This window comes from Salinisphaera sp. PC39, from assembly GCF_040361335.1.
Classification (GTDB): Bacteria; Pseudomonadota; Gammaproteobacteria; order Nevskiales; family Salinisphaeraceae; genus APNM01.
Genome location: NZ_APNM01000007.1, coordinates 1 through 209,642 on the forward strand (window position 1 = coordinate 1; position 209,642 = coordinate 209,642).

Here is a 209,642-nt window from a genome sequence, read left to right on the forward strand (position 1 = left end):
TAACCCTCTCCCCCAGAGGGGGAGAGGGAATAAGAGATTTAAGGCCCTCTCCCCAGAGAGGAAGAGGGAATACGAGATTTAGGGTCCTCTCCTCCAGAGGGGGAGAGGGAATAAGAGATTTAAGGCCCTCTCCTCCAGAGAGGGAGAGGGTTAAGAGGTCCAGGACTCTCTCCTCCAGAGGAGAGAGGGGATATCAGGGTTGGTGCTGCCGCCAGCGGTGCCAGAGCAGGCCCAGGGCGATCAGGGACAGGCCCAGGGCCCAGATTCGGGGCTCGACCCAGAAGGCCAGGGCCAGGCAGCCGGCGAGGCCCGCCCAGGCGAACGCGCGCGGGTAGCGCCGGTCGGCCGCGGGCAGGCGCAGGGCGGCGAGGTTGGTGAGGGCATAGTAGATCAGCACCGTGAAGGCGGCGAAGCTCCAGGTGCCGGCGACGCTGCCGCTCGCGGCCAGGGCCGCGACCAGTGCCCCGGTCGCCCAGACCGCGACCGTGGGACTGGTGCCGGCGGCGTTGAGCCGGGCCAGCGGGGCGGGCAGGTCGCCGCGCCGGCCCATGGCCAGCATCACCCGCGACACGCCCAGGAGCAGGTTGAGCAGGACGCCGAGCATGGCGATCACGGCGCCGGCGGCCACCACGCCGACGATGCCGGGTATCCCGAAACCCCTCGCCACCGCTTCCAGGGGCGCGGCGTCCGTCCGCGCGGCCGCCGCCAGCATGTCGGCGCCGCCGGCGGCCAGGGCGACCGCCGCCACCGCCAGGTAGACGGCGGCGGTGATCGCCAGGGTGAGGACGATGGCGCGCGGGATGTTGCGGGCCGGCTCGCGGATTTCCTCGGAGAGTGTGGCGATGCGGCCGTAGCCGGCATAGGCCACGAACATCAGCGCGGTCGCGTGCAGCAATCCCCTCGCGCCGGCGTCGCCCGTTCGCGCGGTCGCCGTGCCGGCGAGGGCGTCCGGCAGGCCCGCCAGGACGAATGCCACCAGGGCCGTCAGCACGGCGGCGACGATGACGGCGTTGGCGCGCGCCGAGCGGCGGATGCCGCCGGCCACCAGCGTGGTCAGCAGGGCGACCACGACCAGTGCCGCCGGTGCCAGCCAGGTGCCGTCGAGCCCGAATGCGTGCAGGGCGTAGCCGGCCAGGCCGAGGGCGGCGGTGGCGGCCGAGGCGCTCTTGGCGCAGACGAACATCCAGCCGGCGGTGAAGCCGGCGGCGGGGAACAGGTAGCGGTAGCCGTATTCGTAGGTGCCGCCGGCCACCGGATGGGCGGCGGCGAGCTGGGCCGAGCTGAGGGCGTTGCACAGGGCCAGCAGGGCGGCCAGGGCGATGGCCGGCAGCAGCAACGGGCCGGCGACGCCGGCGGCCAGGCCGATGCTGACGAAGACACCGGTGCCCAGGATCGAGCCCAGGCCCAGGAGGACGGCGCCGGGGGTGCCCAGGGTGCGGGTCAGGGGGCGGTGCTGCACGTTGGGCTCTCTTTGTTCCCCCTCACCCCAACCCTCTCCCCCAAGGGGGAGAGGGGACAAGAATTAGCTTGAGGGGGCAAACGATCAGAGGGCGCCGGCGATGCGCTCCAGGGCCTTCTCCAGGTTCTCCATGCTGGTGGCGTAGGACAGGCGTGCGTAGCCCGGGGCGCCGAAGGCGGAGCCGGGGACCAGGGCCACGCCGGCCTTCTCGATCAGGTACTCGGACAGGGCGACGTCGTCGTCCACGCCGTCCAGGCGGGCGATGGCCTCGGAGAAGTCCGGGAAGCTGTAGAAGGTGCCGTCCGACGGCAGGCAGCGCACGCCCGGCAGGTCGTTGAGGGCGGCGACCACGAAGTCGTGGCGCTTCTTGAACTCCTTGACCATGTCCGCGACGCATTGCTGGTCGCCGGTCAGGGCCGCCTCGGCGGCCATCTGCGAGACCGTGGTCGCGCCCGAGGTGGACTGCGACTGGATCTTGCTCATGGCCTTGATCAGGTCCTTGGGGCCGGCGGCGTAGCCGATGCGCCAGCCGGTCATGGCGTAGGCCTTGGAGACACCGTTCATCACGATGGTCTGGTCGTACAGCGCCGGGGTGGCGTTGACGATGTTGCAGAAGCCCTCGTCGGTCCAGAGGATGTGCTCGTACATGTCGTCCGTGGCCACGAGCACGTCCGGGCGTTTGACCAGCACTTCGCCCAGCGCCGCCAGCTCGGCCTTGGTGTAGGCCTTGCCGGTGGGGTTGGAGGGGCTGTTCAGGACCACGCAGCGGGTCTTGTCCGTGAGCGCGGCCTCGAGCTGCTCGGGTGTGATCTTGAAGTCGGCGTCGATGCCGGCCTCGACGATCACGGGCTCGCCGCCGGCGAGCTGCACCATGGCCGGATAGGAGACCCAGTAGGGGGCGGCGATGACGACCTCGTCGCCGTCGTCCAGCAGCGCCTGGAACAGGTTGTAGAAGCTCTGCTTGCCGCCGACCGAAACCAGGACCTGGTCCGGCTCGTAGTCGAGGCCGTTGTCGCGCTTGAACTTCTCGACCACCGCGGCCTTGAGGCCCGGCGTGCCGGGCACGGGGGCGTACTTGCTGGCGCCCTTGTCGATGGCGGCCTTGGCCGCTTCCTTGATCGCGGCCGGGGTGTCGAAGTCCGGCTCGCCCGCGCCGAGGCCGATGACGTCGTGTCCGGCGGCGCGCATTTCCGCCGCGCGGGCGGTGACGGCGAGAGTGGGGGAGGGCTTGATGCGCTGGACGCGCTGGGAGAGTTTGATCGCCACGTCGTATCCTTATGGGGGCTGAGAATGGGCCGGGACGGCGCTCAATGATAAAGGATGCGCCACGACCCTTGCCATTGCACCCGCCATTGCCAACGGGGCCCGGCGCCCCCACGATTGCACGCATGAACGACACCACCGAGACCGGTTTCCGGCTCGCGGCCGACTGGGCGCCCGCGGGCGATCAGCCGCAGGCGATAGAAGGCCTGCTGGAAGGCCTGGAGGACGGCCTGGCGCACCAGGTGCTGCTGGGCGTCACCGGCTCCGGCAAGACCTTCACCATGGCCAACGTGGCGATGCGCGCGCAGCGCCCGATGCTGGTGATGGCCCCCAACAAGACCCTGGCCGCGCAGCTCTACGGCGAGTTCCGGGAATTCTTCCCGGACAACGCGGTCGAGTATTTCGTCTCCTACTACGACTACTACCAGCCCGAGGCCTACGTGCCGTCGTCGGACACCTACATCGAGAAAGACTCCTCGGTGAACGAGCACATCGAGCAGATGCGTCTGTCCGCGACCAAGGCCCTGATGGAGCGGCGCGACACCATCATCGTGGCCTCGGTGTCGGCGATCTACGGCCTGGGCGACCCCCAGGCCTACTTCGCCATGGTGCTGCACCTGGACGAGGGCGACCGCATCGGCCAGCGCGACATCGTCAAGCGCCTCGCGGAGCTGCAGTACACCCGCAACGACACCAACCTGGAACGCGGCACCTACCGTGTGCGCGGCGAGGTGATCGACGTGTTCCCGGCGGAGGCCGACGACGAGGCGGTGCGCATCGAACTGTTCGACGACGAGATCGAGCGGCTGTCCTACTTCGATCCGCTGACCGGCACCGTACAGCGCAAGGTGCCGCGCCTGACCATCTATCCCAAGACCCACTACGTGACCCCGCGCGAGCGCATGCTCGCGGCCATGGACGAGATCAAGGTCGAACTCCGGGAGCGCCTGAAGGTATTGCGCGACCAGGGCAAGCTGGTGGAGGCGCAGCGCCTGGAACAGCGCACCATGTTCGACCTGGAGATGATCCAGGAGATCGGCTTCTGCTCCGGCATCGAGAACTACTCCCGCTATCTGTCGGGGCGCCAGGCCGGCGAGCCGCCGCCCTGTCTGCTCGATTACCTGCCGGATGACGCGGTGATGGTGCTGGACGAGTCGCACGTCACGCTCCCGCAGCTCGGCGGCATGTACAAGGGCGACCGCTCGCGCAAGGAAACCCTGGTGGAGTACGGCTTCCGGCTGCCCTCGGCGCTGGACAACCGGCCCCTGCGTTTCGACGAGTTCGAGCGCATCGCGCCCCAGCTCATCTATGTGTCGGCGACGCCGGGACCGTACGAGAAGGAGCACGCCGACAACACCGTGGAGCAGGTGGTGCGGCCCACCGGCTTGGTCGACCCCGAGGTCGAGGTGCGGCCCGCCAAGACCCAGGTGGACGACCTGCTCTCGGAAGTGCGCGAGCGGGTCGACGAGATGGGCGAGCGGGTCCTGGTGACCACCCTCACCAAGCGCATGGCCGAGGACCTGACCGAATATCTTTACGACAACGGCGTGCGGGTGCGCTATCTGCACTCGGACATCGACACTGTCGAACGCAGCGAGATCATCCGCGACCTGCGGTTGGGGGAGTTCGACGTGCTGGTGGGCATCAACCTGCTGCGCGAGGGTCTGGACATCCCCGAGGTATCGCTGGTCGCGATCCTGGACGCGGACAAGGAAGGCTTCCTGCGCGCCGAGCGCTCGCTGATCCAGACCATCGGCCGCGCCGCGCGCAACGTCAACGGCAAGGCCATCCTCTACGCCGACCAGATGACCGGCTCCATGCAGCGGGCCATCGACGAGACCGAGCGGCGCCGCGCCAAGCAGCTCGCCCACAACGAGGCCCACGGCATCACCCCGCAGACCATCCGCAAGGCCGTGGCCGACGTCATGCGCTACGGCTACGAGGAATACACCGCCGAGGAACGCGAGCGGAAGGTCGCCGAGGACACCGCCGGCTACGCCCGCATGTCGCCGTCCAAGCTCGCCAAGGAGATCGAGCGCCTGGAGAAGGAGATGTTCAAGGCCGCGGAGAACCTGGAGTTCGAGGACGCCGCGCGCCTGCGCGACAAGATCCACAAGATTCGCGAGACGGCCTTCGAGCTGCCGGCGCAGTCCGGGTAGGCGGTCGACAACTCACCGTCCACAACTCGCCGGGGCAAGGGCCGTGCACGGTGAATCAAAGGGAAACTGGTAGGCGCGGGCAGATTCGACCGCGCGGCGCAGCCGCGTGACGCGACCGAAGGGAGTCCGAAGGACGGCATCCGCAGGATGCCGCAACTCCGACCCGGAGGGTCGGTGGTTCGACCGTCCACGACTCTGCACTATGGGAAGCCGTGCGTGGCGAACTTGGGGATTTGGTAGGCGCGAGTGGATTCGAACCACCGACCTCCACGATGTCAACGTGGCGCTCTAACCAACTGAGCTACGCGCCTGCAGGGAGGCGAAAGATACCCGACTGAGCGTGCTCAGGCAATGGGCCGAGGCCGGGATGTCGGCTCATCCACCCCTCAGGATCGCGAAACCGGCGGCTCCGGCCGGCACCAGAGCCAGATCAGCACCACCGCCATCAGGCCCGTGACCGCCTCCGCCACCCACGGCATGGGCGTGGTCAGGAACAGCACGACCGCGCACACGGCCATGGTGACGGCGGCGCTCCACTTGGATTTGCGGCTTACGTAGCCGCCTGCCTCCCAGTCCCGGAGCATGGGGCCGAACAAGCGGTGGTCATGCAGCCAGCGATGAAAGCGCGGTGAGCTGCGCGCCGCGGCCCAGCCGGCCATCAGGATGAACACCGTCGTCGGCAGTCCGGGCACGAACACGCCGATCACGCCCAGCGTCACGCATGCCACGGCGAAAGCCATGAGCGGCAGGCGCATGATTGGCGGGCGATTATCCACGCGGTGCACGGTAGCCGGGGTTGTGAAGACGGACTGTACGGTAACTCGCTTCCCGTGCTCGTGCGACCGCCCGCATCCGGGGGGACGATCGTTCACGCACTGTCGGGGGTCCTCGAAGAATAAGAATGAATATCAATTCCAATTAATAAATATTTGCATTAGCATATGCGACTCATCCCGGCCTCGGTCCGGGAAACACGAGTCGGATAAGGGAGCTATCGATGTTGTTCGTTTTCGAGGGGGCGCGATCCGAAGGGGCGGCGCCGGGTAAGGGTGCGCCCATGAATACGATTGTTCGGAGTGTGTTCTGTGCCGCCGTGCTGGTCGCTGCGCCGGCCGTTGCGCAGACGGATATCGAGGAGGAAGCCACTGCGGACGAGTCCGCCTCGTCGGCGCAAAGCGCGCCGACCCAATCGCTGGAGAAGATCAATGTCACCTCGACCACGGCCTCGGGCGTGGCCAAGGATGTCGCCAGCGCCCCGGCCAGCGTGTCCGTGATCACCGCCGAGGATCTTGAGGGCAAGTCCTATCGCGATATCACCGATGCCTTGCAGGCGGTACCCGGTGTCTATGTGGACGAGGGGGCCGCGGGCAAGGGCGGCAGCCAGCAGATTTCCATCCGCGGTTGGGATCCCAAGTACACCAAAATCCTCGTGGACGGTATCCCGCAGTCCTCCCAGCAGGCCTACTACAACGGCTACGGCAGCGGCTCGGAGTTCGGTTGGTTGCCGCCGATCGCCGCGATCGAGCGTATCGAGATCATCCGCGGGCCGATGTCCTCCCTCTACGGCTCGGACGCGATGGGCGGCGTGATCAACATCATCACCAAGCCCGTGCCGGATGCCTGGAACGGCACGCTCACGCTGGACAAGATCATCCAGGAGGACGACCGCTCCGGTGATAGCGACCAGGTGAACTACTATCTCAGCGGCCCGCTGGTCTCCGACAAGCTGGCGCTGTCGTTCTACGGCGAGCGCTTCGATCGCGATGAGGACCGGGTCCAGGACGGTTACCAGGACTATACCCGCGAGAGCAATGCGGCCAGGCTGAACTGGACGCCGAACGGGGCCAACCAGATCGCCCTGGAGATGGGTTACTCGACCCAGGACTCGGTCGGTTCCCAGGACGCCTCGGGATCCGATATCGAGCTGGAGCGGGTGCGCCGGCATCAGTCGCTGACCCATGACATCGACTGGGGCGGCGGGGTGCGCACCAAGAGCTACGTGCAACACGCCAAGATGGAGAACGAGACGCAGAACGCCACCTACGAGCGCAGCATGGCGAACACCTCCACGGTGATCCCGTTCTCGAACAATGTGCTCACGGTCGGCGCCCATTACCGGGTGCAGGAGACCGAGAACCCGGATCGCGCTCTCGGCAAGCCCAACCTGGAGCGCTGGGACGTGGCCCTGTTTGCCGAGGATGAGTGGTACGTCACCGATCCGTTCGCCCTGATCACCGGCGCGCGCTGGGTCAAGGACGAGAACTACGGCAGCAAGTTCGTGCCGCGCGTCTACGGTGTTTACAGCTATAGCCCGCAGCTCACCTTCAAGGGCGGCGTCAGCGCCGGCTATCGCACGCCTGACCTCAAGGAGGGCGATTCCGCCTGGCTCGAGGGCGGCGGCGGTCCCAGCCGTCCGGGCGGGCGGGACATCGGTAATTCCGATCTGGAGCCCGAAGAGAGCTTGACCTACGAAGCGGCGGTGCACTGGACCGGCTACGACGGCATCGACGCCAGCCTGACCGTCTACCACACGGACTACGACAACAAGATCGAGAAGCCCGTGATCTGCCCCGCCTTGCCCGACAACAGCTATCACTGCGAGTACCAGGGCGAGTTCTACCAGGTGCTTTACCAGTACATGAATGTCGACAAGGCCGAGATGCAGGGGGTCGAGGTGACCTTCGCCTATGCCATCGCGCCCAACCTGCGTATCGATTCCAGTTATACCTATACCCGCACCGAGCAGCTCAGCGGCGACAACAAGGGCGACCCCCTGAACAACCAGCCCGAGCACCGCGCCAATCTGGGTATCAACTGGCGGGCCACGCCCGCGACCCGGGTCTGGTCGCGGGTCCGCTACCGGGGACGCACCGAGTTCTTCGGCCGGGGCGGACCGGATGACGGCGAATCGCCGGGTTACACGGTGGTCGATGCCGGCACCAAGTACGACGTGACCGGTCATGTGTCCCTGTATGGCGGCATCTACAACGTCTTCGACAAGGATCTGACCACCCAGCAGTACGGTCGTGTCATCGATGGCCGGCGCTTTAACGCCGGCGTCACCTTCACGTTTTGAGCGCCGCGGCACGGGACCGGCGGCGGCCGCGTCGCTCCGCGCGGGCGACGTGGCTGCGCCGGATGCACCAATGGCACTGGATCAGTTCGGCCGTGTGCCTGGTGTGTCTGGTGTTGTTCAGCGTGACCGGCATCACCCTGAACCATGCGGGCGCGATCGCCGCCGATCCCGTGGTCACCACCTGCGAGGTCGAGCTGTCGCCATCCGCCCGCGCGGCACTGGCCGGCATGCCCGAAGAGGGGGCCGCGCCGCTGCCGTCGCGCGTGCGCGAGTGGTTGCGCGCGAACTGCGGCGTTTCGGTGGCGCGCACGGCCGCGGCCGAGTCGGGACCGCACGAGGTCTATCTGGCCCTGCCGGAACCCGGCGGCGACGCCTGGCTGGCGATCGACCGGGCCACCGGCGGGGTGCTGTACGAACACACCGACCGCGGCTGGATCGCCTGGCTCAACGATTTGCACAAGGGCCGCAATACCGGCGTCGTCTGGCGTTGGTTCATCGACGTGTTCGCGGTCGCGGCCCTGGTGTTCGCCGCCACCGGCCTGGGACTGTTGCTCCTGCATTCACGCCACCGGCCGTCCACCTGGCCGGTCACCCTGGCCGGGCTGATCCTGCCCTGGCTTTTATTGATGTTGTTCGTGCATTGAGGAGTCACCGGACATGCGTTTGACCGTCATCGTCGCGACCCTGGCGGCCCTGGTCTGGGGCGTCGCCCAGGCGGCCGGGCCGTCCCTGCGGGTGGAGGTCGAGATACCGCGCTTGCGCGTCGCCGAATACCATCCGCCCTACGTCGCGTTCTGGATCGAGGGCGAGGGCCATGCCGTGGCCGCCAACCTGGCGGTCTGGTACGAGATCGACCACCACGGCGGCGAGGGCGAGAAATGGCTCAAGGATCTGCGTCAGTGGTGGCGCCGCAGCGGCCGCGGCCTGGATATGCCGGTGGACGGTGTGGCCGGCGCCACCCGCCGTCCGGGCCGACACACGCTGACGTTTGACAGCGGCGACGGGGCATTGTCCGGCCTGGCGCCCGGCGATTACCGGCTCGTGGTGGAGGCCGCGCGCGAGGTCGGCGGCCGCGAGGTCCGGCGCCTCGATTTCCATTGGCCGCCACGCGACGCGCACACGCTTGAGACCCGGGGCGAGGACGAACTGGGCGAGATCAAGCTGCACCTCGTCCCGTGACCCGGATTTCCATGGTTTCAGGAGGCAAGAGAAGCGATATGAAACGATATGCGAATGCATTCCCGCTCAAGGCGGCCCTGGTTCTCGCGTTGATGCTGGCGGTGCCCGGCCTGGCCGAGGCGCACCGCTTTTGGCTGTTGCCGTCTTCCACGGTGCTGTCCGGCGACGGCGACTGGATTACCGTGGACGCCGCCCGCTCCAACGACATGTTCTATTTCAACCACAACGCCATGGGCCTGAACGGCCTGCGCGTGAAGACGCCCGACGGTGGCGGCGCCGAGCCCGCGAACCGCTTCACCGGCGAGTTGCGCAGCGTCTTCGATCTGCGTATCGAACAGCAGGGCACCTACAAGATCGCGGTGGTCGACGACGGCCTGTTCGCCCGCTACCGGATCGACGGCGAGCATCGCCGCTGGTTCGGCACCGCCGACGAGTTCGCGACGGATATCCCCGACGATGCCGAGGAACTGCGAGCTTCCGAACGCATCAACCGCGCGGAAACCTTCGTCACCGCCGGGGCGCCGACGCGCGAGGTTTTCGAGCCCACCGGCCGCGGCCTGGAGCTGGTGCCCGAGACCCATCCCAACGACCTCTATGCCGGCGAGACCGCGCGCTTCCGGTTGCTGGTGGACGGGGAGCCCGCCGCCGGGGTGGACGTGACGGTGGTGCCCGGCGGTGCCCGCTACCGCGACGATCCCGGCACCATGAAGTTCGTCACCGACGACGAGGGCATGGTCGAACTGACCTGGCCGCATGCCGGCATGTACTGGCTGGAAGCCGGCGTGTCCGACGACAGGGTCTCCAGCGAATACGCCGCGCAACGGCGTCTGACCTATGTCGCCACGCTGGAGGTGTTGCCGCTCTGAGGGGCGGAAGTCATCGCTGGGGCCATGCCGGCCGGCACGGCCTGAAAGTGGGGCTCACCGGCGCAGTGAAAATTCGATGGGTACGACGATTTCCAACTCGTCGCGATCGATCTCGTCGGGAATCCGCGGCAACGGCTGGGCCCGCTCCAGCAGGGCGAGCGCTTCCCGGTCGAGGATGTCGAAGCCGGCGCCGCGTTCCAGACTGGCGTCGAGGACCTGGCCCGCCCGGTTCATGGTAAAGCGCACGTGGGCGATGCCCTGTTGCCGTCGGCGCCGGGCGGCGCGGGGATAGCGTTTGTGCCGTTCCAGGTAGGCCAGCAGGCGTTGCTGGAAGGTGAGCCGGGTCGCGCTGGACATGCGTGACGGGGCGCTTTGACGGGGGGCGGTCGCGGTTTCCGCCGGGGCCGCCCGGTGGCTGGACGGCGCGGCGGTGGTCGGCGCCGGGGCTTGTTGCGTTGTCGTCTCGGTGGTTTTCGGTTGCGGCGCCGCGGCGGGCGGCGGTCGCGATTCGGCCGGGGCCGGGGTGCCTTGTTCGGGTAGCGGTTCCAGGTCGGCGTCGGTGGTTTCCGCCGGCGCCGGTTCGGGTGCCGGGTCGGTCTCGGGTTCCGGTTTCGGTCGTGGCTCGGGTCGCGGCGGCGTGTCCCGCGCCGGCGGCGTGGGTTCGGGCGCTTCACGTTGCGGCTGGTCGGCCGGGCGGGTGTCGGGCCGGCGCGGCGCCCGCAATGCCGGGGCCAATTCGATCACCATGGCCGCCGCCGGCGGTCGCGGTGACGCGGGCGGCGCCGGCATTCGTCCCAGCGCCGCCGCCACGGCCGCGCCCGATGCCAGGATCGTGAGGGTGCTGAGCAGCCAGCGTCGACGCTGACGGTAGTCGGCCTCGGTCGTCCAGTCGGCCAACAGGTCGTTCATGGCCGGTCTTGTTCGCGACCCACCAGAGCGATTTTCAGGTAGCCGGCTTCGCGAAAGCGGTTCATCAAGTCCATCAGGTCGCCGTAGTCGACGCTTTTGTCGGCCTTGAGATAAATCGCCTCGTCGCGGTGCCCGCCGCTGGCCTCGTCCAGGGCCGCGGCCAGTGCGTCGCGCCGGACGGGCTTTTCTCCCAGCGACAGGCCGAGATCGGCTTGCAGGGTGACCACGATCGGCTGGTCCGGTCTGGATCGGGGTTCGGCGTTGGCGCCGGGCAGTTCGACCGGCACGTTCGTGGTTGCCAGGGGCGCCGCGACCATGAAGATGATCAACAGCACCAGCATCACGTCGATGAAAGGGGTGACGTTGATCTCGTGGGTTTCGGCGACCGGCTCGTCGCCGTGGTCGATCCGCGCGCTCATGGCCGGTTTCGGTCCAGATCCCGGCCCAGCAGGTTGAGCACGGCGGTGGCGGTGTCGGCCAGCAGCGCGCGATAGTCGGCGATGCCCCGGGCGAGGGCGTTGTAGATGATGACGGCCGGAATCGCCGCGAACAGTCCGAGCGCCGTGGCTAGCAGGGCCTCGGCGATACCGGGGGCGACCACGGCCAGGTTGGTGGTCCGCGCCTGCGAGATGCCGATGAAGCTGTTCATGATCCCCCAGACGGTGCCGAACAGGCCGACGAAGGGGGCGGTGGCGCCGATGCTGGCCAGTACCCCGGTGCCGCGGTTGATACGCCGGCCCAGCGCGGCCTCGACGCGGCCGAGGCTGGCGGCGACGCGTTCCTTGATGCCGTCCGGCGCGAGATCGGCGGCGTGGTCGCGTTCGTGCCGGGCAGTGGCGCAGAACAGGTGCAACGGGCCGCCGTCGTCGTCGCCCGCGTCGTCCAGGCGGGCGGCCCGGCGCAGATTGGTCAGCGCGCGTCGGGTCTGCCGGCGGGCGACGGCCAGCTCCCAGCCCTTGGCGAGACAGACGATCCAGGTCAGTAGGGCGGCGAAAAGCAGGCCGAGCATGACGGTCTGGACCACGATGTCGGCGGCCAGGAACATGCCCCAGGGGGATAGGTCGTGCGGTAGGTCGGCGTTCATCGTCTGGGTATCCGGCACGGTTGTCGTGAATGTCGGGATCCGGCGCGGTTCACGCCGGTAACCGGAAGGTGTCGCGCAGGAGGCCGCCGAAATGTCTGAATGCGGCGCGGGCCGCCTCCGTCAGGCGGTTTTCCCCGTCGTCGTCCAGTTCCAGGTTGTCCAGCGCGCGCGTGAATTGCTTCCAGTGCCGGGCCCGGCCGGCCGGATCGGCCGCCAGGTGGCGGGCCCCGAAGGTTTCCGACAGTCCCAGGACGCGGGCGCGCTTGAGCAATATGGCGGCGCCGAGGGTCGAGCCCTCGGCCACGAACAGCCAACCGAGCGCCGCCGGTATGTCCCGGTCCGGCGGCGTCGAGGTGCCGATCTCCGGTCGCGGCAACGCCAGGTCCGCGAGGTCGGCGGTCACCGCGCTCAGGCGGCTGCGCGCGGCCAGGTCCGGCACGATGTCCCGCAAGGCCGCCAGGCGGTACAGCGGTTCGATGTCGGTCTGGAAGCGATATTGCGCCGACAGCCACAGTCCGAAGCGTTCGCGGCTGGCGAACGGGTCGGCATCGGCGACCAGGGTGTGCAGGTATTCGTGCAAATCGTCGGTGGCCGCGGTCAGGCGGGTACTGCGGGGTGTCGCGGACGGATCGTGTTGGATCGCGGTGGCCATCCGGGGTTCTCCCTTTCCGGTAGCGGGCTCTTGGCTAAAGAACGAATGAAGTAGCGGTTCGTTTCAGAGGTGATCGACGTTGCCGGTCCGAAAAAGGCCCGGAACGACATGGCATTCGTTCCGGGCCGGGTCGGTCACGGCCAGATCTTGCCGAAATCGACTTCCGAGGGCAGGAACACGGGGCCGTCTTCGAAATCGGCGTCGTATTCGATCCGCCAGTCGGGCCGCTCCCGTACGTTCAGTGTCCAGCGGATATTGGCGGCATTCAGGTCCTGTGCCAGCGTCTCGGCCTGCTCACGGGTGGTGTGCGGCAGTTCGCCGTCGGGGAATTCGACCTGTGCCACCACTTGAATGGACTCGCCCTGCGCGAGCACATAGCCGTCGGTGATTTCCCGGTCGTTGGTGGTGTCCGTGAGCTTCGGGATGAAGCGGGCATCGTCGGACCGGGTGTCCACGTCGAACGTGTAATCCCCGCCGGCCGCCGTGAGATAGATCACCTGGCTCATCGTGACGGGATTCTCCAGGTCGCCGGCAACCTCGGAGTGGGGCGAGCCCGTCCGCCCTGAAAGCGTCTCGACATGGGGGAAGAACGACTGCGAGATATAGTCCCGGCCGCTACCCGTGGGAATGTATTGATACGGACGCCCCTCGCCGGGGATGGTGTTGAACGAGAAGCCCGCGAACGCTTCCAGCAGCAGCGTCGGATAGTTCTCGCGGCCGGCGACGGCATGCACCGTGGCGGTGTACGGGCCGGCGAAATCGCTGCCGTCGTAGACCTGATAGCGGAACACATAGGTGCCGCTCGCGGTCGGCCTCAGACTGACCTGCTGGCAGGGTTCCTGCTGCTCGCCGTCGGCGAAGTCGCAATCGTAGGCGGTGTCGTTCTCGGGCGTGGCGGATTCGAACTGATTGCCGTCGGGTTCGTCGACCAGCGTCCAGAGATGGCTGAGCTGGTCGCCGTCCGGGTCGTAGGTGTCGCCGCGCAACGTGAAGTCGTCCACCCGCTGTATCGTCCCGTAACGCGTGACGGTCTTGTTCTCGATGAAGAACGGCTGTTCGGTGTCGAAGGCGGGAGTGTGCCCGTCGTGCCGGTCGGGGAAGGCGGCGAGATAGCCATACCCGGCGCGCTGGATGCGGGTGACGGGCGGGTTGTTGCTGCCTTTGGCGAGCACCGTGACCTCGTACAACGAGTTGCCCGGTCTGTAACTGGAAGACGAGCCGTGTTCGTCGGTGACGATGAGACGGGCGATGTAGGGGCCGGGTGCGTCGGGTGTGAGCGTCGGATGCGCGCTGGTCGCGTCTTGCAGCACGGCCTCGCTGTTGTCCGGGCGCTGGACCAGGGCCCAGTCGTAGCTCAGGCGGTTGTCGTCCGGGTCCGTACTGCCTTCGCCGTCCAGGGTGATTTGTTCGCCCACGAGGGTCGTCGGGTTGCCGGAGGTGGTGTCCGCGAGGGCGCTCGGCTGCCGGTTGGCGCCCAGCCGGGCGGTGAAGGTCGCGGTGGCGGTGTCCTCCGCCTGGCCGTCGGAGGCGGTCAGACGTATCACGTAGTCGCCATCCCTGGTGGGGGTGAAACTGGCCGGGCAGTACGTGCTTGTGCAGTATGAGCCGACTTCCAGGCCGTTGGCCCCGATGTCGAAGCCGTCCGGGGCGTCCACCAGTTCCCATTCGAAGCTCAGGGCGTCGCCGTCGATGTCATAGGCATCGGCCAGGATGGTCGCCTCCGCGCCCCGTTCCATTTCGTAGGTGCGTTTGTTGCTGGGCTGGAGGCCGGCGACCGGCGGCGTATTGGCCGCGCCGTCCGGCAATTCGGACTCGATATATTCCTCGGTGCAGTCGCGGGTCGTGCCATCGAACACGCAGAGTTGGACCCGGAATCGTCCCGAGCCCGCGCGCGAGTCCGCGACGAAACTGCTCTGGGCGGTCGTGGGGTCGCTGAGCTCGGTGTCGGAGCCGTCCGGCGCGGACAGCAGCCGCCAGCGATATTGCAACGGATCGCCGTCGGCATCCTCGCTAACCGAGCCGTCGAGATTGACGGTGTCGCCGAGCAGAACGGGGGCGGCCAATTCGGCGATCCTGGCGATCGGCGCGGCGTTGGCCTCGCGGATGTCGATCGTCTGGATCGCCGGCTCGCTCTCGCGGCCGTTGTATTCGACGACCAGCCGTGCCTTGTATTGGCCGGTCTTGTCGGCGTTGAAGCGCGGATAGACGAGGTTGCCGTTGTCCAGAATGGCGCTGCTGTCCTCCGGTGTCTGCGTGAGGGTCCAGTGGTAGACCAACTGGCTTTCGTCGCCCCCCGCCGGCGGCCGGCTGCGCGAGCCATCGAGCTGGACCGTGCCGATGATCCATTCCATTTCCTCGTCGAGTACCGCTACCGGATCGGGGTTGACCGCGGTGACGGTCACGCGGCTGTCCTGGGTGTCCGCGCTTTCGGCGCGGCCGTCGCCGACGATCAGGCGCACGACGTATTCGCCGGGCACGTCCGGCTCGAAGCTGGCCTGGTCCGAATCGGCGTTGTCGATGTCGGCCTCGCTGTCTTCGGGCTGACCGAGGAAACGCCATTCCCAGGTCGTGATGTCGCCGTTCGGGGAGCTGCTCTCGCGGCCATCGAGCCGGACGGTGTCCTCGCCGGCGTTGACTTCGGTGATGTCGGCGCTCGCGCGGGCGACGGGGCGGGCGGCGTTGTCGTCTTCGCCCCCGCCGCCGCTGCCGCCGCCGCAGGCGGTGACGGCCAGCAGCAGTGCCAGGGCCGGTAACGTTCGGATAACGGTGACCATTTTGTTCTCCTGAATGGCGCGGTGCTCTAGAAATGCAGGGTCGTGCTCAGTCTCGCGGTGCGCCCCGGCGCCGGCACCATGCCGAGGCTGAGGGCGTCGATGTAGTACTCGTCGGTGAGGTTGTCGAGGTTGAAGTCGACGGTGACGGTGTCGTTCGGGGTCCAGGCCACGAAGGCGTCGACGATCGTGTATTCGTGCCACGGGATGGGCTGGGCGAAACTCAGGCCGACCTCGGTCTGGTTGTTGTATTCGGGGACGCGGTTGCGTTCGCCCATCCAGTTCACCCGCGTGCCCAGTTCCAGGGTCTCGGAGAACAGGCGCAGGCCGAGCGTGGCGTTGGCCTCCCAGTTGGGCGGAATCATGTTGTTCACATAGCTGGTGGCGATGCCGTAGTCGGTGCATCGCTGGCGCCGGTAGCTGCCGGTGTGGCAGGTCTCGATATCGGAGTAATGGGTGCCGCCGAGCTTGGTGAACAGCCAGCCGGTGTCGTACTCCACGGTCAATTCGGTGCCGTTGAATTCGACGCTGTCGATGTTGCGCATCCGGAACAGCCCGGCGTTCGAACCGGCACTCGTGTCTTCCCAGGTATTGGGGATGGTGCGGGTGAGGTAGTCCTCGGTCCGGTTGTGGAAGTAGGCGGCCTTCAGCCGCAGCACGTCGTTGCCGGTGAACGGCCGGCTGCGCAGGAGGTTTAAGCCGACTTCCCAGTTCTTGGCGTGCTCCGGTTGCAGGTCGCTGTCCGGCGTGGCGGCCACGGAGAAGCCGGAGGTCGACTCGAACAGGCTGGGCATGCGCAGGGCCTCGGCGTACTGCACGTAGAGCTGGAGGCCGTCCAGCGGTTCCCAGAGCAGGCTGGCGATGGGGGCGTAGCCGGAATCGCGGTTGTCGTTGTACAGGTCGTCGCAGTCGCCGTCGTCGTTCCGGTCCTCGCAATAGGGGCTGTCTTCGTCCTGGATGTAGATGGGCTTGTCGTCCTCCGCGTGAAAACGGGTATAGCGGATGCCCGCGTCCAGGGTGAGCGTGGGCACGAAGGTCCACTTCAGGGCGGTGAACGCGCTGGTCTCGTCGCGCCCGCCGTCGCGCATGGGGGATGTCGGAGTGATTTGGCCGTCCTCGGGCCGCACCCGTTCACGCTGCCAGGCGACGCCGTATTCGACCTGGAGGTCGCCCAACGACGGGAACTGCATGGTGTTGGTCAGGTTGCCGCCCCAGCGCCGGTAGATTTCGGTGCCGGGCTGTTCGCCGAGGAACTCGATCATCTCCTCGCTATAGGCGTTGTTCAGGCTCTCGGTGTCGGTGTGCCAGATCTGGAGCTCCAGGTCGGCCCAGTCGAGATCGGCGGGCTGCCACTGGTAGCGTCCGGTATAGGTGTCGACGGTGACCTGGGAGGGCTCGGTCTGACGCACCCGGCCGAGCCAGAGCAGTTGCGAGGGCATCAGCTCGCCGTAGTCGCTGTCGTAGCGCAGGTAGCTGAATTCCAGCGTGTGGTCGTCGCCCGGATAGAAACGGCTCTTGAGCAGGATGGATTCGCTGTCGAAGTTGCTGTTGACGATCTGCTCGCCGCCGCGGAAGCGGGAGGCGCCGTCGATCCTGGGATGTACCTCGGTATAAAAGCCCTGGTCGTAGCGTTCCGAGAGATCCAGCGTGGGCGTGGGCCCGTTTTCGCCGGCGAAATAATTGCCCTGCTTGCGCCGGGCGTACGCGGCCACGAAGTCCGCCCAGGGCAGGCGCCGGGTCACGGCCAGGCTGGCCGCGTGGCCCTTCAGGTCCAGCGTGTCCGGCCGGTCCATGGTTTCGTCGGGGCCGTAGACATTGGCGATGTCGTGCTCGCCCGAGCACAGCGAGACATCGGTGATGCAGTCCACGCGGTAGGTGTTGTTGGTGAGGAACCCCCAGCCACCCCGCGCCACGCCGTAGCCGGAGGGCGTCTCCGGTGCCGCCGGGGACCCCGTGTTGTTACCGATCAGGCCGCCGCGCAGGCGCACGCCCCAGGTCTTGCCCGGTTTGGCGATGTCGTCGGCGTCGAGCGTTTGCATGCTGACCACGCCGCCGGTCGCGCCGGTGCCGTGGGGGCCCATGCTCGGGCCCTTGTCGATCTCGATGTCGCCGACCAGGTCGGGATCGATGTAGCTGCGGCTGGTGACGCCGGCGTAACCGCGGTAGACCGTGGTTTCCTGGCGGGCGCCGTCGACCAGCACCGGGACGCGCCCCTGGCCCTGCATGCCGCGGATATTGACGTTGAGACCGCCGCTGTTGCGGTTCTCGGCCACCAGCACGCCGGTGGTGCCCTGGAAGATGTCGCCCACGGACATGCCGCGATTGCGTTCGATCTCCCGGCGGCTGATATGGCTGGATGAACCCGCCGTGGTGTAAGGGCGCTCCTCGCCGGTGCTCGGGGCCGCGCTCTCGATGCGAACGGGCGCGAGTACGAGTGCGTCGTCGGCCCGGGGTCGGGCTTGCAGCACGACGGTATCGTTTCCGGACCAGTGCCATTGCAATCCGGTGCCGGCGAGCAGCAGATCCAGCGCGCGTTCCGGCGTGAAGGTGCCGGAAACGGCCGATGAGCGATGGTCGGAGGTCAGGGATGCCTCGGCGCTGACCTGCAATCCCGATTGTTGCGCGAAATCGCCGAGGGCATCGGGCAGGGGCTGAGCCGGGATATCGAATGGCCGTGACTGCGAGCCGTCGGGTTGTGCGTCGCCGGGCGTCGGCGTGACGGCCATCACGAGCGCCGCGACCAATGCCGTCAGGGCCCGACCGATACCATCTGCGTAGCTTGTCCCGTTTCCCGCCATGCGGTGTTCTCCGACTCGAATCCGCACAAAATGCAAATGCGAAGCATTCGCTTCTTGTGGGAGAAACGAACGGCGGGACGGTTTTTTTCACGCTCTCCGGATCGGGCAGCGTGGCGGGGCGGAATGGGGTCAGATCACGGGTTGCGGAGAATGCGCAGGAACGGCGTGATCTCAAGTATCTGGCCGTGGTGCGGCTGGACGAGGCCCGTCAGGGCTAGATCGATGTCGCGAAGATTGTAGCTGCCGGTCACGCGCCGGGTCGCCAGGTCGTCGTCGACGATCAGGATCCGGCCGCTGTAGTAGCGTTCCAGCGTTTCGACGACATCGGCGACGGTGCGGTCGTTGACGAAGAGCCGGCCCCGCCGCCAGGCGGCCACGTTGTCGGGCGATATGGCGTCGATGGCGGCGGTGCCGTCAGCGCGGGATATGCGGAGCTGTTGCCCGCCGTGCAACTGTTCGTCGACCGTGTCGCGGTAGCTCACCGCCACCGTGCCGTGGGCCACGCTCACGGCGTAGTGACGCTCACCGGCCTGTACGTCGAAGGCCGTGCCGAGGACCGTCACGTCGAGCTTGTCCGTGGATACGACGAAGGGCCGGTCGCGATCGGGCGTGACCTGGAAAAAGGCCTGTCCCTCAAGCAGCCGCACGTGTCGGCGCGCACCGTCGTAGTCGGTACGGATGGCGCTGTCGCCCCCGAGATGTATCACGCTGCCGTCATCCAGGGTGATCTGCCGGGATTCGCCGATGCCGGTGGCATGGTCCGCGGTCAAGTGCGGCTGTACGACCGACCACAGAGCGACGATCAGGCATGCCGCCAGGGCGGTTGATGCGGCCGTCGCGATACGGCGGACGGCACGTCGCCGGCGGGGTCTGGCCGGGGCGCGGAGGGCGCGGGGCCGCACGGCCGCGGTCGCCGGGGCGGCGGGCCAGCGGTCGATATCCGGCGGCACCTCGCCGACCAAGTCCCACACACGGGTCGCCCGCCGCCAAGCCTCGGCATGGCGTTCATCGGTGGTTTTCCAATCGTCCAGGGCCCGCCGCAAGGCGGCATCCTCCGGCGCCGTCTGCACGCGGATCAGCCAGTCGAATGCTTCTTGCAGAAGCGGATCGCTTTCCGCCTCGGGCCTGTCTGCGGTCATTCGTGTCTGCTTTCGGGTTGATATGCCGCGCTTCTATCAGAAACGAGCGATCATCGGAAATTTTTCAACGGGTGCGGGTGTCGCCGGGATCGGCGTCCAGATCCTCGGCGATCCGGAGCAGGGCTTGCCGTATCAGGCGATGTGCCGTGGGCACCGAGACATCCAGATGCGCCGCGATACCTTCCAGCGTGAAACCGCCGAAACGGTGCATTTCCAGGGCCACCCGGTTGCGCTCGGGCAGATCCCGCAGGATGCCGGCAACCTGACGCAGTTGCGAGCGCTGCAGCGTGAGCTGGGCCGGGTCGGGGGTCTCGGCCGGTATCAACCACGTGGCCGAGTTCGCCTCGCGGTGCCGTTTCTCCATCGACAGTCGCCGGACTAGGTCCAGCGCCAGGTTGCGCACGATGCGATACAGGTATGCCGCCGATTCGGCGGGCGGGCGTTCGGTCTCGTCGGGCACGAAACGAAAATAGGCGTCCTGCACCACATCCTCGGCACGTGATCGACAGCCGGTAATGGGCGTGACGTAGTCGATCAATGCGCTCCGGTGTGCAAGGTAAATCTTGAGGTTGCCGTTGCGCTGTCTCACCGCACTGCCACTGGGGTCGTTCGGGGATGCCGCATCCGGACAACGGGGTTGCCGGAGAGGGCAGCGGGTTGAGAGCGTAGATTATTTGAGAATGATTTTCAATTAGGATCAGGCGCCGGCGGTATGGCGTTCGCGACGGGTGGCGCGACGCCGGGCGGCGGCCGCGTGCATGCGCTCGCGGTACTGCACGGGGGTCTCGCCCTTCCAGCGCTTGAAGGCGCGGTAGAAGGTGCTGGGCTCGGAGAAGCCGGTGAGCCGGACGATGTCCTCGATCCGGGTGTCGGTGTCGGCCAGCAGGTCGCAGGCCAGCCGGCGGCGGTGGCGCGAGAGCTCGCGGCTGAAGTTGGTGCCGGCGGAGACCAGCCGGGCGCGGACCTGGGTCGGGGACAGGTTGAGGCGCTCGGCGACCCGTTCCAGGTCGGCCTTGCCGGCGGGCAGCAGCTCGCCGATGGCGCGGCGCACCGGCTCCACGAAGTCGCGGTGGCGGATGCGCTCCAGGCGCTCGCGGGCGATGCGCTCGGTGATCTCGAACAGCTCGGGCTCGGCGTGCCGGGAGCGCCGCTTGAGCAGCGCCGGGTCGAAGTACAGCCGGTTCTCGGCGGCGCCGTAGATCACCGGACAGCCGAAGAAACGTTCGCGCCGGGCCACGTCGGCCGGCGGTTCGCACATCCATTCGATGCGCGTGGGCGCGAATTCGTCGTCGGTGACGCTGCGGAAGAAGGCGATGGTGCCGCAGACGTGGCATTCCATGAGGTGCCGGGCGCGGTTGACCCGGGGCTCGCGCGACCGGATCGCGAGATAGGCGCCGTGCCGGTCGCGGCCCAGGCGGTTGTTCGCGGCGTCCGACTGCAGCCTCTGGTAGGTCAGGGCGCGGTCGATACCGGTGCCGAAGTCGCGGCTGGTCAGGTACAGATACTGCAGGACATGACCGCTCCGGGGCCGCATGTGCTCGCCTACGGTCAGGCCCACGTCGGGATCGCCGCTGACTGCCTCGGCGGCGATCCAGAATTCGATTTGGGCGGCGTGCGAGAAGGTAAGGTCGGGGTCGGCCAGGCGCTCTGGCCGCAGGCCGGCGCGCTGGAAAACGGTGTCGGCGTCGATGCCGGCTTCCCGCATCGCCAGGTAGCAAAGGCGCGCCTCGTCGCCCTGGTCCCGCAGGTCCGGTCTCACCAGAACGCTGTCCCGTTTCCCGATGGCTGGTTGACCGGGGAGATTACCACCGCCCGGCTTGACGGCCAATGACAATGGCGGTCGCGTTGTGGACACTGTCGGATTGACAGAACGAGACCTCTGAACGAAGGATCGCCCGCGCGCGCCACGCGCGGGCCGGTGCGCCACGATATCGACAGGAGAACCCATGAGTGTCAGCCAGTATCGCGCCGATGACGGTGTCGCCGTCATCGAGATGGACAACCCCCCGGTCAACGGTCTCGGCCACGAGTTGCGCCAGGAGATCGTGGCCGGGATCGACCGCGCCAACGGCGACGAGGCCATCCGCGCCATCGTCCTGATCGGTGGTCCCAAGGCCTTCTCCGGCGGCGCCGACATCCGCGAGTTCAATACCCCCAAGGCCACTGCCGAACCCCACCTCAACACCGTGATCGAGGTGATCGAGGAGAGCGCCAAGCCGGTGATCGCCGCGATCTCCGGCGCCTGCATGGGCGGCGGCCTGGAGCTGGCGCTGGGCTGCCATTACCGCGTGGCCCTGGCGGACGCCCAGATCGCGCTGCCCGAGGTCAAGCTCGGCCTGCTGCCGGGCGGCGGCGGCACCCAGCGCTTCCCGCGCGTGGTGGGTGTGGAGACCGCGCTGAACATGATCGTGTCCGGCACCATCGTGCCGGCCGACAAGCTCAAGGACACGGCGCTGTTCGACGAGATCGCGGACGGCGATCTCGCGGCGGCGGCCACGGCCTTCGCGCGCAAGGCGGCGGACAAGGGCGGCGCCCATCCGCGGGTCCGCGACCTGCCGCTGACACTGGATAACCCGGACGGCTTCTTCGGCTTCGCCCGCAATACCGTGCGCGCGGCGGCCGGCCCGTTCCCGGCGCCCCTGAACTGCCTGGAGGCGGTGGCCGCCGGCGTCTACGCCTCGACCTTCGACAAGGGGCTGGCCGAGGAGCGGCGGCTGTTCGCCGAGCTGATCGAGAGCGACGAGTCCAAGGCGCTGCGCCACGCCTTCTTCGGCGAGCGCGCCGCGGCCAAGATTCCCGACGTGCCTTCGGACACGCCCACCCGTGATATCCGCAAGGCCGCGGTGATCGGCGCCGGCACCATGGGCGGCGGCATCACCATGAACTTCCTCAACGCCGGCATCCCGGTGACGATCCTGGAGATGAAGCAGGAGGCCCTGGACAAGGGCCTGGCCACCGTCCGCAAGAACTACGAGCGCTCCATGAAGAAGGGCCGTCTGACCGAGGCCCAGGTCGAGGAGCGCATGGGCCTGATCACCCCGACCCTCGAATACGCCGACCTCGGCGACGCCGACATCGTGATCGAAGCGGTGTTCGAGGACATGGACGTGAAGAAGCAGGTCTTCGAGACCCTGGACGAGGTGATGAAGGAGGGCGCGATCCTCGCCACCAACACCTCGACCCTGGACGTGGACAAGATCGCGGCCTTCACCAAGCGTCCGCAGGATGTCGTCGGCACCCATTTCTTCAGCCCGGCGAACGTGATGCGTCTGCTGGAGGTGGTGCGCGGCGAGAAGACCGCCAAGGACGTGCTCGCCACCATCATGACGCTGGCCAAGAAGATCCGGAAGGTGGCGGTCGTCTCCGGCGTGTGCGACGGCTTCATCGGCAACCGCATGCTCAACAAGTACGTGGCCGAGGCCATGGCCGCGGTCCACGAGGGCGCCACCCCCGACCAGATCGACAAGGCGGTCGAGAAGTGGGGCCTGGCCATGGGGCCGTTCCGCATGGGCGACCTCGCTGGCAATGACGTCATGTGGTACATCCGCAAGCGCCACTACGAAGAGAACCCGGACATGCCGCGCCAGGTGATCGCCGATCGCCTGTGCGAGCAGGGCCGGTTCGGTCAGAAGACCGGCAAGGGCTGGTACGACTACCCCGACGGCCGCACCCCCAAGGTCGATCCCGAGGTCACCAAGCTGATCGAGGACTACCGCAAGGAAGCCGGCATCGAGCCGCGCAAGATCCCCGACGCCGAGATCGTGGAGCGCCTGATCTTCGCGCTGGTGAACGAGGGCGCCCGCATCCTCGAGGAGGGCATCGCCCAGCGGGCCTCGGATATCGACATGGTCTACCTCAACGGCTACGGCTTCCCGCTGCACCGCGGCGGTCCGATGCTCTACGCCGACACGGTGGGGCTGTTCAAGGTGGTCCGCCGCATGCGCCGGTTCGCCGAGAACCCGTTCACCGACAGCGAGTTCTGGCGGCCCGCGCCACTACTGGTGAAGCTGTCCGGCGAGGGCAAGACCCTGACCGGCTCGGCCTGAGGCGAAGAATTTTTAACCACAGAGGCACAGAGTCACAGAGAAGCGGGAAGATGATTAACGACAAAGACACGAATGGCGAAAGCTTCATGTCTTTGTACCCGCTGCTTTTTTCCTCTGTGTCCCCGTGCCTCTGTGGTTCAGTAATTAAGGAGAGATTTTCATGAGCGATGCCGTCATCGTTTCCACTGCACGCACGCCGCTGACCAAGTCCTGGCGCGGCGCCTTCAACATGACCCACGGGGCCACCCTGGGCGGGCACGTCATCAAGCACGCCGTCGAGCGCGCCGGCGTCGACCCGGCCGAGGTCGAGGACGTGATCATGGGCTGCGGCTACCCCGAGGGCGCCACCGGCAGCAATATCGCCCGCCAGGCCGCGATCCGCGCGGGCCTGCCCGTGACCACCGCCGGCGTGACCGTCAACCGCTTCTGTTCGTCCGGGCTCCAGACCATCGCCATGGCCGCGCAGCGGGTGCTGGTGGACCAGGTGCCGGTGATGGTCGCCGGCGGCCTGGAATCCATCTCCTGCGTCCAGAACGAGATGAACATGCACATGCTCATGGAGTCCTGGCTGCAGGAGCACAAGCCGGAAATCTACTGGCCCATGCTGCGGACCGCGGAGACCGTGGCCGAGCGCTACAAGATCCCGCGCGAGCAGCAGGACGAATACGGCGCGCGCAGCCAGCAGCTCGCCGCCGCCGCCCGCGAGGCCGGCAAGTTCGACGACGAGATCGTGCCCATCACCGTGACCGCGGGCGTGGCCGACAAGGCCACCGGCCGTCTCGGTACCAAGGAGGTCACGGTCTCGCAGGACGAGGGCATCCGCCCGGAGACCACCTACGAGGCCGTGTCCAAGATCCGGCCGGCGCTCCCCGGCGGCGTGATCGCGGCCGGCAACGCCAGCCAGTTCTCGGACGGCGCCTCCGCCTGCGTGGTGATGGACTCCAAGCTGGCCGAGCAGCGCGGCCTGGAGCCGCTGGGCATCTTCCGCGGCTTCGCCGTGGCCGGCTGCGAGCCGGACGAGATGGGCATCGGGCCGGTGTTCGCGGTGCCGCGCCTGCTCGACCGGGCCGGCCTCAAGGTCGACGACATCGGTCTGTGGGAGCTCAACGAGGCGTTCGCGGTGCAGGTGATCTACTGCCGCGACAAGCTCGGCATCCCCGACGAGCGCCTGAACGTCAACGGCGGCTCCATCGCCGTGGGCCATCCCTACGGCATGACCGGCTCGCGCCTGGTGGGCCACGCTCTGATCGAGGGCAAGCGCCGCGGCGAGAAGTACGTCGTGGTCACCATGTGCATCGGCGGCGGCATGGGCGCCGCCGGCCTGTTCGAGGTGGCCTGAGCCCGACGCGGCCGTCGCCCGCCCCGGAGCCTCACCGGGACGGGCGCCGGCGGCTTGCGCGCGTTGCGGGCGGCGCGTACGCTTGCCGCCCGCAACGCCACATCGACACAGACAAGCGGTCCCTCGTATCGGCCGCCACTGAAGGAGACAGCATGCCCGTTATCAGCCTGCCCGACGGCTCCACCAAGTCGTTCGACCAACCCGTTACCGTGATGCAGGTCGCCGAGGCCATCGGCCCGGGACTGGCGCGCGCCGCGCTGGCCGGACGCGTGGACGGCGAACTGGTGGACGCCTGCGTCGAGATCGACCGCGACGCCGAACTACAGATCATCACCGCGCGCGATCCCGAGGGGCTGGACATCATCCGCCACTCCTGCGCGCACCTGCTGGGGCAGGCCCTCAAGACCCTGTACCCGGACGTGCAGATGGCCATCGGTCCGGTGATCGAGGACGGCTTCTACTACGACGTGCGCATCGGCGAGACCTTGACCCCCGAGGACCTGGAGGTCATCGAGAAGCGCATGCACGAACTCGCCGAGCGCGACCACGAGGTGATCCGCGAGGTGGTCACCCGCGATCAGGCGCTGGCCGCCTTCGAGGCCCGCAACGAGCCCTACAAGATGGAGATCGTGCGGGAGATCCCGGAGGGCGAGACCATCGCCCTGTACCACCACGAGGACTACGTGGACATGTGCCGGGGCCCGCACGTGCCCAACTCCCGGCACCTGCGCGCGTTCAGGCTCACCAGCCTGGCCGGGGCCTACTGGCGCGGCGATTCCGCCAACGAGATGCTCACCCGCATCTACGGCACCGCCTGGGCCGACAAGAAGTCGCTCAAGGCGTACCTGCAGCGCATCGAGGAAGCCAAGAAGCGCGACCACCGCATGCTGGGCCGCCGCCTGGAGTACTTCCATCTCCAGGAAGAGGCGCCGGGCATGATCTTCTGGCACGACCGCGGCTGGCGCATCTACCTGACCATCACCGACTACATCCGGGACAAGCTGCGCGCGCACGACTACCGGGAGGTGCACACGCCGTCCATCATCGACCTGTCGCTGTGGCAGAAGTCCGGCCACGCCGACAAGTTCGCGGACGACATGTTCCTGACCGGGTCCGAGGACCGGCAGTACGCGATCAAGCCCATGAACTGCCCGGCCCACGTGCAGATCTACAACCACGGCCTGCGCAGCTACCGCGACCTGCCGCTGCGGCTGGCGGAGTTCGGGTCCTGCCACCGCAACGAGCCCTCGGGCACGCTCCACGGCCTGATGCGGGTGCGCGGCTTCGTCCAGGACGACGCCCACATCTTCTGTACCGAGAGCCAGATCGCGGACGAGGTGTCGGCCTTCATCGACATGGTGTTCGAGGTCTACCGCGACTTCGGCTTCGACGAGGTCCTGATCAAGTTCTCCACCCGGCCGGAACAGCGGGTGGGATCGGACGACGTCTGGGACAAGGCCGAGGCGGCGCTGCAGGCCTGCCTCGACGACAAGGGCCTGGACTGGGAGCTGCAACCGGGGGAGGGCGCCTTCTACGGCCCCAAGATCGAGTTCTCCCTGCGCGACTGCCTCAACCGCGTCTGGCAGCTCGGCACCGTGCAGCTCGATTTCTCCATGCCCGGACGCCTGGGCGCGGAATACGTGGCCGAGGACGGCGAGCGGCGGGTACCGGTGATGATCCACCGCGCCATCCTGGGGTCGCTGGAGCGTTTCATCGGCATCCTGATCGAGCACCACGCCGGATCGCTGCCGGCATGGCTGGCGCCGGTCCAGGCGATGGTCCTGAATATCACCGACGCCCAGGCGGAATACGCCCGTCGGGTGGAGCAAACCCTATCCCAGGCCGGTTTGCGCGTGGAAAGCGACTTGAGAAACGAGAAGATCGGCTATAAAATCCGCGCGCATACGATGCAGCGCATCCCCTACCTGCTGGTCGTGGGCGACCGCGAGATGGAGACCGAGACGGTCGCCGTCAGGCGCCGCGACGGCGAGGATCTGGGGGCGATGTCAATCAAGGCGTTGTCGCAGCGCTTGACCGCCGAGGCGGCCGAGCGGGGGTAGCGACGGCGCGGCCACCGGCTGTCCCCGTGGGACGGGCCGGGTTTTTCATTCTGGGAGGACGCGAATATCGCTTCTGGACAAAAGGATCGGCGCAACGAAGAGATCACCGCACCCGAGCTTCGGGTGGTTGCGCCCGACGGCGAACAGATCGGGGTCCTGAGTCGCGACGACGCACTGGCCAAGGCCGCCGAATACGACCTGGACCTCGTCGAGGTGGCGCCGACCGCCAAGCCGCCCGTGGCCCGGATAATGGACTACGGCAAACACTTGTTCGAGAAGAGCAAGTCGCAGCAGTCTGCGCGCAAGAAGCAGAAGCAGACGCAGCTCAAGGAAATCAAGTTCCGCCCGAACACGGAGAAGGGCGACTACCAGACCAAGCTCCGCAAGCTGCGGGAGTTCCTGGAGGAAGGCGACAAGGTGAAGATCACCCTGCGCTTCCGGGGCCGGGAGATGGCCCACCAGGAGTTGGGTCTGGAACTGATGGACCGGGTGCGCTCCGATCTCGACGACATGGCGACCGTCGAGCAGCAGCCGGAAATGCAGGGCCGATTGATGATCATGGTGATGGCGCCGCACAAGAGCGGCAAGGGCACCAAGCTCAAGGCCTGACGCACACAGCTAGAGAGACGGTAATGCCCAAGCTCAAGACCAATCGCGGTGCGGCCAAGCGCTTCAAGCGCGCCGGTAGCGGCAAGTTCCGCCGGCGGCACGCGAACGCGAACCACATCCTGACCAAGAAGAACGCCACGCGGAAGCGCCGCCTGGCGCAGAGCGCCGACGTCGCCCCGCAGGATCAGGCGGCGATCGAGCGGCTTCTCCCGTACCGGTAGATCCGGCGGACAACCGACAGACATAGAGAGGAAACGCGATCATGGCCAGAGTCAGTCGCGGCGTGACCGCCAAGGCGCGGCACAAGAAGGTTCTCAAGAAGGCGAAAGGCTATTACGGCGCGCGCAGCCGCAGCTTTCGCGTCGCCCAGCAGGCGGTGTTCAAGGCGGGGCAGTACGCCTATCGCGATCGCCGCCAGCGCAAGCGGCAGTTCCGGGCGCTGTGGATCACCCGCATCAACGCGGCCGCCAACAACCACGGCCTGTCGTACAGCAAGTTCATGCACGGCCTGAAGCGTGCCGGCGTCGAGCTGGACCGCAAGGTCCTGGCCGACCTGGCCGTCCGTGACAAGGCCGCGTTCGCCGCGGTCGCCGAGCAAGCCAAGGCGGCCCTGAACCAGGCCTGACGCCGTCGCCCGAGCGGCGACGCGCGAATGCAGGGGAAAGGCCCGCCGCCTTTCCCCTGTTTTGTTTTGGTCGTAAAGAAATGAACCACAGAGACACAGAGTGCACAGAGGCAGAATCCAATTGCGTCATCCCGGACGCGCGGTAGCGCGATCCGGGATCCACGGAAACGTTCGGCGGGGTCGAAGGTTTCCCTGGGCCCCGGATAGCCGCTGCGCGGCTTCCGGGGTGACAAACCTTGTTTCTCTCCGTGTTCTCTGTGCCTCTGTGGTTGGTTGAATCATGAGTGATTTGCAGCGCCTGGAAGAGACCGCCCTGGCGGAGATCGAGGCCGCGGACGACCTGCGTGCCCTGGACGACCTGCGTGTGCGCTACCTCGGCAAGAAGGGCGAGATCACCGGCCGTCTGAAGACGCTGGGCGACATGGCGCCCGACGAGCGGCGCGAGGCCGGGGCCACGATCAACGCGGTCAAGACCCGCGTGGCCGAGGCCGTGGCCGCCCGCAAGGCGGCGCTGGAAGAGGCCGAGCTGGACGCGCGCCTGGCCGGCGAGGCGGTGGACGTGACCCTGCCGGGCCGCGGCGAGCGCCCCGGCGCGCTGCATCCGCTGACCCGCACCCGGCGGCGCATCGAGGCCCTGTGGCGCCAGATCGGCTTCGAGATCGCCGAGGGCCCGGAGATCGAGGACGACTACCACAACTTCGAGGCCCTGAACGTGCCGCCCGAGCATCCCGCCCGGGCGATGCAGGACACCTTCTACGTGGACGACGAGCGCCTGCTGCTGCGTACCCACACCTCGCCGGTCCAGATCCGGGTGATGGAAGGGCAGGCGCCCCCCATCCGGATCATCGCGCCCGGCCGGGTATACCGCTGCGACTCCGACCGGACCCACAGCCCCATGTTCCACCAGGTGGAGGGGCTGTACGTGGCCGAGGACGTGAGCTTCGCCGACCTGCGGACCGATCTCCAGGACTTCCTGGAAGCGTTCTTCGAGACCCGCCTGCGGCTGCGGTTCCGGCCGTCCTACTTCCCGTTCACCGAGCCCTCGGCCGAGGTCGACATCGACGGCCGCGACCTGGGCACCGGCAGCGATTGGATGGAGGTGCTGGGCTGCGGCATGGTCCACCCCAACGTGCTCGCCGCCGTGGGCATCGACGCCGAGCGCTACACCGGCTACGCCTTCGGCATGGGCGTCGAGCGCCTGGCGATGCTCCGCTACGGCGTCGACGACCTGCGCCTGTTCTACGACAACGACCTGCGGTTTTTACGGCAGTTCGCTTGAGAAGATGAACCACAGAGGCACAGAGATACACAGAGGAAAGCTGCCATTACGTCATCCCGGACGCGCGCAGGCGCGATCCGGGATCCAGGGAAACGTTCGGCGTGGTCGCTGGCTCCACTGGACCCCGGATAGCCGCTGTGCGGCTTCCGGGGCGACAGCCTTTGTTCTTTCTCTGTGCCTCTGTGCCTCTGTGCCTCTGTGGTTGGGTTTTCTTAACGGAAAATAGACGATGCGGTTCAGTGAAAAGTGGCTGCGCGAGTGGGTCGACCCGCCGGTCGGCACGGACGAGTTGTGCGATCAGCTCACCATGGCCGGGCTGGAGGTGGACGCCGTCGAGCCGGCCGGTCCGGCCCTGGATCGCGTCGTGGTCGGCCGCATCCGCGAGGTCGCGCCGCACCCGGCCGCCGATCGCCTGGTCATATGCCGGGTGGACACCGGCGAGGACGCGCCCCGGCGCATCGTCTGCGGCGCCCCCAATGCCGCCGTCGACCTGGTCGCCCCCGTGGCGCTGCCGGGCGCGGTCCTGCCGGGCGGCACCGAGATCGCCGAGGGCGAGATCCGTGGCGAGGCGTCGCAGGGCATGCTCTGCGGCGCGTCCGAGCTGGGCCTGGGCGACGACGACAGCGGCCTGATGACGCTCGACCCGGACGCCGCGCCGGGTACGCCGCTGGTACGTCACCTGGGACTGGACGACAGCATCGTCGAGATCGATCTGACTCCCAACCGCGGCGATTGCCTCAGCGTGCGCGGCATCGCCCGCGAGGTGGGCGTGCGCAACCGCCGGGACGTCGCCGCCGCAGCCAGCGACGCGGTGCAGGCCGACATCGAGGACCGGCCCGAGGTCCGCATCGAGGCGGAGAAGGCCTGTCCGGTCTACGCCGGCCGCATCATCGTCGATGTCGACCCCGCCGCGCGCACGCCCGACTGGATGCGGGAGCGGCTGCGCCGCGGCGGTATCCGGCCGATCTCGCCGGTGGTCGACGTTACCAACTACGTGATGCTCGAACTCGGTCAGCCCATGCATGCTTTCGACCGGTCGCGCCTGCGGGGTGCCATCCGGGTCCGCGAGGCCGAGGCGGGCGAGCGCATCGAGCTGCTGGACGGCCAGGAGGTGACCCTGGAGGCCGGCACCCTGGTGATCGCCGACGACAGCGGTCCGGTCGCCATCGCCGGCGTCATGGGCGGCGCGGCCACCGCCGTGGACGAGGCGACGCGCGAGATCGTGCTCGAGTCCGCCTGTTTCTCGCCGCTGGCCGTGGCCGGGCAGGGGCGCCGCTACAAGATCCACACCGACTCGCTGCATCGCTTCGAGCGCGGCGTCGACCCGCACGGCCAGGTCGCCGCGATCGAGCGCGCCACGGCCCTGATCCGGACGATCGCCGGCGGCCGCGTCGGGCACGTCACCGTGACCCACGGCTACCCGCTGTGGGAAGACCGCGAAATCCGGCTTCGCCACGAGCATGTCGAGCGTCTGCTCGGATGCCATATTCCCGGCGAGGAGATCTCCGAGATCCTGGTGCGCCTGGACATGAAGGTGGTTTCCGAGGATGTCGGAAGCTGGCTGATACACCCGCCCAGTCACCGGTTCGATCTGGCGCTGGAGGCCGATCTGGTCGAAGAGGTCGCGCGGGTCCACGGTTACGAGCGTCTGCCGAGCCGCCCGCGGCGGATCGCCGCCAACCTGCGGCCGATCCCGGAAGCGCGCCGGCCCCACGACGCACTCCAGGAAATCCTGCGCCAGCGCGGCTATGACGAGGCCATCACCTACAGCTTCGTCGAGCCTGAATTACAGGCGGCGCTCGATCCCGAGGCCGCCAAGGTGGCGATCGACCTGGACAATCCCATCGCCGCCCAGTACGCCCAGATGCGCACCACGCTCTGGAGCGGCCTGTTGCCGGCCTGGCGCCACAACCTGCGGCGCCAGCAGCCGCGCGTACGCCTGTTCGAGTTGGGCCTGCGCTTCGCGCGCGACGCCGACGCCGAGCTCGGCATCCGGCAGACGCCGACCCTGGCCGGCCTCGCGGCGGGCCCCGCCGCGGACGAGCATTGGGACGCCGACCGCCGGGCGCTGGACTTCTTCGACGTCAAGGGTGATGTCGAGGCCCTGCTGGCGAATGTCGACGGCGACGTGACGTTCGAGGCCGCCCGGCACCCCGCCCTGCATCCGGGCCGGGCCGCCCGGATCGCGGTGGCCGGGCGCCCTTGCGGCTGGCTGGGACAACTGCATCCGAAATTCCAAAAGATATTGGACGTCAAGGCATTGCCTTACGTATTTGAATTGGATTCCGAAGTTCTGGAGGCGGTGCCCGTGCCCCGTTTCGAGGCCCTGTCCGAGTACCCGTCGGTGCGGCGCGACCTGGCGCTGCTCGTGCCCGAGGGCGTACCCGCCGGTGACCTGGTCGCCACGGCCCTGACCGCCGACGTGCCGCACCTGCAATCCGCGCACGTGTTCGATGTGTTCCGGGGCGGTGACCTTGAGACGGGTTTCAAGAGTGTCGCTTTAGGCTTGATTTTCCAGGATAAAACGAGCACGCTAACCGATCAGGGAGTGGATTCGGACGTGACGCGTCTGACGGCGGCCTTACAGGACCGCTGTGGCGCCCGTGTCAGGGGGCAATAAGAAGTGGCACTCACCAAGGCTGATCTGGCCGAAACGCTGTTCGAGCAATTGGGGCTGAACAAGCGCGAAGCCAAGGAATTCGTCGACTCGTTCTTCGAGGAAATCCGGTCCACGCTGGAGTCGGGCGATTACGTCAAACTCTCCGGCTTCGGCAACTTCGAGTTGCGCGACAAGAACCAGCGACCCGGACGCAATCCCAAGACGGGCGAGGAGATTCCGATCTCGGCCCGGCGCGTGGTGACCTTCCGTCCGGGCCAGAAGCTCCGTACGCGCGTGGAATCGAGCGTTGACTCAGACCGCTAAACAACTCGAACTCCCGCCGATACCGGACAAACGATATTTCACCATCGGCGAGGTCAGCGAGCTGTGTTCGGTCAAGCCGCACGTGCTGCGGTACTGGGAGCAGGAATTCCCCCAACTCAAGCCCGTGAAGCGCCGCGGCAACCGGCGCTACTACAAGCAGCAGGACATCATGCTGGTGCGCGATATCCGCGAGCTGTTGTACGAGCAGGGCTTCACCATCAGCGGCGCCCGCGGCCAGCTCAAGGAAAAGGGCAAGGCCATGTCCGTGGTGCCGCCCGGCAGCGCCAGCGATTCCCTCAAGAAAATCCGCCGCGAACTGGAAGCCATCATCGAGCTGCTCAATTAAGGGGACGGTATACTTAATTCCTGAATAATTAAGTATACCGTCCCCTTAATTCTCTCTGTCACTCTGTCGGCGGCTTGCGCAGCTTCTTGGTCCGGCCGCGTGATTTCTTGGACTCCAGACGCCGGCGCTTGGCGGCGCGCGACGGGCGCGTGGGCTTGCGGCGTTTGGGCGGTCGGGCGGCGCGGGCGATCCAGCGCGCCAGGCGTGCGCGGGCATCCTCCCGGTTGCGCTCCAGGCTGCGGTAGCGGCGGGCGTCGATCACCAGCTCGCCGTGGCGGTTGATGCGCGGCGCCGCCAGCGTGAGCAGCCGCTCCCGCACGTCCGGCGGCAGGCTGGGGCTGCGGCGCACGTCGAAGCGCAGTTGCACCGCGGTGGCGACCTTGTTGACGTTCTGCCCGCCCGGGCCCGACGAGCGCACGAAACGCTCCGTCAGCTCGGTCTCGGGAATCCGGATGTTGGGTGTCGCCTCGACCATGGTCCGTATAATGTCGGCCGTATTCCCAGCAGGTTCAAACCGCGATGACGCGTTTCGCCAGCAGATCCGGAGTCCTGTCCCTGGCCGCGTTCGCCGCGGCGGCCCTCGCCGTCGGATGCGCCGGCTTCGGTCAGGACGAGCGGTCGGATCGTCCGGACGTCGATATCCTGCAGCGCAGCGCCTACTGCCACACCCCGGGCGAGGAGGCGGCCGCGCACTATTTCCCCGACCCGCCGTCCTTCCGGCGCTGGATCGACTCGCGCGAGATCAGCGAGTTCCGGGCCGGCGCGGCGTCCCTGGGCGGGGTGATCGTGGTCGAGATGGGCGAGCGGCCGACGGCCGGATACCGGCTGGAAGTGCGCGAAGGCATGAGCCGTATCGAGGAGGGCACCCTCATCCTCGCGCTGGACTGGCTGCCGCCTGCGCCCGATGCCATGGTGGCCCAGGTCGTGACCGCGCCCTGCATCGTGGTCGGCGCTCCCGACGGCGACTACGGGCGCATCGAGGTGCGCGACAACACTCTCGACCTGCGCGCCATCACCGAACGCTAACCTAAATTAAGGGGACGGTATACTCAATTCTGAGGAATTAAGTATACCGTCCCCTTAATCTTGATTAGCCTCTTGCAGGCTGAAGGCCACCAGGTCCGGCAGGAAGCGCCGGAATACGAGGTCCAGCTCGGCGTCCCGGGCCACGAGCAGGGGCAGGGCCTCGCGCAGCGGACTGGGCCGCGCGAGGCGGGCATGCACCCGGTACAGGCCCTGTTCCACGCCGCGCGGCCGGGCATAGGCGCAGAGCGCGTCCGGCAGGCCCGCCAGCCGGGTGCCGGCGAAGGGCGCCGCCGCCGGCCACTCCCGCCGCATGCGCGTCGTCGCGCGTTGCACGAAGCGGTCCACGGGCTCGTCGTGGAAATCGCGCCAATGACGGATCAGCAGGTGGTCGAAGTAAACATCCAGCAGGATGCCGGCGTAGCGCCGGTAGGGCGGCGGGAACCAGTCGCGGGCCTCGGCCAGCAGCGGGTGGCTGTCGGCGTAACTGTCCACCCGGCGGTGCAGGCGGATGCCGGTCTCGATCGCCGGATCGAAGCGGCCGCCAAGGCGCCCGCGCACGAAATCGCCGAGGAAGTTGCCGGCGAAGGATGTGCCCGTGCGTTCGGCCAGGTAAAGATGTGCCAGATGGTTCATGCCGAATCCGCCCGCGGGTGCAGGATATCCGCTCCCAGAGTAGCCCAAGGCCGCGGCACTGTCCCGTCGACCGCGCGGCGATCGCCGCCTGAGGTAGACTCGCGCCCATGTCGACCAAGACCCAACCCCTTCGCATCGACGGCCGCTTTCGTAATCCGCCCGGGGCGCCCCGCCCCGGAGGCGGCCGCGGCGGCTTCGCCGGCTTTCTGCTTCGTCGCGCCCTGGATCGCAGGCGGCCGGAGGTGCCGCCGGGACACGTGTTGCCCCGGCCCGCGGTGCGCGACGGCTTGCGCTTTCACGAGGCCGGCGACGCCGCCACCTGGCTCGGCCATAGCAGCTACCTGCTGCGCTGGGGCGGCCAGACCCTGCTGACCGACCCCTTCCTGACCAGCGTCGCGGCGCCGCGTCCGGCGACATCCCCGCGGCGCTTCGTGCCGCCGGCGCTGCGACCGCGGGAATTGCCGCCCATCGACTGGCTGCTGTTGTCGCACAACCACTACGACCACTTCGACGCCGCCACGCTGGCGCGCCTGCCGGGCCGGGCGGAGATACGGGCCGTCGTCCCGCTCGGATTGGGGCCGGCGCTGCGCCGCCTGGGTTATCGCCAGATTCACGAGCTGGACTGGTGGCAGAGCGTGGCCACGGCCGGCATCACCGTCACGGCGGTGCCCGCCATCCATTTCTCGCGGCGCGGGGCCTTCGACGGCAACCGCACCCTCTGGTGCGGCTTCGTGGTCGAGACCGCGGACGGGCGGAGGCTGTACTTCGCCGGCGACACCGCCTACCACCCCGTGTTCGCGGAGATCGGCGAGACCTTCGCCCCCGTGGACCTGGCCTTGCTTCCGATCGGCGCGTACGAGCCGCGCGCCGTCATGGCCGGCGCCCACGTCAATCCGGAAGAAGCGGCCGCGATCGCGAGGGACGTCGGCGCCCGCACCGCCGCGGCCATGCACTGGGGCACGATCGTGCTCACCGACGAGCCGCCCTTCGAGCCACCTGGCCGTTTCCGGCGTGCCCTGGAGCAACAGGGCTATCGGCACGACGATATCTGGATTCCGGCGGTGGGGGAGACGCGGAAGCTGTGAATGATCCGCGGACTTGTCGGCCGTGGACATAGGCCGGATCAGTGCACCGGCGTGTTTCAGGGTTCCGGGGGTAAGCCGGTCAGACAATGAAAGAAGGCCCGCCGAAGCGGGCCTTCCACGCTCGGATCGGACGCCGATCACTCGGCGCCGCTCACCGTGACGTCGTCGCGGATGGATTCGAGCGTCTTCTCGCCGATGCCGTCGACCGCGGTCAGGTCATCGGCGCTGCCGAAGCCGCCGTTGGCGTCGCGGTACTCCACGATCGCCTGGGCCTTGGCCTCGCCGATACCGTCGAGGCTTTGCAGATCCTCGGCGCTGGCGGTGTTGACGTCGACTTCCGCCCAGGCCAGGGCGGCGAACGAGACGAGAATACCCCCCAAGAGGGTCTTGATGCCTTTCATGCTTCTCTCCTTCTTCCGTGAAGCGAGTAAAAAAGCCGGTACGGAGACCGGCTTTCCAAAGCTAGCCCAGCCACCACCCGGATTTCAAGTCCGGAATTAAGGGGACGGTATACTTAATTTCGCATGAATTAAGTATACCGTCCCCTTAATTTGGCAGAGTTGGATGTGTGGCAAACCAATGAGTGCTATCATTGATATCAATCATTGATAAGAGTGGATGAGTCGCGATGGCCAATCTCATTGTGCGCAACTTGGATGATGCAGTCGTACGGGCGCTGAAGCGCAATGCTGCTCGACATAGCCGCAGCGCGGAGGCGGAGCACCGCGCGATTCTGGAAGAAGCTTTATTAAAACCCCGACGCCGTTCTCTAGCCGAGGCCCTGGCGGATATACCGAATGTGGGTCGAGATATGGATTTCGAACGTTCTCAGGATGAGGAAGCTGTGGATGTATTTGATTGATACCAACGTCATCAGTGAAATCCGCAAAGGGAGAAAAGCGAATCGAGGCGTGCGAAAGTTCTTTCGGAAAACCCTATATAAGCGCTTCGACCTGTACCTTTCGGTCATAACTGTTGGCGAACTCAGCCGTGGTGTGGAATTAATCCGACACCGTGGAGATATCCGCCAGGCAGCCTTACTCGAAGATTGGCTGTCTGGATTGCTTCGAGACTACGCCGATCACATTTTGCCCTTTGATACTGATATGGCGCAGGTATGGGGCAAGTTGCGTTCACCGCATTCCGAGCATCTTCTAGACAAGCAAATAGCAGCGACCGCATTGGTCTACGACCTGACCGTGTTGACACGTAATACCCGGGATTTCGAGGCCACGGGTGTCCGTATTCTCAACCCATTCGAGTAAACTCCGCGCCCATGACACCCGAACGAGAAAAACGCATCCGCGACGTCCTGGACCGGCGCCAGCCGGACCTGACCGTGGTCATGGATCGCGTGCACAAGCCCCATAACCTCGCCGCCATCGCCCGGTCGTGCGACGCGGTCGGCATCGCCGAGCTGAACGCGGTGCCGCTGCCCGGCCACGCCACGCGTCTCCACCGCGACAAGGCCGCCAGTGGCGCCGGCAAGTGGCTGCCGATGCGAAAGCACGCCGATATCGAGGCCGCGTACCGGTACCTGCGGGAGCAGGGCATGCGTATCTATGTCGCCCACGAGTGCCCGGAAGCCATCGATTTCCGTGCTGTCGACTACACCCGGCCCACCGCGATCGCCGTGGGCGCCGAGCTGGACGGCGTCTCCGAGGAAGCCATCGCCGGTGCCGACGGCGCGTTGGCCGTCCCCATGCAGGGCATGACCCGCTCCCTGAACGTCTCCGTGGCCACGGCCGTGATCCTGTACGAGGCCCAGCGCCAGCGCGAAGCCGCTGGCTACTACGAGACGCCGCGGCTGTCCGCCGAAGCCAGGGAGGCGATCTTCCGGCGCTGGTCGGAGCAATAGCAAGGGCATACGCCCGTATAATCCACGCCGTACCCGGACCGAATCGAACCATGAAAGACATACTGCGCAAACGCATCCTGGTCACCGGTGGCGCCGGCTTCATCGGCTCGCATCTCTGCGAGCGCCTGCTGGCGCAGGACCACGATGTCATCTGCGTGGACAACTTCTTCACGGGCCGCAAGGCCAACATCGCCCACCTGATCGGCAACCCGTTCTTCGAGGTGCTGCGCCACGACGTCTGCTTCCCGCTCTACGTCGAGGTAGACGAGATTTACAACCTGGCCTGCCCGGCCTCGCCGATCCACTATCAGCACGACCCCGTGCAGACCACCAAGACCAGCGTCCACGGCGCCATCAACATGCTGGGGCTGGCCAAGCGCACCGGCGCCAAGATCCTCCAGGCCTCCACCAGCGAGGTTTACGGCGATCCCACGCTGCATCCCCAGCCCGAAAGCTACTGGGGCAACGTGAACCCCGTCGGCAGCCGCGCGTGCTACGACGAGGGCAAGCGCTGCGCCGAGACCCTGTTCTTCGACTATCGCCGCCAGTACGACATGCCGATCAAGGTGGCGCGCATCTTCAACACCTACGGCCCGCGCATGCACCCGCACGACGGCCGCGTGGTCTCCAACTTCATCATGCAGGCCCTGGAAGGCGAGGCGATCACCCTCTACGGCGACGGCAGCCAGTCGCGCTCCTTCTGCTATGTCGACGACATGGTCGAGGGCCTGATGCGGTTGATGGCGACCGGCCACGAAGTCACCGGCCCGATCAACCTCGGCAATCCGGGCGAATTCACCATGCGCGAGTTGGCCGAGCAGGTCCTCGCGCTCACCGACTCCGATTCGCGGCTGGAACAACATCCGCTGCCCGAGGACGACCCCAAGCAGCGGCAGCCGGACACCCGACTGGCAAACGAACTCCTCGGTTGGCAGGCCACGACCACCCTGGCGGAGGGTCTGCCCCGGACCGTCGAGTATTTCCGGAATCTGTTGGCCCAGGTCGAGGGCAAGTAACACCCCAAACCGCATGCCCGGATGCCGGACTAATAAGGGGACAGTTTTTTAAACTGTTTGGAGATTCGGGCGCGAGAGGTCGACGATGAGCTACGTTTTCTCGTTGTCGGCAGGATCGAGGGACGGCATTGGTCGGCGGTGATCACCTTTCGCGACAGCAACGTCCGGATTATATCCGTGCGTCGATCCCGCCCCGAGGAGGTGGCGCTATATGAAGGCTAAGGAATTCGATCGCAAATTCGACGAGGGTGAAGACATCACCGAAGCACTGGATCTATCCAGTGCTCGCCGGCCCTTGCAGGAGCAAAGGCGCGTCAACGTCGATTTCCCCGGCTGGATGATCGCGCGTCTGGATAAAGAGGCCAAGCGCCTAGGTGTCAGTCGCCAGTCGATTATCAAGGTCTGGCTGTCGGAGCGTTTGGAGCAATCGGCATCCGACCGGATGTGAAGAGCTACGGCGCTCGCACCCTTGATGGCAGTAGGCCGGGATAAGCGCCCTAGCGCGTTCCCGGCATTCCGGCAGCGCAAGTCGATGATCGCGAAGCATTCTTCAGTCGTCTCCGGTCGTTCATGCATGACACGCTTGGTCCCCAATGCGAATGATAGACTTCAATCAATGAGATTGACCCGGGAAGAGCGCAGGATCATTCGTGAGGAGGTGGCCCGTGTTTTCGGCACGGGCGCATCCGTGAGGCTGTTCGGCTCACGCCTGGACGACGGCGAGCGTGGCGGCGATATAGACCTGTACATCGAAGCGGATGGAACGCCGTCCAATCTGTTGGATCGCGAGTTGGAACTGTATTCGACATTGATCCGGCGTCTCGGTGACCGCCGTATCGACATCGTCGTGCACGACAACGGAGCGCCGCTGCAGCCGATACATCGGCATGCGCGGCGCACGGGCGTCTCGTTGTAGGCGGATTGGGCACGTCATGGACTCGAAAGACGATACCGATCGCCTGCGCTACTTGATCGACTTGATCGATCGGGAAGACGCGCATCTACTGGCCGTCAGGTCCCGGTTCCTTGGTCATTGCTGCGATGTCGATGCCCAGCGCATGCAATCATTGCTGTCCGATGACGTCGGCGTCGATCGTCTCGAGTCGTTCGGGGCCAAGTTCGGGCGCATGCAGGACACGGTCATGGACAAGTTCATCCCCGTGCTGCTGCGCCTCTCCGGCGAGCGTGTCGTTGCCGCCATCGACAACCTGGGCAAGATGGAGCGCCTCTGTCTGATCGAGTCGGCGGATGCTTGGCTGCAAATGCGCAACCTGCGCAACCGGCTCGTCCACGAGTATTTCGACCGGCCGGCCGACATGGCCCCGGCCCTGGAGCGCGCCTGCCGTTTCACGGATGTGATGCATGCGGACTATCAAGCCATGCGCGAATACGCTCAGAGCCACTTCGCGTTGTGAAACGAGGCGAAACCGCCCCCTGGAAGCATGCTGAACCGTAGGCCGGGATAAGTGCGTCAACGCGTTCCCGGCATTCCGGCAATTTGCCGGAAACGGCCCTCCGGGCCTCGTTTCGGAGCTGCATCCTCGAGAAATCCCCCTCGCTCCCCCTTTGGAAAAGGGGGAAGTAGGGGGATTTAGCATTCGAAAGGGGAAAGTGGCGCGGGTGGCCCGGGATAAGCACGCGAGAGCGTACCTGGCTGGCAGAGATGGCACAGCTCGACGGCTTTTGGTATTCGCAAGCGAACCCGATACAATGTGACCACTAAATTGGTCACCTGGGGTCGCGATGCAAGATACAACCGTGACACTGAAAGAGGCCAAGGCGCGCCTCAGCGAATTGGTCGAATTGGCGGCCTCCGGCGAGCGAGTCGTCATCACCAAGCATGGCAAGCCCGTTATTCAGTTGTCGGGCCTGGAAAAAGCGTTCAAGCCCGTGAACGCAGCGGCATTGCGCCGATTGACCGACGCCTTGCCGGAGCAGAAGGAAGACGCGGCTACCCTGACCCGCCGGCTCCGGGAAGACGCGCGTTACTGATGCTGTATCTGGACACGCGTCTTCTGGTTGCCGTGTTGACCCCCGAAGCGCGGACGCATGACATGCAGGATTGGCTCGCTTCCCAAGCGCCCGGCTCTCTGGCTATCAGTGAGTGGGTTCTGACGGAATTTTCCAGCGCCCTCTCGATGAAAACGCGCATGGGCGATTTGGGCGAGCGCCAGAGAGCCAAGGTATTGTCCGAATTCACGTCGCTCGTCGACGACGCATTTGGGATTTTCCCCGTCGTCCGCGCCGACTTTCGGACGGCCGCTCGTTTCGCCGACCAACACGACACGGGACTGCGATCTGGCGATGCCCTGCATTTGGCGATCGCTTTCAATCACGGTGCTTGCCTGTGCACGCTGGACAAGAAATTGGTGGCGGCAGCCGACATGCTGGGCGTCAACGCCGAATCGCTTTGAACGCTATGGTCGCTTCCTGTGCCTGGATGCCGGACAAGCGCGCGGCGCTTTCCGGCATGACGAAGAAGGGATGGTTGCTCCGGGAACTAATAGCCCCACCCGTCGCCCCGGAAAATTGCTAAGCGATATCGCCCCGAGAGGCGGAGCGGGGCCCCATCGTGCAGCGATGGGGTGCGACCCTCGGTGGGGCGATACTCCACCCGGTACAGCCACGAAGCGATATCCGCCCGATGGCTGTCGCTTCCTGGCCGATGCCGGGCTTGCTCCTCGTCTCGGGTGGAGATCCGGGGCTGGCGGAATCTGGCACGGCGTTGCTATTGCTCCCGGATAGCTGTATCCGTAGGTCGCGATAAGCGCCCCGGCGCATTCCCGGTCATTCCGGTCCGGCGATTTTTCGGCAACGGCCCTGGCGGACCTTGTTCTGGGTTCGTAGCCACAGAGAATCCCCCTCGTTCCCCCTTTGAAAAGGGGGAAGGGATGCCGGTCAGCACGGGAACGGCCCACGGGCCTTATGCCGGTCCACGTTTCTGCAATCGTCTCCGGCCGTCCAGGCATGACACGCATGTTTGTCCGATGCGCAGGCCATGTGCGAGTACGCGCAGAGCCGCTTCGCCTTGTAAGCTCATCAACAGGGAATCCATCATCCTCCGCCGTTACGCGACAATTGTCGGTTCCTTCTCCCCTGAGGGGAGAAGGCCAGGATGAGGGGGGCGGCCATGCCTTCCTCCTCACCCACGGATCAAGCCGTAGGCCGGGATAAGTACGCCAGCGCGTTCCCGGCATTCCGACTGGATGATAATCTCAAGGAAGCAAAAGCGCTGTTACCCCGTGCAAGGAAGCAGGTGGTGAAGACGACGAAATACTTTCGAACGATCAGGAAGCGGCCGGATCGTTCGATGATCAAGGACGAATGGATCGAGCAGGCCATGAAGGCGCCCGAACGCGAGCATGTCCAGGCAGACGGCAGGATCCGTCGCTGGGGACGGATAGCGGAAATGGAGGGCAGATACCTTCGCGTCATCCTGCTGCCTGACGGTGAAACCGTACACAATGCGTTTTTCGATAGAGGCTTCAAGCCATGAAAGTCCAGTATTTCGAAGATACCGATACGCTCTATATCGAATTCCGCCGCGGCGATATCGTCGAGTCCAGGAATCTCGACGAAGACATCGTGCTCGATCTGGATGAGCAGGGTGATGTGTGTGCGATCACGTTCGAGCATGCCAGCAACCGCACGGACGTCCATCACCTGACTGTCGAAGGTATTGCAGCATGATGCGCTGAGTAAGCGGCGCTTCCCGCTGCTCCTGTATCCCGCAATACACTGCGCGTCTCCGGCACGACAATAGGTAAGAGTGGGCGCACCCTCATGCGCCTCGTACCGCAAATCGTCCCCGGATCGTCGCCCCGGAAAATCGCGAAGCGATTTATCCGGGGCCCAGTGGAACGCGGCACGGCAGTGCCCATAGCCCCCTGGACCCCGGATGAGACGCGCCGCGTCTCTCAGGGGTGACGAACAACCCTGGACATCATGCAATCCCGGATCGCGCTGCGCGCCGCCGGCCTGACGGTAGGAAAGGGAGGGCCGCGTCCTCATACTCACCGCGACGCAAATCGCCTTCGAATCGTCGCCCCGGAAAGGCGCGAAGCGCCCTGTTTTGGGCTCAGCGAAACGCGGCACTGGCCGCCCGCCAGACACTACGGCACAATGGCGGCGCTGTCGGCGCCCGGCCGGGGGCGACGGGCATCAACCACCGGACATCTTCGCATCGGATGATTGACAGTATCCTCACCGTCTGCACCGGCAATATCTGCCGCAGCCCCTTCGCGGAAGAGATTCTGAGGACCAAGCTATCGGGCGTATGCCTGGGCTCGGCGGGTATCGGTGCCCTCGTGGGTGAACCGGCCGACCCGCTGGCTATCCAGGTCGGCGGCGAACTGGGGTACGATCTGCAGGGACATGTTGCCCGACAGATCGGGGGAGAGCACCTCAGGGGTTGCGATTTGGTTCTCGTAATGGACGACACGCACTTGGGATGGATCCGCACGCAGTTCCCGGAGGCGCGTGGCAAGGTGTTCTTGCTGGGGCATTGGGATGGCGGCGCCGAGGTCGAGGATCCCTATCGCCACGACGAAGACTTTTTCCGCAGCGTCTTCCGTAAAATCCAGGATTACAGCGAAAGCTGGATCGGACGGCTGTCTTGATCGGCTTGGTTTACCGTGTATAGGGGCATCATGTGAGAGAGAACAATAACGGTGGACCGCACGTCCTGGTGACGGGTGGTGCCGGCTTCATCGGCAGCCATGTCTGCAAGCTGCTTGCCGACGAGGGCTATTGCCCCGTTACCCTGGACAACCTGTCTTCCGGCCATCAGCGTTTCGTCCAGTGGGGGCCGTTCCTCCACGGCAACATCTGCTCCGCCAACGACCTCGATCACGTCTTTCATCATTACAACCCGGTCGCGGTATTCCACCTGGCCGCGGATATCGAGGTGGGGAATTCGGTAGAGAACCCGGATCCCCACTATCGCAACAACATGGTCGGTATGCTGGAACTGCTCTCGACCATGCGGCGCTGGAAGGTGGACAAGCTGGTGTTCGCCAGCACCTGCGCTGTCTACGGGAGCCCGGAGACGCAGCCGATACGCGAGGACGAACCGTTGGCACCCGCCAGTCCCTACGGGCACGGCAAGGCGATGTGCGAGCGGCTGATAGAGGATTTTGCTTCGGCCTACGGCCTGCGGGCCGCGAACTTGCGCTTCTTCAACGCCTCCGGCGCGTCGCCGGAGATCGGCTTGGGCGAGGCCCGCCGTCACGAGACGCATCTCATACCGCTGGCACTGGACGCCGTTCTCGCGGCCGAGACCTTTACCGTGAACGGCAATGATTATGACACCCACGACGGCACCTGTGTGCGCGATTACCTGCATGTCGAAGACATCGCCCTTGCGCATTTCCAGGCGTTGAAGGCGCTGGATCGTTGCGAGAGGGGCACGGCCGCTCTCTATAATCTATCGACCGGCCAGGGTTATTCCGTGCTGGATGTCCTCAAGGCCATCGAACGAGTGACCGGGCAGCCCGTGTCCTGGCGCGTCGGGCCCCGGCGTCCGGGTGATGTCGCGAGACTCGTCGGCGATGCGAGCCTTGCGACACGTGACCTCAACTGGCAACCCGCGCGCTCCAGCATCGACTCGATCGTGGGCTCCGCATGGGAGTGGCGAAGGCATTATCATGGCAAGCTTTGGAGCGAAGCCTCATTCACGATATCCCGGAGTCCGGCTTGATGCGGATGGATAAGACATTCGGACGTGTCCACATGATCGTACGGCGGCTGCTGGCCACGAGCCCGGCATTGCTTCTCGCGGCCTGCGCCATGCCGGGTTACGAGATCGAGGACGCGGGATCGAATTCGCCCTGGTATCAGGGCAGCGATCCTCGCGCCCGGGACGAGGCGACCGTCGACTACGAGCCGAAGGTCACCAAGATCACGCCGGATATGATCGCGGACATGAAGTCGGATACCGGCCCCGCCTACCCCAGCGACATGCCCCGCTCCGAGGAGCCCTTCCGCTACCGCGTAGGGCCGGGCGATGTCCTCAACGTCGTCGTCTTCAATCACCCGGAACTGACCAATCCCGCCGGTACCAGCGAATCCAGCGAATCGTCGGGCCGCCTGGTCAACGCCGATGGCATGCTGTATTTCCCCTTCGTGGGCGAGATCGACGTCGCCGGCCTCACCCTGGACGAGATCCGGCGCAAGCTGGCCGAGGGCCTGTCCCGTGTTATCCGGGATCCGCAAGTGGATGTTCGGGTCTCGCAATACCGTAGCCAGCAGGTCTTCATCACCGGCGACATCCCGCGTCCCTGTTCGGTGCCGGTCACCGATCTGCCATTGACCATTCTTAAAGCGTTCGATGCCTGCTCGACACTGGCGGGCAGTGAGGGTGCCGTCGGCATCCAGAGCGTTAGCCTGATCCGCGACGGCGAGGCCTATCCGATTGATCTCAACGCCATGTACCGCACCGGTGACCTTGTGCACCTGCGTGACGGAGACCGCCTGATCGTCGACGACGGCGCCAGCCGGATATTCGTGGTCGGGGAGTTCGAGGACCAGGTGGCGGCGCCGTTCTCGGCCGGCGGCATGACCCTGGCCGATGCCATCGCGGCGGGCCAAGGTTTGAACCTGGAAACGGCCGACCCGGGCGCGATCTACGTCATCCGCGGCTTCGTGGGCCAGGAGCCGACACCCGACGGCGAGGTGCGGACCCTGCGCAAGCCGCACATCTATCACCTGAACGCGAGCTCGGTGGACAGCCTGATCCTGGCCGACCAATTCCCGCTGCAACCGCGCGACGTCGTGTACGCGGCACCGGCCGGCCTGGTCAACTTCAACCGCGCCCTGTCGCAGATCACGCCGTCTCTGAACCTGCTGTTCCAGAGCTACCTGATCTACGACCGCCGCGGCAATGACTAACCCCGAGCCGACGCCCAAATACCCCCTTTCCCAAAGGGGGGCAAGGGGGGATTTCCTCTTCGAATCCATCCACGGACCCCAGACCCGACAAAGAGCCCCATGATCAGCTTCCCGGAAAAAGGGAAACCTCATTCCCCCCTTTGCCAAAGGGGGGGCAGGGGGGATTTCCTCTTTGAATCCATCGGTGAACCCCAGACCCGACAAAGAACTCTATGACCAGCTTTCTAGAAAAGGGAGGACCGTCCGACGGTCCCGACGAGGAAAACAACGTCGACCTGCGCGAGTACATCGGCATCGTCCTGGAAGGCTGGCCCTGGATCGTGGGTTTCGCACTGATCGGGCTGCTCGCCGGTCTGTACACCGCCTGGCACAAGGCGCCGGTCTACCAGGCCGATGCCCTGGTGCGAATCGAGTCCCAGCAGCCCGGCGGGGGATCACAACAGGCGATGATGTTCGCCCAGGAATTCGGGCCGCAAATCTCAGCTTCGGCCGAAACAGCCGTGCTCAAATCGCGTTCCATACTGGGCGCCGCGGTGGACCGCGTGAACCTGCGCGTGGATGCCGAACCCGATTACTGGGGCGGCTTGGGACGCGCGATCGCGCACTGGCGCAATGGCGCCCAGCCGCGCGGCGCCCCGTTCGGCCTGCTGGACGAATACGCCTGGGGCGGCGAGGAGATTCATGTCTCACGCCTGCGTTTTCAGAACGAAGTGGGTAGTGCCCGTTTCAGATTGATCGCGGGCGACGATGGCACATACGAACTCCGCACCGTGGATGGTAGTCCGGTACTCCAGGGTAAGGCCGGCGAACCAGCGACAGGGTCGGTTGAAGGGATCGGTCGCGTCGAAATCCTTGTCGGAAAGTTGCATGCGCGTCCCGGCACCCGTTTCTGGGTCAACTACCGCAGCCGCGCGGCGGCGTTGTCGTCGTTACATCGCCGCTTCAACGTACGTGTTGGAAGCAGTTCCAGCATCCTGGATTTGACCCTCAAGGCCGACTCGCCGGCCGCCGCCGAGCGCCAGCTCGACGCCATCATGGCTGTCTACCTGGAAAAGAACGTCGAGCAACAATCCGAGGAGGCCACCCGCCGTCTGGAATTCCTCAAACAGCAACTGCCAGAGCTCAAGCAGCAGCGCGACAGTGCCGAGCAGCGGCTGCGCGAATTCCAGGAAACCGCGGGTCTGCTGGATCTCAATACCGAGGCCCAATCCCTGCTCGACCGTATATCCAATGTCGACCAGGCCCTGGAAGAGCTCAAGTTCAAACGCGAGGAACTGCTCCGGCGCTATACGGCGGAACACCCGTCCATCGAGGCGGTCGATTCCAAGATCGCCTCGCTGCGCAACGAGCGCCAGCAACTCCAGAACGAAATCAAACAACTCCCAAAGGCCGAGTCCCAGCTCTTGGAGCTACGGCGTGAGGTCAAGGTCACCAACGAGCTGTATCTCCAGCTCCTGAACCAGGCCCAGGAGCTGGAGATTGCACGAGCCGGCATCACCGGCTTCGTGCACATCGTGGACGAGGCCTACAGTCCGCCGTCCATGATCGAGCCCCAACGCGTGCAGATCACCGGTCTCTACGTATTGGTCGCCCTGGTCCTCGGCGGCGTGGTCGTCGTCGCCAAGAACGTCTTCCGCGTCACCTTGCGCGAACCGGACCAATTGGAGGCCCGCAGCGGCCTGCCGGTCTACGCTACCGTGCCTTTCAGCGACACCGAGAAGAAACTGCATAGCGGCAAAGAGCACGAAATGCCCCTGGCCGCGGTTTCGCCGGAGGACTTAGCGGTCGAAAGCCTTCGCAGCCTGCGCACCAGTCTCCAGTTCGCGCTCATGGAGTCCAAGGGGCATTGCATTGCTTTTAGCGGCCCGACACCAAGCTGCGGCAAGAGCTTCGTGGCTTCGAATACCGCCATCCTCCTGGCGCACGGCGGCAAGCGTACGGTCTTGGTCGAAGCCGACCTGCGGCGCGGGCGACTGCGGCGCGCCTTCGGCATCTCGCGCCGGCACCCGGGGCTCTCAGACTGCCTCTCCGGGCAGGCGACGCTCGACGAGGCGCTTGTGGAACAAGGTGGGGTGCATGTCCTGGCTGCTGGCCAGAGACCACCGAATCCGGCCGAACTACTCATGTCCGGCGCCATGTCCGATCTCATGAAGCAGCTCGCGGAGCGTTTCGACTATGTCGTCATGGACCTGCCCCCGGTCCTGAACGTGGCCGACGCGAGCATCGCGGCGAGCTATGCCGACGCATTGTTCCTGGTGGTCCGGAGCGAGCTCTCGACCCTGCATGATGTCCAGCAGGCCAGGAAGCGCTTATCGCGTGATGACATAGCCGTGAAGGGCATCGTGTTCAACGGCTTCAAGCCGAACCGCCTACGCTATGGCTATGCACGCTACGGCTATTACAGCTATCGCTATGGCAGCGACAAGCGAGGTTGACGATCGCAGACTGAAAGCGGCCCTGTCTGGGCGAAGCCCGAAAGCGCCTTCCAGGCTTCCCATGGAGGGGACTAACGTCTAGTATTGCGTTCAATGAATGAACGCACGATCTCCGACGAAACACGCTACCGCCTGCTGCGTATGCTGGCGGACAACCCGGCGTTGTCGCAGCGTGACTTGGCGAACGAGCTGGGTATGAGCGTGGGCAAGGTCAACTATTGTTTGCGTGCCCTGCTCAACGTCGGTCACATCAAGGCTGTAAATTTCAAGAACCGGCGCAACAAGCGCGGCTACCTCTACCAGCTCACGCCCGCGGGCCTCGCAGCCAAGGCGCTTGCCGCGCGGCGCTTCCTGACACGCAAGCAGGCGGAATACGAGCGCCTTGCCGCCGAGATCGAGCAACTCCGCCGGCAGGCGGTCGAGGACGAGCAATTGGCTGGTAAGCGGACATGAGCGCCCAGCAAAGGGACCGCATACTGGTCACCGGTGGCGGCACGTCGGCATACATCTTCGGTCCTGGACAAAAGCAAATCCCGCCTTGCATTGGACCTAACGAATACGCATTGAGTGTAGAGCTGCGAACGCAACTTGATGGAATACGGTCTGTCATGGATAACCCATCGGCCTCCTGAAATATGGCAACACCTTATTTGAACAGGTTAGGACGGCGCTGGCGGCGGATCGCCGGAAATCCTGGCAGCAGGCGTTCGCAACTCGTGCATGCTGCCCTTGGAAGCGGTGGCATTGGCATGGCTTCGCGATTTCTGAGGGTGTTCACGGCAATTGTTCTGGCACGAATCCTAGGGGCGGAAGGTTACGGGATTTATGCCTATGCGGGTTCGATAGTGATGCTCTTGTCCGTACCTTCCGAGCTCGGTCTTCCGCGGCTTGTCGTACGCGAAGTGGCGGCAAATCGGGCACTGGCTCGCTGGGGTTACGTGCGTGGCCTTTTGCAACGTGCCATGCAAGCGATCGTGCTTTTCTCAGTTGGAATCATCGCCCTTGCCGCACTTGTAGGGCCAATGCTCTCCCAACGAATCGAAGCCTTGGACTGGACCACATTTGCCTGGGCACTGCTCCTGGTGCCCTTAGGAAGTCTAAGTGCCTTGCGCGGTTCTGCTCTTCGCGGTTTGCATCATATAGTTACTGGGCAACTGCCAGGTGCTTTGCTTCGGCCTATCGTATTCCTATTGCTTATAAGCATCGCCTTATGGGCAATACGGCCGCTTGAGCCTTATCAGGCCATGATGTTGAGCGTAATCTCGGCTACTGCGGCATTCGCGGTCGGTAGTTGGCTGCTATGGAGAGCGCTTCCTAGCGAGGTTTATCGCGCTATACCTGTATATGAAACAAGGCGCTGGATGGCGAGTGCTCTACCTTTTGGTCTGCTAGCCGGGATTACTCTAATTAATAGCCAGACTGACATTATCATGCTTGGATTGTTCTCGAGTGCGAGCGATGTCGGTATTTATCGCGTTGCCACCCAAGGTGCCATGCTTGTTTCATTCGCGCTGATGACCATAAATACGGTTCTTTCACCGAACATAGCAAGCCTACACGCCAGTGGTGATTGGGACGGGCTACAACGCCTAATAACAACGAGTGCCCGCGCTACAATTATAATCTCAGTGCCGGTGGCTCTCACTCTGATTATTTTCGGTAGACCCATCTTAGCAACAGTTTTCGGTTCTGAATATTCAACCGGTGCTCTAGCGCTTGCCGTTCTGTGTACTGGACAGTTGATAAATGCGGGCTTCGGGTCGGTTGGCAATATATTAAATATGACTGGTCATGAGCGAGATTCCGTTGTAGGCGTCGGAATTGGAGCAGCATCAAATGTAATTTTAAATCTGATGCTCATACCAAGATGGGGGATTGAAGGCGCTGCAATAGCAAGTGCCGTATCGATTCTTGTTTGGAACAGTTGGTTAACAATAGTGTTGTATCGTCGTACTGGATTGTTAAGTATAGCTATCTATCCTTTTCTTATTAACAAGAATTCAAGGGTAAAACATTAATTAAGGAAGCGATTTTCTGTAATTTAATTCAAGTCTATAGTCCACATTGGTACGGATATTTTGATGAAGCTAAAATCAATCGCGCCTGCGTCATTAAAGCGTTTTATTCGAATCCTAAAAAATAAAAGGACGCCACGTGATCTCTTGCTATCTGAGCTTCCTAAGAACGCTATCGGAGCAGAAGTCGGCGTATGGAAAGGGGAGTTTAGTAGGCGACTGGTTAAGGAGTTAACCCCATTAGAACTACACTTGATCGATCCTTGGAAGTTTCAAGATTCATTTCCGGATCGCATGTATGGTGGGGTAGTGGCTAAATCGCAAGAGGATATGGACGATATTTACGATTCAGTTGCGGAGATTTTTGCTAAGCAACCGAATGTCAAATTACATCGAGGAACGTCAGATGAGATATTAAGGTCTTTCCCGGATGCATATTTTGATTTTATGTATATAGATGGGAATCATTATTACGACTATGTACTAAATGATCTTAATTTGAGTTATAAAAAAATTAAGAAGGGGGGCTTGTTGACTGGTGATGATTATATCTGGGGGAAAGACGATGGCTATCTAGTTAAATGTGCTGTGGAAGATTTTATGAAGAGTAATAGTATAAATTCTAATAGACTACGTATTTTTCGTTCTCAATTTCTTATAAAAGTATAGCAGTCCCCGAAAGTCTGTCTGAAATCAATGAAAATACCGAGCAAGTATTGGCCCTCGTATTATGAGGATTTTGGGTCGTGGCTTAAGAAACGATGCCTAGCAGTGCTGCTGAACCTGCCTAATGTTACGCCTTTGACAACTGATAAAAGGCATATTTTTATTTGTGGATGTGGGCATAGCGGAACAACTTTGCTCGCCGCCAAGCTCGCTCTCGCTACAGATGCGCTCTTAATTGCCAGGGAGACAAACGCTTTCCTTCCGGAGGTCGGCGCGTACTGTGCTAAGCGCATTGTCATAGAATGGAATTATTTTGCGAATTGGGCTGATAAGGATTTCATAATTGAGAAAACGCCGAAGCATGTGCATTGCATTCCTAGAATCGCTAAAGTTCTTCCAAGTGCCAAAATTGTTCTTATAACTCGAAATCCGCTCGACACTATAGCTTCGCTGTACAAACGGCTAGGTTCGATCGAGGCTGCGACGCATAGATGGAGAATAGACACCGAGGCAGCGGTGAACGCTCAGAAATACGCTAATACTATTTTGGTGAAATATGAGGATTTAATTTGTTCACCGCATCATGAATTTGGACGTGTTTCTAAATTCTGTGGTCTGCGCTGGCATCCCTCATACTTGGGCTTGAATTCCACTGGTTACGACTCTGTCTCACAAAAAGGGAATATGATTAATAGAGCGGAACAAGTCCGCGGCAAAATTAGGAATAATATAGGAGGATGGAAGGATGTCTTAACAGAGTCTCAGGTCCATTACATTGTCAGGTATACATCAAGTGCAGCCAGCAAGGCAGGGTATAAGAACTGTGTTAAATAGCAACCCATTCTACATATCTTAATATGCAGCCCGATATAAGCATTATAATTCCTTCATATAAGGCCGAGCCATGGATATCGAGGGCATTAGAGTCTATTTCAGGGCAACGCAGATCATTAAATATTGAGACGATAGTTGTCGAAGATGGTTGTTTTGACGCAACAAAATCTGTAGTTGATAAATTCGAAGATACTAGATTAATTACACTTGAGCGAAATCATGGTGCGCCCGCCGCGCGAAATTATGGGCTGAATGCTGCGAGATCAAATTACGTGCTTTTTCTCGATGCTGACGATTACATTCAGGGGCCGTTACTAGACGGCTTAGTAAGTGCGTTAAAGAGCTCTTCGGCGGATGTTGCATTTGGTCCAATGCGTCAAATGGGAGCCCATTATAATGCGACAAATATATTCTATCCTGAAAAGTGTGACTCGCTCAGCTGGATTGCAGCTAGATTAGAAGGAAGGCGCTGGGCTAAGCCATGGCCAGGAAGGGTTGCATGGCGCAAGAGCGTTTTACTATCTAATGGTGGATGGAACGAGTCCCTAGAGGGGGGGCAAGATGAAGAATTGGTCATTCGCTGTTTATTGAATGGCGCTGAATCTACTGTCAGCCGCGAAGGGGTAGGGATATATTGGCAACATGATTCGCCTACTCGGATCACCAATAGTCGCAATAATGAGATTTCTGCGCAGGTCACTTATAGGCAAATCAAGGAGTGGATTGATTCGGGCGCCGGGCAGGGTGGCGCATTGCGAATGCCTTTGGCTAAGTTCTGCTATCGCGTTGCGGAAAGATCGTACTGGGATGGTTCAATAGCTGAGGGGGAGGCGTGGTTATCGAGGGCCAGGGCCTTAGGGCTACCAGGTCATCCCGGGTCACTAAGGCATAAGCTACTGTCTAATGTCCTAGGTTTGAGGCGCAAACAAAAGGTTGCATTTCTTTTTAATAGAATTAGAAATTTGTGAATGTGCTTTATTAATCCTTTATTGAGCTTTTGATGTGTGGTCTTGCTGGTATTTGGCATATTCGAGCTTATAAGCATTTATGCAGCCAAGTGCAATCTATGAACGGCACTTTGCGGCGCCGCGGTCCGGATGATGACGGTATATGGACATCATCAGATCATTGTTTGGCGCTAGCACATCGCAGGCTGTCCATCGTTGACCTAACCAATGCTGGTGCGCAACCAATGGTTTCGAGCTCTGGTCGAACAGTGATCGTACTAAACGGAGAAGTTTATAATCATATTGAGTTGCGCGCTGAATTGAAAAGTGCGGGCGTTCTATTTCGCGGCCATAGCGACACGGAAGTTGTACTCGAGGCGATTGAGCACTGGGGGCTAGAGCGAGCCCTTTCGCGATTTGTTGGTATGTTTGCGCTGGCGATATGGTGTGTTTGCACGCGTAGATTATTTCTAGTTCGCGATCGCTTTGGAGTCAAACCTCTCTACTACAAGTACCTGCCTAGTGAGAAGCTTCTTTTCGCTTCGCAGCTGCAAGCGTTCGAGGCAATTGGCGAAGTTCGGGGGGTCGAGAATGAATGTTTGCGTGCTTATTTAAAGTACGGCTACGTGCCAGGTGAGAAATCCATCTATAAAGGTATCTATCGCTTGATGCCTGGGACTTACGCCTGCTTTCGGCCGGATGGGGGCGGTCGTCCGGTATTGGAAACGGTACAGCGGTATTGGGGGTTGCCGGATATCGGTGAGAATGCGCAGGTCGATAATGATCCTGGTGCCATCAGCGAGCGTTTGGAGCTGCTTTTGGAAGAAAGTGTCCGACTGCGCCTGATCGCCGATGTCCCGGTTGGACTCTTCCTTTCCGGTGGCGTGGATTCAGCGCTTGTCGCCGCCATGGCCCAAAAGGCCAATGTCCGCGAACTCCGAACATTCACCATCGGCTTTTCCGAGCCGGGCTGGCCGGACGAAAGCGAACGCGCCGCGCGGATCGCCCGACATTTAGGGGCGACGCATACCAGTTGGACGCCGAATACGGAAGATATCAGGCAGACTGCGAATACTTTGCCGCAGATCCTGGATGAGCCCTTTGCCGATCCGTCGATTATCCCCACTTGTCTGGTCAGTCAGCTAGCCCGCCGGGATGTCACCGTTGCATTATCGGGGGACGGGGGAGATGAAGGGTTCCTGGGCTACGGTCGCTATAGCTTCGCACCTGCCGCACTAAGGCGATACGGTTGGCTTGGCAAACCGGGGGCTTCGTGGGCGATTCGGCCGATGGAGTGCATGGCTGATGGTCTGGACCATCTGAGCCCTCGCATGGCACGACGCTTCCATGCGGCCACATCGCTTGCGCGGGCGAGTGCCAATGTCGATTCATTCTATAACTGGTCGGTGGCCGCTAGAGACGGCACATATTGCCTGAGACCGGAGTTGCGGTGCCAGGCAGGATTGTCATCAATCTCATCTGACGCACCCTCTCTCCGGGAGTTGAACCGACGAGACATAAATCAGTATCTCCCGGACGATATTCTGTACAAGGTGGACAGGGCCAGCATGGCGGTGAGCCTGGAAGCCAGGGAACCTTTGCTGGATCACCGTCTTGTTGAATACGGCTGGAGCTTGCCCGCGCATCGAAAGATTGACAAGAACGGCGTAGGCAAGTTGCCGCTCAGGACCGTGCTTGCCAAGCACTTGCCAAGCGACGTGCTGGCGGAGCCGAAACGGGGCTTCGGTGCGCCGGTCAGCGATTGGATCCGAGGCCCCCTTCGTGAGTGGGCCCGCCTTTATTGTGATTACTCCGACGGATACACGGATGACCGCTCCGTTCGCAGGCTCTACGAGGCGTGTACATCAGGATCCGCCCCGACTCAGGTAAGCAGCCTTTTGTGGCGCATATTGGTGTTTCGTGCCTGGCATGCGGAACGTGCCGGCAAGGTGGCGATATGAGCGAAGACGGTGGTAGATGGCCCGATTTCTTTATTGTCGGTGCGCCCAAGTGTGGAACGACGTCTCTCTATGCGGTCCTCAAATCACATCCTGCGGTGTTTTTCCCCGAAAACAAAGAGCCGATGTTTTTTAATACAGACCTGAGCCACCCGCACGCCGTTCGCTCGGAAAACATTTACAACGAGTTGTTCTCCCGTGCTAGGCCAGATCAAGTCTGTGGTGATGCGTCCACCTTGTACCTTTCATCGTTAGTGGCGCCCGGAGCCATACGGCAGCGTCTCCCCGATGCAAAGATTATCATCCTGATAAGAGACCCTGTGGAGCAGATGTATTCCTGGTATCGGCATCTTAAGTACTGGGGTTACGAAAACGCGCCGTCCTTTTCTGACGCGATTTCCCTCCAGAGGGAGCGTCGTGAAGGCCATAAATTGCCAATCGGCAATATTTGCCACGACTGGCTGCAGTACGAAGAAATGGCATCTTTTTCCCGGCAGATAGATCGCTATCGGGGCACCTTCCCTGAGTCACAGCTGGGCGTATGGTTGCTTGAGGATTTGAAGGAGGTGCCCAATGAAACATTGGTTGATATTGCATCATTTCTTGGACTCGACTCCATTTTAGTTTCAGAGCACTGTGTTCCAGAGAAAAATACGAACAAAGCGTTACGTTTTCCGGTACTAAAGCGTTCTTTGCAAGTAATGAGAGCTTATCCTGGAATTCGTGCCTTTTTAAAGGCCACTATGCCGGTGAGTGTGCGTAAAAAGTTGCTCTTGGGGATTAACAAAATAGGTACTCGAAAGGAGAAGGCTCCTCCGATCTCGCCTGAGCTTCGCCTGGCTCTTCGCCATAGGATGATGTCGGAAGTGAGGAGACTGAGTGAAATAGTGGGACAGGACCTGCCAGTCCGGTGGGGTTGGGAAGGGGACACCAATCGATGACTGTGGGTCAACGACGGGTCGCTTTTTGCACGCCGCCGCACTATGGCGGTATCTATAGCGTCTTCCGGCGCATCAGGGAGGCTGTAGCTGGCCATGGCTGGGATGTGATAGCGGTCCATCCGAAATCCGAATCCAGCCGTTGGTATGGGTATGACGAGCGGCTGGCCGGGGACGGTGTGGTTTCGGTGTCAGTCGGCGGGGGCGGCTTGCAGGAAGAGGCAAAAAACCTGACACGCTGGTTTGTCGAAAACGATGTGGCGATCGTGATCCCGATGTCTCTGCCGCCGGCCCTGGCAGCGGTCCCCCATCTTCCGGAGTCCATACGCGTCGTGACGCGATGCATCAATGTCACACCCCATGCCTATCGTCTGGCTACGTGGGGCTTGCCGTGGATCGATCGGGTGGTATTTACATCGCCCAGACAGGCGGAGGACCTGAAGGCTCGGTATCGCGTGGATGCGAGCCTATTGAGCCACGTACCCAATGCCGTCGATGTGTCGCGCTTGGCTATCCCGAGGCCGACGCAACGACAGGGGCAGGGTTTGCGGCTGGTCTTTCTGGACCGTCTCGAGCATACCCAGAAGCGTGTGCTTATGTTGCCAGGGTTGTTGGAGCGCCTGGATCGGGACAATGTGGCATTCGACATTGTCATCATCGGTGATGGGCCGGATCGCAATCGGCTCGCGGATGATTTGCAGCCCTGGGTAGCACGTGGCGTGGCGCGTTTCGTCGGGTCGGTTCCGAATGACGAGGTGGGCGCGTATCTGTCACAAGCCGATGTGCTCGTGAAAATGTCGCGCAACGAGGGTTTCCCATCGTCCGTCATCGAGGCCATGGCGGCCGGCGTCGTGCCGGTTGTTTCGCATCTGCGCGGCGTGACCGACTGGATTGTGCAGCATGAAAAGACCGGCCTCCTGTGTCCCCTCGATAATGTTTCGGACTTTGCCGCGGCCTGCCGCCGGCTTGATCGCGATCGCAGGTTATTGCGGAATATGAGCGAGGCCGCGAGTCGTGATGTCGGCGAGCGCTTCGATATAGCCGGTTTCGGCCGCAACTGGTCTCGTGTGTTCGAAGAGGTGATGCGCCAACCGCGTCGCACGCCACCGCTGGCGTGGCAACGCTTTCGGACGCCCCTGCCATACAGGGGGACCTTGGCGCACCGCATTCTCTGGCGGCATGTCCCCCGGTCTTGGAAAGATCGTGCCAGGGCCATGGCCGAAAACCTATCCGTGGACAGGTAGGCGCGCGATGTTGCCCAATTTCATGATCATCGGCGCGCCCAAGGCCGGTACGACATCCCTTTGGGCTCTTCTGCGGCAGCATCCCGACGTCTTTATGTGCGAGCCGAAGGAGCCCGCCTATTTTCTTTACGACGAGCGCTACGAGCGCGACCGGAGCTGGTACGAGTCACTGTTCGACGACGCTGGCGATGCTGCCGCGGTAGGCGAGGCCACTAGCGAATACTGTCGGACGTTGACACGTCCCAAGGCGTTGCCGCGGATTGCGACTGACGTGCCGGGTGTCCGCTTGATCTACATGGTGCGACATCCCCAGGACATCCTGGTCTCTCGTTGGCGTCAGGAGCTGTTCAACGCCAACGAAATGCCCCGTGACTTCTCGCAAGCCCTGCGTGAGTCTCCTGAACTCTTGGAAAACGCGCGTTTCGGCCATTGCCTGCAAACGCTGGACGAGTATTTCCCGCCGGAGAATGTGCTGGTGCTCCTTTTCGAGGAATGGTCTCGACGGCCCGCCACCATGATGCGGCAGGTAGCGACCTTCCTGGGCATCGATGATATCTGGGCCGAGGATGTCTCGGTGCCGCGCATGAACGTGGGCGATAGCAAGGACATGGATGGCGCTCTCATGCGTTTGCTCCGCCGTGCGCCGCTCGCCGACGGATTGCGACGCCGGATTCCGCTAGGCCTGCGCGGTCGTCTCCGCAGGCGCATGCGCAAGCCCGTACCCCCGGCACCGCAGTGGCGCACGGAAGATGTCGCCTTTCTCGAAGAGCAAATCGGCGACGAATTGTCGTGGTTCCTGCGCCGGCTAGGGCGGTCGGAGGACGAGTGGACGCTGGAGCCCGGCCGGTGACCGAGGACGCCCGACACATCCTCATTGTGCTTGAGAGTTGGGGAGAGGGAGGGACCGAGTCCTTCGTTCGCCAGCTTGTCGAGTGGCTGACTGAAAACACGGATGCCCGTATATCGGTCTGTCTCTTGAAAGCCGACACGACGGCTCGACAGGCTGCTGTCCAAGCATTGCCTATCGCCGAGCGGAATGTCCACGTACTTGGGGCCAGTAATGCCGTGTCGGTATTCTTGCGCTTCCTTCGTCTGCTGCATTGGCTTCGTCCGGACGTTTGCCATCTCCACTTGTATTCAAGTCTGTTGCCTGCAGTGGTGGCTTCGCGCTATGCGCGCGCTCCGCGCATCGTGACGTCGCTGCACATGCCACTGTGGAACTGGAGCCTAAGGCACAGACTTGCTTGGCGTTTGGCCATTGCATTGAGCCATCAGATCACCGGCAATTCTTCCGCAACGTTGCGCTCCGCTGGTCGGCTGCCGGGATCCAAGGATGCTGATCTCGTTTCGCCGCCTCTGCCTAGGGAGTTGTTGCATGCGTCCTCGCGGGCCATAGGCAGTCATGATGTCCAGGCTAATGATTCCTCGTGGACGATTGTTGGTATCGGGCGGCTGAGTCGCGAAAAATGCTGGGATACCTTGCTGCGGGCCTTGCACTTATTGGAGATGGATAATCCCGGTGCTTGGCGGTTACGTTTGTTCGGAGACGGTTTGGAACGGGAATCACTTGGGAGACTAGCCGAATCTCTTGGTATCACAACGATCGTCCGGTTCGAAGGGTTTCTCCCCTTCGATCAATTGGTGGATACTCTCGTCGACTGCGACATATCTGTATTACCGTCGCGATTCGAGGGTTTGGGCATGGCTGCGATCGAGGCCATGGCGCTCGGGATTCCGACCGTGACGGCGGACTTCGAGGCTTCGGCTGACTTCATCCAACAAGGTGTCACGGGGCATACCTTCCCACGCGGTGATGCCGTGGCGCTTGCACGGGTGCTGGGCTGGCATCGCGAGAATCCCGACCGGGTAACGCTGGTCGCAGAGAACGGACGGCGCCTGGTACATGAGCGATTCCGGCCGGACGTTGTTTTTCGGCCGATCATAGGGGCTTATGGATTGAACGATCTGCTGGATAATGGACGTCATCGGTCGTTGGGGACGGGCAAGGGATAATCCGCATGGACAGCCGGCCGAATAGTTTCGTCATCGGTGCGCCAAAATGCGCGACTACATCCCTGGTGGAGGCTTTAGCGACTCATTCCCGCGTCTATGTACCGTTTATCAAGGAGCCAGGCTATTTCGGGTCCGACTTCGGTTCGGATGTTGGGGATGAGGAGGAGTATCTGGAGCTTTATACGAAAGCCCCCGCGCAGGCGACTGTTTTGGTGGATGGCACCACACATTATCTCGCTTCCGCGGATGCGGTCTCGCAGATCCTGCATTTTAATCCGCAGGCCCGGTTTATCTGTGCCTTTCGGGATCCGCTTGAAGTTGCACCAGCCTTCCATTCCCAGTTACGGCGGCATCATATCGAGCCGCTATCGAGTTTCGATGCAGCGTGGGCCGATCAACCGGAACGACGGAAGCGCATGCGGGCCGGCGGAAGCAGAGAGCCGTTATACGATGAGATTTGCCTTTTCGGTAAGCAGCTTGAGCGTCTCTACACGCGAGTTCCCGAGGACCGGGTTTTTGTCGTCTTCTTTGACGAACTGATCACGAAGCCCGAAGTGACCCTCGACAGGGTCCAGGCCTTCCTGGGGCTTGACCGGGAGAATCTGCAATTGCCGAATTCGAATGTGAATCAAGAGGTTGTGCTGGAGAATATGCATCGTTTCAAAATGCATCTCGCCAGACACGCCAGGAGACTGAAAAGGCTGTTAGGCATTCATCGCAACATGGACTTATTCCGGCGTGCGTTTGCATTCACGACAAAGCCATCGGATCGCGACAAGCCCGACCAAGCGACTATCGAGTCGATGAAACAGAGTTTCTCGGCGGATATGGATTTATTCGAGTCTGTGGCAGGCCGTTCGATACGCGGTTCAGCCTGGGATCAAGAGCCTGCGGGGACTAGCGGCGCGCCATAATCCGTGGACAACGGGGGTTCGGACTTAATGGGTAAGTACAGGCAGATTATTAATCGTGGCGGTTGGCTGGCAGCGCCATGGTTGCTGTTTCGGAGTGCATCCCGGCTATCGGCCAGATGGATGCGGGTTTACGCCTTCAGGCATGTTCACGGTGTCGAGGTTGGACGAGGGGTCTTTCTCGGTCCCGGCATTAGCTTGGTGAAGCCTGGCAACGTGACGCTTTGCGATCGAAGCTCTCTTGCGGCCGGTGTGAGTCTCTGGAGCGAATCCGAAGAGGGCCGACTTCGGCTGGGCCACGGAGCTCAGGTCAACCGTGACGTGTACCTCGACTTCTCGGGCGGATTGACACTCGAGCGCGATGTGCTGGTGTCGGCGGGTGCCATCATCTATACACACGACCACGGCCGCGACCCGCGCTCGGAGCCGACATTCTCCGAACTGGTTGTAGGAGAGGGTGCCTGGGTGGGTGTGCGCGCGATTGTCCTGCCGTCCGTCAACTATATTGGCAGGGGGGCGGTGATCGGTGCGGGCGCTGTCGTGACTTGCGACATCCCGGACGGCGCGACATATGTCGGTGCCAAGGGTCGTCTGATCGAACCCGGGCAAGCGCGGACGGGTGAATGAACAGGCCGAAGGTCCTTTTCGTCGACCGGCAGGGTGCGCTAGCTGTCTGGAGCCTGTTGATACCGGTTGCCCGGCAATTGGAGGAATCCGGTTGGGATACTGGTTTCGTGATGATGTCGGACGAGAGCGGTCGGGGGATTCCCGATATCACCTGCTCCTTGGGGATTTTTCGCATCACGGTGCCCTACAAGCGTTGGCCGGGTGACCTGCTGCGGCAATCCTCGTCATTCAGGGCCCAGTTCGATCGTCTGGTGGCCCGGGTTTCCCCCGATGTTATCCACGTTAATTTTGCGATCCCCGGTATATGGGCCCGCCAGGTTGCTGGCCGGCGCCGGGTCCCGTTCTTGGTCTCGACGCAGCATGAACTGGCGGGGTCGCTGGCGCCGCATCTTCGGCTCGGGTTGTGGTCGAGCCGGAGGCGTGTCGATGTCCACACGTATGTCTCGGATACGGTGGCGGCATCCTTCGGCCATGCAGGTGCCCCGGTCCAGCTTGAGGATGAGGTAGTGCCGTCACACGTCGTGATCCGTAACGGTGTTGATATCGACACGATACGACCTTTCCGGGCGTCGCGGGATGCCGCCGTGCCGGGTCGTATCGTGGCGCCGGGACGGTTGATGCCCGAAAAGGGACAGGCCTTGCTGGTTCGCGCATTGGCCGAGGTGCGGCGTACCCATCCGCAGGCGCATCTGATCTTTGCCGGGTCGGGGCCGGAGGAGGATCGCTTACGCGATTTGGCTGAGGAGCTCGGTGTCTCCGGGGCAGTGACCTTCAAGGGTTGGTTGTCCCGGGAGGCTTTGTGGCGTTTGCTGGCGAGCGGCCAAGTGGCCGCGTTCGCGAGCGACGGCAAACAAGAAGGGTTCGGGCTCGCATTGGCGGAGGCCGCCTTGCTTGAGACACCCTTGGTCGTTAGCCGGATCGCGGCTTTCAGGGAAGTCATGGCGGGCGACGAGGATGCTGCCTGGTGGTTCCGGACGGAGGACGAGGGATCGCTCGTGTCCGCGCTCCGAGCGGCACTTTCGGCCGTTTCGGCGGAACGTGCCCGCCGCATTGCCAGGGCAGCTCGCGCGGCCCGTGAGAGGGCGACGCAATCACGCATGATCGAGCAATACACACGGCTTTATGATCGTTTCGCAGCGGTTATCGCCGGCCGCCCCAAACAGGACTATCGAATTAATGCCAAGAGATATTGAGATATCGCAGGGCGCGCGCGAGCGGTTCGTGCGCGAGAGTCTGTACCGGGTTCTGGCCGAGGCCGTTACGGCCGGGGGCAGGGTCGAGGGCCGGGTGCTTGATGTCGGGTGCGGGCGTGGCGAGGTCATGGCTGCCCTGACCGATGCCGGTTTCCGGATGGTGGGGGTGGATCCCGAGGCGGAATGTGTCGAGGCGAGCGCGCATCATGCGGAGGCCCACCAGGGCGGCGTCGAGGATATTGCCGCCATGTTCGGCGACGAGACGTTTTCCGCGGTCATCTGTTCGCATGTGCTGGAGCATCTCCGGGATCCGCACGGCGCCCTCTGCCATATGCGGCGTATCAACGCGAACCGGTATGTCTTCGCGGTCCCGAATATCCTGCGGCCCGCACGGATCGTTCGTGCCGTGCTCGGCAAGCGCCGCGGTGATCATCCTCATCATCTGTTCGGTTGGGGGCATGCCGAGTTTGAGCGGCTGCTTCGGGATTGCGGTTTCCGGGTGGTGGCCTGGCACCAGGACCGGGTGACTTTCATGCCCCTTGGGGGTCGGTTGGGGGCGTTTCTGGGTCGCTGGTTGCGGAGTCTCGAGGAGCGTTTCCTGGTCCGGGTGTTTCCCGTGTTGTCATCCTCTCTGATCGTGGCCTGCGTACGGGATGACCTGGAGCATGGCCAGGAGGGCGTCTGAATGGCCGATGCTCCGCTCGTCTCCGTCATCCTGACAACGTATAACGAGAGCGATCGCATCGAGATAGCTTTGCACTCGATCTTCGCTCAGACCATGACCGATTATGAGGTGGTCGTGGTGGATGATGGCTCGACGGACGATACCGTGGACGTCATGCGCCGTATGGGCGATGCACGGGTTCACGTGGTGGAGGCCGGCCGACTCGGCCGGGGCGGTGCCTTGAAGCGGGCCGTTGAGGAGGCCCGCGGGAAGTACGTGGCCAATCTCGATGCTGACGATGAGGCTTGTCCGGATCGTCTCGCCGGGCAATCGGTATATCTGGAAGGTCATCCGGAGGTGGTCTGGCTGGGGGGGGGCGAGGAGATGGTCGACAATCGTCGGGGCGAGCGTTTTGTGCGCCGCTACCCGACGGATGATGCAGCGATCCGCCGGCAATCCGCCAAGTGCATTCCGTATTCGCACAGTGCCGTGATGTTCCGTCGATCGCTGCTGGAGGAAGGCCTTAATTACGATCCGGCGCAGCCCTATCTGATTGACTTCGAGTTCTTCCTGCGTGTGGCCTCCAAGCATCCGGTCGCCAACCTGGATGAACCCGTGGTGCGCCGGAACGTGCGCGGCGAAAGCTATTTTCAGTCCAGTTTCAGCACGGCGCGGCAGAACCGGCGGCTCGCGGTGCTTTGCGCGCGCGCGATACGGCGGTTCGGGTTGCCGGTGTCTTGCTATGTGTTCCCTATGGCGAGGCTGGCCTATCCGCTACTGCCCGGCTGGCTGAAACGTCGGATTAGGCATTCGCAGGGTTTGCGGGAGACAGAATTGGCCGTGGGCAACTGAGATGCCGACTATCGGATTGGCAATATTCTTGATCGCTGGCGGGATATGCGCGCTGCCGATAATGGCACGCATCGTGAAGCAGCCGGTGATCGGGATATACATCTTCCTGTTCCTGTCCAGCATCACGATGGCGCCCAATTTCCCGATCGTCGGCGACCGGCTGGCATTCGCCGATTTCGTGATGGGCTTCACCATCCTGGCGGCCTGGGCACAGGGGCGTCCCCGACAGGTGGAGCCCCGTCTGCGCCAGGTCGAGTTGTTTGCGGACATACTCATTGCTCTATGCACGGTGTCCTCGCTGCTCGCCTTGCTGGTAGGCGGCGATCCGGTTCGTGTCTTCCTTTTCATGGCCATCTACCTCTACGGCTATGTCGTGTTCAAGACGATCGTCCGTCACGTCGATGACGTCGAGAAATTCAAGATGGCGTGTCTGGCGTGGGGACTGGGGGCGGCGCTGGTGATCGTGGTCGGATTTCTGGCATCGACCGGCATATACAAGCCGGCCTGGACCTTCGATGCCAAGATCAACCGCATCTCGGCTACCATGAAGGATTCCGGCCAGGTAGCGAGCTATATCGCGCCGGCACTGCTGCTGTATGTCTATGTCGCGACCAGTCAGCAGATCAAGCCGATTTACCGGATCGCGGCCATAGGTCTCTGCGGCATGGCCGTAGTCGTGTTGCTGGGCACGGGCAGCCGCATATCGTTCGTGATGTTGCTGTTCTTTGTCGCCTACGTGGGCTTTGTCAGCTTGACCGGCAAGCGGCGCATATCCCGTGCACCAGTGATACTGTTTCTGGCCGCCGTGTTGATCGGTGGCGGCAGTTATGTCGTATCCGTCTGGAGCGATACGAGCGAGGAATACGGTCTGCTAACGACTTCGCCATTCGAGCGGGCAATCAAGATGTTGTCGATGCAGACCCGGCAAGGCCTGGGGGTGCCAACCTCATTGCTGGAACAATACGGAGGAACCCGGTACGAGGAGATCAGCACTGCCCTGGAGCACTTCCCCGAGAGTCCTATGTTCGGGGTCGGCAGCGGTATGTTCTCGCAGACCTTCAAGACGAACGAAGTCCACAACAGCGCTTTCGCGCTGCTGATCGAGAATGGTTTGTTCGCCTTCTTGTTCTTTTGCCTGTGGTGGGCGGCCATCGTAATGTTGCTGATTGGATGCCGGCGTCATGCTCGCTCGTCGCAGCTCAAGTTCGTCTACTCGCTCGCGATCGGCGTGGTGCTGGTATTCCTCCTATACCAGATGACGACCAATGGCCTGCGGCAGCGGCCTTTCTGGTTCGTGCCGGCGTTGGCGCTCTGCAGCGCGCGCCTGCTTCGGACCGAGGAGCAGCCTAAGCCCGATACGGCCGGCATGGTCGTGGCGGCGGCCCGTTGATGTCGGCGTGAGCAGTATGGCTAGTTCTTCTACCTCTTCGTCCATACCCCCGGCGGTAAGCGCCCATATTCGCTTTTTGACCGCGGTGGCAGCGGTCATGGTGGTGTATATCCATGGCACGACTGTTGGATTCACGTCCGGGGATTGGTCCGATCCGTCTGCCTGGATTCAGGGCTACCTGTCGCACAATCTCTTCCACGTATCGCTGCTGATCTTCTTTTTCTGCTCTGCATTTTTGTTGTTCGTCGGCGTGGACGGAATCGGCGATATCGGCGGCAAGCTGCGCAAGCGGGGACGCAGCCTGATCGTGCCCTACCTGTTGTGGTCGGGGCTGTGGCTGGTGGTTTTGCTGCTGGCTCGCTTGGTGGGGAACCTCGATCTGGGTGCGCAAGAGGCGCCATCCGGTGTCGAGGCGGTGCTTTACAGGCTGTTCGTGGATCCCGTTGCCGGGCAGCTCTGGTTCCTGCGGGATCTGATTGTTCTGACGGCGTTGTCACCGTTGCTGTTCGTGTTGCCACGGTGGGTTGGGCCGGCGCTGCTCGCGGCGGCCTATGTCGTCTGGCTTTGGGTGCCGACGCCGACCGTGATCGAAAACCGGTCCGGATGGTGGGAGATCGTCAGCACTGAGGCCATCGTTTGGTTCCTGGCGGGCGTGGTCGCGGCCCGTTTCCTGGATCTCGACAAGCTCGATCGGATCTTGCGGGATCGCCGGGCCTGGGTGTCGCTGGCGAGTTGTGTCGGCTACCTGCTGTTGCCGTTGGCCAAGGGTGGTCCGTTCATGCCGGCCAGTGTGGCCTTCGGGTTGTCGACGACGCTGGGGTTTGTCTTCCTGGTTTCGTTGTATCCCTGGATCGCCCGGCTGGTGCATTCCGAGGTGGTGGCGCGTTTCGGGTCGTTCTCGTTCCTGCTCTACGCCGGGCATTACCCGACGCTCAAGATCGTGGGCTTGAGTGTCGTGGCGATTTTGGGGCCTTCGGCGGAGGTGGCGCTCGCGACGTACGCCTTGGCGCCATTGGTCGTGATCATTGGCGTGATATTCGGTCTATCCGTGCTGGGGCGGGTATGGCCGGGTGCGGTCCTGGCTCTCAACGGCTACCGGCCCGTATATCCGTTCCTGGCATCCCGTACTGTGAAGTGAAATGCTGAGTTTCACGGTCCCCGACCCCGGAGACAAAGATGACGACATTACTTTTAGGGCTCGCAATCTTCCTTGGGATGCATTCGATCTCCATCGTCGCTCACGAGTGGCGCGATGGCATGGTGCAGCGGATCGGCAAGTATCCCTGGCAAGCGCTGTACGGGCTCGTTTCCATCGTGGGATTCGTGCTTATCGTGAAGGGTTACGGGATGGCGCGGCTCGATCCGACTGTCTTGTACATGCCGCCGGCTTGGCTGCGTCATGTCTCGATGTTGTTGCTGTTGCCGGTGTTTGTGTTGTTCCTGGCACCGTATCTGGCGGGGCATATCAAGCGAGTGATGAAGCACCCGCAGCTGGTAGCGGTGAAGCTCTGGGCGGTGGCGCATCTTCTCGCCAACGGCATGCTGCACGACGTCGTGTTGTTCGGCGCCTTCCTGGCCTGGGCCGTGGCGGATCGTATTTCCTTCAAACGGCGGCCGATGCGCGAGGTGCCGGCGTTGCCGTCTTCTGGGATCAACGATGTGATCCTGGTGGTGCTGGGGTTGGGTGTTTACGTGGCGTTTGTGCTTTGGCTGCATCCGGTGTTGATTGGGGTGCCGGTGGCTTAGCTATATCCGTAAGACGTTATTCTTTCAATATTTGCTCGGCAAACGTCCGAGCCGTGACGATACGTGTGCCGGCGTGTCGTCCGAGTGCGATCAAGTCGCCGAAATCACCGCTTACCAGATAGTGGGCCGTGCCGGCCTCCGCAATGGCTAGGATCAGGTTGTCATCGGGATCGGGGCTGGCCGAAACGGCCGGCGTCTTCTCTATCAGCGTTGCGTTGGCTCGTATCAGGTTCACCATGCGCCCGGCTTCGGCGGGTGTAATGCGCTCGCGCAATCGTGGGTAGCGGCTCGCCGCGCTTAATTCATCCAACTGTCCAGCGCTCGTCACGAGCTCGTATCGACCTTGCCGCCAGGATTGGTAGATTCGAAAGGGCGGGGAGTGAGGGGAGATCAGGGCCGAGAGCAGGATGTTCGTATCGAGAACGACCCGCACTTAGCCTGTCCGCTTGGCCATACGGGCGAAACGGATCGCTTCCTGGCTGATCCGGTCGATTTCCTCGTCGCTCAGATCGGTGAATCGGTCCCGGATTTCCTCGGTCGTACGATCCAGGACTCGCCAGCGCACCGCTTCCTCGACGAAACGGGAGAGATCCCCTTTTTTGTAACCCCGCTCCGCCAAGTAGCCTCGTACCTGACGGTCGGCTTCTTCGGAGATTTTGAGGTGCCAGCGTGCTTGTTCGCTCATCATTCGCTGCGTGTCTATGTGTCTATGAGCATTCTAGTCGTGACACTGGGTTCGTTACAAGCTTCTCTGCCAGGGTAGTTGCCTTGATTGGAAGCAGACAGCCAATGCGGACGAGCGGTGCTTGATGCGCTCGACACATGCCGGGTAACAAGGATGATATGGTTGAATCGAGTCAATCGGTGCAGGTGCATGTGATGGATCCTACTCCTGCGGAATCGCCTTCCGAGAGTTATTCCTCGCTGATCCGCGAGGTTAGGCAGGACGCCTTTCTTGGCGACGTTATAGACAGTCAGGCCTTCGGACGCCTGTCGGGAATCTCTTTCCTAGGTGCGATCGATTATGTCGGTGACTGGGTCTTGCCTAAGGTCTGTCGCACGCGATTCAGTCACTCGTTGGGCGTGGCCGCTTTGGCGAAGTATGTCTCCAAGGTTCGGGGATATTCCACCGATACGGAGCGTCATTTGATATGTGCGGCTCTCCTGCACGATATCGGTCATCCGCCTCTGTCGCATTCCGCCGAGAGCGTATTGAAGGCGCGTTTCGGCATGAATCACCATGATCTCGCGGAGCGTCTGATCGATGGGCATTTTGGTCCCGGACGTTCGCTGCGGGGGATATTGGAGCGGTTCGTCGATGCGGAACGATTGAAGTCGCTGATCTCGGGTCGGAGCGAGGAGCCGGGGAGCGATTTGTTCCGGCACAGGATCAACATCGACACCATCGACGGCATCATCCGGGCGATGCATTACGACAAGGCCTATCTCGATACGAATCTCCCTTTGCGTATGACCCGCGCCGTGTTCCTGACACAGGACGACTCGCGGTTCGAGGCGATGGACTGGTTTTGGCGGTCGAAGAACGACGTCTACCGTTTCCTGGTCCACAGCAGGCGGGGCCTGGAGGCGGATTACGCGGGTCAGTTCCTTTTTCGCAAGTTGGAGTTGAGTGAGGACGACATGGTCTCCGACGAAAGACACGGATCGCTGGGTTCGGCTCTGAGACGCGTGTCATCGGAGGTGAGGGAAGGACAGCCGCGGGCATTTCGGTTCGTAGCAAGAGACTATTTCATAAACTCCGAGCTATTCTCGGAGGAACGCTACGGGCTCGCCAAGAAGGCGAGTGTCTTGTCTGGCAACGCGCCGGAATCCACTGAAGGGACTCGGCAATGGCAATGGAAGGCTATTCCGCACAAGAAAGACTTTCGTCACAGTCGCAGCAGAAATTAGATACGCTGCGAGACGAATTCGCAAAGGAATTCGAGGCTTACAAGCAGGCCGGAAAGTTCTCCGTAGTCGCGGTGGGCTCTCTTGCTCGTTTGGAAGCGTGCGAGGATTCCGATCTGGACTATTTCATAATCTCCGACAGGGGCCTAAAGGCTAGTCATTTCGAGCATGGACTGGGCAGATCGCGCTTGACTGTGGCCAACTCCTGGTCGCGTGGCGTGTCCGAGCCCGTAAAGGCCTTGTTCGGCTGGCGGCTCAACTCACGGCACCAGCGGGTCAGCATTTGGGTTTATGCCTAAATCCCGGGCTATCTCGCCAATACTGGCACCAGGGACCCGGGTGAGATCCGCCACCTCGGCCTTGAATTCCAGGCTGCACTTTCTTCGTTGCGGCATAACACTCCTTCACGGCCCATAATGAGCCTTTTCGGATGTGTCCGCGGCAACGGGGTAGAACCCACTCAGCAGGGGTGGGTGTCGGATAAATACTCAACTAGTTTAAGAGGGAATGATGAGTTTTGAAAAAGGGAAAAGGTATGGTCGTTATTGGGACGATGTTCATACCCTGAATGATTTAATCACTCGCTATGCATTTCATACGACTGGGAAGAATGAAAGGGATTTTGAGAACGGCTTTGCCTCAACCCTTTTGAATTCCGAAGAAGGCACTTTCAACGCCGAGGTAATTACGCAAATAGATAAATCTGTAGCGGTAAAGGGTGTCTATTGCTTCGGCAAGCAACATAGGCCGGATATGTCTCTTGATGAAAATGGTATCGCAGTTGAAATTAAATTCGTCAAATATGCTGGTTTAAAAGATGCTATTGGGCAAGGTTATCTATATAGATTACGCTATCGTTTCGTAATTCTTGTTCTCATAATAAGCGAGGAAAGAAAAGGTATTTATGAGGATTTGATTTTAGGGAAGGAAAGTGATCTAGAGCATACTCTTCAGCATTTGGCAGATAATATGAATGTTTTCACTTACATTGTGCCTGCTTATAAGCTCAAGGGAGGGCAGAAAAAATGTGTCTCATTTTTTGAGCCTCGAAATATTGTTGATGAATAGAATTTGTAAAACTGGACGGTTTTACGGTTGAATCGCCCGGATTCGTTGGAGGCTCCAACGATTGAGCGGCTACTGAAGATCATGGGATACATCGCTTGTCTTGAAGGGATGCCATGTGACACTATATATGGTGTCACAGGGAGGGTGCATGGGTCTGGATGAGACGCGTCAGCGGCTCATAGCCTCGAAGAAGAGCATTCGATGTCGCGAATTGGTTCAGCTCATGGAATCCCTTGGCTTCGAGGTCCGTGACGGCAAGCGTGGCGGTCACAAGATATGCACACATCCGTATCTCCCCGATTTTCACTCGCTTGGTTTCAACTGCGGTCATGGAAAGAATCCGGAGATCAAGCCGGCCTATATCACCAATGTGCTTCGCGTGCTGGAATGGCACGACGACGATTTGCGTTTCTACCTTGAACAGCACGACTCGGATCCCGAGTGACGAAGGAAACCGATATGTTTGATGCCAGCCGCTATACCATCATCGTGCGCAAGGGTGAATTCGACGAAGAGACCTGCTTCGAGGCCACTGTTCGCGAACTCCCGGATGTGGCCGAGTATGGCGATACAGCCGATGAGGCTTATGCCCTGGCACTGGATACCGTGGAAGTTACTCATGCCGCATTGACCGAACAGGGCCGCTGCATGCCCGTACCGTATGCCCCGGCCAAGGATTTCAGTGGGCGGGTAACGCTGCGTCTGCCGCGGAGTCTGCATCGCGCATTGGATGCGGCCGCGAACGCCGAAGGTGTGAGTCTAAACCAACATATCGTGAATGTTCTGAACTACTGGAGCGGATATGCCGCTCGGGCAACGGCCACGACGGAGTCGGCCACAGCTTGGCAGCGATACCCTGACGCAGGAGGTGTTAAGCAGCGTGCGCACCTCAAAGTCGTCTCTCGAAACGACTATCCGAAAGAGGAAGTCGACGACGTTGCTTGCCAATGACGACCGACGCTGCTCTCCAACGTGCGATTGATGCATTGGGCATCCGCGATGTATTCATTAGCCGGTCTGAATCTTGGCTTGCGGACGATTTCGAGCCGCAATACAGCGATCCCGAGACGCTGGACGTCGCGTGGAAACATCGGGTAACCCAATCGCAGGTCGCAACGCTTGAATCCGATTCGGGCGAGCAGCAATTGCTCTTCCGCGTTCTGATCGAGATGGGCATGCGACTCAATGCGCCGACGGAGAGGGGCGACGAATCTTTGAAGTTGGAACCAAGCGATGAAGAGCCGCCAACGTGCGCTTGTATCGAGGCCTGCTTCGTGGCCGAGTACGAAATGTCGGAACAGCTCGACAAGAAAGCCATGCGCGCATTCGCATTGAAGAATGCGAGCTACCATGTGTGGCCCTATTGGCGCGAATATTTGATGAGCCAATGCACGCGCATGAATTTGCCGAAAGTGACGGTGCCGGCCGTGCAATTTGCCCGCAATGCGAGCCAGGAGGCGTCTTCAAAAGAGGGGACATAGGGTAGGCATCGCATAATCCCCGGAATGAGAGCCTCGCTTTCACACGAGCAACTTCGTAGACGGTCGTGCGGTTACCTCCAGTGAAACGCCTTCGTGTGCCTCCAATGTCTGCAGCACACGCGTCAGGTTCGATAGCGTCGGGTTGCCACGAGCGCTGAACATGCGATGCAGGCTTTTTACAGCGATCCCGGTTTCGGCAGCAAGAGTCTCGAAGCCCAAGGTTGCATTGATATAGCTTCGTAAAATGGACCGGGCGCTGGCCGCTTGCCCCGCGAGCAGTTCTTCCGCTGCTTCGGATAGCATGGCGATCCGGTAAGCCGGGTCTGTCTGTGCACGTTCTCGTACCGTCTCCTGGAATGCCCGCGTCAGTACCATGTCATCAAGCCTCGCGCTTTCGTGATTTGTAATCCTGCCATCGAATCGAGTTTCTTGAACCAACGCCCGAACGGGGAACGGCCGGTGGTATCCAGATATTCCTGTACTTCCAGCACACTCCACCTTCGTCCTTGAAAGTAACGCTAACGTTACTATGCGCGAAAGTGATCCACTGTACACGGTGGCTGTGGTGGACGGCCGACCTCTTAAGATGCATGTACACTGGATCGTGGCGGATGGCTGCTTGGAGGAGGGATTCTCATGGCGCGCGATTTCGAGGAACTCAAACGCCGGTTACCGGAAGACGTGCGCGAGCGGGCTGAGCGTCGTACGCATGGGATGCTGAGTGAAATGCCGCGACGTGTGTCGCGTGATGTTGCTGCGGTGCAGGGCACCGGCGGGCACTCCCGGTGAACATGACGAACGCAAGGAGGCGTGATGGCTGATCTGTATCGGATGATGTTGGCTCTCTGGATAGTCTTCGCGTTGGCCGGCTGCGCGACCATGACCATCGAGGGCGACGGACAGAAGACCCCCGATTCACGGGCGGGCACGCATACCGTGCACGGCTCCTATTATGGTTTCGACTGGACTTCGCCGCCGGTGACGAAGTGTGACGGCGGACGCGGGCTCTATCGTGTCCGCTATCACACCAATGTGGCCTATGCCTTGGCTTCCATCGCTTCCCTGGGTTTGTACGTGCCGCAGACGGCGGAATGGTGGTGCGATGGGGGCGGCGGCTCGGATGATGGTGAGGATTTGTACGAGCCAGGACAGTAGAGGAAATCGCCTCTAATGTTTCCTTGCTGGATCCCGGATAAGGCGCTTTGCGCCTTTCAGGGATGACGGAAGGGGTGCGCTTCGGGGTGACGGACTTTGATTGATACGCCAGGGAGGGCGAGGCAATGTCTGAAATGCGTAATTTGGTCATCGGATGTGACGGCACCTGGAACGAGACCCAGATGCCGCCGGATACCAACGTCGCTAAGCTGCTGCGGGCATTGTCCGCCTCAGGACAGGTTCAGCATTACGAGGAAGGCGTCGGCACGGCGCACATGGAGGCCTTGCCTGGTGGTATCTATGGGCAGGGGCTGGATCGCCAGATTCTGGGGGCGTACCGCTTCCTGAGCAATCGCTTCTCGGACTCGGAGTGGCCGGCCGAGAGGAACAGGATATTCATCTTCGGTTTCAGCCGCGGTGCCTATGCGGCACGCCGACTGGCCGGCTTGGTTTCCAGGTGCGGGGTGCCGACCGAGGCGGATGATGTTGAGTTGGCGTGGCGGCTCTACCTCAACCGCGATAACGACAGCATGGGCGATCTGAAGGAGCGGGGCTTTCTCGTCGACGTGCCGGTGGCCGTGTTGGGTGTCTGGGATACGGTCAAGACCACGACCGACGAGGATTTCGACGATCACAAGCTGCCTGACTGCGTCGAGCATGGCTATCACGCCATGGCGATCGACGAGCGGCGCCGTTTCTTTCGGGTGCTTAGATGGAACAAGGACGATCGCGTACGACAGGTCTGGTTCGCGGGGGTGCATTCGGATATCGGCGGTGGGTATGAGGAAACCGGGCTGTCGGATATCGCGCTGAAATGGATGATCGACTGTGCGTACGGCCATGGCCTGAAGTTCAAGGCCAGTGCCGTAGAGCGGTTCGATCCCGATCCCTGCGGACCATTGCATGACTCCTACACCGGGATATGGAAGCCCTTCGGGGCCCGGCGACGCTCGATCGCGAAGTCGGCTCTGGTGCATAGCTCGGTTCGGGAGCGGTGCGAGCAAGCGCCGGATTATCGGCCCGCGAATCTGCCGGCGGAGGCGAATTACGTGGATGAGTGAATCGCACTGAAGTGCTGCCATGAGGAGTCACTTGGTTTCAACATCAGGCCGAGATTCCGATGAAAACCACGGCTAAGCATTTGCGTCTGCATACGAAGGAAGTATTGGCGGCTGCCGCGCGCGGCGAGGAAGTCGTCGTGACTTGGCGGGGCAAGCCGTGCGCACGAGTGGTCGGGCTGGAAAAGCAGCGAGTACGGAATGACTCGCGCAACCCTGCATTCGGCATGTGGCGGGATCGTGATATCGATGTGCAGGAGACCGTGGATCGTTTTCGAGAGGTACCTCGTCTTGTCGGTAAAGGGCGATGAAGTAGTTTCCGGAGTGCCGGGAACGCGCTGACGCGCTTATCCCGGCCTACTTTCTGCACGAAGGCTGGAGATTGCATAGCGCTGCGAATGGTTTCGCCGCTTTGTCGTAGAATGCGTTCATGAGCCGGGGGCCCTTCCTGTTCGTCGAGAGTTATCCGCAGGTGATCGCCGGCCAGCAGCGGACGTTGTTGGCCTTGCTCGATGCCGCCGGTGGGCTCGACAGGCGGTGCGTGACGGTGGTGCCGGGGGAGGGTCCGATGCCGGCGCGGTTGCGGGAGCTGGGGCACGAGGTCGTGGTTTGGCCGCAGCCCGCACTGCTGGATCGCTATGGCGGTGCGGTGTATCGGGACAGCGTGCTGACGCGCCTCAAGGTGCTTTGGCAGGTTTTCTCTTATGTCGTGCGCCTGTGGCGGGAGCTGGGTCGGCTGCGGCCGACGGCCATCTACTGCAACGACATGCGGGGGCTGTTGACCGTGGGGATTGCGGCCGGACTGCGGCGCATTCCGGTGATGACCTGGGACAAGCTGGACAAGCCGCACGGGCTGCTCGACTGGTTCCAGTTGCCCTTGGTGACACTGAACCTGGTCATATCCCGGGCCGTGACGGTCAAGTATCCGGCCTGGCAGCGGCGGCTGTTCCGGCGGCGTATCCGCGTGGTGCCCAACGGGGTCGATATCGAGGCTATAGATGGGGCTCAGGCGGCCGATCTCGGTTTGCCGGCTGACGATAACAAGGGGCTCCTGGTGGGCATGGTCGGCACCGTGACGCCCCGCAAGGGACAGGATCGCCTGCTGGCGGTGTGGCCGCGGTTGCTGGAGGTCTGTCCCGACGCCCGGTTAGTGCTGGTCGGGGCGCCCGAGTCGGATGAGGACCGGCAATGGGCCGAGGGGCTGCCAAACCGCGACCATCCGTCGGTCACCTGGCTTGGGCATCGTGACGATGTGCCCGCCGTCATGCATGCGCTGGATTTGTTGGTCGTGCCGTCGCGGCACGAGGGCATGGGCCGCGTCTGCGCCGAGGCCATGGCGGCGGGTACCACCGTGTTGGGAGCGCGCACCGGCGGCATTCCGGAAGTGGTGGCCGAGAATGAGACGGGCTTGCTGTTCGAGCCCGAGGATGCCGAGGATCTCTCGGCGAAGCTGCAGCGCTTGTGTATTGATGCCGGGCTGCGTCGGCGCTTGGGTGATGCCGGGCGGCTTCGGGCGAAAGAGCATTTCGACCAGCGCAAGCAGCACCGGATGGTGTTGGCGTTGCTTCGGGACATTTAGGAAATCCCCCTCGGTCCCCCTTCGGGGAAGGGGAGGTTCGCATCGATTGGGAATGGGATGGATTCTTCGGTACGGCGGATCGCGCTGATCGGTAACCAAGCCTTTGCGGCGATCAATTTCCGCGGGCCGTTGATCCGGGATCTGGTGGCGGCGGGGCATCGGGTCTATGCCTTCGCGCCGGATTTCGACGAGGCGACACGCGCCGGTGTCCGAGAGCTGGGGGCGGAGCCGGTGGCTTATCCCCTGCAGCGGGTCGGCCTGAATCCCGTGGCCGACCTGCGGTCGATGTTCGCGCTCTGGCGCCTGCTGCGGCGTCTGCGTATCGACGTCGCCCTGTGCTATTTCATCAAGCCCGTGATCTACGGCACGCTCGCGGCCTGGCTGGCGCGCGTGCCGCGGCGTGTGGCTCTGATCGAGGGGGCGGGGTATGTGTTCGCCTCCGAGGCCGACGGCAGTCTCAAGCGGCGGCTCCTGCGCATGGCGGTCACAGGCTTGTACCGTTTCGCGTTGCGCCGGGCCCAGCATGTCCTAGTGCTTAACAGCGACGACCGCGAGCTGTTCGTGAGTCGGCGCATGGTGGCGCCCGAGCGGATCGACATGCTGCCCGGCATCGGGATCGACCTCGACCGCTATGCGGCGACGGAGCCCGTCGTCGAACCGATGACCTTCGTGCTTGCCGCGCGCTTGATCGCGGAGAAGGGCGTGCGTGTTTACGCGCGGGCTGCTCGGGTCATCAAGGAACAATATCCCGAGGTCCGATTCCTGCTCCTGGGCCAGCCGGATGACAACCCGGATTCGTTGGACCGCTCGGAGGTCGAGGGCTGGGTCGCGGACGGGATCCTGGAATGGCCCGGACAGGTCGCGGACGTGCGGCCTTATCTGGCCGGTTCCAGTGTCTTCGTGTTGCCGACCTACTACCGGGAAGGTTTGCCTCGCAGCATTCTCGAGGCCATGGCGATGGCCCGTCCGGTGATCACCACCGACAACCCGGGTTGCCGCGATGCCATCGTCGACGGCGAGTGCGGATACCTGGTGCCGGTCAGGGATGCCGACAGCCTGGCGGAGGCCATGCGGCGTTTTATCGAGCGTCCGGCGCTGGTCGGCGAGTTCGGACGTGCCGGGCGACAGCGGGCGGAGACCCTGTATGATGTGCGCTCGGTCAACCGGCAATTGATCTCCACCATGCTAGCGGTAACGGCCTGATCCCTATGCGCTTTTTGAAATGGAATCTGAGGGTACTCGTGTTCGCCGCGAGCCTGGGCCTGGGTATCGGTCAAGCGGGTGCGATGACGCTCGCGATGCCGGGCGATACCGGGTTGCGGCACGACATCCAGTTGCTTGCGGATGCCGGCCTCCTGCGCGGCCCGGTGACGACGTGGCCGTTGCCTTGGCCGCAGATCGCGGCCGACCTCGCGGGTGTCGATAGCGACGCCGACAGGGCACCCGATGTCGCGGCGGCCCTGGCGCGTGTGCGGTGGCAGTTGCGGATGCGTAAACGTACGACCGAGGCACGTAGTGGCGTCTACGTGCGTGGCGGCACCGAGCCGCAGTTCCTGCGGGGGTTCAAGGATACGCCGCGCGCCGAAGTGGAGGGCGGTCTTTACACGGAGTTCATCAGCCATGGCGTGGCGGGCCGGGTGGAGCTATCCTATGCCCACGACCCCGACGACGACAAGGAAGTGCGGCCGGACGGCACCTGGCTTGGTGCCGTGATCGGTAACTGGATGATTGCCGGTGGTTGGTTGGATCGCTACTGGGGGCCTGCCTGGCAGAGCGGTCTGATAATGTCGAACAATCCCCGGCCGCGGCCCGGCATCACGTTCCAGCGCGTAACCAGCGAGCCGTTCGAGTCCGGCTGGTTGAGCTGGATGGGCCCCTGGTCCCTGACGACCTTCCTGGAAAAGCTTGAAACCGACCGCGCGGTGCCGGACGCGCTGCTATGGGGATTCCGTTTCAGCTTCCGGCCGCTGGAGAGCCTGGAGATCGGGTTGAGCCGCTCCGCGCAGTTCGGTGGCGATGGCAACGATGTCGATTTAGGCACCATTGCGGATGTGCTTACCGGGCAATCCAATCCTACTAACCCCTCTCTGGGCAGTGGCGAAGACATCAACCAGCTAGGCGGTATTGATGCCCGCTGGCGTTTGCCCTGGTGGAACGCGGCTGTCTATGGCGAGCTGACCGGCGAGGACGAGAAGGGCGGTCGCCCCTTCAAGATGATGGGTCAGGCGGGGCTGGAATTATGGGGTGCCATCGGCGATTCGGGCATGGGCTGGCGCCTCGTCTACGAACGCATCGATACCAAGGCGGATGTCCTGGGTGAGGGAGATTTCGGGATTGCCTACAACAATACTGTCTTCCGCAGCGGGTATCGCTACCGAGGCCGGTCCATCGGTCACGCGGCCGATGGCGATGCCTCGCTCAATTCGATCACCGGCATCCTGCGGCTTTCCGGTGCCCATACCCTGCGCGCGAGTCTCAACGAGGGGGAGTTGAATCGTGGCGATTCGAGTTTTAATGCCCTGACTGGTCCGGGCCGCGAGGATCTGTCCAGTATCGATCTGGGCTATGCCGGACAATTCGGCTTCGGCCGCATTGAGCTGGGCGTTGGCTATACTCGGCGCGATCCCGCCACCGACGACAACGAATCCGATACGCATGCCTGGTTGGGCTTGAGCCGCGAGTTTCGCTGACATCGGCCGCCACCCAGATAGTTCGATCTTTCGGGTATCATATTCCGGTCACGGAAACTGGCGTATCCTTGCGTAGCCGGCATATCTCTTGCAGGTTGCTTAGTGCTAGCGCACGATCAGGAAGAGCGCGCCGTTGATGACATCGTATCCGGGATTGACAGGGGTGGGATTTATACGCTTATCCACTCTAGATGACGGCCCCCCAGATGGGGGCGGCCATCATTTTTTGTCTCGGATACGATCCCTGCAAGTCCCGGCATGTGCGCGAAAATGTCGCATGCGCACAGGGGATGGGCGCCATGTCGGGTCATGCCGGCAAGGTTTGGCGGACAGACGCTGGTGATGTATCGATGCCGGGGCGGTATAGCCTTTGGCACGAGGGGCCAACCGGACAGGCACAATGGAATTGATCGCAGTTTCCGTTCTCGCGTTCCTCACCGTTATTGCGTTGATTCAATTGCTGCGGCCACTTGCGCGCCGGTTCGGCCACGTCGATAGGCCGGGTGGACGCAAGCAACACCTGAAGGAAATCCCGCTTTGCGGCGGACTCGGCATCGTGCCGGTAGTGATGCTGTACGGCGGCCTATTTTCCGATTATCCGGGCATGCTTGGGCTTGGACTGGCGCTGGCATCCATTACCGTGTTGGGTGTTTTCGATGACCGCGTGCATGTCCCGGCGCCCCGTCGACTGGCTATCGAGATCGCGATCGTGGTCTTTTTCATGTGCTGGCTCGAGGGCGTGGCGTTGTATTCGCTGGGGCCGATCTTCGGCGGACACCAGCAGGTCGTTACTGGCGGTCTGGCCGTCGGCTTCACCGTGTTCGCCGTGGTCAGCCTGGTCAACGGCATCAACATGATCGACGGGCTCGACGGGCTCGCCGGGAGTTTCGCGGCGATGGTGTTCGCGATCCTCGCCGCCGGGGCCGTTGCAGACGGTTCGCCGGCCGCGCCGGTATTGCTGTTCCTGCTGGCGGGCACCGCCGCGTTCCTGGTGTTCAACCTGCGTACGCCGCTGCGCCATTCCGCCAGCGTGTTCCTCGGGGATGCCGGAAGCCTCGCTCTCGGCTTCGCCATGGTGTGGTTCGCGGTCGATCTCTCGCAAGGCGAGCAGCCGGTGTTCCGGCCGATCACCATGGTCTGGATTTTCGCGCTGCCGGTCTGGGATACCACCTATCTGGTCGCACGCCGCCTGATGCGCGGCGAGAGTCCCTTCAAGGCCGACCGCAGCCACTTCCATCACCTGCTGCTCGAGGCCGGCATGCCGCCCGGCATCGCCACGCTCACCTGGCTGGCGATGGCCGCGATACCCGCGGTCGTCGGTCTGTTGGCGGAGGCGCTGGGCGCGCCCGAAGTCGCCCTGGCAATCGGCTTCGTCCTGGCGTTCTTCGTCTTCGTCGCCTGTTCGACCTTCGCCTGGCGGAAGCTGGTGCCCCGGCGCGGGGATGCGGCCGAGGTCACCGGCTGAAGGCCGGTTCCTTTAAAGTCAGGAATAGGGGATCAGTAAATCCCCGCCTTTAGACGGTAATTTCTTGGTTCCTTCTCCCCTGTGGGGAGAAGGTCCCCTCACTCTAACCCTCTCCCGGAGGGGGGAGGAGGAAGTCGGCCGTATGGCCGAGCGATCCGGGACCCAGCGGAAACGTTCAACATCCTTTGCCGTCAATCGCACCGTTCGGATTGATCCACATCACTCCATGGGCCCCAGCTTTTGGCATGCTCGAGCCATGGTTCGGCAATAGACGAGGTACGCATGCGTTTCCCGTTTCGTGCCGCGGGTCTCTTGGGCGTCCTGCTGGTAGTCGGTCTGGGCTGCTCGGAGCGATCGGCCGTGCCGGAAGTGGACGAGGCGGCCTTGACGCAGGAAGCCGATCATATGATCGGTCGTTTCTCCACCGATCTGAAGGCCCGTCTGCAGGCTGGCATGAGGGAAGGCGGTCCTGTCGCCGCGATCGAGGTTTGTCATGTTGATGCCCCGCGGATCGCGTCGTCGGTGTCGGCGACAGGCGATTGGCAAGTGGCGCGCACCAGCCTCAAGGTGCGGAATCCGGATAACGAGCCGGATGCCTGGGAACGAGAAGTCCTGGCCGATTTCGAGGCCCGCCGTGCCGCGGGCGTGCCGGCCTCGGAACTGACGCGCTTCGAGGTCTTGGAGAATGCCGCCGGTAAGCCCGTGGCGCGCTACATGCGCGCGATCCCGACCCAGCCGCTATGCGTGTCCTGCCATGGTGCCGAGCTGGCGCCGGCGGTGGCGGACAAGCTGGACGAACTCTACCCGGAGGACAAGGCGCGCGGGTTCTCGGTCGGGGATATCCGGGGGGCGTTCACGTTGCGGAAGCCGCTTTAGGATCATACACAGTGAGTCCGTGAACTCTGCGCCTTGGAGCGGTAGGTTCCTGGTCCCTTCTCCCCGGCGGGGAGAAGGTCAGGATGAGGGGTTTTGGTAGGTTCATGCCCCTTATGCGGATGTATACTGACCCGCATGGACACTGGTAACGACAATCCGCTTGATCGAGTCGCGAGTTTTCTCGCCGAACAGCGGGACATCCGTCTGGGAATCGTATTCGGCTCCGTAGCTCGCCGACGGGCGACCGCCGAGAGCGATCTTGATGTGGCGGTACTAGCGGATCGTCCGTTGACTTCCGGCAGGCGCATGTCGCTCATGGAGGGGTTATCCATGGCGACAGGGAGGCCGGTCGATCTCGTGGATTTGCGATCCTCTGGTATCCCGGTCGTACGCAGCGCTTTGCTTGAAGGAAGGGTGGTGTTCAGTCGGGACGGTGCCAGTTATCCCGAGCAGGCCTATCGGATGCTCGTCGATAGCGCCGATTTCATGCCTTATCGAATCCGCTCGCTCAAGGAGCGTCGAGAAGCGTGGATCAAATAGTTCTCGCCGAAAAGCTGGAGGCGTTGCGCAAGTGCGTGCGTCGGCTTGAAGACAGGCGGGTTTCCTCTCCCGAGGCTTTGCGGGAAGACGTCGATCGCCAGGATATCCTTACTCTGAATCTCACGCGTGCGGTGCAACTATGCGTGGATATGGCGATGCATGTCCTGGCCGCAAGCGAGGAGCCGATTCCCGCGACCATGGGCAAGCCTTCGACGGCTTGGCAAAGCTCAAGGTAATCGACGAGGAACTCTGTACGCACCTGAAAGCGGCAGTGGGCTTTCGCAACGTGGCCGTTCATAACTATCAAAAGATTGATTGGGACATCGTTCACGCGATCACTTGGCAGCATTTGGACGATTTTCGCCGGTTCGCACAAGCGGTGAATTCTCAGATCACGGGTGTTTAGGCAGTGCCCCCTGCGGGGGGAAGGCCAGCCCCCTCTCCCTAGCCCTCTCCCCAAGGGGGAGAGGGGATTTTGGTTGTACGTTGTACAAATCTCCCCAAGGGGTAGAGGGGCTTTTGGTTGCACGGATCTGCCCAAGGGGAGAGGGGGCTGGTTGGACAGCCTCTGCCTCATGAGCAAAGGGCTGCTCGGTTGTATCGTCGTCCGGGCTGTCTCTCTCTCTCTATCTCACGTGTGGCCGGCAGACGAGAGGCGTTTCTCGGCGTCAGCTAAATGGGTCCGTGTAGTCATAACGTCACAAAGAAGTAAGAATTTACCTTTGCCGTTCGTAATCAGGTCGGTTAGCTTTCCCGCAACGAATTAGAAGGTGGGCCAGCGGAGGGCTGGGGCGAACGGAGGAGATATCCGTCGCGGGTGTGGCCGAGTTACCGGCTCGCTTGCATCGCTGATCGCCAGACCGGGTGCGACCGGAGAGCGTCGTTTCCTTGCCGCTTGCTTGATAGCCGCGTTCGCCCGACGGCCGCGGGTCCGCCTGCACAGAAACAAAAGCGTGTGGGGGGACTCCGTATGTCGACGAGCGGTCTTTGGCGCCTGGTTGTTGTTTCGTTCCTGTTGTCCGTTGTCGCGGCCTGCGGTGGCGGTGGCAGCGGTGGGGGTGACGACGGCGACGGGTCGCCGGACGCGGTCAGCGGGCGGCTGGTCGACAACCCGGTTTCCGGCGTGGCCTACGATTCGCAGGACGGCGCCGGGCTGACCGACCGCCAGGGCCGTTACCGGGCCGCCGGCGAGGTGGTCTTCCGGATCGGCGACATCGAGTTGGGTCGTGCGTCCGCGGCGGAGTATCTGACGCCCGCCGAGTTCTTCGATCTGTCCGGCAGTGACGACCCGCTGCAGACCCCCGCCGTCGTCAACGTCATCCGTCTGTTGCAGACGCTGGATGTCGACGGCGACGTGCGCAACGGCATTGCCGTGGACGAGGTGGCGCGCGACGCCGGCCTCGGCCGCAGCCTGGATTTCGACCAGCCGGTGGCGGATTTCGAGGCCGACGCCCGCGTGATCGCCTTCCTCTGCGAGGCCCTGCGGCTGCGGCCCGATGCGCCCGATTGCTCGCCGGCGCCGGCCACGGCCCCCCTGGTGCCGACGGATACCGCCCGTGGTCATTTCGCCGAAACCCTCGATCACATCGACGCGAGCGACGAGCCCAACCTGCTGCCCGACGCCGACGCGGGCGCCGACCGTGAGGCGACCGCCGGCGAGACCGTGGTGCTGGCGGGCTTCGGCGGCGACCCGGACGGCGAGGTCGCGGCCTACGAATGGGAGCAGGGCGATGCTGGTCCACGCGTGGGGCTCGACGATGCCGACACCGCGGAGGCCTCGTTCGTGGCGCCGCAGGTCGACGCCACCGTGCGCCTGACGTTCCGTCTTGCGGTGACCGATGACGACGGCGCGATCGCGACCGACGGCGTCACCGTGACCCTCTTCCCGGCCGGCGGCGACAACGCCGCGCCCACGGCCGGCGACCTGTCCCTGGTGACCGACGAGGATGACCCGGTCTCGGCCCGGCTCGACGGCGAGGACACCGACGGCGACGCGCTCACCTACACGATCCTCGATCGGCCCGGCAACGGCAGCGTCGAGCTGGCGGACGATGGCATCTTCACCTATACGCCCGCGGCCGGGTTCAGCGGCGAGGACGCCTTCACTTACCGCGCGGACGACGGCCGTGCCCAATCCAATGTCGCCACCGTCGACATCCTGGTTCGCGAGGGTGGCGGGCCATCCAACGAAACGCCCGTGGCCGACGCCGGCCCCGACCGGACCCTGGACGAGGGCACGCCGGTCACCCTGGACGGCCGCGACAGTTTCGACCCCGACGGCGAGATCGCCGGCTACGCGTGGGAGCAGACCGCCGGCGCGCCGGTGACCCTGGACGACCCGCAGGCACCGGCGCCGTCGTTCACCGCGCCCCAGGTCGACATGCCCCTCGCGACGCTGGTCTTCCGCCTGACCGTCACCGACGATGAGGGCGCCACCGGCACCGCCACGGTGCGGGTGTTCGTGCGCGACGTGCCGGTGGGCCGCATCCGCGTGGGCGCCGCCAAGCGCGACGCGACCCCGCAGCAGGCGCATATCGACGGCGTCGAGGAGCCGCGCATCGGCGGCGCGACCCACCTGCAGAAGTTCAACCTGGGCGGCTTCGGCATCGACCCCACCCAGAATCTGCCCGATCCGTTCGGCAGTATCGGCGAGTCGCTCACGCAGTCGGCCGAGGAACGGGTACACGTCAACGACGCCGGCGAGCCCGAGCGTACCTGGGTGCGGGTGATGCTCATGGATCGCCGCAACGAGGACGACAGCGTCACCCGTCTGGCGTTCGTGACGCTGGACGCGATCGGCGCCGGCAACGTGATCCAGGATGGCGTCAAGGCCGCGGTCGCCGGCGCCGTCGGCGTGCCCGAAACCAACGTGTTGTTCGGTCAGACCCACACCCACGCGGGTGCCGACCTGCAGGGCCTGTGGGGCGGCGTGCCGCAGGTCTGGATCGACGACCCGGCGGAGCGCGACGGCCTCTACCAGAAGGCGGCGGCGGCCGCCCGCGAGGCCGAGGCCCGCCTGCGGCCGGTGGACCTGGAGGTGCGGGCCGCCGAGCTGCCGGAATTCAATAACTACCGCCGGCCGCGACTGCGCGAGGACGCCGACGCCGACCACACCGCGACCCTGCTGCGGGCGCTGGACGGCGAGGGCGACGTGGTTGCCAGCATCCTCCAGTACAACGCGCACCCGACCAGCATCAACGAGGACCCGCGGGTACCGCATGCCGACTATGTGCTGGGCGCGCTCGATTATCTCGAGGAGCCGGCCAACGGCGGCGGCGTGGCGCTGTACTTCAATGGCCCCATCGCCGACGCGTCGCCGAGCGGTCCCACCGAGGGCGACGATCCGTACGAGCGCGTGCGCAGCCGCGGCGAGGGCATCGCCGCCGGCACCCTGTCGCGGGGCGAGCCGCGCCCGCTAGGCCAGACCCTGGTGGTGCGCCACCAGGAGGTGGTCCTGCCGGTGACCAACCCGCTGTTCCTGGCCGGCGGAGTGCTCGGCTCCTTCAACCGTTATTACGACTTCCGCTCGCTGCCGCTGGGCGAGATCCCCGGCCTGGGCGACGCCCTCGGCGACTCCCTCGCCAACCTGCCGCAGGTGACCGCCACCGCGACCACCACGGTCAGCCGCATAACCATCGGCGGCGCGGACGGCGGCGAGGGCCTGGAGATCGTCACCATCCCGGGCGAGACCACCAACAGCTTCGGCGAATACATCCAGCACCTGGCCGGTACCCAGACCATGCTGCTGGGGCTGACCCAGGACTCCTACGGCTACATCCTGCCGGAGGAGGAGTTCAGCTATCTCGACCTCACCGGCGACGCCGGCTTCCTGCTGCCGTTCACCAGCTACGAGGAATATGTCTCGCTGGGGCCGCTGACCGCGCCGCTGCTGCGGCTGCAGGGCTACCAGCCGCTGTTCGACGCCGCGCCCGGGGAGGGCCTGTCGCCGGCGCTGGCGGCCTGCGCCGGCGTGGACAACGGCGAGCAGTGCCTGCTGGGGGATTTGTTCGGCCGCCTCGACCGCATCCAGGGGTTCTACGGCGACGCCTGCCGCGAGAATCTGGACGCGGACAATCCCTTCTGCCTGATCGTGGACCCGCCGACGCCGGAGGAGGGCCTGGCCGCGCAGTGCGCCGAGGCCGGCCTGCCGGACGCGATCTGCGGCCTGATCGGCGTCCTCGAGGGGCTGGTGCCCGGCGACGGCGGCGAACCCGGCGATCCCAGCGACGAGGAACTCGCGGTGGAGACCGCGGGGGATGCCCTGCGCGGCTGCGATCCCATCGATCCGGCGCACTGCCTGTTCCCGTTCCCGAACGACCACTTCACGCGGGCCGACGAGGCCACCGCCACCGGCCTGCGGTTGGCGCTGAATCCGCTGGCGATGCCGCGCAATCTTCTCGGCAAGCCCATCGACCCCACCGAGTGGAACCGCAACGACGGTTTCTCGCCGGGGCCGATGATCCTGGCCTATGCGCCGGGCGTGGACCTGGCGCGGAGCGGGGCGGTGCCGCTGACCGACCTGAACCGCTACACCGATCCCGACCAGCCGGTGCTGCTGATCGACGCCGAGACCGGCGAGCGCCAGCCCGTGTGGGCCGAGATCGACGTCAACGCCGGCCAACTGATCCCGGCCGAGGGTATCGACAAGGCCGGCGAGGCCAAGCCCGCCCTGATCGTGCGGCCGGCCCGCAACCTGACCCCGGGTCGCCGCTACATCGTGGCCCTGCGGCATCTGCGCGACGCCGCGGGCGAGTCCCTGGCCGCGCCGGCCGCGTTCCGGGTCTGCCGCGACGGCGTCGACACCGGCGTGCCGGTGGTCGCCGACCGCTGCGCCAGCCTGGAGGACGACGTGTTCGCGCCGCTGGCGGATCATGGCGTGGCCCGCGACGATCTCTACCTGGCCTGGGACTTCACCGTGGCCAGCGACCGCAGTCTCACCGGCCGCCTGCTGCACATGCGCGACGACGCCTTCGCGGCGCTGGGCGAGCGGGGCGACCCGGGCGATCCCGACTACGAGATGGGCGCGGCCCCGACCGTCACCGTGGACGAGGTCATCAACAACCCGGACGAGAAGATCGCCCGGCGCGTGGTCGGCCGGATCACGATGCCCAGCTACCTGGCGCCGTCCGACGCCGCGCTGCTGAACCAGCCGGCGCTGACCGACCTGGTGTCGCAGGTCGGCGAGCAGTTCCCGGATGAGCTCGAGCTGATCGGCGAGGGGCTGGACATCGCCACCATCCTGAGCGTGCCGCCCAATCGTCTGTACTACTCGCCGTTCGACGGCAGCGCGGGCGGCATCGGCTACGGCGACGGCCTGCCGGACCGCCTGTATCCGGGCGCGACCCAGGACGCCGAGTTCATCTGCAGCATCCCCAAGGCGGCGGTGGGCGATTTCGCCTCCGCCACCGCGGCGGACGTGACGCCGGCGCGGCCGTCGCTGTACGGCCACGGCCTGCTCGGCAGCCACACCGAGGTACGGGCCGGCAACGTCGAGGCCATGGGCAACGAGCACAACATGATGTTCTGCGCCATCGACTGGTTCGGCTTCGCCACCGGCGACGTGCCCAACGTGCTGCTGTCGCTGCTGGACCTGTCGCTGTTCCCGGTGATCCCGGATGCCTCGCAGCAGGGCATGCTCAACCAGCTATTCCTGGCGCGGGCGCTGCGGCATCCCGAGGGTCTCGCCGCGAATCCCGCCTTCCAGGTGGACGGCCGCCCGGTGTTCGACAATCGCGAGGTCTTCTACGACGGCAACAGCCAGGGCGGCATCCTCGGCGGCCCGGTCGTGGCGTTGTCCAAGGACATCGACCGCGGCGTGCTGGGCGTGCCGGGCATGAACTATTCGCTGCTGCTGCGGCGCAGCGTGGACTTCGACACCTACGCCATCCCGCTGTACCTGTCCTACCAGGGCGACCTGGACCGCAACCTCGGGTTCTCGCTGATCCAGATGCTCTGGGACCGGTCCGAGAACAACGGTTATGTCCACCGTCTGAACCGCAATCCGTTCCCGGGCACCGGCGAGAATCGCGTGCTGCTGCATCCGGCCTACGGCGACCACCAGGTCACCATGTGGAGCGCGGACATCATGGCCCGGTCCATGGACGCGCCCATCGACCGCAGCCGCGTGCCCGACGCGCGCCACCCGGCGGGCGAGAACGCCTTCTCGCTGCTGGACGAGGTGGATTACGGCGCCGACGGTCGCGCCGACGGCTCCGCCATCGTGTATTGGGACGCCGGGCCCGAAGCGACCCCGCCGCCGCCGGTGACCAACACCCCGCCGCGCGCCGGCGAGGATCCGCACAGCTACCCGCGGGACCAGGTCCCGGCGCGCTGCCAGAAGTCGCATTTCCTGCATCCCGAGGGCGCGGTCGTGGACGTGACCGGCGTGACCGCGGCCGCCGATTGCCCGGCGCTGCCCGCGATCGAGCCGCCGCCGACACCCGAGCCGCCGGACGACGACATGCCGGCGGAACTGGGCAGTTGCACCCCGGACCCGATGGCCGAGGGCTGCGTGCTGAACTCGATCGCCGACCTGCTGCAGGCGGACACCGTCGCCGGCCTGGTCGAGGGTCTGGCCGCCTGCGCCGAGGCAGGCGAGGGCGCGCCCGAGTGCGTCGCCGCCGAACTGCGGGAGGCGGTGGACATCGCCGCCTGCTCGCCCAAGCTGACCGCGCCGGACTGCCCGGTGGGCAATATCGTCGGCGACGTGCTGGCGGTGCTGGACGACCTGGCGCTGCCCGTGGCCAGCGACGAGATCGAGCCGACGCCGGCCCGGGGCGAGTCCCGCGCGGGCAACAGCTACGCCATCTATCTGCCCTCGGAGAGCGGCGAGATCATCGCCTTCCAGGTGTTCGAGCCGGCCGAACTGGCCGGCGGCGAGCGCTATCCGCTGGTGCTGCACGGCCACGGTTTCGGCGGCAGCCGCATGACCGAGGCCTCGGGCACGGTGGCGCGGTTGCTGGAGGCCGGCTACGGCGTGATCAGCGTGGATCAGCGGGGCTTCGGCGAGTCCTCGGGCACGGTGCGGGTCATGGACCCGGACTACGAGGGCCGCGACCTGGTGCAAATCCTGGACTGGGCCGAGGCCCACCTGGACTGGCTGGCCTACGAGGCCGACAACCTGGTGCTGGGCGCCATCGGCGGCAGCTACGGCGGCGGTTACCAGCTCCTTCTGCAAGGCGCCGATCCCGAGAACCGCCTGGACGCCATGGTCCCGGACATCACCTGGAACGACCTGCGCTATAGCCTCAATCCGGGCGGCGTGGTCAAGTCCGGCTGGGCGCTGGTCCTGGTGGCCGGCGGCGAGGCCGGGGCGCAGCTTCAGCTCGACCCCTTCATCAAGGAGACATTGCTGCAGGGCATCCTGACCAATCGCTTCCCCGAGGATTCCCTGGCCTGGTTCAACTACCACAGCCTGGATTACTTCTGCCGGGTGCCGGGCGACGCGGATCAGGGCGTCTATCCGGCGTTGCCGCCGTATCCGGGCGCCACGGCGCCGCGGCGGCCGCTGCCGGACGTGGACGTGCTGCTCACCCAGGGCATGCGCGACACCCTGTTCAACTTCAACGAGGCCTACCGCAATTTCTCCTGCCTGGAACGCGAGACCGCCGGCGACGTGCGCCTGATGACCCACGAGTCCGGGCACATCCTGCCGCTGTCGGCCGATACCGTGCCGGGCCTGTCCGAACTGGATAGCCAGGTCCTGGCCGAGATCGGTCTCAACCTGCCCGCGTTCCAGGAGGCGGGCGGCAGCCGTGCCTGCGGCGCCCTGGACCTGGGCGACGCGACCCTGGCCTGGTTCAAGGAGAAGCTGAAGGGCGTCGACGGCGCCGCGGCCGCGCTCGGCGGGCCGGACGAGACCTGTCTGTCCCTGGCCGAGGGCGACGCCGTGCGCGTGGACGAGGTGCCGGTGGGCGGCACCGAGGTCGATGTGCCCCCCACCCGCAACGTGCCCGTGGGCGTGGCCGGCGCCGCCGGCAGCGTGTATCCGCCGCGCGCGGTGGAACTGGGCATGGTGGGGCCGGGCGGCGATGTGCTCGCCGGCATCCCGCGGGCGCAACTGACCGTGACCTATTCGGGCGGGGTCGGCGACGCCGATGCCATCCTGTTCGCGGGTATCGGCGTGCGCGGTCAGGACGAGGCCGAATGGCGCCTGGTCGACGACCAGATCATGCCGCTGCGCGGTCTGGGCGACCACGATGTGTCCCTGGTCGGCGTGGGCGAGCGCCTGCACGAGGGCGACCGCGTGGCGCTGCTGCTCTACGGCTACCACCTGCAGTACCTGGAGAGCGCCTCGCGCGATCCGCGCCTGCTGTCGGTGGATGTCGAGGGGCGGGTGTCGCTGCCGCTGCTGGACGGCAACCTGCTGCCGATGCCGACGAGCCTGCCGACCAACGGCGGCGGGCTCCTGGGACTGGTCACCGATACCCTGGGTGATCTCGGCGAGACCGTGGGCGTGATCGGCGGCCTGTTGGGCGTCATCGAGGACCCCGAGGCCCTGCCGGACGAGGTCCTGGCGGCGCTTGAGGCACTGCCGGTGGAGCTCGGCGACACGGCTCTGGGCCTGTTCCGGTCGCTGGTCGGCTTCGCCGGCCTCGACGGCGACGGCCCACTGGGCGCGGCACTGTTCGACACCTATGCCAACGTGGCCGGCCTGCTGGACACGATCGCCAGCGATCCGACACAGTTCCCGCCCGATCTGGCGGCGACCGTCGGCGAACTGGTGGACGACAGCGGGAATATCGTGGGGCTCGGCGAGGACGCGGTGGCCCGCGAGGTCGAGCCGGTGGTGCTCACCGGCGCCCGCATACCGGCCTGGTCCGCGCCGGCCGCGTTCGGTTACCCGGACAATCCGTTGCCGGCGCCGCTCGCCGAGGACGTGCGCGACGCCCACGACGGCACCCTGATCGCCCCCGAGAGTCCGATCCGGCCCGAGGGCGTGCCGGTGGACGAGGTCGCCGCCTATCGTTGGGCGGACGGCGCCTGGGTCGAAATCCCGGTGCAGGTGGACGAGCGTTTCCCGTATTTCCTTTCCAACGACAACTCGGACTTCGGCGTCTACTCGGGCACCGACACCGAGCTGACCTACGCCTGGGACGAGGAGAGCTGGAAGAAGACCGACACCCGCGTGGTGACGCTGCCGGACGGTCGCGTGCGCTACGAGACCGCCTATCCGCCGGGCGAGGGGGCGACCCCGGATCCGGTGCCCGGGTTGGACGACGACGACGAGATCGTGTTCATGGCCTCGGACGCCGGCGGCCTGGCGCCCTCGGGCGAGCGACCCGCGGGCGAGCGACCCGCGGGCGTCGAGGGCGAGGGCCGGTTGGTCACGCTGGTGGATCCGCTGGACCCGGACGAGCTGCGCCATGTCTACCTGTTCCGGCGGCCCGGGGGATCGTCGTTCACGGCCGAGAACGGCTATGTACGCTACGACCGCCACGAGGACGCCGACGAGTGGATCGACCGGCACTTCTTCCGGGCGGACGATCCCGAGAAGCTGGGTTCCAGCAACACCGGCTACGGCGCCAACCTGGCGGGACCGGTGCGGCCGCCCGAGGACGGTTACTTCGACTACCAGCGGGCCGGCTGCGATCCGGACGCGGTCGAGTGCCTGTCCGAGGACCGCTTCCCGCGCGACGGGCTGACCGTGACCACGGACCGCTACCGCTGGGAGGCCAGCGGCCGCTGGATGGTGCGCGATATCCGCATCGCCAAGCCCGGGCAGCCGGGCGTGTACGGGCCCGACCTGATCGACCGCTGGAAGGGCCGCGCCTTCCAGCAGACGCCGGACTCGGACATCTCCCTGGTCGGCTTCGAGGACGAACAGGTCAACTGGGAGGCCAACGCCTCGCTGCTGGGCGAGCGCTGCGGCCCGGTGCGCTGCATCCGCGAGACCTGGGGCGCCGATTCCGGTACCAACGTCACCAAGACCGAGACCTTCTACCGCGACGCGATCGCCTACCGTTATCGCGTGCGGGTGCATCCGATCCCGCCGGACGGTCTCTACACCAACTGGGATTACAACCGCGGCGTGGCGGCGCGCTACTACAACGCCCTGCGCCCGGACGGCGTGGCCATCGACGGCCGCCCGGACGATGTGCTCCAGATCGACGAGATCGGCCTGCCGGGCTGCAACGCCATCCTGGAGACGCTGGACGCGCTCAGCGGCTTCGAGCTGCCGGATTACGGCGAGGAGGATATCTCGGGCTGCGCCACCTTCTTCGACTTCCCGGACCCGACCTTCAACCTGCCGCTGGGCTACTACACGTGGGAGCAGGTCTCGGGCAGGGACGACGCCGGCTCGCTGGTGTACCTGTTCGAGCTCAAGGGGCCGACCACGGTCGTCAATCCGCTGATCGTGCCGTACTACCGGGACGATGCCTGCTTCGACGACGGCACCGGCGACGACCCCGTGCCGCGCCCATGGCCCGGCGAGGCCTCCGACGACCCGCGGGTGGCCGCGGGCTACGAGGCCCTGGCCGGCCGCCCGATCGACACCGGCCCGGACGCGCCCTTCGAGGACTGCATCGAGCGCCAGGGCGCGCATGCCTCGCACGGCGTGCACATCCTGGTGCTGGCCGAGTCCGACAACCTGTTCACGGGCATGCCGGTGGACGAGATCGACGGCCAGCAGTGGCAGTTCATGGTGCCCACCGAGCGGCCTGATAACATCGGCGAGCCCTACGCGAACACCGTGCGGGTGCCGCTGCAGCCGGTGGTGACGCCGTTGGTGCCATAGCGGGGAAGCGCCGGCGCCGCCCTCCAGGGAGGGGAGGGCGGCCACCCATTGAACCATGTCCCATGAATGGGAAGACGGCTACGCATCGCTCCCTCTCCCATGAACGGGAGAGCAGCCACGCATGACGCCCTCTACCATGAATGGGAGAGCATCTACGCAATACCCCTCTCCCATGAATGGGAGAGGGCCGGGGTGAGGGTTGAACGATCCCGCCCCGGCGCCGAACCGCCGCGCACCCCTCAACCAGACCTTCTCCCCTCGAGGGGAGAAGGCTCGACTCTTGCCGAATCGCCTCGAAGGCTTTCGGTTCGACGATCCTTTATCCCTTCTCCCATGAATGGGAGAGCAACGATGCATGACGCCCTCTCCCATGAATGGGAGAGCAGCTACGCATTACTCCCCCTCTCCCATGAATGGGAGAGGGTCGGGGAGAGGGTTGACCATCCCGCCCCGGCGCCGAACCGCCGCGCCCCCCCTCATCCAAACCTTCTCCCCTCAAGGGGAGAAGGCTCGATTCTTGTTGATTCGCCTCGAATGTCTCCGGGACGACGGGAGCAGTGGTGAAGACGCCTGGCTTGCACCCTGTCACGGGCATCTGTATAAATTTACACTGACACTGTCAGAACGCCCGGGAGCGATCCATGAACGCCAGCGCCGCCGAGTCCGTCATGCCCGTGGAGCCCAGCCGGCCGGACGATCCGTCCGAGGGCCTGCTCAGCCTGCCCGTCATCGGCCGGGTCGCCGCGGGCTCGCCCATCGAGGCGGTCGAGAACACCGAGAAGGTCATCCGCGTGCCGGCGGCCCGTTTCCGCCACAAGCCGGACTACCTGCTGCGGGTGCGGGGCGAGTCCATGATCGGCGAAGGCATCCTGGACAATGACCTGATCGCCGTTAAGCGCCAGTCCACCGCCGAGCCGGGCCAGATCGTGGTCGCCCGCCACGGCGACGACGTCACCGTGAAGGAACTGCGCATCGACAACGGCGAGGTGGTGCTGATCCCCGCCAACGAGGCCCACGAACCGATCCGCATCCCCGCGGACATGGTCACCATCGAGGGCGTGTACGTGGGGCTGGTGCGGGAAACGGACGTCGTCGCGGCCTGATCCCCGCAAGGATTCCGCGTGCCGGGAAGGACGCACGCACGGAAGCATGGAGGCAAAATGATCTGTCCATACCTCTTGGTGTCACGCTGTGATTGGGTACTTGCAATTCGTACATAAATGTACGAAATTGGCAAGTGAACGGTTACGAGTTCGAAAGACGCCTGCGCCGCCTTGGCCGCCGTGAAGGAGTGCCAGTGCGTTATCAGGCGCATGGCAAGGGGAGTCACGGGCGCCTCTATTACGGCAATCGATTCACGACCTTGAAGGATCGCAAGAAGCCGGTCGGCAAAGGGCTCCTCAAGGCTATGTGCGTGCAGCTCGGCGTCGATGCGGATAGGCTCGAGGAGCGTATGGCCATGCGTTATGTGTATCCGGTCACGATCGAGGCCGACGAGGATGGCCGCCATGTCGCCAGTGCTGGCGATGTGCCGGAGGCGCTGACCGAGGGGGCGTCGATTGCCGAGGCCTTGCACGCCATGAGCGATGCGCTGGGTGCGGCATTGGCCGGTTACGACTTGGCGGGTCGCGCTTTGCCGGTGCCCGGTGAACCGGAGCCCGGACAATATCTCGTGCCGGTGCCGGCCCTGGTTGCGGCGAAGCTGTCGTTACGCGGCGCGATGCGTGCGGAAGGTCTGTCCAACGTCGCCCTGGCGGCGCGCATGGGCGTATCGGAGGGGGCGGTTCGACGTCTCGTCGATCCGGATCATGCCTCGCGGCTCGACGGGGTGGTCAAGGCACTGGCGCAAACCGGCCATGGCCTGATCATCGAGGATTACAAGGAAACGGCATAGATGGTCGGGGTAGCAGGATTTGAACCTACGACCTCCACCTCCCGAAGGTGGCGCTCTACCAAGCTGAGCTATACCCCGTGCTGCGTGTCGCGTGTCAGTAGCTGCGTCGGAGGCAGAATTCCGCGAGTTGCGTGAGCGCCGATTTGTAGGGCGATTCGGGTATCCCGGCCAGTGCCTCGATGGCGGCCCGGGACTCGTCCTCGGCGCGGGCGAAAGTGTATGCCATCGCCCCGCTGGATTCAATCGCTTTCTGCACCGTGACCAGGGCGCCGCTGTCGCCGTCCTCGATGGCCTTGCGCAGGGCGCGGGCGGTGTCGCCGTCGGTCTCGGCGAGCGCCCGGATCAGGGGCAGAGTGGTCTTGCCTTCCTGGAGGTCGTCGCCGACGTTCTTGCCCAGGCGGCCGTCGCCGGTGCCGTAGTCGAGGGCGTCGTCCACTACCTGGAAGGCGATGCCGAGGTGGCGGCCGTAGGCCTCCAATGCGTCCTGGGTATCCTCGCCGGTGCCCGCCAGGACCGCCGCCAGGCGGCAACCCGCGGCGAACAGGCTGGCGGTCTTGCGCTCCGTGACCTCGAGGTAATCGGCCTCGGACAGGTCCGGGTTGTGGCAGTTCATCAACTGCAGGACCTCGCCTTCGGCGATGCGGTTGGTGGCGTCCGCCAGGATCCGCATCACCCGCATCTCGTCCAGCTCCACCATCATCTGGAACGAACGCGAATAGAGAAAGTCGCCGGTGAGCACGCTGGCGCCGTTGCCCCAGACGCTGTTCGCCGTGTCCTTGCCGCGGCGCTGGTCGGAGCCGTCGACCACGTCGTCGTGCAGCAGCGTGGCGGTGTGGATGAACTCCACGATGGCCGCGAGCAGGACATGGCCGCCGCCGTCGCGATACCCGCAGGCACGGGCCGCCAGGAGCACCAGGGCCGGACGCAGGCGCTTGCCGCCGCTGTGGATGATGTGATCGGCGAGGGCGTTGATCAGGACCACGTCGGAGCCCAGCCGGTCGCGGATCAGGGCGTCCACGTCGTGCATCTCGCGCGCCACGGGCGCGAGTATCGATTTGAGCGACATGGAGGCGTTGTCGGCCTGGCTCGGAGTCGCTGCGGCAGTCGTCATCGGCGCGCTATCCACGAAGAACGGGCATTGTGTACTTTACCGCACCTGCACGCGCGCGGCGCGGCCGGGTGTTCGTCTCGGGGCGGGAATCCCGCGCCGGCGGCGGTCCCCGGGCCCGGCGGCCGGGGCCGTTCTCCGGACACGAGCGGCGCAAACTTAGGGCCCGGTCGGCGGCCTGTCAACTCGGGTATGTCCGTTAAATCCCCCTCGGTCCCCTTTGGGAGAGGAGGATGGAGTGCCGTGCGCCTGTACCCCTCTTTGCTCAAGGGGGCAAGGGGATTTGGCCGAAGCCGAGAAATCCCCCTCATTCCCCCTTTGAGAAAGGGGGATGAAGCGCTGTGGCCCTGTTCCCCCTTTGAGAAAGGGGGATGAAGCGTCGTGTCCCTGTTCCCTCTTTGGAACAGGGGGATGAAGCGCCGCGGCCTTGTTCTCCCTTTGGGAAAAGGGGGGTGAAGCACCGCGGCCTTGTTCCCCCCTTTCCCAAAGGGGGCAGGGGGGATTTCCCGGACTTCTCCCGCGGCCCTCCCGGAAAAGAGCGAGGCGCCGGGACACCGTCTCTTGGAAATGACGGTGGTGCCGGCCGCGTCGCCCTTGACTCACGCCGGCTCGTGCTCCTCGTGCGCGAGCCGGCGAGTATCGTCCCGAGGGCGTGTCCGCAATTGACGTGCCGCGCCGCGAGGCTTAAAATTCCGCGCTCTTCAGCGGCCTCTGGCCGCATTTTCGATTCAGATTCATCGGAGTCATCTTTCATGCACGCCGTAATTCGCACCGGGGGCAAGCAGTACCGGGTCGCCGAGGGCGACGTCCTCCGCGTGGAGAAGCTCGAGGCCGAATCCGGCAGCAAGGTCGAGCTCGACGAGGTCCTCATGGTCGCCGACGGCGACGAGGTCCGCATCGGCTCGCCGCTGGTCGAGGGCGGCAAGGTGACGGCCGAGGTGCAGGGGCACGGTCGCGGCGACAAGATCGACGTGATCAAGTTCAAGCGGCGCAAGAAGTATCGCCGCAAGTACGGCCACCGTCAGGATTACACCGAGCTCAAGGTGACCGGCATCAGCACCGGCGGCAAGGCCGCGCCCAAGAAGTCCGCCGCCAAGGCCGATAAGGCCGAGGACGCGGGCGAAGCCGAGGCGGCGCCCAAGAAGGAGGCGGCCGCCGGCGAGAAGAAGACCGCGGCGAAGAAGTCCTCCGGCACGGCCAAGAAGTCGGCTTCCGCGGGCACCGCCAAGAAGGCGGCCCCGAAGAAGACGGCGGCCAAGAAGGCCGATGCCGACAAGGCCGAGAGCAAGGCCAAGAAGGACGACGGCGCCGAGTGAGTCGGCACGAACAGGATCGAGAGAGGTAGACAGGCATGGCACACAAGAAGGCAGGCGGCAGCACTCGCAACGGTCGCGATTCCGAATCGAAACGCCTCGGCGTCAAGCGGTTCGGCGGCCAGACCGTCAGCGCGGGCAGCATCATCGTGCGCCAGCGCGGCAGCAGCTTCCACCCCGGCAACGGCGTCGGCATGGGCAAGGACTACACTCTGTATGCGAAGGTCGACGGCCGCGTCGGCTTCGAGGTGAAGGGCCCGCGCAACCGCAAGTTCGTGACCGTCACGGCGGACTGAGGACGCGGCCGGCAGGCCGTCACCGGAAAACCCCGCCACCGGCGGGGTTTTTTGTTGAAAGGCCGCTCCCCGGCCCGTCCGGGGCCGTAAACTGATATGCGTGCGTTCGCAGCGGGGTCCCCGTGAAATTCGTCGACGAAGCCAATCTGCGGGTCGAGGCCGGCGACGGCGGCAACGGCTGCCTGTCGTTCCGGCGCGAGAAATATGTGCCGCGCGGCGGCCCGGACGGCGGCGACGGCGGCGACGGCGGCAGCGTGTTCCTGGTGGCCGATCACAACCTGAATACGCTGTACGACTATCGCGTGAGCAAGGTCTTCCGCGCCCGCCGCGGCGGCAACGGCGCCGGCGCCAACCGCACCGGCGCCAAGGGCGACGACCTGGTGCTGCCGGTGCCGGTGGGCACGCTCTGCTTCGACCGCGACACGGACGAACTGATCGGCGACCTGACCGCGGACGGCCAGCGCCTCAGGGTGGCGCAGGGCGGTTTCCACGGCCTCGGCAACGCTCGCTTCAAGTCCAGCACCAACCGCGCGCCGCGCAAGACCACCGACGGCACCCCGGGCGAGCAGCGCAATCTCCGGCTGGAGCTCAAGTTGCTGGCGGATGTCGGCCTGGTGGGGCTGCCCAATGCCGGCAAATCGACGCTGCTGAGCGCCGTGTCCGGCGCGCGGCCGCGGGTCGCGGACTATCCCTTCACCACGTTGACGCCGCAAGTGGGCGTGGTGGGCGTGGGACCGCTGCGCAGCTTCACGCTGGTGGATCTGCCGGGCCTGATCGAGGGCGCCGCCGAGGGCATCGGCCTCGGCCACCGTTTCCTCAAGCATAGCCAGCGTACGCGGCTACTGCTGCACGTGGTGGACATCCTCCCGCCCGACGGCCAGCCGCCGGCCGAGGCGGTCGCCGCGATCGCCGGGGAGCTCGCGGCCTTCAGCCCCGAACTGGCCGGGCGCGAACGCTGGCTGGTGCTGAACAAGGCGGATCTGCTGCCCGAGGACGAGCGCGCCGCCCTGCGCGACGACATCGTCCGGGAACTCGACTGGCGCGGGCCGGTGTATATGGTCTCGGCACTGGACCCCGACAGCCTGCGGCCGTTGCTGGGCGACGTCATGACACGCCTGGAGGCGCTGCGCGAGGCGGTGTCGGATGGCGATGACGAAGGCGGCGACGAGGCGGAGTAGGGTGTTGGCTGTGACGTGGGTGCACCGGGACATATCCGCACGCCGTTGCCTGATAGGATGGCGCGACCATGGACCGACGTAAGCTGGGCGCCAGCCGGCGCTGGGTAGTCAAGATCGGCAGCGCGCTGCTGACGGCCTCCGGGCGCGGACTGGATCACGAGCGCATCGCGGACTGGGTGGCCCAGATCGCCGCCCTGCGCGATGCCGGACACGAGATCGCCGTGGTGTCGTCCGGCGCGGTGGCCGAGGGGTTGGTGCGTCTGGGCTGGGACAAGCGGCCCCAGGCCCTAAACCAGCTCCAGGCGGCGGCCTCCGTGGGCCAGATGGGCCTGGTGGAGGCCTACGAGCGGCAGTTCCAGCGGCATGGCCTGCGCACGGCCCAGGTCCTGCTCACGCACGACGAGGTCGCCGACCGCCGGCGCTATCTCAATGCCCGCAGCACGCTCCTGACATTGCTCCAGCTCGGCGTGATCCCCGTGGTCAACGAGAACGATGCCGTCGCCACCGAGGAGATCCGCCTGGGCGACAACGACACCCTGGCGGCGATGACGGTCAACCTGATCGATGCCGACCTGCTGGTGATCCTGACCGACCAGGCCGGCATGTACGACGCCGATCCCCGCGCCAATCCCGACGCCACCCTGATCGACCAGCGGCCGGCCGACGATCCCGATCTGCAGCGCATGGCCGGCGGCGGCTCCGGGACACTGGGCCGCGGCGGCATGCGCACGAAGGTGCAGGCGGCGGTGCAGGCGGCACGCTCGGGGGCCGCGACCGTGATCGCCGACGGCCTCACCGACGGCGTCCTGCAGCGCCTCGCCGAGGGCCAGCGTCTGGGCACGCTGCTCACGCCCGGTGAACAGAAGATCACGGCGCGCAAGCGCTGGATCGCGAGCCAGCGTCAGACCCGCGGCCGCGTGCGCCTGGACGCGGGCGCCGCCCGCGCGCTGCGCGAGGGCGGACGCAGCCTGCTGCCGATCGGGATCACGGCGGTCGAGGGGGAGTTCCGGCGCGGCGACATCGTGGCCTGCCTGGACCCCGAGGGACGCGAGATCGCGCGCGGCATGGCCAACTACGACGCCCGCGAGGCGCGGGCGCTGGCCGGCAAGGGCAGCGACGAGATCGCCGCGGTGCTGGGCTACACGGGCGAGCCGGAGTTTATTCACCGGGATAATTCCGTCATATTGTAGCGAGCGGGACATAGGGAGACGCGAGCGGATGGACAAGGTGAGCCGTATCGGGGCGACCAACGTCGTTTGGCACGCCCACCGGGTGAGCAAGGAAGAGCGCGCCGAGCGCGCGGGCCAGAAACCCTGCGTGCTCTGGTTCACCGGCCTGTCGGGTTCGGGCAAGTCGACCCTGGCCGACGCCCTCGATCAGGCCCTGTTCGCCGAAGGCCGGCAGACCTACGTGCTGGACGGCGACAACGTGCGCCACGGCCTGAACCGCGATCTCGGTTTCACCGATGCCGACCGCGAGGAGAACATCCGCCGTATCGGCGAGGTGGCCAAGCTGTTCGTCAACGCCGGCATGATCGTCCTCACGGCCTTCATCTCGCCGTTCCGCTCCGACCGGCGGATGGTGCGGGCGCTGCTGGATGAGGGCGAGTTCATCGAGATCTACGTGCGGGCTCCGCTCGAGGTCTGCGAGGAGCGCGACCCCAAGGGTCTGTACAAGCGCGCCCGTGCCGGCGAGATCAAGAACTTCACCGGCCTGGACTCGCCCTACGAGACCCCGGTGAAGCCCGAGATCATCGTCGATACGGCGGACGTCCGCCTGGAGGAGTCCGTCGCCGCCATCCGCGAGGCCCTGGCCAAGCGCGGCATTCTCTGATCCGGCCCCGGTTGCGTTAATGGTCCACGCCGCGGCCGCGCCGCGGTACGCTGAGGAACGGCATTCTTGCTCGGTCTGGATTGGCAAGCGGCCCTGACCGCCGGGGTCCTGGCGGGCCTGCTGGCGACGGTCGTGCTCACGCGGGCGCCGCTGGATCTGGTGTTCGTGGCGGCCCTGAGCGTGCTGGTCGTGACCGGCGTGGTGGATGCCGGCCAGGCCTTCTCGGGGTTGAGCAATCCCGGCTTCCTGACCGTGGCCTTTCTGTACGTCGTGGTCGCCGGCGTGCGCGATACCGGCGGTATCCAGTGGATCGTGCACAACCTGCTGGGGGAGCCGCGCTCGGCCGGCCAGGCGCGGGCCCGCGTGATCCTGCCCGTGGGCGCGTTCAGCGCCTTCCTGAACAACACGCCCGTGGTGGCGATGATGATCCCCGCGGTCTCGGAATGGGCCCGGCGGTTTTCGTTGCGCGAATCGAAGCTGTTCATTCCGTTGTCCTATGCCGCCATCCTCGGCGGCACCTGCACCCTGCTGGGCACCAGCACCAACCTGCTGGTCAACGGCCTGCTGATCGAGCAGGGCGGGGCGGGCCTGGGCGTCTTCTCGATCACGCCGGTAGGGCTGGTCGTCCTGGGCGTGGGTCTGGTGTTCCTGATGCTGCTGTCGGACCGTCTGCTGCCGGATCGCGACGCCGCGGCCCGTGAGCTGGAGAATCCGCGCGAGTACACGGTCGAGATGCTGGTCGCCGACGGGCCGCTGGTGGGACGCACGATCGAGGCCGCCGGCCTGCGCCGGTTGCCGAACTGCTTCCTGATCGAGCTCGACCGCGGCGACCTGGTGTTGCCGGCGGTGGCGCCCCACGAGCGCCTGCAGGCGGGGGACCGCCTGGTGTTCGCCGGACCGGTGAGCGCGGTGCTGGACCTGCGGCGCATCCGCGGCCTGGTGCCGGCCACGGACCAGGTCTTCAAGCTGGGCGGCGGCGCCCGGCGGCAGCTCGTGGAGGCGGTGGTCTCGGACCAGTGTCCGGTGGTGGGGCGGACCATACGCGAGGGCGGTTTCCGTTCGCGCTACGGCGCCGCCGTGATCGCGGTGGCGCGCGGCAACCGGCGCATGCCGGGCAAGGTCGGCGATATCCGTCTGCAGCCGGGCGATGTGCTGATGCTGGAAGCCGGCTACGACTTCATCCGTTCCCATCGCCACCGCCGGGATTTCCTGCTCACGCGGCATATCCAGAATTCCGAGCCGCCCCGGCACGAGCGCGCCGGCACCGCCGCGCTGATCATGGCCGGCATGGTGGCGGCGGCGGCCACCGGCCTCATGCCCATGGCCCATGCCGCCCTGGCGGCGGCCGTGGCGATGGTCGCCACCCGCTGCGTGACCGGCACCGCGGCCCGTTCGTCGATGGATTTCAACGTACTGATCGTGATCGCGGCCGCCATCGGCCTCAGCCACGCAATGCACGAGAGCGGCCTGGCGGCGCTGGTGGCGGATGCCCTGTTCGGGCTGGCCGCGGGCGGCCCGGACTGGGCCTACTTCGCGATCGCCTACCTGCTGGCGGCGGTATTGTCGGCGGTGATGACCAACAACGCCGCGGCCGTGCTGATTTTCCCGATCGCCTTCGCGGCGGCGGGGGAGGCGGGCATCGACCCGATCCCGGTGGCGGTGGCCGTGATGTTCGGCGCCTCGGCGAGCTTCGCCACGCCCATGGCCTACCAGACCAATCTCATGGTCATGGGCGCCGGCGGTTACGTGTTTTCCGACTACCTGCGCATCGGCCTGCCCATGACCCTGGTCACGGGTGTGTCGGCGGTCGCGGCGATCGCGTTCTTCTTCGGGGGCTGAGCGGACGGATCGGCCATGGTCGAGTCTGCCCCCTGGAGGGGGAAGGTTTGGACCAGGGCGCGCGGTGGTTCGGCGTCGGGGCGGTTTCATCAACCCTCTCCCCGGCCCTCTCCCAATCATGGGAGAGGGAGTAAGAAGATGTGTGCTCTCCCAATCATGGGAGAGAAGGTAAGAGGATAAGCTCTCTCCCAATCATGGGAGCGGGAGCGACTTCCCGATACCGGACAAGAAAAAGGCCCGCTCTCGAGCGGGCCTTTTCGTCGAACGGCGATCGCGTGGTGTCAGGAGAGCGCGCGGATCTGGTCGTTCAGGCGCGACTTGTGGCGGGCGGCCTTGTTCGGATGGATGCGGCCCTTGCCGGCCATGCGGTCGATCACCGGCACGGCGTCCTTGAAGGCGGCCTCGGCCGCGGCCTTGTCGCCGCTCTCGATCGCCTTGCGGACCTTCTTGATGTGGGTACGCACCAGCGAACGCTGGCCGTGGTTGTGCTGGCGGCGCTCTTCGGCCTGGCGGGCGCGCTTTCTGGCTTGCGGGGAATTCGCCACGTCGACTCCTGGAAACTCGTGTATCCGGCCCCGGAGGGCCTCGGAAAGGCGCGTATTATTGGTATTTGGCGGGCGCATGTCAATTCCCGGCAGGGGGCTGGACCGACACGCGCCGAACGTATATTGTTCATTTTGTACATTTTGATCAGAATAGCCATGCGTTACGTGTCTGCCACAGAGGCCAAGCAGCGTTTAGCCGCCCTGCTGGACGCGGCCCAGCGCGAGCCGATCGCGATCCGCCGTCAGAAGCGGGAGGTGGCCGTGATCCTGTCCCCGCGGGAATATGAACGTCTGCGTGGCCAAAACATCCAGGATTTCGAGCGTTTCTGCGACCGGATCGGTGAACGGGCCGCGGCGCGCGGATTGACCGAGGACAAGCTGGCCGATTTGCTCGCGGATGACGCCTGACGAACGCGTTGTCGTTGACAGCAACGCGCTCGTCAGTCGGTTGCTCTTGCCGTCCTCGGTGCCCGGTAGGGCGGTCAGCCGGATCGTACGCGAGGCGCGGTTGCTGGTGTCCGAGGCGACCATGGCCGAACTGGCCGAGGTTCTGTCCCGCCGCAAATTCGATTCCTACGTCACGGTCGCCGAGCGCAAGCAATTCCTGCGGCTGTTATCCCGAGTCGCCGAGTACGTGCCGATCGTCAGGCAGGTCCGCGAGTGCCGCGATCCGCGGGACGACAAGTTCCTCGAAGTGGCGGTGAACGGTGATGCGAACTGGATCGTCACCGGCGACCGTGACCTGCTGGCGCTGGATCCGTTCGAGAATATCCGTATCGTGACGCCGGCGGATTACCCAGTGGATCGTGGGTCGTAGGGGAGTGGCTCGAATGGGGCGTCTCCGCAGTGGTGGGGGCGCGGCGGAAACCGCTATCATGCGCCCCAAGCCAAGCCGGTAGCCGCATGTCGTCTTCCCTGCTCAAATCCACCGGCGTCGTGGGCCTCATGACGCTGCTGTCGCGCGTGCTCGGATTCCTGCGCGACGTGGTGCTGGCGGTGCTGTTCGGCGCGGGCGCCGGCATGGACGCCTTCCTGGTGGCCTTCAAGATCCCGAATTTCATGCGCCGGCTGTTCGCCGAAGGGGCGTTCGCGCAGTCCTTCGTGCCGGTGCTGTCGGCCACCAAGTCCCGCGACGGCGAGGCCGAGGTCCGGGAACTGGTGAACGTGGTCGCCGGCACCCTGGGCGCGATCCTGGTGCTGATCACGGCGGTCGGCGTGGTCGCCGCGCCGCTGCTCATCCTGCTGTTCGCGCCCGGATTCGCGGCCGACGCGGCGCAGTTCGAGCTGGCGACGTCGCTGCTGCGGCTGACATTTCCCTATCTGCTGTTCATCTCGTTGACCGCGTTCGCGGGCGGCATCCTGAATACCTACGGCCGTTTCGCGGTGCCGGCGTTCACGCCGGTGCTGCTCAACCTGTGCCTGATCGCGGCGGCGCTGTGGCTGGCGCCGCGCTTCGCGCGCCCGGAAATGGCCCTGGCCGTGGGCGTGTTCGCCGCCGGCGTGGCCCAGCTCGCCCTGCAGTTGCCGTTCCTGGCGCGGCTGGGGCTGCTGCCGCGGCCCCGATGGGGCTGGGCGCACGCCCAGGTGCGGCGGATCCTGCGCCTGATGCTGCCGATCCTGTTCGGCTCGTCGGTGGCGCAGGTCAACCTGATGCTGGATACCATCCTGGCCTCGCTGCTGGCCGCCGGCAGCGTGAGCTGGCTGTATTTCTCCGATCGGCTCATGGAGTTCCCGCTGGGCGTATTCTCGATCGCGATCGCGACCGTGATCCTGCCGAGCCTGTCCGCCAGCCACGCGCGGGAGTCCGCGGATTCGTTCTCGAACACGCTGGACTGGGCGTTGCGGTTGCTGGTCGTGATCGGCACGCCCGCCATGGTGGGTCTGTTCGTGCTCGCCGGGCCGCTGATCGCGACCCTGTTCCATTACCGTTCCTTCGGCGTGGCCGATGTGCTCATGAGCCGGTACAGTCTCATGGCCTATGCCTTGGGCTTCATGGGGTTTTCGTTGGTGAAAGTGCTTGTGCCGGGTTTCTTCGCCCGGGAGGATTCGCGCACGCCGGTGCGTTACGGCGTCATTTCCGTGGCCGCGACCATGGCGATGAACCTGGGGTTCGTGGGTGCCCTGGTGTGGCTGGCCGCCCCGGCGCCGCACGCGGGGCTGGCCCTGGCGACCTCGCTGGGGGCGTTCGTGAATGCCGGCCTGCTGTACCGGCGTCTGCGCCGGGACGGCGTTTACCGGCCGACCCCCGGTTGGGTCCGGTTGGCGGCGCAGGTCGCGCTCGCCAGCGCGGCGATGGCGGCGATGCTGGCGTACGCGGCCGGGCCGCTCGCCGATTGGCTCGCCTGGGACGCGGCGCGGCGCGCGGCCACGCTCGGCGGCCTGGTCGCCGGCGGCGCCGCGGTGTATTTCGGCGTGCTGTTCGCGGCCGGTGTCCGGCCGCGGCAGGTATGGCGGGCGAGCGGGGTCTGAGCGCATGGAGCTGATCCGTGGCATCCATAACCTGCGACCCCGTCATCGCGGGTGCGTGCTGACCGTCGGCAACTACGACGGCTTGCACCGGGGGCATCAGGCGATCCTGGCGAAGCTGGGCGAGGCCGGCGCGCGGCTGGGTCTGCCGACGGCCATGCTCACCTTCGAGCCGATGCCCCGCGAGTTCTTCGACCCGGAAGGGGCGCCACCGCGGTTGTCCAGCCTGCGCGAGAAGGCCGAGGACGCGGCCGCGATGGGCCTCGAACGTCTCGTCTGCGCGCGTTTCGACCGGCGTTTCGCCGCCCTGTCGCCGCTCGAATTCGTGCGCGACCTGATGGTGGGGGACCTGGGCGCCGCCTATATCCTGGTGGGCAAGGACTTCCGGTTCGGCCACAAGCGCCAGGGGGACCTGGCGCTGCTGCGGGAGCTGAGCGGGACCTACGGCTACGAATTGGTGCCGATGCCCACGGTGCAGGAAGAGGACGAACGTGTCAGCAGCACCCGTGTGCGCGAGGCCCTCGCGGCCGGGAATCCGCCACTCGCGGCCCGCCTGCTGGGGCGGCCGTACCGGATCAGCGGCCGGGTACGGCAGGGCGCCCGGCTCGGGCGGACCCTGGGTATCCCGACCGCCAACCTGCGCGTCACGCGCAAGCCGGCGCCGCGTTTCGGGGTGTACGCCGCCGAGGCCGTGCTCGACGACGGGCGGATGGTTCCGGCGGCGGTGAATCTCGGCGTGCGGCCCACGGTCAACGGCCGCGATTGCCTGCTGGAGGCGCACCTGCTGGATTTCGCCGGCGACCTGTACGGCCGGCGTCTGGACGTGCGTTTCCGCCATTTCCTGCGCCCGGAGGCGCGCTTCGACGGCGTCGAGGCGCTGAAGACCCAGATGCTGGCCGATATCGAGCGCGCCCGCGCCCTCCTGGGCACGGTCGATCCATCCCATCGAACGGAACCCGAGAACGATGTCCGATCCCGTTGAGCCCGAATCCCGCGGCGGTCCGCCGCAGCGGGCCTTCCAGTACCGCAATGTCCACTGGCTGTGGCTGTCGGCCCTGGTGATCGCCGCCGACCAGATCACCAAGCAGATCGTGGTCAACAACATGGATCTGTACGAGAGGATCGTGCTGTTGCCGGTGCTCAACCTCACGCGGATGCACAACACCGGGGCCGCCTTCAGCATGCTCTCGGAGGCGGCGCCGTGGTTCTTTGTCGCCCTGGCGGTGGCGGTGAGCCTGGGCATCCTGGTGTGGCTGCGCCGAAATCCCGATCACGAGCGCCTGACCGCGCTGGGTCTGTGCCTGATCCTGGGCGGCGCGCTCGGCAATGCCATCGACCGCGCCGCGCGCGGCCACGTGATCGATTTCATCGACATGCACGCGGCCGGCTGGCACTGGCCGGCCTTCAACATCGCCGATATCGGGATCACCGTCGGCGCCGTGTTGATCGTGGCCGACATGCTCTTCGGCGGGCGACGGGAAGCCCCTCGATGAAGACGATCCTGGTGACCGGCGCCGCGGGCTTCGTGGGCGCGCATTACAGTCGCCGCCTGCTGGACGACGGCTATCGCGTGGTCGGTCTGGACAATCTCAACGATTACTACGATGTCCGGCTCAAGCGCGATCGCCTGAGCCGCCTGATCGGCGAGCATCCGGCATTCGAGTTCCATCACGCCGACCTCGCCGATGCGGAGGCGATGGCGCGGCTGTTCGCGGCGCACCGCTACGACTGCGTGGTCCATCTCGGGGCACAGGCCGGCGTGCGCTATTCCCTGGAGAATCCCGACGCCTATATCCAGAGCAACCTGGTGGGGTTCACTCATGTACTGGAGGGTTGTCGCCGCCACGAGGTGCCGCACTTGGTGTTTGCGTCCTCGTCGTCGGTGTACGGCGCCAACCGGGAGATTCCGTTCTCGGAGCGGCATGCGGTGGATCACCCGGTATCGCTCTACGCCGCCACCAAGCGCGGCGGCGAGCTGTTGGCGCATACCTACGCCTCGCTCTACGGCCTGCCCGTCACCGGTCTGCGTTTCTTTACCGTCTACGGGCCCTGGGGCCGGCCGGACATGGCCTATTTCTCCTTTACGCGGGATATCCTTGCCGGCCGGCCGATCAAGGTGTTCAACGAGGGCGATTTGGCGCGCGACTTCACCTATATCGACGATATCGTCGAGGGCATGGTCCGGCTGATCCCGCATGTGCCGGCGCCGGCGACGGACTGGGCCGAGCGCCCGGACGCCAGCTACGCGCCGTTCCGGCTGTACAACATCGGCAACCACAGCCCGGTGCGACTGCTGGATTTCATCGCCACGCTGGAACGGCTGCTGGGCGTGACGGCCCGCAAGGAATTCCTGCCCATGCAGCCGGGCGATGTCCATACCACCTATGCCGATGTCGACGCCCTGGGGCAGGCCGTGGGTTTCTCGCCGGACACCCCCCTCGAGACCGGCCTGGCGCGCTTCGTGGACTGGTATCGGGACTACTACGGGACGCGCGAATCCGCGCGTGCCGGGACGCTCAACTACTGAGCGGGCGTGCGCGTGCGTCGTCGCCGGGCGCTTGACGCGGATTCGAAAAATCCACTGATGTCGCGGATTACGCTGATTTATTTGAATGCGAGGCCGTCGGGCTACCCCCTCATCCCAGCCTTATTAAGGGGACGCCTTATTAAGGGGACGGTATACTTAATTAATCATTAAATTAAGTATACCGTCCCCTTATTCCGCTGTGTAATCTGTGTAATCGGTGGATTCTTGATGTTTTGTCCGGACGGTAGGGGCCTTACCAGCAGTTGTCGCCGTCGCCGGTGGCGCCGCGGGTGCCGGCGGCGGTGAGGAAGAGGGTGCCGCAGTCGCTGTCGCTGCTCTGGCGGCCGGCCGGTACGGCTTCGATGCGGTAGTTGTTGTCGCCGTCGAAGGGGGCGGTGCTGCTGAGCTGCAGGCGGTAGATCAGGTCGTTCGGCGTGTCCTGGTCGAGGTCGGCGAGGCTGCCGTCGTTGCGCAGGCCGGTGGGGCTGGAGGGATAGCCCAGTTCGCGGATGGTGTCGGCGTAGCGCTTGTGCTGGACGAAGAAGCTTTCCTGGCGCGAGGCCAGCTCGGTCAGGGCGGAGTGCGCCACCGTGCGGTTGTTGCGCAGGATGATCTCCAGGTACGAGGGATAGGCCACCATCGCCAGTAGCGCGACGACGACCACGGCGATCATCAGCTCGATCAGGGTCATCCCCCGGTCGCGATCACGGCCCCGACTCCGGCGTGCCAATACGTCCTCCATTGCCGCCATGATAGCGGAGATATCGCCTGAGCCCCTGCGACGCCGCGATGAATGCGGGCTCAGGGCTCGCCGGTGCGGTCGCGCCAGTAGGTGCGCCAGATCTGGCGATGGTCCACCTGGGTGAGGGAATAGTCGCTGCCGAGGAAGACGCCGGGCGCGAGGTAGCGCACGTCGCCCGGGATGCCGGCGGCTGTCATCGGCGTGCCGCGGGCGCCGTAGAAGCTGCCGCCCGGCGCCGATTCGCCGTCGGCGGCGAAGTCGTCGAGGGCGGGCTCGGCGGTGCGCAGGTCGACGGCGTACAGGCGTCCCGTGCCCTCCTGCGGCGTGCAGGCGGCGGCGTCGACGGCCGGCGGCAGATAGCTGGTGAACAGGATCGTGCCGGTCATCGTCGTGGGGGCGGACAGCGCCTTTTCGCCGCTGCCCGGCAGGCGCATCGACCAGCCCATGTCGGTGAAGTCGGCGTCCAGCAAACTCGCGCAATCGCCGCCGCCGGTGCAGTTGGCGTCGAAATCGGCCAGGTCGTCGGGCTCGATGGGATCGGCGTCTATGTCCAGGGCGTCGCCGTCCTTGAGCACGTAGAGGTGGTTTTCGGTGTGCCGGTTGTAGGGGTCGGCACGGTTGCCGGAGGCGATGATCACCGCGTAGAAGCCCAGTTCGCCGGCATCCACCCGGACCACGTCCGGGGCATGGAAGAAGCGGCGGTCGTCGGCGACCGTGGCGTTGCCCGCGGCGTGCCGTCCGAGATCGGCGATCGGCGCCATCTCCCAGTTGCCGGGGTCCGGGTCGCCGATGTCGGCGCGCCACACGCGGCCGCCGGTGTCGCCGACATAGATGCGGTCTAGGAGGCCGTCGCCGTCGGTATCGAGCGCGGTCGGCGCCGAGGCGATGCCGTCGTCCAGGTCCGGATGGGTCCAGACATCGGTGCCGCCGGCGCGGCCGGCACCGGCGCGGTTGCCCTTGCCGGCCTTCCAGATCAGCTCGCCGGTTTCCGCCTCGACCACGTACAGGGCGTTGCCCTCGTCGTCGTCGTCGCCGACCAGGTTACGGTTGGCGGCGGCGTTGGCGGACTTGCCGGTATCGAAGTCGCTGCCGCTGGCGGCGTCCTTGCCGAGCGGGGTGCCGCCCTCGGTATAGCCGCCGTCGTAACCGCCGCCGAATACCAGCACCGGCGTGCGTTCGGCGTCGCCGCCGCCGGTGGCGAGACCGACACTGCCGGTGCGCGGCGTGGAGAAGGTCAGCCCCAGCTCGTCGAAGTCGCCGCCGTCGGTCTTCTCGATGCGCCAGAGGCCGGTCGGGGCGCTGTCCGGCGAGGTGACGTCGAGCGCATAGTAGCCCTTGCCGCCGCGGCGCAGGCCGAAGTACAGCCGCACCTTGTCGCCGTCGGCGGCGTTGATGATGCCATCGGTGTCCCGGATGTGGGCGACCGGGGCGCCGTCCACGCCGTACGGGCGACTGCTCGCGGTGGGCGAGTTGGTGCGCCAGGTCCGGTAGTGGTCCATCACCGCCCGCGGCGAGAAGCGCCAGACTTCCTGGCCGGCGAAGGTGCCCTGGCCGTCGGGGCTGTCCCGGAACTGGTGCAGAAAGCCCGCGTTGGTGCCGACGAACACCCGGATATCGCTGTTCCGGGCGGTGCCGTAATCGATGGCCAGCGGGTCCGAGTGCAGGACATTGCCCATGACCCAGGGCTTGGCGGGGGGTTCCTCGGCCGAGGGCACGTTGCAGTCGTAGCCCAGGAGCTGGCCGAACAGGCCGCCGAAGACGGGGTTGCAGAACACGCCGCGCAGGGTCGCTTCCAGCAGGTCTTCGATCAGGTCGGTCAGGCCGCTCACCAGGTCGTTGAGGAAGCCCAGCAGGCCGCCGTAGCCTTCCTCGCCGAGTTCGTCGGGATCGGTCTCGTAACCGCGCGCCCAGGCGATGAGCTTGGCGGCTTCGAGGTCGTCGTCCGCTTCCATGGCCGGCCGGGCGTCGGTCACCGTGGCCGAATCGATGTTGAGCGACGCCACCGGCAGGGCGCCGGCACTGCCGCCGCCGCTCTGGTAATAGACCCGCGGTCCGGCGCCGCCGCTGCCGCGGGCGGCGGCGGGATTGCGCGGGCTGGTGGCGGTATACGGCGGCATCAGGAACATACCGGCGCCGCCCCGGTCGGCGATGCCGCCGTCGCGGCCGTCCGGCACGCCCGCTTCCGAGGGCAGGCCGTCGGGATCGGTCCAGAAGGTGAGGGCGTCGTCGTCGATGGCGCCGTCGTTGCCGACGGCGGCGTTGCCCAGGGCGTCGACGATCCGGGTGTCGGCGCCGCTGCCGCTGACCTGCAGCTTCTTGAGGTTGCCGCGCCAGGCGGGCCGGCGCTCGGGGTCGGGCCGGAACATGCCGGTATAGAGCTCGGCGCGGGGATCGCCCAGGTTGCGGCGGTTGTAGACCGTCTGCGGGCCGCCGAAGGTGGCGCTGGTGGCGAGTCCGGCGCCGAAGGATTCAGGCCGGACGTAGTCGATGGCCAGGGGGTTGAGCGCGATCGGCAGGTTCATCACGGTGCCGACCAGGTTGCTCAACAGCGAGGTGACGCCGCCGCCGTCGATGCCGTTGATCAGGTAGTAGCTGCGCATCGTGTAGCGGCCGCCGCCGTGCGCGAAACCGTCCTCGGCGAGATAGTCGGTCATCTCGGGGAAGGTCAGCTCGCCGTTACCGTCGAGGTCGACGCCGGACAGGGCACCGTCCGCGAGGATCGCGCCGTCGGATTCGTCCTGGGCCTGCGGGTCGGTGAGCAGGACGTTGATCACGTGCACCTCGTCGCAGGTGCGGGCGTCCAGGGGGCTGTCGTAGCTGTTGCCTTGCGTGGCGGCCGGGTCCGCGGTCAGCGGCAGGGAGTCGTCGTCGTCGATATCGGCGTTGAATACGGTGTCGCCGCGCAGGTAGCGCACCAGCTCGTAGTAGACCTCCTTGCCCTGGAAGGGATGGGGTTCGCGCGACGGCGCCGCGCAGGCGCCGAGATGGTCGCCGTGCCGGAGATGCCCGCCCAGGGCGCTCAGGTTGACGTGCTTGGTCTGCGGGTTGGGCCCGTCCGGCTTGTGGCAGATGGTGATCTGGAACGGACCGCGATCGCCGCCGTCCAGGTCGTCGGCGGTATCGCCGATGCGCGCCAGCACGGTGTCCACGGTGGTGTCCAGGTTGTCTTCGAGCAGCTCGGTGGCGTCCAGCAGCACCAGCGCGCCGTTGCTGCAGCCGTTGGTGGTGCGGCGGTGGTGGGCGAAATCCCCCGGGGCGCAGGTATCGGCATGGCTCGCGAGCACCGCCAGGCGCACACCCACGAGCTGGTGCACCAGCCGGTAGACCAGCAGCCGCGCGACATCGAGCTGGTCCAGGGCCACCTCGGTGCCGCTGCCTTCCTCGCCGATGATGCCGCGCAGGGTGTCCGCGAGGCCGCCCAGGGTGACGCCGGTGAGGTTGCCCACCACGCCCAGGATGCCGCCGGTGGCGGAGGTCAGGGTGCCGACCAGGGAGCCCAGCGGCAGGCCCAGGGATTCCTCGAGGACCGGCAGCACCGCGACCCGCTGCAGCAGTTCGCAGGCCGGCTCGCCGACCAGGGTCTCGGGGTCGGCCAGCACGTTGCTGCAGACGATCTCGGTGGGATCGAGGTTCAGGTCCAGGTTGAGAACGACCAGCGGGATGCCGGCGTCGCCGCCGCCGGCGCCGGTATAGATGTCGATATCGTCCGCCTGCGCCGGAGGTGCCGGCGCAAGCGCGAACGGCGCGGAAAGGGCCAGTCCCAGTGTCAGGGCGACGATTCTTTCTCGCAGCATGCGTGTCCTCAGTTGGTGCGGCGCGCGCGCGGCACCACTCTGATGATCCCTTGTTCTATATCGGCCGCGCCGAGCCCGGCCTCACCCCGGGCGTATTCCCCGCGCACCGCGAAGCTGGCGGTGGTGAACTTGTCCATGCTGGTGAGCAGCGCCCCGGGCACCGGCGCGGTCTCGGGCGGCAGCCGTCGGACTTCCGCGTAGATGCCCTTGGCGAACAGACCGGAGTCGCTGCCGGCGAGCGTCAGGCCGGCGTCCTCGGCGGGGCATTGCGTCTGGGTGCCGGCGTCGCCGGAGTCGTGACACAGGCGATAATCGTCGCCCGGCCGCACCGGCAGGTTGCCGGTGCCGGCGAGCACGGCATCGACCACCGCCTGGGCGGTCTGCAGCGCCTCGACGCGGGTCTGCTCGTTATGGGCCAGGCGCAGCTCGGTGGTGCTGCTGCGCACCGCGACCAGGCCCAATACCGTGATCACGACCAGGAAGATCAGGGCGGTCGCCAGGGCGATGCCGCGTTGTCTCGCCGGCGTTGCCTTGTTCATGGTCCGAACCTCTGTGCCGAGGCCGGGTTGTGCAAGATCACGGTGGTCTGCACGACCCGGCGGTAGAAGTTGTCCTGCGGCCGGTAGGCCTCGCCGTCCTCGTCCACCGCGCCGTCGCCGTCGTCGTCGGCCCCCAGCAGGTTGTATCGCTTGTCGTTGCGGTAACTGAAGTCCGGACGCACGGACCGCATCAGTAGCTGCACGCGGGCGGTGACGGCCTGCGCGAGCTCGGCGACGGTGGGATCGGCGCGGTAGCGGTTGGCGACGCCGTCGCCGTCGGTGTCGATCCCGAAGGCGATCTGCAGGTTCTCGACGCCCTCGGCGACGCACTCGGTCTCGACCGTGGCGCCCGAACCGGCCGCGATATAGGCACGGCAGAGACTGGGGATGCCGTCGCCGGTCTCGCTCGCATAGGGCCGCACGAAATACAGCCGCGGACTGTATTCCCAGTAGGACATCGGCGGCATGTCGGGGGGGTGGCCGCTGTCGGGGGCCCCGGCATCGGCGCCCGAATGGAACAGGGAGCCGACGGTCCGGTTGGTTCGCAAATAGACGGTATTGGCCAGCAGGCTCGGTGTCTCGGAGGTATCGTCGATTTCGGCCGTCACCCGCCCGGAGACCCGGCGCACGCTGAGGATATCCGTGCGCGGGCTGACGTCGCCGCCGGACAGGCAGCCGTAGCGGGCCGCGGCCGCGCCGGCGGCGGCGTCGTCCATGAATTCCAGGATGCCGCGGTCGAACGCCCAGCCGGCGTCGCCGTCCGCGCCGGGACCGCAGTCCGCGGTCAGAGCGGGCAGGGTGTCGCTGTCGGTGCGCAGACGCCCGGGGTCGTTCAGGCCGCCCAGGAAGCCGGCCATGGCCAGGTCGCCGGACAGCGCCTGCATGGCGAAGCGGGCGTTATCCTGCATCTCCGCGATGCGGCTGTTCTGCTCGTAATTGCGTTTGTTGGCGAAGAACAGGGCGCCCACGGCCGCGGTCAGCAGCAGCCCCAGGGTCATCGCGATCATGAGTTCCACCAGGGAGAAGCCGTTGTGCTGCCGGAATCCGCTCATGGCGCGATATAGGTCGTCACGACCAGGCTGCGTTGGTAACGCTCGTCGGATGCGGCGCCCGCCGTGTCGTCGGGTGCCGCGTAGAGGCCGCGACCGCTGCCGCAGTCCTCGCCCGCGCCGCTTTCCAGCCGGGTCACGCCCCGCCAGACCAGGATCACGCGGTAGATACCGGCGCCCCCGCCGGCCGGGCCGTCGATACAGGCGCTGGGGGAGGCCAGGCCGCCGGTCTCCTCGTTGCCGTCGGTGCCCGCCAGCTCGGTGGCGCCGTCCAGGGCGAGCTCCCATTGCCACAGATCGAAGGCGGCCAGCTCGGCCGGGCTGCAGGCGGTGTCGTAGCAGTTGACCTCGGGCGCGGACGTATTGTCGCGGCTGCCGAGCGGGGCGTCGGCGGGCACCAGGTAGGCGGACAGGGCATCCGGGTTGGCACGCATGCTGGCGATGATGGCGTCGGCGAGATTGGCGGCGGTGTTGCGCTGCAGGGCGTCGTAGTTGTTCTTCTTGGAGATGGCCTGCAGCCCGGCGACCGCCAGCACGCCGATGGAGAACACCAGCAGGGTGATCAGGACCTCGATGAGGCCGAAGCCGCGCGCGCGCCGCATGGATCAACCCCCTCCCTTGCCGCAGGTCAGGCTGGCGGTGCGCGGGCGGCCGGTGGACGTGACCTCGATGGCACGATCCGAGATGCCGTCGCGCCCGGCGCAGAGACTGAAACTGCCGGTATCGCCGGGGCGGCCGGAGGGGCGGTAGACCACGCGCGCCGGGAAGTCGTCGCTGGTCAGGGTGAAGTCGCCGTCCAGGGGACCGTGGGTGCGCAGCAGTGTCTCGCCGGCATCGGGCTCGGGGGCGGCGCTGTCGCGGTCGAGGTTGGCGTAGATAATCCAGCCTTCATGCCAGGCGGCATCGCTGCCGCAGGTGGTCTCGTCGCTGCTGGCGCAGAGCACCACCTCGTTGTTGCGCGCGATCGCCTCGCTGCGGGCGTAGATCAGGGCGCTGAAGAATTCCGCGCTGTTGGTCAGGCGCTGGTTCTCCGCGATCATGCGGAAAAAGCTCGGCACGCCCACCGTCAGCAGGATGGTGGCGACGGTCATCGCGACCAGTAGTTCCAGCAGTGTGAATCCCTCGGTACGCATGGGCGTTCCCCTACGGGGGTTATCGGCGCGATCCGCGGTTTCCGCAACCGGCGTCTTCCTGTGCCGGACGGCCGCGATTCGTCTCGTTTCGGGGGGACTCTTCGGGAACCGGGCGGCAGCGCGGCCATGTTGTTATCGGTCTCGACCGCGGTACGTCCTTGGCGCGCGGTCGGGTGCGCATTGGTCACCTCGGCTGTAGGACACGCTACCATGGCCGCCGGTTTTTCGGAACGAAACAGGCCGATGAGGCAGTGGCGACAACGCACCTCGATCCGCGCCGCGCCGAGCCGGACATGACCTGATGGCGCGGGTCCGTGGTCCCAATCTGCTGGAGGCGTTGATATTGCTGCTGGCGGCGCTGGCGGTCGCCGCGGCGCTGCTACCCGAGTATCGGAGCTGGCAGCGGGCGGATTACCGGCTGCGGGCGGCCGTCGCCCTGACCGCGTTGGCGGAGGCGCTGCACGCGCGGCACGCGCGTACCGGCACCTATGCCGGCGCGGCCCTCGCGGACGGCGCGCCCGCCGATACCGGCCCGCCGGCCCTGCGGCCCGCCAGCGTGCCGGCGGAGGGGGCCGCGCGCTATCGCCTTCGCATCGAGACCGCCAATGCGCGGGGCTTCGAGATCCACGCCATACCGGTGGCGGACCAGCAGGCGGACCCCTGCGGCACACTGACCCTGACCGCCGCGGGCATCCGCGGCATCGAGGCGGCCGCGCCCGAAACCCGTATCGCGGCATGCTGGTCGGGCGTGGACGGGGCCTGAGCGCACACGGGCTCTGGGCGCCGCCCCCATCATCCTTTATACTTCCGCGCCGCGGCAGGACGAGTGCCATGCCGGGATAGCTCAGTCGGTAGAGCAGGCGATTCGTAATCGTCAGGTCGGAGGTTCGAATCCTCTTCCCGGCACCATTCTCCGTCCCCAGCATCCCACCAAGCAGCAGTCCAATTTCAGGAGGAAGCCATGCAGGCTCAAGCGTTGATCGATACCGCCAACGAGCTGGTGGCTCCGGGCAAGGGCATTCTCGCGGCGGACGAGTCCACCGGGACGATCAAGAAGCGTCTCGCCAGCATCGACGTGGAATCCACCGAGGAGAACCGTCGCGCCTACCGCAATCTTCTGTTCACCACGCCCGGGGTCGAGGATTTCATCAGTGGCGTGATCCTGTTCGAGGAGACGCTGTTCCAGAAGGCCGACGACGGCACGCCGTTTCCGGACCTGCTGGCCGCCAAGGGTATCGTGCCGGGCATCAAGGTCGACAAGGGTGCCAAGCCGCTGGCCGGCTTCGAGGGCGAGAAGGTCACCGAGGGCCTGGACGGACTGCGCGAACGCCTGGCCGACTATCGCGAGGCCGGTGCCCGCTTCGCCAAGTGGCGAGCGGTGATCGACATCGGCGAGCACATCCCCAGCGACAACTGCATCGACGTCAACGCGCACGCCCTGGCGCGCTACGCCGCGCTGTGCCAGGAGGCCGGCATCGTGCCGATCGTCGAGCCCGAGGTGCTGATGGACGGCGCCCATTCCATCGAGCGCTGCGAGGCGGTGACCGCGAGGGTGCTGGCGCGGGTGTTCGCCGAGCTCGACGCGCAGGGCGTCCTGTTCGAGGGCATGCTGCTCAAGCCGAACATGGTCATCGCCGGCAAGGAATGCCCGCAGCAGGCGGGCGTGGCGCAGGTGGCCGAGGCCACCCTGCGCTGCCTGAAGCGTTACGTGCCGGCGGCGGTGCCGGGCATCGTGTTCCTGTCCGGCGGTCAGAGCGACGAGGTCGCCACCGCGCACCTGGATGCCATGAACCGCATCGGTGGTGCCCCCTGGCGCCTGTCCTTCTCCTACGGCCGCGCGCTGCAGGCCCCTGCGCTCAAGGCGTGGTCGGGCAAGCCGGACAACGTGCCGGCGGCGCAGGAGGCCTACTTCAAGCGCGCCAAGTGCAACGGCGCGGCGACCCGCGGCGAGTACTCCGAGGACATGGAGCGCGCCGCCTGAGGTTGCCGGCCAGCGTACCGGCGCCACGAAAAACCCCGGCATTCGCCGGGGTTTTTCTTTGCGCGCTTAAGGGTCAGTCCGTTTCGTCTAGCCGCGGCGGCGGCCGCTCGTAGCGGACCGGGGTTTTCGAGAACTTGATCGGGTTGCCGATGGTGGGCACCTCGGTGCCGTCGGCCCGCCGCAGGGTCGCGAGCATGCCGCGGTGGCGCACCTGGGGATCGGCGAATACCTGGTCGATCGTGTTCACGGGCCCGCAGGGCACATTGACCGCCTCCAGGGCCGCGAGCCATTCGTCGGTGGTGCGCTGTCGCATGACATCCCCGATCAGCGGCGTGAGTTCGGCGCGATTGCCGACCCGGTCGGCATTGGTGGCGAAACGCGGATCGGTTGCCCATTCCGCATGGCCGGCGCATTCGCAGAAACGCGCGAACTGGGCGTCGTTGCCGGCGGCCAGGATGATATGACCGTCGCGGGTGGGGAAGGCCTCGTAGGGGACGATGTTGGGATGCGCGTTACCGAGCATGGTTGGGGCCTTGCCGCCGACCAGGTAGTTGCTGCCCTGGTTCGCCAGCATCGCCACCTGGCAGTCGAGCAGGGCGAGGTCGATGTATTGGCCCTCGCCGGTGGCCTGGCGGTGGAAGAGGGCGGCGACGATGGCGTTGGCGGCATACATGCCGGTCATCAGGTCGGCCACGGCGACGCCCACCTTGAGCGGTCCGCTCTCGGGCGTGCCGGTGATGCTCATCAGGCCGCCCATGCCCTGGATCAGGAAATCGTAGCCGGAGCGCCCGGCATAGGGACCGGTCTGGCCGAAACCGGTGATCGAGCAGTAGACCAGGCCGGGGTTGGCCGCGCTCAGGCTGGCGTAGTCCAGGCCGTACTTCTCGAGGCCGCCGGGCCGGTAGTTCTCGACCACGACATCCGCCTTCTCCGCCAATGCCAGGAGCTCGGCCCGGCCTTCCGCCGTCGTGAAGTCGACGCCCCGGCTGGTCTTGCCGCGGTTGGCGCACAGGAAATAGGCGGCGTCGCCGCGGCCGCCGTCCGCCTCCGCCACGAAGGGCGGCCCCCAGCCGCGGGTGTCGTCGCCACGCTCCGGGTGCTCGATCTTGATCACCTCGGCGCCCATGTCGGCGAGCATCTGGGTCGCCCAGGGCCCTGCCAGGACGCGGCTCAGGTCCAGGACCCGGATGCCCGCCAGGGCGCCGCCGTTCGTGGTGTCGGAGCCTGTCACGCCTAGAACGCGTTGAGGCCGGTCTGCAGGCGCCCCAGGATCAGGGCGTGCACGTCGTGCGTGCCCTCGTAGGTGTTGACCGCCTCCAGGTTCAGCACGTGCCGGATCACATGGTACTCGTCGCTGATGCCGTTGCCGCCGTGCATGTCGCGGGCGGTGCGGGCGATGTCCAGCGCCTTGCCGCAGCTGTTGCGCTTGAGCAGGCTGATCGCCTCCGGGGCGAGCAGGTTCCGGTCCTTGAGGCGACCGGCCCGCAGACAGGCCTGGAGGCCGATGGTGATCTCGGTCTGCATGTCGGCCAGTTTCTTCTGGATCAGTTGGTTCGCCGCCAGCGGTCGATCGAACTGTTTGCGGTCCAGGGTGTAGTCGCGGGCCGCGTGCCAGCAGAACTCGGCGGCGCCGAGCGCGCCCCAGGCAATGCCGTAGCGGGCGTTGTTGAGACAGCCGAAGGGGCCGCCCAGGCCCTTGGCGCCGGGCAGACGGTTCTCCTCGGGCACGAAGACGTCGTCCATCACGATCTCGCCGGTGATCGAGGCCCGCAACGAGAACTTGCCCTCGATCTTGGGCGTGGTCAGGCCTTCCCAGCCACGCTCCAGGATGAAGCCGCGGATGGTGTCGTCGTCGTCGCGTGCCCAGACCACCAGGACGTCCGCGATCGGCGAGTTGGTGATCCAGGTCTTGGCGCCGGTCAGGCGGTAGCCGCCGTCGACGGCCTTGGCGCGGGTGCGCATGCTGCCGGGATCGGAACCCGAGTCGGGCTCGGTCAGACCGAAGCAGCCGACCCATTCGCCGCTGGCCAGGCGCGGCAGGTACTTGTCCTTCTGCGCGTCCGAGCCGTAGGCGTGGATCGGGTGCATCACCAGCGAGGATTGCACCGACATCGCGGAGCGGTAGCCGCTGTCGACGCGCTCGATCTCGCGCGCGATCAGGCCGTAGGAGACATAGCCCACGCCGGCGCAGCCGTAGCCCTCGATGGTGGGGCCGAGCAGGCCGAGTTGGCCCATCTCGCTCAGGATCGAGCGGTCGAAGCGCTCCTCGCGGTGGGCGTCGCGCACGCCCGGCATCAGGGTGTCCTGGCAGAACTGACGCGCGCTGTCGCGGATCATGCGCTCTTCGTCGGTCAGGCTGTCCTCCAGCAGCAGGACATCGTCCCACGGCACGCGGGGTCGGTTTTTGTCGCTCACGTTCGGTTTCCCAGGTTGTCTGAAAGCGGAACGCGCCGCGGCGGGCGCGCCGGACGGCTTCAGGCGATGCCGCCGAGGCAGATGTACTTGATCTCCAGGAACTCGTCCAGGCCGTACTTGGAGCCCTCGCGGCCGATGCCGGAGGCCTTGACCCCGCCGAAGGGCGCGGCCTCGCTGGAGATGGTGCCCTCGTTGACGGCGACCATGCCGTATTCCAGCGCCTCGCTGACGCGCCAGACCCGGCCCACGTCGTGCGCGTAGACATAGGCGGCCAGGCCGTACTCGGTGTCGTTGGCCAGGCGCACGGCCTCTTCCTCGGTATCGAAGGTGTGGATGGGCGCGACCGGACCGAAGATCTCCTCGCGCGACACATTCATGTCGCCGGTGACACCGGTGAGCACGGTCGGCTGGAAGAAGTTGCCGCGGTCGTCGTCGGACGCGCCACGATGGGCGCCGCCGCCGGCCATGACATCGGCGCCCTTGCTCACGGCATCCTCGACCAGGGACTTGACCTTGCGCAGCGCCGCCTCGTTGATCAGCGGGCCGACATTGTTGCCCTCCACGGCGCCGTCGCCGGTCTTCAGGTTCGCGACGGCCTCGCCGAAGCGCGCGCAGAACTCATCCTTGATCGAGGACTGCACCAGGATGCGGTTGGTGGACACGCAGGTCTGGCCGGCGTTGCGGAACTTCGACAGGATCGCGCCGGCGACCGCGGCGTCCAGATCGGCGTCGTCGAAGACCAGGAACGGGGCGTTGCCGCCCAGTTCCAGCGAGACCTTCTTCACCGTGTCGGCCGACTGCCGCATCAGGATCTTGCCCACGCGCGTGGAGCCGGTGAAGGAGATCTTGCGGACGGCCGGGTGCCCGGTCAGTTCCTCGCCGACGCCGGCGGCCTCGGTCGTGGTGACGATGTTGAGCACGTCCTCCGGGATGCCGGCGTCGGCGGCGAGCAGGCCGAGCGCGAGCGCGGACAGCGGGGTGTCCTCCGCCGGCTTGATCACCACGGTGCAGCCGGCGGCCAGGGCCGGCGCGACCTTGCGCGTGATCATGGCGTTGGGGAAGTTCCAGGGCGTGATCGCCCCCACCACGCCGATCGGCTGCTTGAGGACCAGGATGCGCTTGTCCGGGCCGTGCGAGGGGATGATGTCGCCGTAGGCGCGCTTGCCTTCCTCGGCGAACCATTCCACGAAAGAGGCGCCGTACAGGATCTCGCCGCGGGATTCCGCCAGCGGCTTGCCCTGCTCGCGGGTCAGTAGCTGCGCCAGCTCTTCCTGGTGGGCGACGATGGCGTCGTACCAGGCGCGCAGGCGCTTGGCACGCTCCTTGGCGGTCAGGGCCGACCAGGCCGGTAGGCCGGCCTGCGCCCGCTCGATGGCGCGGGTGGCGTCCGCGCGGCTCATGTCGGGGACGTGCGCGATCAGGCCGCCGTCGGCCGGGTTGTGGACCGGGAAGGTCTTGCCGCCGTCGGCGTCGCCTTGCGGCAGGGACCGCAGGAGGCGGTCGACGAGATTGGTTTCGTTCATGTTGGTTCCGCGCCAAATGCTGGTTTATTCACGGCTTCCAGATGGTAAAGCGGCCCGCGGAACGCGAGGAGATGACAATCGTGTGCCGGCCGGTGTCCGGAGGGCACCAGGGAGAAAGCGGGCGGAACGGGCGCCTTGACACCCCCGAGGGATTATGAAAGTTTCGAGTCGTACCTTTCCGGACACCGGCGCCGCCAGGGGCCGGCCCGGCCCTGCTTCGAGACGATCGCGCGATGGCCGCGGATACAGCCCAGTCACAACAGCCCACGGTGGCCCTACCGGGCCGCAAGTCGATCCCGCCGTTCGAGGCGTTGCGGGCCTTCGATGCGGTCGCGCGTCTGGGCGGTATCCGCAAGGCGGCGCAAAGCCTGCGCCGCGATCACGCGGTGATCAGCCGTCACCTCAAGACCATCGAGGAATGGACCGGCACGCTGTTGATCGAGCGCACGCCGGCCGGCGTGGTGCTGACCGACGAAGGCAGCCGCTATCACCGGCAGATATCACAGGCGATCGATCTGATCGCCAACGCCACCATCGACCTGATGAAGCGCGGCGACTATCACGTGCTCTATAGCTGGTGCATGCCGGCGCTCGCCCTGCAGTGGCTGATGCGGCGCCTGGTGGAGTTCGAGGACGCCAATCCCGATATCGACTTCGAGCTGCGGCCCACGGATACGATTCCCGACCTGGAGCGGCACGAGGCGGACGTGGACATCCGTTTCCTGTACAGCTTCGTGGCGGACCAGAAAGTGCCGCCCGGCATCCGGGTCAAGGAGATATTCCGGCCGGCGACCATCCCGGTCGCCAGCCCGGGCTACCTGGAGCGCAATCCGCCCATCACCCGGCCCTCCGACCTCCTGGAGGGGCACCACCTCCTGCACGAGGAGAACTTCGACTGCTGGAGCGTCTGGCTGGGCGCCCAGGGCGTCACCGGCGAGATCGAGCTGTCCGGGCCGCGCCTGTGGCAGGGACATCTGACGCTGGACGCCGCGCGGCGCGATCGCGGTATCGCCCTCACCAACCACCTGGTCGCCGCCGACGATCTGGCCTCCGGCGACCTGGTCGATGTGGGCACCGCGGAGGCGGGCTTCACGCCGATATCCCTGGGTTCCTACGTGTTCATGGCCCGCTCGGACCGCTGGGGCGCCTGGTCCATCCGCCGTTTCCGGCAATGGCTGCTGCGGGCGATCCGCGAGGAGATCGCGGACGCGCCCCACATGGCCGGCGACTCGGTGGTCCCGGTCACCCGGGGGCCCGACGAGGTCGCCCACTCGGTCTACGCCTCGCGCGCCTGACCCGCCGCGGACAGCCGCTCCGCGTTGCGCGGGGCACACCGCCCCGGACGGTTTAGTCATCTCCCAGGGCCGTTCCCCGGCCCGTACCATTTTCCCGGTTGATGGGAACGCCGCCACGGCGCGCGTGCCCGCCATTCGTCAGACAACCGGGATCGACACATGCTTATCGGCGTACCCAAGGAGATCAAGAACCACGAGTACCGCATCGGCCTGACGCCGGCCGGCGCCCGCGAGCTGATCAACCACGGCCACCGGGTGATGGTCCAGCGCGACGGCGGCAAGCTGATCGGCCTGACCGACGAGGCCTACCGCAAGGTCGGCGCCGAGATCGTGGAGACGCCCGCCGAGATATTCGAGCGCGCGGAGATGATCATCAAGGTCAAGGAGCCGCAGCCGGAAGAGTGCCGGATGCTGCGCGAGGGCCAACTCCTGTTCACCTATCTCCACCTGGCGCCCGATCCCGAGCAGACCCGGCTGCTCGTCGAGTCGGGTTGCACCGCCGTGGCTTACGAGACGGTCACCGACGGCAACGGCGGCCTGCCGTTGCTGGCGCCGATGAGCGAGGTGGCGGGACGCATGTCCATCCAGGCCGGGGCGCACGCCCTGGAGCGCGCCCAGGGCGGTGCCGGCATCCTGCTGGGCGGCGTGCCGGGCGTGCCGCCCGCGGAAGTCGTCGTGCTCGGCGGCGGCGTGGTCGGCCTGAACGCGGCGCGCATGGCCATGGGCCTGGAAGCCAATGTGTCGATCCTGGATCGTTCGCTGCCGCGCCTGAAGTACATCGACGAGCTCTACGGCGACCGCATGAACACGGTCTATTCGACCACCGAGGCGATCGACGCGCTGTTGCCGCGCGCGGCGCTGGTGGTCGGCGCCGTGCTGCTGCCGGGCACCGCCGCGCCCAAGCTGATCCGGCGCGAGCAACTCGGACTGATGCAGCCGGGCTCGGTGATCGCCGACGTCGCGATCGACCAGGGCGGCTGCTTCGAGACCAGCCGGCCGACCACCCACCAGGATCCCACCTTCGAGGTGGACGGCGTCGTCCACTACTGCGTGGCCAACATGCCGGGGGCCGTGGCGCGTACTTCCACGTTCGCGCTGACCAACGCCACGCTGCCGTTCGCGGTGGCGCTGGCCGACAAGGGCGCGCGCCGGGCCCTGCTCGACGACGAGCACCTGCGCGAGGGCCTCAACGTACACGCCGGCAAGATCACCTACCGGGCCGTAGCCGAGGGTCTAGGCTACGAGTACGTCCCGGCGGTGACGGCACTGGGCGGCTGACTCCTCCCCGCACCATGCCGACCGTTGGCGGCGGGTCGCCCGGGTTGCGGGGCGGCTCGCCGCTTTTTTATGCGCGGCCGACGGTTTCGGGCGCCACCCCGGTTCGCTCAGGCGGCACTCGCCGGCGGCGGTCCGGGATTGCCGGATGTCGGAGACCGTTCGTCATCCCGGCAAGAGGCGGAGGCGCTTGTCCAGGGGCGGGATCGGTCAGGGTCGCGGCCGGGAAGGATCTCGAATGCTCGCCCGTATCGCGGACGAGCGCCGTCGGGTCATCCGGGACGACGGGGAATCATGTGGTTCCGGAACGGTCCGGACAGGCGGGGCGGGGATGGGGATGCCCGCGACCTCAGGCTTCTTCCACCTGCTCCCTCAGGGTGGTCCGGGCCCGGGTGATGTGCTTTTCCACCAGACGCAGGGAAATGCCGTAGCGGCGGGCGATCTCGCGGTGGCGTACGCCGTCGAGGCGGCTCAGCTCGAATACCCGGCGGCAGTGTCGGGGGAGTTCCCAGAGCGCGGAGGTCGCCATCCGCAGGCGTTCGTCGCACTCGTAGGCCTCCTCGGCGGTGGGGCCGCCGTCGGGCAGCTCCATCTGATCCACGGACAGCCGGCCGTGCTCGTGCCGGACGCGGCTGGAGCGGTGATGGGACGCCGCCAGGTTGGTCGCCACCCGGAACAGCAGCCGCTTGAGCGATTCCGGTCCGCGATCGCCGTAGCGCAGCAGCCGCAGGTAGGCCTCCTGGGTGAGCTCGGCGACGTCGTCCTCGTTGTCCAGACGCCGGCGCAGGAGGTTGCGTACGGCGTCGCTGTGATCGCGGTAGGCGGCCTCGATGGTCGCCCGCTCATCGCCCTGCATTGTCGGAAGTTGCATGATCCCGTCTTCGAAAGGTTCCGGTTGCACCGGGGCCGATACCGTCACTGGCCGGCCCAGGCCTCGTTCCAGTCGATGCCGTTGTAGTCCGGCAGTTCCCAGTAGAACGGCTCGCGCGGACGGTCGTAATGGCCGATCTCGTCCATGCTGTACGCGTCGTACAGGCGGCCGTTGATCATGGTGTAGCGCACGCTGTTGGTGTGGCGGATGTCTTCGAGCGGGTTGTCGTCGAGCACGATCAGGTCGGCGAGCTTGCCGGGGGCGATGCTGCCGATCTGCTCGTCCAGCCCGAGCGACGCGGCCCCGTTGATGGTGCCGGTGCGCAGCACCCGCAGATTGTCCATGCCGCCCTCGGCCAGCAGCCACATTTCCCAGTGCATCGACAGGCCGGCGATCTGGCCGTGGGAGCCGGCGTTGATTCGGACGCCGGCCTCGTCCAGCTCGCGCACCGACCGGGCCACCGAGCGGAAGCCGATGTCGTAGAGTTCCTCGGCCGCGTGCAGGGTGGTCATGCCGCGTACGTGTGGCGGCGCCGAGCCGGGTGCGCCCAGGGGGCTGTAGTGGCTGTTGGTGCTCTGGACGAAGGTCCGCACCTTGGGATCGTCCCAGGCGCGGGTGGTCTGGTACATGTAGTTCTCGCCCATGATCTCGCCGAACACGACGATCAGCGTGGGCGTGTTGGCGGTGTCGCCGTGCGCCATCAGCTTGACCAGGTCCTCGTAGTAGTTGGCCACGGGCAGGTTGTGTTCCAGGATCGGGTGGCCGTCGAGGATCTGGGTGATGTTGTCGTAGAAATGGTTGCCGCCCTCGGCGTCGACCATGACACCCAGCTCGCGCCCGGCCTTGAGGAGTTGCTGCCGCTGGCTGCGCATGGGCTGCTTGTAGCTCTTGACGATGGTGCCGCCGAGCAGCTTCTTGCGCCGCATGATCCGGCGCGCGTCCGTATAGTCCCGGATCGGGTCGTAGGTGAAGTCGGTCTTGGCCTTGTGGCCGTAGACCACCTTGCCGCTGCCGATGAAGCGCGGGCCGACCAGGATGCCGGCGCGGGTCATCTCCTCGGCGGCGTAGTTGGAGAGCTCGCTGCTGTAGGGGTCGTAGTTGGTGGTCACACCGAAGGCCAGCGCGGCGTAGCGCCCGGGGTGCTTCTCCGGCATCAGCTCGTCCGGGTAGCAGCAGTCGATGTGGCCGTGCATGTCCACCAGGCCGGGCATCACGGTCTTGCCCGAGATGTCCACGACCTCGGCACCCTCGGGGACCTCGACCTCGTCGGCGGGGCCGACCGCACGGATGCGTTTGCCCCGCACGATCACGGTGCCGTTCCGGATGATCCGGTCGCCCTCCATGGTGATGATCCGGCCGCCCACGAAGGCCACCGTGCCCTCGGGGGCGTCGCCCGGCACGCTCAAGTCGATTTCGGCGTATGCGCCCTCGCCGGGCTCGCCGGCGGCCAGCCGCTTGTCCATGTCGGCGCGGTAGAGCCGGGGGCCGACGGTCCAGTAGGCGGTGCCGTCGCCCGACCAGGTCAGGCCGTAGCCGCTGTAGCGGGTAAGCCGGGTGACCGGCAATTCGTCGCGATGCTTGCCGACGACCAGCGGCCGTCCGGTTTCGCGGTAGGGCGTGGCGTAGTACTGCTGGTGTTGCTTGAACACGAGCCAGCGCATGCCGGGACTCAGGTGCAGTTCGCTGACATCGGGGCCGGCCGCGTGCTTGCGGCGATCATGGCCGTCCAGGTTGACGCTTTCTATGACCGTGGTGGGTACGCTGCTGGAGTAGATGCCGCCGCTGCCGGCACGGCTGGCGAAGAGCACGCGCTGACCGTCCGGCGAGAACCGCGGTCTTTCGCCGCTCTCCGCCACGCGCCGGGGCTCGCCGCCGTCGATGTCGATCCAGTAGATGCCGCCCCGGGCCTGGTAGCCGCCCATGATCTTGTTGCCGTCCTCGATCCGGTAGGTCAGGCGCTCGCCGTCGGCCGAGAAGGCGGGTTCGCGGATCACGCCGGGGCTGGTCACGACGGTGCGGCCGGCGCCATCCTCGAGCGACAGAATCTTGAGCGCGCCGCCGCGCAGGTCGTCCCATTCCACGTAGGCGATGCGGCGGCCGCTGGGATCGTAGGCCGGCTCGAACTCGAAGGCGTCGGCGTCGGTAAGCCGCTCGGGTTCGCCCCGCGGCAGCGATTGCCGCCACAGGTGGCCTAGCGCGTGAAAGGTGAACTCGCCGCCGTCCGGCGCCACCGCCGGCTGGCGCACGGCACGTACGTCCACCCGCTCGGGCGCCAGCTCCTGGGAGAAGCGGGGCGGTTCCGTGTAGCGGTGTTGGGTATCGGCCTCGAACGGGATTTTCTCGGCCTTGCCGGTCTGGCTGTCCACCCGGAACAGTTCGCCCTTGCCCCAGATGGCGATGTGGCGGTTGTCCGGGAACCAGTCGTAGGCGGGATAGTAATGGCCGTGGGGCACGAAATCGGCCTGCACGTCGCGGTCGAGTTCCGCGTAGACCGGACGCTGCTTGCCCGTGACCGTGTCGTGGACGAACAGCACGGTCTTGTCCTTGACCCGGCGCACGAAGGCCAGGTGCTTGCCGTCCGGGGAGATCTGCGGCGTGGTGGCGCCGCCGAAGCCGCCGACCACCTTCTCGGTCTCGCCGGTCTCCAGGTCGCGGCGCATGATCACGTGGTTGATGTGGTTGGCGTCGACGAAGATGCCGGGATCGGTCACCTTCTCGGTGTAGTAGAGGTGTCGGCCGTCGGCGGAGAAGTTCGCCTCCTGGACATCGCGGCCGTTGTCCGGCGTCGTCACCAGTACGCGGCCGTCACCGCCGGCGAGATCGAACAGCCGGATCTGCGAGGCCCGCAATTCGGGGAAGCTGGACTTGAAGCGGGCGGCGGCCACGTAGTCGCCCTCGGGTCCCCAGGCGGGGCCGGTGAGGCGGTCGACCGTTTCGTGCGTGATCCGGCGCGCATCGCCGCCGTCCGGGTCCGAGGTCCAGAGGTTGTCGCTGCCGCTGGCGTCGCTGATGTAAAGCAGGCGCGAGCCGTCCGGGCTGAAGCGGGGGGCGCGCTGCATGGCCGGGCCGCCGTGCACCAGCGTCGCCTCGCCGCCCTCGGCGGGGATGCGGTAGATGTCGCCGAGCAGGTCGAAGGCGATGGTCTCGCCGTCCGGACTCACCGCGAGACTCATCCAGGTGCCCTCGTCGACGGTGAAACCGATCTCGTCGTAGGGCTGGCCGGTGTCGGTCACGTCCCAGTCGTCGTCGGCGGGGCCGGCGCAGCCGGCCGAGGACAACCCCAGCGACAGCAGCAGCAGGGCGCCGCGGGACCAAGTCCGGCGTCGGGCCGGACGATGGGCGTCGGGTCGATGGTTCGGACGGTGCATAGGCGTCGTCTCGGTCAGTCGTGGGCCGTGCGGCGGGCTCAGTCCCGGTCTCCGGGCTGATCGGTCATGGCGGCGGCCATGAGGGCCGCGATGCGGGTCGAACCGGGATCGCCGCAGCTCAGCAGGCCGGCGACGATGCCCTGTTTATCGACCGGCTTGCGGTTCTGGTTGAGCCGTTGCACGCCCTGCATGTCGTGCACCCGGAAACGGAACGCGACGATGTGCCGGAGCAGGGTGGCGACTAGCTCCGGCGGGGCGTCGTCCAGGTGCCACGGCCTGTCGGCGTGGCGCTCCATATGGGCGATGGTGCGGTCGAGGACCCAGCGGCGGTCCGCCTCGTCCTCCAGCGGCTCGAACCGGCCCCGGAGCTGGACGTCGACATAACTCCAGGTCGGCAGGCCCGGGTTCTCGACATTCCAGCGCGGCGAGATATAGGCGTCCGGCCCCTGGATCACGGCCGTGCCGTCCGCGCCCTCGCGGATCGCCCGCGACTGCGGATTACGCCGGGCGAGGTGGCCGATGAAGATGTGGCCGCCGTCGTCCAGGGCCGTTTCGTGCAGCAGGGGTGTCGCCGTGATCCGGATTTCGCCCCGATGGCGGCAGACGATCTGCGCCAGCGGGGTGTGGTGGATGAAATCCAGGATGCCCCGGGGATCCGAGAAGTCGAAGTGCGACGGCACGAACAGATGGCGGCCGTCGCTGCTGCCGAGGCGTTCCCGGAGTTTGTCCGGCATACGATCGTCGTCGGACATGGCGGTCACCTTATCGGGCCCGCGCGACCCGGGGCGCTGCGCCGCCGGTGACCGCGCGGATGGAGGTCTCCAGTTTGTCGGCGAACTCGTCGATGTGCGAACGCTCGATCACCAGGGGCGGGGACACGCAGATGGCGTTGCCCAGTCCGCGGAGCATGAGCCCGTTCTCCCAGGCCTTGGCGAAGACCTGGGTGCCCACCGGCGGCTCGCCCGGCCGCGGCTCGAACTCGATCGCGCCGAGCAGGCCGTAGTTGCGGATGTCGATGATGCCGTCCATGCCCCGGAAGCCGTGCAGTACATCCGCCAGGTACTCGCCGATGCCCTCATGGGCGCGGGTGAACAGCGATTCCTTCTCGTACAGGTCGAGGCAGGCCAGGGCGGCGGCGCTGGCGATCGGGTGTCCCGAGTAGGTGTAGCCATGCCAGAACTCGATGGCGTCGCCGCCGGCCTCCATCACGGTGTCGTGGATGCGGTCGCTGCAGACCACGGCGCCCATCGGGGCGGTGCCGCTGGTCAGACCCTTGGCCAGGGTGAACAGGTCCGGCTGTACGTCGAATTCGATCGAGGCCAGGAACGAGCCGACCCGGCCGAAGCCGCAGACCACCTCGTCGAAGATCAACAGGATGTCGTACTCGTCGCAGATCTCCCGCAGACGCTTGAGATAGCCCTTCGGGGGCAGGATCATGCCGCCGGCGCCCGCGATCGGTTCCACGATTACCGCGGCGATGTTCTCCGGGCCGTGCAGCTCGGCCAGGGTCTTGAGCTGTTCCGCGCGCTCGACGCCGAATTCCGGCAGACCGCGGTGGTAGGCGTTGCGCTCGATATCGAGCGTGTGCGGCAGGAAGTCCACCGGCGCCCAGCGGCCGAAGGCGCGGGTGTTCACCGGGATGCCGCCGGCGGTGGTGCCGCCGAGGTTGACGCCGTGGTAGGCGCGTTCGCGCGAGATGACCATCCGCCGTCCGGGCTGGCCGCGGGCCACCTGGTAGGCCAGGGCCATCTTCAATGCGGTATCGACGGCCTCGGAACCGGAATTGGTGAAGAATACCCGGTTCAGGTCGCCCGGCGAGGCGGCGGCCAGCCGCTCGGCGAGCTCGAACGGGCGCGGGTGGCCGAAGTTGAAGCAGGGGGTGTAGTCCAGCTCGCGGGCGGCCTCCGAGATCGCATCCGCGACCTCCTCGCGGCCGTGGCCCAGGTTCGAGCACCACAGGCCGGCGGTCATGTCCAGGACCGGGTCGCCGTCGATGCTGGTGTAGTACATGCCCTTCGCCGACCGGATCATGCGCGGATTCAGCTTGAAGGCCTTGTTCGCCGTGAACGGCATCCAATGGGCGTCGAGTTTCATGGCAGATCCTTTCCTGAGTCTGCCCGGCAGTATAGGTAATGGATTTTCGGCCAAGGAGATGCCTTACGAGACCGTCGAGGTGAGCCATATGCACCACCCCCAGGTGACGCAGACACACCACCCCGGTCGTGTTTGTCACCTTCCCGGTGCGCGGTGCCTGACTAGAATGGGTCGCATGTCTTCCACGCCCGATACGAGGGACGCCGGCCCGGCCGGCATGCTCCCCCCGCGCCGCCGGTTGGACGATCCGGACACCATACGCGACGCCTACGCCGGCCGTCTGTGGCCGGACGAGCAGGTGCGGGTGTTCGCCAATACCGACCGCATGTTCCCCACGCGTACGGTGGCCTGCGGTGAGCGGGTGCGGCCGCTGCCGGCCTCGCGGCGGAGCTTGGACGGTTTCGTCTTCGAGTCGGGCGGCGCGACTTACGATCTCTACGATTATCTGTCCCGTAACCGGATTGCCGGCCTGCTGGTTCTCAAGGACGGCGAGGTCGTGCTCGAGCGCTACGAGCTCGGCGTCCGCGAGGATACCCGCTGGATGTCGATGTCGATGGCGAAGTCGATCAGCTCGACGCTGGTGGGCGCGGCCATCCGCGACGGCTACATCGACAGTGTCGACGATCCGTTGGTGAGGTACGTCCCGGAGCTCAAGCGCGGGGCCTACAGCGACGTCACCGTGCGCCAGCTTCTGCGGATGAGCTCGGGCGCGCGCTGGAACGAGTCGCAGACGGACCCGGTCTCCGAGCGCCGGCGGGTACTGGAACTGCAGATCGCGCAGCAGCCGGCGACCATCCTGCAGTACATGGCCGGCCTGCCCAAGGAGGCGCCGGCCGGGCGCCGCTGGAATTACAGCACCGGCGAGACCCACATCGTCGGCGTGCTGCTGCGCGCCGCCACCGGGGCCTGGCTGGCGGATTACCTCTCGGAGCGCATCTGGTCGCGGGCCGGCATGCAGGCCGATGCCGCCTGGTGGCTGGAAGCGCCGGAAGGGCTGGAGATCGCCGGCAGCGGGCTCAGCGCCACTCTCCGGGATTACGCCCGTTTCGGCCAGTTCATGCTGGAGGGCGGCGTGGCCGATAACCGGCCCGTCCTGCCCGACGCCTGGGTCGCGGAGGCGGGCGACGGCTACGCCATCGACGGCGAGCCGATCCCCTACGGCTACATGTGGTGGCCGGTGCCCGCACCGGGCGGTGAACCCGGATGCTACAACGGCTTCAGTGCCCGCGGCATCTTCGGCCAGCGGCTGCACATCAATCCCGCGCACGGGCTCGTGATCGCGATGGCGAGCGCGCGCTCCAAGCCCATGTACAGCGAGACGATTACCGACAATGACTTCTTCAACGCCGTATCAAAAGCCCTGTAAGGGGGCCGCATGAACGCCGCGTCGGCGACCCGCGCCGACGATCGCGGACGGCCCGAGTCCGGTGCCGGGGATGTCCTCGGCCACCCCAAGGGGCTCTGGTTCATTGTCTTCACCGAGACCTGGGAGCGTTTCTCCTTCTACGGGATGCAGGCGCTGCTGGTCCTGTACATGGCGACCTATCTGCTGCATCCGGGCAAGGTCGAGACGGTCGCCGGCTTCGCGCCATTCCGCGCCGCGATCGAGGGCGTGGTCGGGCCACTGTCCGTGCAGGCCCTTGCGACCCAGATCTTCGGTCTCTACATCGGCCTGATCTATTTCATGCCGGTGTTCGGCGGGTTGCTCGGCGACCAGTGGCTGGGGCGGACCCGGGCGGTGCTGATCGGCGCGGCCTCGATGGCCCTGGGGCATTTCCTGATGGCGTTCGAGGCCGCCTTCCTGTTCGCGCTGCTGGCGCTGATCGTGGGCTCCGGTTTCCTCAAGGGCAATCTGGCCGCCCAGGTCGGCGACCTCTACGCCAAGGCCGACCAGCGGCGCGACGCCGCCTTCTCCATATACAACGTGGCGATCAATATCGGGGCCACGGTCGCGCCTCTCATATGCGGCACGCTCGGCGAGGTCTACGGCTGGCACTACGGCTTCGGTATCGCCGGGTTCGGCATGCTGGTCGGCATCGTGATCTATCTGGCGGGCGGCAAGCACCTGCCGCCGGACCCGGTGGTGGGCGCCCGGAAGGAACGCCACCACCTGCAGCCGGGCGACGGCCGCATCATCGGCGGTATCCTGGTGATGTTCCTGATCGCGGCCCTGTTCTGGGCCACCCAGGCGCAGGTCTGGAATTCCTACCCGCTATGGATCAAGGGGCACGTGGACCGCGAGATTCTCGGTCTCACCGTGCCGGTGACCTGGTTCCAGTCGCTCGATTCGCTCGCGGTGCTGGTGCTCATGCCGGCGGTGCTCTGGATCTGGCGGGTGCAGGCCCGGCGGGGCACCGAGCCGGACGATTTCGGCAAGATCATTCTCGGGTGCGGCGTCTACGCGGCCGCCTTTCTCTGGCTGACGGCGGGCGAATTCGTCGCCGGCGGCGACAAGGTCCTGCTGCTGTGGCCGGTGACCTTCCATTTCATCCTCGGCTTCGGCTTCGTCTATGTCGCGCCGATCATGATGTCCCTGGTGTCGCGAACCGCGCCGCTCGCGGTGAACGCGATGATGGTGGGGGCCTACTACCTGTCGATCTTCGTCGGCGGGTTCCTGAGCGGCTGGCTCGGCCGTTTCTACGAGGTGCTCACGCCGCTCCAGTTCTGGCTGCTGCATGCCGGCGTGGCCGCGTCCGGCTCGCTGCTGGTGGTGATGCTGCGGCGGCCCCTGGGGCGCGCCATGAGACTGCAGGGGGGTGGTGCCTAGGGTATCACCCGAGCGGTGCGTTCCACGCACCGCCTGCAGCTTAATTCGCAACTTCGAAGGAGGACAGCCCTGGATTACGGTTGATTTCGGGGTTTTTGCAACGAATCCGTCATTCAGGGATAGCGAGGCAACGATGACAAATTATCGAAATATTCTGGCCTGGGCTTGCGCCGCCGCGTGTGGCCTGGGCATTCCGGCTGGGGCATTGGCGCAGACGGCCAGTGGTGAGCAGACTTACGAGGAGTTCGTGGTCACGGCCCAGAAGCGCGAGGAGCGACTGCTGGACGTGCCCATGAGCATCGAGGCTTTCTCCGGCGAGGAGATGGAAGAGCGTGGCATCGACACGGTCGAAGATCTGAGTTTCGCCGTGCCCGGTCTGACGACCCGCTCCGACGGCCCTGGCAGCTACACCATCTTCATGCGCGGCGTGGCCAACCAGTACGGTGGCGGCGCCACGGTCAGCACCTACATGGATGAGGCGCCGCTGACCCTGACCGGCTACGATCAGCTCTATTTCCCGACCATGGACCTGGAACGCGTCGAGGTCCTGAAGGGACCGCAGGGCACGCTCTATGGCCAGGGTTCCGTGTCCGGCACCATCCGCTACATCACCAAGGATCCGGTGCTGAACGTCTTCGAGGGCAGTCTCAAGGGCGCCCTGTCCACGGTGGACGAGGGCAACACCAAGCGCGAGTTCACCGGCATCATGAACATCCCGATCGTGCAGGACGTGGCCGCCCTGCGCATCGCCGCCAACGTCCAGGACGGCGGCGGCTGGATCGACCAGCCGGAGGCCGGTATCGAGGACGGCAACGAGGCCGACCAGACCAGCTTCCGCATAAAAGGTCTCTGGCAGGCCACCGATCTTCTGACGCTGGAGGCGATGATTCTGCGTCATCGCTCCGAGACCCGGTTGGGCCAGGGCTTCGAACAGCCGGACCGTACCAATTTCGTGGCCATCGATCCGTCCATGACCCTGGTGCCCAAGGAATACGACTACGATCTATATAACCTCGAGGCCACTTACGATTTCGGATTCGCCGAGCTGCTGAGCGCGACGACCTACGTCGAGCACGATCACCAGTATCCCTTTGCCTATCAGTCCAGCGGCCCCGATATGCGTGGTTACGCCGGTTCCGACTACGAGGGTAATGACGCCCGCTGGGTCGAGGCCGACCAATTCACTCAGGAGTTGCGCCTGACCTCGACCGGTTTCGGTCCCTGGAAGTGGACCATCGGCGCCTACTACAGCGACAGCGAGAAGACTTTGGACGCCTTGTCCGATTATGTCTATTTCGCTTTTGGCCCCCCCGTATACGGTGCGCCCTACCATTCGGAACAGGAGTCCAAACAGTCGTCTGTCTTCGCAAATGCGTCCTATGACCTGACCGATCGGCTGGAAGTCGGTGCCGGCGTGCGCTACTTCAGGGACGAGCGTGACGAGTTCTACAGGGAAACGGGGGTAGACGAGGAGGAAACCTTCGATTCGGTCGATCCCCGCATCTTCGCGTCGTACGCGATCACTGACAGCGCTAATGTGTACGCCAGCATTGCCAGGGGTTTCCGCAGCGGCGGTGTCAACTCCGGTGACGGACAAGTCTACGACCCTGAGAGCCTGATCAGCTATGAACTCGGCACTAAGGCCAGTGTGCTCGACGGCGCCGTCGATTTCGAGCTTGCCGTGTTCTTCAGCCAATACGACGACATGTTGCGCCGGGGGCTGGTGCCCACGCCGGGCAGCGGCAGCGGTACCACGCAGACAACCAGCAATATCGGCGAGGCCGAAATCAAGGGCATTGAGGGTGGCGTTACCTGGCGCCCGTTGGACGGCCTGGCGCTCAACGCTACCTTTGCGGCCACCGATGCCGAGGTTACGCATGTGGATAGGCAGGATCAGGCGCAGGACGGCGATCTGACCTCCCTGGAGGGCGATCCCATCGACTACGTGCCGGATTTCAGCCTGACGCTGGGCGCGCAGTATGATTTCTATTGGGCCGACAGCATCCCGGGTTTCGCGCGGGTGGACTACAGCTACCGCGACAAGGTGCCGTATACCGACCGCACCGCCTTCTTCAGTCACGCGGTACCGCAGTACTCGGACATCGTGCGATTGCTGGATGCCCGCATCGGCCTGACCTACGGCCGGGCGACGTACGAGTTGTTCGGAACCAACCTGACCAACGAGAACGTCTACATCGACCCGTACCACGCGTGGGAGAACGCCAACCGCACGCGTCCGCGTGCCGTCGGAGTGAGCGCCAAGTATGATTTTCAGTAAGCCCCTGAAGCGACGGGCCCGGGGAGCGCTGCTGCTGGCAGCGCTCGTCCCGGGGGGTGTTGTGGCCGCCGGTCCCCAGGCCGGCCTGGAGCCGACGGTCAATGCCCCGGCCCGCACGCTTGAATTCGATTGGCCCATGATCAAGGTGGGCACCGCTTCTTACGAGGCGGGGCCCACCGGGACCACGGTGATCCAGTTCGACCGCAAGGTCTACAGCGCGATCGACGTGCGCGGCACGCCCGGCACGGTGAACGCGCCGTACATGAATATGTACTACGATCTGCCGGAACTGGACACCGTGGTGTTCGCGGGTGGCTCCTGGTACGGATTGGAGGCGGTTACCGGCGTCGCCAGTGCCTTGAAGGACGATGGCGTCCGCGACGGGAAGGCCTTCGGGGTCACGCCCAACATCGCGATGTCGGTGGGCTCGATCATCTTCGATTTCGGCAGCCGCCGACTGAACGAGATTTATCCGGACAAGCGCCTGGCGCAGGCGGCCTATCGGGCCACCAAGCCGGGCGTGTTCCCGCTCGGCGCCACCGGTGCCGGCCGCTTCGCCAAGACCGGTCATTTCTTCGGCTGTAACGCGTATTCGGGGCAGGGCGCGGCCTACCGCGAGATCGGCGAGGTCAAGATCGCCGCGTTCGTGGTGGTCAACGCCTATGGTGCCGTCACCGATCGTCAGGGTCGGGTCGCCGCGTGCTATCCGGACCCGGCCTGGCCGGAGGAACTTCGCGACAACCCGCAGACCACCGAGTTGCTGGCCCGTTTCGCGGAGATGCAGGAGAAGAAGCTGGCCGGCTCGGCCGACGGTGAGCGCGACCGCAACACCAACACCACACTCAGCCTGGTGGTGACCAACCAGAAGTTGACGCCGGTGGAACTCAAGCGGCTCGCGGTCCAGGTTCATGCCTCCATGGGACGCGCGCTGCAGCCGTTCACGACCATGTACGACGGCGATGTGATGTATGCGGTCTCTACCGCCGAGATCGAGCCGAAGATGTATGTCCCCGAGATCGGCGCCATCGCCGGCGAGGTGATGTGGGACGCGATCCTGAGTTCGGTGCCCGAGCAGCCGCAGGCGGCGACGCCCGCCGATGGACCCGTGTTGGGCGCCGACGCGCTCGAGGATCTGGAGGGCGATTACCGTTTCAGTCAGTTCGTCACCGTCCGCGTCGAGGCCGAGGGCCGCAGGCTCAAGGCCCGTGCCGTGGGTGAGCGAGAGGCCTATGCCATCGGCAAGGACGGGTTCACCGAACTGAAGCCGGTCTCGGAGACCGATTTCATGGTGCCCGGACGCTATCCGCTCACCCTGCGCTTCGCGGATGAGGGACGGTTGGTGATCAATCCGGGACATTGGGAACAGGTCGGCAAGCGAGCCGACGATTGAGCATCGCGACCACCGGCGGGCGTTTTCTCCCTGCGCTCGCACTAGTGCTCTCCTCTTGGCCGGTGGTTGCGGTCATTCAACCCGGCCCGTCGCGTACCGTGGTGGTGTGCCCCGCGGACGCGGCGGGACCGGGTTGTCATTTTTCCGGCGACGGCGGCATCCAGGCCGCGGTGGACGCGGCCGGCGACGGCGACACGGTCCACCTTCGGGCCGGCCGCTACCATCCCCGCGCCTATCGCGACGTCGCGTTCCAGGACCTGACCATCCGCGGCTACGTGCTGGTCGAGGGCAAGTCCCTGACCCTGAGCGGCGAGCCGGGCACGGTGCTTGACGGCGGCCGGGGCGAACGCGCCTCGGCGATCGTGGTCCACGACGGCGATCTGACCCTGCGCGATCTCCGGATCGAGGGCTTCCGGGTGCGCGAGCCCGAGGACGATATCTACGACGGTCACGGCGTGTTCGTGGTGGACGGCCGCGCCGCGCTGGACGGTGTGACCTTCCGCGCGAATGAAAAGATGGCCCTGTCGATACGCGGCCGCAGCGATGTCACCGTGGATCGCGGCCGCATGCTGGACGGTCATCTGGGCGTCTGGATCGAGGAGGACGCCACGCTCGCCATCCGCGATTCCGTGATCCGACACAACGATTCCGCCGGTATCGCCGCCTACGTGTCGTCGCGGGTCGACGTCGAACGCTGCGTGTTCGAGGCCAACCTGGACGACGGCGTCTATACCGCCGAGGCGGCCGCGGCCGAGGTCCGCGATTCCCTATTCCTGCGCAATGGTCCCTACGCGGTGCGCGGGGTCGACGACAGTCGCCTGCGGGTGCGTGCCTCCTGGTTCCATGGCAACGCGGCGGTGGCCAACGACGGTGAAGGCGCGACGCCGGTGCTGAGCGGTATCACGGTACTGGACCCGGACAATCCGGACGGTGAGCCTTCGCGCTGACCGGCACGCCGTTGCGGGCGTCGCCGGCCGGGTGGCTGCCGGCTTCCCTTCACCCTCACCCCTGACCCCTCTCCCGCTCGCGGGAGAGGGGAACCCGATTGCGAACGGGAAGCTCTCCCGCGAGCGGGAGAGGGGAAGCCGACTGCGAGCGCGGGCAGTGCGGCGCGCGGACTACTACTGGTTGCCCCAGGCCGGGCTCCAGAGACCGTCCGCGGTCTCGCGCTGTTCCCAGTAGAACGCGCCGCGCGGACGCGGATGGTTGCCGATCTCGTCCATGCTGTGCGAGTCGTAGAGCCGGCCGTTGATCATGGTCTGGCTCACCGAGCGGGTATGGCGGATATCGGCCAGGGGGTTGTCCTCCAGCACGATCAGGTCCGCCAGTTTGCCGGGCGACAGAGTGCCGAGACGGTGGTCTAGGTTGAGGGTGCGGGCGCCGTTGATCGTGGCGGTACGCAGCACATCGTGCTCGCTCATGCCGCCCTCGGCCAGCAGCCACATCTCCCAGTGCAGGCCCACGCCCTGGATTTGGCCGTGGGAACCGGCGTTGATGGTGACACCGGCATCCATCAGTTCCTTCATCGAGTCCGCGACCGAGCGGATGCCGATGTCCCAGAGCTCCTCGGCGACCTGGGCGGTGGTCATGCCGCGCACGTGCGGCGGGGCCGAGTGCGGCGAGGCGATGTAGTTGTAGCCGCTGGTGGTCTCGGGCACGAAGTCGCGGATGCGCGGGTCCTCCCAGCTACGGGTGGTCTGATAGAGGTAGTTCTCGCCGAGCTGGCCGCCGAACAGGATGATCAGTGTCGGCGTGTGCGCGGTGTCGCTGTGCGCGAAGAGCTGGATCAGGTCGTCGTGGTAGGTGGGCACCGGCAGGTTGTGTTCCAGCGCGGTATAGCCGTCCAGGATCATGGACAGGTTGAAGTAGAAGTGGGCCTCGCCCTCGGCGTCCGCCATGATCCCGTGCTCGCGGGCGGCCGCCACGATCTGCTGGCGCTGGCGGCGCATGGGTTGCTTGTAGCTCTTCACCGCCGGCGCGCCGAGCGCGTCCTTGAGGGCCAGCACGCGTTCGGCGTCGGCATAGTCGTCGATGGGCACGTAGGAGCCGTCCGGCCGGCCGGCGCGGCCGTGCAGCGGCAGGCCGGTGTGCATCAGGCGCGGGCCCACCGACAGGCCGGCGCGGCGCTTCTCCGTGAGGGCGAAGGTCGGCAGGTCCGAGGTGTATGGGTCGTAATTGGTGGTGACGCCGAACGCCAGGGCGGCGTAGTGGCTGGGCACCTTCTGCGGTTTGAGGCCGGCATTGGCGTAATAGCAGTCGTTGAGGTGGCCGTGCATGTCCACCAGGCCGGGCAGGATGGTCTTGCCGGCGGCGTCGATCACCTTGGCGCCGTCCGGCACCGTCACCTCGACGGAGGGGCCCACGGCCGCGATCCGGTTGCCTTCGACCACCAGGGTGCCGCGTTCGATCACCTCGTCGCCGCGCATGGTGATCAGGCGGGCGTCGACGAAGGCCAGCCCGCCGTCCGGCACGTCGGATTCGACCTCCAGATTCAGGGCCTCTTGACTGTGCCCGGCGACCCGCCGTCCGCCCGCCGCGGGTGCGTCGATGCGGGCGGTGTGCAGTTGCGGTCCCACGGCCCAGTGCAACGATCGCGAATCGGCGCCCCAGGTCAGCGCATACCCGCCGCCCGGCGTCACTTCCGTCACCGGGATCGCGTTTTGCGACGCGCCGACGGTCATCGGCTCGCCGGTCTCGCGGTAGGGGGCGACATAAATGCGGCGCCGGTCCTTGAACGCGATCGTGCGCAGGTTCGGACTCGGGCGCAGGGTCGAGACGTCGGGGTCCGCGGCGACGACATGGACGCGCCGGTCGCCGCCGTCGCGCGCGACGCTGGCCACGGCGGGCAGCCCCTCGTGCTCGGCGAGGAAGTAGATACGCGAGCCGTCGGGCGAGAACCGGGGTCGCCTGCCGTCCCCCGTCAGGCGCCGCGGCTCGCCGCCGTCCGCGGGAACGGTGTACAGGCCCGGCTCGCCGCTATAGCCGCCGACACACTTGTCGCCCGACGAAACCTGATAGGCCAGAGTCTTGCCGTCGGGCGAGAACGCGGGCCCGTGGACCACGCCCGGACTGCGGGCGACGGTGCGCGGCTCGCCGCCGGCGGCGGCGACCACCCGGATCGCGCCGCGCTTCTCGTCGTCCCACGCGGCATAGGCGATCCGTCGGCCGTCGGGGGCGTAGGCGGGATCGGTCTCGATGACGTCGCCGTCGGTCAGGCGGTGCGGCGTGCCGTCGGGCAGCGATTTCGACCAGAGCCGATCGAGGCCGGTGAAGGTCACGGCGTCGCCGCCGGGTGCCGCCGTGAGGTGCTCGATCGCCCGTACCGTGAAGGTCTCGGGTGCCAGCTCGATGTCGGGATGGGGTGCCTGCGTGACGCGGTGCCGCGCGGTCACCTCGATCGGGATCACCTCGGCCGCGCCGGTGACGGTATCCACCCGCCGCAGCTTGCCCCGGGCCCAGATGGCGATGTGGCGGCCGTCGGGGAACCAGTCGTAGCGGGGATAGTAGGTGCCCTGCGGGATGAACGAGGCCTGGGCGTCGCGGCTGAGGCCGGCATAGACCGGCCGCTGCTCGCCGCTTTCGAGGTCGTACACGAACAGCACGGTCTCGGCTTTGACCCGGCGCACGAAGGCAAGGCGCTCGCCGTCCGGCGATACCCGTGGCGTGGTGGCGCCGCCGAAGCCGCCGATCAATCGCTCGGTCGCTCCGGTTTCCAGGTCGCGGTGCATGACCGCGAAGTTGACGTGGTTGGGGTCGATGAAGATGTGCGATTGGTGCAGGGCGGTGACGCGCTCGGTGTAGTAGAGATGGCGTCCGTCCGGGGATACCTCCGGCTCGAACACGTTGGTGCCGTTTTCGGGCTTGGCCACGAGCAGGCGGCCCTTGCCGCCGCTACGATGGTATAGCCGCAGCTCGGACGAACCGGTCTCGCTGGCCTGGGCATGGGTCTTGGCGGCGACAAAATGATCTTCCGGGCCCCATGTCGGACTGACGACCACGTCCACCGTCTCGTCGGTCACCGGCGCGGCATCGCTGCCGTCGGCCGCCGAGGTCCAGATATTGTCGCTGCCGCTCGCGTCGCTCAGATAGACCATCCGGTCGCCCCGGGGACCGAAGCGGGGCATGATCTGCAGCGCCGGTCCGCCGTGCACCAGCCGGGCGGTGCCGCCGCCGGCCGGTACCGCGTAGATATCGCCCAGCAGGTCGAACAGCAGCGTCTCGCCGTCCGGACTCACGTCCACGCTCATCCAGGTGCCCTCGTCGACGGTGAACTCGACGTCGCGGTAGGGGCCGTGCGGCGCGGTCACGTCCCAGTCGCCGGCCGGGGCCGGCGGGGCGGCGGCCAGACAGAGCGAGGCGAGGATGGCGGCGGGAGGGAGAGTACGGAGCGTCATGGCATCGGGCCGGTTCGTATGGTGACGCCGGGCGGTGTCGCCGGCCCCGATTTTCTAACACGGTCGTCGCGTGCACGGGAGTTGCCGAACATGGGCGCGCCGGTGACGATCGCGCACCGCAACCGTCGCGATAGGCATCTCGGGGAACGCCGACGCGCTGCGTAGACTGGCCCGATCCATTCGAAGGCCCGTCCCCGCGGTGAACCGGACCCTGCTGCTCAAGCTGCATCGCTATGTCGGCCTGGCGCTCGCCGGCCTGCTGATCGTGCTCGGCGCCACCGGCAGCGCCATCGTGTTCGAGCCCGAGCTGGACGCTTGGCTCAATCCCGAGCTGTTCCGTATCGACCGGCCCGGCGGGAAGGCGCTGCCGCCGGGCGAGCTGATCCGGCGGGTGGAGGCCGACGATCCCCGTATCCGGGCCTATTACCTGACTCTGGCGGATCGGCCGGAGAAGGCGGCCGTGGCTTATGTCGCGCCGCGCACCGATCCGGCGACCGGCGAGCCTTTCGACGTGGCTTACGACGAGGTGTTCATCGACCCGGTGAGCGGCGGGATCAACGGTCGCCGCCTCTGGGGCGAGTGCTGCCTGGAGCGGCCCAACCTGATGCCGTTCCTGTACAAGCTGCACAACCGCCTGCTCTTGCCCATGGACATCGGCCGCCCGCTGATCGGGATCGTGGCGTTGCTGTGGCTGGGGCTGGCCGTCGTGGGCGGCTACCTGACCTTTCCGCGCGGCGGTCCGTTCTTCCGGCGCTGGCGCCGGAACTGGTCCGTGGGTCGCGGGCGCACCGGCTTCCACACCGGTCTGCGGCTGCACCGCGCCGGCGGTCTCTGGCTCTGGCCGGTGATCGTGGCGGTGGCCCTGACCGGGGCGATGCTGGGCTTCGAGGGATCGCTCCGGTCCGTTGTGGGCTCGATCTCGCCGTCCGAGGAGACGGTATGGGAGGCCTATGCCGACCGTGACGATGTGCCGGCCGAGCCCGTGTCCTACACCGCCGCGCTCGCCGCGGCCCGCAATCGCGTCCGCCGCGCCGGGGAGACCGGCGGGCCGGACCATATCAGCTATGCCGGGGAACGCGGCCTCTACCGCGTCGCCTTCGGCGATCCCGACGGTTTCGGTCTCGGCACGACGACGGTCTACGTCGACGGCCGCGACGGCCGGGTCGTGGGCATGACCGGGCCCGGCGACGGCAGTGCCGGCGACGTACTCCTGCGGGCGGGACAGCCCCTGCACGCCGGTCGCATCGCCGGCGCGCCGGGCCGGATCGCGGTGTTCCTGGCCGGGCTCGTGGTGGTGCTGCTGTCCGTGACCGGCGTGGTCATGTGGTGGCTGCGACGCCGTCGGCAATGAATGTCCCGCAATAAGAGGTCGACCATGAAGAAACTCGGGCTTTGCCTGTTCCTGGCCGCTTGCCCCGTCTGGGCATGGGCGGCCACGCCCGACACCGCCGGGGACGATCCGGCGGCCGGCGCCGAAGCGCGTCTCGACGAACTGCAGCGCCAGTATCGCCGTCTGCAGGAACGCACGGAACGCGAGCTGCGCGCCCTCGAGGCCCGGATCGACACCCTCCAGGCCGACGACCGCGAAGCCGCCCGCGGCGACGCCTCCGGCGGTCTTCGCGATCTGCCGATCGAGGTCTCGGGCGATCTGCGGCTGCGCTACGAGCACACCACCGACCATGCCGGCGATCCGGACCGCAACCGCGGTTCCCTGCGCGGTCGCCTGGGGGCGGCCTATCGCCTCAATGAGCGGGTCACCATCGGCGGGCGCTTGGTCACCGGTAACAGCGACGACCCGAATTCCGCCGATGTGACGCTGAGTGATTTCACCGACGATTTCGAGGTCAGCCTGGACCGGGCCTATGCCGAGTACCGCGGCGAGCGCGGCTTCGTGGTCGGCGGCAAGTTCGCCAACCCGCTGGCCAACACCGACCTGGTCTGGGACGGCGACGTCAATCCGGCGGGTCTGGCGGGCGGTTACACCCTGTACCGGAACGGCGGCTTCAGCGCCGCCGCCACCGGCGTGTTCGCGGTGATCGACGAGCAGACCGCGGGCCGGGACAGCGACATGCTGGGCGGTCAGCTTTCCCTGTCGCTGGCGCCCGCGCCCGACTGGTCGCTGGCCCTGCACGGCGGGTATTACGATTATTCGATCGGCAGCCTGGCGAACGCCGATGCCGGCGATATCCGCGGCAACCGGCTGGCGCCGGGCGGGACCGAGTACCTCTCGGCATTCGAATTGCTGGATATTCTAGGGGAACTGCGCTACTCGGGCTGGAGCGCCGAGTGGCCGATCTCGCTGACGGCCGATTACGTCAAGAACCTGGGCGCCGAGGTGTCGGGCGATACCGGCTACGCCGTGTACCTGGGCACGGGCCGGTTGGCGCATAGCGGCGACCTGCGTTTCCAGTACGGTTACTCCGAGGCCGGCACGGACGCCGTTTTCGCGGCCTATTCCCAGGACAACATCACCTACTCGACCAACTATCGGCTGCACACCCTCAAGCTGACCTACGTGCCGTTCGCGCAGGGCCGCACCAATCTGACCGTCTATCGCTACCGGCGTGATGACCCGGCGGCCGGCCAGGACCGGGACGATGTCACCCGGATTCGTCTGAGTCAGAGTTTCCTGTTCTGACGTCGCCGCGCTGCGCGGCGGCGGCGCGGGCTCCGCCGGAGAGCGCGGACGCGGTACAGTGTGCGCCATGGACCCCCGCGCCGCGCTCAAGCTCTGCGACCTGTTCGCCGACCTCGACCGCCGGGCGCTGCGCGCCCTGGCCGAGGCCGGAGACTGGCAGCAGTTGCGCGGCGGCGATCGTCTGTACAGCGTGGGCGACCGCGGGGACGCCCTGTATCTGGTGGTCCAGGGTCGCCTGCGGGCGATCCGGCCGGAGTCCGGGGACCGCGGTTACCGTCTGGTGGGCGACATCGGCCGCGGGCAGACGGTGGGCGAGATTTCGGTGCTCACCGGCGAGGCGCGCAAGGCCGAGGTGTTCGCCCTGCGCGACAGTTGGCTGTTCCGGATCGGGCGCGAGAGCTTCGAGCGGCTGTTGCGGAGCCATCCGCAGGCGATGTTCCGGGTCACCCGGCTGATCGTGGCGCGGCTGCGCGGGGTGCGCAGCGTGGCCGAGCGCGCCAGCGTGCGCAGTACCCGCACCTACGCGGTCCTGCCGGCGCACGCCGGGCTCGACGTACGCGAGTTCAGCGGACGTCTCACGCGTGAGCTCGCGCGGCTGGGATCGACCCTGCGCCTGGACCCGGCACGGGTGGACGAGGCCCTGGGCGAGGGCGCGGCCGCCAGTCCGTTCGAGCAGGACAGCGGCAACCGCGAACTGCTGGCCTGGCTCAACCGTCTCGAGGACGGCTACCGCTATCTCGTCTACCAGGCCGGCCCGCGTCCGGACGCCTGGACGCGGCGCTGCCTGCGCCAGGCCGACCGCATCCTGGTGCTCGCCGACGCCCACGCCACGCCCACCGACTCCGAGCCCCTGGCCTGGCTCCGCCGGAGCGGGCTGCGCGCCCCGGTGGACGTGGTGCTCCTGGGCGAGGGGGGCGACGCCCTGGGTTGGCGGCACGAGGCGGGCGCCACTTTCCATCATCGCCTGGGCGGCGATCTGGCGACGGCCGACATGGGCCGGCTGGCACGGTTGGTCGCCGGTCGCGGGCTCAGCCTGGTGCTGGGCGGCGGCGGCGCGCGGGGGTTCGCCCACGTGGGTCTGCTGCGGGCCATGCAGGAAAAGGGGCTGGCGGTGGACGCGGTCGGCGGCACCAGCATGGGAGCGTTCGTGGGCGCGCTGGCGGCCTCCGGGATGGATGCCGAGTCGATGCTGGCCTGCCTGCGCGAGACCTTCGTCGACAACAATTTCCTCAACGACTACTCGGTGCCGCCGCGGCTCTCCCTGATCGGGGGCAACAAGTTCCGCGGCCGCCTGGAGGCGATCTTCGGCGAGCGCCGGATCGAGGAGTTGGCCCTGCCGTACTACTGCGTGAGCACCAATCTCACCCGCGGCGTGCCCGTGATCCACGACCGCGGCCCCCTATGGGCCTGGGTCGGCAGTAGCATGGCGGTGCCGGGCATCGCGCCGCCGATGGTCCACCGCGGCGAGCTTCTGGTGGACGGCGGTCTGCTCGCCAGCGTGCCCTTCGATCCCATGCTGGAGATGGGGCGGGGGCCCGTGGTGGTCTCCAACGTGAGCAACCAGCCGGATCTCTACGTGGAAGCCGGAAAGGGCGACGAGCCGGACGCGCCCGCCATGCTCGGCGAGGCACCCCGGCACATCAATCTGTTCAAGATCCTGTTCCACACCGCCACGCTCACCAGCGAGCGCGAGAGCCGCGACCTGGACGCGCGCGCGGACCTGGTGCTGCACATGCCGGTGGCGGGCGTGGGCATGTTCGACTGGGAGCAGATCGACGGCATCGTCTATCGCGCCTATCACCACGCCGACGAGGTCCTGGACCGCTGGCTGGAGGAGAGCACGGACTCGCGCGAGAGCGTCGAGCCGGCCATGCCGGCGCCGGTGGCCGACATGGGTTGAAGCAGTCGATTATCTATCCGCTGATTTCACGGATTACACTGAAAATACAATTAGTTAAAAGCTATTGTTAATGTCATCGATCCGCAGATGGACGCCGATTAACGCAGATTGGTCAGGGCTGTTCTTTAATCTGCGTATATCGGCGTAATCTGCGGATTTTTTCCGGGAACCGCCCGCCAAAGTCCGTTGCCACCCCGGCAGTTCGATCGCCGGGGCGCTGCGCGGTCGGTGCCGTGCCGAGCCAAGGTATTTGCTTATCCGCAGATGGACGCCGATTAACGCAGATTGGTTAGGGCTGTTCTTTAATCTGCGTACATCGGCGTAATCGGCGGATTATTTCTTTCGGGAACCGCCCGCCAAGGTCCGCTACCAACCCGGCAGTTCGATCGCCGGGGCGCTGCGCGGTCGGTGCCGTGCCGAGCCAAGGCATTTGCTTATCCGCAGATGGACGCCGATTGACGCAGATTGGTTGGGTTGTTCTTTAATCCGCGTACATCGGCGTAATCTGCGGATTATTTCTGTGGGGAACCGCCCGCCAAGGTCCGCTACCAACCCGGCAGTTCGATCGCCGGGGCGCTGCGCGGTCGGTGTCGTGCCGAGCCAAGGCATTTGCTTATCCGCGGATGGACGCCGATTAACGCAGATTGGTTAGGGCTGTTCTTTAATCTGCGTATATCTGCGTAATCTGCGGATTATTTCTTTCGGGAACCGCCCGCCAAGGTCCGTGGCCAACCCGGCAGTTCGATCGCCGGGGCGCTGCGCGGTCGGTGCCGTGCCGAGTCAAGGCATTTGTTTATCCGCGGATGAACGCCGATTAACGCAGATTGGTCAGGGCTGTTCTTGAATCTGCGTCCATCGGCGTAATCTGCGGATTCTTTCTTCCGGCAAGCGGCCAGCAAGAACCTCTGCGCGCCTCCGTGCGCCTCTGTGGTTTCATGTCCCGCCAACCAAAGCCCGGCTCCGATCGGTGGGAGCTTGGCTGTTGGCTAGACGGCTCACTCATGCCGGTTGATTTTGTAGACACCATCTATCCGCAGATGGACGACGATTGACGCCGATATGGGCGGGCTGTCGGTCTGAATCTGCGTGTATCGGCGTTCATCGGCGGCTTACTTTCTTCGCTGATCCGCGCCAAGGTTGCGGGTAACAATCAGTGAAATCAGCGTAATCCGTGGATTTTCCTAACCGGTAACGAGCAGACGCTCGATGACGCTTTCGTAGATGCGGGCGAGGGCCGGCAGGTCGTCGGCGGCGATGTGCTCGTCCAGCTGGTGGATGGTGGCGTTGAGGGGCCCGAGCTCGACCACCTGGGCCCCGGTGGGGGCCACGAAGCGGCCGTCCGAGGTGCCGCCGGCGGTGGACAGCTCGGGGATGCGGCCGGTGACCGCCTGGGTGGCGGCTTGCACGGCCCGGATCAGCTCGCCGTCCTCGGTGATGAAGGGCTCGCCCGACAGATGCCAGTCGATGCGGTGGTCCGGTGCATGGCGGTCGAAGACATCGGCCACGCGTTCGCGGATGGCCTCCGCCGTCAGGGCGGGCGAGAAGCGCAGGTTGAAGCAGGCCTCGGAACGGCCGGGGATCACGTTGTCGGCGCCGGTGCCGGCGGCGATGTTGGAGACCTGTAGCGAGGTCGGCGGGAAATGTCGGTCGCCGCGGTCCCATTCGATCGCGGTCAGTTCGGCCAGGGCCGCCACCAGCCGGTGCAGGGCGTTGTCCGCGGCCTGCGGGTAGGCCACGTGCCCCTGGCGGCCGCGCACCGTCACCCGGGCCGTGAGGCTGCCGCGGCGGCCGTTCTTGACGGTGTCGCCGAGGCGTTCGCGGCTGGAGGGCTCGCCGACCAGGCACCAGTCGATGCGCTCGCCGCGCTCGCTCAGGGTCTCGATCACCCGCCGCGTACCGTCGCGCGCGGGGCCTTCCTCGTCGCTGGTGAGCAGCAGCGCCAGGCGCCCCGCGTGCGCGGGATGCGCGGCGCGAAAGCGCTCGCAGGCGACGACCATGGCCGCCACGCTGCCCTTCATGTCGGCGGCGCCGCGGCCGTGGAGCATACCGTCCTCGATGCGCGGCTCGAACGGGTCGCCGTGCCAGTCTTCGGCCGGACCCGGCGGCACCACGTCGGTATGGCCCAGCAGGCAGAGCAGGGGACCGGAGCCGCCGGTGACCGCCCAGAGGTTGTCGACCTCGCCGAAACGCAGGCGCTCGACCGCGAAGCCCGCCGCGCCGAGGCGCTCGGCCACCAGGTCCTGGCAGCCGGCGTCGTCCGGCGTCACCGAGGGGCGGCGGATCAGCTCGCAGGCCAGTTCGATGGTCGGGTCCATACTGTCGGGGCGCCCTGGTCCGGTGGAATCTTTCGCGTCAATAGCTTACGCGAATCACGAATCACGACTAGTCCGCACCGGCCAGGGCGGTCTCGTAGCGCGGCCCGGAGAAGCCGACCACCACGCCGCCGGTATCCAGCTCCAGCACCGGTCGCTTGATCAGTGTGGGGTATTGCTGCAGCAGGTCGGCCGCGGCCCCGTCGCCGGTCACCGTCCGCTCGCTTTCGTCCAGCTCGCGCCAGGTCCGGCTGCGCCGGTTGATCAGCGTCTCGGGGCCGACCTCGTCGAGCCAACGCCGAATCCGCTCGCGTTCGACGCCCTCGGCGCGCAGGTCCACGAACCGGTGGTCGATGCCCTGCGTGGCCAGCCAGCGGCGGGCCTTGGTGCAGGTATCGCAGTTCTTCAGGCCGTAGAGAGTCACTGTTGACATGATGCTCTTGTACTAGTCGCGGAAGATGGCAAGAAGATTAACCACAGAGACACAGAGATCACAGAGAAAGAGAACGCAAGTTCAAACGCATTTGCGCCAGAATGCAGACAAGTCGGCGCTTCTCGTATCTTGTTGACTTCAGAGAATACTTTTCTCTGTGTCCTCTGTGCCTCTGTGGTTAGCCTTGGTCAATTCAATCCGCGCTGCGCAGCAGCTCGTTGATGCCGACCTTCTTGCGGGTGGCGGCGTCGACGCGCTTCACGATCACGGCGCAGTTGAGGTTGTAGCGGCCGCCGTCGCGGGGCAGGCTGCCGGCCACCACCACCGAGCCGGCCGGCACGTGGCCGCGCAGGATGACGTCGTTTTCGCGGTCGTAGATCGGCGTGGACTGGCCGATGAACACGCCCATGGAGATGACCGCGCCGGCGCCCACGCGCACGCCCTCGACGATCTCGGAGCGGGCGCCGATGAAGCAGCCGTCCTCGATGATGGTGGGCGCCGCCTGCAGGGGCTCCAATACGCCGCCGATGCCGGCGCCGCCGGACAGGTGCACGCCCGCGCCGATCTGGGCGCAGGAGCCGACGGTGGCCCAGGTATCCACCATGGTGCCCTCGCCGACATAGGCGCCGATGTTGACGTAGCTGGGCATGAGCACGGCGTTGCGCGCGATGTGCGCGCCCTTGCGGACCATGGCCGGCGGCACCACGCGCGCACCCTGCTCGCGGAAGGCGGCCTCGTCGAAGTCGGCGTACTTGGCCGGGACCTTGTCGAAGAAGCGGGTCTCGCCGCCCTCGATCAGGTGGTTGTCGCGCAGCCGGAAGGACAGCAGTACCGCCTTCTTGAGCCACTCGTTGACCACCCAGTCGTCGCCGCGGGGCTCGGCCACGCGGGCCTCGCCGCGATCGAGCAGCTCGATCGCCTCCAGGACCGCGTCCCGCACCGCCGGATCGGCGTCGTCGGGACGGATCGTGTCGCGATTCTCGAAGGCGCTCTCGATGGTCTGCTGCAGGTCTGCCATGGGTCTCGGTCGTCTGGATGAAAGCGCGGATTCTAGCAGGGCTGGGCATTAACCACAGAGGCGCACGGGGGCGCTCAGAGGGATGGATGGTTGTCATCCCGGACAACATTCGACGAGCTCGATCGACTGCTGAATCCCGGATAGGCGCTGACACGCATTCCGGTAAGACATCGCAATCTCTTTCTTTCTTCCTCTGTGCGCCTCCGTGCGCCTCTGTGGTTTGTTATTCCCGTTATCCAGCAAACGTTTCGCACACCCGGCGTATGCGCTGAGCGGCCTCCACGCAATCCTCGACCGAGGCCACCAGCGACAGGCGCAGGCGGTTCTCGCCGGGGTTGCCGTCGCCGGTGTCGCGCGCGAGATAGCGGCCGGGCACCACGCGCACGTTCTCGCGGGCCAGCAGCTCGCGGGCCGCGGTCTCGTCGTCCAGTCCGGGCGGCAGGGCCGGCCAGAGGTAGAAGGCACCGTCCGGCCGCGGCACGTCCATGACCGGGTCCAGGATCGGCAGGACCGCCGCGAACTTGGCCCGGTAGCGGTCGCGGTTCTCGCGCACGTGGTCCTCGTCGTGCCAGGCGGCGACGCTGGCGGCCTGCACCGGCGGGCCCAGGGTCGCGCCGTGGTAGGTGCGGTAGCGTAAAAAGCGCGCGAGCACGGCGGGGTCGCCGGCGACGAAGCCGGAACGCAGGCCGGGCAGGTTGGAGCGCTTGGACAGGCTGTGGAAAGCCACGCAGCGCGCGAAGTCGTGATTCCCGGCCTCGGCAGCGACCTGCAGCAGGCCCGGCGGCGGGTCGGTCTCGTCCGGGTAGATCTCGCTGTAGCACTCGTCGGCGGCGATCACGAAGTCGTGGCGCTCGGCCAGCGCCAGCGCGCGCTGCCAGTAGCCGCGGTCGAGCACGGCGCCGGTGGGGTTGCCGGGCGAGCACAGGTAGAGGAGCTGGCAGGCGTCCCATTCGGCGGCCGTGGGCGCGTCCAGGTCCGGCAGGAAGCCGGTGTCGGCCCGGCAGGGCAGGTACAGCGGCTCGGCGCCGGCGAGCAGGGCGGCGCCCTCGTAGATCTGGTAGCCCGGATTGGGCATGGCCACGCGCGCCCCGCCCCGGGGATCGACGACGGCCTGGGCGAACGCGAACAGTGCCTCGCGGGTGCCGGCCGCCGGCAGCACCTGCCGTTCCGGGTCGACGGCCGGCAGCCGGTAGCGTCGCGCCAGCCAGGCCGCGATCGCCGCCCGCAGTTCGATGCCGCCCTTCGTCGCGGGATATTTTTCGAGCCCGTGCAACGCGCCGGTGAGCGCCTCCCGGACACAGGCCGGTGCCGGGTGCCGCGGCTCGCCGATCGCCAGCGAGATGGGCGCGTGCGCCGCGGCCGGCTCGACGTCCCGGAGCAGCGCCGCGAGGCGCTCGAAGGGGTATGGCTGGAGACGGTCGAGGCGGGGATTCATTAGCGCTGCGCGCCGTGTCGTCACTGTTTCTGCATCCGGTCCAGCGCCCGCGTCAGCACCTGCCGTAGCTGGTGGAACAGCGCCGGGTCGTCGATGGGACGATGGTTGCGGTCGGTGACGTAGAAGATGTCCTCGGCACGCTCGCCGATGGTGGCGATCTTGGCGGTCTCCACCAGGATGCCGCGCTTGCGGAAGATGTCGCCGACGGTCGACAGCAGGCCGGGGCGGTCGGCGGTAATCAGCTCCATGACCGTGCGGTCGCGGTCGGGATCGTCGCGGAAGTAGATCTGGGTCGGCACCGTGAAGGCACGGCTGCGCCGCGACGCGCGCCGGGTGACCCGCACCCGCGAGACCTCGGGGTCGGCGATGGCGCGGGCCAGGGCGGTCTCGATCTCCTGGGCGCGATGGGCCTCGGTGATGGCGCTGCCGTCGCTCTCCGTGACCACGTAGCTGTCCACGGTGTAGCCGTCGCGGGTGGTGTTGATGCGCGCGTCCAGGATCGACAGGCCGAGTTGGGCCAGGATGCCGGTGGTGAGGCCGAACAGGTAGTCGCGGTCGCGGGTGTAGACGAATACCGTGGTGCCGCGCTGGCCGCTGGTGTCCACCAGCACCAGCGGCGCCTCCCGGTCGGCGGTGTCGTGGGCCGCGATGCCGGCGGTCTGCCAGGCGATCTCGCCCGGCGTGTGGCGCAGGAAATACTCGTCGTCCATGCGCTCCCAGATGGCCTTGAACACCGGCGTGCGCACCTTGTTCCGGGTGAGGATGGCGGCCGCGGCGCTACGGGTCTCGGCCACCAGTTCCTCCTCGCGTAGCGGGTTCTCCAGACCCCGTGCGAGGGCGCGGGCGGTGCCTCGGTAAAGCTCCACCAGCAGGCTTTCCTTCCAGGAGTTCCAGAGCTCGGGATTGGTGGCGCGGATGTCGCAGATGGTGAAGATGAACAGCCGGTCCAGGCGTTCGCGGCTGGCCACCGCCTGCGCGAATTCGTGCACCACCGCCGGGTCGTTGATGTCCTTGCGCTGGGCGGTCATCGACATCAGCAGGTGTTGCCGTACCAGCCAGCACACCAGGTCGGTGTCCTCGCTGGACAGGCCGTGGTGGCGGCAGAAGGTCTCGGCGTCCACCGCGCCCAGTTCCGAATGGTCGCCGCCGCGGCCCTTGGCGATGTCGTGGAACAGGCCGGCGACGTACAGCAGGTGCGGCTTGTCCAGCCGCTGCATGATCTCGCTGGCGAAGGGCAGTTCGTGATCGAAGCGCGGCAGCCGCAGCCGGCGCAGGTTCCGGATCACGAACAGGGTGTGCTCGTCCACCGTGAGCGTGTGGAACAGGTCGTACTGCATGCGGCCGATGATGCGGCCGAAGTTGGGTAGGTAGCGGCCGAGGATGCCGTAGCGGTTCATCCGGCGCAGGGCCCGGGTCACGCCGCCGCGCTGGCGCAGGATCTCGGTGAACAGCCGGCGGTTGCGGACGTCGTTGCGGAAGTCGTCGTCGATCAGACGGCGGTCGCGCCGCATCAGGCGCAGGGTCTCGGCACGGATGCCGGTCAGCCGCGGCCGGGTCTGCATGAGATAGAAAATCTCCAGCAGCGCCGCGGGATGGCGGCGGAACACCTCGGCGTCGCGCACCTCGATGAAGCCGTGCCGGGACTGGAAGCGCGGGTTGATCGGCACCGGCGCGGCATCGTCGCCGGCGTGCAGGATGGCCTCCGAGAACAGTTGCAGCAGGATATCGTTTAGCGCGGATAACGCCTTGATATTCCTGTAGTAACGCTGCATGAACTGTTCCACGGCGAGGTTGTGCCGGGCGTCGCGGTAGCCGAAGCGCTCCGCGACCTGCACCTGGTGGTCGAACAGCAGCCGGTCCTCGCTGCGATCGGCAAGGGTGTGCAGGGCGAAGCGCACGCGCCAGAGGAAGGCCTGGCCGCGGCGCAGCTCGCCGTACTCGCGCTCGCTGAGGAAGCCGTGTTCCACCAGTCCGTAGAGCGTGTCGGCGCCGAAATGGCGCTTGGCGACCCAGGCGATGGTCTGGATGTCGCGCAGGCCGCCCGGGGATTCTTTGACGTTGGGTTCCAGCTTGTAGGCGGTCTCGTCGAAGCGCGCGTGGCGCTCGCGTTGCTCGTCCAGCTTCGCCTGGAAGAACTCGGCCACCGGCCAGATACGGTCGGGCCCGATGCGTGCCTGCATGTCGGCGAACAAGCGCTCGCTGCCGTCGAGCAGGCGGGCCTCCATCAGGTTGGTGATGATGGTGATGTCGTCGGCGGCGACCTCGGCGCATTCCGCCGGCGAGCGCACGCTGTGCCCGATCTCCAGGCCCAGGTCCCAGGCGAAGGTGACGAAGCCCTCGAATGCCTCCCGGAGTTCCTCCAGGCAGCCGTCGGGGTAGAGGATCAGCAGATCGATGTCGGAGTGCGGCAGCAGGGCGCCGCGGCCGTAGCCGCCCACCGCGGCCAGCGCGGCCTCGTCGGCCAATTCGCCGACGTAGTGCCGCCAGCCGCGTCTCAGGACCGCGTCCACGAGTCGCGCCCGGCAGACGACCAGTTCCTCCGCGGAGGCGCCGGCGGCGAAGCCGTCGGCGAGCAGCGAGCGAGCCTGCTTGAGGGCGTCGCGCAGGGGGGCGATCTCGGCGCCTTCGACGGTCTCGAGCCCGGACAATACCCGCCGCTCGAGATCGCGCGAGAAGATGTCGGCGGTCACCTCGTCCGCGGTGTCGGTGCTCATCCGTCGTTCGCGCCGGGGGTCAGGATTTCGACGCCGTCCCGGGTGACCAGGAGGGTGTGCTCCCATTGCGCCGACAGCGAGTGGTCCTTGGTGACCACGGTCCAGCCGTCCGGCAGGACCTTAACGTGGCGCTTGCCGGCGTTGACCATGGGCTCGATGGTGAAGGTCATGCCCGGTTCCAGCACCAGGCCGCTGCCGCGCTTGCCGTAATGCAGCACCTGCGGGTCCTCGTGGAACTGGCGGCCGATGCCGTGGCCGCAGTACTCACGCACCACCGAGCAGTGCTGGGACTCGACGTATTCCTGGATGACGGCCCCGATGTCGCCGAGGCGGGCGCCGGGGCGGACGTGCTCGATGCCCAGGTGGAGCGCCTCGCGGGCCACCTCGGAGACGCGCTGTGCGCGCACGCCGGGCTTGCCGACGGCGAACATGCGGCTGGTGTCGCCGTGGTAGCCGTCCAGGATCACGGTGATGTCGATGTTGAGAAGGTCGCCCTTCTTGAGCTTCTTGTCCCCGGGGATGCCGTGACAGACGACATGGTTCACCGACGTGCAGATCGACTTGGGAAAGCCGTGATAGTTGAGCGGGGCGGGGATCGCGCCCAGTTCGTTGACGATGTAGTCGTGGCAGATCTCGTCCAGCTCGCCGGTGGTGACGCCGGGGGCGACGTGCGGTCCGATCATGTCCAGGACGCTGGCGGCGGCGCGTCCGGCCCGCCGCATCTTGTCCTGTTCCTCGACGCTCTTGATGGTGACGCTCATTGGATCCAGTCCGGAAATGGGCGCCGGAAGGCACCCGCAAAAGCTCCCTAGTATTTCATTCCTGCCCCGCTTTGTCGCGCGAACCGGCCCGTGTCCCGGCGCGGCCGGGGCCGATCGGCGACACGGGCGGTGGTTATAACGGGTGCGTTATGGTATAAACCGCCCGCATTCGCGGCAACGCGGATGCACATATATATCTTTTACTAACCCACACACGCGCCGGCACATGCGGCCGGGTGTCCGGTGGAAGGAAGCTGTCTTCCCGAGGCCGGATTGCCGTATGGGGCGCGTGGAGGCCCAACCCGGAGTCGGAAAATGAGCCAAGTGAGCATGCGTCAACTGCTCGAGGCGGGGGTCCATTTCGGCCACCGCACTCGGTACTGGAATCCGAAGATGTCGCCCTACATCTTCGGTCATCGCAACAAGATCCACATCATCAACCTCGAGGAGACCCTGCCGCTCCTCAAGGAAGCCCAGAACTACGTGAGCCGTCTCGCCGCCAACGGCGGCCGGATCATGTTCGTGGGCACCAAGCGCGCGGCCCGCGACGCCATCGGCACCCAGGCCCGGCGTTGCGGCATGCCCTACGTCAACCACCGTTGGCTCGGCGGCATGCTGACCAACTTCAAGACCGTCAAGAACTCGATCCAGCGTCTGCACGACCTGGAGCAGATGATCGAGGACGGCTCCATCCGCAAGCTCTCCAAGAAGGAGGGCCTGGAGCTCACCCGCGAGCGTGACAAGCTCGAGCGCGGTATCGGCGGCATCAAGGACATGACCAGCCTGCCCGACGCCCTGTTCGTGATCGACGTCGGCTTCGAGAAGATCGCCGTGGACGAGGCCCGCAAGCTGGGCATCCCGGTGGTCGCGGTGGTGGATACCAACTGCTCGCCGGACGGTGTCGACGTGGTGATCCCGGGCAACGACGACGCGATCCGCGCGATCCGCATCTACACCGAGGTGGTCGCGGACGCGGTGCTCGACGGGCGGGCGTCCTCGGTGCGTGGCGCCAAGGAGCAGGCCGGCGGCGGCGACTATGTCGAAGAGGCGCCGGCACCGGCGGCCGAGCCCACGGCCGAGACGGAAGCCGCCCAGGCGGAGACCACGCAGAACACCGTGATCCAGGAATCCGAGACCGAGGCCGAGCCGACCGCCACCGCCTCGCTGGGCGACGTCGCCGCGTCGGATGCCGGCGAGGAGGGCGGTTCCGAGGAAGCCGAGAAGAAGGACGCCGACGAGTCCGCCGAGCAGAAGTGATCGGCGGCGCCGTTACCGGCGATGGTTAACCGTGATGCCGGCGGTCCGAGGGGGCGGCCGGTATCAGTGGCACTGAATGATTTAGAGAGGAATACGCATGGCGATTAGCGCAGCACAGGTGAAAGAGCTGCGGGAGCGCACCGGCGCCGGCATGATGGAGTGCAAGAAGGCGCTGGAGGCGGCCGGGGGCGACCTGGAGGCCGCCGCCGAGACGATGCGTCGCGAGGGCCTGGCCAAGGCCGACAAGAAGGCCGGCCGGATCGCGGCCGAGGGCCGCGTCGCGGTGGCCGTCGGCGACGACGGCCGCGAGGCGGTGCTGGTCGAGGTGAACTGCGAGACCGATTTCGTGGGCAAGAACGACGAGTTCGTCGCCTTCGCCGACGCCGTGGCCGCCACCGCCCTGCAGTCCGGCACCGATGATGTCGAGGCGTTGGCCGAGGCCGGGATGGACGGCGAGACCGTCGAGGACCGGCGCCGCGCCCTGATCGCCTCCCTGGGCGAGAAGGTGACGGTGCGCCGCCTGCACCGGCTCCGCAGCGAGGGCGGCGTGATCGCGACCTACCTGCACGGCAGCCGTATCGGCAGCGCCGTGGCGCTGTCCGGCGGCGACGAGACCTTGGCACGCGACCTGGCGATGCACGTGGCCGCCAGCGCGCCCCGGTTCCGCGACGCCGACGACGTGCCCGCCGACGTCCGCGAGAGCGAGCGCGAGGTGCTGGTGGCGCAGGCCAAGGAGAGCGGCAAGCCCGACGACATCGTGCAGAAGATGGTCGAGGGGCGCTTGCGCAAGTTTCTCGGCGAGATCACGCTGCTGGGCCAGCCCTTCGTCAAGGATCCCGATCAGACCGTGGCCAAGCTCCTGCAGGCCGCCGGTGCCGAGGTGACCGACTTCGCCCGTTTCGAGGTCGGCGAGGGCATCGAGAAGAAGCAGGAAGACTTCGCCGCCGAGGTGAAGGCCCAGGCCGAGGGCTCGGCCTAGGCCGGTCTGTCGCCGCGGCGCCCGCGCCGCGGCCGGGGCCGGCCCGCGGGGACCGGTCGAACGCGCGCCGGACGGCATGCCGCCGTCCGGCGGCTGTCCTGTCGGAGTTGGAGAGACGCGCATGGGTGACGAGAAACCGGTCCATCGTCGGATTCTGCTCAAGCTCAGCGGCGAGGCTCTGATGGGCGAGGCCGATTACGGCATCGAGCCGCGCGTGATCAAGCGCCTGGCCTCCGAGATCGCCGATCTGATCGCCGCCGGCGTGGAGGTCGCGGTGGTCGTCGGCGGCGGCAACATCTTCCGCGGCGCAGGTCTCGCCGATGCCGGCATGGACCGGGTCACCGGCGACCAGATGGGCATGCTCGCCACCGTGATGAACGCCCTGGCGCTGCAGGATGCGGTGGAGCACGCCGGCCTGACGGCCCGGGTCATGTCCGCGATCCGCGTCAACCAGGTATGCGAGGATTACATCCGCCGGCGGGCCATCCGGCACCTGGAAAAGGGTCGCGTGGTGATCTTCGCGGCCGGCACCGGCAATCCCTTCTTCACCACCGATTCCGCGGCCAGCCTGCGGGCCATCGAGATCGGCGCGGACCTGCTGCTCAAGGCGACCAAGGTGGACGGCATCTACAGCGCGGACCCCTTCCGCGATCCGGGTGCGGAGCGCTACCCGCACCTGACCTACGACGAGGTCATCGACCGGCGGCTGGCGGTGATGGACACCACGGCGATCGTGCTTTGCCGCGACAACAACCTGCCGCTACGGGTGTTCGACATCGGCCGCCCCGGCGACCTGCACCGCATCGTCTGCGACGATGACGACGTTGGTACCCTGGTGGACAACCGCGAACGGTAGTAAGGAAGCCACACATGCTCGATGAGATCCAGAAAGACGCGAGCAGCCGGATGGACAAGACCATCTCCGTGCTCAACGACAATTTCCACAAGATCCGCACGGGACGCGCCCATACCAGCCTGCTCGACCACGTGACCGTGGACTACTACGGCACCGAGGTACCCCTGAACCAGGCCGCGAGCGTCAACGTCGAGGACGCGCGCACGCTGACCGTCAGCCCCTGGGAGAAGAGCATGGTGCCGGTGGTCGAGAAGGCGATCATGACCTCCGACCTGGGTCTGAACCCCTCGACCGCGGGCACCGTGATCCGCGTGGTCCTGCCGCCGCTGACGGAGGAACGTCGGCGGGACCTGGTGCGCATCCTGCGCCAGGAGGCGGAGGATGCCCGGATCGCCGTCCGCAACATTCGCCGCGACGCCAACCAGGACCTCAAGGACCTGGTCTCCGAGAAGGAACTCTCCGAGGACGAGGCCCGCCACGGCGAGCAACGCATCCAGGAGCTCACGGATAAGCACATCGCCCGCATCGACAGCCTGCTCGAAGCCAAGGAGCAGGAGGTGATGACGGTTTGAACGTGCCCCGGTGCGGCAAGGACGGTTCGTGAATGGCTGACACGCAGACCTCCTCGCGGATCTCGCCGGATACGGCGGACGGACCCGCCAGCGTCCCGCGTCACGTCGCCATCGTGATGGACGGTAACGGCCGCTGGGCGGCCGCCCGCGGCAAGCCCCGCACCAGCGGTCACGCCGCCGGCGCCCGTGCCGCCCGGGACGCGGTGGAGGCGGCGCGCCGCAGCGGCATCGAGGTGCTGACCCTGTTCGCGTTCTCCAGCGAGAACTGGCGTCGCCCGCGTGCCGAGGTCCGGGTGCTCATGGACCTGTTCCTGCGCACGGTCCGCAAGGAGGCGCCGGAACTGCGCGCCAACGGTATCCGCCTGCGTTTCATCGGCGCGCGCGACCGCTTCCCCGAGGCACTGCAGCGGGGCATGCGGCGCGCCGAACTGCTCACCGCCGAGAACGCCGACATGGACCTGCTGGTGGCGGTGGACTACGGCGGCCGCTGGGACATCGCGCAGGCCGCGCGCCGGCTCGCCGAGGACTGCGCCGCCGGCCGCCTGGACCCGGCGGATATCGACGAGGATCGCTTCGCCGCGGCGATGAGCCTGGCGAAATACCCGGCACCGGACCTGTTCATCCGCACCGGCCGCGAGCGACGCCTCAGCAATTTCCTTCTCTGGGACCTGGCCTACACGGAGATGTACTTCAGCGACATCCTGTGGCCGGACTTCGACGCCGGGGCGCTGGCCGCCGCCGTCGAATGGTTCGGGGGACGCGAGCGCCGCTTCGGTCGTGTCTGAGGCGCCCCGGACCGGCATGCTGCCGAAAACCCCGAACACGATCCCCGCCGGCACCGTGAACCGGAGGCCGTCGTCATGCTCCTGACACGCGTGCTGACCGCCCTGGCGCTGCTGCCGCTGGTGGTGGCGGCCATCCTGTGGCTGCCCACGGACGCGATCGCCGTGGTGGCCGGCGGCGCGTTCGCGATCGGTGCCTGGGAATGGGGCCGTCTCCTGGACTTCCGGACCCGCCAGGCGCGCGCCGTCTGCGCGGCGATCGCGATCGCGGGCTTCGCGGGGCTATGGTGGCTGCCCGCGCAGCATCCGATACCGCGGGCCCTGATGGCGGCGGCCGTGATCTGGTGGCTCTGCGTCGTCCTCTGGATCGCCCGTTTCCCGCGCGGCTGGGAAGCGAGCCTGGGCCGGCGGCCGCTGGCGGCGGCGCTGGGCGTGGTGGTGCTCGGTGCCACGTTCCTCGCGATCCTCGCCGTCCATGACCGTGCCGACGGGCCGGCATTGCTGCTGTTGTTGTTCGTGCTGACCTGGGCGGCGGACACCGGCGCCTATTTCAGCGGCCGTTTCCTGGGACGGCACAAGCTCGCGCCCCGCGTGAGCCCCGGCAAGACCTGGGAGGGCGCCGCCGGCGGCGTCGCGCTGGCGACGCTCGCCGCCGCGCTCGGCGGCTGGTGGCTGGGGCACGGCGGTGCCGCGCTGGCGGCCTGGGCCCTGCTGGGCGCCGTGGTCGCCGCGATCTCCATCCTCGGCGATCTCACCATCAGCATGTTCAAGCGCAGCGCCGGCCTCAAGGACGCGGGCCAGCTTTTCCCGGGCCACGGCGGCATCCTGGACCGGCTCGACAGCCTGCTCGCCGCGGCCCCGGTCTACGCGGCGGGCCTGGCGATGCTGCCGGCGTGAGTCCGGGGGCCCGCGGCACCGACTGATATCGCCGGGGATCGTTTTCGGCTCACCGTGGTCGAAGCGGAAACCGACACCGAGCCCGACAGGGGAGATCGACAGAGACAATGCCCGATTGGTTGCTATCCGTGCCCGCGTTCATCGTCGCCATCGGCCTGCTGGTGGCGGTGCACGAGTATGGCCATTTCTGGGTGGCCCGGCGCATGGGCGTGCGCGTGCTGCGTTATTCCATCGGTTTCGGCGCCAAGCTGTGGGGCCGCACCAGTTCCCGCAGCGGGACCGAATACTGGTTATCGGCGATCCCGCTCGGCGGCTACGTGAAAATGCTCGACGAGCGCGAGGGGCCGGTCCCCGACGCCGACAAGCCCTACGCCTTCAACCGCCAGTCCGTGGGCAAGCGCATGGCCATCGTGGCGGCGGGACCGGCGGTGAACTTCGCCTTCGCCATCGTGGCCTATTGGCTGGTGTTCATGCTCGGCGTAGCCGGGATCAAGCCCGTCATCGGCGACGTGCCCGAGGACACCCGGGCCGCGGCGGCCGGCCTGTCCGAGGGCCAGCACATCGTCGCCGTCGCGGGTCGCGAGACGCCGACCTGGCAGGATCTGCGCCTTACGCTCATCGAGCAGGCGCTGGCCGGCGGCGAGGTGCCGTTGTCCGTCACCGACGGGGAGGGCGGCGACGCCCGCGAGGTCCGGCTGGACATGACCGGTGTCTCCGCCGACCCGGAACGGCTGTTCGGCGAGCTGGGTCTCGCGCCCTACCGGCCGGACGGTACCCCCGTGATCGCGGAGGCGCTGTCCGGCGAACCCGCGGATGCCGCCGGCCTTCGGGCCGGTGACAAGGTACTGGCCGCCGGCGGCGAGCCGATGCGGGATCCGCAGGCATTGGTGGACTGGGTCAAGGCGCATCCCGGCGAGACCGTGAGCCTGCGCATCCGGCGCGACGGCCGCGAACGCGAGGTCCGGGTGAGCCTGGACGCGATGACCGTGGACGGCGAACGCGTCGGTCGCCTGGGCGCCCAGCTCGGGATCGACAGCGACGAATGGGCCGCCCTGCAGACCGAGCGTCGCCTGGGCCCGCTGGCGGCGGTGCCCGCGGCGTTGGAACAGACCTGGTCGGTGTCGGCGCTGACCGTGCGCCTGATGGGGCGCATGCTGGTGGGCGACGTTTCGTGGAAGAACATCAGCGGCCCGATCCAGATCGCCAACTATGCCGGCAAGACGGCCAGTGTCGGATTGGAGGCGTTCATCGGTTTCCTGGCGCTGGTGAGCGTCAGCCTGGCGGTGCTCAACCTGCTGCCGGTGCCGGTGTTAGACGGCGGGCATCTGCTGTATTATGCGATCGAGCTAGTTCGCGGCCGGCCGTTGTCCGAAGAGGCACAGGCCATGGGTCAGCAGCTAGGCATGGTCGCGTTGCTGCTGCTGATGAGCCTGGCCTTCTATAACGACATCCTGCGTCTGTTGAGTTAGCCCGCATCGATCGCGTGGCTATACGGTTGGTATCGATTCATGGCGGGCTTGCTCTTGACGAAAACCGTGGTTACAACTACGAGCTTCGCTCCGGAGCGGCGCCGGCCCCTGACAAGGTCGGCGTCGGGCTATTCGGGCCCCGCGACGGATACGGACTAGGTTTTTATGCCGAGATACTCTATGCGCGCCCTGGGCGCGACGCTGTGCCTTTTTTTCGCCGTTTCGGCTTGGGGGCTGGACACCTTCCGGGTGCAGGACATCGAGGTCGAGGGACTCCAGCGCCTGGAGAGGGGCACGGTGCTGACCTACCTGCCGCTGTCCACCGGCGACGTCCTCGACGCCCAGCGTAGCCAGCAGGCGATCCGCGCCCTCTACGACACCGGCCTGTTCGAGGATGTCACGCTGGCGCGCGAGGGCGACACCCTCGTCGTCCGCGTCACCGAGCGTCCCGAGATCGCCACCTTCACGATCGAGGGCAACAAGCAGATCGGCGGCGAGGAACTCAAGAAGAGTCTGGCGGAGCAGGGCCTGGCCGAGGGCGAGTTGTACAAGCGGGCGCTGCTCGATCAGTTGGAGTTGGAGCTGCGCCGTCAGTACTACGCCAACGGCTTCTATGGCGTGCAGATCGAGACCGAGGTCACCGAGCTCGAGGGCAACCGGGTCGATATCGCGATCACCGTGGACGAGGGTCGCGTCGCCACGATCCGCGACATCAACATTGTCGGCAACGAGGATTTCACGGACGAGGAGCTGCTGGATGTCTTCTCGCTCGAGACCAGTCAGCCCCTCTACAAGGATCCCGCCTTCTGGCGCAAGAACGACCGCTATTCGCGCGAGAAGATGCTGGGCGACCTGGAAACGCTGAATTCCTTCTACCAGGACCGCGGTTACCTGCGCTTCAACGTCACCTCGATCCAGGTCTCGCTGTCGCCCGACAAGCGCGACATCTACCTGACCGTCAATATCGAGGAGGGCGAGCCCTACACCATCAGCGAATACAGCTTCGCCGGCGAGTTGATCGTGCCCGAGGCCAACCTGCGACGGCTGGTGTCGGTACGCGAGGGCGAAATCTTCTCGCGCAGCCAGGTCGAGGCCACCAGCACCCGCATCAGTTCGGGCCTGGCGGATTTCGGCTACGCCTTCGCCGAGGTCGATCCGCTGACCCAGCTCGACGAGGAGAACAAGACCGTCGATCTCACCTTCTTCGTGGAGCCGGGCCGCCGCGCCTACGTGCGCCGGGTCAACTTCTCCGGCAACGAGAAGACCAATGATGTGACCCTGCGCCGCGAGATGCGGCAGTTCGAGGGCGCCAGCTTCTCGCGCAGCAGCGTCGAGCGTTCGCGCACCCGCCTGGCGCGGCTGCCGTTCATCGAGGACGTGCAGGTCGAGACCGAGCCGGTCCCCGGGTCCGAGGACCTGGTGGACGTGAACTACAGCGTCAGCGAGCGGCCGGCCGGCACCCTGCAGTTCGGCGTCGGTTTCTCCGACGCCCAGGGCTTCCTGATCAACGGCAGCGTGACCCACAGCAACTTCCGCGGCACCGGCAACCGCGTGTCCCTGCGGGCCGAGACCAACGATTTCGCCCGCACCCTGTCGGGTAGCTGGACCGATCCCTACGCCACCGACGAGGGCGTGTCCCGCACCGTGTCGCTGTTCTACCGCGACACCGAGCAATTGATCCGGTTCGGTTCCGGCTTCGACCTGAACTCGCTGGGCGGCTCCTGGACCTACGGGTTGCCGCTGACCGAATACACCACCCTGCGGGCGGGCGTCGGCGCCCAGCGCAACGAGATCACCAGCGTCGGCTTCCTGTCCGGTCAGGTGGTCGAGTTCATCAATCGCAACGGCCGCGAATTCTTCACCTACGAGTTCCGGACCGGCATCTCGCGCGATACCCGCAACCGGACCTTCTTCGCCACCCGCGGCACGCTCACCGAACTCAACTTCGACTTCAAGCTGCCCGGCTCCGACCTGGAGTACTACGTGGCGAACTTCCGTCACGAGCGCTACTTCAATATCGGTCGCTGGAGCGACTGGCTGTCCGACAAGTTCGTGCTCGAGAGCCAGTTGCGCATCGCCGACGCCGCGCTCTACGGCAGCGGCACCGACGTGCCGCCCTACGACAACTTCTTCGCCGGCGGCGCGCGCTCGGTGCGCGGCTTCGAGGACGGCAGCCTGGGCCCGCGCGATACCTTCGATAACCCGTACGGCGGCCAGTTCCTGACCACGCTCCAGAACGAACTGGTGATCCCGACGTTCCTCGAGAGCGACAACAAGTCCACGCGCCTGGCGCTGTTCTACGACATCGGCAACGTGTTCTCGGGCGCCGACCGCTTCGAGGCCAGCGAGTTGCGCAAGTCCGGCGGTGTGGCGTTCTACTGGTTCACGCCGTTCTTCGGTCTGCTGCGGGTCAGTTACGCGGCGGTGGTCGACGACCAGCCCGGCGACGAGGTCGACCGCTTCCAGTTCTCGTTCGGCGTGGGGCTGTAGGGCCCGGGCCGGGATTTATCAAACGCATGGATTGCATGGCATTACATAGAGAGGGGATGACGACAATGACCGTAAAGCGAATCGCATTCGCGGCCGTGCTGCTGGCGGGCCTGGGCCTGGCGATGCCGGCCGCCGCGCAGCAGGATCTCAAGATCGGCGTGGTCAACCTGGCCCGCCTGGTGACCGAGTCGCCGCAGGCCCAGCGCGCCCGCCAGAACATGGAAGGGCAGTTCGCCTCCCGCATGGAGGAACTGCAGGAGCGTCGCGAGAAGTTGCAGTCCGACGTCGAGCGGCTCAAGCGCGACGGCTCGGTGATGAGCGACGAGGCCCGCCAGAAGCTGGAGGACTCGATCCGGGACCAGCAGCGGCGTCTGCGTCTGGCCCAGGAGGAGTACAACGAGGACGTCCAGCGCGCCGAGCAGCAGGAAATGCAGGAGCTGCGCCAGGACATCCGCGAGGTGATCGACACCTACGCGCGCGAGCAGGGCTACGACCTGATCGTCGGCGACGGCATCCTGTACGCCGGCGAGCGGGTGGACCTCACCGACAAGGTGCTGGCACGCCTCAAGGACAAGATGTAAGGCCGGCCGGGTCGGGTCGGTGAGCCGCTATCCGCTGGGCGAGATCGCGCGGCGTTTCGGGCTGACGCTGCGTGGCGACGGCGAGACGTCCGTGGACGGCGTCTGCACGCTGTCGCCGGGCCGTCCCGGCGGACTCGCCTACCTGGGCGACGCCGCCCATCGCGACCTGCTGGCCGGTACCCGCGCCGAGGCCGTGATCCTGACCGCCGACCAGGCGGACGACTGCCCCTGCGCCGCCCTGATCGCGGAACGGCCGCGACTGGCCTTCGCGCGGATCGCGGCGTTGTTCGAGCCGCCCGGCCCCGGTCCGGGTACGGCGCCCGGCGCCGCGATCGCGCCGGACGCCGAGGTCGACCCCGGCGCCGCGATCGGCGAGCGCGCCGTGGTCGCCGCCGGCGCCCGCGTCGGTCCGGGCTGTGTCCTGGAGGCCGGCTGCGTGATCGGGCGTGACGCCGTGGTCGGCGCCGATACCCGCGTGGGCGCGAACGCCGTGATCGGCGATCGCGTGCGCCTGGGCGAGCGGGTCCGGATCGAGCCCGGTGCCATCGTCGGCGCCCGCGGCTTCGGACTGGAGCCGGACGAGCAGGGCGTGTGGCAACCCATCCCGCAGCTCGGGACCGTGATCGTGGGCGACGACGTCGAGATCGGGGCCGGCTGCACCATCGACCGGGGCGCGATCGAGGACACCGTGCTGGAGCAGGGCGTCAAGCTCGACAACCAGGTGCACATCGCGCACAACTGCCGAGTCGGGGCGCATACCGTGATCGCGGGTTGTACCGGTATCGCCGGCAGCACGTCGATCGGGCGTCACTGCCTGATCGGCGGCGGCGTGGGCATCGGCGACCACGTCACCGTGGCCGACAGGGTGATCATCACCGGCGGCACCCAGGTGCCCGCAGACATCGTGGAACCGGGGGTTTATTCTTCCACGTTGAAGGCCATGCCGGCGGGCGAATGGCGCAAGCGGCTGGCGCTGCTGCGCAAGCTGGACCGTATCGAGAAGCGGCTGCGGCAATTGGAGCGCGGCGCCGGCGGCGACTGACGCCCGGCAGCGCGCCGCGCCGCGTGTTTGGATCGAGGAGAACAAGATTGAGCGCAGAAGACACCGGGAGCTACGGCATCAAGACCATCCTGGAGCAGATTCCCCACCGTTTCCCGTTCCTGCTGGTCGACCGGGTGGAGAATTGCACGCCGGGCCAGCGCCTGACCGCGATCAAGAACGTCACCATCAACGAGCCCTTCTTTCCGGGGCATTTCCCCACGGAGCCGGTGATGCCGGGCGTCCTGATCCTGGAAGCCCTGGCCCAGGCCGGCCTGCTGCTGGGCATGCGCACGGCCGGTCCCGACAAGGCGGGCACCATCGTCTACTTCGCCGGCATCGACAACGCGCGCTTCAAGCGCCAGGTGGTGCCGGGCGATCAGCTTCGGCTCGAGGTCGAGTTGACGTCCGCCAGGCGGCGTCTCTGGAAATTCCACGGCGAGGCCTGGGTCGGCGATAAGCTGGCGTGCGTCGCCGACCTGATGGCGATCCCCGCGAAAACCGCCGATACAGGGGAGGGCGACGCCCATGGGTAGCGACAGCCGCATCGACCCCACCGCGCGGGTGCATGAGGATGCACGCCTGGCCGAGGATGTCGAGGTCGGCGCCTACAGCGTGATCGGTGCCGACGTGGAGATCGGCAGCGGCACGCGTGTCGGCCCGCATGCGGTGGTCCACGGGCCGACCCGGATCGGACGCGACAACCGCATCTTCCAGTTCGTGTCGCTGGGCGAGGATCCGCAGCACCGCGGTTACCAGGGCGAGCCCACACGCCTGGAGATCGGCGACCGCAACAGCTTCCGGGAATTCTGCAGCGTGCATCGCGGCACCACCCTGGACGAAGGCGTCACCCGGATCGGCGACGACAACCTGTTGATGGCCTATTGCCATATCGCCCACGACTGCGTGCTGGGCAACGGCGTGACCATGGCCAACGGCGCCAGCCTGGCCGGGCACGTGCGTGTCGGCGACCATTGCATCCTCGGCGGCTTCGCGCTGGTCTATCAGTTCGTGCACGTCGGCACGCTGGCGTTCCTGGGCTACGGCAGCGGCGTGAGCCATTCCGTGCCGGCCTTCGTTCGCTGCTCCGGCTATCCGGCCAAGCCGCACGGCATCAATTCCGTGGGCATGCGCCGGCACGGCTACGACGACAGCGACGTCACCGCCATGAAGCATGCCTACCGGGTGCTCTACCGTTCCAAGCTCCGGCTGGAGGAAGCCAAGGCGCGCCTGGCCGACGACGCCGCAGGCAATGCCGCGGTGAAGGAATTCCTGGCGTCGCTGGAGGCCTCCGAGCGCGGCGTTATTCGCTAACAATGAACCACAGGGGCACAGGGGCACAGGGGATTCGAATTTTCTGTGTCTGTCCTCCGTGCCTCTGTGTCTCTGTGATTAGCCGGTTTGGTGACGCATGACGGAACGCACGCCGCGGATCGCAATGGTGGCCGGCGAGGTGTCGGGCGATACCCTGGGCGCGGGGTTGATCGAGGCGCTCAAGGCGCGCTATCCGGATGCGACCTTCGAGGGTGTCGCGGGCACCGGGATGACGGCCGCGGGTTGTCGGGCCCTGGCCTCGGTCGACGAACTGGCCCTGTTCGGCATCGGCGAGGTGGTCGGCGAGATTCCCCGGCTGTTGCGCCTGCGCAAGCGTCTGCTGAGTCACTGGACCGAGTCGCCGCCGGACGTGTTCGTCGGCATCGATGCACCCGCCTTCAACACCGGCCTGGAACGGCGCCTGCGCGCGGCGGGCGTGCCCACCGTGCACTACGTCTGCCCGACGGCCTGGGCCTGGCGCGAAGGGCGAGTGCGCGCCCTGCGCGAGGCCGTCGACCTGATGCTGTCGATCTTCCCCTTCGAGGAGGATTTCTTCGCGCGCCACGGTGTGCCGGTGCGCTATGTGGGCCATCGTCTCGCCGATGAACTACCCCTGCACCCGGACGCCGCCAGCGCCCGCGCCGCGCTCGGCCTCCCGTCCGCGCGGCACTGGGTGGGTCTGCTGCCCGGCAGCCGGCTCTCCGAGGTGGAACGACTGGGACCGGCCTTCATCGATACCGCGCTCTGGCTGCGGCGGCGGTTGCCGGACGTGGCGTTCGTGGCGCCGATGGCGCGCCCGCGGGTCGCCGACCGATTCCGGGCCCAGCTCGCCGAGCGCGCCCCGGACCTGACCGTTCACTTGATCGACGGCCGCTCGCGCGAGGTGATGCGCGCGGCGGATGCCCTGCTGGTGGCGTCCGGCACCGCCACGCTGGAGGCGCTGCTGGCGAAGGCGCCGATGGTGGTGGCCTATGCCGTGTCGCCGTTCACCTACCGCCTGGTGCGTCACCTGCGGCTGCTCAAGGTGGCGCACGTGAGCATGCCCAACCTGATCGCCGGCCGCGCGCTGGTCCCGGAATTCCTGCAGACCGAGGTGCGGCCCGAGATCCTGGGGCCGTGGCTTTACCGTCTGCTGGTCTCGCCGGCGGCGAGATCGGCGCAGATCGATGGGTTCACCGAATTGCACGAACGCCTGCGCCGCGATGCCGACGCCGCCGCCGCGGACGCGGTGGCCGGGGTGATGGAGGGCGCGGCATGAGCGATTTCCTGTTGGCCGGCGTGGACGAGGCCGGACGCGGGCCGTTGGCCGGACCGGTGGTGACCGCCGCGGTGATCCTGCCAGCGGACCACGGCATCGAGGGCCTCGGCGATTCCAAGCGGCTGACCGCGGCCCGTCGCGAGACCCTGGTGCCCCTGATACAGGAACGGGCGGTGGCCTGGGCCATGGGTCGGGCCGAGCCCGACGAGATCGACGCCGTCAACATCCTGCAGGCGACGATGCGCGCGATGGCGCGGGCCGTGGCCGCCCTCGGGATGCCGCCCGAGGTGGTGTGGGTCGACGGCAACCGCTGTCCCGACCTGCCGGTGCCGGCACAGGCGGTGGTGGGGGGCGACGGCTCGGTGGCCGCGATCAGCGCCGCCTCGATCCTGGCCAAGGTAGCGCGCGATGCCGAGATGGCCGCGCTCGACGCGCAGTATCCGGGCTATGGCTTCGCCGACCACAAGGGCTACGGCACCGCCGCCCACCGCGCGGCGCTGGCACGCTTGGGCCCGTGCGCGGCGCATCGTAGAAGCTTTGCGCCCGTGCGCGACGCGGCCGCCGCCCACGAGGTCCAGATGACCCTCGACTGGTCCTCCCACCAGGAAACAAGACACACGACACACGAAACCCCTTGCGCGGACCCGCCGCGCAAGCCACCCCGCGTGCGTTAGTATTGGCGCCGATGACGGCTCCATTCGTCCACCTGCGCCTGCATACCGAATACTCCCTGTCCGACGGCATCGTCCGGATAAAGCCGCTGCTCGCGCGCGCCCGCGAGCTGGGCATGCCGGCCGTGGCGATCACCGACATCGCCAACCTGTTCGGCATGGTCAAGTTCTATCGCGCGGCCTTGGCCGCCGGGGTGAAGCCGATCATCGGGGTGGACCTCTGGATCCGCGGCGAGGGCGGGGAACCGCCGTCCCGGCTGACGCTGCTGTGCCAGGACCGCACCGGCTACCGCAATCTCTGCGAGATCCTCACCGACAGCTATCTGCACGGCCAGCACCGTGGCCAGGCCCTGACCGATCCGGCCTGGCTCACGGGGCGCACCGACGGCCTGATCGCCCTGTCCGGCGCGGCCGAGGGCGATGTCGGCCGGGCCCTGGCCGGCGGCCGGCGCGAGGCCGCCGCGGCCGCCGCCCGGCATTGGGCGGCGCTGTTCCCGGAGCGCTACTACCTGGAGCTGGTCCGCACCCAACGCGAGGGCGAGGAAGCCTGTCTCTCAGAGTCCGTGGCCCTGGCGCTGGACCTGGACCTGCCGGTGGTGGCCACCAACGACGTGCGTTTCCTCAAGGCCGAGGAGTTCGAGGCGCACGAGGCCCGCGTGTGCATCCACGACGGCCATACCCTGGACGACCCGCGGCGGCCGCGGCGCTACTCCGCGGAGCAGTACCTGAAGTCGCCGGAGGAGATGGCGGCGACCTTCAGCGATCTGCCGGAGGCGCTCGAGAACAGCGTCGAGATCGCGCGCCGCTGCAACCTCGAACTGACGCTGGGCGAGAACTTCCTGCCGCGTTTCCCGCTGCCGGAAGGCCACGATGCCGCCAGTTATCTGCGCGAACAGTCCGCCGCCGGTCTCGAAGAACGTCTGGCCGACCTGTACCCGGACCCGGACGAGCGCGAGGCCCGCCGCGACACCTACGAGGCCCGGCTGGCCCACGAACTGGATGTGATCGGGTCGATGGGCTTTCCCGGCTACTTCCTGATCGTGGCCGATTTCATCGCCTGGGCCCGCGACAACGGCGTCCCGGTGGGGCCGGGGCGCGGTTCCGGCGCCGGCTCGCTGGTGGCCTACGCGCTGGGGATCACCGACCTCGACCCGTTGGCCTACGACCTGCTGTTCGAGCGCTTCCTGAACCCCGAGCGGGTGTCGATGCCGGACTTCGACATCGACTTCTGCATGGAGGGGCGGGACCGCGTGATCGAATACGTGGCCGAGCGCTACGGCCACGAGAAGGTCTCCCAGATCATCACCTACGGCACCATGGCCGCGCGCGCGGTGGTGCGCGACGTCGGCCGGGTGCTGGGCCATCCCTACGGCTATGTCGACCGCATCGCCAAGCAGGTGCCGTTCGCGGTGGACATGACCCTGGAGCGGGCCCTGCAGGAGTCCGAGGAGCTCAAGGCGGGCTACGACGAGGACGAGGAGGTCCGCTACCTGATCGACCTGGCGATGGCCCTGGAAGGCCTGTGCCGCAATCCGGGCAAGCACGCCGGCGGCGTGGTGATCGCGCCGGACGAGTTGATCGAGTTCACGCCGCTGTACTGCGAGGCCAACGGCGGCAACCGCGTCACCCAGTTCGACAAGGACGACGTCGAGGCGGTCGGCCTGGTCAAGTTCGACTTCCTGGGCCTGCGTACCCTGACCATCATCGACCGGGCGGTGCGCATCGCCAACGAACGCCTGCGTGCCGCCGGCGCCGACGAGATCGACATCCGCGGCCTGCCGCTGGACGACGAGGCGTCGTTCGAGCTGCTGCGCTCGGGTCAGACCACCGCCGTGTTCCAGCTCGAATCCGCGGGCATGCGGCGCCTGATCAAGCGCCTCAAGCCCAACGATTTCGAGGACATCGTCGCCCTGGTGGCGTTGTACCGGCCCGGACCGCTGGAGTCCGGCATGGTCGAGGACTTCAACGCCCGCAAGAACGAGGGCGCCAAGGTCCTCTATCCGCATCCCAGCCTGGAGCCGGTGCTGGAGCCCACCTACGGGGTGATCCTGTACCAGGAGCAGGTGATGCAGATCGCCCAGGAGCTGGCGGGCTACAGCCTGGGCGGGGCCGACCTGCTACGGCGCGCCATGGGCAAGAAGAAGCCCGAGGAGATGGCCAAGCAGCGCGCGGTCTTCCTGGAGGGCGCCAAGTCGCGCGGGATCGAGGAGGACACGGCCGCCTACATCTTCGACCTGATCGAAAAGTTCGCCGGCTACGGTTTCAACAAGTCGCACTCGGCGGCCTACGCCCTGGTCTCCTACCAGACCGCCTGGCTCAAGGCGCATCACCCGGCGGCGTTCATGTGCGCGGTGCTGTCCGCGGACATGGACAACACCGACAAGATCGTGACCCTGATCGACGAGTGCCAGCGCATGGAGATCGAGGTGCTGGCGCCCGACATCAATGCCTCGGCCTACGATTTCTCGGTGGTCGACGAGGGCTCGATCCGTTACGGCCTGGGCGCGATCAAGGGCGTGGGCCGGGCCGCGATCGAGGCCATGATCGCCGAGCGCGGGGCCGGCGGCGCGTTCGACGGCCTGTACGCGTTCTGCCGCCGGATCGACACCGGCCGGGTCAACCGGCGCGTGCTCGAGGCCCTGATCCGGGCCGGCGCCCTGGACCCGCTGGGCCCGAACCGGGCCAGCCTGATGCAGGGCCTGCCACGGGCCCTGGCCGCCGCCGAGCAGGATCGCAGCGCCGAGCAGGTGGGGCAGGACGACATGTTCGGCCTGGGCGCCCAGGATCCGGCACAGCCGGCGGTGCACGAGCTGGAGACCCTGCCGGAATGGCCCGAGGAGGAGCGCCTCCGGGCCGAGCGCGACACCCTGGGTCTGTATCTCACCGGGCATCCGATCAACGCCTGGGAGAACGAACTGGCACGTTTCACCAGCGGCAAGATCGGCACGCTCGTGGGCGAGATGACCCGCCCCGACGAGGCGGCCGGCTTCAACGGCAACGGCCGCGGCCGGCGCACCGTGGTGGTGGCCGGCTTGGTGGTGGAAGTCCGGCGCATCCGCCGCGGGCGGCGCGTGGTGTTCGTGCTCGACGACCGCAGCGGCCGGCTGGAATGCACCCTGTTCGAGGAAAAGGCCGCCCGCTACCAGCATCTGCTCCAGCCCGACAAGTTGCTGGTCGCCGAGGGCAGCCTGAGCTACGACGATTACACCGAGGGCTATCGCCTCAACCCGACCGAAATCCTGGAGATGGACGCCGCCCGGGAGCGATATGCGGCGCGCATCCTGTTACAGTTGAGCGACCAGCGCCGCTTCGACGTCGACGAGCTCGCCGGTGCGCTGGAGCGCTACCGCGCCGACGGCGGCTGCGGCATTGTCGTGCGCTACCGGAACGCGTCCGCGCGCGCGGTGCTCACCCTGGACGGCACCCGCGTGCGCGCCTGCGAGGCGCTGCTGGACGACCTGCGCGGTCTCGGCGGCGTGGAGGGCGTGGCGGTACGTTATCGACGTCCCCAGACACATTGATTTATGAAGAAAAAGCACATCGACTACCTGGACTTCGAGCAGCCGATCGCCGAGCTGCAGGACAAGATCGAGGAACTGCGCTTCGTCGCCGACGGCAGCGAGGTCAACCTGAGCGAGGAGATCAACCGGCTCGAGGTCAAGAGCCGGAACCTGACCGAAGAGATCTTCGGCAAGCTCACGCCCTGGCAGGTGGCGCAGCTCGCGCGGCATCCGCAGCGCCCCTATACCCGGGATTACCTCGACGGCATGTTCACCGATTTCGAGGAGCTGCACGGCGACCGCCACTTCGCCGACGACCCGGCGATCATCGGCGGGCCCGCGCGTCTCGACGGCCAGGCGGTGATGGTGATCGGCCACCAGAAGGGCCGGGACACCAAGGAAAAGGTCTATCGCAACTTCGGCATGCCCAAGCCGGAAGGCTACCGCAAGGCCCTGCGCCTGATGCAGATGGCCGAGCGCTTCCGGCTGCCGGTGCTCACCTTCATCGACACGCCCGGCGCGTACCCCGGCATCGGCGCCGAGGAGCGCAACCAGAGCGAGGCCATCGCCCGCAACCTGTTCGAGATGTCGCGGCTGCGTACCCCCATCATCTGCACGGTGATCGGCGAGGGTGGCTCCGGCGGCGCCCTGGCGGTGGGCGTGGGCGACCACATGGCGATGCTCCAGCACAGCATCTACTCGGTGATCTCGCCCGAGGGCTGCGCCTCCATCCTCTGGAAGAGCGCGGACAAGGCCCAGGACGCCGCGGACGCGATGAAGCTGACCGCCGACAGCCTCTACGGCCTCAAGCTGATCGACGAGACCGTGCCGGAGCCTCTGGGCGGCGCCCACCGCGATCCCGAGGCGATGATGGCCACCCTCAAGGAACGCCTGCTGGCGACGATCGCGCGGCTGCAGCGCACCGCGGTCAACGATCTCGTCGACACCCGCTACCATCGTCTGATGCGCTTCGGCGACTTCAAGGGTTAGCCGAGCCGAAGAAGAATTACCACAGAGGCGCACAGAGGCGCGCAGGGGACAAGCGAGTTTGCCGTTAAGGACGCGCCGATAGGCGCGATCCGGCCCCCGTCCGATGTACGCTGTTGACCTTGGTTCGTCGGCCGAGCGGTATGATCCGGCTATCAAGAAACCTATTTCCCTCTGCGCGCCTCTGTGCGCCTCTGTGGTTTCTCATCGGCAGTCGGGAATGGCAATGACACCGGAACAGGCGCTGTCTCGACTGCCTGTGCCGGGCGCCGGGGGGCGTTACCTCGTCGCCTTCAGCGGCGGCGTGGATTCGACCGTGCTGCTGCATGCGGTGGCCGTGGTCGCCGGCGACGTGCCCGTGGCGGCCGTGCATGTCCACCACGGACTGCAGGCGGTCGCCGACGACTGGGATGCGCATTGTCGGCGCGTATGCGCGGCCCTGGGTGTCCCGCTGACCGTCGAGCGGGTCCGGGTGGACGATACCGGCGAGGCGGCGGCGCGAACGGCCCGCTATGCGGCCCTGCGGGCCCGCACGGGCCCCGGCGACCTGTTGCTGACGGCCCATCATGCCGACGACCAGGCCGAGACCTTCCTGCTGCAGGCCCTGCGCGGCGCGGGCGTGGCCGGTCTGGCGGCGATGCCGGCGATGCAACCGTTCGGGGCGGGGCGCCACCTGCGGCCCTTCCTGGGCCTTCGGCGTCCGGACCTGGAGGCCTACGCGCGCGGACGGGGACTGGACTGGGTCGAGGACCCCAGCAACCGCGATCCCGACGTGACCCGCAGCGCATTGCGGGCACGCGTGATGCCGGCGCTCGAAACCGTGCGGCCCGGTGCGGTCGCCGGTATCGGACGGGCCGCCGCGGCCGCCGCGGATGCCGCCGCGCTCGGGCGCGAGGTGGCGGACGCCGATCTCGCGGCCTGCGCCGGGCCGCTCGCCGCGAGTCTGTCATTGTCGCGGGTCGCGGCCCTGTCGGCACCGCGGCGGCGCAATCTCCTGCGGCGCTGGCCGCGGCATCACGGCCTGCCGTCGCCGCCGCCCAACCAGCTCGCCGCGATCGAGACCGAGCTGTTGCCCGCCCGGCCCGACGCCGGTCCGCGCGTGGCCTGGACCGATGCCGAAATCCGCCGCTACCGCGACTGGCTTTTCCTGATGCCGTGTCTGGCGCCGGTGCCGGGATCGTTCGAGGCCGCCTGGCCGGCCCGGAGCGGACTGGCGTTGCCGGCCGGTTGCGGCTGGCTCGCGGATGCGCCGGCGGACCGCGGCGGGTTGGCCGGGGAGCGTGGCCCGTACACCGTGCGCCTGCGGCGCGGCGGCGAGCGTCTGCGGTTGCCCGGGCGCGCGCACGACACCGATCTCAAGACCTGGCTGCAGGCCGCGGGCGTGCCGCCGTGGGTGCGCGCGCGACTGCCCCTGATCATGGCCGGGGAGCGGATCGCGGGCGTCGCGGATTGGCTGGTGTGCGAAGGCTTCGCGGCCGCGCCGGGCGCGGCCGGATACCGTCCGCGCTGGATCGCGCCGCCACCCGGCGCCGCGCTCGCCCGCGTTGTCGGGGGCGGGCAATTCGGCTAGCATTCGGCCTTTATTGATCCGCCCATCGAATAGACGGATGCTCGCGGATCAATGACGCAGGCCGTGGGTGGCCTGCCGCGGCCGCAGGCCGCGGAGCGCCGGACGGACATGGGCCGGCCGGCGCGTGCCGGATTCCGAAACGGATTTCGGGTATTTGGCGAACGATTTGGTATTTCGCGTTTCAGGTGTCGTGTGTCGCGTCGGAGGCGGGTCCACGTGGATCGGACGGTCATGGGGCAGGAAACGCGAGACACGAAGCAGGAGCGCCGTGGTGCGGCCGTCGTGGCGACCGCGGCCTCGTCCGTCCAGACGCAGCCCTCACCAAGGATCGTTTTCTTCGTATGAGCACCGAGGACTCGGCGCAGACCGCCGTGGTGGACGACACCACGTCCACCCGCTTCATCTTCGTCACCGGGGGCGTCGTGTCCTCGCTGGGCAAGGGCATCGCCGCGGCCTCGCTGGGCGCGCTGCTGGAGGCCCGCGGCCTGCGCGTGTCCATGATCAAGTTGGACCCGTACATCAACGTCGACGCCGGCACCATGAGCCCGTTCCAGCACGGCGAGGTGTACGTGACGCGCGACGGCGCCGAGACCGACCTCGACCTGGGCCACTACGAGCGCTTCCTCAAGACCCGTACCTCGCGCCTGTCGAACTTCACCACGGGGCAGATCTACAACAACGTCATCAACAAGGAGCGGCGCGGGGATTATCTCGGCGGTACCGTCCAGGTGATCCCGCACATCACCGACGAGATCAAGCGCTGCATCCTCCAGGGCGGGGAGGGCGCCGACGTGTGCCTGGTCGAGATCGGCGGCACCGTGGGCGACATCGAGAGCCTGCCGTTCCTGGAGGCGATCCGCCAGATGGGCGTGGAGCTGGGCGAGGGCCGGTCCCTGTACCTGCACCTGACCCTGGTGCCCTTCATTCCCTCCAGCGGGGAGATGAAGACCAAGCCGACCCAGCACTCGGTCAAGGAACTGCGGTCCATCGGCATCCAGCCGGATATCCTGCTGTGCCGGGTCGACCGGCCGCTGCCCGAGGGCGAGCGCCGCAAGATCGCGCTGTTCACCAATGTCCGCGAGCGCAACGTGATCGCCGCGGTGGACGTGGACGACATCTACAAGATCCCCGCCTGGCTGCACTCGCAGGGCCTGGACGACCTGGTGCTGGAGCATTTCGGCATGCAGGCGCCGCCCGCGGACCTGACCACCTGGCGCGAACTCGTGGACGCGCGCGAGCGCCAGGACACCGAGGTCAACGTCGCCATGGTCGGCAAGTACGTGGACCTCACCGACGCCTACAAGTCGGTGAACGAGGCCCTGATGCACGCCGGCCTCCACACGGGCACGCGCGTCAACATCCATTACATCGATTCCGAGCGGATCGAGAACGAAGGCGAGGACATCCTCGCCGAAATGGACGCGATCCTGGTGCCGGGCGGCTTCGGCGAGCGCGGCATCGAGGGCAAGATCGCGGCGGCCCGCTACGCGCGCGAGCACGGCATTCCCTATCTGGGCATCTGCCTGGGGATGCAGGTGGCGGCGATCGATTTCGCGCGCGCCGTCGCCGGGCTCGAGGGCGCTCACAGCACCGAGTTCGATGCCGACACGCCGCATCCGGTGATCGCCCTGGTCACGGAATGGCACGACCCCGAACGGGGCGTGCAGCAGCGCGACGAATCCTCCGAGCTGGGCGGCACCATGCGCCTGGGCGAGCAGCTTTGCCGGCTGGAGCCCGGCAGCCGCGCCGCCGAGCTGTACGGCAAGGACCAGGTCATGGAGCGCCACCGCCACCGCTACGAGTTCAACAACAACTATCGCGACGCGCTCGCCGGGCGGGGTCTGCGCTTCTCCGGGTTCTCCGAGCGCGAGAATCTGGTGGAGATCATGGAGTTGCCGGACCATCCCTGGTTCATCGGCTGTCAGTTCCATCCGGAGTTCACCTCCACGCCGCGCGCCGGCCATCCGCTGTTCATCGGTTTCATCGACGCCGCCCGCCGGCGGCATGCCGGGGCGGCATGAAGCTCTGCGGCTTCGAGGCGGGGCCGGACCGGCCCCTGTTCCTGATCGCGGGCCCGGACTCGCTGGAGTCGGAGGCCCTGTGCGTGGACGTGGCCGGGCAGCTCGCGGAGATCACCCGCGAGCTGGGCATGCCCTATATCTTCAAGGGATCGTTCGACAAGGCCAACCGTACCTCGCACGAGTCCTATCGCGGCCCCGGTCTGGAAGAGGGGTTGCGAATCCTGCGCGCCGTGCGCGAGCAGGCGGGCGTGCCGGTGACCACGGACGTGCACACGGTCGAGCAGGTGGGGCCCGTGGCCGAGGTCGCGGACCTGCTGCAGACGCCGGCCTTCCTCTGCCGGCAGACCGATTTCATCCGCGCGGTGGCATCGGCCGGCCGGCCGGTGAATCTCAAGAAGGGGCAGTTCCTGTCGCCCTGGGACATGTCCCGGGTCGTGGCCAAGGCCCGGGATGCCGGCAACGACCGACTGTTGGTGTCCGAACGCGGCTATAGCTTCGGTTACAACAACCTGGTGGCGGACATGCGCGGTCTCGCCGCGATGCGCGCCACCGGCTGTCCCGTGGTGTTCGACGCCACCCACTCGGTGCAGTTGCCGGGCGGGCAGGGGGGCAGCTCGGGCGGCCAGCGGGAATTCATCCCGGTGCTCGCCCGGGCCGCCGTGGCGAGCGGGATTTCGGGTCTGTTCATGGAGACCCACCCGCGACCCGCGGAAGCGCTCTGCGACGGCCCCAACTCGTTGCCGCTGTCGCGGGCGCGCGAATTGCTGGAGGTGCTTCGGGAGATCGACGCGGCGGTCAAGTCGCGCCCGTTCCTGGAAGACGATGTTTCTTGACAAACCATAGACTTGGCAGAGCTTATTTATGTCGAAGATAAAGTCGGTACGCGGTTTTGAAGTGATCGATTCCCGCGGCAACCCCACGGTCGCCGCCGAGGTCGTGCTCGACTCCGGCGCCTTCGGGCGCGCCATGGTGCCGTCCGGCGCCTCGACCGGTAGCGGCGAGGCGGTGGAACTGCGCGACGGCGACCCCAAGCGCTACCTCGGCAAGGGCGTGACCAAGGCCGTCGCCAACGTCAACGGCGAGCTCGCCAAGGCGCTCAAGGACGCGGACGCCGACGACCAGGTGGGGGTCGACCAGCGGATGATCGAGCTGGACGGGACCGAGAACAAGGGCCGTCTCGGCGCGAACGCCATCCTGGGCGTATCCCTGGCCACGGCACACGCGGCGGCGGCGGACGCCGGCGAATCCCTGTACCACTACCTCGGCGGCGACGAGGCCCGGGTCCTGCCGGTGCCGATGATGAACGTGATCAACGGCGGCGCCCATGCCGACAACAACGTCGACATGCAGGAATTCATGATCCTGCCCGCCGGCCTGCCCAGTCTGCCGCAGGCGATCCGCTGCGGCGCCGAGATATTCCAGCATCTCAAGAAGCTGCTCAACGAGCGTGGCCTGAACACGGCCGTGGGCGACGAGGGCGGTTTCGCGCCGGACCTGCCCTCGAACGCGGCGGCCCTGGATACCCTCATGGAGGCGATCGAGCGTGCCGGCTACCGGCCGGGCGAGGATGTCTGGCTGGGCCTGGACGTGGCCAGCACCGAATTCCACCGGGACGGGCGCTACATCCTGGAATCCGAAGGCGAGGAGTACCATGCCGCGGGCTTCGTGGATTATCTCGCCGGCCTGGTCGACAACTATCCCATCCTCACCATCGAGGACGGCATGGCCGAGGACGACTGGGACGGCTGGCGCCTGCTGACCGAGCGTCTGGGCGACCGCGTGCAGCTCGTGGGCGACGACCTGTTCGTCACCAACACCCGCATCCTGCAGCGCGGCATCGAGGAGGACATCGCCAATGCGATCCTGGTCAAGCCCAACCAGATCGGCACCCTGACCGAGACGCTGCGCGCCATCGACGTGGCCAACCGCGCCGAATACGCCGCGGTGATCTCGCATCGGTCGGGCGAGACCGAGGACGCCACCATCGCCGACCTGGCCGTGGCCACGCCGGCCACCCAGATCAAGACCGGCTCGATGTCGCGTTCCGACCGCATCGCCAAGTACAACCGGCTGCTGCGGATCGCCGCCGAGCTGGGCGACCGCGCGCGCTATCCCGGCCGTGACGGTTTTCCTGTCTAGGGAAATGGAACCACAGAGGCACAGAGGCACAGAGAAAATTCACTAAAACCAAGAAAAGGCATGAATTCTCCAAAAGATGGAGGCGAAGTAGAAGCGCTTCATTCTTTTCGGGAATGCCTGCCTTGAAAACCCCTGTGCCCCTGTGCCTCTGTGGTTAATTCTTTCCTCATTTGCCATTTGCCTATATTCTCTGGCGCATGTACCGGTTTTCCGTCATCGCGCTGGTGTTGGTCTTCGGGGGTCTGCAGTACCGCCTGTGGATCGCCGACGGCGGCTATGCGGAGATCCATCGCCTGCAGCAGGATATCGACGCGGTGACCGCGGAGAACGCCGAGCGGCGCACCCGCAACGAGGCCCTGGAGGCCGAGATCGCCGATCTCAAGTCCGGCGAGGCGGCGATGGAGGGCCGGGCGCGCTCGGACCTGGGGATGATCCGCGACGGCGAGGATTTCTTCCTGATCGTGGATTCCCGCGAGGGCGGCGAGCCCTGATACCCGCTTTCCCCGCCCGCGTCCTCCGATGAGCGATGCCTCGCCGGAGATCGCCCTGCCGGGCGGCAGCGCCTTCCTGGCCGGCGCCCCGCACGCCCGTGGCGAGGCGCCCGCCGCCAGTGCCGTCCTGCGCCGCTCGCCGGAGGATTTCGTGGTCGACGAGATCATGCCCATCGACCTGACGGGCGAGGGCGAGCATCTCTGGCTGCACGTGGAGAAACGCGGTCTCGATACGCCGCGGGTCGCGGGTGCGCTGGCGGCCCATTACGGCGTGCGCGAACGGGACGTGGGCTACGCCGGCCTCAAGGACCGGCACGCGCTCACCCGCCAGTGGTTCTCGTTGCCCGCGCCGGTCACCGCGGAGTTGCCCGCGCCACCGTCGGCGGACGGCTTCCGCTGCCTGCGCGCGACGCGCCACCGCCGCAAGCTGCGGCGCGGCACGCATGCCGGCAACCGCTTCGAACTTACCCTGCGCGATTTCGAGGGCGAGCGCGCCGCGGCGGACGCCGATCTGGCCCGCGTCGCCCGCGACGGCTGCCCCAACTATTTCGGCCCCCAGCGCTTCGGCCGCGATGACGGCAACCTGGACCTGGGGCGCGCGCTGCTGCGGGGACACCGCATGCGCCGCGGCACGCGCCGGGGTCTGGCATTGTCGGCGCTGCGCTCGGACCTGTTCAACGCGGTCCTGGCCGCCCGGGTGGCGAACGGCACCTGGAACCGCCTGCTCGACGGCGAAGCCGCGGCGCTCGACGGCAGCCGCAGCGTGTTCGCGGTGACCGATGCCGCGGACGCGACGCTGCAGCGCCGGCTCGCCGAGTTCGACATCCATCCCAGCGGTCCGCTGCCCGGCCGCGGCGGCGACACCGTTGCCGGCGCCGCCGCCGCGTTCGAGGCGGAGGTGCTGGCCGGTTACCGGGAGGCGGTATCCGGGCTCGCCCGGCTGGGGGTGGACGCCGATCGCCGGGCCCTGCGCTTGCGTCCGGCGGACCTGACCTGGACGTGGCCGGGGCCGGCAACCCTCCGGTTGACCTTCGATTTGCCTTCCGGCGCCTTCGCCACGACCGTGCTGCGCGAAATCGTTGCCGTCCGATAGAGCGGGCCGGTCCCCGGCACTTGCCAGTCTTGAGCACCTGTATTAATTTGAAGATTCAGCAGTGCTAGGCTGACAGGAAAAATAAAAGGACTCGCACGTCGATAGGTCTTTTATCGTCGTGAAGGGTTGGTGGAGGAGACTACATCCGTTCGCGACGTGCCGCCGCGAGAGTTCCCGGGTGCCCCGCATTTCCCCATCGCCCGCCAGGACGCGCCCGCGTCCATCGGCTTGGATGCCCCCGGGAAGGGATGCCCCTGTGTGTATTGCCTGGGCCACGTGCCCACCGGATACCTAGGGGGGAAAGGACGATGACAATCCGGTTTTCGCTACGCGGCCGGCGTCGCCGCATCGCCGCCGTCTGCGCGTTCGCGTGCACGGTCGCGGTGCCGCAGGCCGCCGCCTATACCTTCGACCTGAAGGGCTTTCAGGGGAGTTTCACGAACACGGTCACCATCGGCGCCTCCATGCGCATGGAGGATCGCGATCCCGGTCTGATCGGCAAGAGCAACCTCAATCCGGGGTTGTGCGTCGGCCGGGACTCGATGGGCGACCTGCAGGGCGACACCTGCAACTCGAGCACCGATCCCAGCCTCAACGAGGCTTATGTGGACGCACCGGGCGCCTTCTCGGTGAACGGCGACGACGGCAACCTCAACTACGACAAGTACGACATCGTCTCGGGCGCGGGCAAGCTGTTATCCGAGCTGAGCCTGCGCAAGGGCGGCTGGAACCTGTTCGTACGGACCCTGGGTTTCTTCGACGAAGCCAACTACGACTTCGACGAATACCACCCGGACACCACCTTCCAGCCCCGCCATACGCCGCGGCCCGACGGCGCGGAGGACGCCATGGCCCGGGATTTCCGCATCCTGGATGCCTACCTGGACGGCGGCTTCAGCGTGCCCTGGCTGGGCGACCGCTACCTGCGGCTGCGGGTCGGCGACCAGGTGATCAACTGGGGCGAGAGTGCGTTCCTGTTGCTCAACAGCATCAACACGCTGAATCCGCCGGACGCGCCGCTGCTGCGTCTGCCCGGGTTCCAGATCGCGGAGCTGCTGCAGCCGCTGGGGATGGCCACGGCGCAGATGTCGCTGACCCCGAACGTTTCGGCCGAGGTGTTCTATAACTACGAGTGGGAGCCGGTCACCGTCGACCCGGTGGGCAGCTTCTTCTCCACGGCCGATATCGCCGGCGCCACCGACAACCGCTACGCCATGCTGTCCTTCGGCAAGGCGCCGGAGGACCCGGATGCCGCCTACGATCCGGCGGACAACATGGACGATTCCAGCGGCACCTTTTCCAGCGCGTCGCGCACGGTGTACTTCGACGAGGCGAACGAGGCGCGCGACGGCGGTCAATTCGGCCTGCGCCTGAACTATTTCGCGGAATGGCTGAACAACGGCACGGAGTTCAGCCTGTATGCCATGAACTACCACAGCCGTTTCCCGCTGGTAAGCGCGTACGCGGCGGACTCGACCTGCATCAACGACGCGACCGTGTCGTTGAGCCAGGCACTGGTGGATTGCGGCGGCCCGGGAAGCGGCGACAACGGCCGGCTGATGCTGGCGGGCGAGCCGCTGCCGGTGGACACGGTGCGGCTGCGTTTCGACTATCCCGAGGACATCAAGCTCTACGGCATAAGCTGGAACACGACCATCGGCAATTGGTCCTTCAACGGCGAGTACGCCTACCGGCCCAACCTGCCGCTCCAGATCCAGTCCGTGGACCTGATCTTCGCGGCCCTGCAGCCGGCGTTCCCCACGAACAACGTGGGCGACCCGCCGCCGCCGGCGGATCCCGCCGCGGTGGTGCCAAACCGGCGCGCCGCGGTGCCGGACTACATCGAGACCCTGTATCGCGGGAACACGGTGTCGCCGGGCGACTATATCCGCGGCTACGAGCGCATGGAGGTCGGCCAGTTCAACATGCAGTTCACGCGCACCATCGGCGGCAGCAACTGGTTGAACGCCGACCAGGTGATCGTGCTGCTGGAATTGGGCTTCCAGCACATCCCGGATTTTCCCGATCTGGACGAGTTCCAGTTCAACGCGCCCAACGTTAACACACACATAAGCAACGGCGCCGACGACACGGACTCGATCACCCGCGATTCGGCCACCCTCAATCCGGGCGGCGCCAACTGCACCCGGGCCTGCCGGCAGAACCCGACCGCGGCGACCGGCGGCTTCACGGACGATTTCTCCTGGGGGTTCCGCTTCCTCATGCTGCCGCGTTACCAGAGCCTGTTCTGGAACGTGAACGTGGAGCCGCTGCTGGCGTTGTTCGGCGACGTCGACGGCACCTCGCCGGGGCCGGGCGCGAACTTCATCGAGGACCGCCTGCAGGTGCTCACCGGCATCCGCTGGGATTATCTCAACGCCTGGAGCGGCGAGCTGCGCTACACCATGCAGACCGACATGGGCAGCGACGAGTTCCATCCCTCGCGGGATCGGGACGTGCTCAGCTTCTTCGTGGCCTATGAATTCTGATCCGGCGGCAAAACACGCCGGGCATGACAGCGAGGCCGGACCCGTGCCGCGGGTCCGTGCCGGGAGGGGAAAGAATGAACATCCGTACGACAATCATGCTGGCGGCCGGTCTGGTCCTCGGCGGTATGGGAGCGGCGGCGGCCAAGGTGCCGCAGGCGGAGGCCGACAAGCTCCGCAACGGTGAGCTGACCCCGCTGGGGGGCAAGCGGGCCGGCAACGAGGCCGGCACGATACCCGCCTGGGACGGCGGGCTCACGGAGATACCCGAGAGTGCCAAGCGTCAGGGGTATGTGAGCCGCAAGGGCGAACATGTCCGCGATCCGTTCCCGGAGGACGAGCCGCTGTTCACCATCACCGCGGACAATCTCGACGAGCACCGGGACAAGCTCACGGCCGGCCAGATCGCGCTATTCGATTTCTTCGACGAGTACAAGATGCCGGTCTACCGGACCCGGCGTACCGCGGCGAAGCCGCAGTTCGTCTACGACGAGGTCTACCGCAACGCCCTGGAGGCGGAACTGGTGGACAACGGCGAGGGCCTGTCCGGGGCGCGCATGGGGGTGCCGTTCCCGATCCCGCAAAGCGGGCGCGAGGTGATCTGGAACCACAAGGTCCGCTGGCGCGGTCTCGCCGCGACCCGCTGGAACAACCAGTTCCCGGTGACCTCCAACGGCTCGTTCAACCCGGTGAAGCTGAAGGAGGACGTGTACTTCGTCTACAGCGACCCGGATGTCACGCGCGAGGCGATCACCGAAGAGAACATCATCATCTATTTCCTGCAGGTGATCCGCGCGCCGGCGCGCCTGGCGGGCCAGATCCTGCTGGTGCACGAGACCGCCAACCAGGTGCAGGAGGTCCGCCGGGCCTGGCTGTACAACCCCGGCCAGCGCCGCATCCGGCGGGCCCCCAACGTGGGCTACGACAATCCCGGCACCGCCTCCGACGGCCTGCGCACCAACGACCAGCTCGACATGTTCAACGGCGCCATGGACCGTTATACCTGGAAGCTGGTGGGCAAGCGCGAGATCTACGTGCCCTATAACGCCTACCGGATCCACAGCCCGGAGCTGGACTACGACGACATCATCCAGGCGCGGCACATCGATCAGGACCTGACCCGCTACGAGCTGCACCGCGTCTGGGTGGTGGAGGCCCACGTGCGCGAGGGCACCAGCCATGTCTACAAGCGGCGCACCTTCTACGTGGACGAGGATTCCTGGCAGATCATGGCGGTGGACAACTACGACCAGCGCGACCAGCTCTGGCGGGTTCAGGAGGGTCACCAGGTCCAGGCCTACGATCCCGATTTCTACCTGACCCAGGGCATCGTCTGCCACACCATCTACGATCTCCAGAACAGCCGCTACATGGCCCTGGCGCTGAACAACGAGGACGACGAGACGATGGTGATCGAAGACCAGATCGACGACCCGCAGCGCTACTTCAACCCGCGCACCATCAACCGTTTCGCCTTCAAGTGATTGTTAACCACAGAGGTACAGGGGCACAGAGGAAAAAGATCTGAAATCGCAATGGGCATGCGAAGGAGAAGAAGCGAAAACGCTGACGCCCCGCATCCTTCGTGCCTTATTCCCTGTGCCTCTGTGTCCCTGTGGTTAATGCCTTAACGGCGCAGGAGGACGTAGACGGCGCCGGTGCCGCCGTCCACCGGCCGCGCCGAGCAGTAGGCGAGGACGTCGTCGCGGCGGCGTAGCCACAGGGCCAGCTTGGACTTGAGCACCGGGCCGCGGTTGCCGGAACGCAGCCCCTTGCCGTGCACGATGCGCACGCAGCGGTAGCCGGCATCGCGCGCCTCGGCCAGGAAAGCGGCGACCTCGCGCCGGGCGACATCCACGAACAGGCCGTGCAGGTCTAGCTCCGCCTGGCAGCGGTAGTGGCCTCGCCGCAGCCGTCGCATCACGGCGTGCTGGATGCCGTGGCGGCGATACAGGAGCTCGTCGCCGGTCTCGAATTCCTCGGGGTCACCCTCCAGCAATTCCTCGATCACGGCGGCCTCGTCGGCCTCGGTCGAGCGCGGCCGGGGCGGGGGCGGGGCGCGTCGCGGCGGACGCCGGCCGGGTTTCACGGGTGCGATATCGCCCAGCGCGTCGCGGAATAGCTCGCGGTCCTCGTCGGAGATCGGCGGCTTGTCGGGATCGCGGCTCATGCGGGGCGCACCGGCATCCTGTGCGGGTATTCCAGTATAAGATAAGATAACGCCCGGGCAAGCCGCCGCCTGGGGCGGCTTTTTATATTCGGTTCAGATATTTGCATGCGCATCCTGCTTTCCAATGACGACGGTTACCGGGCCCGGGGGCTCGCCAGCCTGCGCGAGGCCGTACGCACGGTCTGCGACGATGTGGTCACGGTGGCGCCGGACCGCAACCGCAGCGGCGCCAGCAACTCGCTGACGCTGGAGACCCCGTTGCGGGTCCGGCTGATCGAGGACGGCCTGTACTGCGTCGAGGGCACGCCCACCGATTGCGTGCACCTGGCGATCACGGGGCTGCTCGACGACGAACCGGACATGGTATTGTCCGGCATCAACGAGGGGGCCAACCTGGGCGACGACATCCTTTATTCCGGCACCGTGGCCGCCGCCACGGAGGGCCGCTTCCTGGGCCTGCCGGCGGTCGCGGTTTCGCTCGCCGGCGAACAACAGGCGCACTACGCCACCGCGGCACGCGTGGCGGTCACGCTGCTGGAACGTCTGAGCCGTGACCCGCTGCCGGCGGACACCATCCTCAACGTCAATGTGCCCGACCTGCCGTGGTCCGAGCTGCAGGGGTTCGAGGCGACCCGACTGGGCCATCGCCACCGCGCCGAGCGGGTGGTGAAGGACCGGGATCCGCGGGGGCGGCCGATCTACTGGATCGGTCCCGCGGGGCCGGAGTCCGATGCCGGTCCGGGCACCGATTTCCACGCCATCGCCAACCGCAAGGTCTCGATCACCCCGATCCAGACCGATCTGACGCGTTTCCAGGCCCTGGATCAGGTCGCCGGCTGGGTGGGACAGTTGTGAGCACGGATGTCCGGCATCCGCACGCGCTCGGTCTGGGCATGACCTCGGAGCGCAGCAGACACCGGCTGATAGAGCGGCTACGCGGCATCGGCGCCGGCGACGAGCGGGTATTGCAGGCCATGGCACGCGTGCCGCGCCACCAGTTCGTCGACGAGGCGATGGCGAGCCGCTCCTACGACGACACCGCGCTGCCCATCGGCTACGGTCAGACCATCTCGCAGCCGTTCGTGGTCGCCCACATGACCACGTTGCTGCTGGGCGAGGGCGAGCCGCCGGCCACGGTCCTGGAGATCGGCACCGGCAGCGGCTACCAGGCGGCGGTGCTCGCCGAACTGGTGCGTACCGTCTACACGGTCGAACGCATCCCGGCCCTATACCGCCGCGCCCGCACCCGTCTGTTGGAGATCGGCTACCGCAACGTGCGCGTGCGCCTGGCCGACGGCACGATCGGCCTGCCGGACTACGGTCCCTTCGACGCCATCCTGGTGACCGCCGGCGCCGAGACCCTCCCGGAAGCGCTGCTGGAGCAGTTGCGCGAGGGCGGCCGCCTGGTCGCGCCGGTGGGCGGCCGGGAAGGGCAGCGGCTGGTCGTGATCGACCGCCACGCCGATGGTCTCGACCGGCAGGAGCTGGACCCGGTCAGCTTCGTGCCGCTGCTGCCGGGTGTCGAGGAATGACCACCGGCTGCGTCAGACGTTTGTATCAAACCACAGAGGCGCACAGAGGCGCACAGAGGAAGGATTTTGTGGCCATCCCGGAAACCCGGAAGCGCTGCCCGCGCCTCGGGGGAATCATATCGTTCGTCCGTCGTTCTCTCCGCATGCCGGACCGGCGCGCAGCGCCGTCCGGGATGATGAAAAACAAACCTCTGTGCGCCTCTGTGCGCCTCTGTGGTTCGCTTTCACCGTTGGAGGCTTGCTGCTGATGTGGCGACGCCTCTACGACGCGACCCTCCGGGCGGCGGGCCATCGGCATGCCGAGGGCTATCTGACGGCGCTGTCGTTCACGGAGTCCTCGTTCTTTCCGATCCCGCCGGACGTGATGCTGGCGCCGATGGTGATGGCGCGCCGGGAGCGGGCCTGGCGCCTGGCGCTGATCACCACGGTCGCCTCGGTGGCCGGCGCGCTGCTCGGCTACGTCATCGGTCTGTTCCTGCTGGAGACGGTGACACCCTGGCTGCAGGCCATGGGTCACTGGGAGAAATACCTCACGGTGCGCGGCTGGTTCGCGACCTGGGGGTTCTGGGCGATCCTGGTGGCGGGCTTCACGCCGATCCCCTACAAGGTCTTCACCATCGCCGCCGGCGCCGGGGCGATGCCGTTGCTGCCGTTCGTCGCGGGCTCGCTGGTCTCCCGCGGCGCGCGCTTCTTCCTGGTGGCGGGGCTGGTACGCTGGCTGGGACCCGCATTCGAACAGCGGCTGCTTAAATACATCGATATCATCGGATGGGTGCTGCTCCTCGCCATCGTCGTCGGCTGGCTCGTCTATCGCTTTCACTAGCCGTGGCCGGGCTGTTGCTGGCCGCCTGCACGGCCGGCCCGCTGTTCCGTCCGGACACCTATACCGTGCGCCGGGGCGATACCCTCTATTCGATCGCCTGGCGCTACGGCGTGGACTGGCGCCGGCTGGCGCGCTGGAACGGTATCGGGCCGCCGTACGACATCTATCCGGGCGACGTGCTGCACCTGGACGGGCGCACACGCAGCGTCGCTTCCTCGACTTCCTCCTCCTCGTCGTCGGCCCCGAGCGGCGGCGCGTCGCGCGACGGCGGCCAGCGCACCGCACGCGCCTCGTCTCCGGCGCCGCGCGACCGACCGGCGCCGATGGCGAGCGACCTGGACTGGCGATGGCCGGTGGGCGGGAAGGTGCTGCGCGGCTATTCCGGCAGCCACGCCCGCCGCGGCATCGATATCGCCGGCAGCATGGGGGACGCGGTCCGGGCCGCGGCGCCGGGGCGGGTGGTCTACAGCGGCTCGGGGCTCAAGGGCTACGGCAACCTCGTGATCATCAAGCACGACGACCGATTCCTGTCCGCCTACGGATTCAACCGCCGCCTGCGGGTGGGCCAGGGCGAGACCGTGGGCGCCGGCCAGCATATCGCCGACGTGGGGCTCGGTCCCGAGAACCGGGCGATGCTCTATTTCGAAATCCGCCGCGACGGCGAGCCCGTCGATCCGCAGCGCCTGCTGCCGCGCCGCTGAGCCGGCCCGCGCCGCCTCGCCAGTACCGGCCATTTCTGGCAGAATCCGCGGGTTTTACGGGCGCCCGCGCGCGCCCACCATCCAGGAACCGATGCCCGTGACCGCGCCGAAGACAGAATTCCCGCGTATCGAACGGCTGCCGCCGTACGTCTTCAGTATCGTCAACGACCTGAAGATGGCGGCGCGAGCGCGCGGGGAGGACATCATCGACCTCGGCATGGGCAACCCGGACCAGCGCACGCCGGATCATATCGTCGAAAAGCTGGTGGAGGTCGCGCGCCGGGAGGATACCCACCGCTACTCCATGTCGCGGGGCATCCCGCGGCTGCGGCTGGCGATCTGCGACTGGTACAAGCGGCGCTACGACGTGGATCTCGATCCGGACAGCGAGGCCATCGTCACCATCGGCTCCAAGGAAGGCCTGGCGCACCTGATGCTGGCCACGCTGGAGCGCGGCGACCAGGTGCTGGTGCCCAATCCCGCCTATCCGATCCATCCCTACGGGGCCGTGATCGCGGGCGCCGACGTGCGCCACGTGCGATTGATGCCGGACACCGATTTCTTCGCCGAGATGGAAAAGGCGATCAAGGAATCCTGGCCGCGGCCCAAGATGATGCTGCTCAACTTCCCCTGCAATCCCACCACGCAGTGCGTGGAGCTGGATTTCTTCGAGCGGGCGGTGGAAGTCGCGCGCGAGTACGGGCTCTGGATCGTGCAGGATCTGGCCTACGCGGATCTCTGCTTCGACGGCTACGAGGCGCCCTCCATACTGCAGGTGCCGGGCGCCAAGGACGTGGCGGTGGAGTCGTTCTCGCTGTCCAAGAGCTACAATATGCCGGGCTGGCGCGTCGGGTTCCTCTGCGGCAACCCCACGCTGATCGCCGCCCTGGCCAAGCTCAAGTCGTACCTGGACTACGGCATGTTCACGCCCATCCAGGTGGCGGCGATCGCCGCCATGAACGGCGACCAGAGCTGTGTCGGCGAGATCCGTGAGATGTACCGCAAGCGCCGCGACGTGTTCTGTGACGGTCTTAACGACATGGGCTGGCATGTCGACAAGCCCAAGGCCACCATGTTCGTCTGGGCGCGGTTGCCGGAGCCCTACCGCGAGATGGGCTCGCTGGAATTCTCCAAGATGTTGATCCGCGAGGCCGGGGTGGCGGTATCGCCGGGCATCGGTTTCGGCGACTACGGCGACGAGTACGTGCGTATCGGCCTGATCGAGAACGAGCAGCGCATCCGCCAGGCGCTGCGCAATATCAAGCGCATGCTGCGGCGGGATTCGGTCATCGCCTGATAGGGGCGCGACCCGTGATTGGTGATTCGTGATTCGGTGATTCGGCGTCGGACGCCGTTCGCATGGACGAGGAGAGGCTTTTGAAACCGGTCAATGTCGGGCTGTTGGGACTGGGCACGGTGGGTGCCGGCACGGTCAACCTGCTGGCCGAGAACGCGCGCGAGATCACGCGCCGCGCGGGTCGCACCGTACGCGTGACCCACGCCGCGGTGCGCGATCTGTCCAAGCCGCGTGCCTGCGATGTCGAGGGTATCCGGATCAGCGACGATCCCGCCGCGGTGGTCGCCGACCCGGAAGTGGACGTGGTGCTGGAGCTGATCGGCGGCACCGACGAGGCCTACCGGCTGGTGATGGCGGCGATCGAGCACGGCAAGCACGTGGTCACCGCCAACAAGCACCTGATCGCCCTGTACGGCAACGAGATCTTCGCCGCCGCCGACAACCGCGGCGTGGTGGTCACGTTCGAGGCCGCCGTGGCCGGCGGTATCCCCATCATCAAGGCTATCCGCGAGGGCCTGGCGGCGAACCGGATCGAATGGCTGGCGGGCATCATCAACGGCACCAGCAACTTCATCCTCAGCCAGATGATGTTCGAGGGCAAGGAATTCGACGAGGCCCTGGCCGAGGCCCAGGAGCTGGGTTACGCCGAGGCCGACCCGACGTTCGACGTCGAGGGCGTGGACGCCGCCCACAAGCTGGCGATCCTGGGTAGCATCGCCTTCGGCATCCCGCTGTCCTACGACCAAATCTACACCCAGGGAATCCGCGACCTGGCGGTGGAGGACATCGCCTATTGCGAGGAGATGGGCTACCGCATCAAGCACCTGGGCATCGCCCGGCGCCAGGACGGCGGCGTCGAGATGCGGGTGCATCCCACGCTGGTGTCCGAGAAGGCGCTGCTGGCGAGCGTCGAGGGCGAGAAGAACGCGGTGATGGTCTACGGCGACGCCGTCGGCCCGACCGTGTATTACGGCGCCGGCGCCGGCGCCGGTCCCACGGCCTCGGCCGTGGTAGCCGACCTGATCGACACCGTGCGCATCATGAGCGTCGATCCCGCCGGCCGCGTGCCGCACCTGGCGTTCCAGCCCGATCAGATCAGCAACGAGCCGATCATGGGCGCCGAGGACTTCTATTGCGGGCATTACTTCCGCATCCAGGTGGCGGACGAGCCGGGCGTGATGGCCGAGATCACGGGCCTGCTCGCCGAGCTGGACGTCAGCATCGAGGCGATCCTGCAGAAGGACCCGGAGGAGGGCGGCGACGACGCCTTCATCATCATCGTCACCAAGCCCGTGCGCGAGGGCCGTCTGATCGAAGGCCTGGACCAGATCCGGGCGCTGCCCTACACCCGCGAGGGCGTGGTGCACATGCGCGTCGCCCAGTTCGAGGACTGAAAAACATTAACCACAGAGGCACAGAGATCACAGAGAAAAGAGTAAATATCTAATTGATATTGAATATTCTTTTTTGCCCCGTGTTCTCTGTGTCTCTGTGGTTGGCTTGGAAATGAAATCATGAGTCAGCGTTACACGGGTTTGATCGAGCGTTACCGGGACCGCCTGCCGGTGGCCGACGACGCCCGTCTGATCAGCCTGGGCGAGGGGGCGACCCCGTTGATACGCCTCCACAACATCCCGCGCGACGTCGGCTTCGGGGGCGAGTTGTACGTCAAGTACGAAGGGCTGAACCCGTCCGGCTCCTTCAAGGACCGCGGCATGACCATGGCCGTGACCCAGGCGGTGTCCGAGGGCGCCAAGGCCATCATCTGCGCCTCGACGGGCAATACCTCGGCCTCGGCCGCGGCCTACGCCGCGCGCGCCGGCATTACCGCCTTCGTGCTCATTCCCGACGGCAAGATCGCCATGGGCAAGCTGGCACAGGCGATGGTCCACGGCGCCCGCATCGTCCAGATCGCCGGCAACTTCGACGACGGCATGCGGCTGGTGCGCGAGGTCGCGGAGACCGCGCCGGTGACCATCGTCAATTCCATCAATCCCTACCGCCTGCAGGGTCAGAAGACCGCCGCCTTCGAAATCCTGGAGGACCTGGGCCGGGTGCCGGACTATCACTGTCTGCCGGTGGGCAACGCCGGCAACATCACCGCCCACTGGATCGGTTACAGCGAGGCCGCGGCCGCCGATCACGCCCACGTCACCGAGGCCTGCACCTACTGTGGCGGCCGCTGTGCCTACGCCGGCGGCGGCAAGGAGGAACGGCCGGTGATGGTGGGGTACCAGGCCAGCGGCGCCGCGCCGTTCCTGCGCGGCGCGATGGTCGACGACCCGGATACCGTGGCGACCGCCATCCGCATCGGCCATCCCCAGAGCTGGGACCCGGCCTGGGCCGTCAACCGCGAATCCGGCGGTTGGTTCGACGAACTCGGCGACGACGAGATCCTGGCGGCCCAGAAGCGTCTGGCGGCCCGCGAGGGCGTGTTCTGCGAGCCGGCCTCGGCGGCCTCGCTGGCCGGCGCCCTGCGCGACATCGAGCAGGGCCGCATCGCCGACGGCAGCACCGTGGTCTGCACCCTCACCGGGCACGGCCTCAAGGACCCGGACATCGCCATCAGCCAGGGCGAGAAGATCGAGACCGTGCCGGCCGACCGGGCCTCGGTGGAGGCCATCATCCGCGACGCGCTCTAAGAAGAAGACTAACCACAGAGACACAGAGCACACGGAGGTAAAAAGGAAGACATGGTCGGGGGTGGCGCTGAAGCGATGAGGCATCGCCGATACCCGTCTACCGGCCATATTGGCTCGTTCTCTGTGTCTCTGTGGTTCGCGATCGAATGAAGATCGAGCGTCGGCCGGTGCCGGAGGTGTCGCTGCCGGACGACCTGCCGCCCGTGCTGCGGCGTGTCTATGCCGCCCGGGGTATACGTGACGCCGAGGAACTGGTTCTGGGCCTGGACCGGTTGCCGGGTTACCAATCCCTGTCCGATATCGAGGCCGCTGCGGCACTACTTCAGGAAGCGCTGACGCAAGATCGGCGCATCCTCGTGGTGGGCGACTTCGACGCCGACGGCGCCACCGCGACGGCGCTCGCGGTGGATGCGCTGCGCGCCTTCGGCGCGACGCGCGTGGATTACCTGGTGCCGGACCGGGCCCGGCACGGCTACGGCCTGAGCCCGGCCATCGTGGAGGCCGCGCGCGCATACGAGCCGGACCTGATCGTGACCGTGGACAACGGCATCGCCAGCGTCGCCGGGGTGGCCGCGGCGCGCGCGGCGGGCAGCCGGGTGCTGATCACGGACCATCACCTGCCGCCCGCGGAGTTGCCGGACGCGGACGCCATCGTCAATCCCAATCGGGTGGACTGCGGGTTCCCGTGCAAGGCGCTGGCCGGGGTCGGCGTGCTGTTTTACGTGATGCTGGCGCTGCGGGCGCGGCTGCGCGACGCCGGCTGGTTCGCCGGGCGCGACGAGCCGGGGCTGGCGGATTACCTGGATCTCGTGGCCCTGGGCACGGTGGCGGATGTCGTGCCCCTGGATCGCACCAACCGCATCCTGGTCGCCCAGGGCCTCAAGCGCATCCGCGCCGGCCGCACCCGGCCGGGACTGCTCGCGCTTGCCAACGCCGCGGGCCGGGATCCCGGCCGTCTCACGGCCGCCGACATCGGCTTCGGTCTGGCACCGCGCCTGAATGCCGCGGGCCGCCTGGAGAACATGGCCCTGGGGGTGGACTGCCTGCTGGCACCGGATACCGAAACGGCGCGCGAGGCGGCCCTCACGCTCGAGGGTCTCAATGCCGAGCGACGCGAGCGCCAGGCGCGGATGCAGGATGCGGCCTTCGCGGCCCTGGACGGCCTCGATCCGGGCGAAGGCGGCCTCCCGGCGGGTCTCTGCCTGCACCGGCCGGACTGGCACGAGGGCATCGTCGGCCTGGTCGCGGGGCGCGTCCGCGAGCGCTACCATCGACCGGCGGTGGCTTTCGCCGACGCGGGCGCGGGCGGCCTCAAGGGGTCGGCGCGCTCGATTCCGGGCGTGCACATCCGGGATGTGCTGGAGAACCTGGCGACCCGTCATCCGGACCTGATCGACCGGTTCGGCGGCCACGCCATGGCGGCGGGCCTGACCCTGCCCGCGGACCGTTTCGAAGCGTTCCGCGCGGCCTTCGCCGAGGAAGTCGGCCGCTGGGTGAGTGAGGACATGCTGCAGGGCGTGGTCGTCAGCGACGGCGAGCTGTCCGACGCCGAGCTCGGCCTGGAGATCGCGTACGCCCTGCGCGAGGGCGGCCCCTGGGGGGCCGGTTTCCCGGAACCGGTGTTCGACGGTGTGTTCGCGGTGCTGGATCAGCGCATCGTCGGCGAGCGGCACCTCAAGCTGCGCCTGGGGACCGACGGCGGCCGCGCCGTGGACGCGATCGCCTTCAACCATGATCGCGAGGCACCCGACCGGGTGCGGGCGGTCTATCGGCTCGACGTCAACCGCTACCAGGGCATCGACAGCGTGCAACTGGTGATCGAGCACATCGTGCCCGCGGGGGTGTGATATCGTCGGCGGGTCGTCCGAAGCTCTCTGAATCACGAAAGATGCCCGAAATTCTTCGCGGAAACAGGCCATTGCAGGAATTCGAGGGTAGGGGGGTGCGCCCGTGAGCGCTTCCGTGGCTCCAAGCCCGGACACGCCGGAGCAGCGCCTGATCGAGGACTTCGAGCGTCATCTCCGGAACCTCGAGTCCGCCCGCACCTTCGGCAAGGCGGTGCACCAGTCCCGCGTGCTCGCGCTCGGACTCAAGCTGCTCGACAGCGATGCCGGCATAGCCGCCCTGTATGCGTTCGCGCCGCGCTTCGGGCCGGCCGGCCTGTTTCTCGGCAGCGACTGGGATCGGCCCGAAACCCTGCAACCCGGCTTCGTGCGGGGGACATTGCTCGGCGGCGGCCTGAATCCGGCGCTGGAGTGCCTCAGCGAGCTGCGGACCCTGGCGATCGCGGCCGGCGAGGCCGAGGGTCCGGAGGGCTTCGGCCGCGACGAGGCCCGGCGGTTCCTGGAAGCGGTCCTGGCCCAGAACCTGGATCTGTTGTTCCCGCCGGCCACGGAAGCGGCGCGCGAGCAGGCCGGCCTGATGGGCGAGCGGCTGAGTCGCCTGTTCCGGTTCCTGCTCGCCGAGTTGGGCGCCGACGGTATCCTCGGCGCGATGGTGGGCGAGGTCGAGCGCGTCCTGCTGCAGCGCCCGATCATGATCCAGCGCGTGGAACGCCTGCTGCACGCCGCGAGCGAGGCCCTGGAGCGGGTCGAGGTGGACGACGAGGCCGCGATCGAGGCCCGTCGCCTGATCGGCGCGCTCCATGGTCCGTCGGCCTGCGCCGCGGCCCGTTCCCTGGACGAATACCGCGATGCCATCGCCGCGCTCGAGCCCGAGGATCTGGACGAAGAGGCACGGATCTTCGGGGAAGCCATGGCCGGCACCGGCCTGGTATCGCCGCAGCATGCTGTATTACTGCGCTATCTGGTCGACCAGGCGCCGGAACTGTTGCCGGATGCCCTCGCGCTGGACCGGGTGGGCCAGGTCAGCCTGGAGGAGAACCGGGGCCTGATAGCGGAGATCATCCGTTTCGCGATCCGCCCCGAGACCGCGCGTTGCATCTACGGTCTGTCACGGATGCTGGAGCGTGGCACGCTGTTCTTCCCGCCGGTGGCCCCGGGACTGCGCCGTCTCATGGTCCTGCCCATCCATCCCGAGGTCGAGCGCCAGTTGCAGGAGGCCAGCGAATGGCCCGATCCGCCTCCGGGCAAGGTCTTGCTGCTGGCGGGGACCCTGTCCGTCCTGGGACAGCCGCGCGGTGTCGACCAGGGGCATAACCCGACCTGCCAGGCGGCCCGGGCGATCAGCATGTGGGCCCAGAACGATGTGGGTTACCTGCTGGAGTTGATCGCGCGCGGGGCCCGCGACGACGAACTCGTGATGCACTTCGAGGGTGACGCCATTCATTCCGGCGAGTTGAGCTTCGGCTTGGCCCAGACCCTCCACACCGAGCTCGATCCGGTCTCGCTGGTGCTGACCCCGCACCTCGACCGGATCTACATGGAGATGAGCCGCCGCACCATCGGCCGCACCGGCGACGGTCACCGCTGGGTGAACCCGGAATTCCACGGCTGGTGGGTCTATCGCGGTTTCGACGAGGTGCTGGACGAGGTCACCGGCGGGATCCGCGAGTGCGACGAGTTCATCCGGTTGTTCCACGCCGCCTATCACCCCGAGTACAACGGCGGGCGTCAGCTCGTCTACGTCCAGCCCTGCGGCGTGGCCGTGACCGACCATGACGGCAACTTCGTGGGATGGCACGCGATTGCGATCCAGCGTGTCGCGCGTGACGCCGACGGCGTCTGGCGGGTGTATTTCTTCAACCCCAACCGCGACAAGGGCCAGAACTGGGGGCAGGGCGTGATCACCTCGACCCACGACCACGGCGAGTTCGAGGGCGAATCCTCGCTGCCCTTCGAGCAATTCGCCTCGCGGCTATACGTGTTCCACTACAAGGACATCGAGTTGGGCGACCCCGACGCCGTGCCGGCCGATACGGTGGCCTCGGTACGGGATGCGATCGCGGCGTCCTGGGCGGCCAAGATGGCCTGGGCGCCGAAGGCGTAGCCAAGCCGCCGCCCGCCGCAGGGCGCTAGCCTGGCGGGTCACGAGGGCGCGCCACGGGGAGCGCCCACGCCCCCGCGGGAGATGTCACTCCCGACGAGGGCATGGGCCGGGACCGTCCTCAGACGTAGAAGTCCAGTTCCTCCTGGTGCTTCAACAAGTCCCGCAGCTTGTGCGGGTCGTCGCCGAAGAAGAACACCAGACCCCAATGGGTGCCGAAGGCACTGCGCTTGGTCACGGTCTCTTCCATCGGCTGGGCGAGCTCGTGGAACTCGTAATACGGGTGCTCCTCGGTCTCCTTCGGAATCTCCAGACGGCTCACCACGCGCCGGCGCGGATAGACGCCGAAGCAGCCGGCGTAGCCCTTGGCGTCCTTGACCGGCGTCGGGAAGAAGGCCTCGACCTCCTCCTCCGTGGTATGCGGGTCGGAGACCAGGATCGTGGCCTGATAGGGACTGAAGCCGTAGGCCCGCTCCATCAGCTCGAAGGCCTTGAAGCCCGGCGGGCGATAGGCCACCTCGCCGAAGTACATGGTGCCGTCGGAGGTGACGAAGAACTCCGGATGGATCTGGCCGAACTGGATGTCGAAGGTCTTGACCAGTTTCTCGATCTCCCGGGTGATGGCGTCACGCCAGCTTTCGAGCTCCGGCGTCGCCGGCACGAACACCGAGTAGCCCAGGGTCACGTACTCCGAGATGTTCAGGAACCGGATCTTGCCGTTGTGGATCCAGGCCTCGACCGCGAACTCCCAACCGTCGAGATGGCTCTCCATCAGCAGCGGATACTCGCTGTCCGGGATCGAGTCCACTTCCTCGGGGGTGCGGATCACACGGTGGCCCAGGCAGCCGGCCTTGTCGAAATACTTGAGATGGATGGGATCGTTGGGATCGCCGTCCAGCTTGAGCAGGGTCTGGTTGACCCGGCGCAGGAAGCGCACCACATCGTCCTTCTCGTGCGCTTCCTCGAAGATGCCCACGCGCAGACCGCCGAGCTGGGCGCGGCGCTTCATCAGCGCCTTGTCGCGGAACAGCAGGGCCTGGCCGTGAAGGCGAGGACTGTCCATGAGCACGGCGTTGATGGCGCCGGCCCATTCGACGGTCTCCTCGAACAGCGGGATCGCGACGTCCACGCCTTCGTCCCGAAGTCGCTCGGCGATCTCCATGGACTTGTCGTTGAGCCGTTCGAAGTTCCAGGGGATGTAGGGAATGCCGTGTTCCTTGGCGTAGTCCTCGGCCCAATCCGGGGCGACCACGACATAGCGGCGATCGAAGCGGTCGGCGGCCTCGATCGCGCCCAGGCTCCAACCCAGAAGGGCCACGTAGCCTTTGTCCGGGTTTTTCTCGGTCATGCGATTCTCCTACGTTAGCTGCCGGCAGGAAGCGGTCGGCGGTGCTGTATGCCGCCGCTGTGCCGGGCGGCGTTCGCGGGAACGCCGCGGTTACTTGCGTTGACGAATACCCATTGACCATAACATAGGGGTGCCCGGAGTCCCGTGATGCCGCCACCTCGCGTACCCGAAATCGCCACACGCATGGGTAGTGCCCCCCGCTCGACACGCGGACTAGCTTGCGAGAGGCGGTCGAGGTGCGGCCGCGCCGCGAGAGAGGACCAGGCATGAACGATAAGAACCGGCAGATCGTGTTGAAGCGCAACCCCCGGGGCGCGTTCTCGCCCGAGGACTTCGAGGTTCGGGAAACCGCCGTGCCATCGCCCGATGAGGGCGAGTTCCTGGTGCGCAACATCTATCTGTCGCTGGATCCCGCCAACCGGCTCTGGGCGGCGCCCACCGAGACCTATGTGGCGCCGGTGCGTACCGGCGAGGTCATGCGCGGCTTCACGGTGAGCGAGGTGGTGGAATCCCGGCATCCGGACTTCCGACCGGGTGACCTCGTCCAGGGCATGGACGGGTGGCAGGACTATGCCGTCTCCAACGGCGTCAACCACAACGGTCGCGGCGTGGTCGACACCTGGAAGCTGGACGGCGTGCGCGCGGCCGGCCTGCCGCTGACCACGGGCCTCAGCGTGCTCGGCACCACGGGCCTGGCGGCCTATTACGGCATGCTGCATGTGGGGCAACCGCGACAGGGTGACACCGTGCTGGTGTCCGGGGCGGCCGGCGCCACCGGCTGTGTCGCCGGCCAGATCGCCCGCATCAAGGGCTGCCGCGTCGTGGGCACGGCCGGCTCGGAGGAGAAATGCCGGCTGGCGCGCGACGAATACCGCTTCGATGCCATGATCGACTACAAGGCCGAGGATATGGACACGGCCTTGGCCGAGCACGCGCCGGACGGGATCGACGTCTATTTCGACAATGTCGGCGGCGATACCCTCGACACGGCGCTGGCGCATACCGCGATGGGGGCACGGGTGGTGATCTGCGGGGCCATATCCCAGTACACCACGGCCGAGCAGGGCATCCAGGGGCCGGCCAATTACGCCCATCTGCTGTTCAAGCGCGCCTCCATGGCCGGTTTCATCGTGCTGGACCACTATCCCGACCTGCGGGGCCGGATGGAGGCCGACCTGATCCAGTGGATCAAGCAGGATCGGCTGCATTACCGGGACGAGGTGGTGGACGGCCTCGAGAACGCGCCCGAGGCGGTCAACCGGCTCTACGACGGGCGCAATCTGGGCAAGCTCATGGTGCGGATCGCCGACGAGCCCTGAGAGGGGCTTTGCAATCCGACTGGCCGTTTGCCGGGGCGTTTCCCGGAAGAAACAATCCACAGATGACACAGATGGACGCAGATTAAAGAATAGTCTCGGCCAATCTGCGTCAATCGGCGTTAATCTGTGGATAAAAACAAACGCCTTGGTTTGACTCGGCGCCGACCGCGAAGCGCCCCGGTAACCGAATTGCCGGATTGGAAGCGGACTTGGGCGGGCGATTCCCGGAAGAAAGAATCCGCAGATGACGCCGATGGACGCAGATTAAAAGACAGTCCCGCCCAATCTGCGTTAATCGGTGTCATCTGTGGATAAAAACAAGCGCCTTGGCTCGGCACGGCGCGATCGCGCAGCGCCCCGGCGACCGAACTGCCGGATTGGAGCGGACCTGGGCGGGCGGTTCCCGGAAGAAGCGATCCACAGATGACACAGATGGACGCAGATTAAAGAACAGTCCCGCACAATCTGCGTCAATCGGCGTCCATCTGCGGATAAAAAAAATGCCTTGGTTTGGCACGGCGCCGACCGGACGATGATGTCCGGATCCGGCGAGACAACCCGCCGCCGGCGAGGCATGATGCCGTCCATGGAACTCACGGACGCAAGTTGCGAGCGCGCGCGCCGGTCCCGGGACGCCCGGTTCGACGGCCGTTTCTTCGTGGCCGTGCGCACCACCGGCGTGTTCTGCCGTCCCACCTGTCCGGTGCAGCCGCCGAATGCGGCCAATGTCCGCTTCTACGGCACGGCGGCCGCCGCCTCGGCGGCCGGCTACCGGCCGTGCCTGCGTTGCCTGCCCGAGCTCGCCCCCGGCGTGCGTGCGTCCGACGGTTCGCCGCCGCTCGTGACGCAGGCCCTGGCGTTGATCGAGCGCGGTTTCCTCGACGATGCCGACAGTGCGGCCCTGGCCGCGGCCGTGGGCGTCACCGACCGCCATCTGCGGCGCCTGTTCGCGTGTCACATCGGCGCCACGCCCCAGCGCGTGGCCCACACCCGCCGGCTGCTGTTCGCCAAGCACCTGCTGGACCAGAGCGCCCTGAGCGTGACCGACATCGCCTTCGCCGCCGGCTTCGGCAGCGTGCGTCGCTTCAACAGCCTGATCAAATCGACCTGGGGCCGGTCGCCGCGGGCGCTGCGGCGGTACCGCGCGGCCGCCGACGAGGGCATCCGGCTGCGGCTGGATTATCGGCCGCCGCTGGATTGGCCGGCACTCCTGGATTTCTATCGCCACCGGGCGATTCCGGAGGTGGAATCGGTCGGTGAGACGACCTACCGCCGGAGCGTCCGCGTCGGCGACGGATCGGGGTGGTTCGCGGTCCGGCCGGCGCCGGACGGCCATGCCCTGGAACTGGAGGCCCATCTGTCGGACATGGGACATCTGCTGCGGCTGGTGCGGGGCGTACGGCGCATGTTCGACCTGGATGCCGATCCGCTGGCGGTGGCGGCGGCCCTGGGGGACGACCCGCTGCTGGGTCCCGTGATCGAGCGCCAACCGGGCCTGCGCGTGCCCGGCGCCTGGGACCCGTTCGAGGTGGCGGTGCGCGCGATCCTGGGTCAGCAGATATCGGTTGCCGCGGCGCGAACGCTGGCCGCGCGGCTGGTGGCGCACTACGGCGGTTCGCTGGGCGACGGGACGGCGGCAGGCCCGACGCGCACCTTCCCGGCGCCCGCGACGCTGGCCGAGGCGCCCCTGGAGACGCAGGGCGTGATCGGCACCCGCGCCGCCGCCATCCGTGAACTGTCAGCCCGTACGGCGTGCGGCGAGCTGGATTTCGAAGCTCCGGACCTGGCCGCCCGACTGCTGGCGATCCCCGGTATCGGCGACTGGATCGCCCAATACGTCTGCCTGCGCTCGGGACTGGACCCGGACGCCTTCCCGGCCGCCGACCTCGGCCTGTTGCGGGGCGCCGGGGAAGGGCGCGACATGACCCCGGCGAAGCTGCGCCGCCGGGCCGAGGCGTGGCGGCCCTGGCGGGCGTATGCCGCCATCTGTCTCTGGCGGCGCCACGCGGAATCGATGGCACGATAGGAGAGCATCATGCGCTACACCCACTTCGACAGTCCCGTCGGCCGGCTGCTCCTGGCGCGCGACGCCCGCGGCCTGCGCCGCATCGGCTTTCCCGAGGGCCGGCTGGCACCGGAACCCGGGCCCGGCTGGGAGCGGGACGACAACGCGTTCGACGATGTCCGCGAACAGCTCCAGGCCTATTTCGACGGCCGTCTCACGGCCTTCGATCTGCCGCTGGCGCCGGTCACGACACCCTTCCAGGGCCGGGTGCTGGCGGAACTGAGGAAAGTGCCCTACGGCCGCACGGTGACCTACGGCGAGCTGGCCCGCCGGGTCGGCAACCCCCGGGCATCGCGCGCGGTGGGCATGGCCAACGGCCGCAACCCCTTGCCGATCGTGATCCCGTGCCACCGCGTGATCGGCGCGGACGGCTCCCTAACGGGCTTCGGCGGCGGCATCGAAGTCAAGCGCAGATTGTTGAAAATGGAGGAAGAATATCGATCCCCATGATCGCAACGGTACTATCCTTGTCAGAGAGTACCGTTGTCAGATCCATACTCTCTCATTGACAGAATGTGCGTAAAAACTTACAAATATATAGTCAAACGAGTACATAAATGAGGGAAATATGCGCACAGGGAGCTGGAGGCACATGTGTGCGGGGGGATTGGCCGCCTTGTCGCTACTCGGCACTGCGGCGGCGCAATCGGGAACGGATGTCGGGCCGGATGATTATCTGACCGTCCTTCCCTTCTACATCTCCCCCGATGACGACCGCAGCACCGACGGAGACGGTGTGGGCATCGCCCTGGGCTACGGGCGGCAACTGTCCGGCGGTTTCTATTGGGAAGGGCAATTCTTCGCCGACATCCTGGAGACCGATCTCGGGCCGCAGACCGACTACTATCAATACGGCCTCGGCCTGGACCTGACCTATCGTTTCTTCCGCGATGCCGGGGTCTCGCCCTTTGTCCTGGCCGGTGCCGGCGCCGTGCATAACGACGTCCTGCCGGATCGGGACGACGGCACCGATGCCTACGCCAATCTGGGGCTCGGCTTCCTGACCCGCGAGCTGACCGACGGCGGACTTCGCATCCGCGGCGATGCACGCTACATCCACGACACCTTCGAGACCGGCGGCAACGACGGCATGAGCGATTGGCGCGTGGGGATCGGTTTCCAGGTGCCCCTAGGCCGGCGCGTGGTCGAACGCGAGGTCGTGCGCGAGAAGGTGGTTAAGCGCACCGTCCCGGTGGAAATTGTCGACAGTGACGGGGACGGGGTGCCGGACAAGAACGACGATTGTCCCGACACCCTTGAAGGTCTGGCCACGGACAACCGCGGCTGTGCCGCCAAGGGGGCCCAGACCCTCAGGCTCGAAGGCGTGACCTTCGAATTGAATTCGGCGCGTCTGACCGCGCAAGCCCGCCGCACCCTGCAGCGGGTAGCGGACGCCATGCGCAGCGAGCCGTCGCTGCGGGCCGAGATCGCCGGCCACACCGATGCCACCGGCAATGCCGCCTACAACCAGCGGCTATCGCAGCAGCGGGCCCAAGCCGTGCGCGCCTTCCTGGTCTCCAAGGGCATCGACGCCGATCGCCTGCGGGCCCGCGGCTACGGCGAATCCCAGCCCGTGGCCAGCAATGCCACCGAGGAAGGACGCCGGGCAAACCGGCGTGTCGAGTTCCGCGTCATCGATTGACATTCCACGCCCGCAGGGCGGACCGAGGTAGGTACCCATGGAAAGGTTGAGATTCGCGAGAATCCTGTGTCTGGTCGTCATGCTCGCGGTTGGCGGGACGATCGCCGGCTGCAACAGCGCGGACGACGACGGCGGTCCCGGCTCCAGCATGGCGGACCGCGACGACGACGGGATCGATAACGATTTCGACAATTGCCCCGACGACGCCAATCCCAACCAGGCGGACGCCGACGGCGATGGCGTGGGCGACGCCTGCGATGACGATATCGACGGCGACGGCGATCTGAACGATGCCGATAACTGTCCGCTGACCGCCAATCCGGCGCAGGCGGACGGCGACGGCGACGGCATCGGCGACGCCTGCGACAACGACCGCGACGGCGACGATGTCGCCAATTCCGCCGATAACTGCCCGGATACCGCCAATGCCGACCAGGCGGACACGGACGGCGACGGTATCGGCGATGCCTGCGACACCGACAGCGACGCCGACGGTGACGGCGTACAGGACGGTAACGACAATTGCCCGGCCGTGGCCAATCCCGGCCAGACCGACACCGACGGCGACGACATCGGCGATGCCTGCGACGATGACGACGACGGCGACGGCGTGGCCGACGGCAACGACAATTGCCCGCTGGTCGCCAACGCCGCGCAGACGGATACCGATGGCGACGGCATCGGCGACGCCTGCGACAACGACGAGGATACCGACGGCGACGGCGTCGACGACCGGGTCGACAACTGCCCGGCGGTCTCCAACCCCGCCCAGACGGATACCGACGGTGACGGCACGGGTGACGCCTGTGATGACGACGATGATGGCGACGGCGTGGCCGACGGCAGCGACAACTGCCCGCTGACGGCGAATGCCTCCCAGACCGATACCGACGGCGACGGCACCGGTGACGTCTGCGACGGCGATGACGACGGCGACGGTGTGGCCGACGGCGACGACAATTGCCCGCTGGTCGCCAACGCCGACCAGACGGATACCGACGGCGACGGCATCGGCGATGCCTGCGATGCCAATACCGACACCGACGGCGACGGTATCGAGAACGATGCCGACAACTGCCCGAACACGCCCAATACCGACCAGGCGGACGCCGACGGCGACGGCACGGGCGACGTCTGTGACCCCGACAGCGACAACGACGGCATCCTCGACGACGGCGACGGCTCGGGCACGGCCGGGGACAACCCCTGCACCGGTGGCGACACCGCCGACTGCGACGACAATTGCCCGCTGACGCCCAATGCCGAGCAAACCGATGCGGATGGCGATGGCGTGGGCGACGTCTGCGACACGCTGGTCGAAGGCGCCTGCGGGGTGGGCGACCAGTTCGAGCTGCAGGCCATCGTCGAGCCGGAGGCCACGGTCAATGCGGGTACGGAATCCCTGTGCCTGCTCTGCTCGGTGACCGGCAGCGCCAACGTGATCGATGCCAATCTGGACAACGCTGCGAGCATGAACACGGCCGTGGGCGTCACCGGCAGCGCCTTCATCACGGTGAGCGACACGGATACCGTTTATGACGGTACCCGCGAAGTCGGCTTCATCGTGTCGGACCCGGCGGATGCCCTGAGCCTCGACCTGCTGAATGCCATCGACATCAGCCTGCTGCGCGATGGCAGCATTGTGGCGACCACCAATGACAGCTCTTCCTTGTCCCTGGATCTGCTGACCCTGTTCGGGGACGACAGCCGTGAGCTGGTCCTGGTGACGGCCGACGGCGTGACGTTCGATGCGGTTCGGATCGATTTTTCCGCGCTGGTGAGCGTTCTGACGTCCCTCGACGTTTACGCCGCCTGCGTGGGGCCCGACCAGACCGCGCCCTGATCCGGGCCCCAGCGGTCGCGGTCGCCAAGGATTAAACCTGGCGGCCGCGGACCGCGATCGCTTGATCCAACCGCCCTGAGCCGGGGAAGATTGGGCGGTAAGGATCACGGCGGGGAAAGGGCTTGCGCCGTCCGACACTTCTGGCGATCTGTGCGCTGCTTCCCTGGGGCGCAATAGCCTTCACCGGAGGCCTCGGCACGTCGGCCCCGGACATGCCGCGCAGCGCCTTCGCGTACAGCGACGAGGACACCGCCCGGGCGCGCGAGCGCCTGGTGGGCAAGTGGTATGGCAAGGTGACCCACGAGGACGGCACGGTCCAGCGCTGGTTGGTGCACCGCGCGGAGGACGGGACCTACCTGATCCACTTCCGCGTCACAGCGCCGGACGGCGAGATCCGGGATTCGCGCGAGATCGGCATGTGGGGCATCCGCATGCCGATCTATTTCACCTCGGTGCAGTATTTCGTCGAGGACGACCGGGCGATGCCCGCCGATACCCGGCGGCCGGCCCTGTACGACGCTTACCGCGTCCAAAAGCTAACCGACGATATCTTCCGCTATCGCAGCTACCGTTCCGGCACCCGCTTCGAGGTCCGCAAGGTCGCGCCCGATTTCGAGATGCCGGCGGCGCCGGACGAGCAGGGCGGAGACAACCCTTGAGGCCGCCTTGTCCCCATGTCTGCCGCGGCAGGGTGTAACGGGGTTTGTCGATTGAAATCGCCAACAGAGGATGACATCGCCATGCGAATCGCCGCAGCGCTAACCGGCCTCGTCCTGGCCTGTCTGGCCGTTCCCGGCATCGCCCACGAGGACGGCAAGCACGTCGTCCCCGAGGCCGAGCGCGACCGAGCCGCCGAGCTCCAGGCCGAAGGACCCTCCGAGAATGCCGGCATCGCCGGCGTCCGGGACCTCGGCAGGATCGGCATCGGCGGGGAATTCGAAACCCCGGACGGCCGCATCCTGCGCGCCCGCGAGATCACCATCGAACCCGGCGGCGTGGTCGCCGTCCATCGCCACCAGGGGCGTCCCGGACTGGCCTATATCCTGGAAGGCGAGATCGTCGAGCACCGCAACGACGCGGAGGAGCCCATCACGCGCGGCATCGGCGCCGTCTCGTTCGAGAAGACGGGCGTGATCCACTGGTGGGAGAACCGCGGCGACAGCACGGTGCGGGCGCTGGTGGTGGACATCGTGCCGGCGGAGTGACGATCGAACGACGGGGCACGCAGCCTGTAGAAGTGACAACATCCTTTTTCACATACCCTTGATCGCAACCGATTGTTTTCATTAGAAAGCAGACACTACTCCATGGGCTGACTATAAAGCGATTTGACAGAAAAAAATTCGCTGTCCTAGTTTCGGCCCAGGCGTGATGAAAACGCGTTGCGCCGGTTGGCACGAAACATTGGGGACCAGGGATGGTACGGCGATCCGTTTTTGTCGCGCTGTTTGTCGGCGTTTCTCTCGCGATTTCTCTTCATGATCCAGCCCGAGCCGCCGCCGGCGCGATGGCCGGTCAATTCGATGTCTCTCCGGGCGGCGCCGCCACCTACAGCATCCCGATAAGCGTGCCGCCGGGCACGGCCGGCATCGAACCCAAGCTGCAGCTTGCCTACTCGAGTCAGGGCGGCAACGGTCTACTCGGCGTGGGCTGGCGCCTGTCCGGCCTGTCCAGCATCACTCGATGCCCGGCCACCATCGCACAGGATGGTTTCCCCGACGCCGCGGATTTCGACGACAACGATCGTCTCTGCCTCGATGGTTCCCGCCTGGTAGCCGTTTCGGGCAATTATGGGCAGCAGGGTACCGAGTACCGCACCGAGATCGAGAGCTTCGTCAAGGTCCGCCAGAACGGTGGCGACCTGAACTCGGGAAACGTCTGGTTCGAGGTCTGGACCAAGAGCGGCCTGGTCAAGGAGTACGGCAACGGCAATAACGCCGCCTTCGAAGTGCCTGGCCAGTCATACACGCTTCTGTGGTCGATCAACCGGGTAGGGGACACCGCCGGCAATTACTTCGAGGTGTCCTATACCCAGGACTCGAACAGCAACGAGTACTACGTCGACCGCATCGATTACACCGGCAACGACCAAGCGGGCCAGATGCCCTATAACTCGGTGCGTTTCGAGTATGAATCGCGTCCCGATGTTGGCAGCCGTTACATGGTTGGCGGCAGCGATGAGGTGCGTGGCGAGTTACGTCTGAAAGGGGTAAAGACCTATGTCCAGTCGACACTCGTTCGTGCTTACAGCCTGTCCTACAGTATTAGCCCTACCAGTGGCCGCTCGCTGTTAACCGCGGTAGAGGAATGCGCTTACACAAATTCCAATCCCGACTGCCTGCCGGCGACGGAATTTTCGTGGACTGAGAAAGAGCTTGGTTACACCGAATATAGCGAGTTGGCTCCACCTTCCGATGCTCACCAATGCAGCATTATTGCGGATATCAATGGCGACGGAAGAAGCGATATCGCGCAAGCTTGTGTCAATAATCACCGTACTTATCTAAACAAGATAAACGAGGACGGCTCTCAAGAGTGGGAGGTGAGCGCCGCTCACAAGCTGCCCGAACACATAAGGAGTGCGGTCCCAACCCTGCTGGATATCAATGGAGATGGACTCTCTGACTTTATAAATCCGCCATTATCGGATGGTGGTCAAGTTGTTGTCTATCTAAACACTGGCAATGGTTGGAAAAAAGACGACAGCTATATTCTTCCTCATGAGTATTCCGAGGGTTTAATTCTTCGTGAAGGGCTTCAGGACCTGAATGGTGATGGCCTGCCTGATCTCATATATGTACCCATAGGCGGGGATCCCGAGACGTACCTGAATTCAGGGTCTTCATGCACTAGCAATTCGTGTAAGTGGCAGCGCGCGCCAGCGTACGATATGCCTTACGAAGGTGCTTCGCTGTATGGACTGTCACGTCTTAATGACATCACGGGCGACGGTCTGCCGGACTATATTGTTTCGATCTACGATTACAGATCGGCAAGTGAAGGGGCTTTCTCCGTCGAGTCGGAAATCTATGTTAATACGGGATCCGGGTGGGAGTTGTCGCCTGAGTACGCCCTTCCGACGGCGAAGCAAATGTACGATACGCTGTATGGGATCGGTCTGGCGGACGTCTCTCAATTTCATGATGTGAATGGCGATGGGTTGGCGGACTTGGTATGCATGACGAACATACCCGATTCCATAATGTCGTCCATTTACAATCATGGTCTTCCCGAGCCCTGTGGGCCTGCGACATCAACTTTCACGCCCACCTATTCTGTGGCGCCAGGCCTAACCAGTATCCGGGCGACATACCTGAATACCGGTGACGGCTTCACCAGCACACCGGCTTACAATATTCCAGTGCCATATGATTCGTTCCAGGACTTGAACGCGGATGGTAAACCGGAATTGGTCAGGAGCGGAAAGCAGCTCGACTCGCCTGGTGGCGACCCAATAATCGAGAGTTACATAAATAAAAAAGATCAATGCTCAACAGAAACCTGCCAATGGCAACTCGATCCGGATTATGAGTTTCCCTTCAACCTGCATTCAATCGATGCGGGTGGTGGTTCGGGCCAATTTGACCATGATGGCGAAACTGACTTTGTGCAATGGGGCGAAGAAACGACCAACATCATATTGGTTAGCAATGGCATCGCTGAATATAAACAGCAGCCCGATCTCATAAAGAACATCACTCCGGGTGACACCCCCGCTGCTATCGATATCCAGTACACGTCGCTTCTCGACAGCCGCCATTATGAGACGGGCAGTTCTGGCTATCCTGAACCCAGCACCGCCGGTGGATATCACGTGGTTGCGAAGACCGCCCGGAACGACGGCTCCGGTGAGGTCAGCAATGTCCATTACAAGTACAAGGATCTCCGTGTTAATAGGCTAGGGCGCGGAATGCTCGGCTTTCGAGTATTCGTGGCCGAGAACCTGAATACGGGCATCAAGGAGATCACGGAGTTCTCTCAAGATTTCCCGTATACTGGGATGGTCACCCACAAGGTGACCGAATCGACGGATTCGCTGGGCAATACCACCACCCTGACCGAAACCCAAAACACCCTGGCTACTAAGACCCTGGGCAGCGGCGATTCCGAACGCTACTTCCCCTACGTCGCCACCAACGACGAGCACTTCTACGACCTGACCAACAACAGCACTCCGCTGACCACCACACGCACCGAAACCACCTACGACGACTACGGCAACGCCACCCAGGTGGTGCAAAGACGGTTCCAGGGCGCCACGCCCGGCGTGGACACCCACACCACGACCACCACCAACCAATACACCAACACCCCCAGCCAATGGCTGCTGGGCCGGCTGACGCACTCGAACGTCACCAAAATGAATCCCGACGGCGCCTCGGTCACCCGCGAGACCGCCTACGAATACGACGCCGTCACCGGGCTGCTGACCGCCGAGATCGTCGAGCCCAACGACCCGGACCTGACCCGGCGCACCGATTACAGCTACGACCCCTTCGGCAACCAGACCGAGGAAGCCGTCAGCGGGGCTGACATCGCCACCCGCACAACCACCACCACCTGGGGCAGCCGCGGGCAATTCAAGACCACCATCACCAATGCCCTCGGCCACACCGAGACCCACACCTATAGCGACAAGCACGGCGGCCGCACCAGCCTGACCGGCCCCAACGGTCAGACCACCACCTGGAGCTACGACGCCTTCGGGCGCGAGACCCAGCAAACCACCCCGGACGGCGTCACCGTCGCCACCAGCTACGAAGACTGCGGCAGCGGCTGTCCGGCCGCCGACGGAGTCTTTCTCATCCGTACCACCGGCTCCGACGGCTCGGAAAGCGTGGAGATCTTTGATCGCCTCGAACGCAAGGTCCTGGAAGCCAAGCGCGGCTACGACGGCAACTGGATCGACGTCGCCTACCAATATGACCAGCGTGACCGGGTGATCGCCGAAACCGCGCCGCACTACCGCGGCCACACACGCTACTGGACCAACTATGAGTACGATGCCCACGACCGCATCGTGCTGACGGAGTCGCCCGTCAACGACGGCGGCGGCAGCGGCGTCATTTCGACCACGGTGGATTACGACGGCCTGATCACCCGCCAGACCGACCCCAACGGCAAGGTCAGCGAGAAGCACGAAAACGCCGCCGGGCGGATCGTGCAAGTCGTGGACGCCGCCGACAACACCACCGCCTACGAATACGACCCCTACGGCAACAAGACCCGGGTCACCGATGCCGCCGGCAACGTCACCACGCTGACCTACGACACCCTGGGCCGCAAGATCGCCATGGACGACCCCGACATGGGGCAATGGAGCTACGACTACGACGTTCTCGGCAATCTCGTCTCCCAGACCGACGCCAAGAACCAGACGGTGACCTTCAGCTACGACAAGCTGGGTCGTAAGACCCAGCGCACCGAGCCCGAGGGCGTGACCACCTGGAGCTACGACAGCGACTGGATCGGCAAGCTCGACCAGGCGACCGGGCCCGGCAACTACCAGCGCGACCACCTCTACGACACCCTGGGCCGGCCCACCGACACCACCACCGTCATCGACGGTCACAGCTACACCGTCTCGCGGACCTACGACAGCGAAAGCCGGCTCGCGACCCTGACCTATCCCAGCGGCTTCGCCATCCGCCACCACTACACTGCCAGCGGCTACCTCGACGAAATCGTCGACGACGACACCGACCAGGCCTACTGGCAGCTCGACCACCGCGACGCCTTCGGCAACATCGAGCAGGAAACCCTGGGCAACGGCCACAGCACCGCGCGCAACTACGACAACGCCCGGGGTTACGTCGACGCCATCATGACCGGCGACGTCATGGGCACCGAAGTCCAGTCCCTGACCTACGCCTGGGACAAGGTCGGCAACCTCGCCGAGCGCGTCGACCAGAACCAGGGCGGGCTCACCGAGGCCTTCGCCTACGACGACCTCTACCGGCTGACCGGCGCCACGCTCAACGGCAACACCAACCTGAACGTGAGCTACGACGCCATCGGCAACATCACCAGCAAATCCAGTGTCGGCAGCTACACCTATGGCCAGAACAACGCCGGGCCGCACGCAGTCACCCAAGTCACCGGCAATCGCGGCGCCACCTACAGCTACGACGCCAACGGCAACATGACCCAGGGCAACAGCCGCAGCCTGACCTGGACCTCCTTCAACAAGCCGGCCACCATCACCAAGGGACAGGCCTACTCCGAATTCCACTACGGCCCCGATCGGTCACGTTACCTGCACATCCGGGACCGGGAAGAAGACGGCCAGCTCGAGACCACCACCATCCACTACGTGGGCGGCCTCTACGAGCGCCACCAGCAAGGCACCGGCTTCACGGACAAGCACTACATCCGGGTGGACGGCCAAGCCGTGGCCACCAAGGTCTATCGCAGCAACGCCACCAACGACACCCACTACCTGCACCGGGACCACCTGGGCTCGATCGTGGCCATGACCAACGACGCCGGCAACGTCGTCGAGCGCTACGCCTATGACGCCTTCGGCAAGCGCCGGGGCTTGGCCTGGGACCCGGACAGCAGCGACAGCCTACTATTCGCCACGATCCAGATCACCGACCGGGGCTTCACCGACCACGAGCACCTGGACCACGTGGGCCTGATTCACATGAACGGGCGGGTCTATGATCCGATTCTGGGGCGCTTCACGTCCGCGGACCCTGTGATCCAGTTTCCGAAGAGCACGCAGGGCTTCAACCGGTATACCTACGTCAACAATAACCCCCTCTCTTATACCGACCCCTCGGGATTGTTCCTGGACGATCTGTTCGACGACCTGATGGATATCGTCGAGGCCGCGCTCAACATCCAGCTCTACATCTACAAGGCGCAGATCGAGAACCCGCGGCAGTCGGCCGCCATCGGGGTGATGCTGCTGCCGGGCGGTCAGGGATTCGCCGGCTTCATGATGGCCATGGGGCAGGGTTTCGCGGCCGGGATGATAGCGAGTGGCGGAAACTTGAAGGCGGGCTTAATCGGGGGATTGACCGCTGGAGCATTTCAGCAGGTCGGCCAAGGGTTTCTTGGCAAGGGGCTGTTGTCAGGCCTGGAAGGGACCGGCTTCGTTGGCAAGGTCGTCACGCACGGTATTGTTGGCGGAGTGTCGAGCGAGCTTCGGGGCGGAAGATTCAAGGACGGTTTTCTGAGTGCTGGGGTTGCCAAGGGGGCGACCGTGGGACTGGACTCGGTGGGTTACTTCGACAAAGTTGGTTTGGCGGGCGGCGGAGTCACGGTGGCCGTTGTAGGCGGTACGGCGGCTGAGCTAGGTGGCGGCAAATTCGCCAATGGCGCAATAACATCGGCATTCGGATTTGCTTTCAACCAATGCAGGAGTAGCGGTTGCGGTGATTTCTTCGGAGTGAATGCGCGTGATGTGCAGGGGCTTGCGCAGCAACAGCAAAGTGAAGCCCGTATTAGACAAGCCGAACGGGAGATAAATGAGCTTTTGGTCTCTTATGAGGGGAGGCAGACTGTGATGCATAGTGGTGCAGCGGTACTAGGCACAGGCAGTCTGCTGACCTTGCCCGAACCGCCCATTTCAATCACGCTCGGTGCGGGTGCGTCGACTCTTTCTCTTGCAGCCTTAGTTGATGCAAGCATTGCGGGGAAGGCCGCTGTTTCTGATTTCGTCATATTTGGTCTAAGCGCCCCTCTTCCAAGCACGCGGATTGTCTCGCCGGCTGCTCGCAATACCATGAGAGCTATCCAAACGTCGGTTGGTGTCGGTGCCTCCGCACAAAACGCGAGACAAAGTGGACAGCGCTTGTTAAGGAAGCCGGCTACTGAGTCATGCCCTCCGAGCTGCTGATCAAGCATTCATAATGTATGGAATTTGAACGCGACAGTTTGGGTCAGATTATTGTCGTTATTCTGGGGATCTTAATTTATAGTGTCTTTACGCTGCGGGATTTGCCCCGAGAGATTTCCTCAAAGGACATAGCTAACGCAACCATAAGGAATTATTACTGGCCTTTGGGTGCTGCTGGTTGCATGTTACTGTTTACTGGATTTGAGTGGTTATCGGCAATGCTAATTGCCATCGGCCTTAGTGGGCTTGGGTTATTAACTTCTTACAGAAGCGGTTTTTTTGATTGGGTGCCTTATTTTCCGTTCTTTTCTAGGATGGCGGTATATGCGTTCTTGGCTTACCCAGTACTTGGAGTTGCCGGCTACTATGCCTTTTCTCCTTGGACGTATGATGATATATGGTGGCCATTCATGTTCTTCTTCAGCTATCTTTTTGTTTCTATAATTTCATTTATAGATATTTCTAGAAAATTTCCTTGGAAATAATGAGATTATTGTGCTGCATATTTGAGTGTAGAATATTAATTTCGCCACCTTTTCAAGAAAGCTTCCTTGATTTTGTCGCCCTGCAGGAGTGGATTTTCGGTTGATATCCTGCTGTGAGAGTTTCGAGTTTCCCCGACACACGGGGCCTCCAATGACTTCAATTATGTCGCCTTTCTAGAGGTAAGCTCACCGTGTCACGGACAGGTCGTGATGCCTGCAATTTTATGCTCCCGGTTCTGATCTAGGCACCGAAAATCCGCTGCACGCTGAGCACGCCCTCGATGAGGGCGTCGTCGTTGTAGGCGGCGAAGGAGGCGCGGGCGGTGCCGGCGACG

General features: G+C 66.0%; 177 protein-coding genes, 3 tRNA genes and 3 pseudogenes. 138 read left to right on the forward strand and 45 right to left on the reverse strand.

The window, feature by feature from the left end:
• Positions 1-193: 193 nt before the first annotated feature.
• Both PC39_RS08105 and PC39_RS08110 read right to left on the reverse strand, forming a co-directional pair.
• The gene (locus tag PC39_RS08105; protein ID WP_353252878.1) at positions 194-1,459 is read right to left on the reverse strand and encodes an APC family permease; all 1,266 of its coding nucleotides are present in this window, start codon (positions 1,457-1,459) and stop codon (positions 194-196) included.
• 84 nt (positions 1,460-1,543) lie between these two features.
• Complete coding sequence (locus PC39_RS08110; RefSeq protein WP_353252879.1) at positions 1,544-2,725, reverse strand: pyridoxal phosphate-dependent aminotransferase; 1,182 nt, start codon at positions 2,723-2,725, stop codon at positions 1,544-1,546.
• A 122-nt stretch (positions 2,726-2,847) separates the two neighbouring features.
• Between PC39_RS08110 and uvrB the strand changes: the two genes are divergently transcribed.
• Complete coding sequence (uvrB, locus tag PC39_RS08115) at positions 2,848-4,881, forward strand: excinuclease ABC subunit UvrB (protein WP_353252880.1); 2,034 nt, start codon at positions 2,848-2,850, stop codon at positions 4,879-4,881.
• A 234-nt stretch (positions 4,882-5,115) separates the two neighbouring features.
• On the opposite strand, the gene PC39_RS08120 is transcribed toward uvrB, so the two are convergent.
• Positions 5,116-5,192: transfer RNA gene (locus tag PC39_RS08120), tRNA-Val, on the reverse strand.
• 75 nt (positions 5,193-5,267) lie between these two features.
• The gene (locus PC39_RS08125) at positions 5,268-5,636 is read right to left on the reverse strand and encodes a YbaN family protein (protein WP_353252881.1); all 369 of its coding nucleotides are present in this window, start codon (positions 5,634-5,636) and stop codon (positions 5,268-5,270) included.
• 302 nt (positions 5,637-5,938) lie between these two features.
• On the opposite strand from PC39_RS08125, the gene PC39_RS08130 reads away from it, so the two are divergent.
• The 4 genes from PC39_RS08130 (at position 5,939) to PC39_RS08145 (ending at position 10,002) form a co-directional block, all read left to right on the forward strand.
• Positions 5,939-7,957 carry a TonB-dependent receptor domain-containing protein gene (locus PC39_RS08130; protein ID WP_353252882.1) on the forward strand — a complete coding sequence of 673 codons (2,019 nt, stop codon included), beginning with the start codon at positions 5,939-5,941 and terminating at the stop codon, positions 7,955-7,957.
• Between the two features lie 62 nt (positions 7,958-8,019).
• The gene (locus tag PC39_RS08135; protein ID WP_502950867.1) at positions 8,020-8,601 is read left to right on the forward strand and encodes a PepSY-associated TM helix domain-containing protein; all 582 of its coding nucleotides are present in this window, start codon (positions 8,020-8,022) and stop codon (positions 8,599-8,601) included.
• Positions 8,602-8,614: 13 nt separating this feature from the next.
• Positions 8,615-9,136: a DUF2271 domain-containing protein gene (locus tag PC39_RS08140; RefSeq protein ID WP_353252884.1), complete on the forward strand. Its 522-nt coding sequence runs from the start codon at positions 8,615-8,617 to the stop codon at positions 9,134-9,136.
• Positions 9,137-9,174: 38 nt separating this feature from the next.
• Positions 9,175-10,002: a DUF4198 domain-containing protein gene (locus PC39_RS08145; protein WP_353252885.1), complete on the forward strand. Its 828-nt coding sequence runs from the start codon at positions 9,175-9,177 to the stop codon at positions 10,000-10,002.
• 54 nt (positions 10,003-10,056) lie between these two features.
• Here PC39_RS08145 and PC39_RS08150 read toward each other — a convergent pair whose 3' ends face one another.
• The 9 genes from PC39_RS08150 to PC39_RS08190 form a co-directional block, all read right to left on the reverse strand.
• A complete protein-coding gene (locus PC39_RS08150; RefSeq protein ID WP_353252886.1) occupies positions 10,057-10,911 on the reverse strand; it encodes an energy transducer TonB family protein in 855 nt (284 codons plus the stop codon).
• Positions 10,908-11,330: a TonB system transport protein ExbD gene (gene exbD, locus PC39_RS08155; protein ID WP_353252887.1), complete on the reverse strand. Its 423-nt coding sequence runs from the start codon at positions 11,328-11,330 to the stop codon at positions 10,908-10,910. The genes PC39_RS08150 and exbD overlap by 4 nt, the downstream gene beginning before the upstream one ends.
• Positions 11,327-11,995 carry a tonB-system energizer ExbB gene (gene exbB, locus PC39_RS08160; RefSeq protein WP_353252888.1) on the reverse strand — a complete coding sequence of 223 codons (669 nt, stop codon included), beginning with the start codon at positions 11,993-11,995 and terminating at the stop codon, positions 11,327-11,329. The genes exbD and exbB overlap by 4 nt, the downstream gene beginning before the upstream one ends.
• Positions 11,996-12,044: 49 nt before the next feature.
• Positions 12,045-12,647: a biliverdin-producing heme oxygenase gene (locus PC39_RS08165; protein WP_353252889.1), complete on the reverse strand. Its 603-nt coding sequence runs from the start codon at positions 12,645-12,647 to the stop codon at positions 12,045-12,047.
• A gap of 134 nt (positions 12,648-12,781) precedes the next feature.
• Positions 12,782-15,421, reverse strand: a complete 2,640-nt coding sequence (locus PC39_RS08170) for a PKD domain-containing protein (protein WP_353252890.1) — start codon at positions 15,419-15,421, stop codon at positions 12,782-12,784.
• Positions 15,422-15,447: 26 nt separating this feature from the next.
• Positions 15,448-18,216 (reverse strand): TonB-dependent receptor, encoded by a 2,769-nt coding sequence (locus tag PC39_RS08175; RefSeq protein WP_353252891.1) that lies wholly within the window; start codon positions 18,214-18,216, stop codon positions 15,448-15,450.
• A gap of 134 nt (positions 18,217-18,350) precedes the next feature.
• Entirely contained in the window at positions 18,351-19,355 is a 1,005-nt protein-coding gene (locus tag PC39_RS08180; RefSeq protein ID WP_353252892.1) for a FecR family protein, read from the reverse strand.
• Between the two features lie 64 nt (positions 19,356-19,419).
• Entirely contained in the window at positions 19,420-19,944 is a 525-nt protein-coding gene (locus tag PC39_RS08185; RefSeq protein WP_353252893.1) for a sigma-70 family RNA polymerase sigma factor, read from the reverse strand.
• Between the two features lie 108 nt (positions 19,945-20,052).
• The gene (locus PC39_RS08190) at positions 20,053-21,114 is read right to left on the reverse strand and encodes an AraC family transcriptional regulator (RefSeq protein WP_353252894.1); all 1,062 of its coding nucleotides are present in this window, start codon (positions 21,112-21,114) and stop codon (positions 20,053-20,055) included.
• A gap of 187 nt (positions 21,115-21,301) precedes the next feature.
• On the opposite strand from PC39_RS08190, the gene PC39_RS08195 reads away from it, so the two are divergent.
• From PC39_RS08195 to PC39_RS08240, 10 genes are all read left to right on the forward strand, one after another.
• Entirely contained in the window at positions 21,302-23,401 is a 2,100-nt protein-coding gene (locus tag PC39_RS08195) for a 3-hydroxyacyl-CoA dehydrogenase NAD-binding domain-containing protein (RefSeq protein ID WP_353252895.1), read from the forward strand.
• A gap of 160 nt (positions 23,402-23,561) precedes the next feature.
• Positions 23,562-24,740 (forward strand): acetyl-CoA C-acyltransferase, encoded by a 1,179-nt coding sequence (locus tag PC39_RS08200; protein ID WP_353252896.1) that lies wholly within the window; start codon positions 23,562-23,564, stop codon positions 24,738-24,740.
• A gap of 152 nt (positions 24,741-24,892) precedes the next feature.
• Positions 24,893-26,800 (forward strand): threonine--tRNA ligase, encoded by a 1,908-nt coding sequence (thrS, locus tag PC39_RS08205; protein ID WP_353252897.1) that lies wholly within the window; start codon positions 24,893-24,895, stop codon positions 26,798-26,800.
• 66 nt (positions 26,801-26,866) lie between these two features.
• Complete coding sequence (infC, locus tag PC39_RS08210) at positions 26,867-27,409, forward strand: translation initiation factor IF-3 (RefSeq protein ID WP_353253051.1); 543 nt, start codon at positions 26,867-26,869, stop codon at positions 27,407-27,409.
• A 23-nt stretch (positions 27,410-27,432) separates the two neighbouring features.
• Complete coding sequence (gene rpmI / locus PC39_RS08215; protein WP_353252898.1) at positions 27,433-27,630, forward strand: 50S ribosomal protein L35; 198 nt, start codon at positions 27,433-27,435, stop codon at positions 27,628-27,630.
• Between the two features lie 41 nt (positions 27,631-27,671).
• The gene (gene rplT, locus PC39_RS08220) at positions 27,672-28,034 is read left to right on the forward strand and encodes a 50S ribosomal protein L20 (RefSeq protein WP_353252899.1); all 363 of its coding nucleotides are present in this window, start codon (positions 27,672-27,674) and stop codon (positions 28,032-28,034) included.
• Between the two features lie 280 nt (positions 28,035-28,314).
• Positions 28,315-29,313, forward strand: a complete 999-nt coding sequence (gene pheS / locus PC39_RS08225; RefSeq protein WP_353252900.1) for a phenylalanine--tRNA ligase subunit alpha — start codon at positions 28,315-28,317, stop codon at positions 29,311-29,313.
• A gap of 229 nt (positions 29,314-29,542) precedes the next feature.
• Complete coding sequence (gene pheT / locus PC39_RS08230) at positions 29,543-31,933, forward strand: phenylalanine--tRNA ligase subunit beta (RefSeq protein WP_353252901.1); 2,391 nt, start codon at positions 29,543-29,545, stop codon at positions 31,931-31,933.
• Between the two features lie 3 nt (positions 31,934-31,936).
• Positions 31,937-32,236: an integration host factor subunit alpha gene (locus PC39_RS08235; RefSeq protein WP_353252902.1), complete on the forward strand. Its 300-nt coding sequence runs from the start codon at positions 31,937-31,939 to the stop codon at positions 32,234-32,236.
• Complete coding sequence (locus tag PC39_RS08240) at positions 32,220-32,582, forward strand: MerR family transcriptional regulator (protein ID WP_353252903.1); 363 nt, start codon at positions 32,220-32,222, stop codon at positions 32,580-32,582. Before PC39_RS08235 ends, PC39_RS08240 begins: the two co-directional genes overlap by 17 nt.
• Positions 32,583-32,640: 58 nt before the next feature.
• Here the strand turns inward: PC39_RS08240 and arfB are convergent, their stop codons facing one another.
• Positions 32,641-33,057, reverse strand: coding sequence for an alternative ribosome rescue aminoacyl-tRNA hydrolase ArfB (gene arfB / locus PC39_RS08245; protein ID WP_353252904.1), 417 nt, complete (start codon positions 33,055-33,057; stop codon positions 32,641-32,643).
• 44 nt (positions 33,058-33,101) lie between these two features.
• On the opposite strand from arfB, the gene PC39_RS08250 reads away from it, so the two are divergent.
• The gene (locus tag PC39_RS08250; protein ID WP_353252905.1) at positions 33,102-33,608 is read left to right on the forward strand and encodes a protease complex subunit PrcB family protein; all 507 of its coding nucleotides are present in this window, start codon (positions 33,102-33,104) and stop codon (positions 33,606-33,608) included.
• Positions 33,609-33,662: 54 nt separating this feature from the next.
• On the opposite strand, the gene PC39_RS08255 is transcribed toward PC39_RS08250, so the two are convergent.
• Positions 33,663-34,241 carry an acyl carrier protein phosphodiesterase gene (locus PC39_RS08255; protein ID WP_353252906.1) on the reverse strand — a complete coding sequence of 193 codons (579 nt, stop codon included), beginning with the start codon at positions 34,239-34,241 and terminating at the stop codon, positions 33,663-33,665.
• Positions 34,242-34,348: 107 nt separating this feature from the next.
• Between PC39_RS08255 and PC39_RS08260 the strand changes: the two genes are divergently transcribed.
• Positions 34,349-35,326 carry an MBL fold metallo-hydrolase gene (locus tag PC39_RS08260; RefSeq protein ID WP_353252907.1) on the forward strand — a complete coding sequence of 326 codons (978 nt, stop codon included), beginning with the start codon at positions 34,349-34,351 and terminating at the stop codon, positions 35,324-35,326.
• Positions 35,327-35,463: 137 nt separating this feature from the next.
• Here the strand turns inward: PC39_RS08260 and PC39_RS08265 are convergent, their stop codons facing one another.
• The gene (locus PC39_RS08265; protein WP_353252908.1) at positions 35,464-35,727 is read right to left on the reverse strand and encodes a ComEA family DNA-binding protein; all 264 of its coding nucleotides are present in this window, start codon (positions 35,725-35,727) and stop codon (positions 35,464-35,466) included.
• 227 nt (positions 35,728-35,954) lie between these two features.
• Here PC39_RS08265 and PC39_RS08270 point away from each other — a divergent pair, with 227 nt between their 5' ends.
• The 34 genes and pseudogenes from PC39_RS08270 to PC39_RS08435 all read left to right on the forward strand — a co-directional run bounded on the left by PC39_RS08270 (position 35,955) and on the right by PC39_RS08435 (position 65,521).
• Complete coding sequence (locus PC39_RS08270) at positions 35,955-36,188, forward strand: FitA-like ribbon-helix-helix domain-containing protein (RefSeq protein WP_353252909.1); 234 nt, start codon at positions 35,955-35,957, stop codon at positions 36,186-36,188.
• Positions 36,175-36,591, forward strand: coding sequence for a type II toxin-antitoxin system VapC family toxin (locus PC39_RS08275; protein WP_353252910.1), 417 nt, complete (start codon positions 36,175-36,177; stop codon positions 36,589-36,591). Before PC39_RS08270 ends, PC39_RS08275 begins: the two co-directional genes overlap by 14 nt.
• Positions 36,592-36,602: 11 nt before the next feature.
• The gene (locus tag PC39_RS08280; protein ID WP_353252911.1) at positions 36,603-37,184 is read left to right on the forward strand and encodes a TrmH family RNA methyltransferase; all 582 of its coding nucleotides are present in this window, start codon (positions 36,603-36,605) and stop codon (positions 37,182-37,184) included.
• A gap of 50 nt (positions 37,185-37,234) precedes the next feature.
• On the forward strand, positions 37,235-38,200 hold the full coding sequence (locus PC39_RS08285; protein ID WP_353252912.1) for a UDP-glucuronic acid decarboxylase family protein: 966 nt from the start codon (positions 37,235-37,237) through the stop codon (positions 38,198-38,200).
• Between the two features lie 57 nt (positions 38,201-38,257).
• Positions 38,258-38,422, forward strand: a pseudogene (locus tag PC39_RS08290) (BrnT family toxin); the annotation flags it as partial.
• A complete protein-coding gene (brnA, locus tag PC39_RS08295; protein WP_353252913.1) occupies positions 38,412-38,648 on the forward strand; it encodes a type II toxin-antitoxin system BrnA family antitoxin in 237 nt (78 codons plus the stop codon). The pseudogene PC39_RS08290 and the gene brnA, both read left to right, overlap by 11 nt.
• 168 nt (positions 38,649-38,816) lie before the next feature.
• Positions 38,817-39,116 carry a nucleotidyltransferase domain-containing protein gene (locus tag PC39_RS08300; protein WP_353252914.1) on the forward strand — a complete coding sequence of 100 codons (300 nt, stop codon included), beginning with the start codon at positions 38,817-38,819 and terminating at the stop codon, positions 39,114-39,116.
• A 16-nt stretch (positions 39,117-39,132) separates the two neighbouring features.
• Positions 39,133-39,615 carry a ribonuclease HepT family protein gene (locus PC39_RS08305; protein WP_353252915.1) on the forward strand — a complete coding sequence of 161 codons (483 nt, stop codon included), beginning with the start codon at positions 39,133-39,135 and terminating at the stop codon, positions 39,613-39,615.
• Positions 39,616-39,958: 343 nt separating this feature from the next.
• Positions 39,959-40,192 (forward strand): type II toxin-antitoxin system Phd/YefM family antitoxin, encoded by a 234-nt coding sequence (locus PC39_RS08310; protein WP_353252916.1) that lies wholly within the window; start codon positions 39,959-39,961, stop codon positions 40,190-40,192.
• Positions 40,192-40,614 (forward strand): type II toxin-antitoxin system VapC family toxin, encoded by a 423-nt coding sequence (locus tag PC39_RS08315; protein ID WP_353252917.1) that lies wholly within the window; start codon positions 40,192-40,194, stop codon positions 40,612-40,614. Before PC39_RS08310 ends, PC39_RS08315 begins: the two co-directional genes overlap by 1 nt.
• Before the next feature lie 845 nt (positions 40,615-41,459).
• Positions 41,460-41,696 carry a hypothetical protein gene (locus tag PC39_RS08320; RefSeq protein WP_353253052.1) on the forward strand — a complete coding sequence of 79 codons (237 nt, stop codon included), beginning with the start codon at positions 41,460-41,462 and terminating at the stop codon, positions 41,694-41,696.
• Entirely contained in the window at positions 41,693-41,890 is a 198-nt protein-coding gene (locus PC39_RS08325) for a DUF2283 domain-containing protein (RefSeq protein WP_353252918.1), read from the forward strand. The genes PC39_RS08320 and PC39_RS08325 overlap by 4 nt, the downstream gene beginning before the upstream one ends.
• A gap of 497 nt (positions 41,891-42,387) precedes the next feature.
• Positions 42,388-42,819 carry a low molecular weight protein-tyrosine-phosphatase gene (locus PC39_RS08330; RefSeq protein WP_353252919.1) on the forward strand — a complete coding sequence of 144 codons (432 nt, stop codon included), beginning with the start codon at positions 42,388-42,390 and terminating at the stop codon, positions 42,817-42,819.
• Positions 42,820-42,851: 32 nt separating this feature from the next.
• Positions 42,852-43,898, forward strand: a complete 1,047-nt coding sequence (galE, locus tag PC39_RS08335; protein WP_353252920.1) for a UDP-glucose 4-epimerase GalE — start codon at positions 42,852-42,854, stop codon at positions 43,896-43,898.
• Between the two features lie 32 nt (positions 43,899-43,930).
• Complete coding sequence (locus tag PC39_RS08340; RefSeq protein ID WP_353252921.1) at positions 43,931-45,088, forward strand: polysaccharide biosynthesis/export family protein; 1,158 nt, start codon at positions 43,931-43,933, stop codon at positions 45,086-45,088.
• Positions 45,089-45,300: 212 nt separating this feature from the next.
• Positions 45,301-47,523 carry a polysaccharide biosynthesis tyrosine autokinase gene (locus PC39_RS08345; RefSeq protein WP_353252922.1) on the forward strand — a complete coding sequence of 741 codons (2,223 nt, stop codon included), beginning with the start codon at positions 45,301-45,303 and terminating at the stop codon, positions 47,521-47,523.
• Positions 47,524-47,616: 93 nt separating this feature from the next.
• Positions 47,617-47,976: a MarR family EPS-associated transcriptional regulator gene (locus tag PC39_RS08350; protein WP_353252923.1), complete on the forward strand. Its 360-nt coding sequence runs from the start codon at positions 47,617-47,619 to the stop codon at positions 47,974-47,976.
• Between the two features lie 296 nt (positions 47,977-48,272).
• On the forward strand, positions 48,273-49,541 hold the full coding sequence (locus tag PC39_RS08355; protein ID WP_353253053.1) for a flippase: 1,269 nt from the start codon (positions 48,273-48,275) through the stop codon (positions 49,539-49,541).
• A 63-nt stretch (positions 49,542-49,604) separates the two neighbouring features.
• On the forward strand, positions 49,605-50,207 hold the full coding sequence (locus PC39_RS08360; RefSeq protein ID WP_353252924.1) for a class I SAM-dependent methyltransferase: 603 nt from the start codon (positions 49,605-49,607) through the stop codon (positions 50,205-50,207).
• 102 nt (positions 50,208-50,309) lie between these two features.
• Positions 50,310-51,038: a sulfotransferase family protein gene (locus PC39_RS08365; protein ID WP_353252925.1), complete on the forward strand. Its 729-nt coding sequence runs from the start codon at positions 50,310-50,312 to the stop codon at positions 51,036-51,038.
• Between the two features lie 23 nt (positions 51,039-51,061).
• Positions 51,062-52,006, forward strand: coding sequence for a glycosyltransferase family 2 protein (locus PC39_RS08370; RefSeq protein ID WP_353252926.1), 945 nt, complete (start codon positions 51,062-51,064; stop codon positions 52,004-52,006).
• Positions 52,007-52,038: 32 nt separating this feature from the next.
• A complete protein-coding gene (gene asnB / locus PC39_RS08375; RefSeq protein WP_353252927.1) occupies positions 52,039-53,946 on the forward strand; it encodes an asparagine synthase (glutamine-hydrolyzing) in 1,908 nt (635 codons plus the stop codon).
• Entirely contained in the window at positions 53,943-54,884 is a 942-nt protein-coding gene (locus PC39_RS08380; RefSeq protein WP_353252928.1) for a sulfotransferase family protein, read from the forward strand. Before asnB ends, PC39_RS08380 begins: the two co-directional genes overlap by 4 nt.
• Positions 54,881-56,125 (forward strand): glycosyltransferase family 4 protein, encoded by a 1,245-nt coding sequence (locus PC39_RS08385; RefSeq protein ID WP_353252929.1) that lies wholly within the window; start codon positions 54,881-54,883, stop codon positions 56,123-56,125. The genes PC39_RS08380 and PC39_RS08385 overlap by 4 nt, the downstream gene beginning before the upstream one ends.
• Before the next feature lie 7 nt (positions 56,126-56,132).
• Positions 56,133-56,975 (forward strand): sulfotransferase, encoded by an 843-nt coding sequence (locus tag PC39_RS08390; protein WP_353252930.1) that lies wholly within the window; start codon positions 56,133-56,135, stop codon positions 56,973-56,975.
• Complete coding sequence (locus PC39_RS08395; protein ID WP_353252931.1) at positions 56,972-58,138, forward strand: glycosyltransferase; 1,167 nt, start codon at positions 56,972-56,974, stop codon at positions 58,136-58,138. The genes PC39_RS08390 and PC39_RS08395 overlap by 4 nt, the downstream gene beginning before the upstream one ends.
• A gap of 5 nt (positions 58,139-58,143) precedes the next feature.
• Positions 58,144-59,052: a sulfotransferase family protein gene (locus tag PC39_RS08400; RefSeq protein ID WP_353252932.1), complete on the forward strand. Its 909-nt coding sequence runs from the start codon at positions 58,144-58,146 to the stop codon at positions 59,050-59,052.
• Between the two features lie 120 nt (positions 59,053-59,172).
• Positions 59,173-59,676, forward strand: coding sequence for an acyltransferase (locus PC39_RS08405; protein WP_353252933.1), 504 nt, complete (start codon positions 59,173-59,175; stop codon positions 59,674-59,676).
• Complete coding sequence (locus PC39_RS08410) at positions 59,673-60,869, forward strand: glycosyltransferase family 4 protein (RefSeq protein ID WP_353252934.1); 1,197 nt, start codon at positions 59,673-59,675, stop codon at positions 60,867-60,869. The genes PC39_RS08405 and PC39_RS08410 overlap by 4 nt, the downstream gene beginning before the upstream one ends.
• Positions 60,870-60,897: 28 nt before the next feature.
• Entirely contained in the window at positions 60,898-61,554 is a 657-nt protein-coding gene (locus tag PC39_RS08415; RefSeq protein ID WP_353252935.1) for a class I SAM-dependent methyltransferase, read from the forward strand.
• Positions 61,555-62,385 carry a glycosyltransferase family 2 protein gene (locus PC39_RS08420; protein ID WP_353252936.1) on the forward strand — a complete coding sequence of 277 codons (831 nt, stop codon included), beginning with the start codon at positions 61,555-61,557 and terminating at the stop codon, positions 62,383-62,385.
• Between the two features lie 61 nt (positions 62,386-62,446).
• Positions 62,447-63,775: an O-antigen ligase family protein gene (locus PC39_RS08425; RefSeq protein WP_353252937.1), complete on the forward strand. Its 1,329-nt coding sequence runs from the start codon at positions 62,447-62,449 to the stop codon at positions 63,773-63,775.
• A 16-nt stretch (positions 63,776-63,791) separates the two neighbouring features.
• Positions 63,792-64,913, forward strand: coding sequence for an acyltransferase family protein (locus PC39_RS08430; RefSeq protein WP_353252938.1), 1,122 nt, complete (start codon positions 63,792-63,794; stop codon positions 64,911-64,913).
• Between the two features lie 38 nt (positions 64,914-64,951).
• Positions 64,952-65,521, forward strand: a complete 570-nt coding sequence (locus PC39_RS08435) for an NnrU family protein (RefSeq protein ID WP_353252939.1) — start codon at positions 64,952-64,954, stop codon at positions 65,519-65,521.
• A 16-nt stretch (positions 65,522-65,537) separates the two neighbouring features.
• On the opposite strand, the gene PC39_RS08440 is transcribed toward PC39_RS08435, so the two are convergent.
• Positions 65,538-65,954 (reverse strand): putative toxin-antitoxin system toxin component, PIN family, encoded by a 417-nt coding sequence (locus PC39_RS08440; RefSeq protein WP_353252940.1) that lies wholly within the window; start codon positions 65,952-65,954, stop codon positions 65,538-65,540.
• Complete coding sequence (locus PC39_RS08445; RefSeq protein ID WP_353252941.1) at positions 65,955-66,209, reverse strand: ribbon-helix-helix domain-containing protein; 255 nt, start codon at positions 66,207-66,209, stop codon at positions 65,955-65,957.
• Between the two features lie 155 nt (positions 66,210-66,364).
• Between PC39_RS08445 and PC39_RS08450 the strand changes: the two genes are divergently transcribed.
• Together PC39_RS08450 and PC39_RS08455 are read left to right on the forward strand one after the other, a co-directional pair.
• Positions 66,365-67,432, forward strand: a complete 1,068-nt coding sequence (locus PC39_RS08450; protein ID WP_353252942.1) for an HD domain-containing protein — start codon at positions 66,365-66,367, stop codon at positions 67,430-67,432.
• The gene (locus PC39_RS08455) at positions 67,378-67,728 is read left to right on the forward strand and encodes a nucleotidyltransferase domain-containing protein (RefSeq protein ID WP_353252943.1); all 351 of its coding nucleotides are present in this window, start codon (positions 67,378-67,380) and stop codon (positions 67,726-67,728) included. The genes PC39_RS08450 and PC39_RS08455 overlap by 55 nt, the downstream gene beginning before the upstream one ends.
• Here PC39_RS08455 and PC39_RS08460 read toward each other — a convergent pair.
• Positions 67,690-67,824 (reverse strand): transposase, encoded by a 135-nt coding sequence (locus tag PC39_RS08460; protein ID WP_353252944.1) that lies wholly within the window; start codon positions 67,822-67,824, stop codon positions 67,690-67,692. The genes PC39_RS08455 and PC39_RS08460 overlap by 39 nt on opposite strands.
• 112 nt (positions 67,825-67,936) lie before the next feature.
• On the opposite strand from PC39_RS08460, the gene PC39_RS08465 reads away from it, so the two are divergent.
• The 4 genes from PC39_RS08465 (at position 67,937) to PC39_RS08480 (ending at position 69,978) form a co-directional block, all read left to right on the forward strand.
• On the forward strand, positions 67,937-68,497 hold the full coding sequence (locus PC39_RS08465; RefSeq protein ID WP_353252945.1) for a hypothetical protein: 561 nt from the start codon (positions 67,937-67,939) through the stop codon (positions 68,495-68,497).
• Between the two features lie 148 nt (positions 68,498-68,645).
• Positions 68,646-68,942, forward strand: a complete 297-nt coding sequence (locus tag PC39_RS08470) for a type II toxin-antitoxin system HicA family toxin (RefSeq protein ID WP_353252946.1) — start codon at positions 68,646-68,648, stop codon at positions 68,940-68,942.
• The gene (locus PC39_RS08475) at positions 68,939-69,448 is read left to right on the forward strand and encodes a toxin-antitoxin system HicB family antitoxin (RefSeq protein WP_353252947.1); all 510 of its coding nucleotides are present in this window, start codon (positions 68,939-68,941) and stop codon (positions 69,446-69,448) included. Before PC39_RS08470 ends, PC39_RS08475 begins: the two co-directional genes overlap by 4 nt.
• Positions 69,445-69,978 (forward strand): preprotein translocase subunit SecB, encoded by a 534-nt coding sequence (locus PC39_RS08480; RefSeq protein ID WP_353252948.1) that lies wholly within the window; start codon positions 69,445-69,447, stop codon positions 69,976-69,978. The genes PC39_RS08475 and PC39_RS08480 overlap by 4 nt, the downstream gene beginning before the upstream one ends.
• A gap of 39 nt (positions 69,979-70,017) precedes the next feature.
• Here the strand turns inward: PC39_RS08480 and PC39_RS08485 are convergent, their stop codons facing one another.
• Entirely contained in the window at positions 70,018-70,353 is a 336-nt protein-coding gene (locus PC39_RS08485) for a helix-turn-helix domain-containing transcriptional regulator (protein WP_353252949.1), read from the reverse strand.
• A gap of 261 nt (positions 70,354-70,614) precedes the next feature.
• On the opposite strand from PC39_RS08485, the gene PC39_RS08490 reads away from it, so the two are divergent.
• The 14 genes and pseudogenes from PC39_RS08490 to PC39_RS08555 all read left to right on the forward strand — a co-directional run bounded on the left by PC39_RS08490 (position 70,615) and on the right by PC39_RS08555 (position 91,973).
• Positions 70,615-70,767 (forward strand): hypothetical protein, encoded by a 153-nt coding sequence (locus PC39_RS08490; protein ID WP_353252950.1) that lies wholly within the window; start codon positions 70,615-70,617, stop codon positions 70,765-70,767.
• A gap of 24 nt (positions 70,768-70,791) precedes the next feature.
• Positions 70,792-71,133 carry a hypothetical protein gene (locus tag PC39_RS08495; RefSeq protein ID WP_353252951.1) on the forward strand — a complete coding sequence of 114 codons (342 nt, stop codon included), beginning with the start codon at positions 70,792-70,794 and terminating at the stop codon, positions 71,131-71,133.
• 125 nt (positions 71,134-71,258) lie between these two features.
• The gene (locus PC39_RS08500; protein WP_353252952.1) at positions 71,259-72,194 is read left to right on the forward strand and encodes a T6SS phospholipase effector Tle1-like catalytic domain-containing protein; all 936 of its coding nucleotides are present in this window, start codon (positions 71,259-71,261) and stop codon (positions 72,192-72,194) included.
• Positions 72,195-72,253: 59 nt separating this feature from the next.
• A complete protein-coding gene (locus PC39_RS08505) occupies positions 72,254-72,502 on the forward strand; it encodes a type II toxin-antitoxin system Phd/YefM family antitoxin (protein WP_353252953.1) in 249 nt (82 codons plus the stop codon).
• Between the two features lie 119 nt (positions 72,503-72,621).
• On the forward strand, positions 72,622-73,770 hold the full coding sequence (locus PC39_RS08510) for a glycosyltransferase family 4 protein (RefSeq protein ID WP_353252954.1): 1,149 nt from the start codon (positions 72,622-72,624) through the stop codon (positions 73,768-73,770).
• 57 nt (positions 73,771-73,827) lie between these two features.
• On the forward strand, positions 73,828-74,973 hold the full coding sequence (locus PC39_RS08515; protein WP_353252955.1) for a glycosyltransferase family 4 protein: 1,146 nt from the start codon (positions 73,828-73,830) through the stop codon (positions 74,971-74,973).
• Positions 74,974-74,978: 5 nt separating this feature from the next.
• Positions 74,979-76,460 carry a capsule assembly Wzi family protein gene (locus PC39_RS08520; RefSeq protein ID WP_353252956.1) on the forward strand — a complete coding sequence of 494 codons (1,482 nt, stop codon included), beginning with the start codon at positions 74,979-74,981 and terminating at the stop codon, positions 76,458-76,460.
• A gap of 400 nt (positions 76,461-76,860) precedes the next feature.
• Positions 76,861-77,925, forward strand: a complete 1,065-nt coding sequence (locus PC39_RS08525) for an undecaprenyl/decaprenyl-phosphate alpha-N-acetylglucosaminyl 1-phosphate transferase (RefSeq protein WP_353252957.1) — start codon at positions 76,861-76,863, stop codon at positions 77,923-77,925.
• Positions 77,926-78,207: 282 nt separating this feature from the next.
• The gene (locus tag PC39_RS08530; protein WP_353252958.1) at positions 78,208-78,801 is read left to right on the forward strand and encodes a Tll0287-like domain-containing protein; all 594 of its coding nucleotides are present in this window, start codon (positions 78,208-78,210) and stop codon (positions 78,799-78,801) included.
• Between the two features lie 135 nt (positions 78,802-78,936).
• Entirely contained in the window at positions 78,937-79,341 is a 405-nt protein-coding gene (gene mntA / locus PC39_RS08535; protein ID WP_353252959.1) for a type VII toxin-antitoxin system MntA family adenylyltransferase antitoxin, read from the forward strand.
• Positions 79,329-79,747, forward strand: a pseudogene (hepT, locus tag PC39_RS08540) (type VII toxin-antitoxin system HepT family RNase toxin). Before mntA ends, hepT begins: the two are co-directional and overlap by 13 nt.
• A 564-nt stretch (positions 79,748-80,311) precedes the next feature.
• A complete protein-coding gene (locus tag PC39_RS08545; protein ID WP_353252960.1) occupies positions 80,312-90,079 on the forward strand; it encodes a PKD domain-containing protein in 9,768 nt (3,255 codons plus the stop codon).
• A gap of 641 nt (positions 90,080-90,720) precedes the next feature.
• The gene (gene lexA, locus PC39_RS08550) at positions 90,721-91,182 is read left to right on the forward strand and encodes a transcriptional repressor LexA (RefSeq protein WP_353252961.1); all 462 of its coding nucleotides are present in this window, start codon (positions 90,721-90,723) and stop codon (positions 91,180-91,182) included.
• 134 nt (positions 91,183-91,316) lie between these two features.
• On the forward strand, positions 91,317-91,973 hold the full coding sequence (locus PC39_RS08555; RefSeq protein WP_353252962.1) for a type II toxin-antitoxin system HicB family antitoxin: 657 nt from the start codon (positions 91,317-91,319) through the stop codon (positions 91,971-91,973).
• A 1-nt stretch (position 91,974) separates the two neighbouring features.
• On the opposite strand, the gene PC39_RS08560 is transcribed toward PC39_RS08555, so the two are convergent.
• Positions 91,975-92,051: transfer RNA gene (locus PC39_RS08560), tRNA-Pro, on the reverse strand.
• 16 nt (positions 92,052-92,067) lie between these two features.
• Positions 92,068-93,084: a polyprenyl synthetase family protein gene (locus PC39_RS08565; protein WP_502950868.1), complete on the reverse strand. Its 1,017-nt coding sequence runs from the start codon at positions 93,082-93,084 to the stop codon at positions 92,068-92,070.
• Between the two features lie 749 nt (positions 93,085-93,833).
• Here PC39_RS08565 and rplU point away from each other — a divergent pair.
• From rplU to PC39_RS08595, 6 genes and pseudogenes are all read left to right on the forward strand, one after another.
• A pseudogene (gene rplU / locus PC39_RS08570) lies at positions 93,834-94,139 on the forward strand (50S ribosomal protein L21); the annotation flags it as partial.
• A gap of 293 nt (positions 94,140-94,432) precedes the next feature.
• Positions 94,433-94,690, forward strand: a complete 258-nt coding sequence (gene rpmA / locus PC39_RS08575; RefSeq protein WP_353252963.1) for a 50S ribosomal protein L27 — start codon at positions 94,433-94,435, stop codon at positions 94,688-94,690.
• A 122-nt stretch (positions 94,691-94,812) separates the two neighbouring features.
• Positions 94,813-95,868, forward strand: coding sequence for an Obg family GTPase CgtA (gene cgtA / locus PC39_RS08580; protein WP_353252964.1), 1,056 nt, complete (start codon positions 94,813-94,815; stop codon positions 95,866-95,868).
• A 68-nt stretch (positions 95,869-95,936) separates the two neighbouring features.
• The gene (proB, locus tag PC39_RS08585; protein ID WP_353252965.1) at positions 95,937-97,058 is read left to right on the forward strand and encodes a glutamate 5-kinase; all 1,122 of its coding nucleotides are present in this window, start codon (positions 95,937-95,939) and stop codon (positions 97,056-97,058) included.
• A 28-nt stretch (positions 97,059-97,086) separates the two neighbouring features.
• Positions 97,087-97,701, forward strand: coding sequence for an adenylyl-sulfate kinase (cysC, locus tag PC39_RS08590; protein WP_353252966.1), 615 nt, complete (start codon positions 97,087-97,089; stop codon positions 97,699-97,701).
• 66 nt (positions 97,702-97,767) lie between these two features.
• Positions 97,768-99,540, forward strand: a complete 1,773-nt coding sequence (locus tag PC39_RS08595; protein WP_353252967.1) for an SLC13 family permease — start codon at positions 97,768-97,770, stop codon at positions 99,538-99,540.
• 281 nt (positions 99,541-99,821) lie between these two features.
• Here PC39_RS08595 and rpsT read toward each other — a convergent pair whose 3' ends face one another.
• Positions 99,822-100,085 carry a 30S ribosomal protein S20 gene (rpsT, locus tag PC39_RS08600; protein WP_353252968.1) on the reverse strand — a complete coding sequence of 88 codons (264 nt, stop codon included), beginning with the start codon at positions 100,083-100,085 and terminating at the stop codon, positions 99,822-99,824.
• A gap of 156 nt (positions 100,086-100,241) precedes the next feature.
• Between rpsT and PC39_RS08605 the strand changes: the two genes are divergently transcribed.
• From PC39_RS08605 to PC39_RS08630, 6 genes are all read left to right on the forward strand, one after another.
• Positions 100,242-100,493 (forward strand): type II toxin-antitoxin system Phd/YefM family antitoxin, encoded by a 252-nt coding sequence (locus tag PC39_RS08605; protein ID WP_353252969.1) that lies wholly within the window; start codon positions 100,242-100,244, stop codon positions 100,491-100,493.
• Positions 100,483-100,902, forward strand: a complete 420-nt coding sequence (locus PC39_RS08610) for a putative toxin-antitoxin system toxin component, PIN family (protein ID WP_353252970.1) — start codon at positions 100,483-100,485, stop codon at positions 100,900-100,902. The genes PC39_RS08605 and PC39_RS08610 overlap by 11 nt, the downstream gene beginning before the upstream one ends.
• 86 nt (positions 100,903-100,988) lie before the next feature.
• Positions 100,989-102,554, forward strand: coding sequence for a murein biosynthesis integral membrane protein MurJ (murJ, locus tag PC39_RS08615; RefSeq protein WP_353252971.1), 1,566 nt, complete (start codon positions 100,989-100,991; stop codon positions 102,552-102,554).
• Positions 102,555-102,558: 4 nt separating this feature from the next.
• Positions 102,559-103,533, forward strand: coding sequence for a bifunctional riboflavin kinase/FAD synthetase (gene ribF / locus PC39_RS08620; protein WP_353252972.1), 975 nt, complete (start codon positions 102,559-102,561; stop codon positions 103,531-103,533).
• A complete protein-coding gene (gene lspA, locus PC39_RS08625) occupies positions 103,517-104,044 on the forward strand; it encodes a signal peptidase II (RefSeq protein WP_353252973.1) in 528 nt (175 codons plus the stop codon). Before ribF ends, lspA begins: the two co-directional genes overlap by 17 nt.
• Positions 104,041-105,078: an NAD-dependent epimerase gene (locus PC39_RS08630; RefSeq protein WP_353252974.1), complete on the forward strand. Its 1,038-nt coding sequence runs from the start codon at positions 104,041-104,043 to the stop codon at positions 105,076-105,078. Before lspA ends, PC39_RS08630 begins: the two co-directional genes overlap by 4 nt.
• Before the next feature lie 253 nt (positions 105,079-105,331).
• Here the strand turns inward: PC39_RS08630 and PC39_RS08635 are convergent, their stop codons facing one another.
• The 6 genes from PC39_RS08635 to PC39_RS08660 are packed head-to-tail and all read right to left on the reverse strand — an operon-like array spanning position 105,332 to position 112,335.
• Positions 105,332-105,829, reverse strand: a complete 498-nt coding sequence (locus PC39_RS08635) for a type IV pilin protein (protein ID WP_353252975.1) — start codon at positions 105,827-105,829, stop codon at positions 105,332-105,334.
• A gap of 50 nt (positions 105,830-105,879) precedes the next feature.
• Positions 105,880-109,614 (reverse strand): pilus assembly protein, encoded by a 3,735-nt coding sequence (locus PC39_RS08640; RefSeq protein WP_353252976.1) that lies wholly within the window; start codon positions 109,612-109,614, stop codon positions 105,880-105,882.
• An 8-nt stretch (positions 109,615-109,622) separates the two neighbouring features.
• Positions 109,623-110,153 carry a pilus assembly PilX family protein gene (locus tag PC39_RS08645; RefSeq protein WP_353252977.1) on the reverse strand — a complete coding sequence of 177 codons (531 nt, stop codon included), beginning with the start codon at positions 110,151-110,153 and terminating at the stop codon, positions 109,623-109,625.
• Positions 110,150-111,205, reverse strand: coding sequence for a PilW family protein (locus PC39_RS08650; protein ID WP_353252978.1), 1,056 nt, complete (start codon positions 111,203-111,205; stop codon positions 110,150-110,152). Before PC39_RS08650 ends, PC39_RS08645 begins: the two co-directional genes overlap by 4 nt.
• Entirely contained in the window at positions 111,202-111,804 is a 603-nt protein-coding gene (gene pilV / locus PC39_RS08655; protein WP_353252979.1) for a type IV pilus modification protein PilV, read from the reverse strand. The genes PC39_RS08650 and pilV overlap by 4 nt, the downstream gene beginning before the upstream one ends.
• 3 nt (positions 111,805-111,807) lie before the next feature.
• Positions 111,808-112,335, reverse strand: coding sequence for a GspH/FimT family pseudopilin (locus tag PC39_RS08660; RefSeq protein ID WP_353252980.1), 528 nt, complete (start codon positions 112,333-112,335; stop codon positions 111,808-111,810).
• A gap of 301 nt (positions 112,336-112,636) precedes the next feature.
• Here PC39_RS08660 and PC39_RS08665 point away from each other — a divergent pair, with 301 nt between their 5' ends.
• The 3 genes from PC39_RS08665 (at position 112,637) to PC39_RS08675 (ending at position 114,316) form a co-directional block, all read left to right on the forward strand.
• The gene (locus tag PC39_RS08665) at positions 112,637-113,098 is read left to right on the forward strand and encodes a type IV pilin protein (RefSeq protein ID WP_353252981.1); all 462 of its coding nucleotides are present in this window, start codon (positions 112,637-112,639) and stop codon (positions 113,096-113,098) included.
• 70 nt (positions 113,099-113,168) lie between these two features.
• Positions 113,169-113,244 (forward strand) — tRNA-Thr (locus PC39_RS08670).
• Between the two features lie 52 nt (positions 113,245-113,296).
• Positions 113,297-114,316: a class I fructose-bisphosphate aldolase gene (locus PC39_RS08675; RefSeq protein ID WP_353252982.1), complete on the forward strand. Its 1,020-nt coding sequence runs from the start codon at positions 113,297-113,299 to the stop codon at positions 114,314-114,316.
• 73 nt (positions 114,317-114,389) lie between these two features.
• Here PC39_RS08675 and PC39_RS08680 read toward each other — a convergent pair whose 3' ends face one another.
• Genes PC39_RS08680 through PC39_RS08690 form a run of 3 tightly spaced genes read right to left on the reverse strand, consistent with a single transcriptional unit; the run spans position 114,390 to position 118,254 of the window.
• On the reverse strand, positions 114,390-115,547 hold the full coding sequence (locus PC39_RS08680) for a CaiB/BaiF CoA transferase family protein (RefSeq protein ID WP_353252983.1): 1,158 nt from the start codon (positions 115,545-115,547) through the stop codon (positions 114,390-114,392).
• Between the two features lie 2 nt (positions 115,548-115,549).
• Positions 115,550-116,731, reverse strand: a complete 1,182-nt coding sequence (locus PC39_RS08685; protein ID WP_353252984.1) for an acyl-CoA dehydrogenase — start codon at positions 116,729-116,731, stop codon at positions 115,550-115,552.
• A 59-nt stretch (positions 116,732-116,790) separates the two neighbouring features.
• On the reverse strand, positions 116,791-118,254 hold the full coding sequence (locus PC39_RS08690; RefSeq protein ID WP_353252985.1) for an NAD-dependent succinate-semialdehyde dehydrogenase: 1,464 nt from the start codon (positions 118,252-118,254) through the stop codon (positions 116,791-116,793).
• 233 nt (positions 118,255-118,487) lie between these two features.
• Here PC39_RS08690 and PC39_RS08695 point away from each other — a divergent pair, with 233 nt between their 5' ends.
• Together PC39_RS08695 and ald are read left to right on the forward strand one after the other, a co-directional pair.
• The gene (locus PC39_RS08695) at positions 118,488-119,549 is read left to right on the forward strand and encodes a LysR substrate-binding domain-containing protein (RefSeq protein ID WP_353252986.1); all 1,062 of its coding nucleotides are present in this window, start codon (positions 118,488-118,490) and stop codon (positions 119,547-119,549) included.
• A 159-nt stretch (positions 119,550-119,708) separates the two neighbouring features.
• Positions 119,709-120,827 carry an alanine dehydrogenase gene (gene ald, locus PC39_RS08700; protein ID WP_353252987.1) on the forward strand — a complete coding sequence of 373 codons (1,119 nt, stop codon included), beginning with the start codon at positions 119,709-119,711 and terminating at the stop codon, positions 120,825-120,827.
• Positions 120,828-121,173: 346 nt separating this feature from the next.
• Here the strand turns inward: ald and PC39_RS08705 are convergent, their stop codons facing one another.
• Genes PC39_RS08705 through aptA form a run of 4 tightly spaced genes read right to left on the reverse strand, consistent with a single transcriptional unit; the run spans position 121,174 to position 127,157 of the window.
• Positions 121,174-121,695: an RNA polymerase sigma factor gene (locus tag PC39_RS08705; protein ID WP_353252988.1), complete on the reverse strand. Its 522-nt coding sequence runs from the start codon at positions 121,693-121,695 to the stop codon at positions 121,174-121,176.
• Positions 121,696-121,739: 44 nt separating this feature from the next.
• Entirely contained in the window at positions 121,740-125,063 is a 3,324-nt protein-coding gene (locus tag PC39_RS08710; protein ID WP_353252989.1) for an amidohydrolase family protein, read from the reverse strand.
• 38 nt (positions 125,064-125,101) lie between these two features.
• Positions 125,102-125,815 carry an FMN-binding negative transcriptional regulator gene (locus tag PC39_RS08715; protein WP_353252990.1) on the reverse strand — a complete coding sequence of 238 codons (714 nt, stop codon included), beginning with the start codon at positions 125,813-125,815 and terminating at the stop codon, positions 125,102-125,104.
• A gap of 10 nt (positions 125,816-125,825) precedes the next feature.
• Positions 125,826-127,157: an omega-aminotransferase AptA gene (gene aptA, locus PC39_RS08720; RefSeq protein ID WP_353252991.1), complete on the reverse strand. Its 1,332-nt coding sequence runs from the start codon at positions 127,155-127,157 to the stop codon at positions 125,826-125,828.
• Positions 127,158-127,374: 217 nt separating this feature from the next.
• On the opposite strand from aptA, the gene PC39_RS08725 reads away from it, so the two are divergent.
• The 5 genes from PC39_RS08725 to PC39_RS08745 all read left to right on the forward strand — a co-directional run bounded on the left by PC39_RS08725 (position 127,375) and on the right by PC39_RS08745 (position 134,539).
• Positions 127,375-128,523 (forward strand): serine hydrolase domain-containing protein, encoded by a 1,149-nt coding sequence (locus PC39_RS08725; protein ID WP_353252992.1) that lies wholly within the window; start codon positions 127,375-127,377, stop codon positions 128,521-128,523.
• A gap of 9 nt (positions 128,524-128,532) precedes the next feature.
• A complete protein-coding gene (locus tag PC39_RS08730) occupies positions 128,533-129,924 on the forward strand; it encodes a peptide MFS transporter (RefSeq protein ID WP_353252993.1) in 1,392 nt (463 codons plus the stop codon).
• Positions 129,925-130,129: 205 nt separating this feature from the next.
• Positions 130,130-132,202 carry a TonB-dependent receptor gene (locus PC39_RS08735; protein WP_353252994.1) on the forward strand — a complete coding sequence of 691 codons (2,073 nt, stop codon included), beginning with the start codon at positions 130,130-130,132 and terminating at the stop codon, positions 132,200-132,202.
• Between the two features lie 61 nt (positions 132,203-132,263).
• Positions 132,264-133,592, forward strand: a complete 1,329-nt coding sequence (locus PC39_RS08740) for a P1 family peptidase (protein WP_353252995.1) — start codon at positions 132,264-132,266, stop codon at positions 133,590-133,592.
• 62 nt (positions 133,593-133,654) lie between these two features.
• A complete protein-coding gene (locus PC39_RS08745) occupies positions 133,655-134,539 on the forward strand; it encodes a right-handed parallel beta-helix repeat-containing protein (RefSeq protein WP_353252996.1) in 885 nt (294 codons plus the stop codon).
• A gap of 174 nt (positions 134,540-134,713) precedes the next feature.
• On the opposite strand, the gene PC39_RS08750 is transcribed toward PC39_RS08745, so the two are convergent.
• The gene (locus PC39_RS08750) at positions 134,714-137,986 is read right to left on the reverse strand and encodes an amidohydrolase family protein (protein ID WP_353252997.1); all 3,273 of its coding nucleotides are present in this window, start codon (positions 137,984-137,986) and stop codon (positions 134,714-134,716) included.
• Positions 137,987-138,185: 199 nt separating this feature from the next.
• On the opposite strand from PC39_RS08750, the gene PC39_RS08755 reads away from it, so the two are divergent.
• The 3 genes from PC39_RS08755 (at position 138,186) to PC39_RS08765 (ending at position 142,524) form a co-directional block, all read left to right on the forward strand.
• Complete coding sequence (locus PC39_RS08755; protein WP_353252998.1) at positions 138,186-139,337, forward strand: PepSY-associated TM helix domain-containing protein; 1,152 nt, start codon at positions 138,186-138,188, stop codon at positions 139,335-139,337.
• Between the two features lie 24 nt (positions 139,338-139,361).
• Positions 139,362-140,624: a putative porin gene (locus PC39_RS08760; RefSeq protein ID WP_353252999.1), complete on the forward strand. Its 1,263-nt coding sequence runs from the start codon at positions 139,362-139,364 to the stop codon at positions 140,622-140,624.
• Positions 140,625-140,691: 67 nt separating this feature from the next.
• Entirely contained in the window at positions 140,692-142,524 is a 1,833-nt protein-coding gene (locus PC39_RS08765) for a patatin-like phospholipase family protein (RefSeq protein ID WP_353253000.1), read from the forward strand.
• Between the two features lie 1,181 nt (positions 142,525-143,705).
• Here the strand turns inward: PC39_RS08765 and dapE are convergent.
• From dapE to map, 6 genes are all read right to left on the reverse strand, one after another.
• Positions 143,706-144,839 (reverse strand): succinyl-diaminopimelate desuccinylase, encoded by a 1,134-nt coding sequence (dapE, locus tag PC39_RS08770; RefSeq protein ID WP_353253001.1) that lies wholly within the window; start codon positions 144,837-144,839, stop codon positions 143,706-143,708.
• Between the two features lie 67 nt (positions 144,840-144,906).
• A complete protein-coding gene (locus PC39_RS08775) occupies positions 144,907-145,269 on the reverse strand; it encodes an arsenate reductase (RefSeq protein WP_353253002.1) in 363 nt (120 codons plus the stop codon).
• Between the two features lie 193 nt (positions 145,270-145,462).
• The gene (gene dapD, locus PC39_RS08780; protein WP_353253003.1) at positions 145,463-146,287 is read right to left on the reverse strand and encodes a 2,3,4,5-tetrahydropyridine-2,6-dicarboxylate N-succinyltransferase; all 825 of its coding nucleotides are present in this window, start codon (positions 146,285-146,287) and stop codon (positions 145,463-145,465) included.
• Positions 146,288-146,519: 232 nt separating this feature from the next.
• A complete protein-coding gene (gene dapC / locus PC39_RS08785; protein ID WP_353253004.1) occupies positions 146,520-147,722 on the reverse strand; it encodes a succinyldiaminopimelate transaminase in 1,203 nt (400 codons plus the stop codon).
• Positions 147,723-147,742: 20 nt separating this feature from the next.
• A complete protein-coding gene (gene glnD, locus PC39_RS08790; protein WP_353253005.1) occupies positions 147,743-150,436 on the reverse strand; it encodes a [protein-PII] uridylyltransferase in 2,694 nt (897 codons plus the stop codon).
• Entirely contained in the window at positions 150,433-151,197 is a 765-nt protein-coding gene (gene map, locus PC39_RS08795; RefSeq protein WP_353253006.1) for a type I methionyl aminopeptidase, read from the reverse strand. Before map ends, glnD begins: the two co-directional genes overlap by 4 nt.
• A 315-nt stretch (positions 151,198-151,512) precedes the next feature.
• Between map and rpsB the strand changes: the two genes are divergently transcribed.
• The 24 genes from rpsB (at position 151,513) to PC39_RS08915 (ending at position 181,133) form a co-directional block, all read left to right on the forward strand.
• The gene (gene rpsB, locus PC39_RS08800) at positions 151,513-152,454 is read left to right on the forward strand and encodes a 30S ribosomal protein S2 (protein WP_353253007.1); all 942 of its coding nucleotides are present in this window, start codon (positions 151,513-151,515) and stop codon (positions 152,452-152,454) included.
• A 97-nt stretch (positions 152,455-152,551) separates the two neighbouring features.
• On the forward strand, positions 152,552-153,433 hold the full coding sequence (gene tsf, locus PC39_RS08805) for a translation elongation factor Ts (protein WP_353253008.1): 882 nt from the start codon (positions 152,552-152,554) through the stop codon (positions 153,431-153,433).
• Between the two features lie 121 nt (positions 153,434-153,554).
• On the forward strand, positions 153,555-154,289 hold the full coding sequence (gene pyrH / locus PC39_RS08810) for a UMP kinase (RefSeq protein ID WP_353253009.1): 735 nt from the start codon (positions 153,555-153,557) through the stop codon (positions 154,287-154,289).
• 14 nt (positions 154,290-154,303) lie between these two features.
• Entirely contained in the window at positions 154,304-154,861 is a 558-nt protein-coding gene (gene frr / locus PC39_RS08815) for a ribosome recycling factor (RefSeq protein ID WP_353253010.1), read from the forward strand.
• A gap of 32 nt (positions 154,862-154,893) precedes the next feature.
• Positions 154,894-155,646: a polyprenyl diphosphate synthase gene (gene uppS / locus PC39_RS08820; RefSeq protein ID WP_353253011.1), complete on the forward strand. Its 753-nt coding sequence runs from the start codon at positions 154,894-154,896 to the stop codon at positions 155,644-155,646.
• Positions 155,647-155,721: 75 nt separating this feature from the next.
• Positions 155,722-156,540 (forward strand): phosphatidate cytidylyltransferase, encoded by an 819-nt coding sequence (locus tag PC39_RS08825; RefSeq protein WP_353253012.1) that lies wholly within the window; start codon positions 155,722-155,724, stop codon positions 156,538-156,540.
• 107 nt (positions 156,541-156,647) lie between these two features.
• Positions 156,648-158,009 (forward strand): RIP metalloprotease RseP, encoded by a 1,362-nt coding sequence (gene rseP, locus PC39_RS08830; RefSeq protein ID WP_353253013.1) that lies wholly within the window; start codon positions 156,648-156,650, stop codon positions 158,007-158,009.
• A 180-nt stretch (positions 158,010-158,189) separates the two neighbouring features.
• Positions 158,190-160,499 carry an outer membrane protein assembly factor BamA gene (gene bamA, locus PC39_RS08835; RefSeq protein WP_353253014.1) on the forward strand — a complete coding sequence of 770 codons (2,310 nt, stop codon included), beginning with the start codon at positions 158,190-158,192 and terminating at the stop codon, positions 160,497-160,499.
• A 65-nt stretch (positions 160,500-160,564) separates the two neighbouring features.
• Entirely contained in the window at positions 160,565-161,080 is a 516-nt protein-coding gene (locus PC39_RS08840) for an OmpH/Skp family outer membrane protein (protein WP_353253015.1), read from the forward strand.
• Between the two features lie 19 nt (positions 161,081-161,099).
• A complete protein-coding gene (gene lpxD / locus PC39_RS08845) occupies positions 161,100-162,122 on the forward strand; it encodes a UDP-3-O-(3-hydroxymyristoyl)glucosamine N-acyltransferase (protein WP_353253016.1) in 1,023 nt (340 codons plus the stop codon).
• Positions 162,123-162,169: 47 nt separating this feature from the next.
• Complete coding sequence (fabZ, locus tag PC39_RS08850; protein WP_353253017.1) at positions 162,170-162,655, forward strand: 3-hydroxyacyl-ACP dehydratase FabZ; 486 nt, start codon at positions 162,170-162,172, stop codon at positions 162,653-162,655.
• Positions 162,648-163,433: an acyl-ACP--UDP-N-acetylglucosamine O-acyltransferase gene (gene lpxA, locus PC39_RS08855; RefSeq protein ID WP_353253018.1), complete on the forward strand. Its 786-nt coding sequence runs from the start codon at positions 162,648-162,650 to the stop codon at positions 163,431-163,433. The genes fabZ and lpxA overlap by 8 nt, the downstream gene beginning before the upstream one ends.
• A gap of 97 nt (positions 163,434-163,530) precedes the next feature.
• Positions 163,531-164,691: a lipid-A-disaccharide synthase gene (gene lpxB, locus PC39_RS08860; RefSeq protein WP_353253019.1), complete on the forward strand. Its 1,161-nt coding sequence runs from the start codon at positions 163,531-163,533 to the stop codon at positions 164,689-164,691.
• Positions 164,688-165,365, forward strand: a complete 678-nt coding sequence (rnhB, locus tag PC39_RS08865; protein WP_353253020.1) for a ribonuclease HII — start codon at positions 164,688-164,690, stop codon at positions 165,363-165,365. The genes lpxB and rnhB overlap by 4 nt, the downstream gene beginning before the upstream one ends.
• A gap of 11 nt (positions 165,366-165,376) precedes the next feature.
• Positions 165,377-168,883: a DNA polymerase III subunit alpha gene (gene dnaE / locus PC39_RS08870; protein WP_353253021.1), complete on the forward strand. Its 3,507-nt coding sequence runs from the start codon at positions 165,377-165,379 to the stop codon at positions 168,881-168,883.
• Positions 168,884-168,886: 3 nt separating this feature from the next.
• Positions 168,887-169,852 (forward strand): acetyl-CoA carboxylase carboxyltransferase subunit alpha, encoded by a 966-nt coding sequence (locus PC39_RS08875; RefSeq protein WP_353253022.1) that lies wholly within the window; start codon positions 168,887-168,889, stop codon positions 169,850-169,852.
• Positions 169,853-170,075: 223 nt separating this feature from the next.
• Positions 170,076-171,419: a tRNA lysidine(34) synthetase TilS gene (gene tilS / locus PC39_RS08880; RefSeq protein ID WP_353253023.1), complete on the forward strand. Its 1,344-nt coding sequence runs from the start codon at positions 170,076-170,078 to the stop codon at positions 171,417-171,419.
• A 341-nt stretch (positions 171,420-171,760) separates the two neighbouring features.
• On the forward strand, positions 171,761-173,440 hold the full coding sequence (gene pyrG / locus PC39_RS08885) for a CTP synthase (RefSeq protein WP_353253024.1): 1,680 nt from the start codon (positions 171,761-171,763) through the stop codon (positions 173,438-173,440).
• A complete protein-coding gene (gene kdsA, locus PC39_RS08890; RefSeq protein WP_353253025.1) occupies positions 173,437-174,273 on the forward strand; it encodes a 3-deoxy-8-phosphooctulonate synthase in 837 nt (278 codons plus the stop codon). Before pyrG ends, kdsA begins: the two co-directional genes overlap by 4 nt.
• Before the next feature lie 28 nt (positions 174,274-174,301).
• Complete coding sequence (gene eno / locus PC39_RS08895) at positions 174,302-175,579, forward strand: phosphopyruvate hydratase (RefSeq protein WP_353253026.1); 1,278 nt, start codon at positions 174,302-174,304, stop codon at positions 175,577-175,579.
• Positions 175,580-175,776: 197 nt separating this feature from the next.
• The gene (locus tag PC39_RS08900; RefSeq protein ID WP_353253027.1) at positions 175,777-176,070 is read left to right on the forward strand and encodes a septum formation initiator family protein; all 294 of its coding nucleotides are present in this window, start codon (positions 175,777-175,779) and stop codon (positions 176,068-176,070) included.
• A 28-nt stretch (positions 176,071-176,098) separates the two neighbouring features.
• Positions 176,099-177,163, forward strand: coding sequence for a tRNA pseudouridine(13) synthase TruD (gene truD, locus PC39_RS08905; protein ID WP_353253028.1), 1,065 nt, complete (start codon positions 176,099-176,101; stop codon positions 177,161-177,163).
• A 308-nt stretch (positions 177,164-177,471) separates the two neighbouring features.
• Positions 177,472-179,652, forward strand: coding sequence for a DUF1302 domain-containing protein (locus PC39_RS08910; protein WP_353253029.1), 2,181 nt, complete (start codon positions 177,472-177,474; stop codon positions 179,650-179,652).
• Positions 179,653-179,726: 74 nt separating this feature from the next.
• Positions 179,727-181,133: a DUF1329 domain-containing protein gene (locus PC39_RS08915; RefSeq protein ID WP_353253030.1), complete on the forward strand. Its 1,407-nt coding sequence runs from the start codon at positions 179,727-179,729 to the stop codon at positions 181,131-181,133.
• A gap of 143 nt (positions 181,134-181,276) precedes the next feature.
• On the opposite strand, the gene PC39_RS08920 is transcribed toward PC39_RS08915, so the two are convergent.
• Entirely contained in the window at positions 181,277-181,819 is a 543-nt protein-coding gene (locus PC39_RS08920) for a Smr/MutS family protein (protein ID WP_353253031.1), read from the reverse strand.
• Between the two features lie 105 nt (positions 181,820-181,924).
• Between PC39_RS08920 and surE the strand changes: the two genes are divergently transcribed.
• The 9 genes from surE to PC39_RS08965 all read left to right on the forward strand — a co-directional run bounded on the left by surE (position 181,925) and on the right by PC39_RS08965 (position 192,762).
• Positions 181,925-182,674, forward strand: a complete 750-nt coding sequence (gene surE, locus PC39_RS08925; protein ID WP_353253032.1) for a 5'/3'-nucleotidase SurE — start codon at positions 181,925-181,927, stop codon at positions 182,672-182,674.
• Positions 182,675-182,712: 38 nt separating this feature from the next.
• Positions 182,713-183,351 carry a protein-L-isoaspartate(D-aspartate) O-methyltransferase gene (locus tag PC39_RS08930; RefSeq protein ID WP_502950870.1) on the forward strand — a complete coding sequence of 213 codons (639 nt, stop codon included), beginning with the start codon at positions 182,713-182,715 and terminating at the stop codon, positions 183,349-183,351.
• A 247-nt stretch (positions 183,352-183,598) separates the two neighbouring features.
• Positions 183,599-184,174: a YqaA family protein gene (locus PC39_RS08935; RefSeq protein WP_353253034.1), complete on the forward strand. Its 576-nt coding sequence runs from the start codon at positions 183,599-183,601 to the stop codon at positions 184,172-184,174.
• A gap of 2 nt (positions 184,175-184,176) precedes the next feature.
• Positions 184,177-184,875, forward strand: coding sequence for a peptidoglycan DD-metalloendopeptidase family protein (locus PC39_RS08940; protein ID WP_353253035.1), 699 nt, complete (start codon positions 184,177-184,179; stop codon positions 184,873-184,875).
• A gap of 97 nt (positions 184,876-184,972) precedes the next feature.
• Positions 184,973-186,172, forward strand: coding sequence for an alanine transaminase (gene alaC / locus PC39_RS08945; protein ID WP_502950869.1), 1,200 nt, complete (start codon positions 184,973-184,975; stop codon positions 186,170-186,172).
• An 80-nt stretch (positions 186,173-186,252) separates the two neighbouring features.
• Positions 186,253-187,566, forward strand: a complete 1,314-nt coding sequence (locus PC39_RS08950) for a homoserine dehydrogenase (RefSeq protein WP_353253037.1) — start codon at positions 186,253-186,255, stop codon at positions 187,564-187,566.
• A gap of 120 nt (positions 187,567-187,686) precedes the next feature.
• Entirely contained in the window at positions 187,687-188,814 is a 1,128-nt protein-coding gene (thrC, locus tag PC39_RS08955) for a threonine synthase (RefSeq protein WP_353253038.1), read from the forward strand.
• 146 nt (positions 188,815-188,960) lie between these two features.
• Positions 188,961-190,661, forward strand: a complete 1,701-nt coding sequence (recJ, locus tag PC39_RS08960) for a single-stranded-DNA-specific exonuclease RecJ (RefSeq protein ID WP_353253039.1) — start codon at positions 188,961-188,963, stop codon at positions 190,659-190,661.
• 103 nt (positions 190,662-190,764) lie between these two features.
• Entirely contained in the window at positions 190,765-192,762 is a 1,998-nt protein-coding gene (locus tag PC39_RS08965) for a hypothetical protein (RefSeq protein ID WP_353253040.1), read from the forward strand.
• A gap of 118 nt (positions 192,763-192,880) precedes the next feature.
• On the opposite strand, the gene PC39_RS08970 is transcribed toward PC39_RS08965, so the two are convergent.
• Entirely contained in the window at positions 192,881-194,107 is a 1,227-nt protein-coding gene (locus PC39_RS08970) for an ATP-grasp domain-containing protein (RefSeq protein ID WP_353253041.1), read from the reverse strand.
• Between the two features lie 266 nt (positions 194,108-194,373).
• On the opposite strand from PC39_RS08970, the gene PC39_RS08975 reads away from it, so the two are divergent.
• From PC39_RS08975 to PC39_RS09015, 9 genes are all read left to right on the forward strand, one after another.
• Positions 194,374-195,426, forward strand: a complete 1,053-nt coding sequence (locus PC39_RS08975) for an NADP-dependent oxidoreductase (RefSeq protein ID WP_353253042.1) — start codon at positions 194,374-194,376, stop codon at positions 195,424-195,426.
• 586 nt (positions 195,427-196,012) lie between these two features.
• A complete protein-coding gene (locus PC39_RS08980; RefSeq protein WP_353253043.1) occupies positions 196,013-197,452 on the forward strand; it encodes an AlkA N-terminal domain-containing protein in 1,440 nt (479 codons plus the stop codon).
• Positions 197,453-197,461: 9 nt separating this feature from the next.
• The gene (locus tag PC39_RS08985; protein ID WP_353253044.1) at positions 197,462-197,941 is read left to right on the forward strand and encodes a methylated-DNA--[protein]-cysteine S-methyltransferase; all 480 of its coding nucleotides are present in this window, start codon (positions 197,462-197,464) and stop codon (positions 197,939-197,941) included.
• 142 nt (positions 197,942-198,083) lie between these two features.
• On the forward strand, positions 198,084-199,133 hold the full coding sequence (locus PC39_RS08990) for an OmpA family protein (RefSeq protein WP_353253045.1): 1,050 nt from the start codon (positions 198,084-198,086) through the stop codon (positions 199,131-199,133).
• 37 nt (positions 199,134-199,170) lie between these two features.
• Positions 199,171-200,976 carry a thrombospondin type 3 repeat-containing protein gene (locus PC39_RS08995; RefSeq protein WP_353253046.1) on the forward strand — a complete coding sequence of 602 codons (1,806 nt, stop codon included), beginning with the start codon at positions 199,171-199,173 and terminating at the stop codon, positions 200,974-200,976.
• A 212-nt stretch (positions 200,977-201,188) separates the two neighbouring features.
• Complete coding sequence (locus PC39_RS09000) at positions 201,189-201,635, forward strand: hypothetical protein (protein ID WP_353253047.1); 447 nt, start codon at positions 201,189-201,191, stop codon at positions 201,633-201,635.
• A gap of 81 nt (positions 201,636-201,716) precedes the next feature.
• Positions 201,717-202,181, forward strand: a complete 465-nt coding sequence (locus tag PC39_RS09005) for a cupin domain-containing protein (protein ID WP_353253048.1) — start codon at positions 201,717-201,719, stop codon at positions 202,179-202,181.
• A 212-nt stretch (positions 202,182-202,393) separates the two neighbouring features.
• Complete coding sequence (locus PC39_RS09010; protein WP_353253049.1) at positions 202,394-208,822, forward strand: RHS repeat-associated core domain-containing protein; 6,429 nt, start codon at positions 202,394-202,396, stop codon at positions 208,820-208,822.
• A 17-nt stretch (positions 208,823-208,839) separates the two neighbouring features.
• On the forward strand, positions 208,840-209,307 hold the full coding sequence (locus PC39_RS09015) for a hypothetical protein (protein WP_353253050.1): 468 nt from the start codon (positions 208,840-208,842) through the stop codon (positions 209,305-209,307).
• Positions 209,308-209,642 lie beyond the last annotated feature (335 nt).

Coding starts and splice junctions, on each gene's coding strand:
- PC39_RS08920 (WP_353253031.1), bottom strand. CDS start 181,819: ATGAGCCGCGATCCCGACAAGCCGCCGATCTCCGACGAGGACCGCGAG.
- PC39_RS08495 (WP_353252951.1), top strand. CDS start 70,792: ATGGCTGATCTGTATCGGATGATGTTGGCTCTCTGGATAGTCTTCGCG.
- PC39_RS08710 (WP_353252989.1), bottom strand. CDS start 125,063: ATGCACCGTCCGAACCATCGACCCGACGCCCATCGTCCGGCCCGACGC.
- mntA (WP_353252959.1), top strand. CDS start 78,937: ATGGACACTGGTAACGACAATCCGCTTGATCGAGTCGCGAGTTTTCTC.
- truD (WP_353253028.1), top strand. CDS start 176,099: ATGAGCGATGCCTCGCCGGAGATCGCCCTGCCGGGCGGCAGCGCCTTC.
- PC39_RS08170 (WP_353252890.1), bottom strand. CDS start 15,421: ATGGTCACCGTTATCCGAACGTTACCGGCCCTGGCACTGCTGCTGGCC.
- PC39_RS08530 (WP_353252958.1), top strand. CDS start 78,208: ATGCGTTTCCCGTTTCGTGCCGCGGGTCTCTTGGGCGTCCTGCTGGTA.
- frr (WP_353253010.1), top strand. CDS start 154,304: ATGCTCGATGAGATCCAGAAAGACGCGAGCAGCCGGATGGACAAGACC.
- PC39_RS08270 (WP_353252909.1), top strand. CDS start 35,955: ATGGCCAATCTCATTGTGCGCAACTTGGATGATGCAGTCGTACGGGCG.
- PC39_RS08760 (WP_353252999.1), top strand. CDS start 139,362: ATGAAGAAACTCGGGCTTTGCCTGTTCCTGGCCGCTTGCCCCGTCTGG.
- PC39_RS08400 (WP_353252932.1), top strand. CDS start 58,144: ATGGACAGCCGGCCGAATAGTTTCGTCATCGGTGCGCCAAAATGCGCG.
- PC39_RS08450 (WP_353252942.1), top strand. CDS start 66,365: ATGGTTGAATCGAGTCAATCGGTGCAGGTGCATGTGATGGATCCTACT.
- pilV (WP_353252979.1), bottom strand. CDS start 111,804: ATGCGGCGCGCGCGCGGCTTCGGCCTCATCGAGGTCCTGATCACCCTG.
- rplT (WP_353252899.1), top strand. CDS start 27,672: ATGGCCAGAGTCAGTCGCGGCGTGACCGCCAAGGCGCGGCACAAGAAG.
- asnB (WP_353252927.1), top strand. CDS start 52,039: ATGTGTGGTCTTGCTGGTATTTGGCATATTCGAGCTTATAAGCATTTA.
- lpxB (WP_353253019.1), top strand. CDS start 163,531: ATGACGGAACGCACGCCGCGGATCGCAATGGTGGCCGGCGAGGTGTCG.
- PC39_RS08470 (WP_353252946.1), top strand. CDS start 68,646: ATGGGTCTGGATGAGACGCGTCAGCGGCTCATAGCCTCGAAGAAGAGC.
- pyrH (WP_353253009.1), top strand. CDS start 153,555: ATGGGTGACGAGAAACCGGTCCATCGTCGGATTCTGCTCAAGCTCAGC.
- PC39_RS08355 (WP_353253053.1), top strand. CDS start 48,273: ATGGCTTCGCGATTTCTGAGGGTGTTCACGGCAATTGTTCTGGCACGA.
- ald (WP_353252987.1), top strand. CDS start 119,709: ATGCTTATCGGCGTACCCAAGGAGATCAAGAACCACGAGTACCGCATC.
- pheS (WP_353252900.1), top strand. CDS start 28,315: ATGAGTGATTTGCAGCGCCTGGAAGAGACCGCCCTGGCGGAGATCGAG.
- PC39_RS08150 (WP_353252886.1), bottom strand. CDS start 10,911: ATGAACGACCTGTTGGCCGACTGGACGACCGAGGCCGACTACCGTCAG.
- PC39_RS08175 (WP_353252891.1), bottom strand. CDS start 18,216: ATGGCGGGAAACGGGACAAGCTACGCAGATGGTATCGGTCGGGCCCTG.
- rpsB (WP_353253007.1), top strand. CDS start 151,513: ATGAGCCAAGTGAGCATGCGTCAACTGCTCGAGGCGGGGGTCCATTTC.
- PC39_RS08360 (WP_353252924.1), top strand. CDS start 49,605: ATGAAGCTAAAATCAATCGCGCCTGCGTCATTAAAGCGTTTTATTCGA.
- arfB (WP_353252904.1), bottom strand. CDS start 33,057: ATGGTCGAGGCGACACCCAACATCCGGATTCCCGAGACCGAGCTGACG.
- PC39_RS08610 (WP_353252970.1), top strand. CDS start 100,483: ATGACGCCTGACGAACGCGTTGTCGTTGACAGCAACGCGCTCGTCAGT.
- PC39_RS08900 (WP_353253027.1), top strand. CDS start 175,777: ATGTACCGGTTTTCCGTCATCGCGCTGGTGTTGGTCTTCGGGGGTCTG.
- PC39_RS08200 (WP_353252896.1), top strand. CDS start 23,562: ATGAGCGATGCCGTCATCGTTTCCACTGCACGCACGCCGCTGACCAAG.
- PC39_RS08195 (WP_353252895.1), top strand. CDS start 21,302: ATGAGTGTCAGCCAGTATCGCGCCGATGACGGTGTCGCCGTCATCGAG.
- ribF (WP_353252972.1), top strand. CDS start 102,559: ATGGAGCTGATCCGTGGCATCCATAACCTGCGACCCCGTCATCGCGGG.
- PC39_RS08910 (WP_353253029.1), top strand. CDS start 177,472: ATGACAATCCGGTTTTCGCTACGCGGCCGGCGTCGCCGCATCGCCGCC.
- PC39_RS08660 (WP_353252980.1), bottom strand. CDS start 112,335: ATGCGTACCGAGGGATTCACACTGCTGGAACTACTGGTCGCGATGACC.
- PC39_RS08275 (WP_353252910.1), top strand. CDS start 36,175: ATGTATTTGATTGATACCAACGTCATCAGTGAAATCCGCAAAGGGAGA.
- PC39_RS08445 (WP_353252941.1), bottom strand. CDS start 66,209: ATGATGAGCGAACAAGCACGCTGGCACCTCAAAATCTCCGAAGAAGCC.
- PC39_RS08750 (WP_353252997.1), bottom strand. CDS start 137,986: ATGACGCTCCGTACTCTCCCTCCCGCCGCCATCCTCGCCTCGCTCTGT.
- PC39_RS08510 (WP_353252954.1), top strand. CDS start 72,622: ATGAGCCGGGGGCCCTTCCTGTTCGTCGAGAGTTATCCGCAGGTGATC.
- PC39_RS08460 (WP_353252944.1), bottom strand. CDS start 67,824: ATGCCGCAACGAAGAAAGTGCAGCCTGGAATTCAAGGCCGAGGTGGCG.
- PC39_RS08305 (WP_353252915.1), top strand. CDS start 39,133: ATGGACTCGAAAGACGATACCGATCGCCTGCGCTACTTGATCGACTTG.
- rpmI (WP_353252898.1), top strand. CDS start 27,433: ATGCCCAAGCTCAAGACCAATCGCGGTGCGGCCAAGCGCTTCAAGCGC.
- lexA (WP_353252961.1), top strand. CDS start 90,721: ATGAACGCCAGCGCCGCCGAGTCCGTCATGCCCGTGGAGCCCAGCCGG.
- proB (WP_353252965.1), top strand. CDS start 95,937: ATGGACCGACGTAAGCTGGGCGCCAGCCGGCGCTGGGTAGTCAAGATC.
- PC39_RS08130 (WP_353252882.1), top strand. CDS start 5,939: ATGAATACGATTGTTCGGAGTGTGTTCTGTGCCGCCGTGCTGGTCGCT.
- PC39_RS08985 (WP_353253044.1), top strand. CDS start 197,462: ATGCGCTACACCCACTTCGACAGTCCCGTCGGCCGGCTGCTCCTGGCG.
- PC39_RS08525 (WP_353252957.1), top strand. CDS start 76,861: ATGGAATTGATCGCAGTTTCCGTTCTCGCGTTCCTCACCGTTATTGCG.
- map (WP_353253006.1), bottom strand. CDS start 151,197: ATGAGCGTCACCATCAAGAGCGTCGAGGAACAGGACAAGATGCGGCGG.
- PC39_RS08410 (WP_353252934.1), top strand. CDS start 59,673: ATGAACAGGCCGAAGGTCCTTTTCGTCGACCGGCAGGGTGCGCTAGCT.
- exbB (WP_353252888.1), bottom strand. CDS start 11,995: ATGAACGCCGACCTACCGCACGACCTATCCCCCTGGGGCATGTTCCTG.
- PC39_RS08455 (WP_353252943.1), top strand. CDS start 67,378: ATGGAAGGCTATTCCGCACAAGAAAGACTTTCGTCACAGTCGCAGCAG.
- PC39_RS08500 (WP_353252952.1), top strand. CDS start 71,259: ATGTCTGAAATGCGTAATTTGGTCATCGGATGTGACGGCACCTGGAAC.
- PC39_RS08180 (WP_353252892.1), bottom strand. CDS start 19,355: ATGACCGCAGACAGGCCCGAGGCGGAAAGCGATCCGCTTCTGCAAGAA.
- kdsA (WP_353253025.1), top strand. CDS start 173,437: ATGAAGCTCTGCGGCTTCGAGGCGGGGCCGGACCGGCCCCTGTTCCTG.
- PC39_RS08690 (WP_353252985.1), bottom strand. CDS start 118,254: ATGAACGAAACCAATCTCGTCGACCGCCTCCTGCGGTCCCTGCCGCAA.
- lpxA (WP_353253018.1), top strand. CDS start 162,648: ATGGGTAGCGACAGCCGCATCGACCCCACCGCGCGGGTGCATGAGGAT.
- PC39_RS08990 (WP_353253045.1), top strand. CDS start 198,084: ATGTGTGCGGGGGGATTGGCCGCCTTGTCGCTACTCGGCACTGCGGCG.
- PC39_RS08675 (WP_353252982.1), top strand. CDS start 113,297: ATGCAGGCTCAAGCGTTGATCGATACCGCCAACGAGCTGGTGGCTCCG.
- thrC (WP_353253038.1), top strand. CDS start 187,687: ATGAGTCAGCGTTACACGGGTTTGATCGAGCGTTACCGGGACCGCCTG.
- PC39_RS08715 (WP_353252990.1), bottom strand. CDS start 125,815: ATGTCCGACGACGATCGTATGCCGGACAAACTCCGGGAACGCCTCGGC.
- PC39_RS08565 (WP_502950868.1), bottom strand. CDS start 93,084: ATGACGACTGCCGCAGCGACTCCGAGCCAGGCCGACAACGCCTCCATG.
- bamA (WP_353253014.1), top strand. CDS start 158,190: ATGCGCGCCCTGGGCGCGACGCTGTGCCTTTTTTTCGCCGTTTCGGCT.
- eno (WP_353253026.1), top strand. CDS start 174,302: ATGTCGAAGATAAAGTCGGTACGCGGTTTTGAAGTGATCGATTCCCGC.
- PC39_RS08705 (WP_353252988.1), bottom strand. CDS start 121,695: ATGCAACTTCCGACAATGCAGGGCGATGAGCGGGCGACCATCGAGGCC.
- PC39_RS08765 (WP_353253000.1), top strand. CDS start 140,692: ATGGACCCCCGCGCCGCGCTCAAGCTCTGCGACCTGTTCGCCGACCTC.
- exbD (WP_353252887.1), bottom strand. CDS start 11,330: ATGAGCGCGCGGATCGACCACGGCGACGAGCCGGTCGCCGAAACCCAC.
- murJ (WP_353252971.1), top strand. CDS start 100,989: ATGTCGTCTTCCCTGCTCAAATCCACCGGCGTCGTGGGCCTCATGACG.
- PC39_RS08605 (WP_353252969.1), top strand. CDS start 100,242: ATGCGTTACGTGTCTGCCACAGAGGCCAAGCAGCGTTTAGCCGCCCTG.
- PC39_RS08250 (WP_353252905.1), top strand. CDS start 33,102: ATGACGCGTTTCGCCAGCAGATCCGGAGTCCTGTCCCTGGCCGCGTTC.
- PC39_RS08350 (WP_353252923.1), top strand. CDS start 47,617: ATGAATGAACGCACGATCTCCGACGAAACACGCTACCGCCTGCTGCGT.
- PC39_RS08875 (WP_353253022.1), top strand. CDS start 168,887: ATGAAGAAAAAGCACATCGACTACCTGGACTTCGAGCAGCCGATCGCC.
- uppS (WP_353253011.1), top strand. CDS start 154,894: ATGGCTGACACGCAGACCTCCTCGCGGATCTCGCCGGATACGGCGGAC.
- dapC (WP_353253004.1), bottom strand. CDS start 147,722: ATGAATCCCCGCCTCGACCGTCTCCAGCCATACCCCTTCGAGCGCCTC.
- PC39_RS09005 (WP_353253048.1), top strand. CDS start 201,717: ATGCGAATCGCCGCAGCGCTAACCGGCCTCGTCCTGGCCTGTCTGGCC.
- PC39_RS08730 (WP_353252993.1), top strand. CDS start 128,533: ATGAACGCCGCGTCGGCGACCCGCGCCGACGATCGCGGACGGCCCGAG.
- PC39_RS08520 (WP_353252956.1), top strand. CDS start 74,979: ATGCGCTTTTTGAAATGGAATCTGAGGGTACTCGTGTTCGCCGCGAGC.
- PC39_RS08405 (WP_353252933.1), top strand. CDS start 59,173: ATGCGGGTTTACGCCTTCAGGCATGTTCACGGTGTCGAGGTTGGACGA.
- PC39_RS08165 (WP_353252889.1), bottom strand. CDS start 12,647: ATGGCCACCGCGATCCAACACGATCCGTCCGCGACACCCCGCAGTACC.
- thrS (WP_353252897.1), top strand. CDS start 24,893: ATGCCCGTTATCAGCCTGCCCGACGGCTCCACCAAGTCGTTCGACCAA.
- PC39_RS08315 (WP_353252917.1), top strand. CDS start 40,192: ATGCTGTATCTGGACACGCGTCTTCTGGTTGCCGTGTTGACCCCCGAA.
- PC39_RS09010 (WP_353253049.1), top strand. CDS start 202,394: ATGGTACGGCGATCCGTTTTTGTCGCGCTGTTTGTCGGCGTTTCTCTC.
- PC39_RS08665 (WP_353252981.1), top strand. CDS start 112,637: ATGGCGCGGGTCCGTGGTCCCAATCTGCTGGAGGCGTTGATATTGCTG.
- PC39_RS08330 (WP_353252919.1), top strand. CDS start 42,388: ATGATTGACAGTATCCTCACCGTCTGCACCGGCAATATCTGCCGCAGC.
- PC39_RS08840 (WP_353253015.1), top strand. CDS start 160,565: ATGACCGTAAAGCGAATCGCATTCGCGGCCGTGCTGCTGGCGGGCCTG.
- PC39_RS08640 (WP_353252976.1), bottom strand. CDS start 109,614: ATGCTGCGAGAAAGAATCGTCGCCCTGACACTGGGACTGGCCCTTTCC.
- PC39_RS09000 (WP_353253047.1), top strand. CDS start 201,189: ATGCCGCGCAGCGCCTTCGCGTACAGCGACGAGGACACCGCCCGGGCG.
- PC39_RS08725 (WP_353252992.1), top strand. CDS start 127,375: ATGCTCCCCCCGCGCCGCCGGTTGGACGATCCGGACACCATACGCGAC.
- PC39_RS08265 (WP_353252908.1), bottom strand. CDS start 35,727: ATGAAAGGCATCAAGACCCTCTTGGGGGGTATTCTCGTCTCGTTCGCC.
- glnD (WP_353253005.1), bottom strand. CDS start 150,436: ATGAGCACCGACACCGCGGACGAGGTGACCGCCGACATCTTCTCGCGC.
- PC39_RS08645 (WP_353252977.1), bottom strand. CDS start 110,153: ATGAACAAGGCAACGCCGGCGAGACAACGCGGCATCGCCCTGGCGACC.
- PC39_RS08140 (WP_353252884.1), top strand. CDS start 8,615: ATGCGTTTGACCGTCATCGTCGCGACCCTGGCGGCCCTGGTCTGGGGC.
- PC39_RS08340 (WP_353252921.1), top strand. CDS start 43,931: ATGATCGTACGGCGGCTGCTGGCCACGAGCCCGGCATTGCTTCTCGCG.
- cysC (WP_353252966.1), top strand. CDS start 97,087: ATGGACAAGGTGAGCCGTATCGGGGCGACCAACGTCGTTTGGCACGCC.
- brnA (WP_353252913.1), top strand. CDS start 38,412: ATGAAGGCTAAGGAATTCGATCGCAAATTCGACGAGGGTGAAGACATC.
- PC39_RS08430 (WP_353252938.1), top strand. CDS start 63,792: ATGGCTAGTTCTTCTACCTCTTCGTCCATACCCCCGGCGGTAAGCGCC.
- PC39_RS09015 (WP_353253050.1), top strand. CDS start 208,840: ATGGAATTTGAACGCGACAGTTTGGGTCAGATTATTGTCGTTATTCTG.
- PC39_RS08635 (WP_353252975.1), bottom strand. CDS start 105,829: ATGGCGGCAATGGAGGACGTATTGGCACGCCGGAGTCGGGGCCGTGAT.
- PC39_RS08695 (WP_353252986.1), top strand. CDS start 118,488: ATGGCCGCGGATACAGCCCAGTCACAACAGCCCACGGTGGCCCTACCG.
- PC39_RS08970 (WP_353253041.1), bottom strand. CDS start 194,107: ATGACCGAGAAAAACCCGGACAAAGGCTACGTGGCCCTTCTGGGTTGG.
- PC39_RS08825 (WP_353253012.1), top strand. CDS start 155,722: ATGCTCCTGACACGCGTGCTGACCGCCCTGGCGCTGCTGCCGCTGGTG.
- PC39_RS08505 (WP_353252953.1), top strand. CDS start 72,254: ATGAAAACCACGGCTAAGCATTTGCGTCTGCATACGAAGGAAGTATTG.
- lspA (WP_353252973.1), top strand. CDS start 103,517: ATGTCCGATCCCGTTGAGCCCGAATCCCGCGGCGGTCCGCCGCAGCGG.
- PC39_RS08650 (WP_353252978.1), bottom strand. CDS start 111,205: ATGAGCGGATTCCGGCAGCACAACGGCTTCTCCCTGGTGGAACTCATG.
- PC39_RS08995 (WP_353253046.1), top strand. CDS start 199,171: ATGGAAAGGTTGAGATTCGCGAGAATCCTGTGTCTGGTCGTCATGCTC.
- PC39_RS08370 (WP_353252926.1), top strand. CDS start 51,062: ATGCAGCCCGATATAAGCATTATAATTCCTTCATATAAGGCCGAGCCA.
- dapE (WP_353253001.1), bottom strand. CDS start 144,839: ATGGACCCGACCATCGAACTGGCCTGCGAGCTGATCCGCCGCCCCTCG.
- PC39_RS08435 (WP_353252939.1), top strand. CDS start 64,952: ATGACGACATTACTTTTAGGGCTCGCAATCTTCCTTGGGATGCATTCG.
- surE (WP_353253032.1), top strand. CDS start 181,925: ATGCGCATCCTGCTTTCCAATGACGACGGTTACCGGGCCCGGGGGCTC.
- PC39_RS08380 (WP_353252928.1), top strand. CDS start 53,943: ATGAGCGAAGACGGTGGTAGATGGCCCGATTTCTTTATTGTCGGTGCG.
- PC39_RS08125 (WP_353252881.1), bottom strand. CDS start 5,636: ATGCGCCTGCCGCTCATGGCTTTCGCCGTGGCATGCGTGACGCTGGGC.
- PC39_RS08390 (WP_353252930.1), top strand. CDS start 56,133: ATGTTGCCCAATTTCATGATCATCGGCGCGCCCAAGGCCGGTACGACA.
- pyrG (WP_353253024.1), top strand. CDS start 171,761: ATGAGCACCGAGGACTCGGCGCAGACCGCCGTGGTGGACGACACCACG.
- PC39_RS08975 (WP_353253042.1), top strand. CDS start 194,374: ATGAACGATAAGAACCGGCAGATCGTGTTGAAGCGCAACCCCCGGGGC.
- rseP (WP_353253013.1), top strand. CDS start 156,648: ATGCCCGATTGGTTGCTATCCGTGCCCGCGTTCATCGTCGCCATCGGC.
- PC39_RS08345 (WP_353252922.1), top strand. CDS start 45,301: ATGACCAGCTTTCTAGAAAAGGGAGGACCGTCCGACGGTCCCGACGAG.
- aptA (WP_353252991.1), bottom strand. CDS start 127,157: ATGAAACTCGACGCCCATTGGATGCCGTTCACGGCGAACAAGGCCTTC.
- PC39_RS08325 (WP_353252918.1), top strand. CDS start 41,693: ATGAAAGTCCAGTATTTCGAAGATACCGATACGCTCTATATCGAATTC.
- PC39_RS08135 (WP_502950867.1), top strand. CDS start 8,020: ATGCACCAATGGCACTGGATCAGTTCGGCCGTGTGCCTGGTGTGTCTG.
- PC39_RS08515 (WP_353252955.1), top strand. CDS start 73,828: ATGGATTCTTCGGTACGGCGGATCGCGCTGATCGGTAACCAAGCCTTT.
- PC39_RS08385 (WP_353252929.1), top strand. CDS start 54,881: ATGACTGTGGGTCAACGACGGGTCGCTTTTTGCACGCCGCCGCACTAT.
- PC39_RS08630 (WP_353252974.1), top strand. CDS start 104,041: ATGAAGACGATCCTGGTGACCGGCGCCGCGGGCTTCGTGGGCGCGCAT.
- PC39_RS08485 (WP_353252949.1), bottom strand. CDS start 70,353: ATGGTACTGACGCGGGCATTCCAGGAGACGGTACGAGAACGTGCACAG.
- PC39_RS08425 (WP_353252937.1), top strand. CDS start 62,447: ATGGCACGCATCGTGAAGCAGCCGGTGATCGGGATATACATCTTCCTG.
- PC39_RS08545 (WP_353252960.1), top strand. CDS start 80,312: ATGTCGACGAGCGGTCTTTGGCGCCTGGTTGTTGTTTCGTTCCTGTTG.
- PC39_RS08930 (WP_502950870.1), top strand. CDS start 182,713: ATGACCTCGGAGCGCAGCAGACACCGGCTGATAGAGCGGCTACGCGGC.
- PC39_RS08300 (WP_353252914.1), top strand. CDS start 38,817: ATGAGATTGACCCGGGAAGAGCGCAGGATCATTCGTGAGGAGGTGGCC.
- rpmA (WP_353252963.1), top strand. CDS start 94,433: ATGGCACACAAGAAGGCAGGCGGCAGCACTCGCAACGGTCGCGATTCC.
- PC39_RS08915 (WP_353253030.1), top strand. CDS start 179,727: ATGAACATCCGTACGACAATCATGCTGGCGGCCGGTCTGGTCCTCGGC.
- PC39_RS08980 (WP_353253043.1), top strand. CDS start 196,013: ATGGAACTCACGGACGCAAGTTGCGAGCGCGCGCGCCGGTCCCGGGAC.
- PC39_RS08775 (WP_353253002.1), bottom strand. CDS start 145,269: ATGTCAACAGTGACTCTCTACGGCCTGAAGAACTGCGATACCTGCACC.
- pheT (WP_353252901.1), top strand. CDS start 29,543: ATGCGGTTCAGTGAAAAGTGGCTGCGCGAGTGGGTCGACCCGCCGGTC.
- dapD (WP_353253003.1), bottom strand. CDS start 146,287: ATGGCAGACCTGCAGCAGACCATCGAGAGCGCCTTCGAGAATCGCGAC.
- tilS (WP_353253023.1), top strand. CDS start 170,076: ATGACACCGGAACAGGCGCTGTCTCGACTGCCTGTGCCGGGCGCCGGG.
- dnaE (WP_353253021.1), top strand. CDS start 165,377: ATGACGGCTCCATTCGTCCACCTGCGCCTGCATACCGAATACTCCCTG.
- rnhB (WP_353253020.1), top strand. CDS start 164,688: ATGAGCGATTTCCTGTTGGCCGGCGTGGACGAGGCCGGACGCGGGCCG.
- tsf (WP_353253008.1), top strand. CDS start 152,552: ATGGCGATTAGCGCAGCACAGGTGAAAGAGCTGCGGGAGCGCACCGGC.
- PC39_RS08280 (WP_353252911.1), top strand. CDS start 36,603: ATGACACCCGAACGAGAAAAACGCATCCGCGACGTCCTGGACCGGCGC.
- PC39_RS08420 (WP_353252936.1), top strand. CDS start 61,555: ATGGCCGATGCTCCGCTCGTCTCCGTCATCCTGACAACGTATAACGAG.
- PC39_RS08465 (WP_353252945.1), top strand. CDS start 67,937: ATGATGAGTTTTGAAAAAGGGAAAAGGTATGGTCGTTATTGGGACGAT.
- PC39_RS08145 (WP_353252885.1), top strand. CDS start 9,175: ATGAAACGATATGCGAATGCATTCCCGCTCAAGGCGGCCCTGGTTCTC.
- recJ (WP_353253039.1), top strand. CDS start 188,961: ATGAAGATCGAGCGTCGGCCGGTGCCGGAGGTGTCGCTGCCGGACGAC.
- PC39_RS08255 (WP_353252906.1), bottom strand. CDS start 34,241: ATGAACCATCTGGCACATCTTTACCTGGCCGAACGCACGGGCACATCC.
- PC39_RS08260 (WP_353252907.1), top strand. CDS start 34,349: ATGTCGACCAAGACCCAACCCCTTCGCATCGACGGCCGCTTTCGTAAT.
- PC39_RS08285 (WP_353252912.1), top strand. CDS start 37,235: ATGAAAGACATACTGCGCAAACGCATCCTGGTCACCGGTGGCGCCGGC.
- PC39_RS08935 (WP_353253034.1), top strand. CDS start 183,599: ATGTGGCGACGCCTCTACGACGCGACCCTCCGGGCGGCGGGCCATCGG.
- PC39_RS08490 (WP_353252950.1), top strand. CDS start 70,615: ATGGCGCGCGATTTCGAGGAACTCAAACGCCGGTTACCGGAAGACGTG.
- uvrB (WP_353252880.1), top strand. CDS start 2,848: ATGAACGACACCACCGAGACCGGTTTCCGGCTCGCGGCCGACTGGGCG.
- PC39_RS08480 (WP_353252948.1), top strand. CDS start 69,445: ATGACGACCGACGCTGCTCTCCAACGTGCGATTGATGCATTGGGCATC.